219 protein-coding genes, 14 tRNA genes, 3 rRNA genes, 5 pseudogenes, 1 CRISPR repeat array, 1 riboswitch and 1 other annotated feature (2 of these 244 running past the window's edge) are annotated in these 230,686 nt (G+C 38.9%); of the genes and pseudogenes, 198 read left to right on the forward strand and 43 right to left on the reverse strand.

What is annotated here, in order from left to right; all coding sequences use genetic code 11:
• From OLD84_RS03835 to OLD84_RS03865, 7 genes and pseudogenes are all read left to right on the forward strand, one after another.
• Positions 1 to 1,371, forward strand: the 3' portion of a protein-coding gene (locus tag OLD84_RS03835; RefSeq protein WP_209461800.1) for a glycoside hydrolase family 3 protein. It extends 915 nt beyond the left edge of the window; the window shows 1,371 of its 2,286 coding nt (coding positions 916-2,286); its start codon lies off the left edge, out of view; its stop codon occupies positions 1,369 to 1,371.
• A gap of 266 nt (positions 1,372 to 1,637) precedes the next feature.
• Positions 1,638 to 3,002, forward strand: coding sequence for a hypothetical protein (locus OLD84_RS03840; protein ID WP_209461801.1), 1,365 nt, complete (start codon positions 1,638 to 1,640; stop codon positions 3,000 to 3,002).
• A 482-nt stretch (positions 3,003 to 3,484) separates the two neighbouring features.
• Entirely contained in the window at positions 3,485 to 4,516 is a 1,032-nt protein-coding gene (locus OLD84_RS03845; protein WP_209461802.1) for a TRAP transporter substrate-binding protein, read from the forward strand.
• Between the two features lie 75 nt (positions 4,517 to 4,591).
• Entirely contained in the window at positions 4,592 to 5,089 is a 498-nt protein-coding gene (locus OLD84_RS03850; RefSeq protein WP_209461803.1) for a TRAP transporter small permease, read from the forward strand.
• 4 nt (positions 5,090 to 5,093) lie between these two features.
• Complete coding sequence (locus OLD84_RS03855) at positions 5,094 to 6,374, forward strand: TRAP transporter large permease (RefSeq protein ID WP_209461804.1); 1,281 nt, start codon at positions 5,094 to 5,096, stop codon at positions 6,372 to 6,374.
• A 335-nt stretch (positions 6,375 to 6,709) separates the two neighbouring features.
• Positions 6,710 to 6,838: pseudogene (locus OLD84_RS03860) on the forward strand (Gfo/Idh/MocA family protein); the annotation flags it as partial.
• A 537-nt stretch (positions 6,839 to 7,375) separates the two neighbouring features.
• Positions 7,376 to 8,827 carry an MDR family MFS transporter gene (locus OLD84_RS03865; protein ID WP_209461805.1) on the forward strand — a complete coding sequence of 484 codons (1,452 nt, stop codon included), beginning with the start codon at positions 7,376 to 7,378 and terminating at the stop codon, positions 8,825 to 8,827.
• Between the two features lie 276 nt (positions 8,828 to 9,103).
• Here OLD84_RS03865 and OLD84_RS03870 read toward each other — a convergent pair whose 3' ends face one another.
• Positions 9,104 to 10,309 (reverse strand): helix-turn-helix domain-containing protein, encoded by a 1,206-nt coding sequence (locus OLD84_RS03870; protein ID WP_209461806.1) that lies wholly within the window; start codon positions 10,307 to 10,309, stop codon positions 9,104 to 9,106.
• Positions 10,310 to 10,453: 144 nt separating this feature from the next.
• Between OLD84_RS03870 and OLD84_RS03875 the strand changes: the two genes are divergently transcribed.
• The 19 genes from OLD84_RS03875 (at position 10,454) to proS (ending at position 29,943) form a co-directional block, all read left to right on the forward strand.
• On the forward strand, positions 10,454 to 11,827 hold the full coding sequence (locus OLD84_RS03875) for a glycoside-pentoside-hexuronide (GPH):cation symporter (protein WP_209461807.1): 1,374 nt from the start codon (positions 10,454 to 10,456) through the stop codon (positions 11,825 to 11,827).
• A gap of 530 nt (positions 11,828 to 12,357) precedes the next feature.
• Positions 12,358 to 12,660, forward strand: a complete 303-nt coding sequence (locus OLD84_RS03880) for an urease subunit gamma (protein WP_209461808.1) — start codon at positions 12,358 to 12,360, stop codon at positions 12,658 to 12,660.
• Positions 12,661 to 12,799: 139 nt separating this feature from the next.
• Entirely contained in the window at positions 12,800 to 13,123 is a 324-nt protein-coding gene (locus tag OLD84_RS03885; RefSeq protein ID WP_209461809.1) for an urease subunit beta, read from the forward strand.
• Positions 13,120 to 14,838, forward strand: a complete 1,719-nt coding sequence (gene ureC / locus OLD84_RS03890) for an urease subunit alpha (protein ID WP_209461810.1) — start codon at positions 13,120 to 13,122, stop codon at positions 14,836 to 14,838. The genes OLD84_RS03885 and ureC overlap by 4 nt, the downstream gene beginning before the upstream one ends.
• Before the next feature lie 10 nt (positions 14,839 to 14,848).
• Complete coding sequence (ureE, locus tag OLD84_RS03895; protein ID WP_209461811.1) at positions 14,849 to 15,304, forward strand: urease accessory protein UreE; 456 nt, start codon at positions 14,849 to 14,851, stop codon at positions 15,302 to 15,304.
• Positions 15,297 to 15,983, forward strand: a complete 687-nt coding sequence (locus OLD84_RS03900) for an urease accessory protein UreF (protein ID WP_209461812.1) — start codon at positions 15,297 to 15,299, stop codon at positions 15,981 to 15,983. The genes ureE and OLD84_RS03900 overlap by 8 nt, the downstream gene beginning before the upstream one ends.
• 64 nt (positions 15,984 to 16,047) lie before the next feature.
• Entirely contained in the window at positions 16,048 to 16,668 is a 621-nt protein-coding gene (gene ureG / locus OLD84_RS03905) for an urease accessory protein UreG (RefSeq protein ID WP_209461813.1), read from the forward strand.
• Complete coding sequence (locus OLD84_RS03910; protein ID WP_209461814.1) at positions 16,661 to 17,485, forward strand: urease accessory protein UreD; 825 nt, start codon at positions 16,661 to 16,663, stop codon at positions 17,483 to 17,485. Before ureG ends, OLD84_RS03910 begins: the two co-directional genes overlap by 8 nt.
• Positions 17,486 to 17,680: 195 nt before the next feature.
• Complete coding sequence (locus OLD84_RS03915) at positions 17,681 to 18,139, forward strand: YheE family protein (protein ID WP_264917275.1); 459 nt, start codon at positions 17,681 to 17,683, stop codon at positions 18,137 to 18,139.
• Between the two features lie 191 nt (positions 18,140 to 18,330).
• Positions 18,331 to 19,917 (forward strand): ABC transporter substrate-binding protein, encoded by a 1,587-nt coding sequence (locus OLD84_RS03920; protein WP_209461815.1) that lies wholly within the window; start codon positions 18,331 to 18,333, stop codon positions 19,915 to 19,917.
• Positions 19,918 to 19,937: 20 nt separating this feature from the next.
• Positions 19,938 to 20,927 (forward strand): ABC transporter permease, encoded by a 990-nt coding sequence (locus OLD84_RS03925; RefSeq protein ID WP_209461816.1) that lies wholly within the window; start codon positions 19,938 to 19,940, stop codon positions 20,925 to 20,927.
• Positions 20,927 to 21,757, forward strand: coding sequence for an ABC transporter permease (locus OLD84_RS03930; protein WP_209461897.1), 831 nt, complete (start codon positions 20,927 to 20,929; stop codon positions 21,755 to 21,757). Before OLD84_RS03925 ends, OLD84_RS03930 begins: the two co-directional genes overlap by 1 nt.
• Positions 21,758 to 21,761: 4 nt before the next feature.
• Positions 21,762 to 23,210, forward strand: coding sequence for an ABC transporter ATP-binding protein (locus OLD84_RS03935; protein ID WP_209461817.1), 1,449 nt, complete (start codon positions 21,762 to 21,764; stop codon positions 23,208 to 23,210).
• Between the two features lie 149 nt (positions 23,211 to 23,359).
• Complete coding sequence (larE, locus tag OLD84_RS03940) at positions 23,360 to 24,196, forward strand: ATP-dependent sacrificial sulfur transferase LarE (RefSeq protein WP_209461818.1); 837 nt, start codon at positions 23,360 to 23,362, stop codon at positions 24,194 to 24,196.
• Between the two features lie 203 nt (positions 24,197 to 24,399).
• Positions 24,400 to 24,885, forward strand: a complete 486-nt coding sequence (locus tag OLD84_RS03945) for a DUF456 domain-containing protein (protein WP_209461819.1) — start codon at positions 24,400 to 24,402, stop codon at positions 24,883 to 24,885.
• Between the two features lie 30 nt (positions 24,886 to 24,915).
• On the forward strand, positions 24,916 to 25,770 hold the full coding sequence (gene thiD / locus OLD84_RS03950; protein WP_209461820.1) for a bifunctional hydroxymethylpyrimidine kinase/phosphomethylpyrimidine kinase: 855 nt from the start codon (positions 24,916 to 24,918) through the stop codon (positions 25,768 to 25,770).
• Between the two features lie 55 nt (positions 25,771 to 25,825).
• Positions 25,826 to 26,377 carry a cysteine hydrolase family protein gene (locus tag OLD84_RS03955; RefSeq protein ID WP_209461821.1) on the forward strand — a complete coding sequence of 184 codons (552 nt, stop codon included), beginning with the start codon at positions 25,826 to 25,828 and terminating at the stop codon, positions 26,375 to 26,377.
• A gap of 94 nt (positions 26,378 to 26,471) precedes the next feature.
• A complete protein-coding gene (locus tag OLD84_RS03960) occupies positions 26,472 to 27,935 on the forward strand; it encodes an aldehyde dehydrogenase family protein (protein WP_209461822.1) in 1,464 nt (487 codons plus the stop codon).
• A gap of 286 nt (positions 27,936 to 28,221) precedes the next feature.
• Positions 28,222 to 28,443: a binding site (T-box leader), on the forward strand.
• A gap of 60 nt (positions 28,444 to 28,503) precedes the next feature.
• Positions 28,504 to 29,943 (forward strand): proline--tRNA ligase, encoded by a 1,440-nt coding sequence (proS, locus tag OLD84_RS03965; protein WP_209461823.1) that lies wholly within the window; start codon positions 28,504 to 28,506, stop codon positions 29,941 to 29,943.
• A 536-nt stretch (positions 29,944 to 30,479) separates the two neighbouring features.
• Here proS and OLD84_RS03970 read toward each other — a convergent pair.
• Together OLD84_RS03970 and trhO are read right to left on the reverse strand one after the other, a co-directional pair.
• Positions 30,480 to 30,959, reverse strand: coding sequence for a glutathione peroxidase (locus tag OLD84_RS03970; protein ID WP_209461824.1), 480 nt, complete (start codon positions 30,957 to 30,959; stop codon positions 30,480 to 30,482).
• A 187-nt stretch (positions 30,960 to 31,146) separates the two neighbouring features.
• Entirely contained in the window at positions 31,147 to 32,118 is a 972-nt protein-coding gene (trhO, locus tag OLD84_RS03975) for an oxygen-dependent tRNA uridine(34) hydroxylase TrhO (protein WP_209461825.1), read from the reverse strand.
• 467 nt (positions 32,119 to 32,585) lie between these two features.
• Between trhO and OLD84_RS03985 the strand changes: the two genes are divergently transcribed.
• The 3 genes from OLD84_RS03985 (at position 32,586) to OLD84_RS03995 (ending at position 33,893) form a co-directional block, all read left to right on the forward strand.
• A complete protein-coding gene (locus OLD84_RS03985; protein ID WP_209461826.1) occupies positions 32,586 to 32,786 on the forward strand; it encodes a cold shock domain-containing protein in 201 nt (66 codons plus the stop codon).
• A 107-nt stretch (positions 32,787 to 32,893) separates the two neighbouring features.
• Positions 32,894 to 33,583 carry a class I SAM-dependent methyltransferase gene (locus tag OLD84_RS03990; RefSeq protein WP_209461827.1) on the forward strand — a complete coding sequence of 230 codons (690 nt, stop codon included), beginning with the start codon at positions 32,894 to 32,896 and terminating at the stop codon, positions 33,581 to 33,583.
• Positions 33,584 to 33,593: 10 nt separating this feature from the next.
• A complete protein-coding gene (locus OLD84_RS03995; RefSeq protein WP_209461898.1) occupies positions 33,594 to 33,893 on the forward strand; it encodes a hypothetical protein in 300 nt (99 codons plus the stop codon).
• Positions 33,894 to 33,942: 49 nt separating this feature from the next.
• Here the strand turns inward: OLD84_RS03995 and OLD84_RS04000 are convergent, their stop codons facing one another.
• Positions 33,943 to 34,815, reverse strand: coding sequence for an NAD(P)-dependent oxidoreductase (locus tag OLD84_RS04000; RefSeq protein WP_209461828.1), 873 nt, complete (start codon positions 34,813 to 34,815; stop codon positions 33,943 to 33,945).
• A gap of 198 nt (positions 34,816 to 35,013) precedes the next feature.
• Between OLD84_RS04000 and OLD84_RS04005 the strand changes: the two genes are divergently transcribed.
• A complete protein-coding gene (locus tag OLD84_RS04005) occupies positions 35,014 to 35,676 on the forward strand; it encodes a yteA family sporulation protein (RefSeq protein WP_209461829.1) in 663 nt (220 codons plus the stop codon).
• A gap of 83 nt (positions 35,677 to 35,759) precedes the next feature.
• On the opposite strand, the gene OLD84_RS04010 is transcribed toward OLD84_RS04005, so the two are convergent.
• Entirely contained in the window at positions 35,760 to 37,031 is a 1,272-nt protein-coding gene (locus OLD84_RS04010; RefSeq protein ID WP_209461830.1) for a S1C family serine protease, read from the reverse strand.
• Positions 37,032 to 37,286: 255 nt separating this feature from the next.
• On the opposite strand from OLD84_RS04010, the gene OLD84_RS04015 reads away from it, so the two are divergent.
• The 6 genes from OLD84_RS04015 (at position 37,287) to treR (ending at position 45,747) form a co-directional block, all read left to right on the forward strand.
• Positions 37,287 to 37,973 carry a response regulator transcription factor gene (locus OLD84_RS04015; protein WP_209461831.1) on the forward strand — a complete coding sequence of 229 codons (687 nt, stop codon included), beginning with the start codon at positions 37,287 to 37,289 and terminating at the stop codon, positions 37,971 to 37,973.
• Positions 37,970 to 39,301 carry a sensor histidine kinase gene (locus OLD84_RS04020; RefSeq protein WP_209461832.1) on the forward strand — a complete coding sequence of 444 codons (1,332 nt, stop codon included), beginning with the start codon at positions 37,970 to 37,972 and terminating at the stop codon, positions 39,299 to 39,301. Before OLD84_RS04015 ends, OLD84_RS04020 begins: the two co-directional genes overlap by 4 nt.
• A gap of 78 nt (positions 39,302 to 39,379) precedes the next feature.
• Positions 39,380 to 41,209 carry a translational GTPase TypA gene (gene typA / locus OLD84_RS04025; protein WP_209461833.1) on the forward strand — a complete coding sequence of 610 codons (1,830 nt, stop codon included), beginning with the start codon at positions 39,380 to 39,382 and terminating at the stop codon, positions 41,207 to 41,209.
• A gap of 199 nt (positions 41,210 to 41,408) precedes the next feature.
• Complete coding sequence (gene treP, locus OLD84_RS04030; RefSeq protein ID WP_209461834.1) at positions 41,409 to 43,334, forward strand: PTS system trehalose-specific EIIBC component; 1,926 nt, start codon at positions 41,409 to 41,411, stop codon at positions 43,332 to 43,334.
• Between the two features lie 22 nt (positions 43,335 to 43,356).
• On the forward strand, positions 43,357 to 45,018 hold the full coding sequence (gene treC / locus OLD84_RS04035; RefSeq protein ID WP_209461899.1) for an alpha,alpha-phosphotrehalase: 1,662 nt from the start codon (positions 43,357 to 43,359) through the stop codon (positions 45,016 to 45,018).
• 9 nt (positions 45,019 to 45,027) lie between these two features.
• A complete protein-coding gene (gene treR / locus OLD84_RS04040) occupies positions 45,028 to 45,747 on the forward strand; it encodes a trehalose operon repressor (protein WP_209461835.1) in 720 nt (239 codons plus the stop codon).
• Positions 45,748 to 45,806: 59 nt separating this feature from the next.
• On the opposite strand, the gene OLD84_RS04045 is transcribed toward treR, so the two are convergent.
• The 5 genes from OLD84_RS04045 to OLD84_RS04070 all read right to left on the reverse strand — a co-directional run bounded on the left by OLD84_RS04045 (position 45,807) and on the right by OLD84_RS04070 (position 50,245).
• Positions 45,807 to 46,430 carry a DUF3298 and DUF4163 domain-containing protein gene (locus tag OLD84_RS04045; RefSeq protein WP_209461900.1) on the reverse strand — a complete coding sequence of 208 codons (624 nt, stop codon included), beginning with the start codon at positions 46,428 to 46,430 and terminating at the stop codon, positions 45,807 to 45,809.
• 999 nt (positions 46,431 to 47,429) lie between these two features.
• Positions 47,430 to 48,395 carry an ABC transporter permease gene (locus OLD84_RS04055; protein ID WP_209461836.1) on the reverse strand — a complete coding sequence of 322 codons (966 nt, stop codon included), beginning with the start codon at positions 48,393 to 48,395 and terminating at the stop codon, positions 47,430 to 47,432.
• Positions 48,388 to 49,314 carry an ABC transporter ATP-binding protein gene (locus tag OLD84_RS04060; protein WP_209461837.1) on the reverse strand — a complete coding sequence of 309 codons (927 nt, stop codon included), beginning with the start codon at positions 49,312 to 49,314 and terminating at the stop codon, positions 48,388 to 48,390. Before OLD84_RS04060 ends, OLD84_RS04055 begins: the two co-directional genes overlap by 8 nt.
• 146 nt (positions 49,315 to 49,460) lie before the next feature.
• Positions 49,461 to 49,889, reverse strand: a complete 429-nt coding sequence (locus tag OLD84_RS04065; protein WP_209461838.1) for a DUF4064 domain-containing protein — start codon at positions 49,887 to 49,889, stop codon at positions 49,461 to 49,463.
• A 215-nt stretch (positions 49,890 to 50,104) separates the two neighbouring features.
• Complete coding sequence (locus tag OLD84_RS04070) at positions 50,105 to 50,245, reverse strand: YfhE family protein (RefSeq protein WP_209461839.1); 141 nt, start codon at positions 50,243 to 50,245, stop codon at positions 50,105 to 50,107.
• Positions 50,246 to 50,428: 183 nt separating this feature from the next.
• Between OLD84_RS04070 and OLD84_RS04075 the strand changes: the two genes are divergently transcribed.
• On the forward strand, positions 50,429 to 51,244 hold the full coding sequence (locus OLD84_RS04075) for a DUF368 domain-containing protein (RefSeq protein ID WP_209461840.1): 816 nt from the start codon (positions 50,429 to 50,431) through the stop codon (positions 51,242 to 51,244).
• Between the two features lie 70 nt (positions 51,245 to 51,314).
• Positions 51,315 to 51,635: a thioredoxin family protein gene (locus OLD84_RS04080; protein WP_209461841.1), complete on the forward strand. Its 321-nt coding sequence runs from the start codon at positions 51,315 to 51,317 to the stop codon at positions 51,633 to 51,635.
• A gap of 50 nt (positions 51,636 to 51,685) precedes the next feature.
• Here OLD84_RS04080 and OLD84_RS04085 read toward each other — a convergent pair whose 3' ends face one another.
• A complete protein-coding gene (locus OLD84_RS04085; RefSeq protein ID WP_209461842.1) occupies positions 51,686 to 52,315 on the reverse strand; it encodes a VOC family protein in 630 nt (209 codons plus the stop codon).
• Positions 52,316 to 52,402: 87 nt separating this feature from the next.
• On the opposite strand from OLD84_RS04085, the gene OLD84_RS04090 reads away from it, so the two are divergent.
• The 29 genes and pseudogenes from OLD84_RS04090 to OLD84_RS04225 all read left to right on the forward strand — a co-directional run bounded on the left by OLD84_RS04090 (position 52,403) and on the right by OLD84_RS04225 (position 72,021).
• Positions 52,403 to 52,966 (forward strand): GNAT family N-acetyltransferase, encoded by a 564-nt coding sequence (locus tag OLD84_RS04090; RefSeq protein WP_209461843.1) that lies wholly within the window; start codon positions 52,403 to 52,405, stop codon positions 52,964 to 52,966.
• Positions 52,967 to 53,037: 71 nt separating this feature from the next.
• Positions 53,038 to 53,730: a response regulator transcription factor gene (locus OLD84_RS04095; protein WP_209461844.1), complete on the forward strand. Its 693-nt coding sequence runs from the start codon at positions 53,038 to 53,040 to the stop codon at positions 53,728 to 53,730.
• Complete coding sequence (locus OLD84_RS04100) at positions 53,727 to 55,070, forward strand: HAMP domain-containing sensor histidine kinase (protein ID WP_209461845.1); 1,344 nt, start codon at positions 53,727 to 53,729, stop codon at positions 55,068 to 55,070. The genes OLD84_RS04095 and OLD84_RS04100 overlap by 4 nt, the downstream gene beginning before the upstream one ends.
• Before the next feature lie 99 nt (positions 55,071 to 55,169).
• Entirely contained in the window at positions 55,170 to 55,790 is a 621-nt protein-coding gene (locus OLD84_RS04105; RefSeq protein WP_209461846.1) for a PepSY domain-containing protein, read from the forward strand.
• A gap of 113 nt (positions 55,791 to 55,903) precedes the next feature.
• A complete protein-coding gene (locus OLD84_RS04110) occupies positions 55,904 to 56,110 on the forward strand; it encodes a hypothetical protein (RefSeq protein WP_209461847.1) in 207 nt (68 codons plus the stop codon).
• A 426-nt stretch (positions 56,111 to 56,536) separates the two neighbouring features.
• The gene (locus OLD84_RS04115; RefSeq protein ID WP_209461848.1) at positions 56,537 to 56,713 is read left to right on the forward strand and encodes a Flp1 family type IVb pilin; all 177 of its coding nucleotides are present in this window, start codon (positions 56,537 to 56,539) and stop codon (positions 56,711 to 56,713) included.
• A gap of 15 nt (positions 56,714 to 56,728) precedes the next feature.
• A pseudogene (locus tag OLD84_RS19445) lies at positions 56,729 to 56,878 on the forward strand (TadE/TadG family type IV pilus assembly protein); the annotation flags it as partial.
• A gap of 18 nt (positions 56,879 to 56,896) precedes the next feature.
• Complete coding sequence (locus tag OLD84_RS04120) at positions 56,897 to 57,382, forward strand: hypothetical protein (RefSeq protein WP_209461849.1); 486 nt, start codon at positions 56,897 to 56,899, stop codon at positions 57,380 to 57,382.
• 18 nt (positions 57,383 to 57,400) lie between these two features.
• A complete protein-coding gene (locus OLD84_RS04125) occupies positions 57,401 to 57,967 on the forward strand; it encodes a DUF4352 domain-containing protein (RefSeq protein WP_209461850.1) in 567 nt (188 codons plus the stop codon).
• Positions 57,968 to 58,037: 70 nt separating this feature from the next.
• Positions 58,038 to 58,523: a hypothetical protein gene (locus OLD84_RS04130; RefSeq protein ID WP_209461851.1), complete on the forward strand. Its 486-nt coding sequence runs from the start codon at positions 58,038 to 58,040 to the stop codon at positions 58,521 to 58,523.
• An 18-nt stretch (positions 58,524 to 58,541) separates the two neighbouring features.
• Positions 58,542 to 59,168: a DUF4352 domain-containing protein gene (locus OLD84_RS04135; RefSeq protein WP_209461852.1), complete on the forward strand. Its 627-nt coding sequence runs from the start codon at positions 58,542 to 58,544 to the stop codon at positions 59,166 to 59,168.
• A 109-nt stretch (positions 59,169 to 59,277) separates the two neighbouring features.
• A complete protein-coding gene (locus tag OLD84_RS04140) occupies positions 59,278 to 59,931 on the forward strand; it encodes a hypothetical protein (protein ID WP_209461853.1) in 654 nt (217 codons plus the stop codon).
• Positions 59,932 to 60,011: 80 nt separating this feature from the next.
• Positions 60,012 to 60,665 (forward strand): DUF4352 domain-containing protein, encoded by a 654-nt coding sequence (locus OLD84_RS04145; protein WP_209461854.1) that lies wholly within the window; start codon positions 60,012 to 60,014, stop codon positions 60,663 to 60,665.
• 98 nt (positions 60,666 to 60,763) lie between these two features.
• Complete coding sequence (locus tag OLD84_RS04150) at positions 60,764 to 61,045, forward strand: pilus assembly protein TadG-related protein (protein WP_209461855.1); 282 nt, start codon at positions 60,764 to 60,766, stop codon at positions 61,043 to 61,045.
• 12 nt (positions 61,046 to 61,057) lie between these two features.
• Positions 61,058 to 62,995: a hypothetical protein gene (locus tag OLD84_RS04155; RefSeq protein WP_209461856.1), complete on the forward strand. Its 1,938-nt coding sequence runs from the start codon at positions 61,058 to 61,060 to the stop codon at positions 62,993 to 62,995.
• Between the two features lie 18 nt (positions 62,996 to 63,013).
• A complete protein-coding gene (locus OLD84_RS04160) occupies positions 63,014 to 63,604 on the forward strand; it encodes a DUF4352 domain-containing protein (RefSeq protein ID WP_209461857.1) in 591 nt (196 codons plus the stop codon).
• Between the two features lie 108 nt (positions 63,605 to 63,712).
• Positions 63,713 to 64,309 carry a TadE/TadG family type IV pilus assembly protein gene (locus OLD84_RS04165; protein WP_209461858.1) on the forward strand — a complete coding sequence of 199 codons (597 nt, stop codon included), beginning with the start codon at positions 63,713 to 63,715 and terminating at the stop codon, positions 64,307 to 64,309.
• Positions 64,310 to 64,337: 28 nt separating this feature from the next.
• Complete coding sequence (locus OLD84_RS04170) at positions 64,338 to 64,856, forward strand: A24 family peptidase (RefSeq protein WP_209461859.1); 519 nt, start codon at positions 64,338 to 64,340, stop codon at positions 64,854 to 64,856.
• Positions 64,857 to 64,867: 11 nt separating this feature from the next.
• A complete protein-coding gene (locus OLD84_RS04175; RefSeq protein ID WP_209461860.1) occupies positions 64,868 to 65,122 on the forward strand; it encodes a DUF6382 domain-containing protein in 255 nt (84 codons plus the stop codon).
• A gap of 4 nt (positions 65,123 to 65,126) precedes the next feature.
• A complete protein-coding gene (locus OLD84_RS04180; protein WP_264917485.1) occupies positions 65,127 to 65,285 on the forward strand; it encodes a type VII secretion protein EssB/YukC in 159 nt (52 codons plus the stop codon).
• Between the two features lie 98 nt (positions 65,286 to 65,383).
• Positions 65,384 to 66,811, forward strand: coding sequence for a zinc ribbon domain-containing protein (locus tag OLD84_RS04185; RefSeq protein WP_209461862.1), 1,428 nt, complete (start codon positions 65,384 to 65,386; stop codon positions 66,809 to 66,811).
• 132 nt (positions 66,812 to 66,943) lie between these two features.
• On the forward strand, positions 66,944 to 67,534 hold the full coding sequence (locus OLD84_RS04190; protein ID WP_209461863.1) for a hypothetical protein: 591 nt from the start codon (positions 66,944 to 66,946) through the stop codon (positions 67,532 to 67,534).
• Positions 67,535 to 67,804: 270 nt separating this feature from the next.
• The gene (locus OLD84_RS04195; RefSeq protein ID WP_209461864.1) at positions 67,805 to 67,951 is read left to right on the forward strand and encodes a hypothetical protein; all 147 of its coding nucleotides are present in this window, start codon (positions 67,805 to 67,807) and stop codon (positions 67,949 to 67,951) included.
• A 365-nt stretch (positions 67,952 to 68,316) separates the two neighbouring features.
• Positions 68,317 to 68,484, forward strand: a complete 168-nt coding sequence (locus OLD84_RS04200) for a hypothetical protein (protein ID WP_209461865.1) — start codon at positions 68,317 to 68,319, stop codon at positions 68,482 to 68,484.
• Positions 68,485 to 68,552: 68 nt separating this feature from the next.
• On the forward strand, positions 68,553 to 69,968 hold the full coding sequence (locus OLD84_RS04205) for a vWA domain-containing protein (protein ID WP_209461866.1): 1,416 nt from the start codon (positions 68,553 to 68,555) through the stop codon (positions 69,966 to 69,968).
• Between the two features lie 252 nt (positions 69,969 to 70,220).
• A complete protein-coding gene (locus tag OLD84_RS04210) occupies positions 70,221 to 70,898 on the forward strand; it encodes a DUF4352 domain-containing protein (RefSeq protein ID WP_209461867.1) in 678 nt (225 codons plus the stop codon).
• A 189-nt stretch (positions 70,899 to 71,087) separates the two neighbouring features.
• Complete coding sequence (locus OLD84_RS04215) at positions 71,088 to 71,408, forward strand: hypothetical protein (RefSeq protein WP_209461868.1); 321 nt, start codon at positions 71,088 to 71,090, stop codon at positions 71,406 to 71,408.
• A gap of 17 nt (positions 71,409 to 71,425) precedes the next feature.
• The gene (locus tag OLD84_RS04220) at positions 71,426 to 71,830 is read left to right on the forward strand and encodes a hypothetical protein (protein WP_209461869.1); all 405 of its coding nucleotides are present in this window, start codon (positions 71,426 to 71,428) and stop codon (positions 71,828 to 71,830) included.
• A gap of 68 nt (positions 71,831 to 71,898) precedes the next feature.
• Positions 71,899 to 72,021, forward strand: a complete 123-nt coding sequence (locus OLD84_RS04225; protein ID WP_264917276.1) for a hypothetical protein — start codon at positions 71,899 to 71,901, stop codon at positions 72,019 to 72,021.
• A 474-nt stretch (positions 72,022 to 72,495) separates the two neighbouring features.
• On the opposite strand, the gene OLD84_RS04230 is transcribed toward OLD84_RS04225, so the two are convergent.
• Both OLD84_RS04230 and OLD84_RS04235 read right to left on the reverse strand, forming a co-directional pair.
• Complete coding sequence (locus tag OLD84_RS04230) at positions 72,496 to 72,735, reverse strand: hypothetical protein (protein WP_209461870.1); 240 nt, start codon at positions 72,733 to 72,735, stop codon at positions 72,496 to 72,498.
• A gap of 13 nt (positions 72,736 to 72,748) precedes the next feature.
• Complete coding sequence (locus tag OLD84_RS04235; RefSeq protein WP_209461871.1) at positions 72,749 to 73,024, reverse strand: hypothetical protein; 276 nt, start codon at positions 73,022 to 73,024, stop codon at positions 72,749 to 72,751.
• A 299-nt stretch (positions 73,025 to 73,323) separates the two neighbouring features.
• Between OLD84_RS04235 and OLD84_RS04240 the strand changes: the two genes are divergently transcribed.
• The 13 genes from OLD84_RS04240 to OLD84_RS04300 all read left to right on the forward strand — a co-directional run bounded on the left by OLD84_RS04240 (position 73,324) and on the right by OLD84_RS04300 (position 89,841).
• A complete protein-coding gene (locus OLD84_RS04240) occupies positions 73,324 to 73,518 on the forward strand; it encodes a PepSY domain-containing protein (RefSeq protein ID WP_209461901.1) in 195 nt (64 codons plus the stop codon).
• Positions 73,519 to 74,034: 516 nt separating this feature from the next.
• The gene (locus OLD84_RS04245) at positions 74,035 to 74,328 is read left to right on the forward strand and encodes a WXG100 family type VII secretion target (RefSeq protein WP_209461872.1); all 294 of its coding nucleotides are present in this window, start codon (positions 74,035 to 74,037) and stop codon (positions 74,326 to 74,328) included.
• Positions 74,329 to 74,496: 168 nt separating this feature from the next.
• A complete protein-coding gene (gene esaA / locus OLD84_RS04250; protein ID WP_209461873.1) occupies positions 74,497 to 78,111 on the forward strand; it encodes a type VII secretion protein EsaA in 3,615 nt (1,204 codons plus the stop codon).
• Positions 78,086 to 78,586, forward strand: a complete 501-nt coding sequence (gene essA, locus OLD84_RS04255) for a type VII secretion protein EssA (protein ID WP_245301454.1) — start codon at positions 78,086 to 78,088, stop codon at positions 78,584 to 78,586. The genes esaA and essA overlap by 26 nt, the downstream gene beginning before the upstream one ends.
• A gap of 13 nt (positions 78,587 to 78,599) precedes the next feature.
• A complete protein-coding gene (locus OLD84_RS04260) occupies positions 78,600 to 78,851 on the forward strand; it encodes an EsaB/YukD family protein (RefSeq protein ID WP_209461874.1) in 252 nt (83 codons plus the stop codon).
• A gap of 65 nt (positions 78,852 to 78,916) precedes the next feature.
• Positions 78,917 to 80,161, forward strand: a complete 1,245-nt coding sequence (essB, locus tag OLD84_RS04265) for a type VII secretion protein EssB (RefSeq protein WP_209461875.1) — start codon at positions 78,917 to 78,919, stop codon at positions 80,159 to 80,161.
• A gap of 42 nt (positions 80,162 to 80,203) precedes the next feature.
• Entirely contained in the window at positions 80,204 to 84,658 is a 4,455-nt protein-coding gene (gene essC, locus OLD84_RS04270) for a type VII secretion protein EssC (RefSeq protein ID WP_209461876.1), read from the forward strand.
• A 12-nt stretch (positions 84,659 to 84,670) separates the two neighbouring features.
• Entirely contained in the window at positions 84,671 to 85,093 is a 423-nt protein-coding gene (locus tag OLD84_RS04275) for a DUF5082 domain-containing protein (RefSeq protein WP_264917277.1), read from the forward strand.
• A gap of 2 nt (positions 85,094 to 85,095) precedes the next feature.
• Positions 85,096 to 85,389 carry a TIGR04197 family type VII secretion effector gene (locus OLD84_RS04280; RefSeq protein ID WP_264917278.1) on the forward strand — a complete coding sequence of 98 codons (294 nt, stop codon included), beginning with the start codon at positions 85,096 to 85,098 and terminating at the stop codon, positions 85,387 to 85,389.
• Positions 85,390 to 85,402: 13 nt separating this feature from the next.
• Positions 85,403 to 86,986, forward strand: a complete 1,584-nt coding sequence (locus OLD84_RS04285) for an LXG domain-containing protein (protein WP_264917279.1) — start codon at positions 85,403 to 85,405, stop codon at positions 86,984 to 86,986.
• Positions 86,987 to 87,439: 453 nt separating this feature from the next.
• Positions 87,440 to 87,817 carry a hypothetical protein gene (locus tag OLD84_RS04290; RefSeq protein ID WP_209464788.1) on the forward strand — a complete coding sequence of 126 codons (378 nt, stop codon included), beginning with the start codon at positions 87,440 to 87,442 and terminating at the stop codon, positions 87,815 to 87,817.
• Between the two features lie 417 nt (positions 87,818 to 88,234).
• On the forward strand, positions 88,235 to 88,528 hold the full coding sequence (locus tag OLD84_RS04295; RefSeq protein WP_245301714.1) for a DUF4176 domain-containing protein: 294 nt from the start codon (positions 88,235 to 88,237) through the stop codon (positions 88,526 to 88,528).
• Positions 88,529 to 88,962: 434 nt separating this feature from the next.
• The gene (locus OLD84_RS04300) at positions 88,963 to 89,841 is read left to right on the forward strand and encodes a DUF6612 family protein (RefSeq protein ID WP_209464789.1); all 879 of its coding nucleotides are present in this window, start codon (positions 88,963 to 88,965) and stop codon (positions 89,839 to 89,841) included.
• Between the two features lie 52 nt (positions 89,842 to 89,893).
• Here OLD84_RS04300 and OLD84_RS04305 read toward each other — a convergent pair.
• Positions 89,894 to 90,220 (reverse strand): annotated as a pseudogene (locus tag OLD84_RS04305) (FtsK/SpoIIIE domain-containing protein); the annotation flags it as partial.
• Position 90,221: 1 nt separating this feature from the next.
• On the opposite strand from OLD84_RS04305, the pseudogene OLD84_RS19450 reads away from it, so the two are divergent.
• From OLD84_RS19450 to OLD84_RS04365, 13 genes and pseudogenes are all read left to right on the forward strand, one after another.
• Positions 90,222 to 90,420: pseudogene (locus tag OLD84_RS19450) on the forward strand (FtsK/SpoIIIE domain-containing protein); the annotation flags it as partial.
• A gap of 60 nt (positions 90,421 to 90,480) precedes the next feature.
• Entirely contained in the window at positions 90,481 to 90,717 is a 237-nt protein-coding gene (locus OLD84_RS04310; RefSeq protein WP_264917280.1) for a hypothetical protein, read from the forward strand.
• Positions 90,718 to 90,719: 2 nt separating this feature from the next.
• Entirely contained in the window at positions 90,720 to 91,013 is a 294-nt protein-coding gene (locus OLD84_RS04315; protein ID WP_264917278.1) for a TIGR04197 family type VII secretion effector, read from the forward strand.
• A 13-nt stretch (positions 91,014 to 91,026) separates the two neighbouring features.
• Positions 91,027 to 92,592, forward strand: coding sequence for a T7SS effector LXG polymorphic toxin (locus OLD84_RS04320; protein ID WP_209464466.1), 1,566 nt, complete (start codon positions 91,027 to 91,029; stop codon positions 92,590 to 92,592).
• A 41-nt stretch (positions 92,593 to 92,633) separates the two neighbouring features.
• Positions 92,634 to 93,359: a hypothetical protein gene (locus tag OLD84_RS04325; protein ID WP_209464467.1), complete on the forward strand. Its 726-nt coding sequence runs from the start codon at positions 92,634 to 92,636 to the stop codon at positions 93,357 to 93,359.
• Positions 93,359 to 93,652 carry a DUF4176 domain-containing protein gene (locus OLD84_RS04330; RefSeq protein WP_209464468.1) on the forward strand — a complete coding sequence of 98 codons (294 nt, stop codon included), beginning with the start codon at positions 93,359 to 93,361 and terminating at the stop codon, positions 93,650 to 93,652. The genes OLD84_RS04325 and OLD84_RS04330 overlap by 1 nt, the downstream gene beginning before the upstream one ends.
• Before the next feature lie 362 nt (positions 93,653 to 94,014).
• Positions 94,015 to 94,269 (forward strand): hypothetical protein, encoded by a 255-nt coding sequence (locus tag OLD84_RS04335; RefSeq protein ID WP_264917281.1) that lies wholly within the window; start codon positions 94,015 to 94,017, stop codon positions 94,267 to 94,269.
• Between the two features lie 30 nt (positions 94,270 to 94,299).
• On the forward strand, positions 94,300 to 94,974 hold the full coding sequence (locus OLD84_RS04340) for a DUF443 family protein (protein WP_209464470.1): 675 nt from the start codon (positions 94,300 to 94,302) through the stop codon (positions 94,972 to 94,974).
• Between the two features lie 54 nt (positions 94,975 to 95,028).
• Complete coding sequence (locus OLD84_RS04345) at positions 95,029 to 95,340, forward strand: DUF4176 domain-containing protein (protein ID WP_209464471.1); 312 nt, start codon at positions 95,029 to 95,031, stop codon at positions 95,338 to 95,340.
• Positions 95,341 to 95,499: 159 nt separating this feature from the next.
• Positions 95,500 to 96,969 (forward strand): T7SS effector LXG polymorphic toxin, encoded by a 1,470-nt coding sequence (locus OLD84_RS04350; protein ID WP_209464472.1) that lies wholly within the window; start codon positions 95,500 to 95,502, stop codon positions 96,967 to 96,969.
• Between the two features lie 45 nt (positions 96,970 to 97,014).
• Positions 97,015 to 97,653 carry a DUF443 family protein gene (locus OLD84_RS04355; RefSeq protein WP_209464473.1) on the forward strand — a complete coding sequence of 213 codons (639 nt, stop codon included), beginning with the start codon at positions 97,015 to 97,017 and terminating at the stop codon, positions 97,651 to 97,653.
• A gap of 145 nt (positions 97,654 to 97,798) precedes the next feature.
• Entirely contained in the window at positions 97,799 to 98,356 is a 558-nt protein-coding gene (locus tag OLD84_RS04360) for a hypothetical protein (RefSeq protein WP_209464474.1), read from the forward strand.
• Between the two features lie 73 nt (positions 98,357 to 98,429).
• A pseudogene (locus OLD84_RS04365) lies at positions 98,430 to 98,555 on the forward strand (sunset domain-containing protein); the annotation flags it as partial.
• A gap of 258 nt (positions 98,556 to 98,813) precedes the next feature.
• On the opposite strand, the gene OLD84_RS04370 reads toward OLD84_RS04365, so the two are convergent.
• The gene (locus tag OLD84_RS04370; RefSeq protein ID WP_209464475.1) at positions 98,814 to 98,993 is read right to left on the reverse strand and encodes a twin-arginine translocase TatA/TatE family subunit; all 180 of its coding nucleotides are present in this window, start codon (positions 98,991 to 98,993) and stop codon (positions 98,814 to 98,816) included.
• A 75-nt stretch (positions 98,994 to 99,068) separates the two neighbouring features.
• Here OLD84_RS04370 and OLD84_RS04375 point away from each other — a divergent pair, with 75 nt between their 5' ends.
• The 23 genes from OLD84_RS04375 (at position 99,069) to OLD84_RS04485 (ending at position 115,286) form a co-directional block, all read left to right on the forward strand.
• Entirely contained in the window at positions 99,069 to 99,269 is a 201-nt protein-coding gene (locus tag OLD84_RS04375) for a hypothetical protein (RefSeq protein WP_264917282.1), read from the forward strand.
• Positions 99,270 to 99,524: 255 nt separating this feature from the next.
• On the forward strand, positions 99,525 to 100,928 hold the full coding sequence (locus tag OLD84_RS04380; RefSeq protein WP_209464477.1) for an STM3941 family protein: 1,404 nt from the start codon (positions 99,525 to 99,527) through the stop codon (positions 100,926 to 100,928).
• 93 nt (positions 100,929 to 101,021) lie between these two features.
• On the forward strand, positions 101,022 to 101,498 hold the full coding sequence (locus tag OLD84_RS04385; protein WP_209464478.1) for a hypothetical protein: 477 nt from the start codon (positions 101,022 to 101,024) through the stop codon (positions 101,496 to 101,498).
• A 748-nt stretch (positions 101,499 to 102,246) separates the two neighbouring features.
• Positions 102,247 to 103,674, forward strand: coding sequence for a VWA domain-containing protein (locus OLD84_RS04390; RefSeq protein ID WP_209464479.1), 1,428 nt, complete (start codon positions 102,247 to 102,249; stop codon positions 103,672 to 103,674).
• A 53-nt stretch (positions 103,675 to 103,727) separates the two neighbouring features.
• The gene (locus OLD84_RS04395; protein ID WP_209464480.1) at positions 103,728 to 104,132 is read left to right on the forward strand and encodes a hypothetical protein; all 405 of its coding nucleotides are present in this window, start codon (positions 103,728 to 103,730) and stop codon (positions 104,130 to 104,132) included.
• A gap of 21 nt (positions 104,133 to 104,153) precedes the next feature.
• Positions 104,154 to 105,221 carry a hypothetical protein gene (locus OLD84_RS04400; protein WP_209464481.1) on the forward strand — a complete coding sequence of 356 codons (1,068 nt, stop codon included), beginning with the start codon at positions 104,154 to 104,156 and terminating at the stop codon, positions 105,219 to 105,221.
• A 242-nt stretch (positions 105,222 to 105,463) separates the two neighbouring features.
• Positions 105,464 to 106,288 carry a hypothetical protein gene (locus tag OLD84_RS04405; protein ID WP_209464482.1) on the forward strand — a complete coding sequence of 275 codons (825 nt, stop codon included), beginning with the start codon at positions 105,464 to 105,466 and terminating at the stop codon, positions 106,286 to 106,288.
• A gap of 11 nt (positions 106,289 to 106,299) precedes the next feature.
• Entirely contained in the window at positions 106,300 to 106,521 is a 222-nt protein-coding gene (locus OLD84_RS04410; RefSeq protein WP_264917283.1) for a hypothetical protein, read from the forward strand.
• A gap of 84 nt (positions 106,522 to 106,605) precedes the next feature.
• A complete protein-coding gene (locus tag OLD84_RS04415) occupies positions 106,606 to 107,019 on the forward strand; it encodes a YciC family protein (protein WP_245301678.1) in 414 nt (137 codons plus the stop codon).
• A 58-nt stretch (positions 107,020 to 107,077) separates the two neighbouring features.
• Entirely contained in the window at positions 107,078 to 107,578 is a 501-nt protein-coding gene (locus OLD84_RS04420) for a hypothetical protein (RefSeq protein WP_209464483.1), read from the forward strand.
• 27 nt (positions 107,579 to 107,605) lie between these two features.
• The gene (locus OLD84_RS04425) at positions 107,606 to 108,265 is read left to right on the forward strand and encodes a hypothetical protein (protein ID WP_209464484.1); all 660 of its coding nucleotides are present in this window, start codon (positions 107,606 to 107,608) and stop codon (positions 108,263 to 108,265) included.
• Complete coding sequence (locus OLD84_RS04430) at positions 108,259 to 108,594, forward strand: hypothetical protein (RefSeq protein ID WP_209464485.1); 336 nt, start codon at positions 108,259 to 108,261, stop codon at positions 108,592 to 108,594. The genes OLD84_RS04425 and OLD84_RS04430 overlap by 7 nt, the downstream gene beginning before the upstream one ends.
• Positions 108,595 to 108,694: 100 nt before the next feature.
• Complete coding sequence (locus OLD84_RS04435; protein ID WP_209464486.1) at positions 108,695 to 108,916, forward strand: hypothetical protein; 222 nt, start codon at positions 108,695 to 108,697, stop codon at positions 108,914 to 108,916.
• Positions 108,917 to 108,990: 74 nt separating this feature from the next.
• Positions 108,991 to 109,818, forward strand: coding sequence for a hypothetical protein (locus OLD84_RS04440; protein WP_209464487.1), 828 nt, complete (start codon positions 108,991 to 108,993; stop codon positions 109,816 to 109,818).
• A gap of 13 nt (positions 109,819 to 109,831) precedes the next feature.
• Entirely contained in the window at positions 109,832 to 110,017 is a 186-nt protein-coding gene (locus OLD84_RS04445; protein ID WP_245301679.1) for a hypothetical protein, read from the forward strand.
• Between the two features lie 73 nt (positions 110,018 to 110,090).
• Positions 110,091 to 110,558, forward strand: coding sequence for a hypothetical protein (locus tag OLD84_RS04450; RefSeq protein ID WP_245301680.1), 468 nt, complete (start codon positions 110,091 to 110,093; stop codon positions 110,556 to 110,558).
• Between the two features lie 24 nt (positions 110,559 to 110,582).
• On the forward strand, positions 110,583 to 110,897 hold the full coding sequence (locus OLD84_RS04455; protein ID WP_209464488.1) for a TadE/TadG family type IV pilus assembly protein: 315 nt from the start codon (positions 110,583 to 110,585) through the stop codon (positions 110,895 to 110,897).
• An 82-nt stretch (positions 110,898 to 110,979) separates the two neighbouring features.
• Positions 110,980 to 111,657 carry a Tad domain-containing protein gene (locus tag OLD84_RS04460; RefSeq protein ID WP_209464489.1) on the forward strand — a complete coding sequence of 226 codons (678 nt, stop codon included), beginning with the start codon at positions 110,980 to 110,982 and terminating at the stop codon, positions 111,655 to 111,657.
• An 18-nt stretch (positions 111,658 to 111,675) separates the two neighbouring features.
• Positions 111,676 to 111,885 (forward strand): hypothetical protein, encoded by a 210-nt coding sequence (locus OLD84_RS04465; RefSeq protein WP_209464490.1) that lies wholly within the window; start codon positions 111,676 to 111,678, stop codon positions 111,883 to 111,885.
• A gap of 581 nt (positions 111,886 to 112,466) precedes the next feature.
• Positions 112,467 to 113,336, forward strand: a complete 870-nt coding sequence (locus OLD84_RS04470) for a DUF6612 family protein (RefSeq protein ID WP_209464491.1) — start codon at positions 112,467 to 112,469, stop codon at positions 113,334 to 113,336.
• A gap of 304 nt (positions 113,337 to 113,640) precedes the next feature.
• A complete protein-coding gene (locus OLD84_RS04475) occupies positions 113,641 to 113,883 on the forward strand; it encodes a glutaredoxin family protein (RefSeq protein ID WP_209464492.1) in 243 nt (80 codons plus the stop codon).
• Positions 113,884 to 113,981: 98 nt separating this feature from the next.
• Positions 113,982 to 114,398: a YppG family protein gene (locus OLD84_RS04480; protein WP_209464493.1), complete on the forward strand. Its 417-nt coding sequence runs from the start codon at positions 113,982 to 113,984 to the stop codon at positions 114,396 to 114,398.
• A 168-nt stretch (positions 114,399 to 114,566) separates the two neighbouring features.
• Positions 114,567 to 115,286, forward strand: a complete 720-nt coding sequence (locus OLD84_RS04485; protein WP_209464494.1) for an alpha/beta hydrolase — start codon at positions 114,567 to 114,569, stop codon at positions 115,284 to 115,286.
• A 38-nt stretch (positions 115,287 to 115,324) separates the two neighbouring features.
• On the opposite strand, the gene OLD84_RS04490 is transcribed toward OLD84_RS04485, so the two are convergent.
• Together OLD84_RS04490 and OLD84_RS04495 are read right to left on the reverse strand one after the other, a co-directional pair.
• Positions 115,325 to 116,179 carry a DegV family protein gene (locus OLD84_RS04490; protein WP_209464495.1) on the reverse strand — a complete coding sequence of 285 codons (855 nt, stop codon included), beginning with the start codon at positions 116,177 to 116,179 and terminating at the stop codon, positions 115,325 to 115,327.
• A gap of 145 nt (positions 116,180 to 116,324) precedes the next feature.
• Positions 116,325 to 117,239, reverse strand: a complete 915-nt coding sequence (locus tag OLD84_RS04495) for a DMT family transporter (protein WP_209464496.1) — start codon at positions 117,237 to 117,239, stop codon at positions 116,325 to 116,327.
• A 430-nt stretch (positions 117,240 to 117,669) separates the two neighbouring features.
• Here OLD84_RS04495 and OLD84_RS04500 point away from each other — a divergent pair, with 430 nt between their 5' ends.
• The 4 genes from OLD84_RS04500 (at position 117,670) to OLD84_RS04515 (ending at position 123,950) form a co-directional block, all read left to right on the forward strand.
• Positions 117,670 to 119,145: a degradosome RNA helicase CshA gene (locus tag OLD84_RS04500; RefSeq protein ID WP_264917284.1), complete on the forward strand. Its 1,476-nt coding sequence runs from the start codon at positions 117,670 to 117,672 to the stop codon at positions 119,143 to 119,145.
• Positions 119,146 to 119,497: 352 nt separating this feature from the next.
• Positions 119,498 to 119,977 carry a PH domain-containing protein gene (locus OLD84_RS04505; RefSeq protein WP_209464497.1) on the forward strand — a complete coding sequence of 160 codons (480 nt, stop codon included), beginning with the start codon at positions 119,498 to 119,500 and terminating at the stop codon, positions 119,975 to 119,977.
• Positions 119,967 to 121,400, forward strand: a complete 1,434-nt coding sequence (locus OLD84_RS04510) for a PH domain-containing protein (RefSeq protein WP_245301681.1) — start codon at positions 119,967 to 119,969, stop codon at positions 121,398 to 121,400. The genes OLD84_RS04505 and OLD84_RS04510 overlap by 11 nt, the downstream gene beginning before the upstream one ends.
• Positions 121,401 to 121,670: 270 nt before the next feature.
• On the forward strand, positions 121,671 to 123,950 hold the full coding sequence (locus OLD84_RS04515; RefSeq protein ID WP_209464498.1) for an ATP-binding cassette domain-containing protein: 2,280 nt from the start codon (positions 121,671 to 121,673) through the stop codon (positions 123,948 to 123,950).
• 146 nt (positions 123,951 to 124,096) lie between these two features.
• On the opposite strand, the gene OLD84_RS04520 is transcribed toward OLD84_RS04515, so the two are convergent.
• The gene (locus OLD84_RS04520; protein ID WP_209464499.1) at positions 124,097 to 124,873 is read right to left on the reverse strand and encodes a rhomboid family intramembrane serine protease; all 777 of its coding nucleotides are present in this window, start codon (positions 124,871 to 124,873) and stop codon (positions 124,097 to 124,099) included.
• Between the two features lie 166 nt (positions 124,874 to 125,039).
• Between OLD84_RS04520 and acpS the strand changes: the two genes are divergently transcribed.
• The 17 genes from acpS to OLD84_RS04605 all read left to right on the forward strand — a co-directional run bounded on the left by acpS (position 125,040) and on the right by OLD84_RS04605 (position 138,307).
• Complete coding sequence (acpS, locus tag OLD84_RS04525) at positions 125,040 to 125,399, forward strand: holo-ACP synthase (RefSeq protein WP_209464500.1); 360 nt, start codon at positions 125,040 to 125,042, stop codon at positions 125,397 to 125,399.
• Between the two features lie 58 nt (positions 125,400 to 125,457).
• The gene (locus OLD84_RS04530) at positions 125,458 to 126,096 is read left to right on the forward strand and encodes an NAD(P)H-hydrate epimerase (RefSeq protein ID WP_264917285.1); all 639 of its coding nucleotides are present in this window, start codon (positions 125,458 to 125,460) and stop codon (positions 126,094 to 126,096) included.
• Positions 126,097 to 126,152: 56 nt separating this feature from the next.
• Positions 126,153 to 126,677 (forward strand): ADP-dependent NAD(P)H-hydrate dehydratase, encoded by a 525-nt coding sequence (locus OLD84_RS04535; protein WP_264917286.1) that lies wholly within the window; start codon positions 126,153 to 126,155, stop codon positions 126,675 to 126,677.
• A gap of 98 nt (positions 126,678 to 126,775) precedes the next feature.
• A complete protein-coding gene (locus OLD84_RS04540; protein ID WP_264917287.1) occupies positions 126,776 to 127,060 on the forward strand; it encodes an ADP-dependent NAD(P)H-hydrate dehydratase in 285 nt (94 codons plus the stop codon).
• Positions 127,061 to 127,110: 50 nt separating this feature from the next.
• Positions 127,111 to 128,130: a LolA family protein gene (locus OLD84_RS04545; protein ID WP_209464501.1), complete on the forward strand. Its 1,020-nt coding sequence runs from the start codon at positions 127,111 to 127,113 to the stop codon at positions 128,128 to 128,130.
• Between the two features lie 194 nt (positions 128,131 to 128,324).
• Entirely contained in the window at positions 128,325 to 129,467 is a 1,143-nt protein-coding gene (alr, locus tag OLD84_RS04550) for an alanine racemase (protein ID WP_209464502.1), read from the forward strand.
• A 134-nt stretch (positions 129,468 to 129,601) separates the two neighbouring features.
• Positions 129,602 to 129,886, forward strand: a complete 285-nt coding sequence (locus tag OLD84_RS04555) for a CopG family ribbon-helix-helix protein (RefSeq protein WP_209464503.1) — start codon at positions 129,602 to 129,604, stop codon at positions 129,884 to 129,886.
• A 4-nt stretch (positions 129,887 to 129,890) separates the two neighbouring features.
• Positions 129,891 to 130,250 carry a type II toxin-antitoxin system PemK/MazF family toxin gene (locus tag OLD84_RS04560; RefSeq protein ID WP_209464504.1) on the forward strand — a complete coding sequence of 120 codons (360 nt, stop codon included), beginning with the start codon at positions 129,891 to 129,893 and terminating at the stop codon, positions 130,248 to 130,250.
• A 790-nt stretch (positions 130,251 to 131,040) separates the two neighbouring features.
• Positions 131,041 to 131,910, forward strand: a complete 870-nt coding sequence (locus OLD84_RS04565; RefSeq protein ID WP_209464505.1) for an RsbT co-antagonist protein RsbRA — start codon at positions 131,041 to 131,043, stop codon at positions 131,908 to 131,910.
• Positions 131,911 to 131,914: 4 nt separating this feature from the next.
• Positions 131,915 to 132,271, forward strand: coding sequence for an STAS domain-containing protein (locus OLD84_RS04570; protein WP_209464506.1), 357 nt, complete (start codon positions 131,915 to 131,917; stop codon positions 132,269 to 132,271).
• A gap of 2 nt (positions 132,272 to 132,273) precedes the next feature.
• Positions 132,274 to 132,675 carry an anti-sigma regulatory factor gene (locus OLD84_RS04575; RefSeq protein ID WP_209464507.1) on the forward strand — a complete coding sequence of 134 codons (402 nt, stop codon included), beginning with the start codon at positions 132,274 to 132,276 and terminating at the stop codon, positions 132,673 to 132,675.
• A gap of 93 nt (positions 132,676 to 132,768) precedes the next feature.
• Positions 132,769 to 133,779, forward strand: coding sequence for a PP2C family protein-serine/threonine phosphatase (locus OLD84_RS04580; protein ID WP_209464508.1), 1,011 nt, complete (start codon positions 132,769 to 132,771; stop codon positions 133,777 to 133,779).
• Positions 133,780 to 133,872: 93 nt separating this feature from the next.
• Positions 133,873 to 134,202 (forward strand): STAS domain-containing protein, encoded by a 330-nt coding sequence (locus tag OLD84_RS04585; RefSeq protein ID WP_209464509.1) that lies wholly within the window; start codon positions 133,873 to 133,875, stop codon positions 134,200 to 134,202.
• Positions 134,202 to 134,675, forward strand: coding sequence for an anti-sigma B factor RsbW (rsbW, locus tag OLD84_RS04590; protein WP_209464510.1), 474 nt, complete (start codon positions 134,202 to 134,204; stop codon positions 134,673 to 134,675). Before OLD84_RS04585 ends, rsbW begins: the two co-directional genes overlap by 1 nt.
• Positions 134,647 to 135,438 carry an RNA polymerase sigma factor SigB gene (gene sigB, locus OLD84_RS04595; protein WP_209464511.1) on the forward strand — a complete coding sequence of 264 codons (792 nt, stop codon included), beginning with the start codon at positions 134,647 to 134,649 and terminating at the stop codon, positions 135,436 to 135,438. Before rsbW ends, sigB begins: the two co-directional genes overlap by 29 nt.
• Positions 135,438 to 136,031, forward strand: coding sequence for a SpoIIE family protein phosphatase (locus OLD84_RS04600; protein WP_209464512.1), 594 nt, complete (start codon positions 135,438 to 135,440; stop codon positions 136,029 to 136,031). The genes sigB and OLD84_RS04600 overlap by 1 nt, the downstream gene beginning before the upstream one ends.
• Before the next feature lie 104 nt (positions 136,032 to 136,135).
• Positions 136,136 to 138,307, forward strand: coding sequence for a Tex family protein (locus tag OLD84_RS04605; RefSeq protein ID WP_209464513.1), 2,172 nt, complete (start codon positions 136,136 to 136,138; stop codon positions 138,305 to 138,307).
• Between the two features lie 92 nt (positions 138,308 to 138,399).
• Here OLD84_RS04605 and OLD84_RS04610 read toward each other — a convergent pair whose 3' ends face one another.
• Positions 138,400 to 139,860, reverse strand: coding sequence for a catalase (locus tag OLD84_RS04610; RefSeq protein WP_209464514.1), 1,461 nt, complete (start codon positions 139,858 to 139,860; stop codon positions 138,400 to 138,402).
• A gap of 283 nt (positions 139,861 to 140,143) precedes the next feature.
• Here OLD84_RS04610 and OLD84_RS04615 point away from each other — a divergent pair, with 283 nt between their 5' ends.
• From OLD84_RS04615 to OLD84_RS04730, 24 genes are all read left to right on the forward strand, one after another.
• Positions 140,144 to 140,608 (forward strand): SprT family protein, encoded by a 465-nt coding sequence (locus OLD84_RS04615; protein WP_209464515.1) that lies wholly within the window; start codon positions 140,144 to 140,146, stop codon positions 140,606 to 140,608.
• A 219-nt stretch (positions 140,609 to 140,827) separates the two neighbouring features.
• Positions 140,828 to 140,902, forward strand: a tRNA-Asn gene (locus OLD84_RS04620).
• 3 nt (positions 140,903 to 140,905) lie between these two features.
• Positions 140,906 to 140,996: transfer RNA gene (locus OLD84_RS04625), tRNA-Ser, on the forward strand.
• 8 nt (positions 140,997 to 141,004) lie between these two features.
• A tRNA-Glu gene (locus tag OLD84_RS04630) sits at positions 141,005 to 141,076 on the forward strand.
• A gap of 24 nt (positions 141,077 to 141,100) precedes the next feature.
• A tRNA-Asp gene (locus tag OLD84_RS04635) sits at positions 141,101 to 141,177 on the forward strand.
• Positions 141,178 to 141,181: 4 nt separating this feature from the next.
• Positions 141,182 to 141,256, forward strand: a tRNA-Gln gene (locus OLD84_RS04640).
• Positions 141,257 to 141,700: 444 nt separating this feature from the next.
• Positions 141,701 to 141,776: transfer RNA gene (locus OLD84_RS04645), tRNA-Lys, on the forward strand.
• A 3-nt stretch (positions 141,777 to 141,779) separates the two neighbouring features.
• Positions 141,780 to 141,864, forward strand: a tRNA-Leu gene (locus OLD84_RS04650).
• Positions 141,865 to 141,909: 45 nt separating this feature from the next.
• A tRNA-Leu gene (locus OLD84_RS04655) sits at positions 141,910 to 141,992 on the forward strand.
• A 58-nt stretch (positions 141,993 to 142,050) separates the two neighbouring features.
• Positions 142,051 to 142,127, forward strand: a tRNA-Arg gene (locus tag OLD84_RS04660).
• 6 nt (positions 142,128 to 142,133) lie between these two features.
• Positions 142,134 to 142,210: transfer RNA gene (locus OLD84_RS04665), tRNA-Pro, on the forward strand.
• 94 nt (positions 142,211 to 142,304) lie between these two features.
• Positions 142,305 to 142,378 (forward strand) — tRNA-Gly (locus tag OLD84_RS04670).
• Positions 142,379 to 142,389: 11 nt separating this feature from the next.
• Positions 142,390 to 142,463 (forward strand) — tRNA-Ile (locus OLD84_RS04675).
• A 370-nt stretch (positions 142,464 to 142,833) separates the two neighbouring features.
• Positions 142,834 to 144,401 (forward strand): 16S ribosomal RNA (locus tag OLD84_RS04680).
• A gap of 195 nt (positions 144,402 to 144,596) precedes the next feature.
• Positions 144,597 to 147,515, forward strand: a 23S ribosomal RNA gene (locus OLD84_RS04685).
• Positions 147,516 to 147,683: 168 nt separating this feature from the next.
• A 5S ribosomal RNA gene (gene rrf / locus OLD84_RS04690) occupies positions 147,684 to 147,799 on the forward strand.
• Together the 16S, 23S and 5S rRNA genes with 14 tRNA genes alongside form the textbook arrangement of a ribosomal RNA operon.
• Positions 147,800 to 147,843: 44 nt before the next feature.
• Positions 147,844 to 147,920 (forward strand) — tRNA-Met (locus OLD84_RS04695).
• Positions 147,921 to 148,001: 81 nt separating this feature from the next.
• A tRNA-Asp gene (locus tag OLD84_RS04700) sits at positions 148,002 to 148,078 on the forward strand.
• 564 nt (positions 148,079 to 148,642) lie between these two features.
• Positions 148,643 to 149,608, forward strand: coding sequence for a thiamine-phosphate kinase (gene thiL, locus OLD84_RS04705; protein WP_209464692.1), 966 nt, complete (start codon positions 148,643 to 148,645; stop codon positions 149,606 to 149,608).
• 8 nt (positions 149,609 to 149,616) lie between these two features.
• On the forward strand, positions 149,617 to 150,081 hold the full coding sequence (gene tsaE, locus OLD84_RS04710; RefSeq protein WP_209464691.1) for a tRNA (adenosine(37)-N6)-threonylcarbamoyltransferase complex ATPase subunit type 1 TsaE: 465 nt from the start codon (positions 149,617 to 149,619) through the stop codon (positions 150,079 to 150,081).
• Between the two features lie 25 nt (positions 150,082 to 150,106).
• The gene (gene tsaB, locus OLD84_RS04715) at positions 150,107 to 150,811 is read left to right on the forward strand and encodes a tRNA (adenosine(37)-N6)-threonylcarbamoyltransferase complex dimerization subunit type 1 TsaB (protein WP_209464690.1); all 705 of its coding nucleotides are present in this window, start codon (positions 150,107 to 150,109) and stop codon (positions 150,809 to 150,811) included.
• A gap of 1 nt (position 150,812) precedes the next feature.
• The gene (gene rimI / locus OLD84_RS04720) at positions 150,813 to 151,262 is read left to right on the forward strand and encodes a ribosomal protein S18-alanine N-acetyltransferase (RefSeq protein ID WP_209464689.1); all 450 of its coding nucleotides are present in this window, start codon (positions 150,813 to 150,815) and stop codon (positions 151,260 to 151,262) included.
• Positions 151,259 to 152,269, forward strand: a complete 1,011-nt coding sequence (gene tsaD / locus OLD84_RS04725; protein WP_209464688.1) for a tRNA (adenosine(37)-N6)-threonylcarbamoyltransferase complex transferase subunit TsaD — start codon at positions 151,259 to 151,261, stop codon at positions 152,267 to 152,269. Before rimI ends, tsaD begins: the two co-directional genes overlap by 4 nt.
• A 486-nt stretch (positions 152,270 to 152,755) precedes the next feature.
• Positions 152,756 to 153,523: a class I SAM-dependent methyltransferase gene (locus OLD84_RS04730; RefSeq protein ID WP_209464687.1), complete on the forward strand. Its 768-nt coding sequence runs from the start codon at positions 152,756 to 152,758 to the stop codon at positions 153,521 to 153,523.
• A 133-nt stretch (positions 153,524 to 153,656) separates the two neighbouring features.
• On the opposite strand, the gene OLD84_RS04735 is transcribed toward OLD84_RS04730, so the two are convergent.
• The gene (locus OLD84_RS04735; RefSeq protein ID WP_209464686.1) at positions 153,657 to 155,585 is read right to left on the reverse strand and encodes an ABC transporter ATP-binding protein; all 1,929 of its coding nucleotides are present in this window, start codon (positions 155,583 to 155,585) and stop codon (positions 153,657 to 153,659) included.
• Positions 155,586 to 155,740: 155 nt separating this feature from the next.
• On the opposite strand from OLD84_RS04735, the gene OLD84_RS04740 reads away from it, so the two are divergent.
• Positions 155,741 to 156,382 (forward strand): redox-sensing transcriptional repressor Rex, encoded by a 642-nt coding sequence (locus OLD84_RS04740; protein ID WP_209464685.1) that lies wholly within the window; start codon positions 155,741 to 155,743, stop codon positions 156,380 to 156,382.
• A gap of 219 nt (positions 156,383 to 156,601) precedes the next feature.
• On the opposite strand, the gene OLD84_RS04745 is transcribed toward OLD84_RS04740, so the two are convergent.
• Positions 156,602 to 156,787: a YdiK family protein gene (locus tag OLD84_RS04745; RefSeq protein ID WP_209464684.1), complete on the reverse strand. Its 186-nt coding sequence runs from the start codon at positions 156,785 to 156,787 to the stop codon at positions 156,602 to 156,604.
• A gap of 7 nt (positions 156,788 to 156,794) precedes the next feature.
• Positions 156,795 to 157,508, reverse strand: coding sequence for a CPBP family intramembrane glutamic endopeptidase (locus OLD84_RS04750; protein WP_209464683.1), 714 nt, complete (start codon positions 157,506 to 157,508; stop codon positions 156,795 to 156,797).
• 269 nt (positions 157,509 to 157,777) lie between these two features.
• Here OLD84_RS04750 and groES point away from each other — a divergent pair, with 269 nt between their 5' ends.
• Complete coding sequence (gene groES / locus OLD84_RS04755; RefSeq protein WP_209464682.1) at positions 157,778 to 158,062, forward strand: co-chaperone GroES; 285 nt, start codon at positions 157,778 to 157,780, stop codon at positions 158,060 to 158,062.
• A 51-nt stretch (positions 158,063 to 158,113) separates the two neighbouring features.
• A complete protein-coding gene (gene groL, locus OLD84_RS04760; RefSeq protein WP_209464681.1) occupies positions 158,114 to 159,754 on the forward strand; it encodes a chaperonin GroEL in 1,641 nt (546 codons plus the stop codon).
• 843 nt (positions 159,755 to 160,597) lie between these two features.
• Here the strand turns inward: groL and OLD84_RS04765 are convergent.
• The 3 genes from OLD84_RS04765 to ftsZ all read right to left on the reverse strand — a co-directional run bounded on the left by OLD84_RS04765 (position 160,598) and on the right by ftsZ (position 164,190).
• The gene (locus tag OLD84_RS04765) at positions 160,598 to 160,798 is read right to left on the reverse strand and encodes a hypothetical protein (RefSeq protein ID WP_245301707.1); all 201 of its coding nucleotides are present in this window, start codon (positions 160,796 to 160,798) and stop codon (positions 160,598 to 160,600) included.
• 111 nt (positions 160,799 to 160,909) lie between these two features.
• On the reverse strand, positions 160,910 to 162,403 hold the full coding sequence (locus OLD84_RS04770; protein WP_245301706.1) for a LysM peptidoglycan-binding domain-containing protein: 1,494 nt from the start codon (positions 162,401 to 162,403) through the stop codon (positions 160,910 to 160,912).
• 638 nt (positions 162,404 to 163,041) lie between these two features.
• The gene (ftsZ, locus tag OLD84_RS04775; RefSeq protein WP_209464680.1) at positions 163,042 to 164,190 is read right to left on the reverse strand and encodes a cell division protein FtsZ; all 1,149 of its coding nucleotides are present in this window, start codon (positions 164,188 to 164,190) and stop codon (positions 163,042 to 163,044) included.
• Positions 164,191 to 165,044: 854 nt separating this feature from the next.
• Between ftsZ and OLD84_RS19310 the strand changes: the two genes are divergently transcribed.
• From OLD84_RS19310 to OLD84_RS04800, 5 genes are all read left to right on the forward strand, one after another.
• Positions 165,045 to 165,551 (forward strand): thioesterase domain-containing protein, encoded by a 507-nt coding sequence (locus OLD84_RS19310; RefSeq protein ID WP_209464679.1) that lies wholly within the window; start codon positions 165,045 to 165,047, stop codon positions 165,549 to 165,551.
• 264 nt (positions 165,552 to 165,815) lie between these two features.
• Complete coding sequence (locus tag OLD84_RS04790) at positions 165,816 to 168,317, forward strand: GH39 family glycosyl hydrolase (protein WP_209464678.1); 2,502 nt, start codon at positions 165,816 to 165,818, stop codon at positions 168,315 to 168,317.
• Between the two features lie 131 nt (positions 168,318 to 168,448).
• Positions 168,449 to 168,502: a hypothetical protein gene (locus OLD84_RS19455; protein ID WP_390336812.1), complete on the forward strand. Its 54-nt coding sequence runs from the start codon at positions 168,449 to 168,451 to the stop codon at positions 168,500 to 168,502.
• Positions 168,503 to 169,240: 738 nt separating this feature from the next.
• Positions 169,241 to 171,994, forward strand: coding sequence for a glycoside hydrolase family 3 N-terminal domain-containing protein (locus OLD84_RS04795; RefSeq protein WP_209464676.1), 2,754 nt, complete (start codon positions 169,241 to 169,243; stop codon positions 171,992 to 171,994).
• Between the two features lie 72 nt (positions 171,995 to 172,066).
• Positions 172,067 to 174,397: a glycoside hydrolase family 3 C-terminal domain-containing protein gene (locus OLD84_RS04800; RefSeq protein WP_209464675.1), complete on the forward strand. Its 2,331-nt coding sequence runs from the start codon at positions 172,067 to 172,069 to the stop codon at positions 174,395 to 174,397.
• 1,141 nt (positions 174,398 to 175,538) lie between these two features.
• On the opposite strand, the gene OLD84_RS04805 is transcribed toward OLD84_RS04800, so the two are convergent.
• From OLD84_RS04805 to OLD84_RS04820, 4 genes are all read right to left on the reverse strand, one after another.
• Positions 175,539 to 175,973, reverse strand: a complete 435-nt coding sequence (locus OLD84_RS04805) for a cell wall hydrolase (protein WP_209464674.1) — start codon at positions 175,971 to 175,973, stop codon at positions 175,539 to 175,541.
• 400 nt (positions 175,974 to 176,373) lie between these two features.
• On the reverse strand, positions 176,374 to 176,589 hold the full coding sequence (locus tag OLD84_RS04810; protein ID WP_209464673.1) for a hypothetical protein: 216 nt from the start codon (positions 176,587 to 176,589) through the stop codon (positions 176,374 to 176,376).
• Positions 176,590 to 176,592: 3 nt separating this feature from the next.
• Positions 176,593 to 177,027, reverse strand: coding sequence for a Fic family protein (locus OLD84_RS04815; protein ID WP_209464672.1), 435 nt, complete (start codon positions 177,025 to 177,027; stop codon positions 176,593 to 176,595).
• A 258-nt stretch (positions 177,028 to 177,285) separates the two neighbouring features.
• Positions 177,286 to 177,900 carry a DUF4352 domain-containing protein gene (locus OLD84_RS04820; protein ID WP_209464671.1) on the reverse strand — a complete coding sequence of 205 codons (615 nt, stop codon included), beginning with the start codon at positions 177,898 to 177,900 and terminating at the stop codon, positions 177,286 to 177,288.
• Positions 177,901 to 178,507: 607 nt separating this feature from the next.
• Here OLD84_RS04820 and cas3 point away from each other — a divergent pair.
• From cas3 to OLD84_RS04870, 10 genes are all read left to right on the forward strand, one after another.
• Entirely contained in the window at positions 178,508 to 180,868 is a 2,361-nt protein-coding gene (gene cas3 / locus OLD84_RS04825) for a CRISPR-associated helicase Cas3' (protein ID WP_209464670.1), read from the forward strand.
• A 13-nt stretch (positions 180,869 to 180,881) separates the two neighbouring features.
• Positions 180,882 to 181,607, forward strand: a complete 726-nt coding sequence (gene cas5c, locus OLD84_RS04830; RefSeq protein ID WP_209464669.1) for a type I-C CRISPR-associated protein Cas5c — start codon at positions 180,882 to 180,884, stop codon at positions 181,605 to 181,607.
• Positions 181,604 to 183,520: a type I-C CRISPR-associated protein Cas8c/Csd1 gene (cas8c, locus tag OLD84_RS04835; protein ID WP_209464668.1), complete on the forward strand. Its 1,917-nt coding sequence runs from the start codon at positions 181,604 to 181,606 to the stop codon at positions 183,518 to 183,520. Before cas5c ends, cas8c begins: the two co-directional genes overlap by 4 nt.
• Complete coding sequence (gene cas7c / locus OLD84_RS04840; protein ID WP_209464667.1) at positions 183,501 to 184,376, forward strand: type I-C CRISPR-associated protein Cas7/Csd2; 876 nt, start codon at positions 183,501 to 183,503, stop codon at positions 184,374 to 184,376. The genes cas8c and cas7c overlap by 20 nt, the downstream gene beginning before the upstream one ends.
• Entirely contained in the window at positions 184,363 to 185,022 is a 660-nt protein-coding gene (gene cas4 / locus OLD84_RS04845; RefSeq protein WP_209464666.1) for a CRISPR-associated protein Cas4, read from the forward strand. The genes cas7c and cas4 overlap by 14 nt, the downstream gene beginning before the upstream one ends.
• A complete protein-coding gene (gene cas1c, locus OLD84_RS04850) occupies positions 185,019 to 186,050 on the forward strand; it encodes a type I-C CRISPR-associated endonuclease Cas1c (protein WP_209464665.1) in 1,032 nt (343 codons plus the stop codon). Before cas4 ends, cas1c begins: the two co-directional genes overlap by 4 nt.
• A gap of 10 nt (positions 186,051 to 186,060) precedes the next feature.
• Positions 186,061 to 186,351 (forward strand): CRISPR-associated endonuclease Cas2, encoded by a 291-nt coding sequence (cas2, locus tag OLD84_RS04855; RefSeq protein WP_209464664.1) that lies wholly within the window; start codon positions 186,061 to 186,063, stop codon positions 186,349 to 186,351.
• Positions 186,352 to 186,511: 160 nt separating this feature from the next.
• A CRISPR array of direct repeats spans positions 186,512 to 193,043; the repeat unit is 32 nt; unit sequence GTCGCTCCTTATACAGGAGCGTGGATTGAAAT.
• 211 nt (positions 193,044 to 193,254) lie between these two features.
• A complete protein-coding gene (locus OLD84_RS04860; protein ID WP_209463603.1) occupies positions 193,255 to 193,416 on the forward strand; it encodes a helix-turn-helix domain-containing protein in 162 nt (53 codons plus the stop codon).
• Between the two features lie 174 nt (positions 193,417 to 193,590).
• Positions 193,591 to 194,076, forward strand: coding sequence for an AI-2E family transporter (locus OLD84_RS04865; RefSeq protein WP_209463602.1), 486 nt, complete (start codon positions 193,591 to 193,593; stop codon positions 194,074 to 194,076).
• 222 nt (positions 194,077 to 194,298) lie between these two features.
• Positions 194,299 to 194,496 (forward strand): hypothetical protein, encoded by a 198-nt coding sequence (locus OLD84_RS04870; protein WP_245301605.1) that lies wholly within the window; start codon positions 194,299 to 194,301, stop codon positions 194,494 to 194,496.
• 151 nt (positions 194,497 to 194,647) lie between these two features.
• Here OLD84_RS04870 and OLD84_RS04875 read toward each other — a convergent pair whose 3' ends face one another.
• The gene (locus tag OLD84_RS04875; RefSeq protein WP_245301604.1) at positions 194,648 to 195,382 is read right to left on the reverse strand and encodes a YqjF family protein; all 735 of its coding nucleotides are present in this window, start codon (positions 195,380 to 195,382) and stop codon (positions 194,648 to 194,650) included.
• A 245-nt stretch (positions 195,383 to 195,627) separates the two neighbouring features.
• On the opposite strand from OLD84_RS04875, the gene OLD84_RS04880 reads away from it, so the two are divergent.
• Both OLD84_RS04880 and OLD84_RS04885 read left to right on the forward strand, forming a co-directional pair.
• Positions 195,628 to 195,813, forward strand: a complete 186-nt coding sequence (locus OLD84_RS04880; RefSeq protein ID WP_209463601.1) for a hypothetical protein — start codon at positions 195,628 to 195,630, stop codon at positions 195,811 to 195,813.
• Positions 195,810 to 197,201: an amidase gene (locus OLD84_RS04885; protein ID WP_209463600.1), complete on the forward strand. Its 1,392-nt coding sequence runs from the start codon at positions 195,810 to 195,812 to the stop codon at positions 197,199 to 197,201. The genes OLD84_RS04880 and OLD84_RS04885 overlap by 4 nt, the downstream gene beginning before the upstream one ends.
• 27 nt (positions 197,202 to 197,228) lie before the next feature.
• Here OLD84_RS04885 and OLD84_RS04890 read toward each other — a convergent pair whose 3' ends face one another.
• On the reverse strand, positions 197,229 to 197,390 hold the full coding sequence (locus tag OLD84_RS04890; RefSeq protein WP_209463599.1) for a hypothetical protein: 162 nt from the start codon (positions 197,388 to 197,390) through the stop codon (positions 197,229 to 197,231).
• Between the two features lie 392 nt (positions 197,391 to 197,782).
• Between OLD84_RS04890 and OLD84_RS04895 the strand changes: the two genes are divergently transcribed.
• The 3 genes from OLD84_RS04895 to OLD84_RS04905 all read left to right on the forward strand — a co-directional run bounded on the left by OLD84_RS04895 (position 197,783) and on the right by OLD84_RS04905 (position 200,331).
• A complete protein-coding gene (locus tag OLD84_RS04895; protein ID WP_209463598.1) occupies positions 197,783 to 199,249 on the forward strand; it encodes a spore germination protein in 1,467 nt (488 codons plus the stop codon).
• A 311-nt stretch (positions 199,250 to 199,560) separates the two neighbouring features.
• On the forward strand, positions 199,561 to 199,980 hold the full coding sequence (locus OLD84_RS04900) for a fluoride efflux transporter FluC (RefSeq protein ID WP_209463597.1): 420 nt from the start codon (positions 199,561 to 199,563) through the stop codon (positions 199,978 to 199,980).
• A 36-nt stretch (positions 199,981 to 200,016) separates the two neighbouring features.
• Positions 200,017 to 200,331, forward strand: coding sequence for a fluoride efflux transporter FluC (locus tag OLD84_RS04905; RefSeq protein WP_209463596.1), 315 nt, complete (start codon positions 200,017 to 200,019; stop codon positions 200,329 to 200,331).
• 101 nt (positions 200,332 to 200,432) lie between these two features.
• On the opposite strand, the gene OLD84_RS04910 is transcribed toward OLD84_RS04905, so the two are convergent.
• Both OLD84_RS04910 and OLD84_RS04915 read right to left on the reverse strand, forming a co-directional pair.
• Positions 200,433 to 200,969 carry a DUF6944 family repetitive protein gene (locus tag OLD84_RS04910; protein ID WP_209463595.1) on the reverse strand — a complete coding sequence of 179 codons (537 nt, stop codon included), beginning with the start codon at positions 200,967 to 200,969 and terminating at the stop codon, positions 200,433 to 200,435.
• Positions 200,970 to 201,069: 100 nt separating this feature from the next.
• Positions 201,070 to 202,014, reverse strand: a complete 945-nt coding sequence (locus tag OLD84_RS04915; RefSeq protein ID WP_209463594.1) for a DMT family transporter — start codon at positions 202,012 to 202,014, stop codon at positions 201,070 to 201,072.
• 234 nt (positions 202,015 to 202,248) lie between these two features.
• Here OLD84_RS04915 and OLD84_RS04920 point away from each other — a divergent pair, with 234 nt between their 5' ends.
• From OLD84_RS04920 to OLD84_RS04940, 5 genes are all read left to right on the forward strand, one after another.
• Positions 202,249 to 202,509, forward strand: coding sequence for a metal-sensitive transcriptional regulator (locus OLD84_RS04920; RefSeq protein ID WP_209463593.1), 261 nt, complete (start codon positions 202,249 to 202,251; stop codon positions 202,507 to 202,509).
• A gap of 151 nt (positions 202,510 to 202,660) precedes the next feature.
• A complete protein-coding gene (locus OLD84_RS04925; RefSeq protein WP_209463592.1) occupies positions 202,661 to 203,323 on the forward strand; it encodes a hypothetical protein in 663 nt (220 codons plus the stop codon).
• A 58-nt stretch (positions 203,324 to 203,381) separates the two neighbouring features.
• A complete protein-coding gene (locus OLD84_RS04930) occupies positions 203,382 to 203,924 on the forward strand; it encodes a redoxin domain-containing protein (protein ID WP_209463591.1) in 543 nt (180 codons plus the stop codon).
• An 81-nt stretch (positions 203,925 to 204,005) separates the two neighbouring features.
• The gene (locus OLD84_RS04935) at positions 204,006 to 204,191 is read left to right on the forward strand and encodes a hypothetical protein (protein WP_209463590.1); all 186 of its coding nucleotides are present in this window, start codon (positions 204,006 to 204,008) and stop codon (positions 204,189 to 204,191) included.
• A gap of 12 nt (positions 204,192 to 204,203) precedes the next feature.
• Positions 204,204 to 204,452 carry a spore coat protein gene (locus tag OLD84_RS04940; protein ID WP_209463589.1) on the forward strand — a complete coding sequence of 83 codons (249 nt, stop codon included), beginning with the start codon at positions 204,204 to 204,206 and terminating at the stop codon, positions 204,450 to 204,452.
• 48 nt (positions 204,453 to 204,500) lie between these two features.
• On the opposite strand, the gene OLD84_RS04945 is transcribed toward OLD84_RS04940, so the two are convergent.
• From OLD84_RS04945 to OLD84_RS04990, 10 genes are all read right to left on the reverse strand, one after another.
• Positions 204,501 to 205,271 (reverse strand): ABC transporter permease, encoded by a 771-nt coding sequence (locus OLD84_RS04945; protein WP_209463588.1) that lies wholly within the window; start codon positions 205,269 to 205,271, stop codon positions 204,501 to 204,503.
• Entirely contained in the window at positions 205,268 to 205,999 is a 732-nt protein-coding gene (locus OLD84_RS04950; protein ID WP_209463587.1) for an ABC transporter ATP-binding protein, read from the reverse strand. Before OLD84_RS04950 ends, OLD84_RS04945 begins: the two co-directional genes overlap by 4 nt.
• A 273-nt stretch (positions 206,000 to 206,272) precedes the next feature.
• On the reverse strand, positions 206,273 to 207,196 hold the full coding sequence (gene opp4C / locus OLD84_RS04955; RefSeq protein ID WP_209463586.1) for an oligopeptide ABC transporter permease: 924 nt from the start codon (positions 207,194 to 207,196) through the stop codon (positions 206,273 to 206,275).
• Between the two features lie 12 nt (positions 207,197 to 207,208).
• The gene (locus OLD84_RS04960; RefSeq protein ID WP_209463585.1) at positions 207,209 to 208,177 is read right to left on the reverse strand and encodes an ABC transporter permease; all 969 of its coding nucleotides are present in this window, start codon (positions 208,175 to 208,177) and stop codon (positions 207,209 to 207,211) included.
• A gap of 991 nt (positions 208,178 to 209,168) precedes the next feature.
• Entirely contained in the window at positions 209,169 to 210,989 is a 1,821-nt protein-coding gene (locus OLD84_RS04965) for a peptide-binding protein (protein WP_209463584.1), read from the reverse strand.
• A 94-nt stretch (positions 210,990 to 211,083) separates the two neighbouring features.
• Positions 211,084 to 212,115 (reverse strand): ABC transporter ATP-binding protein, encoded by a 1,032-nt coding sequence (locus OLD84_RS04970; RefSeq protein ID WP_209463610.1) that lies wholly within the window; start codon positions 212,113 to 212,115, stop codon positions 211,084 to 211,086.
• Positions 212,075 to 213,100: an ABC transporter ATP-binding protein gene (locus OLD84_RS04975; RefSeq protein ID WP_209463583.1), complete on the reverse strand. Its 1,026-nt coding sequence runs from the start codon at positions 213,098 to 213,100 to the stop codon at positions 212,075 to 212,077. The genes OLD84_RS04970 and OLD84_RS04975 overlap by 41 nt, the downstream gene beginning before the upstream one ends.
• 244 nt (positions 213,101 to 213,344) lie before the next feature.
• Positions 213,345 to 213,842: a hypothetical protein gene (locus tag OLD84_RS04980; RefSeq protein ID WP_209463582.1), complete on the reverse strand. Its 498-nt coding sequence runs from the start codon at positions 213,840 to 213,842 to the stop codon at positions 213,345 to 213,347.
• Positions 213,843 to 213,852: 10 nt separating this feature from the next.
• The gene (locus tag OLD84_RS04985; protein WP_209463581.1) at positions 213,853 to 214,857 is read right to left on the reverse strand and encodes a DUF3231 family protein; all 1,005 of its coding nucleotides are present in this window, start codon (positions 214,855 to 214,857) and stop codon (positions 213,853 to 213,855) included.
• 6 nt (positions 214,858 to 214,863) lie between these two features.
• On the reverse strand, positions 214,864 to 215,886 hold the full coding sequence (locus tag OLD84_RS04990) for a DUF3231 family protein (RefSeq protein ID WP_209463580.1): 1,023 nt from the start codon (positions 215,884 to 215,886) through the stop codon (positions 214,864 to 214,866).
• Positions 215,887 to 216,732: 846 nt separating this feature from the next.
• Here OLD84_RS04990 and OLD84_RS04995 point away from each other — a divergent pair.
• From OLD84_RS04995 to guaA, 9 genes are all read left to right on the forward strand, one after another.
• Complete coding sequence (locus tag OLD84_RS04995; protein ID WP_209463609.1) at positions 216,733 to 218,289, forward strand: spore germination protein; 1,557 nt, start codon at positions 216,733 to 216,735, stop codon at positions 218,287 to 218,289.
• Positions 218,286 to 219,392, forward strand: coding sequence for a GerAB/ArcD/ProY family transporter (locus OLD84_RS05000; protein ID WP_209463579.1), 1,107 nt, complete (start codon positions 218,286 to 218,288; stop codon positions 219,390 to 219,392). The genes OLD84_RS04995 and OLD84_RS05000 overlap by 4 nt, the downstream gene beginning before the upstream one ends.
• Positions 219,385 to 220,569: a Ger(x)C family spore germination protein gene (locus tag OLD84_RS05005; RefSeq protein ID WP_209463578.1), complete on the forward strand. Its 1,185-nt coding sequence runs from the start codon at positions 219,385 to 219,387 to the stop codon at positions 220,567 to 220,569. The genes OLD84_RS05000 and OLD84_RS05005 overlap by 8 nt, the downstream gene beginning before the upstream one ends.
• Positions 220,570 to 220,786: 217 nt before the next feature.
• Positions 220,787 to 222,322, forward strand: coding sequence for an amidase (locus tag OLD84_RS05010; RefSeq protein WP_209463577.1), 1,536 nt, complete (start codon positions 220,787 to 220,789; stop codon positions 222,320 to 222,322).
• A 558-nt stretch (positions 222,323 to 222,880) separates the two neighbouring features.
• A complete protein-coding gene (locus OLD84_RS05015) occupies positions 222,881 to 224,398 on the forward strand; it encodes an AbgT family transporter (RefSeq protein ID WP_209463576.1) in 1,518 nt (505 codons plus the stop codon).
• A 576-nt stretch (positions 224,399 to 224,974) separates the two neighbouring features.
• Positions 224,975 to 225,934: an AAA family ATPase gene (locus tag OLD84_RS05020; RefSeq protein WP_209463575.1), complete on the forward strand. Its 960-nt coding sequence runs from the start codon at positions 224,975 to 224,977 to the stop codon at positions 225,932 to 225,934.
• The gene (locus OLD84_RS05025; RefSeq protein ID WP_209463574.1) at positions 225,934 to 227,199 is read left to right on the forward strand and encodes a DUF58 domain-containing protein; all 1,266 of its coding nucleotides are present in this window, start codon (positions 225,934 to 225,936) and stop codon (positions 227,197 to 227,199) included. The genes OLD84_RS05020 and OLD84_RS05025 overlap by 1 nt, the downstream gene beginning before the upstream one ends.
• Complete coding sequence (locus OLD84_RS05030; RefSeq protein WP_209463573.1) at positions 227,196 to 229,427, forward strand: transglutaminase domain-containing protein; 2,232 nt, start codon at positions 227,196 to 227,198, stop codon at positions 229,425 to 229,427. The genes OLD84_RS05025 and OLD84_RS05030 overlap by 4 nt, the downstream gene beginning before the upstream one ends.
• Before the next feature lie 118 nt (positions 229,428 to 229,545).
• Positions 229,546 to 229,647: riboswitch (purine riboswitch) on the forward strand.
• 247 nt (positions 229,648 to 229,894) lie between these two features.
• Positions 229,895 to 230,686, forward strand: partial view of a glutamine-hydrolyzing GMP synthase gene (gene guaA, locus OLD84_RS05035; protein ID WP_209463608.1) — the 5' portion only. It continues 744 nt past the right edge of the window; the window shows 792 of its 1,536 coding nt (coding positions 1-792); its start codon is at positions 229,895 to 229,897; its stop codon lies off the right edge, out of view.

The following is a 230,686-nucleotide window of genomic DNA, read 5'->3' on the forward strand; positions in this document are numbered from 1 at the left end:
ACATCAATTATGCCTTATTACGCAAAACCCATGAATGAGGCAAGTGCATTACAGTTGCCTGAACATTTGTGGTTCTCAGAAGATCAGCAGTTTGAAGAGGTAGCATTTGCCTATAACAAGAGTATCTTGCAAGACCTAATGCAAGATGAGTTAGGTTTTGATGGTTATGTAAACAGTGACAGCGGTATTTTGGACAACATGCCTTGGGGCGTTGAACATTTAACGCTTGAAGAACGTTATGCTAAGGCAATAGATGCTGGGACAAGCATCTTCTCTGACTATAATGATCCAAGTGGGCTGATCAGTGCCTTGGATCAAGGCGTAGTCTCTGAGGACGATTTAGACCCTTCAGTGACATTTTTGTTAACTGAGATGTTTGAACTAGGTTTGTTCGAGAATCCATACGTTGATCCTGAACTAGCTCAAGAGATCAATGATGACCCTGAAACACAAGATCTGGCCGATGAGGCACATCGCAAATCGATTGTGCTGCTGAGTAATGAAAACGACGATAACGGCCAGGTTTTGCCAATTACTGATAATGAAGTTGAAGACGTTAAGCTTTACGTTGAAGCATTTCGAGCAGGAGAGGAAGAATCAGCAGAAGCGAGCGCAGATTTAGCTCAGTCAATAGCTTCGGCGGATCCGTCAATGGAGGTAGTTGATTATCCGGAAGAGGCTACTCATGCCTATATAGCTGTCATGCCGACCATAAATTGGAGACAACATGACAATGAAGGAGATCCTCCATCTATTGAACTGAAAAAGGATTCTGATACGGAAATTGATGCTGAGCGAATTCTTGATTTACAAGAACAGGTGGAAACCACCATTTTAGGTGTGAATATGACTAATCCGTGGTTGATCAACGAGATTGAGCCAGGTGCAGATGCTGTGTTGGCTACATTCAACAACACGCCAGAGTCAATTGTAGATATCATCCGCGGCAAATTCAACCCGACCGGTGAGCTTCCGTTCACAGTGCCGGCCGACACAGAGGCCGTCGAAAATAATGCATCGGACGTACCGGGCTATGCCGAGACATTCGACTATGCATATACGGATGCTTCTGATAATGATTACGAATTAGGGTTCGGTCTTTCCTATACAAGTGCATCTGATATAAAAGAGAAAATTGACCAGTTTGAAGAAGAGGGAGAATTCCAGAATTTTGGAGCAGCTCGTTCCCTACAGGCACAGTTGAACCCCGTTGAGCAATTTGAAAATCAGGGAGATGCTGAAAAGGTTGTGCAACATCTGGAAGGATTTAACCAAAAACTTGAACAGCATATTGAAAAAGGAAGAATATCTGAAAAAGCATTTGAATCTATCCAAGCAAGTGCTGCAGATTTAATGGCTAAATGGCAGTAGAATAATAGATTAGATTTCTAGCTGATATCCCCTGTGACAATTTAATAGGTTGTCGCGGGGGATTTTCAAGCTACTAGAAAAATTGTTGCAATTTATTCACCTAAACGATCAAATAAAGAATTAATTTTAAAGTATAGATTCGATCGAACTCTTTTTTAATGCAGCAAAAGCCTTGAAAAAACAAGCGCTTACATATATGATATAAACATTAGAAAATTTGTTTGGCATACAAACTAAATAAAGATTAACAATTTAAGGAGACACCAATGAAACAACACCCTATCTTTCGCTATCTATATATCTTTTATTCTTTTGTATTTGTTATCCATATCGTTAACGTATTTATAGAAAGTGACAATTTAAATTACATACTAGGAATCTTGGCGCTTATTATGTTAGCTGTATCCTTTGCAGGAGCTTCGAGGCTATTCAAAATTCTTGGAAGTGCATTTATTTTGATAGGTAGCGTTGTTTTTGCAGCTTCAGGACAATCAATCGAAACGATCCCAGCTTTATTAACATCAAACATGTCACTGTTGACGCTTTTAGCGATGCTGCCATGGATGAACAGTGTGGTGAGGAGTGGAAGGTTTGATCAAAGTCTGAACAATCTTTTGAAAGTAAATGTTTCTGACTTAGGTAAGTTATATCCACGTAGTTCCATAACGACACTCACATTGGCATCTTTTTTAAATTTATCAGCTGCCACCATATCCCAGGATGTTTTAAAGGAAAACTTACGTCCACTTGATAAAAAATTACGCGATTCATTTATTGCTACAGCAACGCTAAGAGGCTATTCTTTGGCATTATTGTGGAGTCCTTTGGAAATATTATTGGCGGTCTCCATATTTACAACTGGTGTTGATTACGTTTCTTTATTGCCCTGGTTACTTATGATTGCGGCAATTACATTTATCCTTGATTCGATTTGGGGTCGGTTTCATTATAAAAAATATGCTTATGAAAATACGAATAAGCAATCTATTAATATGAAAGAAATGATCAAAAAAATCGTCCATTTACTAGTGGCGCTTGTTCTATTTTTAAGCTTGGTCATTTCTCTTGGAAACCTGTTTAATTTGGACTTCATTTTCACTGTTACGATACTTATTTTTCCATTTGCTTTCATATGGTCTCTCATTATGAAGCGTCGGCGCAGTTTCTGGACTATCGGGTGGAACACATGGAAGGCGAAGACGAATACGATGCAAAATTTCATCGTATTGTTTATATCCTTAGCGTTCTTTGCAAATAGTATTGATGGTACACCGTTTCTTGATTTTATCCAACAACCGATTTTGGCTTTTTCTGATTATCCAATAGTTATCTTTGTTATGATCCAACTGATTTTTATATTTATGAGCATGTTTGGTATTCATCCAATTGCGACGATTGGGATATTAAGTGGAGGTATTGCAACCTTACTTGAATTTATGAATCCAGTTAGCATTGCCATTGTCTTGGTCACAAGCTCGATTGCTACATTAACAGTAGGGACTTATGGGTTGGTTGTGCAATTAACAGCAGTTAATACGGGACAGAACCCATATCGTATTACGATCAACAATTTGCTGTATTCCTTGTTTTTTGGAGGTATAGGAACGGTTGTAGCCTATTTCCTTTTATAGGATAAATTTGAAAAGTAATCTCAGTTAAGTAGATATTTGTCACAAAGCTTGGCTTATCGCCAAGCTTTGTGACGGAAGCCAAAGTCTGCGTTTACGACGCACAAATGTTTTAGAAGAATCGCAGTCCCAATGGTCTTCGGTGGGACGAGCATTTACGCGCAGTCCCAGGATGTGCCCGTTTTAGCCAGTGAGAAGAAGAAAGTTTTCAGATTTATTGCTGAGATTTTTAAATATGAACTGTTTGAGGTGACAGTATTTAGGCGTTTGTGTTATTCGCTTAGAGAATATGTAGGTACTTTCTCTTATTTTTTAAATGAAAACGCTTGATTATTGTAACGCTTACAATTATAATATAAGTATCAACTATTTAGTTTGTTTGCTGAACAAAATAATGAAGGAGGTTAAATGTTCACCATTTAGTTAGTGTTATAAAGTTAGTTGGAACAGAAATCAGTTACAACCAAATTTGAGGGGGAAATAGAATGAATAAAAAATTAGTGTATTTATTCTCGATTTTGTTTCTAGTAGTAATTGTTTTAGCGGCTTGTGGAGGCGAAACAGATGATGCTGCATCAGAAGAAGGAAATGACGATGGAACATCAGAAGAAACGGAAGAAACAGTTACATTAACATTAGCGGAAAACCACCCGGAAGATTATCCTACTACAATTGGCAACGAAGAGTTTGCTAGACTAGTAGAGGAAAAAACAGACGGACGTTATGAAGTAGAAGTCTATGCTGGCGGTCAATTGGGTGAAGAGTCAGAAGTACTTGAGCAAGTACAACTAGGTACTATCGAGTTAGCACGGGTTAATTCAATACCATTAACTCAATTCTCAGATGAAATTGGCGTTCTGTCCATGCCTTATTTATTTGACGATGAAGAAGCAAAATGGGATAAGTTAAATGGTGAAGTTGGTCAGGAGTTACTGGGGACATTAGATGGATCAGGATTAGTTGGTCTAACATTCTATGATTCTGGTGAGCGAAGCTTTTATAATTCTGAACGTCCGGTTGAAACACCTGAAGATATGGAAGGGCTTCAAATTCGAGTGCAATCCTCTGACTTGGCGATAGCTATTGTAGAATCATTAGGTGCATCAGCTACTCCAATGGAATACGGAGAAGTATATTCTGCGATGCAAACAGGTGTCATTGATGGTGCGGAAAATAATTTCCCAAGTTACTACACGTCTAATCATTATGAAGTAGCCGAATACTTCACGGTAAATGGATATCAAGGAACGCCGGAAGTATTACTGGGGTCCGAAGATTTATGGGATGATCTAAGTGATGAGGATAGAGAGGCATTTACAGAAGCCGCAATGGAGTCTGTTGATGTGCAGCGTGAAGCTTGGGCTGAATTGACAGAAGAATCTAGAGAAGCTGTTATAGAAAATGGTAATGAACTTGTAGAAGTTGAGGATACGGATGAGTGGAGAGAAGCTGTTCAACCTGTCTATGATGAGTTTGGTGACCAGTACAGTGAATGGATTGATAGATTAACAGAATAAGTAATAGTGGAGGAGGAGAAGTGGGGTTCCTCACTCGGGTAATCTCACTTCTCTTAATCTAAGGGAGGATTCATCATGAAGGCTTTAAAGATGACCAAAAATGCTTTGGATCGGCTACTTTTAGTATCTTCCTTAATAATACTGGTAGTAATGGTTCTTGTAATTCTTTATCAAGTATTTTCGAGACAAATTTTAGGCACGGCACCTGCCTGGACTGAAGAATTATCCCGATTACTATTTGTTTGGGTAAGCTTTTTTGGTATAGCATATGGATTTAAAGAAAAACTTCATATCGGTGTTGGGCTTGTGGTTAACATGTTTCCCGAGAAAGTTCAGGATATATTTGATTATCTGGCAAAAGCATTAGTTATCGCTTTTGGTATGATTTTAATATACTATGGGTGGCAATTTACTGTATTGACAAGCAGTTCAACGATGCCTGCAATTGGATGGCCTTCCAGTGTGCTATATGCCTGCATGCCAATCGCAGGAGTTTTCGTAACATTGAATGGGATAGAACTACTATTTAGAAAAGGAATGCATCAAGAGCTAGACGATGTAAGTGAGGAGTGAGACGATGGGAGTAGTTATATTAATAGGCAGTTTTTTACTAATGCTCATATTTAGAATTCCAATTGCACTTTCACTTATATTATCCTCCTTGGCTACTGGTTTGTATATGGAACTGGACCTATCAGCTCTTATACAACAAATGGTAGGTGGGTTAAATTCGTTTTCTTTACTAGCTATACCATTCTTTGTACTTGCTGGGGAAATAATGAATGAAGGTGGAATATCACGAAGATTAATCAATCTTTCTAATGTTATCATCGGAAAAATTAGAGGTGGACTCGCACTGGTTAACGTGCTTGCTAGTACCTTTTTCGGAGGAATATCAGGGTCGGCAATTGCTGATACTTCTTCTGTAGGTTCTGTTATGATCCCAATGATGAAAAAACAGGGATATGATTCCGGATTTTCGGTTGCAACGACGATTTCCAGTTCAGCGCAAGGGGTGCTGATTCCGCCAAGTCATAACATGATTATCTATTCAACAGCAGCCGGTGGTGTTTCTGTTGGTGCTTTATTTATGGGAGGACTTGTTCCTGGATTACTGCTTGGATTGGCATTAATGGTTATAGTCTATATTCTTTCGGTGAAAAGAAACTATCCTAAAGGCGAGGTAGTAGAAAAGAAGGACGTTCCTGGAATCGTTTGGGAAGGTTTGTTAGGCTTACTTACTGCTGTTATCATCCTTGGTGGTATTATCAGTGGATTTTTCACCGTTACTGAGTCTGCTGCTATTGGTACATTGTATGCGTTTATTATCACATTCTTTGTGTTTAGAGATATTGGTATTTCAAGAATGGGTATTATTTTACAAAGAACGTTTAAAACACTAGCGATGGTTTTATTTTTAATCGCGGCTTCTTCAGCATTTGGCTGGTTGTTAGCGTTATTAAGAGTACCAGCCATGGTATCGGACGGTTTAATAAGTATTTCTCCGAATGATATCGTAACAGTTCTTATGATCGTTCTTATTTTATTACTTTTAGGAATGATAATGGATATGGCTCCACTTATATTAATAGCAACACCGATATTACTACCTGTTGCAACAAGTGTCGGAATGGATCCGGTTCATTTTGGTGTTGTAATGATTCTATGTCTAGGTATTGGGTTAATCACACCACCTGTTGGAACGGTACTATTTGTAGGTTCATCGATTGGTAGAATATCGATTGAACAAACAACCAAAGCACTATTACCTTTTTATAGTATCATGATAGTGATGTTATTAATAGTAGCCCTTGTCCCGTCAGTCGTGTTATGGTTACCGGATATTTTAGGACAATAGATTATAAACATCCCCATCATCATTTAGGTGTACAGGGGGTGTTTTATTATGAATAAAACTTCCAGTAGACGAGAAATCATTCGCACCAGAATTAAAGAATAGAATTGAAGAAGAGACAAGAAAAACCAAATAATAATCTGAATTCAATCATTGAAAAAGGGGGTCAGCGTATGCTCAAAATAGCTGATATAAGATTCGGATATGTATCTTAGGTACATATCGGTGTCCCAAACAAATCAAGTCCAAAGGCATCATTAATAGTTTTTCTGAAGAATTATCGAGAGTGCAGAAGAAGGTGTAAGACTTTAAAGAAAGTAAATAGACCTTGAAGGTGGTTCCTGTTTGCAGCCGTTTCACTTGAACATGGACATATTTATGGAATGTGTAATGGAGTGGTTGAAGTTGGCGCAAACTTGACTTGGGTTTATGATCCAGATAAAAAGAAAGTAGATGAGTTTCTAAAGAAAGAAATGTTGCTGCTTTCATCGGGCTACCATTGTCCGAATGTAATACGAGTGGGGCACCCTAGATTTTTGTTGATGACCGCCTTTTTCACAAGCCACTCCGCATATTGTGCCTCTTCTGTTTCCCATACTTCTCATCCGAATACTTTTCTACTAAACAGGTCAAGAATTAAAGAGAATCGATAATATAGACCTTTCACAGGCTCGCCAAGTCACAATCAAACTTTATGTCGCAGAAATATTCTAGTATATTGAACAGGTGTAATTCATTACTGTTCTAGATTCCATGGATTTGCCTGCAAAAGGTACTCTACACATATTCGGCTCCGTTAGGTTTTTTGTAGAGCACTGTCATTGGCGCTCCTTTTTTTATGTTGTTCTTTCTAGAGGCAGCTTTCATAGATTATAGCCATCCATTACAATCGATTGCTGTTATGGTATACATTATTACATAATTAGTGAGTTGTTTTATTTGCTGATTGGCGTGAAAAGGCGTATCTTTTCTAGTAGTCTTTGAAAACACGTGGAGGACCTATTATGAATCAAAATAAATCTGACAATAAAATTCTAATTGCGAGTCTTTTAATTGCTGGGTCTTTTATCGCCATTTTGAATCAGACGCTGATGATTACAGCCATTCCTCCTATTATGGAAGAGATGAATATTTCAGCAAATACGGCGCAGTGGCTAACAACCGTGTTCATGCTCGTCAATGGCATCATGATCCCCATTACTGCATTTTTAATAGAAAAATTTACGACACGTCAGCTTTTTTTGACGGCAATGGCTATTTTCACGCTTGGCACATTGCTCGGTGGTCTGGCGACGAATTTTCCTTCCCTGATCACTGCGAGGATTATTCAGTCTGCAGGTGCCGGGGTTATGATGCCGCTTATGCAGACGGTTTTTCTTCTCATTTTCCCGGTGGAGCGACGCGGGACGGCTATGGGGTATATTGGTCTTGTCATTTCGTTTGCTCCGGCTATTGGGCCGACCATCTCCGGCTGGGTGACGTCGAACTATGAGTGGCGTTATTTATTTTGGGGTATCCTCCCCTTGGCACTTATCATGATGGTTGTCGCCTATTATATAATGAGAAATGTTACAGAGCGCAAGCACCGCAAAGTTGATCCGGCCTCGGTGATCCTATCTACGATTGGCTTTGGAAGCTTACTCTATGGCTTTACAAGTGCTGGCAATAACGGCTGGGGAAGCCCAATTACTTTCGCCACCCTTGCTATCGGTCTTGCTAGTCTCGTGATTTTCACGTTACGTCAGTTACGTATGGAACAACCAATGCTTGAATTAAGGGTATTCAAGCAAAGAATGTTCACCTTGTCCACCATCATATGTAGCATTGGATTTTTAGGATTAATTGGCTTGGAAACGATAATTCCCTTGTATCTGCAAAATATGCGCGGGTTTACGGCGATGGAAGCGGGCCTTGTTCTATTGCCCGGTGCTTTGCTAGCAGGGTTGATGGCTCCAATAACGGGTCGTATTTTTGACCGATTTGGGTCAAGGGCACTCGCTATTCCTGGTTTGGTTCTTATGTCACTCTCGACTTTTGCGTTTTTATTCATTGACACGACGACATCGCTCGTATTTATCTCCGTTATGTTTGCGATCCGTATGTTCGGCTTTTCCATGGTCATGATGCCGGTTAATACCGCTGGCTTGAATACATTGCCCCCTAAGCTGATTCCGCATGGAGCGGCGGTCACGAATACAACGCGGCAAGTGGGCGCATCGATAGGAACGGCGATACTCGTTACCACAATGACAACAACTGCCGACGCCGCGCGATCGAACTCGAGTGTCGCCAATCCGGATATTTTCGGTGCGATCATCTCCTTAGGGCTGATTGGCCTTTTAACCGCAATCACCCTGCTGCTTTCTTTTCAATTGAAGAGAACCTACCCTCCAACGGATGCGGAGTGGGACGAAGCTTATAATCAAGGGATGCATCGCCGCCGGAAAAAGGCGTGATAGCAGGGTTGGATGCACAGTAAGTAATTGACCCTATTGATCCTATTCATTTCGGGAGTAGTTATGATCGTTACACTGGCTGTAGGAATGATTTTGTTGCTCCTGGGATTAGTAATGTATCACTTACAGAAGTTATAAAAGGAACCTATTTATTATTGTTTTATTATTACCCGACTTCGTAAATGCATTTGTACTGCAACTTTATCTATTGTTATCAAAGGGTGGCTTCTCGCCACCCTCTAGATTAGCGGTAGAGTTATAGGGTTATATGCTGTTTTAGTTGTTCTCCCTATACTGAGAAGGCGTATACCCTGTTTCTTTCTTGAAAACCCTCGTGAAATAAGACGCATCTTCATACCCAACTAACCACGCTATTTCTTCAATAGATATGTTTTCATTTTTTAATAAATGTTTTGCTTGGTTCATTCTGATCATTTGCTGGTAACCGGTAATCGTCATGTTTGTTTCCTGTTTGAATTTTCTTGACAGGTGACTCGGGTGTGTGAAACAAAGTTCCGCCAGTTCATTTTTATCAATTTGTTTGTCATAAAAGCTTATCAGGTATTCGATGACCTTTTGAGTAACTTTTGAATAATGGGTTAAAGTATTGGCAATCACCAGGTCTGTATATTCTTCTACCATACCCTCGTATAATTGCTGTAGTTTGGATAATTGATTTGAATATTCAATTTCATAGGCATACTTTTCGGATACACGATGTACAAAAATTGCTGGAACATCACTTCTTATTACAGCATTACGTAATAGTGTACTTAAAACAATAGCTAGGTTTTTCACTCTCCTAAGTGGTTGATTGGGAAACCGTTCGGAAAAAGAAAACAACATATCATTGGAATTCAATAGTTTAATAGCTGTGGTCTTGTCTCCTTGTTCAACAGCATGCATGATATTCCCTTCTAATTTATACCTCATTGTTACAATATCAGCATCATCATTCATGATGGAATTGTTTTCTCTTTTTCTGTATTTTTCGTTATCCTTGTTCGCTACTATTCGTATGGGGACTGCTTCTTTGTTTATCAGCAATTCAAATTGTTGAAGAATACTAGCAAAACTATTAGCTTTATCCGTCTTGAGAACTTGAATCTGATTGCACATACTCCTTAGGTCTTCGCTTTCGTTGTTACGGAGGTTATATTCTCTGGATAAGCCATACATATCAGGAGTTAAATACATAAAAGGACCGATAATGACAGCAAACGAATCGTTAGTTGAAAAGCTATAACCGAGGTAGTGCAACCCCCATTCGTTTGTGTAGGAATATAATTGATTCATTTGCTGAATCATCATTTGATTATACAGGTTTAATACATCTTCTTGACCGGATCCTGGCATGAAAGCAGGTATTGAAATATCTTCATGATAAAAGACAAATTCTCCACTGTTATCGATAACATATGTATTTAAATCAGTTAGTTGATTTATTTTCATAGCTGCAGAAATAATTTTTGAGTGTTCCATCGTCTTTACACCTCTCTATTTTGGGAAAGCGTTCTCTGAAAACGCTATATTAATCCTTTAAATGTTATTTTAGTCCTTATAAAAATACTATGATTCTATTATAATAGAATCATGAAAACGATTGCAACTAGGAGGTACAACAAAATGGAAAATCAATCTATTAAAGAAGAGCCAATTGTGAAAGATAAGCTAGGTTTTAAAGAAAAGCTTTCTTATGGACTCGGTGACACGGCAAATAATCTAACATTTTCGATGGTCACAACCTATTTATTGGTATTTTATACAGATGTTTTTGGTATATCTGCAGCAGCAGTAGGTACATTATTTCTTGTAGCACGAATCTGGGATGCGATTAATGATCCATTAATGGGATCGATCGTTGACCGCTTCGGAAAAGCTAACAAGAATGGGCGATTTAGGCCTTATATGAAATGGGCCGGAATCCCGGTAGTCATTATGGCTGTATTCGTGTTCTTTACGCCGGATCTTTCTGAAAGCGGTAAACTAATTTACGCCTATGTGACTTATATTTTATTTGGTATGGCTTATACGATGGTCAATATTCCATATGGTTCATTGGCTTCTGTGATAACAAGGGACCCGGTAGAGCGTTCGGGTTTGGCTTCTTTTCGTGGTTTAGGCGGTCAAATTGGTGTATTTTCAGTTGGGATTCTAGTCGTTCCATTGGTAGCACTGTTTCCTTCTGAACAGATTGGATATCCTGCCGTTGTTGCAATGTTTGGTGTGATTGCGTTAGTGCTCTATTATTTAACCTATAGAAATACAAAAGAGCGTATCAAACCAGTTCAGTCGGCAAAACCGGAAAAAATGAATATGCAAATGTATACAAGAGTATTGAAAAATAAACCGTTTTTGGCACTTTCATTAATGTCTTTCTTCATACTCATGGCCATGTTAATTAATCAATCAGTTGGTCTTTATTTCTTTACTTATAATTTGGATAACCCGTTTCTATTTTCGGTATACAACATGCTAAATATCGCGTCTGTTGTTCTGTTAGTAGTTTTTATTCCGAAATTGACCAAGAAATTAGGGAAGAAGACATTAACGTTAATAGGGTTTGTAATAGGTGCTGGTGCAATGGGATTATTATTTATCTTGCCTACGACAGCGGCTACCGTATTGCCCCTTCTATGGCTGGGGATGCTCGGGATCAATATTCCGAATATGCTCGTATGGGCCTTTATTTCTGATGTTATCGATTATGGAGAATGGTCGTCTGGGGTCAGGCAGGAGGGAACCACTTATTCTCTCTATAGTTTTATGAGAAAACTTTCCCAGGCTGTTGCAGGGTTTGTTGGAGGAATCGGACTGACGATCATTGGCTATGTTCCTAATGTTGCTCAGACTGCTGATACGTTAATTGGGATTGAAGTAATGATGATACTGGTGCCTGCGATTTCATGTGTAATTTGTTTTATTATCTTTAAATATGGCTACCAATTGAATGATAAGATGTTTGAACAGATTAATGCAGATCTTGCAGCGAAAGAATAGGAACAGCGTGAAGAAGCGATTAACCATTTTTCTCTCGATGGTTAGTCGCTTTTCTTTCCTTTTGAGCGAATGGAAGAAGCCCCAAATAAAAAGCTTGATTTTCCTCGGGGATTATGTAGAATAGGGTAGAAGCATTAAACCGTACGTATTATCGACAACAATTTACATCAACACCCAACCTATTTTTCATTAGTTGATCTACTAAATGGAAAATAGATTCCCTCTCTTTTTAGTTGTTCAGGAGATCCACCGTCTCCTTCAATACACATTGAAAATGGATGACACCAATGTCTAGCTTATATTTTTAGGATAAAATCAAATTATGTTTTATTATCTTTTAACACTAACTATTACTTTGTTACTTATTTCACAAACAAGTCGATGACTAGTCGAGTACTGTAGCTTGGTTTATTTACTTCGGTTTTTACTGATTTTTTGTTTGCATTAAACGAATTGGAAATAAATTGTTTTCAAATTTCAAATTATGGGGAAACTAATTGTACAACAGACTATATTTCAGGAGGTAAAGCATGCAATTATTACCACGAGAGATTGACAAGCTTTTAATTGTAGTGGCTGCAGATGTTGCAAGGCGCAGAAAGGAAAGGGGTTTGAAACTCAACCATCCAGAGGCTATGGCACTTATTACATATGAGGTAATTGAAGGTGCTCGAGACGGCAAGACAGTAGCTGAACTCATGCAGTATGGTGCGACGATCCTAACACGTGAAGATGTCATGGATGGTATTCCGGAAATGATAGATGATATTCAAGTAGAGGCTACATTTTCAGATGGTACGAAGTTGGTTACCGTACACAATCCGATTCGGTGATGGTTCAAGTTGAATGGAAAATTAGAAATATTGGCGTTCGCTTCCGAGTCTTTAGGCGAATGTCCTTCGTTGCACTTAAATGCAGTAGGAAAGATGATACGTTCCTCATTGCTAGAATAGGGAAGGAGATATATTGACGATGATTCCAGGCGAATTTATTTTAAAAAATGAAGAAATTAATTGTAATGAAAAAGCAATACCTTCGAAAGTTACTGTAATCAATACTGGCGATAGACCCATACAAATCGGCTCGCACTATCACTTTTATGAAGTGAATAATGCATTACAATTTAAGCGAGAAGAGGCTTATGGCAAACGATTGAATGTTCCTGCTGGTGCTGCGGTTCGATTTGAACCTGGTGATGAAAAAGAAGTAGAGCTAATTGATTATGCTGGAAAACGAGAGGTTTATGGTTTTCATAATAAAATTGACGGACCATTAGAAGGAGGGAATGTAACATGAGTTTTAAAATGTCGAGAGATCAATATGCGCAAATGTATGGACCGACAACTGGTGATTCCGTCCGTTTAGCAGATACAGATTTATTTATTCAAGTTGAAAAGGACTTTACGAAATATGGCGAAGAGGTCGTATTTGGCGGTGGAAAGGTCATTCGTGATGGCATGGGACAACATCCGCTAATAACACGTGAAGAAGATGAACGCGTTCCTGATACGATTATAACAAATGTCATTATTCTTGATTATACAGGCATTATTAAAGCAGATCTTGCCATTCGAGATGGGCTTGTTTCCGGAATCGGTAAAAGTGGAAACCCATTGGTTCAGGATAATGTAGATATTATTATTGGTGCTTCTACGGAAGTTATCTCCGGAGAAGGTAAGATCATTACTGCGGGGGCAATTGATACACATGTGCATTTCATTAATCCAGATCAAGTCGATGTCGCACTTACTAGTGGAACGACCACATTAATCGGTGGAGGTGCTGGCCCTGGTGCAGGTTCAAGGGCGACAACTGCGACTCCTGGTAAGTGGCATATGCACACCATGTTAGCGGCATTAGAAGGATTTCCGATCAATGTTGGACTAACTGGGAAAGGTCATGCAGCTACGGAAGGGCCATTAGCTGAACAAATTCTTGCGGGTGCAATTGGCTTGAAGATCCATGAAGATTGGGGTGCAACACCTTCTGTAGTAGACTATGCACTACGTGTTGCCGATAAGTATGATATTCAGATCGCGCTTCATGCGGATACCTTAAATGAAGGCGGATTTTTTGAAGATACCATGAAAGCAATAAAAGACCGTGTCATTCATATGTACCATACGGAAGGTGCTGGTGGTGGACATGCGCCCGATTTAATTAAATCGGCAGGTATGATGAATGTGTTGCCAGCTTCAACCAATCCAACGCTTCCATACACCGTAAATACAATTGATGAACATCTTGATATGGTCATGGTTGCGCACAATTTAAATCCATCTGTACCCGAAGACATTGCATTTGCTGATTCACGTATTCGCAGTGAATCGATTGCGGCTGAAGATATTTTACAGGATATAGGCGTATTCAGTATGACAAGCTCCGATGCACAAGCAATGGGACGAGTTGGTGAAGTTGCGTTAAGGACCTGGCAAACAGCTGATAAAATGAAAAAACAGTTAGGGACGATGGAAGGGGATAGTGAGTACGCGGATAATAATCGGGCGAAACGTTATGTTGCTAAATACACGATTAACCCTGCCATTACCCACGGTATAGCTGATTACGTTGGATCCATTGAAGTTGGAAAAATGGCGGACCTTGTTATCTGGGATCCGAAATTCTTCGGAGCAAAACCAGAAATGATTCTTAAAAATGGATTAGCAGTACAAGCGTTAATGGGTGATGCAAACGCAACGATTCCAACACCACAGCCAATGATATATCGACCGATGTTCGGAGCATTTGGAAAAGGTATATCCCAGAGTTCGATTACATTTGTCTCGCAAGCAGCTTATGATGATAATATCAAAGAAGTGCTTGGACTGCAAAAAATGGTTCGTCCTGTACGCGGTATTCGTAACCTAACGAAAAAAGATATGAAGTTAAATACTGCAACACCGGATATCGAAGTAGATCCACAGACATATGAAGTAAAAATAAATGGGGAAGTAATCACATGTGATCCTGTTGATACCGTTCCAATGGGCCAACGTTACTTCTTGTTTTGAGGTGAAGGAAATGATTATTGATAAAGTCGTTACAAACATAAATGATTTAGAGCAAGCTGAAATAGAAAAACGTCATAAAGAAAAAGTAATTCTTGAGAGCGCACATTTAGTAAAAAGAATCCAGCGAGTGGAGACGGATCATGGTCGTGAACTGGGTATTAGACTGAAGGACCCCCGTGACCTAAAAGTTGGCGATGTTCTTTATATGGATGATGAAAATATGATTATTATCGATGTGCTATCAGACGATTTATTAGTTATTAGCCCGCGCACGATGCATGAAATGGGAACCATTGCTCATCAACTCGGCAACCGACATCTGCCAGCACAGTTTGATGAAGCTGATATGCTTGTGCAATATGATTACCTCGTGGAAGAATTATTGCGAGAATTAGGCATTCCATTTAAACAGGAAGAACGAAAAGTTAAACAAGCGTTCCGGCATATAGGACATAGCCATGGATAATAAAGTTCTATCCTTATTTCAACTCTGTGATTCCAACTTTCCAACAGGTGCATTCAGTCATTCATTTGGACTGGAAAGCTATATTCAGGAAGGGGCTGTCCACGACCGGGAAACATTTTCTGAGTGGCTGGAAGTTTATTTACAGGAACAGCTTGTTTACACTGACGGGCTAGCTGCAAGTTTGGTATATGATGCACTAAGCGAAGGGGATCTTGAAAAAATTTGGGAACTTGATCGTAAGTTGACCGTGCAAAGCCTTGCAAGGGAAACACGTGACGGTACACAGCGTATGGGGGACCGTTTGTTGAAAATCGCTGAAGCACTTTATGAGGCACCTATTTTATCTATTTATAAAGAACGGATAAAAAAGAAGCGGGCCTTCGGACATCCTGCCATTGTGTTTACAATGGTTGGGCATTTTTTGGAAGTGCAAAAGGAAACGACCATTCTATACTATCTTTATTCTACTATTGCCGGCCTTGTTCAAAATGCAGTGCGAGCAATCCCCTTAGGACAAACGGCAGGCCAAAAGGTTATTTACACATTTCAGGAAAATTTAAAGAAAGCAACCGATAAAATCATGCGATTGAATGAAGAAGCATTTGGCATTGTATCACCAGGGCTGGAACTATCGCAAATGATGCATGAGCGGGTCAATGTTCGTATTTTTAGTAGTTAAGGAAAAATAAAGACTAGTTTTCTAATGTGATAAGGAAATTTTAAATGAAAGGGAAGTGTTAGAAATGGAACCGATCAGAATAGGAGTAGGTGGCCCTGTTGGTGCAGGTAAAACTATGCTAGTAGAAAAGATTACACGTCAACTGGACAAAGAAGTTAGTATGGCGGTTATTACCAATGATATTTACACAAAAGAGGATGCCAAATTTTTAGTGGAGAACGGGATTCTTTCACAAGATCGTATTGTTGGGGTAGAAACTGGTGGCTGTCCACATACTGCAATTCGTGAAGATGCATCTATGAACTTTGCTGCAATTGAAGAGCTTGAAGAGAAGCATCCGGATATTGAGCTTATTTTTGTAGAAAGCGGCGGAGATAACCTTGCAGCTACATTTAGTCCGGAACTTGTTGATTTCTCTATCTATATAATTGATGTTGCCCAAGGAGAAAAAATCCCTCGTAAAGGTGGCCAAGGAATGATTAAATCCGATTTGTTTGTTATTAATAAAACGGACCTGGCTCCATTTGTTGGTGCCAATCTGGACATCATGGAATCGGATACAAAGGTATTCCGTAGAAACAAACCATTCATCTTTACAAATTTAAAAGATGATACAGGCTTGGATCAGGTAATTGACTGGGTTAAGAAGCATGCATTGTTAAAAGGGTTGGAACAAGATGCCTGATTGGACAGGTGTTCTCGAACTCGACGTAGAAGATCGCCAAGGGAAGACAGTTGCTAAAAATGTATACTTTCAAGGAGCCTTTAAAGTAATGCGTCCCGTTTATCATAATCAGTCCAACCAGCCTTGTTATTATATTCTAAATCCGGGCGGTGGATATTTAGATGGGGACACGTATCGAATGAAAGTATCGCTTCGTGAAAATGCGAAACTCACCTTGACGACCCAATCTGCTACAAAAGTCTACAAGACACCAATTAGTCATGCCTATCAGGAATCTAGTATTTATCTTGGGAAGGACAGTTATCTAGAATATTTGCCAGATCCGCTTATAGCCTACAAAGATGCACGCTACCATCAAAAAAATATTGTACACATGGAAAAAGGGGCTACATTACTTTATTCCGATATCTTGACTCCAGGTTGGTCACCTGAGGGAGAACGTTTCAGCTACGATACACTTCGTCTGGTTAATGAAATCTATATGGAAGATGAGCTAATCGCATTTGATCATATAAAACTGACGCCAAAGGCACAACATATGAATGGGCTTGGTTTTATGGAAGGCTATACCCATTTAGGATCATTTTTTGTTATTGGGGAACAAGTCGATTCCGATCTGATTGATAAATTGTATGAAACAATTCACGAGGAAGAAGGGGAGTTTAGAGCAGGAATATCAAAGCTTGCTGTGCCTGGTTTTACAATTAGGGTAATGGCTAATAAGACACAGGTTATTGAAAGCATATTTACGGCTTGTCACCATGTAATAAGTCAAGAATGGTTTCAATCTAAACCGAGCTTTCTTAGAAAATACTAACAATAATGTGCTGACAATCTAACAGGATTAAGGGACACTTAGAACGTTATTATCTGATTTGTTTTCCTGATTTGACAGGATTTTTAAAAAGTCTTATGATATGTAAAAGTTATTCTTGCTTTTCAATAGGAAGGATATCAATAAGAAGTTAGGGAAAAATACAACATAAACGATCAGGATTGGGAGGTTTTCTCAGTGGCAGACGAATTTAAGGTGAAACCAGATGTATTTGAAGAGGTACCAGTATTTAAGAAGCGTCCGCATGAGCGTCGTCAATTTGCGCTTTCTGTAGATGGAAAAGAATATAAAGGATATTTTCACGACGGAGAAATTCAGTGGTTAAACCCACATCCGAAGCAGGATCTTGGGGAGGAACAATTACAATCACTCGAAACCGAGATTCACGAGCTTATGGAGGAGCATGGGGGTAAGGATGAAACAGACGATATTCAAATCAAACCAATGTTTGATGATAAACCCCATGAGGGTCATGTATTTAAATTAACGGTTCAAGGTAATGAATATACTGGTTTTTTCCGTGATGAGGAAATCCAATGGCTTGATCCAAAGCCAAGGCATATAATGAAGGATAATCGTGTAGAGAAGATAGAAAAAAAGATTTATGAAAAAGTGAAGAAGAAAAATATAGAGTAACTAAAATAGCACTCTCCTTAGAGTGCTATTTGATTTTGTGAGTTCGTATTATTTACACACCATAACAAGTAACCACCTTCTACGCCTAATAGGCATTTTGGGTGGTTATTATTAAGTATTACGTTCGTATATTGCGGTATCAGAAAATTAAAGATAAAATGAGAAAGGAATATAATAAGGGTGGACAAAACATGAAATATAATAAATTATTATTGCTGCTACTGCTATCATTCGTAATAAGTGCGTGTTCCGGAGATGGTGAAGAGAATGCAAATGAAACCGAAAAAGAGGAATTGGTAATGGCCATTGATGGTGAACCAGATGATGGATTTGATCCAACAACAGGCTGGGGTCGCTATGGTTCACCGCTTTTTCAAAGCACATTATTCAAACAGGATGCGGATTTTACTATCCAAAATGACGTAGGCCAAAACTATGAAGTTAGTAATGATGGATTGGAATGGACAGTCGAACTCCGCGATGATGTGCTATTTTCAGATGGAGAAGCACTTACTGCAGACGATGTTGTGTTTACATTTGAAACAGCCGCGGATAGTGGTTCTATCATTGATTTAAGCAATATGGAAAAAGTGGAAGCGATTCAGGATGATGTAGTGGAGTTCACATTGAAAGAACCCCAATCAACTTTTATCTATCTGCTTGTATCAACGGGTATCGTGCCAGAACATTTGTATGACGACACGTATAATGAAAACCCGGTTGGGTCTGGTCCCTTTCAGCTTGAACAATGGGATAAGGGGCAGCAGTTAATCGTAACAGCAAATCCACACTATTACGGGGAGAAACCTCCTTTTGAAAAACTTACTTTCTTATTCTTGTCAGAGGATGCGACATTTGCAGCAGCACAAGCAGGTGAGGTTGATGTGGCCTCCGTACCACCTGCATTTGCGAAAGAGGATGTACCTGGGATGCGACTAGTAGAACTTGATAGTGTCGATAATCGAGGGATTATGTTTCCATATGAATCAGCAGGAGGCGAGACGGACGATGGTTTTCCGATCGGCAATGATGTAACAGCGGGCGAGACGATTCGAAAGGCTATCAATCTAGCTATTGACCGTGAAGCTTTAGTAGATGGTGTGTTAGAAGGCTTTGGAAGTCCTGCTTATTCGGTTGCAGATGGACTTCCATGGTGGAATTCGGAAACGGTATTTGAAGATGACAAGATGGATGAGGCAAAAGACATGTTAGATGAGGCTGGTTGGAAAGAAAACGAAAATGGCGTGCGTGAAAAAGATGGTTTGGAGGCGGCATTCACCTTACTCTATCCGGCAGATGATCAAAGTCGCCAGTCTTTATCGATTGCTTTTGCAGATATGATTGAGCCCCTTGGCATAGATGTGTCTACAGAAGGGAAAAGCTGGAACGAACTGGAGACGCTTATGTATTCCCACCCAGTGATGATGGGATGGGGAAGTCATGACCCGCTGGAAATGTACAATTTATATAGTACGGAAACAAGAGGAGAAGGTTACTATAATGCTAATTTTTATTCCAATTCTGTTGTAGATGAATATATGAATCAAGCCATGCAGGCAACAACGGAGGACGAAGCAAATAGGTATTGGCAAAAAGCGCAATGGGACGGGGAAACAGGATTTTCCGCAAAAGGTGATTCACCATGGGCGTGGCTGGTTAACCTTGACCATTTATATTATGTCCATGAAGAATTGGAAATTGGTGAACAAAAAGTACAGCCACACGGACATGGATGGCCTGTTACCGACTTAATTGAACAATGGCATTGGGCAGAGTAAAGAAAGAGGGTAGAAATGGTATGGCTAAACGTATTTCTTTTTATATAGTAGGAAGATGTGTAAAGCTGGCCACATTGTTACTTGCAATCAGTATTCTATCCTTTACACTTGTAAGCTTTTCCCCCATTGACCCTGTGCAATCGTATATCGGTGCAGATATGACAAGAGTCAGTCCAGAGCAAAGGGAAAATATCGCTGAATATTGGGGGTTGGATGAGTCGAAACCGCAACAGTTTTTAAACTGGGGAGCAGCTATTTTACAGGGAGATATGGGGACTTCACTTATTCATCGTACCCCAGTTGCTCAAGTAATTGGTGAACGTTTTCTTGCTTCCTTAGCATTAATGGCTGTGGCCTGGTCTCTTTCAGGGGTGTTTGGTTTTCTAATGGGGATTATTGCAGGAATGCGAGAAGGAACATGGGTTGATCGCTTGATTAAAAGTTATTGTTTTATCTTAGCATCTACCCCAGGTTTCTGGTTGGGGTTACTATTGCTCATGTTATTCTCTGTGTGGCTCGGTTGGTTTCCGGTAGGACTTGGAACACCTGCAGGTATATTAGCTGAGGATGTAACGCTAATGGAGCGCTTCAGGCATTTGTTCTTACCGGCGTTGACATTGAGTGTTGTTGGTGTAGCTAATGTGGCATTGCATACGAGACAAAAGCTGGTGGAAGTGTTAAATAGTGATTACGTCCGTTTTGCAAAGGCAAAAGGGGAACAGGGCTTTGGGCTTCTCCTCAGGCACGGATTACGTAATATTTCGCTACCTGCCATTTCCATCCACTTTGCATCATTTGGGGAGCTTTTTGGAGGGGCAGTTCTGGCTGAACAGGTATTTTCTTATCCTGGTCTGGGACAAGCGGTCGTTCAGGCAGGACTAGGTGGCGACGTTCCACTTTTATTAGGTATTGTTCTATTTAGTACTGTATTTGTTTTTGTTGGGAATGTCATAGCTGATTTATTATACAAAGTTGTTGATCCGCGTATTAGAAGGGGTGAAGTCTTGTGATGAAAAGAAGACTGAATCTAAGGCAGCGGACGTTAACAACTATTATTATGGCGTTTCTTCTGTTAGTAACGATGGTTTTTACCGGCTTATTTATAGGTGAAAACCAGCTGGCTATTAACATAGAAGATAGAAATAGCCCCCCTTCGTTTGCGAATTTGTTTGGGACGGATTGGCTGGGGCGCGATATGCTTACACGTACCATAAAAGGTTTAACATTGAGTCTAGCTGTCGGGATGCTTGCAGCGGTTTCAAGTACGATTATCGCACTGATACTTAGCATACTTGCTTCGTGGAATAGAACAATAGATTATATTGTCACATGGTTAATCGATCTTTTTTTAAGTGTTCCACATATTGTACTACTGCTATTAATTACGTTTGCGTTTGGTGGAGGATTTGAAGGAATTGTCATTGGTTTGGCATTAACGCATTGGCCGAGCTTGGCACGTGTCCTTCGTTCCGAGATTCTCCAAGTGAAAACGGCCGAATATGTCGGTGTTTCTCGAAAACTCGGAAAATCACAGTTATGGATTGCTAGGCATCACTTTTTGCCTCATTTAATACCACAGCTTTTAATCGGATTTATTTTACTTTTTCCTCATGCCATCCTACATGAAGCGGCAATAACCTTTTTAGGGTTCGGTCTATCAACAGAGCAACCGGCGATTGGAATTATTTTATCCGAATCGATGCGGTATTTATCGACAGGCATGTGGTGGCTGGCATTCTTCCCGGGATTGGCTCTTTTGTTAATGGTAGGTATTTTCGATTTACTTGGACAACATATACGTCGATTAATTGATCCATTTCATGGACAGAAAGGTAGCTAATAGAATGACTTTGGATAAAACACCGCTACTTGAAGTGAAAGATCTTTCCTTGTCTTTTCGCCAGTATAAAAAAGGCCTGCGTGAAACAACGATGCAGGTTATTCATCGATTAGATATGAAGATTTATGAAGGGGAAATTGTTGCAGTTATTGGTGCAAGCGGTTCAGGAAAGAGCCTGCTCGCAAATGCGATACTCGGTATCCTTCCTGAACATGCGCAGCTTTCTGGTATATTGAATTATAAGGGTGAGCCCATTACTGCAGAAAAACAAACGGCGCTTAGAGGGAAGGAAATTTCGCTTATCCCTCAATCGGTGCACGCGCTAGACCCATTGATGAAAACAAGTAAGCAAGTACAGGCAGTTGTTCGAAAAGGAAATAGAAAGACGACTCAACGAGAAGTTTTTCAACAAATTGGATTGCCAATTGAAGTGGAAAAGCAATATCCCTTTGAATTATCTGGCGGTATGGCGAGAAGAGTTTTAGCTGCTACATCCATCATCAGTAGTGCGAATTTAATTATTGCTGATGAGCCAACGCCAGGACTAGACCCACATGCCTTAAATGAAACGGTGTATCCTATCAAAGAATTAGCTACAGCTGGTAAGGGGATTATGTTCATTACACATGATATCAATACGGCTTTAAAAATTGCGGACCGGGTTGTTGTAATGAATGAAGGGGAAACAGTAGATCAAGCAAATGTAGAAGATTTTACAGGGAAGGGTGAGAGGCTTAAACATCCCTATACCCGCAAATTATGGAATGTCTTGCCGCAAAATGATTTTGTTTCTTTAAAAAGTCCCCCTGTTAACGCGATGGTTAAACCAATGGATGGCTCGCTTGTAGTGAAGGAAATGGCGTATCACTACCCGAATGAAAGCCCCATTTTTGAACAGCTAAATTTAAAGTTAAACGCTGGTGAAGTTGTTGGTTTGTTTGGCTATAGCGGTTCAGGGAAAAGTACAATGGCTCAGCTTATTGCAGGATACATGAATCCGCATGAGGGTACGGTAGAAGTGGACGGGGAGACGGACTTCCGTGCACGAATACATCCTGTGCAACTAATTTGGCAACACCCAGAAGCGGTTATAAATCCCAAGTGGCAAATGAAAAAAATACTAACAGAAGCGCAGGTATCAGATAAGGAATTACTCCAGGTACTCGAAATCAAAGAAGAGTGGTTATCGCGCTATCCAAGTGAGTTATCGGGTGGAGAATTACAGCGATTTTGTGTTGCTAGGGCACTCCATGAAAATACAAAATACATTATTGCTGATGAGATGACGACCATGCTCGATGCGATAACACAAGCACAAATCTGGCAAGCGGTGCTAAAGTTGGCAAGACAACGGAATATCGGTGTGCTGGCAATCAGCCATGATCATCATTTGCTGCAGCGTGTTAGTGATCGCGTGATCGATTTCGAAACATTAGAGAATAGGGAAGCCTGACTCTTAATACATTAGCTCGTACTTATGCAAATAGGTTGGTAGCGACTTCAATTTATTGTTATAATAGAATGAAGAACAAATATTAGAAAACTTGGCTTATAAAAAGAACCCTTTACTGTAGGGAATATTATAAAGTGAGGCGATGAAGCATGAATAAAACAATGATTGATAAAAATCAAGACCTGGGAGAAATTCTTGCAGGTATGGACCGGGTAATTGTAGCTTTTTCAGGCGGTGTGGATAGTACCTTAGTATTGAAGCGTGCGCAGCAGGAGTTAGGGGAGGACAATGTTCTAGCAGTTGTAGTCGCATCTGAATTATTCCGTAAAGAAGAATTTGCAGGCGCTGTTAAGCTTGCAGAGGAAATGGGAGTTCGTGTTCATCAGACAGCAATTAATGAATTAGATGATGATAGGATTGTAGCTAATACACCTGATAGCTGGTATTACAGTAAGAAATTACTTTACTCGCATCTAAATAAACTTGCAGACGAATGGGGTTATTCCCATGTTCTGGATGGAATGATCATGGATGATATGGAAGATTTTCGTCCTGGTTTACAAGCAAGAACAGAAGCGGGAGCTCGCAGTGTACTGCAGGAAGCAAAGCTTTACAAACAAGAGGTTCGCGAACTCACAAAAGAACTTAGTATCCCAGTGTGGAATAAACCGGCATCATGCAGTCTAGCATCTAGAATACCTTATGGTACAACAATTGATAAACAGAAAATTGAACAGGTAGATCAGGCTGAGAAGTTTATCGGGAAACTAGGATTCGAGATGGTGCGTGTGCGCTATCACGATAATGCAGCTCGAATTGAGGTTCCGTCACAAGACATTAATGCACTGTTAAAACACCGTGATGAATTACAATTGAAGCTTGCATCACTTGGCTTCACATACGTATCAGTGGACCTGCAAGGATATCGAACAGGTAGCATGAATGAAGTGTTACCATCAGAACCACTAAAAACAGAAGTTAGCTAAAGTGGCTATATTTAGAAAACCTTGCATTCGTCAAAGGGATTCTTAGAAAGCGCTGAAATTGAACCATGCAGAAAAATCCTCTGCATGGCTTTTTCAACTGGGACAGAGGGACAGGTTCATTGTCCCAACACCAGATGAGTGGGGGACAGTGTTCCTGTCCCTCCGTCCCTTTAGAGGAAATCAGAGTGTAACAGGAGGATAACATGCTAGATATTTTTATATGGGTTGTCATTATTGCATTATTTATTTTAAGTTTCGTTGGAGTGGTCTTTCCGATTGTTCCTTCTGTATTTGTACTATGGATTGGTTTTTTGCTTTATCATTTCGTTCTAAATGCGGATCAGCTTAGCCTGTCTTTTTGGATTTTCATGGGTGTGTTCACGGTAATACTCATTGGTGCAGACATTATTGCTAATAGTTATTTTGTTAGAAAATTCGGTGGAAGTAAATGGGGAGAAAGAGGAGCAGCAATAGCAGTCATTATTGGATCATTTATTACACCACCGTTTGGTATTATATATGTACCGTTTATTGCGGTTTTTCTCATTGAAAGGAGTCAACAGAGAACTACACGAGATGCGTTTCGAGCATCAATCGGTTCGCTTATCGGATTTCTGGGTGGCACTGTGGCAAAGGTAGTTGTTCAATTCACTATGATTGTTTGGTTTTTTATCGTATTATTATTTTAACAGATGTAATGAAGGAAAGGATTTTCGAATATGAATGATCCATCACGAGTGATCACAATTGCAGGTTCAGCAGCTGGTGGGAGCGCTGGTATCCAAGCAGATTTGAAGACGTTTCAAGAATTGGATGTATATGGGATGAGCGTCGTTACAGCCATTGTAGGCAGACATCCGAAGACGGATAAAAATGTACACCCACAAACGCTGGAGGCAATTGAAGCGCAATTTGCCACAGCGATGAAACAGGTAGGTACGGATGGTCTGAAAACAGGGATGTTATTTTCCAAAGAAGTAATAGAGGCTGTTGCCGCATTAATCAAGGATTCTTCGATTAAAAATATTACAGTTGACCCTGTTATGGTTGGGAAATTGGATTCGAAGCTGTTGAAAGACGATGCGATTGACGCACTAAAGAACAGCCTGATTCCCCTATCCACGATTATAACGCCAAATGTACCAGAGGCCTCCTTATTACTTGGGGGAAGAGAACTGACTAGTGTAGATGATTTAAAACAGGCGGCGATTGATCTGTATCCATTAGGTGCACGTAATGTATTGGTAAAAGGTGGAAGGCTAGAAGGCCCGGCAATTGATGTATTGTTTGATGGAGAAACAATCACGACGATTGAAGCGCCACGTATCGATACGGTTAACACAAGTGGGGCAGGGTGTACGTATTCAGCTGCAATTGCGGCATATTTAGCTAAAGGGAATTCTGTCGCAGAAGCGGTTCGACAGGCAAAAAGCTTTGTCACCACCGCGATTGAACATGGATTTTCCTACACAGATGTTGTAGGACCCACGTACCATGCAGCCATGCGCAAGTTTGGTGAAGCATATGAGATTAAGGGGACAGAGGGACAGGTTAATTGTCCCAGCACCAGATGAACGGAGGGGACAGTGAACCTGTCCCTTCATCCCAATAAAGAATAGGAGGATGAAAATGGGGAAGCGAGCATTACTTAATGTGGATTACACAAATGATTTTGTAGCAGAGGATGGAAAGTTGACGAGCGGGGAGCCTGGACGGGCGATTGAAACCAGAGTGGTGGACTTGACTCGGGAATTTGTAGAGGCGGGCGATTATGTCGTGTTTGCCATTGATGCTCATGAAGAAGGGGACGAACTTCATCCGGAATCCGTTTTATTTCCACCACATAATATTATCGGAACGCCGGGTCGTAATTTGTACGGTGAGCTAGCAAATGTATACAAGGAAAATAAAGATAAAGAGAATGTCTATTACTTTGATAAAACACGATATAGCGCATTTGCTGGAACTGATCTGGAAATCAAACTGCGTGAACGTGGAATCGATGAGATTCATATCATTGGTGTTTGCACCGATATTTGTGTACTACACACAGCCGTTGAGGCTTACAACAAAGGGTTTAAAATTGTAGTACATAAAGACGCGGTAGCAAGCTTTAATCAAGCAGGTCATGACTGGGCATTAGGGCATTTTACAGATACATTGGGTGCGAGCGTTTTATAGGGGACAGAGTTCCTGTCCCCGTCCCGCTTTTTCTTAACGTCTTTTACTTTTAGTTGGGGAATAATAAGAAAAACTTGCTTGAAGGGGTGTGCAAATGGATAATTTCATAGCAAATTATAATAAAAGTTATATCGATGGTAAGTGGGTAGATGGAGACACAGGTCAAAAGGAAGATATTAAGAATCCGTATGATAATTCCGTGTTAACAACTGTACAACTTGCGTCTTTAGACCAAGTAAAGAATGCATATGAAATTGCAGAAGCTCGGCAAAAAGATTGGGCTCATTATTCTGTTGATGACAGAAGGGAAATACTTCGCAAGGCAGCAGGGTTTCTTCAGGATAATCGTGAGGACATTATCAGCATTGTCAGTCAGGAAACGGGTGGCACATTACTAAAAGCTGAACTGGAGTTAAATCTTTCCATCGATGTACTGGAGGAAACGTTTGAGTATATGGATGCGACGGGGGAAGTAAAAGAGGTCCATGCGACGATTGATGGGAAAAGAAATAAAATATATCGCCAGCCGTTAGGTGTGATTTCTTCTATTTCACCATTCAATTTTCCAATGAACCTATCCATGCGTTCGATTGCACCAGCGATAGCACTGGGTAACACGGTTGTCCATAAAGCAGATCTCCAGGTTGGATTAACAGGAGGATCGATTATAGCAAGAGCTTTTGATTATGCCGGTCTGCCAGGAGGCGTGTTTCAATCGATTTTCACATCACCAGATGAAATTGGCGATGAAATGTTGGAAAACCCAACTGTGCAATTAATTGCTTTTACGGGATCGACTGGTTTTGGAAAACATATAGGAAAAGTTGCCGGAGAAAATCTAAAGCGTGTGGCGCTGGAGCTTGGTGGAAATAACCCGTTTATTGTTCTTGAGGATGCGGAGGTTGATCAAGCGGTCGACGCAGCGATTTTCGGAAAGTTCATGCATCAAGGACAGATTTGTATGAGTGTAAATCGACTGATTGTGCATGAAAACGTGTATGAAAGATTTTCGGAAAAATTTATTGAACGGGCAAAGCAGTTGCCCTATGGTGATCAAACTGATCCAGACACCGTTATTGGCCCTTTGATTAATGAAGAGCAGGTGGAAAATGTGCTTGAGATTATTGACAAAGCAGAAAAAAATGGCGTCAAAATGGGACTAAAAGGCAAGCGTGAAGGAAATCTGTTAACTCCATTTGTTTTCGTGGATGTAGATAGCAGAGATGAAATCGCTCAAACAGAATTATTTTCCCCAGTTGTATCTATTATTAAAGCTGAATCGGATGATCAAGCAATTGAAATGGCCAATGACACCAATTACGGATTAACGTCTTCGATATTCACCTCTGACTTGGAAAAAGGTGAGGCGTATGGCATGAAGATCGATAGCGGGATGACGCATGTAAATGACCAACCGGTGAATGATGCAGCCAATATTCCATTCGGCGGGAATAAACAAAGTGGTATGGGAAGGTTTGGAAATCCATGGGTGATCGATGAGTTCACAAAACTGAAATGGATATCTGTACAAGAGGAGTACCGAGAATTTCCGTTTTAACGTTGTCTGGTGATGAGGATAGCTCTAGCGGCTGTCCTAATTTCGGGCCTTTAATAAAAATAAAACCTGTTCTCAGCTTTAGCAAAAAGAAAACAGGTTTTATTTTATGGAATGATTTATCCCGATGTAACATCAATTCATTTCATTTTTCTGCTGGTCTGTCTTTGAGAAGTATGATAGTTGTTGCTACTAATACCTTTCTTTTTCTTCTTTTTTCACTATATTCTAAGAGACCTGATAGTAAATCTTGACTTTCCTCTCCTATCACTATATATTAGGAAATATATACGAAACGTTGATAAGGATTAGTATAAGTTGATCGTCTTTCAAAGAGAAGAAATGGTTGCTGGAAATTTCTAAAGACGTCATTTAGAACCTGCCTTTAAGTTCGCCATCGAAAAGCTTTTTCGCTATAAGATGTGCGCGGTTCATAACCGTTATCAATTCAAGTGTACAAGGAGCAGTTCCTTGTAAACAAGGGTGGTACCACCAGGCCTCGGTCCCTTTTCGGATGGAGGATTTTTTGTGTTCATAAAAATACATAATTTTAAAGATAGAGGTGTTGATCTTGGGTAAGAAAAATAAGCAGTTTGTTGAAAACGTAACAGCGATGGAAGATGATTTTGCCAGGTGGTACACAGATGTTGTAAAACAGGCGGATTTGGTTGATTACGGCCCAGTGAGAGGGACAATGATCATTAAGCCAGATGGTTTTGCAATATGGGAAAATATCCGCGATGAACTTGACCGTCAAATTAAGGCAACTGGGCACTCGAATGTATCATTTCCATTATTCGTTCCTGAAAGACTACTGCAAAAGGAAAAAGATCATGTGGAAGGATTCGCGCCGGAAGTAGCCTGGGTCACACATGGTGGGGAGGATAAATTAGCTGAAAGAATAGCTGTACGCCCAACTTCAGAAGCGTTGTTCAGTGATTACTATTCTAAAAATATTCATTCCTATCGTGATCTGCCAATGCTTTATAACCAATGGGCGAATGTTGTGCGCTGGGAAAAAACAACACGTCCATTCCTACGGTCGTCTGAATTCCATTGGCAAGAAGGACATACAGCACATGCAACCGATGCTGATGCATCAGAAGAAACAGATAGAATGCTTGGGGTCTATGCTGATGTGGTAGAGAATTATCTAGCAATCCCTGTGTATAAAGGTCGCAAAACGGATAAAGAAAAATTTGCTGGTGCAAAATATACGCTAACCATTGAAGCCTTAATGCATGATGGAAAAGCATTGCAATCGGCAACATCACACCATTTTGGTTCAGGATTTGCAGAAGCGTTTGATATTACGTATTTAGATGAAAACGGTGAAAGTCAGTTTGTACATCAAACTTCATGGGGACTCTCTACACGTATCATGGGTGCATTGATTATGGTACATGGAGATAACAGAGGATTAGTCGTGCCTCCACAGATTGCACCAACCCAAGCAATGATTGTCCCGGTTGCCCAGCATAAAGAAGGTGTACTTGATAAAGCATATGACCTGCGCGATGAAATGAAGGATCTTGTCCGTGTCGGTATCGATGCAAGTGACAAAAAGCCAGGCTGGAAATTTAATGAGTATGAAATGAAAGGAATTCCGGTTCGAATTGAAATGGGACCAAAAGACATTGAAAAAGACCAGGTCGTGCTCGTTCGCCGGGACACCGGAGAGAAAGAATTTGTAGCACGTACTGATTTGGAAGCACGTTTGCCGGTTTTACTAGATGAAATCCAGCAAAATTTATTTGATAAAGCATTGGCGCACCGCGTGGAAAAAACGAGTGTTGCGACAGACATGGACGAATTCAAACAAACGCTGGATCAAAAATCAGGATTTATTAAAGCAATGTGGTGTGGCGATATGTCTTGTGAGGAAAAAATAAAAGAGGACACAGGAGCAACATCACGCTTAATTCCTTTTGAACAAGAGTCGATAGCAGATACCTGTGTATGCTGCGGAAAAGAAGCAAAAGAACTTGTATATTGGGCAAAAGCATATTAATGTAAAAAACGAGCGCTGGTAGCGCTCGTTTTTTGTGTATGTCGGCAGATGGCGGGGGGGCAGGAAGTGTCCCAGTGACCGAAAAGTGGCTAGCGACACCGAATCGGGAGACAGTATGTCGCTCGAATGAGGCAATCTCGCGCTCGCTCGAGCACCAGCACTCCTAAGTCGAGCGAGTGGATGGCCAGGTCGAGCGCCACCTTTCTGAGTTCGAGCCCCAGACTTCAAAATTGTCACTACCGCTCGAGTGGGGCACCAGCTCGCTCGAGTAGAAGCTTCTGCCGCTCGAATGAGGGAATCTCCTGCTCGCTCGAGCACCATTTTGCGATATACTGTTTAAATTCTTGATCATATCGTCTACTTATTGAGGACACGCTCCATTTCATTGATGGTTTTATTTACTACATTCTCTCTATTTCCTGTCCACTTTTAAGTCTAATTCTAAGTAGCCCTGAATCGGGAGAGCGCCATGTCAAACTGGGAGACAGCCCTACCAAAAAGCATCCAAAACGTAAAACGATTATCTGTCTACTTTGTTACGCCTGCATTGCCTTATCAATATCTTTTACAATGTTCTCTGGTTTTGTTTGCGGTGCGTATCGGTCGACTACTTTACCGTTTTTATCAATCAAAAACTTAGTAAAGTTCCATTTGATGTCTTTGGTAAGCATACCCTTTTCTTCCGTAGTTAGATATTCGAAAAGAGGGTGTGCATCCTCGCCTTTTACATCTACTTTACTGAACATCGGGAATGTGACACCATAGTTACGCTCACAGAATTGAGAGATCTCCTCATCATTTCCAGGGTCTTGATTATTGAATTGATTACAAGGGAAGCCGAGGATTTCAAAATCCTGATCCTGATATTGTTCATATACATTTTGCAACCCTTCAAACTGCGGTGTGAATCCACATTTACTTGCTGTATTCACGATAAGAAGCGTTTTACCTTTATAGTCGGACAGTGATTTCTTATCACCTTGCATTGTCTTTACAGAAAAATCATAAATACTCATACGATTTGCCTCCTTTAGTAAAAGGATAGCAATGCTAGAAGATTGATGTCAAAATATTTGTACGGGTTTTGCGAATGTATTTACATAGGTTACTAGATAATGTAGAAAGAAAACATCCACTCAAGGCGATCCATGTTAGTTTCTTACCTGTCAAAAAAAGACGACCCGCAAAGGCCGTCTTCTCCTACTATATTTCCTGCTTCAAATTTTCTCCAAGAATTTCAAGTCTGCCCTGAACTTCTTCTTCCGATAAATCATGTTCTTTCACATACATATTACGTGGACTCACACGGCATTCAGGTGTACAACCACGGATATATTTATGCTCATTTTCTTCAGAACAAATGATTTGTTTGTTGCATTCAGGATTAGCACAGTTCACATAACGTTCGGATGGCTGTCCATCAAAATAGTCTATGCCAACTATAACATGTTCTTTCTTATTGACGGGTACAGAAATCCGTTCATCGAATACGTAGCAGCGGCCATCCCATAATTCGCCCTGAACCTCTGGATCTTTCCCGTAGGTTACAATGCCGCCATGTAGCTGTGCAACATCTTCAAAGCCTTCTTTTACTAACCAGCCGGAAAATTTCTCACAGCGAATCCCGCCTGTACAATAGGTTAGAATACGTTTTCCCTCAATAAGGTGTTTGTTTTCCTGAACCCATTCAGGTAATTCACGGAATGTTTCAATATCTGGTCGAATTGCTCCACGGAAATGACCTAAGTCATACTCGTAATCATTTCTCGCGTCAAGAATAACCGTATCCTCGTCCTGCATTGCTTCGTAAAATTCCTTGGGTGATAAGTGATCCCCAGTTGTCTGCAGCGGATCAATATCATTCTCCAAGCGAAGACTTACCAATTCAGTTCTTGGACGTACATGCATTTTCTTGAATGCATGACCATCATGCGGATCAACTTTAAATGTCATGTCTGCAAAACGTGGATCATTATTCATAGCTTTCCTATATTTTTCAGTTTGTTCACGAGATCCTGAAACGGTCCCATTGATGCCTTCAGGAGCTACTAAAATACGCCCCTTCAATTCCAGGTCATTACAAAATTGCAGATGTTCTGCCGCAAAGCCTTCAGGATCTTCAATTTGGACATAATTGTAGTACAATAAAACCTCATAATTTTTACTGCTTTCCATGTTTATTACCACCTATTCATTCATATTTGCAAGATATAAATGTTTGGTAGTCGTATTTTATTTTATAATCTTGCAAGAAGATATTTTACCATATTTCTATGTTACTTGCCAATCACTTAACAAAAATATAACAAATACTCACGCTTTCAATCGATAGTTTAAATTATGATTTCTAAGCGTTTCATCTTCACCAAACAAGAAAAGTTTCTCTATATTAGGGGAGTATTTTGAATTTATGGTTTCAACACCTGTGGCTTCCGCTACCGCACGCAACATTATCAAGCTTTAAAAACGTTTAATTAAAAAAATCCCTAAACGCTTGCATTTTATTTCGCAAAGGGTTAAAGTTAAATAAGCAAAAGGAAATTGAAGTTTGAATAATACTTTACGATCTCTTTATCAAAGTGGTGTAAAAGTATTTTGGATTCAATTACTTTGCACGATATTTGTATAAGGAGGTCATTTACATGATGAATGGCACAGTAAAATGGTTTAACGCAGAAAAAGGCTTCGGTTTCATCGAGCGTGAAGATGGAGACGATGTATTCGTACATTTCTCAGCAATTAATGCTGAAGGTTTCAAAACGCTTGAAGAAGGACAAAGCGTAGAGTTTGAAATCGTTGAAGGTAACCGTGGACCACAAGCAGCTAACGTAACTCGTCTATAATAGATGATTTTAAAAAGGTCTATCTCACTCGTGGGGTAGACCTTTTTTAAATTCATCCGTTTTTTATCGCATGTATGTCGAATAGCTTCATGGAGGAGGAAATTGATATGACATCACCATTTAATTGGAAAAAAGAAGCGGAAATACAATGGGATAATCGTGCGCATTTTTGGAATGAACATAGTGTGCACATGTGGGATAATGGCAGTAGAAAGGATATTATTCCTTTTGTGAAAGATTATTTTAAAAAAGGCAGCAAAATCCTCGATATTGGCTGCGGGGATGGTTATGGATCCTATAAATTACATAAGGCTGGATATGATGTAGTCGGGATGGATATTTCCAGTGAAATGATCGCGCTTGCCAAAGAACGAACGAAGCATGAGGCAATTCCTTTTTCCCAAGGTGACGTGAATGAACTTCCATTTGAAGACAATAGCTTTGATGGCGTCATGGCGATTAATGTTTTGGAGTGGACGGAATCGCCAGTTGAAGCATTGTTAGAATTAAAGCGTGTTGTAAAAAAAGATGGACTTCTTTTTGTTGGTATATTAGGCCCGACGGCAGGGCCAAGAATGAATAGCTATCCTCGTTTACTTGGAGAAAAGGCGATTGCTAATACGATGATGCCATGGGAGCTTCAGAAACTTAGTGCAGATCATAATCTAGAATATGTAGATGGTATCGGTGTGTATAAAGAAGGCGTAGAAGCGCGCCATCATCAATATTTAAGCTTAGAATTAAAACAGGCTTTAACCTTTATGTGGGTATTTATGCTGCGAAAAGTTGGTGAATAAAATGGACGAAATGAATAAAAAAGAAATGGAAAAACAGGTTATCGAAAGCTACCAAAACGACGAAAAAATGATGATACTGATTTATGCGCAGTGGTGTATTAATAATAATCTTGATCCTGTGGCATTATATGAAAAAGCCTATCCTGGTCAATCGAAGAATAACACGCTGGTTGAAACGCTGGAATTAACTGTTTCTAAAGAAGAGTCGGAGGAAATAGGTGATCCAACGCTGTTAAATATACTTCAGGTTTTTGGAAATGATGAACTGGCTTTTGCTGTACAAGAAGAAATAGAGAAACGGGAAAAATAATTATGATTTCCCGTTTCTTTATCTACTAGAGGATGTTGAACACGCACTATTATTCGAATAACTTAATCAATGCTTGCGTTCCGCTATCATTTTCACCTTTTTCGGCTAGTTCCTTATAAAGATCCAGAGAAAGCGAAAGTCCTGGAGTTGATAAGCCCATCTCTTCAGCTGATTCAAGTGCAATCGTCATGTCTTTAATAAAGTGCTTTACATAAAATCCTGGCGCGTTATCGCCTTCTAGCATGCGAGGAGCTAGTTTTGATAAGGAAAAACTGCCGGCTGCTCCTGTTGTAATACTATCCAGTACACGCATCGGATCTAAGCCGGATCTTTTGGAATAGGCAATTGCCTCGCAAACACCAATCATATTCGAAGCGATCGTGATTTGATTGGCCAATTTGGTGTGCTGACCCGCTCCCGCTCCTCCTTGCCGTATAATATTTTCGCCAACAATATCAAATAGAGGCAAGACGGAATCAAACGTATGCTGATCGCCGCCTGCCATAATCGCAAGCGAACCATTTATTGCACCCACGTCCCCGCCAGAAACGGGTGCATCCATGGAATAAATATTTTTCTCCAGCGCTTGCTTGTAAATCTCTATTGCTAAAGAGGGTTTTGAGGTTGTCATATCAACGACATATGATCCTGCTTTCGCATTTTCAAGGATTCCGTTTTGACCAAAATAAACTTCCTCTACATCTGCCGGGTAGCCGACCATTGTTATGATCACATCAGTGGACTTAGCTAATTCAGCAATAGAACTTTTCCAGATTGCCCCATTATCCAATAATCCTTGTGCTTTTTCCTTTGTCCTTGTATAAAGACTTATTGGATATCCGGCCTTTTGCAAGTTTGCGATCATATTTTTCCCCATTACACCAGTACCAATGAAGCCAATTTTTGCATTAATTGAAAGCATACGATCATCTCTCCTTAAAAGTGGTCTTCTTAATTTATTTCGACATTGTTCAGGTGAATTCCTTTATAACATAAAATTGTTCCTAAGGATGACATTCCCGTTATTGACATGATTTGGGTGCTTCATTAAAGAATCATTATAACACATTTACACATAGTATAGGTAGCACGCTTAAACAATTAATGGAGGCTGATCGTAATGATTACAAGCGAGCAAATAAACCAATGTAAAACTGCATTAGTGGATAGGCAAACCGAATTAATTGATCATGTGCAGGATCACTTTGGTAAAACGCTTGAATTAGCAAAAGAATCGGTGGGCGAGCTGTCAAATTATGATAATCACCCTGCAGATATGGGAACAGAGTTGTATGAAAGAGAAAAGGATATAGCGCTTAATGAACATGCAGAAATGGAGTTAGAAGATATTAATGCCGCGTTGCATGCAATTGAAGATGGGACTTACGGAATTTGCAGTAAATGCGGAGAGGATATTCCGTTAGAACGGCTAGAAGCTGTCCCTACTGCTGATCGATGTATTGCGCATGCCAATGAAACCAATTTCGAACGTAGCAGACCTGTAGAAGAAGAAGTATTTAGCCCAAATATCAATCCGGATGAAGTAACAGATGAAGAACAAGTCGGCTATGATGCAGAGGATGCCTGGCAAGAGGTAAGCCATTATGGTACATCCGAAACACCATCTGACTTTTATGGAGATAAAGCTGATTATGATGAGATGTATCCAAACAGTGATGAAAATGTCGGGGACGCAGAAGATGTGGAGGGTTTTATCTCAGCGGATATGGATGGTACGTACAGTGGAGTAACACCAAATCATAATAAATATGAAGGTGATTAATGTGAGCCTTATATTATTTGAAAATAGATAAAGACTCCTTCAAAGCAACAAGTTGCATAGAAGGAGTCTTGTTTCATTCATCATTATAGTTCTTCTTGTTGCTCATTTTCTTCACCTTGCAGTTCAAGGGTTGCGGTTTCCTGGTTTCCGTCCCTGTAATACTCTATTTCAACCGTATCACCAATATTATTATCATCAGAATACAGATTTTGCCTTAAATCTAAAATGGATGTTATTTCTTCCCCATCGATTTCAGTAATGACATCAAACTGTTGTAAATTAGCTTCATCTGCTCCTGAATTTGTTTGAACATCTGCGATTACCATTCCGCCTTCTAGGTCCTCTGGTAAGCTTATTTCATTCCGGTATTGGGGTGGAACTTGATTTAGGCTTACGGTGCTAATTCCGATTACAGGCCGTTGAATTTCCCCACTTACTTCAAGTTGTTCCATAACCGGTAATGCTTCATCAATAGGGATAGCAAAACCAATACCTTCTACAGCCTGTTGCGCGATTTTCATCGAGTTGATTCCAATTACTTCCCCATCTCCGTTGACTAATGCTCCGCCACTATTCCCAGGGTTAATGGCAGCGTCTGTTTGAATAACTTCTGTTACCCAATCAGGCTGCCCGTTACCTGTTGTATCCACACTAATGGAACGTTCCAAGCCACTGACAATTCCTTGTGTAACGGTGTTCGCAAACTCCAGTCCAAGCGGATTTCCGATAGCTGCAACTGTTTCGCCAACTTGTAAATCACCAGAAGAACCTAAACTGGCAATGGTATCAACGTTTTCCCCATCAATTTGTAATACTGCTAAATCCGTTAAAGCATCCGTCCCTAAAACTTCGGCTGGGACTTGTTCATCATCATTTAAGACAACCTCAATTTCTTCAGCATCTTGAACCACATGCTGATTTGTTACAATATAGGCATCGTCATCCTCTTTCTTATAAATAATACCTGAACCGGTTCCAGCGTCTTCGCTTTCTTCCCAAATCGATTGCTGTTGGAGATTCTTAACTCCCACTACTGCTTGAGATGCTTCGCTCATATTTGTAGCGGTATCTGCATCTCCTGAAGCTAATGTTTCTACAACTTCTGTTGGCTCATCTTCTGTGGAGTCGGTTGCCCCTGAAGACTCTGTCGTTTCATTTAACGGGATCGTTCCACTATTAAATAATAAAACGACGATGACCGCGGAAATCACCCCACCTACGATGCCGCCAAAGAACGTATTCATACCTGGTCTGTTCGGTTTCTCTGACGCCCGTTTTTCTGTTGTATTCTCATTATCACTTGTTTCTTCTTCTACCGTTTGATTATGTGATTGGTTTTCTTCATTATTATCCATAATGTAAGCCCCCATTTCATTCTATGATTGTAAATTTAATTATACAGGATGGATTTGGGAAAAATACAGTAGAAATGTGGTAGAAATATGTAAAAGTTATTACCGCAGTAGTTTAATGGGTAGCCTATTATGTATGGAACTCACCAATAAAATGAAAATGCAAGACTGGTATTTTTATTTTCAAAGAGAGCAATTATGAATTTGATTTGTTAAACTAAATATAATTATTTAAATCGGGAAAAGGTGAATGTGCAAATGGGTTATCATATTGGAGTTGTAGAAGATGACACGAATATACAAAATATAGTAACAGCGTACTTAAAAAAAGAAGGTTTCACAGTTACGGTTCTGGGGTCTGCCGAAAAGGCATGGGGTGAATGGGAAATAAACCCGCCTGATATGTGGATTTTAGATCTCATGCTTCCAGGTATGGACGGGTATGAATTTTGTAAAAAAATAAGAAATGAAAGTGATGTACCCATTATTATCATCTCTGCAAAGGATGAGGAGATAGATAAGATTCTGGGACTTGAATTAGGTGGAGATGATTACCTTACTAAACCATTCAGTCCAAGAGAATTAATCGCTCGTGTAAAGCGATTATTTAAACGTTCTATCGCAACAGCGGAAGAACTGGTACAGGAAAAAGTCAAAGTGGATCAATTAGTAATGCATAAGAATGATCGACGGGTGTTTTGGGATGGGCTTGAACAAGATGTAACGACAAAGGAATTTGATATATTAGTGCTTTTCGCTGAAAATACCAATCGAGCATTTTCACGAGAGGACTTATTAGAAAGGGTATGGGGGGATGATTACTTCGGAAGTGACCGAGCTGTAGATGATTTGGTGAAACGGATCCGAAAGAAATTTGCAACGTTACAATTAGAAACAATATGGGGTTATGGATACCGTTTGCGACATGAAGAGGTCAATAAATGAAACTTCAATATCAGTTGAATATTGCGTTTACAACGCTGTTAATTGTTATTATGAGTGTTACAGGATATGTCATCTACTCCCTTATTTTGGACTTGTTGATTGAGGATGAACGTCGACATTTGGAGCAAACAGGGGAGACGCTTGTCAGTGTGCTGACTGATTCATATGGAACAAGGGAAGAGATCCAACAAACAAATGAGTTCTTACAAGACCAGGATTTACATCTTTTCTTGTATGATCGATTTCAAGATACGGTGCTTTCTTCGACGATGCCAGATCGTATCGTAGATGGTTTTCGGCAAAATAATAGTTTTGCCGAAAATACAGAAAACCTCTGGGAATTTGGGAATCACAATTATGTGACATCAAGGATTGTGTTTCAACCAGAAGGCACAGGGCTCGAGTTAATTCTGTTAACCCCAATGAATGATTTACAAGCTGTACAACAGGATTTCGTTACACGTTTACTTCTTGTGTTTCTAATCGGTGCAATAGCGGCTGTATTACTTAGTACATTTTTAACCACTAAATTAGTAACACCACTTACACAATTAAAATGGCAACTAAAAAAGATAGAGAAGCGGCAATTTGATGATATAGAACGTATTAAGGCAACAGGGGAGATTAAAGAAGTCGAGCAAAGCGTATATGAAATGGCTGAAGAACTCAGGCGATACATGCACACCCAGCAAACTTTCTTTCAAAACGCGAGTCATGAATTAAAAACGCCACTCATGACGATACAAGGCTATGCAGAAGGTATTAGGGATCATGTTTTTGAAGAAAAGGATCAAGAAAAAGGTTTGGAAATAATGATGGCAGAAGTCAGTCGATTAAAGACGATCATTAATGAAATGATTTTATTAGCTAAATTGGATAGTGAGCCAACTGCCTATGAATCAGCTGAAATAAATATTCCGATATTGATCGACCAAGTTGCGGACCGGATGTTACCATTGGTGAGTGAAAAAGGTATAGACTTCCATCAGAATGTAGAAGTTGATTCTACTTTAGTTGCAGATGAAGAAAAATTACTAAGGGCATTATTGAATTTGACAATCAACGGAATACGACACGCTAATTCACAAGTTAATCTTAACGTGTATAAAAGAAATCAAATGATTGTAATGACAATTGAAGACGATGGAGAAGGGATTCCAGAAGACTTGATTCCGCATATTTTTCACAGGTTTGTAAAAGGTAAAAATGGGGAAACTGGTTTAGGGTTGGCTATTGCACGTGCAATTATTGAACAATCTGGTGGAAAAATTAGACTTGCTAAGTCTGAAATTGGTGGAGCAAAATTCGAAGTTATTTTTCCAGATTAATTCAATTTTGCATTATAGGTAATTTTATGAGATACTAGGATGGTTTTAATCATCCGTAATAATAGAGGAGCGTCCGTTATGCAATTGAGAGAAGATATTCGTAATATTGCCATTATTGCCCACGTTGACCACGGCAAAACCACACTTGTGGATCAGCTGTTAAAATACTCAGGAACTTTCCGTGAAAACGAGCAGGTAGATGAGCGAGCCATGGACACTGGTGATATTGAAAAAGAACGTGGGATCACTATTTTGGCAAAAAACACGGCAATTAACTATAAAGATACTACGATTAACATATTAGACACGCCTGGCCACGCAGATTTCGGTGGTGAAGTGGAACGAATTATGAAAATGGTGGATGGTGTCGCTTTAGTTGTAGATGCTTATGAAGGAACAATGCCGCAAACGCGTTTTGTGTTAATGAAAGCATTAGAGCAAAAGCTGACACCAATTGTTGTTCTAAATAAAATTGACCGCCCGAATGCAAGGCCATCAGAAGTAATTGATGAGGTTCTGGATTTATTTATCGAACTTGGAGCTGATGATGAACAGTTGGAATTCCCAGTCGTTTATGCATCTGCTTTAAATGGTACGTCAAGCGAGGAACCAGATCAGCAGGAAGAAACAATGGATCCAGTTTTCAAGACCATTTTAGATCATATTCCTGCACCGGTAGATACAACAGATGAACCCTTACAGCTTCAGGTAACATTGCTTGATTACAATGATTATGTTGGACGTATAGGTGTTGGTCGTATCGTTCGCGGGTCTATCCGTGTCGGTCAGCAAGTAACGGTTATGAAAAAAGATGGTACCCAAAAGTCATTCCGTATTAGTAAATTATTTGGCTTTACAGGACTGAAAAGAATTGAAATTCAAGAAGCAAAATCTGGGGACATTGTTGCCGTTTCAGGGTTGGAAGATCTTAACGTTGGGGAGACCATTTGCCCGCAAGATCATCCAGACGCATTACCCATTTTGCGAATTGATGAGCCAACATTACAAATGACATTCTTAGTGAATAATAGCCCTTTTGCAGGAAAAGAAGGAAAGTATATAACATCTAGACGAATTGAAGAACGCTTGCTGAAACAGCTTGAAACAGATGTGAGCCTTCGCGTTGATCCAACAGAATCCCCTGATGCATGGATCGTTTCTGGTCGTGGGGAGCTACACTTATCCATCTTGATAGAAAATATGCGCAGAGAAGGATTTGAATTACAACTTTCGAAGCCACAAGTCATTATCAAAGAAATTGATGGAGAGAAATGCGAACCAATGGAGCGTGTTCAAATAGACGTACCAGAAGACTATACTGGTCCGGTTATGGAGTCTCTTGGTGATCGAAAAGGCGAAATGCTCGACATGATCAATCATGGTACTGGACAAGTTCGTCTGGAGTTTAAAATACCTTCTCGTGGTCTACTTGGTTATACAACTGAGTTTATGACACAAACGCATGGGTATGGAATTATAAATCATACGTTTGATTCTTATGCCCCTGTTGTAAAAGGGGACGTTGGCGGTAGACGTGAAGGTGTTCTTGTAGGTTTGGAGCAAGGTAAAGCAACCACATACGGAATTATGCAACTTGAAGACCGTGGTACTATTTTTGTTGATCCAGGAAGAGAAATTTATGCGGGTATGATTGTAGGCGAGCATAGTCGCGAGAACGACCTTACCGTTAATATTACTAAAGAAAAGCATTTGACGAATATTCGTTCTGCCAACAAAGACCAAACATCTACGATCCGAAAAACACAAGAAATGTCATTGGAACAATCCATTCAATACTTGGATGACGATGAATATTGTGAAGTAACACCAGAATCCATTCGCTTGCGTAAGAAAATATTAGACAAAAACGAACGCGAAAAAGCTTCAAAAAAATCTAAATCAAGTTAAATCTAAATCAGCAAAAGCATGCGTAATGCTTTTGCTGATTTTTTTGTCTACGTTTGCAACTATTAGGGAATAACAATAAATACCAATCAGTAAAAAATAATGTAAGCCCTTGCTTATCTTGTATATACAAGATATAATATTTTATGTAACATGTATATACAAGTTTTTGATAAAGATATCAATTGATGGAGGCACACATATGGCTATAAAGGAAGAAATGATTTACGCGCCGCTTAGCGGGGAAGTCATTCCACTCGACAATGTACCAGATCCTACATTTTCACAAAAAATGATGGGTGATGGTTTAGCAATAGAACCAAGTGTTGGAAAGGTAGTTGCTCCATTTGATGGAGAAATCGTACAATTATTTCCCACGAAGCATGCAATTGGCTTGCGGGGTAATTCTGGTGTTGAAGTGTTAATACACATTGGACTAGAAACAGTTACCCTTGATGGTGAAGGGTTTGAGGCACATATAAAACAGGGAGATCAAGTGAAAGCAGGTGATCCATTAGTAACGTTTGATTTGGCGTATATTAAGGAAAAAGCGGCTAGCGCTATAACGCCAATCATTATAACAAATGGTGATGCACTTGAACGTTTTGAAAAAACGAACGAAACGAAGCTTGTTGCAGGTGAAACCGTCCTTTTTCAAACGGGAATCAAGAGCGAAGAGAAGGAACCTGAGAAAGATAACGTTAAATCATCGATAGAGTATGGCCAGGAGGCAGATGACATTGTTGCAGCTGTAGGCGGAGCGGATAATATACATGCTGCGACACATTGTGTGACGCGTCTACGGTTTGCTTTATCTGATGAAGATTCAGTAGATAAAGAAGCTATAGAAAATATGGATATTGTAAAGGGCTCTTTTTCAACAAATGGTCAGTTTCAGGTCATAATTGGACAAGGTACGGTTGATAAGGTTTATAAAGCAATGGTTAAAAATAGTGGTATAGGTGAATCGACAAAAGAGGATGTAAAAGCAGCAAGTGGTGAAAAACAAAATCCATTGCAGCGTGGTATTAAGGTCTTAGCTGACATATTCATCCCAATCTTACCTGCTATCGTCATGGCTGGTTTGCTCATGGGGATCAATAATATTTTAGCAAATCCAGGTATATTTGGTACAGATTCACCATCTGTTATTGAGATGTACCCACAATGGGCTGGAATAGCGGATATGATTGATGTTATTGCCAATACCGCCTTCACCTTCCTGCCAGCATTAATTGGTTGGTCTGCAGTGAAGCGGTTTGGCGGAAACGAATTACTCGGTGTTGTTCTTGGCTTAATCATGGTACACCCTGCTTTACTTAATGCATGGGATTATGGTGCTGCAGTAGAAGAGGGAACGGTACCGACATGGAATTTATTTGGTTTAGAAGTTGATAAGATTGGTTATCAAGGACAGGTATTGCCTGTATTATTTGCTTCATGGGTACTAGCAAAAATAGAAATATTCCTTAGAAAACGTGTTATGGATGCGTTGCAATTATTAGTGGTTGCACCAATTGCTTTATTGGTTACCGGTTTCTTAACATTTATTATTATCGGGCCAGTTATGTTTGGAATAGGTAATTGGATAACAGATGGTTTGGTAGCCATATTTGAATCATATGCAGTCCTTGGTGGTCTTATTTATGGCGCTGTTTATGGTCCGTTGGTTATTACAGGAATGCATCATACTTTCCTTGCAGTCGATCTTCAGTTGATTGGTGCTACTGATACTACCTTCTTATGGCCCATTCTTGCTTTATCCAATATTGCACAAGGAGCCGCAGCGTTTGCGATAATGTTTGCTGCTAGAGAAGAGAAGTTAAAAGGGCTGTCAGGAACATCAGGTATATCAGCATGGCTCGGTATTACAGAACCAGCGATGTTTGGTGTTAACTTACCATATAAGTATCCGTTTGTTGCTGCGATAATTGGTTCCTCAATCGCTGGTGCATTTATCACGATGCAAAATGTTCTGGCAACATCCATTGGTGTCGGAGGAGTCCCGGGTATTCTATCCATCGTTCCAGATGGTTGGGGAGCATTCTTGATTGGAATGGCAATTGTAATCGTCGTACCATTTATTATTACGTACTTGATTGCAAAACGAAAAGTGAACGAAAATTAACTAGTAGGGTGGGTGCTAAATGATGAATGAGGCTTGGTGGAAGAAAGCAGTAGTGTATCAAATTTATCCCAAAAGCTTTAACGATACGACAGGTAATGGGATTGGTGATATTCAAGGAATTATTAACAAATTGGATTATATTAAAAAACTAGGTGTCGACGTCATTTGGTTGACACCTGTTTATCAATCGCCACAGAAAGATAATGGTTATGATATTAGCGATTACTTCTCGATTGAGCCAACCTATGGAACCATGAGTGACTTCGAAGCGTTGTTAGATGAGACGCATAAGCGCGGTATGAAGCTGATTATGGACCTAGTGATTAATCATACGTCGACTGAACATGAATGGTTTAAGCAGGCTTCTGCATCGAAAGATAATGAATTTCGAGATTTCTATATTTGGAAAGATGCAGTTGAAGGCGAAGAACCTAGTAATTGGCAATCTAAATTTGGCGGATCTGCTTGGGAGTATGATGATAAAACCGATCAATATTATTTACACTTATTCGATCGAACACAGGCAGATCTAAACTGGGAAAACCCTCAGTTAAGAGAAAAACTCTATGATATGATGCGATTTTGGGCCGAAAAAGGCATTGATGGATTCCGTTTGGATGTCATTAATTTGATTTCGAAGGATCAGCGCTTTCCAAGTGATGATACTGGTGATGGTCGAAAGTTCTATACAGATGGCCCACGAATTCATGAATTTTTAAATGAAATGAATCAGTCCATTTTGTCACCCTATAAGCTGATGACAGTTGGTGAGATGTCCTCCACAACATTGGAAAATTGCGTGCTGTATACTAGGCCTGAGCGACAGGAACTTGATATGACATTTCAATTCCATCATTTGAAGGTAGATTATCCAGATGGAGAAAAATGGACAAAAGCACCGTTTGACTTTCTTGAATTGAAACATATTCTATCGAAGTGGCAGACTGGTATGCATGAAGGGAATGGCTGGAATGCGCTGTTTTGGTGTAACCATGATCAGCCACGTGTTGTTTCTCGTTTTGGCGATGAGGATAAATTCCATAATCAATCAGCGAAAATGCTTGCGACAACCTTGCACATGATGAATGGAACTCCCTATATTTATCAGGGGGAAGAAATAGGAATGACGAATCCGAATTTTAATTCAATTGAATCCTATCGCGACGTGGAATCGTTAAATGCTTACAAAAATCTACAAGCTGATGGAAAGTCGGACCGGGAAATAATTGATATTCTAAAACAGAAATCACGTGATAATGCTAGAACACCTATGCAATGGTCAGCAGAAGATAACGCGGGGTTCACCACTGCGACGCCTTGGATACCAGTCGCAGCTAATTATCCAGAAATTAATGTGGAAAAGGTAGTGGAGGAGCCGAATTCAATCTTTACTCACTATCAGGAGTTAATCAGCTTGCGGAAAAAGTATGATATTATAACGTACGGGGACTTTCAAATGTTATATGAGAGTGATCCGCAAATTTTCGCATATACACGTAATTGGCAAGGTAGAACATTAGTAGTTGTAAGCAATTTTTATGGAGAAGAGACCACAGTCAATCTTGCTCTGGGTAAAGCAGCTCATGTCGAAGTTTTACTATCGAATTATCCAGACTCCATAAAACCATCTGAAGATATGACGTTACGAGCATATGAATCCATTGTGTATTATGTGAACGAATGAGGTATGGAAATGCAGAAGAAGTATTTAACCATTTATCATGAGCTAGTAAAGAAAATTGAATCCAATACATGGGCTAAGTCAACGATGCTACCGTCGGAAAATGAATTAACCGATATGTATCAAACATCGCGTGAAACGATTCGAAAAGCACTCAACCTATTGGCGCAAAATGGTTATATTCAAAAAATCCGTGGTAAAGGTTCTGTTGTTATCGATGTAAATACACTTGATTTCCCGGTATCTGGGATTGTAAGTTTTAAAGAGATTGCAGAAAACCAGCAACTATCGACGAAAACATTTGTACATGCAAGAGCATTTCTGGAACAAGGTAACGAAATGCAGACGAAATTAAACACCCTGAATAGGGAGCGAATTTGGAAGGTAGTTCGTGTCCGTGAAATTTCAGGCGAAAAAGTTATAGTGGACAATGATTTTTTTGTTGAAAAGTATGTTCCAATGCTTTCTGAGGAAATATGTGAGGATTCCATTTATCGATATATAGAGGATGAATTAGAACTTGTGATCAGTTTTGGAAATAAAGAAATCACGGTAGAAGAACCTACAGATGAGGATAGAGAGCTATTGGATCTAGATGGATTCACCAATGTTGTTGTCATTAGGAGTTTGGTGTATTTGGAGGACGCTAGCTTATTTCAATACACAGAGTCCAGGCATCGACCGGACAAGTTTCGTTTTGTTGATTTTGCAAGAAGAATACAAAACAAATAAGTTAAGGGGACAGTCCTCGCCACATTAATGAGCTAACGTGGTGGAGACTGTCCCTATTATTAATTGTTCATTGCCATTCGTCCAAGTGGTCCATCTTCAACAATGATGTCCTGTAAGTCAAAAACGGAAATTGGGAACATTGGAAGCCCTATATAGTAGGGTGTGATTTCATAAAGTTGGAAATAAAGCACCAGCGATTTGTCAGCGATATAGAAATCCTGGTCGGGCGATATTGTTGAAAAGTTATTTAAAATCGGAATATCCCGTTCATTGATTTGTTTTTGGACGAACGTGGAAAGGACATCTACATAATCACTCCCTGACTTAAATAAGTCTTGGAGTGTGTAGCTTCTTCCAATTTCAGTGTCAAATGTCAAGGACTTGATAAGTGTTAGACCATGTGCATGTTGATACGCGTATGCATAATTCGTTAAGGATAGACTAAGGACATTACGTTCATTCGTTTTGATCTCAAAAGTCCCGATCATTTCTGTGAAGTTATCCGTTCCTTGTTGGTGATACTGCTGCTGAACTAAAAGTTGCATCAGTTGAACAATCATTTGGTTGATGGATTGCTGTACATCTGCATTTTGTAAACCTTCTACTTGCGGGTAATAAATGGTGGAACCTTGTTGCTCGATTACCATTGTTTGAATTGAAACAGGTAATGCTGGCGTAGGCATGTTTATCATTCCTTTTCTCCATTCTCGGTAGTATTCTATGCGGAAATTAGGATAATGTCCTTGTGCCAAACCAAATTATCAGAACGATGCCTAGTCACTTCCAGAATTAACGGTATGTTAGACTGAATATCGCATGCAATTATTTAGTCAAAATAAATGTTCTTTTTGTCAGTGTTGTTGCTTTCAAAAATTCACATTTGATATAAAAGACGACAGACCGCTGGGTTCCTTTCCGCTGCGGACCGTTGCTTTCCGCGGGCACGGCTTCAGCCTCCTCGAGAAGACCACTCTGCGGGGTCTTCAGACTCGTGCTGGGGCTGCGCGTAAATGCTCGCCCCACCGAAAACCATTGTTCCCGCAGGAGTCAACGGTCCTCCGCTCCAATCAACCATCATAATAGTGCATGGCTATGTTCTGTTTAGTATATAATCAAGCAATTTTGATGAAGTTGAAAAGCATCTTTCCAGCGAAGGAAATACACGGAGACTCCTGCGGGAACAGTGGCCAGAGTGAGACCCCGCAGAACGGAGTTCGAGGAGGCTCACGGGTCACCCGCGGAAAGCGGAGTGTATTTCCGCAGCGGTTTAAAAAGCATCAACCTAAATTTCAAGTTACTTCGTCTTTTATAGATTTTGCGTCAAAAGCAACAATCTTTTAGAAAACAACCAAAATAAAAGAAGACTACCTTTTATGGTAATCTCCTTGTATTTAGGACTTTTTACTTTTTTTGTCATCATTTGGAATATATCTTGAGTAATATGCTGCAAGTAATAAGCAGATTAAGGCTAATCCCCAAGTAACAATTCCGCTCCAGTAGATGCTGAATTGTAATCCAACTATTAGAATTACACCGCTTAACAGTAAGAAAAATGCTGTTAAATAACGCTTCACGTATAACACCCCAGTAGTTAAAGGTACAAGTTTCTATACCACTCTTTACTACTATTATAGTATGCATTTGAAATTATTTCTATCCTAAGAACTATATATATGCAACGGTCATTGTCCTGCTACATCTCTTTTTGTAAAAAACACCCACGATAAAAGGATAAAAACAACATAGTACACGCATAAAACAGTAATGGAAAAGCCTAAGGTCATATCTTCTATCCATGGTGTGTTGCTGTTTGCATATTGACTTAAATCAGTGTTCGCGAACAAGATATATTTCCCCCAGGCATAATCCGCGAAAAAAGCAGCAATCATATTTCCAGCCATCATGAGGAAAACAGCGATTCCAATTGCTAATGCACTATTCCGGAAAACACTTGAAATCATAAAAGCAAATGTTGCCATCATGACTAAATTAACCAGACCATAACCATAGCTGGAAACGATCTCCATAATCACGGATACATATTCATAACTTCCACCTTGGTTCTGGACAACATAAGGGTTTGCTCCTTCCAAGCCAAAGAATAATGCGCCGGTTATCCAGGAAAATAATAATACAAATAAAAGCGTAAATAACGCAAATAAAAGGACGGAGACATATTTAGATGCGAGTATTTTTGTACGTGATAATGGTCGAATCAGTAATAATTTAATGGTGCCCCATCTAAATTCATTAGCTATAATACCTGCAGCTACAATAATGGTTAGTAAGCTAACAATAGAAAGTAAACCTTGGTTTTCTTGAACATATTGCCATGCCCCATATCCAATTGGTTCAATATCATTTTCTAGGTGATAATTGTTTCTTTCAATCTGGTTTGGATTGGCTGTTACGTAAACCCCACTTTCAGGATCATTTTCTTCCATTTGTTGTTGGATTTCTTCATTCTCTTCTTGTAAAACTTCTCGCCAATCATCTGTCTCATGGGCTTCGCCAGTATTATCAAATACACTTGTGAGCGCTGCACCGCCAATGATTAATAAGGCGAGTGCAATATACATAATCCATGTTGATTTTAGTATATATATTTTCGATAGTTCATTATAAATAAGGCTAAAAAAATTACTCAATTATATTCTCTCCAATCAGATCAAAGAATTTATCTTCTAATGTCGCATTTGAAGCTCCGACTTGATAAATAGAAACATCGTGTTTTACTAAGGTTTCTATGATCATAGGAATTTTTTCCTTTTCCAATTGAAAGGAAAGGGATTCATTCGAAATTTCCGCGTTGATATCATGGTGAGATGTTAATAGCTCCATTGCTTTGTCAGCAGGTGTTACTTCTAATTTTATTTGACTGAGTCGCTGTTGCTCGGCATCTGTTGAATCATTCACGGATTGTGTTGCAACAAGCTCCCCATTTTTAATAATACCAATCCGGTCACACATTAATTCGATTTCAGATAAAAGGTGACTGGAGATAATGACTGCAACGCCCTCTGCGGATGCTAAACGGCGAATGTATTGACGAATTTCCTTAATCCCAGCAGGATCCAGGCCATTTGTAGGTTCGTCTAAAATTAATACGGATGGTTTATGTAAAAGTGCTTGGGCAATACCTAACCGTTGACGCATGCCTAAAGAGTATCTGCCTACTTTTTCCTTAACCACTTTCTCAAGCCCTACTAGTGCAATAACCTCTTGCACACGTTCCTTTGATATGCCAGGAATCATTCTGGCATAATGTTTCAAGTTCTGTTCTCCGGTCATGAACGGATACATCTCTGGATTTTCTACGATGGCTCCGACTTCTTTAATGGCTTCTTTAAAATCGTTTTTGATACTGTTACCTAAAATCTGTACATCTCCATCGGTTACTTGCATTAAACCAACCATCATTCGGATCGTAGTCGTTTTACCTGCTCCATTTGGTCCAATAAATCCAAACACTTCACCTTTGTTAATTTTAAATGACAGTCCCTTAATAATCTCTTTCTTGCCGATCGTTTTTTTCAGATCAATTAATTCCATGGCTGTTTCTGACATTATGTAATACCTCCATTTTTCGAATCCCACTCTACCTTCTGAGTAAAAATGTGAAATAGTTCATTAATTTTTAATAGTAGCATAAAGAGAAGGAAAAAATAGCTCCCCATTGCGGTTGATGTGGGGAGTATTTGTATGTGGCTATGCTAGGCTTCAATTGGTGCCTTTGGCTTCCTGGCAAGGCACATAATTCCAGCGATTAAATAGAAAAGTCCGCTAAATATTCCGACGATGCCAACGAGAAAGACGGCAATAACGGCTGTTGCGATAAAAATAATACCCGCTGCTTTTGGTTTTTTGTTCCCTTTCAGGAATATAAGCGCAATTATGCCTAAGATGATAGCAACAATGGAGACGATAAGCATCATCATTCCACTGCTTCCCATTTGTTCTATGAAAGCACTAAATTCATCTGCAGATAATTCAGCCCCTCCTTCTTGCGGCACCTCTTCTAAAGACTGTTGTAACAACTCTTCATTATTTTGCATCCAGAGCATAAATCCACCAATGATACCAAAAAAGCCATAAACCAAAGCCCCGATAATCCCCAATACAATTTCACCTGTACGTTTCAAAAATAAAACCCTCCTTTAGGATTGCAAAATTAACAAAACCAATCTTAAGTTAACACACTTATACGCACTTTTCAAAACATTATTATATCGGTGATGCCAACAGTGACGGCACGCCCTGGTTTTTGTTGAATAATCGTTTGGCTCTATAAATGAAAAACACCCTGCCGAAAGTAGCAAGGTGTTTTTCATTTAATTATTTGAGTGAATCTGGATTTTTATTGTTTTGCTTCACGGACTTGTTGCTTTCGATAGCCGCCAGCCGCATCAGCTCTTTTAAATTCTCTTGAATAATGTACTTCCTGTGCATCTGAAAGTTGTTGATTATTACCCGCTGGTTGGTACTGTGATTTTGCCATTATTGACTATCCTTTCCTTTTATAGATTAATGAAGGTTCTATATTAGATGTTCCCTTTATATACAACCTAAAACATAAATGAGGTAAAAAATATCATATAAAATGCAATCATAGTTTGGTATAATTAATTTTATGTTTATATAATTGAATTGAATTGCTTTTACAATAAGGGAGAATTTTAATATGGAGTGGAAAAATCTTTATCGTGGTTTAATAATGGGGGCCAGTGATATGATTCCGGGCGTAAGTGGTGGGACCATTGCGGTATTACTCGGGATATACGAACGTTTAATTGCTTCTATTAATGGGTTTGTCAGTAAAGATTGGAAGAAGCATATTGGATTTTTAGTTCCGTTGGGAATGGGAGTAGTAATCGCTATATTTACGCTGGCAAAAGTAATCGATTGGTTGTTTGAACAATATCCAGGTCCAACACAATTTTTCTTCTTAGGCTTAATTATCGGTGTGCTTCCCTATTTATTTCAAAAAGCTGATGCGAAACATACATTTAAATCGAAGCATGTCATATTATTAATAATAGCTGTTATTATTATTGGGCTATTGGGTTTCTTTAATCCAAATGAAAGTGCGGTTATTGAAAATGTAACGATGTCCACCTATATTTTATTATTTTTCTCTGGATTTCTTGCTAGTGCGGCGATGGTTTTACCAGGGATTAGTGGGGCATTTATTTTATTGGTCATCGGGATTTATAAAACAATAATAGCCGCAATTAGCGAGCTTCAACTTGATATCATCATCGTAACGGGAATAGGTATTGCGCTTGGAATTATCGTGATGAGTAAGATCATTAATTTCTTTTTAACGAACTATTATACTGCGACATTTTCTATTATTATAGGATCGGTTATTGGGTCTATTTCCATCGTATTCCCTGGATGGTCGACGAGTATGACGTTAATGTTGGCAAGTATCGTAGCATTTGCTGTAGGTTTATTTGTAGCCTATATTCTGGGGAAAGTGGAATACCAGGAATAAGCAGATCATAAGACATGTATTGAAAGAATCGTTACAATAGAGGCACAAGTTTATAAAGGGGTGTTAAGAAATGGAACAGATAAACACGGAAGATAAATTTAATGAAGTAATTAATAGTGAAGAGCCAGTTATCATAAAATTCTTTGCTGATTGGTGTCCAGATTGCAAGCGGATGGATATGTTTATTGGGGACGTTATGGAAGAATTTAAGAATTATCAATGGTTTGAAATAAATAGCGACGAGGTAAAAGGGATTGCTGAGAAATATGAAGTAATGGGAATTCCAAGCATTTTAATTTTCCAGGAAGGTGAGAAAAAAGCACATCAGCATAGTGCCTACACGAAGTCACCTGAATCTGTAACGGAATTTCTGCAGCAACAATTAGGATAACTTTAGGAAACGACCATTCAATAGCAGTTGAATGATCGTTTTTTTCTTATTTACGCGATTTCGAAATCAAGATGTTCATGACCTACTAAATGTAAAAATCCATTTTCCAGTTTTACAGGATGATGGCACGAATCAAGCTGGTAGATATGCTTAAATACTTCTATTTCTTTCATGCCAAAAGTGATTGAACGCAAATGCTGCTTATTAACTAAACGTTCATCCTGCGGTATATTCTTCACTTCACCCCACTCAATTAGAAAAGGAAGGGCAGTTTCCGGTTCAGGAAATAACATCTGCCACTGTAAAGTTGAACCATCAGGCCTTTTCCTGCTGCCAGGGACCGGCCCGGCGTACTTCACTCCTGTTGCGTCAAAATGATCGATGTAGTTATCCATCTTTTCCGCGCGTAATGCCAATTGAATGATCCCTTCAATCTTATTATGAAATGCCGATACAAGCTGTTTAATAAGCGGATTCGTTGATTTTTTCGCGATACCTTCATCAAAAATTCCAATCCACTCCATATAGCAATCGTTTTCAAAGTAGGCTACGTAATTGTACGTTCCCCAATTGTCGTGTTTCCCTCCTTGGACAGTTGTAACACGATGCTTTCGTTCAAAATCATGGGCTGCTTGTGCTGGATCTTTTGTAGCGATGACGATATGATCAATAGCTAACATAAAATTCCCCTCCAAAAATATTTCCTTATCGTAATTTTAGTGATGAATGTATATAATGAAAAGAAAATTATCCTAGGGGGCTTAGAAATGAAAAATCCGATACTCAAAGATTTTCCTCATGAAATTCGCACAAAACGTCTTTTAATCCGCTTGCCCCTTCCAGGTGATGGCGAAGTAGTATATCAAGCAATTCAAGCTAGCAAACGGGATTTGAAAAAATGGCTCCCATTTGCAAGGAAGGATCAGTCTCTGGAAGATGTAGAGATAAGTGTGCGAGAGGCCCATCTACAATTTTTAAAACGGGAGGATTTACGTTTGCATGTATTTCATCAGGAAACGGGTGATTTTATAGGATCTTCTGGGTTACACCGCATCGATTGGGAGGTTCCTAAATTTGAAATCGGTTATTGGATTGACTCCAGACAAAGCGGAAAAGGCTATATGACTGAAGCAGTAGAGGGAATTGCTGACTTTGCCTTTAGGGAACTAGATGCAAATAGGGTTGAAATACGTTGTGATACCAAAAATGCCAAAAGTAGGGCAATACCTGAACAGTTAGGATTTTTATTCGAGGGTATTCATTATAATGATTCCGTTCAGATTGATGGGGGCGAACTAAGAGATACATGTGTTTATACAAAAACTAAATAATTACTGCTCTATTTTCATACCTTCTATGATATAGTACAGAAAAGAAGATCTATAAAGCAGGTGGAGAGAATATGGAACAGCCAGCTATTCTGATTGTTGAAGATGAACGGAAATTAAGCCGGGTTTTGCAACTGGAGCTTGATTATGAAAATTACAAAACAGAAATTGCGGATAATGGAAATGATGCACTTCGCTTGATGAAAGAAAAAGCGTGGGATTTAGTATTGCTTGATATTATGCTTCCTAACTTAAGTGGTATGGAAGTTTTACGGAGAATAAGACGGACAGATGATAGCACACCAATTATTTTATTAACTGCCCGTGATGAGGTTCATGATAAAGTAAGTGGACTTGATTTAGGTGCTAATGATTATATCACGAAACCATTTCAAATCGAGGAACTGCTTGCTCGCATTAGGGTACATCTCAGGAAATCTGTCACAGAAAAGGTTAATGGAAAGCAACTCGCTATCGGTGATCTACACGTCGATTTAAACGCTCATGAGGTGAAGCGGGCTAGCCGGGAAATTGAGCTCACACCACGGGAATTTGACTTGCTCGTATGTCTGTTAAAAAATAAAAATATCGTTCTCACAAGGGATCAGCTTATTGAAAACGTTTGGGGATTTGATTATTTTGGTGACACAAACGTTGTGGATGTCTATATCCGTTATTTGCGCCAGAAAGTTGATAAGGGACACGAGCAAGCCTATATCCAGACGGTTCGAGGAGTAGGTTACACGATAAAGGATCACGTCCAATGAAACTGCGTACGAAAATTCAATTGTTTTCAAGTTTATTTATGTTGGTATTAATTTTATTGGTCAATACGTCCATTTACTTTTTATTTTACAATATCACGGCTGACAGTGAACTGGAGCAATTGTCTGCCCAAACAAATACGATTACAGAAACATTGAATTCCAATCCAGATATTCCAACAAGCGATCTTTTAGACGCTTATTTACCGACGGATGGGATGATTCGTGTCATTGCAGAAGATGAAAGTTTGTTAATTCCAGAACTGAAGAAACCAAATATATCCAGTGAATTACCAAGTGAATTTTCTGTTACGGAAACGCAAACGATTCTGTCACAGGAAAATGGCGCCGATGTTGCTATGATTTCAAAACCGATTATATGGAATAATGGAGACGTTGTAACATTACAGGTTTCGAGTCACCTTTTAGCACTTGAAGAAACCATGACAACCTTATTTTATGTATTGGTTGTAGCTTCTGTCATCATGCTTATTCCGTCTATTATTGCTGGGATGCTATTAAGCAGATTCTTATTGCGTCCGATTAAAGCCTTGATTCAAACGATGAAAGAAAATACAAGACATGCAAAATGGCAGAAGATAGATGTGCAAAATCGTTCTCGAGATGAGCTTTATGAAATGGAAAAGACATTCAATGAGATGATCGATTATTTAAAGGGAAATTTTGAAAAACAAGAGGTGTTTGTCTCTGATGCCTCTCATGAACTAAAAACGCCCATTTCTATTGTGAAAAGTTATGCACAGTTACTTGAGCGAAGGGGAAAAGAAAATCCGGAAGTATTCAACGAGTCTGTGGAGGCGATTGATTCTGAAGCGGATCGTATGCAAAAGTTAGTGGAGCAAATGCTATCACTTGCAAAAAATAAAACAAAAGCAGCCATGCAGCAGGTGGATATGATCACGCTGAGCGAGGAGACAATTGCTACATTTCAAGGTGCCTATGATAGAAATATTAGCTTTGATAAACGCCATGAGAAGCTGCTTGTAAACGGGAATCCCAATCAATTACAGCAAGTTGTCTATATTCTAATTGATAATGCATTAAAATACAGTAACGATGAAATTAAGATCGTCATTGATGAACGAAACAACGAAGCTATTTTTCAAGTAACGGATTATGGCCAGGGAATTCCCGAAAAGGAACAAGAGCGGATCTTTGACCGCTTTTACCGCATGGATAAAGCAAGAAGCAGGGATACAGGTGGAACTGGACTTGGCTTAGCAATAGCCAATACAATCACTGATGCACATAACGGCAGGTTATTTGTAACAAGTAATGTTGGCGAAGGCTCAACATTTACCCTAACCCTGCCACTAGATTAAAAATTAATGATATTCTCATCAAATTCTAATCTTAATCACATTGATCCTTCATTCTCCGGGGATATGATGTAATTAACAACAAACAAGGAGGAAAAAGAAATGAAGAAAAAATTAGGGATTGCAATTGGAGCTATGGTTGGTGCTGTAGTTTTAGGATTAGGTATTTACCAATCGGATGCTTCTCAGGCTAACCCAGAATTATCAACAGATGAAATTCTTCAAATGGTCACAGATCAATATCCTGGTACAATTACCGAGATGGAAATGGAAAAAGATGGAAACAGGGCAGTTTATGAAGTGGAAATAGAAAACGACGGGAAGGAATACGAAATAAAACTGGATGGCAGCAGTGGTGAAGTTTTGAATGTGAAAGAAAGAGAAATATCCAACAATATAGAAATAGCTGAAAAAGATGATGACGCAGATGATCGAAATGATAATCAAGGTACCAAAACTAACAATAACAATGATAGCCAAGACGACGGGAACAATGATGAGAATTCATCGAAAACGAATAATACGGTTATTGATTTAGGGAAGGCAGAAGAAATTGCATTAAATGAATTTGATGGTCAGATTACAGAACTTGAACTTGATGAAGACGACGGCCGTCTTATGTATGAAATTGAAATTGAAGACGGTGAAGATGAAGCAGAAATAGAGATTGATGCGTATACCGGAGAAATCCTTGTGATTGAAATCGATAGAGAAGATGATTAATTATCAAAATAGCTACCAGCCTCTTAGTGCTGGTAGCTATTTCTATTATACTTCGGTTACTTACTATAACGACAAGGTAATACATAATAAGTTTGAGGATTGTAGACCATATCATGCCTAACTACGACAAAGCGCTTTTTTATGCAATGGAAATGCCGGAGCAAATGACATGGAAAAAAATGGCACAGACCTTACCTGTATTAGCTAAAGTAATAAAGGAACTAACCGTTATTCAAACGAACAGCGTTGAGGAAGCAAAAAGGGCATGTGTCGCTTTTGCCAATCAAATAGATCTTCTTATTATACTTGGAATATATTGACATATTTTCGTTTATGTAATTATAGTTAAATAGGTCTAGAAAAAGTGAGGAAAAGAGGTAAGAAAGTATTAAAAGTAAATATTTTGAAAAATGAATATTTATATCCATAAAACTTAATAAACATATCGTTTATCATCCTTTACATAGATATTATTACCCATAAATAAGTAATATTCTAATTAAAATAAGTAATCTAAAGCAATTTTTTATAAGTTATAAGACTTATATAAACCTGCCGTATTTTGTCATATGATTGACATATTTAAGTTTTTTGGCATTATTATACTAGATAATTATAGTTATTAATTGGATAGAGAAAAAAGGTTCGTCGGAATCGAAACGGAAAACTGTTTTGACGGAAGTATATTATTTCGATGTGATATATCCTGCATTGGCAGTATTTTTAAAAAAAGAAGTGGATTTATCATGAATCAATTAACAACATTTTTTAAGAACTTTTGGAATGACGAGGAAGGACTCGAAACTGTAGAAATACTATTAATATTATCTGTACTTATCGTAATCGCAATAATGTTTAGGGATAGAATAGGAATATGGGTTAACGCACTATTTGAAGATATTGATGATCAATTAATGAATTAATTACTGAATTTTGGGGTGGTAATCAAGAAACCCTTCTTAAAAGATGAACGAGGGAGTTTTACTTTTGAAGCGACCCTTGTTTTCCCCTCATTCCTGATATTCGTACTCGCGGGGGTATTCTTTTGTATTGTTATTTTTCAGATTGGAACTGCACATTACGTTGCACAAAAAGCAGCATCAGAGGTGGCTTACACTTGGAACAACTCGCATAAAGACTTGGAAACAGGTGAATTTGATAAGCAGTATTATACGGGTTTAGGAGAAGGTGGAGAAGCTGGGTTGTATTGGCGTATTTTTGATAATGGTGTCTTAGGGATGTTTGGTTTGGAAGGAGTGTTTAAAGCTGAAGATCAAAGATTAACTGAAAGAAAAGTGAACAAAGCAAGATTAAAATATAATAATCCTTTGGAAGTAAATGTTAAATACAATAACAGTATAATTTATAGTGAAGTAGAAGTTACAGCTGAGTCCGAGCTATATATGCCTTCTTTTTTGAAAGATATGTTAGGCAGTAGCAACTCATTGCAGGCTACTTCAAGTCGTGTAGTCACTGAGTCACCTGAATTAATACGCACATTTAATTTTGGGAAGTATTTATGGAAAGCCATTGGGTTACAGGACGCAACGGAGGATATCACCAATTCGATTGACGAATTTTTTAGTAATTAACAGATGGAGGGGAGCAACATGAAACAACTTATTAAACTATCATTGCTGCTTATGCTAAGTTTATTTATTATTGCAGGCTGTTCTGACCAAGAAGGTGGTGAAGATGATTCGGATTCGGAAAACTCTAGCAGGAAGAATGATACCCATGTTGAACACCAGGAAGGCCTTGAAATAGGCGAAACCGGGATTGTTGAGGATAATAATAGAAAATATGAAATTACTTTAAATTCGGTTGAATATGTTGATAGTGTAGGGGGCTTAGAGCCAAACGGAGAAACCTTTGTGGAAGCGAATATCACAGTGAAAAATATAGATGATGACAGTTTTAATGCAAGTAATATCTATGAACCTGGCTTCGGGCCAGAGTATGAACTTCAGGCATCTCAGAACCCAATATTTATGGATGCAGATAATGTCGAACAAGATTTATTGGAAGGTGAGATTGCACCAGGGGAAACAGTGTCAGGTGACCATGTATTTGAAATAGAAGAAATAGTGGATGAATATAAGTTTGCCATTGGAGGGAAAGGTGTGCAAATAAGAACATACGCCCAATGGGAAGTTTCGGAAAGTGAAATTAAGTAACTAGATAGTTTGTATTGTTATTTTTCAGATTGGAACTGCACATTACGTTGCACAAAAAGCAGCATCAGAGGTGGCTTACACTTGGAACAACTCGCATAAATACTTGGAAACAGGTGAATTTGATAAACAGTATTATACGGGTCTAGATAAGGGAGGCGATGGGTTATACTGGCGTATTTTTGATAATGGTGTTTTACAAATGTTTGGTCTAGATGGGGTGTTTAATCCTGAAGGAGATAGTCTAACCTTTGAAAAAACAATAAAAGCTTATAATAAATATAGTAATCCCCTTGAAGTAAATGTTGAATACAACAACGAAATTATATACAGTGAGGTAGTAGCGACTGCTGAGTCAGAGTTATATATGCCTGCTTTCTTGAAGAATATCTTAAGTAGTGATAGCAACTCGTTGAAGGCTACTTCAAGTCGGGTAGTGACAGAAACTCCTGAATTAATACGCACATTTAATTTTGCAAAGTATTTATGGAAAGCCACGGGGCTACAGGACGTAGCGGAAGGTATCACTAATTCGATTGACGAATTTTTTAGTAATTAACAGATGGAGGGGAGCAACATGAAACAGTATATTAAACTAACACTGTTACTCACACTAAGTCTATTCATTATCATCGGCTGTTCTGACCAAGAAAACAAAGAAAGCCAGACAGATGAGCAAGAAAATAATAACGAGGAAACAAATGCTGAACAGGAAGAGGCTAAAAGTGTAGAAAATCAAGGCAGTGAGGAAGATTCCAGTGACACTCATGTTGAACATCAAGAAGGCTTAAACATAGGTGAGACAGGAATCGTTGCAGATGACAATGAAAAATATGAAGTAACCTTAAATTCAGTTAATTATGATGGTGATATTACTGGTGGAGCAGATGTGGAAACTTTTGCTGTTGCAAATATCACAGTAAAGAACATAGATGATCACAGCTTTGATGCTAAAAATATTTATGAGCCTAGTTTTGGTCCCGATGGTGAGTTTCAATCATCCCTGAATTCAGTATTAATGGATATGGACAATAATGATTTGGAATTACTAGAAGGTGAAATATCACCGGAGGAATCAGTTTCAGGTGATCATGTGTTTGGAGTTGCTGAAATGAAGGATAATTACATGTTTATAATTGGTGGAAGTGGTCACCAAATAAAAACGTATGCCCAATGGGAAGTTTCTGATAGTGAAATTGAGTAACAGCAACCACTTAAATTATTTGTATGTATCGTTATTGTTAAAATTTTAAAGTTTACTAACGTTATTTTGGTGTTACGAATATAACCCTCTGTAAGAAGGAGCAGGTCAGATGGTACAAAACGTGAAACAATTTACAAAACTACTATTATTAATGTCATTAGTCTTAATCATGTTAGTTGGATGTTCTAATAATGAAGAGGATGAGGGTCAGACAACAGGCGAAGAAGATAACAACAGTCAGGAAACAAGTGCAGCACAGGAAGAAGAGGATGGTGAAGGAGTCGATGAAAGTGCAGAAGATACCAGTGATAGTAATGATGACTATGTTGAACACCAGGAAGGCTTGAAAATGGGCGAAACTGGGGTCGTTGAAGATAATAACAAAAAATATGAGGTAACTTTGAATTCTATTGAATATGTAGATGTTGTTGGTGACTTTGAAGCAGAAGGGGATACTTATGCAGTTTCGAATATAACTGTGACGAACATCGACGACCACAGCTTTAACGCCAAGGATATTTATAGGCCCGGATTTGGCCCTGAAAATGAATTAGATGCTTCTCTAAATCAAGTACTATTAGATAATTCAGATAGAGTTGATCAAGATTTACTGGAAGGTGAAATAGCACCTGGCGAAGATATAACTGGTGTCCACGTATTTGATATAGAAAGAACAGAAGATTATGTGTTTGCACTAGGTGGAAGTGGTGTTCAAATAAGAACCTATGCCCAATGGGAAATTTCTGACAGTGAAATTGAGTAACAGCTTATAATATTAATAGGGAAGCTAATAAGATAAATTTGGTATGGCGGTGTTAAACCTTTATATAAGGAGCGAGTTAGTTGGGACACTACATGAAACAATTTATTAAACTATCATTGTTATTCACACTAGCTTTAATTTTGGTAGTTGGTTGTTCTAATAATGAAGATGATGATCAGACAGCAGGCGAAGAAGATAACAATAAACAGGAAACAAGTACAGTAGAGGAAGATGAGGATAGTGAAGTAGATGATTCAAGTGAAGAGGAATCTAGTGATAGTAATGATACCCATATTGAACACCAGAAAGGGCTTAAAATGGGTGAAACAGGAATCGTGGAGGATAATGGAGACAATAAATACGAAGTCACTTTAAATTCGGTTGAATATGTAGATGTGGTTGGGGGATTAGATTCAGAAGGTGAAACTCATGCAGTTGCGAATATGACGGTGAAAAACATAGGTGATAATAATTTTAATGCCAAAAACATTTATGAACCTGGTTTTGGACCAGATGGCGAACTTCAGTCATCTTTAAACTCAGTATTAATGGATGTAGATGATGTTGAAGAAGATTTATTGGAAGGTGAAATAGCACCTGGTGAATCGGCCACGGGTGATCATGTTTTTGTGGTAGAAGAAAAACATGATAATTATTTATTTATAATAGGAGGAAGCGGTCATCAAATAATAACTTACGCCAATTGGGATGTTCCAGAAAGTGAAGTTGAATGATTAGTCGATTATAAAATGATCATCGTTTATTACTATCAGAATTGCTAATCGCAGGAATTAACAATGATCCTGTAGTTATTTAGAGGGGAGGTGGAACGGTGAAACAGTTCTTCAAACGTCTTTTATTTAAGGACAAAGGTTCAGTATCGGTCTTTGCAATTCTGATTATCCTCCCGATTTTCTTGCTTAACGCTTTGTTTATTGACACGGCTCGTATTTTTTCAGCAGAGCGCCAAATTGAAAACGGCATTGATACTGCTCTGCGTTCAACAATGGCAGAATTTAACGAAGAGTTAGCCTCTGTTGGGTTGTTCAGTTACAGTGGGAGTCAGTCAGAGGTGCAATCAGACTTTCGGCTCTGTCTTGATGAACAAATGTAAAGTTCGGGGGAGTTGAATGAAGCATTTACCCTCGCGAAACCGGATATACATAGTGATTCAGTAACTGCTACGTTTGACACAGATCGTAATCTTGTTGATTTGGATGTCTTTGAACATCAGGTTTTGGAAAGCATGAAATATCAAGCGCCAGCACAAATAGGTGAAGAGATATTTAATTTGGTTCAAAACTCTGGATTGGATGACTTTTCCGAGGAAGATGCTAATAGTCTTGAAGAATTATCAGAGTCCTATGAAGAATTATTTGAGTTGGCCAAAAAACGGAACGAAAAGCTGGATGATGCACGAGAAGAAATTAATAAATATATCAACATGATTAATGAAGATGGCCAAATGTTAAACATTCTTGGCACATCTAATCCTGATTTGGATGACGAAATACCGAGTAACATTAACAATATGGAAGAATTGATCTTTTACAATGAGCGTTATCATGACTTAAAAGATAAAGATGAAAATGGAGATGGCGATGGGGATAATTCAGAAGAAGAACAGCAGAAAATCGAAAACTATGAAGATGCGCTCAGTGAATTAAAAGGCGACCATTTGGATGAGTTTGACAAGTTCAGATCGACTCAATCAGAAATAAATAGACTACTATTTGGTACAGGGCCTGCAGCTGGTTCTCCCGATAACTTTGTTCCTTCTTCCGCAATGGATTATAATGATCAAATGGCAGATATCATGGGAGATATTAACTTCGAAGACTTTTATATTGGTGAGGAAGCTCAAGAAGAAATTGATAAGATGGAAAACATGATATTGGATACGGATTTTTTTAATGATATTTATAACCGTATTGAAATATTAGATGAGCAATTTTCTCCAGGCCAAAGCATGAGTGAAGAAGATGCGCTTAATGGCGGGTACTATTCAAGGACTGTTGTTGAATTGGTCGATGGATTCCATAAAATTATTGAAGATCACGAGGATGCTGCGGCCAATATCAAAAATACGTTAAGGGAAAGGTATAATGGTTACCGGGATGATGACGCTGAATTACTACGAAGTCACTTAAGTGATTATGATGACTCTAAGGAATTGATAGAACAGGAAGATGGTTTGGAGGACTTGGAAGAACAGGCAGATGATCAATTTTCCGAGCTGTGGGATATTATAGGTGGTGCCGAGGATTTAGCAAATGATCAAGACAATTATGACGAATTGGCGGACATCATTTCAGAGTATGATGCAATAAATGGCGACGATGTTGATGAAGATCCGGGAAGGTTGCAGTTTATCAAAGATGCATTCAATCGATTCAATGAGTTTCTTAGCTTTGTCCAAGAATTCCCGGAGTCATTCCGAAACCAGCTTTATATCAATGAATACATCATGGCGAATTATGGTACAAGTGAACCATATAGTTTGGATCCGACTTCAGGATCTTACTTATATGAAAATAAACAGGCGCAGTTTATTACTTATGGCCATACCATAGCCGGGGCCAATTATGCAGCATTTATTAGGGATATTGCGATGGTGTTGTTTGTTGTGAGTTTAATAGATCTCGTTCTCTTTGAAGGTGGTTTTGCAGGTCCATTAGGATTTTTACGTGCAGTATTTCAGGCTTTAGGGCGTACAATGATAGGTATAACACAACTTACTGAAGACGATGCATATCGTTGGAAGCCTTTAAAAATTTCCGGGACAATTGAAACGGACATGGCTTTATTCCTGCGCATTTTCATGATAATGAGGTCAACTGCTGGAGATGGTTATAATAACAAAAAAATACGGCGACTGCAGGGAGCTATCACATTGGATACCGATGTTCAATTGGATGAAAACCCATCCTATATAAAAGGGAAAGTTAAAGGCGATGTCGATTTATTGTTTATTCCAGCAATGACAAACCTCATTCCGAATGAAAACGGTAATCTGTCTGGAAATACTTATACGATTGAAAAAACAAAGGTTTATTCTTATTAAAGAGGGAGGAGTACAAAGGTGAAAAAATTACTCATTATTCTACTTGCAGGTATTTTTATTGTAGGGTGCAGTGGCAACGATGGAGAAGAAAATACTGATGAAGGAGAAAACGGGGACGATCAAGTCGAAGAAAATGGAGAGGGAGACAATACGCAATCAGAAGATGGAGAAGAAGATAAGGATGTTTACCAGGTTGGGGAAACAGCAGAGACAAACAGCAGCTCTTACGGTTTCCCTTATGAGATAACGGTGAATGAGTTTGAAGTAACAACTGATGATATTGAGGGACATTCATTAGAAGATTTTGTTGATCCAACTGAAGATGATAGATTTGTAGCAGTTAATGTCACTTTAAAGAATACAGGGGATGAGTCATTTGTTCCAGAAGATAAAATCTCAGCTCAACTATTAGGGGAAATGATTAGTGAAACAGATTACAATGAATTTTTTAAGGAAAGAGAAGAAGAATTAGAACCAGGTGAAGAGATAACGGGAAATGTCGTATATTTAACTAACATGCTTTTTGAAAACGATGTTGTTTATTTCACTTATGAAGCTGCAGCTCTTGATAATGAGGTTCAATTTGAACTGCCTGTTCCTGAAGAGTAAATGAAAGGTTTCTAAGGGCTGTTGCTGCCCTTAGGATGGAAAATTAGTGTAAATTAATTTTCCATCCTGATAGCAGCAATTTTAATTTAGATACACAGAAAGAAGGTGTTGAATATATCGTTTAAACTACGCAAGGAAGATGGCAGTATAACCGTTGAAGCGTCATTACTCATTCCAATTCTATTAACGTTTTTACTGTTTTTAATGTCATTAGTCAAAATATCAATTGCGGAAATGGCTTTGCAAGAGTCCGTAAGTGAAACGGCACAAACAGTAGCTCATTATTCATTTCTTTCCCTTGTTATAGAAGGACAAATAATGAGTAGTACTGAAGGGTTTATCGATGATTTGACTGACGATCAGAAGGATAGATTTGGCAATAATGAGATTGCTAACCAGTTACTGGATAAAGTAAGTGATGGTGTAAAAGGTGAAATCCCTGCAGCCGGTGAACTCATAGACACACATTTGGCAGAAGGAGCATTTGAGGATGCTGTTAGGAATAAATACGAAGACAAAGTTGGGACTTCTGACTTTTTTAGTCCTGGTGGAATAGAAATCATCGATCATAATTTTCCCCAATCACAGGGTGATTCGGATGTGAGAATTGAAGCTGAAAACGAACTCCGTCTTGTGCTACCATTCTTTGAAAAAGAAATAAATATCAAGAAAAAAGCAGTTGAACGCGCTTGGGCAGGCGGATAGAAGGTGTTTGAATGAAAGGAGGGAAGAAATGGCTGGGCATTTTATAATATTGATTCTTTTTTTACTTATTGCTTGTTATTACGATGTCAGACAGCACCGATTACCTAACTGGCTTAATGTCAGCGGGGTGTTGGTTGGCATAATCTATCATCTTGTAGTAAATCAGTTGGATGGTTTTATTCAATCTGTGCTGGGTTTGTTGGTTGCTGGCGTCATATTACTGCTTTTATACATATTTAAAGCAGTTGGAGCTGGTGATGTGAAATTATTCGCAGCAATTGGTGCGATTAGCGGCGTTTTATTTTCGCTATATGCTATTATGTATTCCATTATCTTTGCCGGAATTATTGGACTTATCATATTACTATTTACGAAAACATTTTTAATCAATATAACACTGGCTTTCTTACATATTAAGGAATCGATGAAGGATAAAACATTAACACCGCTGGATGATTTCAAAAATAATATCTCCAACCGATTCCCATTTATTTACGCTGTCATACCAGGTGTTATAACAGCATTTTATTATATGTATGTTGCTTAAGGAGGAATTATATGTCTAATCAGCTCGATGATTATTTACTAGAATATGTTGAATCAAACGGAGCATATCTAAAACTTCAAAAAAACAAGGATGAAAAGTTTAAGCAGGAGGATTTTCAGGAACTTCAGTTGAAAATGATTCAGTCAAATAACATTCCCAGACTTTTACCAATGAGTCTTGAGGATATAAATAACCAGATTACCGTTTTTTATAAAATAGAAGGTTTACGTCAATTACGATCATTAACAAAAGAACATCCTCTTTAGTTATATAGAGCAAGGAAATCATCAAGAGGCTATGAATCTAGGGCAAGAACTCGGGAATAATGAAATTCAAATTGCCAGTCTTAATTTACAGAAAGATGAAATAGAAGACGATGACGATTTGGATGATGATGAGAAAGATGACCAGATTGATGCATTGCAATAGTGCTACAATATCATAAAGCTGTTAGATGTTAAGGGGAAGATACATGTGTTATCTTCCCTTTACTTCAATGTCACTAGTAAAATTGGGGGATGTAGTTCATGAAATGTTTAAATTGTGGAGAAGTAAATAAAGAACAGAATCAATTTTGTTCGGAGTGTGGTACCAAATTATCAGAACAAAATGCCGGTAAGGTTGGGAAAAAATCTAAGAAAAAGGTTATTGTATTAGCAACAGCAATGGTTATTTTAATAGCAGGTATAAGCATCTTTTACCAGATTGGAAAGGCTAATTCTGCACCAGAAAATGTTGTGCAAGCCTTCGAGGATGCGGTCGAAAATAATGATCCTGATAAAATACAAAGCATGTTGACTTCATCAAATGAATCCTTATCTATTAATATGGACAATACTTCAAACTTTGTCGAGTTCTTGGAGGAAAATGCAGAAGTCTATGAAAACCTTATACATAAATTAAATGATCAGGCAGAGGCGATAAATCAGAATGTAACACCTTATAACTCAGATGGAGATTATGGAACACTTCATTTAGCGAAGGATGGTAAGCAGTGGTTATTTTTTGATGATTATAAACTTGAGGTCACTCCAATGTATATAGAGCTGGCAACAGAAACAGATGAAATCGACTTAGCTATTAATGGCGAGAAAGTTACCACCTCATCACAAGAGGATACGTTTGGTCCATATATGCCTGGGACCCATGTTGTTCGTGCAGGTTATGCGAACGAATATACCAGTACAGAGGTTACAGATGAAATTACTACATTTGATTCAGCGGAAGATACAGTGCGGCATGAAATTGAACTTCCTCTAACAGAGGTTTCTATCACTTCGACGTATGATGATTATAAATTGTTTGTCAATGGGGAGCAAACAGATATTGACATCAATGAAGGTGAGAATCCGATTGGCACTTTTCCAAGCGATTCGTCCACTACCGTTCATATCCAAAAAGAATTTCCATGGGGGAATGTAAAAAGCGAAGAAGAACCGATAAGCTCTGATGCCATTAGGTTTGATGAAGTCGAAGTATTCACTCAGGATGAGAAAACAGCATTAATGGAGCAAATAAATGAAAGTATCAGCCTATTTCATGAAGCCCTCACAGAAAGAGACGAATCTATTTTGCAGGCAGGCGTAACAGATAATCTGGAGGAAATATTGTCTGAGCATATGGAGTCTACAGGTGATTGGAGCGACTCTTATGAAGGTGAATTGAAAAAGGCGGAATATGATATATCAAGAATAATCTATCCGGAATATAATGAGGACCTGAAAGGATATACCATAATTTTAAAAGCGCATTATTATTTATATGAGCCCGAGGGCCATGCTTATGGGAATTTAAACTGGCTTGGAAGGGATGAGGATAAACAGCAATACAAAGCAAGCAAAGATGTAACCCTATTCTATGATGAGTCAGAGTCAGCCTGGAAGCTCCACAATATAGAAAATGAATACTTCCATATTTCCGATTTTAATAGTCAGGAATTTATCATGGATGAATAAATGGGTCAATGCGTGCAAATGTAAGATTTTGACGGTTAGAGACTTGGATTCTGCATAGAAGACCGCTTTAATGACAGAGGGAACAACAGGTGAAGTTTTGTTATATAAACTAAAGCGAGGAGCGGTATTATCATGGAAATGAAATTAATTCCTTTTTATGTAGAAGCCAATCGCAACAGAATGGGGTATAGTTTATTCATTGACATGAACACCACGAAGGTTTATCGGGTATATAATGATAATTATCGTTTTTTTAATAGCGCACAGTATTTGTTTTATTCTCTCGGGGCTTACTGGATTCTTAAAACAATAGGCGGTATCAGTATCCATATGAACTTCCTATTCAGTGTTATTATTCTGCTGGTCCTTGGAGGAGTTTCCTTCTGGTTTGGGAATCACTATTTATATAAAAAAGCGTTGAAAAAGATGGATTTGAAAGATGTATATTTAACGAAAGATGAATTTATGGATTATGCCAAAGCTGGTCGTCATAATGCTCGTTTGCTTTTAATCATATTATCGATCTGTGTCACTGTTTTCCTTATTCTCATAATCTTGTACCTTGCTGTGCGTTCAACTGATTTATTAATAATTTTAACATTGAATTCTTTCATTATGGGAGGGATAATTCGGTCGATCCCTATTCTGCGTCTTCGCCTGAATTATCAAAACAGTTATTTGGTGGAAGTCGCGACTGCAGTGAATGATAAAATGGTAAAATAAAGGCATACGCATTAAAAGTGAAAGGCAGTACAACAAGAAAATAGTCCATTTTGATCAGTCTTCCATTTTACAAAGCTACAAAATGAATCTATTAAAAACCGAAATAAAATAATAAATAGAAAACAGCCACATAAAAAATGTACAGTTGTGACCTTATCATAGGATTAGTTTTAATAGAGTATAGAAGAAATAAACAAAAATTATAAGGAGAATTCTTAGTGAGATACATAAAGATTTTCAGCATCATTTTCATCGTTACAGTTTTATTAATTGGCTGTTAACGACGATTTAACTAAAGAACAGAATGATGACACATCAACTGAAACAACGCAGGCAAATGAAAGCATCATAGATGACCCTGAAAATAATAAACAAGAAGAGAATGAGATAGAGGAAGAGGAAGAGGAAGAACATTGAAATGATGAATTAGCATTCTTAGAGGACATACCAAGCGCCCCAGAAAATACAGCAGATCTAATTAATCAAAAGCAGGGGCCATATGCTGGTATTGATGACGCCTTAGGTTAACAAATATTATTGCCCGTTTAACACGTGTATTCGAAGATGAAGGGATTATAAATAAGGGTCAAGCAGATGAATTTAAAGAAAAAAGAGTTGAAATTCAAGATTTAATAGACAGTTCAAGACATGAGATTGATGATGAATTACAGGATATCAGCGCAGATACACTAGAAGATATGAAAGATACAATTGATGAAAGGTATGAAGAACAAACTCAGGAATAACATTTGAGGAAACTTAGTAAATCGTGGGGGAGCGGCATGATAAAAATTGGTAAATGGATAAAAAGTATATTAATTTTTCTGTCTATCGTATTTTTAACTTTCCAACCTATGTTGGTTCCTGTGGTGCATGCAGTAGATTCCTGGTCAGAGGTTGATCGTTTTGAGTTTGGAGCTAGCACTGTAGAAATGTTTGCAGGATTTTAGAAAATATCGGGGGGATAATTCTATTTAGCTAGTAATGGACTAACATTATTTCTAGGAGAGAATTCTTAATGGGGTATGGAAAGTTTTTAAGTATAGTATTTATCTTTTTTATTTTGTTAGTAGGATGTACTGATGAAGACACCTCTGATGAGGATTCTACTAATGAAAATGAGGAAACCGTACAATCTAGTGAAAATACGGTAGATAACGAAAATGAAAGTAAAGAATTGAATGATTCAGAAGAGAAGAATATGGAGCAGCAGTTCTTAGAAAATATAGATAGTGTCCCTGAAGATACTGCTGGGCTAATTAACCAAAAGCAAGGTGAATACGCTACCGTTGATGTCAGACATGACAGTGTGGAAGACGATGTCTTAAAGGATGTACGAAAGTTAACACCGTTAACAGAAGATGCGAATGCAGAGCAAGTAGATAAATATTTCGATTATCTATACGCATTAGCTGCTGAAAATTTCCCTGATCCGCAAGATACGATAAATAAATGGGAGTTTGGTTCCTTTGGGGATCCTGATTTGCCAGATTCCCGGTATCATTTCAAAGAAAATTACAATGTTGAAATCATATTGGATGCAAGTGGAAGCATGGCCGCCTATATCGGTGATAAAACAATGATGCAAATTGCTAAAGAATCTATTAACGATTTTATGAAACAAGTACCAGAAGAGGCAAATATTTCGTTTCGAGTCTACGGTCATGAAGTGACTAGTTCCAGCAGCGATAAAGCTATGTCATGTGATGCAATTGAGCAAGTTTATGGATTTGAATCCTATGATGAGGAAAAGTTTCAAAATGAACTGGACAAGATTGAACCAGCTGGCTGGACTCCTTTAGCAGATGCTCTGGAACAATCCGAAGAAGCTCTGAAGGATTATGATACGGAACATAATACGAACTTGATTTATGTTGTAAGTGACGGAATAGAAACTTGTGATGGAGGTCCTGTGGAAGTAGCTGAAACACTTTCCGATTCAAATGCACAGCCCATTATGAATATAATTGGATTCAATGTGGATTCTGATGCCCAGGAGCAGTTGAAAGAAATGGCTGACGTATCGGGAGGGGTCTTTTCAACAGCCAACAACCAGGAACAATTAGAAGAGGAATTTACCCGTGCAGAAGAGGTTTTAGAGGCTTGGGAAGATTGGAAAGAAGATGCAATGAGTGATGTGGATTCTATTAGAGTGAATAATAGCTTTGATATTAGAGGAGTTACAAATGATTGGGGACAACAATCTAGGTTATTGTCCAACAACTTAGCACGATTGATAAGAATATTTGAAGGTGAAGAAATTATAAACGATGAGCAAGCAGATATCATGAGTGAAAAAAGAGATAATGTAATTGAGGTTATGGACACTGCTAAGTTGGAAATAGAAGAAGAACTGGAAGACATTAGCGCAGATTCCCTTGAAGAAATGAAAGAATCTATTGACGAGAAATACAGTGAACAATCAGATAATTAAAGGTTCATATTTTGTACAATGGGCTGATGGAGATTGGAAGATTGATTAAAAGGATATTTGTTTCCCTTGCCATTGTGTTCTTAACGTTCTTTCCTGTAATCGAGCCGAGTGGTTACAGAAACGCCCGAATTAATACGTAACTTTAATTTTGGAAGTATTTATGGAAAGTTAGCGGCTTACAAAATGTAGCGGATGGTATCACTAACTCTATTGAAGAGTTCTTTAGTTAATAGTTAAATGGAGGGAAGCAACATGAAACATTTTATTAAACTATCATTGTCACTTATGCTAAGTTTATCCATTATTGCAGGCTGCTCTGACCAAGAAAATGAAGAAGGTCAGACAGGTGACCAACAAGTAAACGAAGAAAATGAGTTAGCTGAGGAAGAGAGTAATAGTCAAGAAACTGGTGCTATAGAGGAAGAAGAAAGTGAAGAAGAGGAAAACACAAATGATTCGAGTGAAAGTAATGATACCCATGTTGAACACCAGGAAGGGCTTAAAATGGGTGAGACTGGAATTGTTGTTGATAATAGTGAAAATAGATACGAAGTGACATTGAATTCGATTGAATATGTAGATGAAGTTGGAGGTTCTGAAGCAATAGGGGATACTCATGCAGTAGTGGATATAACTGTAAAGAACATAGGCGAAGAAAGTTTTAATGCTAAAGATATTTATGAGCCAAGTTTTGGGCCTATAGAGGGAGAAGAAGGACTTCAAGCAACCTTAAATCCAATATTTATTGATGAGCCCGGAATGGTTGAACAGGATTTACTCGAAGGTGAAGTGGCGCCTGGAGAATCTGTAACAGGTGTTCATATATACGATATAGAAAAAGTTGAAGAGTATCTATTTATAATTGGTGGGAAAGGTCATCAAATAAGAACATACGCACAATGGGAAGTTTCTGATAGTGAAATTGAGTAACTAGATAGTTTGTATTAACTGATTACAGTATATATATCAGGAAGTTAGTGACAGTTCATCCCTTTAGGGAGGTGGAATATTGAAAAAGTTTTTTAAACGTCTTTTATTTAGGGAAAAGGGTTCGGTATCGGTTTTTACAATTCTGATTATCCTCCCGATTTTTCTGCTTTGATGAACAGTTCGGGGGAGTTGAATGAATCGTTTACTCTCGCGAAGCCGGATATACATACTGACTCAGCAACAGCATCATTTGATAAAGACCGTAACCTTGTTGATTTGGATGTCTTTGAACATCAGGTTTTAGAAAGCATGAAATATCAAGCACCAGCACAAATAGGTGAAGAGATATTTAATTTGGTTAGTGAGTCTGGATTGGATGATTTTTCAGAGAAAAATGCTAATAGTCTTGAAGAATTATCAGAGTCCTATGAAGAAATATTTGATTTGGCCAAAAAAGGAACGAAAAGCTGGATAACGCACGGGAAGAAATTAATAAATATATCAATATGATTAATGAAGATGGCCAAATGTTAAATATTCTTGGCACATATAATCCTGATTTGGATGAAGAGATACCGAGTAATATTAACAATATGGAAGAATTGACCTTTTATAATGAGCGTTATCATGAATTAACAGATGAAGATGATGAAAATGGAGAAGGTGATGAGGAGAATTCAGAAGAGGAACAGCAGGAAATCGAAAACTATGAAAATGCGCTCAATGAATTAAATGATGACCATATGGGTGAGTTTGATAAATTCAGATCGACTCAACCAGAAATAAATAGACTACTATTTGGAACAGGGCCTGCAGCTGGTTCTCCCAATAACTCTGGTCCGTCTTCCGCAATGGATTATAATGATCAAATGGTGGATATCATGGGAGATATTAACTTTAAAGACTTTGATATTGGATACGGAGTTTTTTGATGATATTTACAACCGTACTGAAATATTAGATGAACAATTCTCGCCAAATCAAAGCATGAGTGAAGAAGATGCGCTTAATAGCGGGTATACTTCAAGGACTGTTGATGAACTGGTGGATGGTTTCCATAAAAATTATTGAAGATCAGGAGGATGCTGCGACCAGTATGTACCCTGTGGGGCCATTCGACTAGCGCCGAAACACGCTAAAGCGTGCTAAAAACCTTGGTTTTCTCGCTCAAACCCAGCCAACGGCTGCTGTTGGATCGCTTTTGCCTCCGGTGCGATACCGTTGACAAAAGCTATAAAAAGTATTTCTAACCTAAAGGAAAACAAAAAAATCTGTTTCATTTTCATAGAGATCTTTTTTTGAACTCCTCGAAAATGAAACAGAATTTGGAATATATATTAAAGGATTTTATTTTACTTTAGACTTTTTCTTCTGTTTTTTTAAGGCAGATCTTCCCATGAAAATAAGTGAAAAAGAAATAAGGAAACTTAAAATCATTGTAATTCCTACATAATAATATAAGAAGAAAAATGATAAAATCCCTATAATTATATAAAAATATGCCATTTTCTTACTAAATGATTTATAAGGGGGATTTGTTTTTATTAAAGAAGAATTTGTTCTCATTATTTACCCCTCTCTTTCTTATTTATTAAGTTTAATCAAAACAAGCAGCTTGAGCGCCAGCCATTCCACCAGCTACTCCACCAACAATTGCTCCAGGAATACCCAAGCCTCCAAATCCAGCAAGTCCAGCTGTACCACCTGTACCTGCAATACCTAAACCACATTCTAAGGCATCAGACCAAGAAGCTGTTTGAATCATACCTTCTGAAGTATATTGTACTACTTGAACTTCAACAGTATTATCATCAAGTAATTCATATTGAATTTCCACATCATTATTGTTTTTATCTACCGTACTTGATGGAAGGGTATCCAGTCTTATGACTTTTTATTTCAATAGAATCATTAGGATTTGAAGTAATATCTGCATTATTTACTGTTAACTCCATAGTGCTTTCGTTTACTAGTTCAAGATTATATGTGAGATAACCTTGTTCTTCTTCATTATATGTAACATAATTGTTCTCTTCAAGTTGAGATTCAACTTCTTCATTTGTGGATACCCCTGTAGCAAAGGTAAATGAACACATTGATACTACCGTTAAAGAACTTACGGCCATTTTACTCTTTTTTAACATAAAATAACAACTCTTTTAAAAATAAAAAATATTATTAATCTATCGTAACAGGAAAATTATTCCAATTAAATATATCGATAGAAATATTTATCATCAACAAATGAGATTCGTTAAATGGTTATACAATATTCTGGAATAATTACCGAGATTTAAATGGAAAAATATGGGAATTGGTCAGATTATGAAATGGAAATATATAATGATGAGACGCTAACAATAACAATGATAGCCAAGACGACGGGAACAATGATGAGAATTCATCGAAAACGAATAATACGGTTATTGATTTAGGGAAAGCAGAAGAAATTGCATTAAATGAATTTGATGGCCAGATTACAGAACTTGAGCTTGATGAAGACGACGGCCGTCTTATGTATGAAATTGAAATTGAAGATGGTGAAGATGAAGCAGAAATAGAGATTGATGCGTATACAGGAGAAATCCTTGTGATTGAAATCGATAGAGAAGATGATTAAGCATGAAAATAGCTACCAGCCTCTTAGTGCTGGTAGCTATTTTTCATTCATACGTCGTAATCTGATTTCTCATCAAGGAAAGAGTCCTATTATTCTTGGAGAAGACGGGTACAGTTCATACATGTATTAATAGTGTGGTATCGTTGGAAAACAGACCAGCTTTTAGCAGTTTTACCTGGTGGAACGTTCAAAGGCTTTAGCATATTAAAGTGATTCAAGTATTAAAAACTATGTCAAACTTATTGCGGGCCAAAATAAGTAGCATAAAAAAATCACCGAATCTCGAACAATACAAAAAGTAGTAATTTATAACTAGATTAAAAAAGATTGATGTAGCGCTTTTATACTGTATTTTCGTAAAAATAGCAATTGTTATTGACAATGGAAAATCCTACTATTAGACTAAAATCTATAACTTTAAAATGTTAGAAACTTAGGTTTGTTGCTCCATAAAAAACTTTATGTGAGGCTTTTTACCTGAGCTAAAACTAACCTAGATAAAGGAGATGGATAATTATGGCAGGACAAATACGTATGAGTCCAGAGGAATTGCAAGCAAAGTCAAAACGTTATGGACAGGGTTCAGAACAAATTGACCAAGTTTTATCAGATTTAGCAAACTTACAGGAAGAGTTACGTGGAGAATGGGAAGGACGCGCATTTGAACAATTTGACGTCCAATTCCAACAATTAAGACCAAAAGTTAAAGAATTCTCTCAATTGATGCTTGAGATTCAGGATCAACTAACTAAAACAGCTGAGGCTGTGGCACAGCAAGATGAAGCATTATCACGTAATTTTGGGCTTTAAGTACTTTAGTAATTTTCAATAATCACTATCCTGAGCCACGCGACGCTTGTTGTGTGGCTTCTGCTCATTTAATAGATACATAGATGTAAAAAGCATGTCTACGGGGAATGTTTTGATAATGGGATTAATATTATATTGATTTTTTTAATATGCAGGAGTTGAGAATGAATGAAAAAGCTAAATAAGCGAATCCTATTGTTTTTGATTTTAATGCTTTTTCTTGCTTCAGGTTTATCCTATCTTGGGTTCAACCAAGTGTCGACAACGGAAACGGAAGAAGGAAGAGAAGTACAGACAATGGCAATGGACATAGCGCTTGTGAACGAAGACGATGGTGCAACTTTTAACGATAATGAGGTATCCTTTGGTGATGCGTTTATCCAAAGTATGGATAGGGATGAATCGCATGACTGGTATGTTGTTAGTCGTGGTGTTGCTGAAAGTGGCCTTGAACGAAGTACATACGATATGATGATGATTGTCCCAAATGATTTTTCAGAGAAAGCTTTATCCATGGAATCGGAGTCACCGGAACAGGTGTCACTAAATTATAAAATCAATGCATCAGGTAACGAACGGGTACAAACAGAAGCAGAAAAGACAGCTAGTGAAATATTAAATGATGTAAACCGTCGAATTGTCGATGTTTACTTCGCTAGTATTATTGGTAACTTACAAGATGCGCAAGACAGCATTGGTTCCATTGTGGAAAGACAAGGTGCACATACATATACCTACAACAATTCAATCAATAATCCACTCAGCTCATATACGGATCGCTTTAGCGACGTGCAAGATAATACAGAGACATCGAAAGAAAGCTTTAATGGTTTGGAGGAAGTTTTAGAAACATTTGAGGATAGTTTAAGTTCCCAGGCCCAAACAAATCAAAACTATCTATCAGATATGGAGGAACATTCCGAATCACAAGAAGCGAATAATCTTTTATCAAATGAATTTCTAGGTAAACTGAACGACTTTGACAACCAAATAAATAGTGAAAATGTATTACAGCAATTAGCAGAATTAGAAGCAGCAAATGAAGCAATTAATAACCAGTTTCAACAAGATGAAAATGATAGACAAACGATTGTTACGAATGCTGCAACTATACAGAGACAGTTAGAAAACACAAGCGAACAAATTGCAAATTTGGATACGTATTTGCAGGAGAACTTGGATTTGGGTGTGAGGTCTAGAGTAGAAGATAGGCTGTCTGGTATTTTTGCAGAGGCTTTAGATGGTGAACAAAACAATTTGAACACATTATTTAATGCTCCAGACCAAAACGCACGACAAAGCATTCAAAATCAAATAAACAAGTTGCCAACACTCAATACAAAAGAGATCGAGGGGCTTGGTTTATCAGACCAGACTGTTACAGAAATGAAAAATGTTATTGGAGTAACGAAGTATATTGAAAATGCTCCAAATTCAGGGTTTGAATATGTGCCAAATGATTCTGATGAAAGGGAAACTTTACCCCAGCTAATACAAGGTATCAAATCAGACTTAGCTATGAAGGGTGTGCAGATTGAGGACACGGTCAAAATTCCTGAAGAAATTAATGAATCGGGATCAACTTTCGAATTAAAAGTCCCTGATGAGTTTGAAGATAGTAATTTAACGCTTACTTTAAATAATGAGAAAGTTAAATATGAACGTAACGGTGATGAGGGCATAATAATTACACAACCCATGGATAAAGGTAAGCTTACTGTTCAATTTAACTTGAAATTAAGAGATCAGGAAGCCGAAATTGATGTATTTCAGCCTGTTACATGGAGCTGGGAAATGGATTTGGCAGGTATTAAAGAAGTAGATGACACAGAAAAATCTAAAAACACGGCTTCAGTTTTCAAACCCAAGAAGCCGCTTGTAGCTACATTGAGTACAAATGGGAATGAAGATAGGGTTCAAGAAAGTCAACAAGGCGAGTCTACAGATGATCCAGAAGATGTAGATGGTGAAGATATAGGCGGCCCTAAATCAGAAAAAAATCCAGAAGACGATTCTGAAAGTGGAAACGAAGGGGATTCAATTCCAGACTCAGGAGAAGACACTGAAAACGCGGATGATTCTAATTCAGGAGGTGACCCTGGGAAAGACCAAATTGAACCTAAAGATGAAGAAGACAATCAGGATGACCAAAATAACGGTGATAAAGATCCAGAAAAAGGCCAAGATGAAACAAATGAAGATGAAGAAAATGGGAATGGAGAAGATGGAAATAAAGAAGACGAAGAAGAACCCGAAACGGTTAATATTATAAATCATAAAATTCAACATAAAATCGAGTCAGAATTAACAAGTGACTCAACAGAAAAATTAATTGATGCAGCGTCTGATACAGTGAGTGATTATCAAAGAATGCTCGCATTGTATGAAAGTTATTTTGGAGTTGATATGGAAAATGACGAACTGCGGGAAGATCTAGATCCTCAAGGGGGATTAAATGATTTAGCGACAAAAGACTCCCTCTATAATTTATTTAATCAAAAGGAACTCGCGGAGCTAATAAAGGATAATATGGTTAATCATATGACTAACAGAATTACAGCAGAAATCCGCGGACCAATAGAAAGCTTACAAAATCAGATTCAACAATACAATCAACTCGTAAATGAAGTGGATGACAATGCAGATCAGTTAGCTGAAAACATTGCTAGTACGATGGAACAAGCAGAAGTTATGAACCATAACCTGGAAGAAACCTTGGCTGACTTAGCTGCATGGCGTGAGGAGACTATGGGTCTGATTGATGAACAAGAAAATGTTCAATCAAACAAAGATGACGAGCAGACGGCTTTTATGACGATGGGCAATGATTTACAATCCATTTTCTCGGAGACGGAGACACTTGCTGGTCAAGCAGATACTAACCTGGATTCAGCTGACAATGTGTATCAGACATTTGATGCAATTGATGAACAAGCGAGCGATATTCAAGAAAGTGGCGTCACCCTAGTAGACCAGGCCGAAACGTTATCTGATGATATGACTGAAACACTACTAGAGGATCAAAATTTCGCAAATAACTTTGCTGATGTTCTGGCAAACAGCCGGGTCGGAGATAGGCAGAATGAAGATTTATATGACTTCCTTTCCAGCCCTGTTGAAACCCAAAACGATGGCGTAATAGGGCCAGGAGGATCATCAGACGTAGATAGTGAAAATACAGCAAATACAGCCTTTACACCGTATTACTTAGTGTTAATTTGCTTTATTGTTGCTTTGTTCACAGCCTATGTTATCTCAACAAACAATCAAAGACGCGTGGACAGGGATCAATTTGCGCAAGACAAGACGATAGTTGGTAAAAACCTTCCATTAACTGGGCTTACCGCTAGTATTGGTGTTGTCGAAGGACTGGTGATTGGTTTGACTTCTGGTTATTTCCTGCAAATTGGCGGAGGAAGCCTATTTTTATGGGTTGGCTTGATCACACTTATTATGTTAGCAATGTTATTTGTTGCTACGTACTTACTAAGACAATTGAAAATGATCGGCATGTTTATCCTGCTGGCTGTATTGAGCTTGTATCTATTCTTAACAGATGCACTTGCTGTCAGTATGAGTCAAATTGAAACAGTGCGGATGTTCTCACCATTGCAACATGTTGAAACAATGCTTGGAAATGTGGTGAATGGTAATGCAAATAGCGTGCTATCCATTATAGTTCTTATTGGTATAATCTTGATTGGTGCTGCTGCTAACTTATTCGTCCTACACCAAAATGCAAGGGAGGAGACGGAAGATGAAGGTGCTGCTGAAGCGAATTAGTCTTTTGTCAGTCTGCCTACTTGGTATGCCGATGTTCATGATACCATTACTAACAATTGCTGAAGATAACGCTGAAAATAGTGGTGAAATGGAACTGAAAATAGATCGTATAGGTGGAGAAGGAAGACAAAGCTATCAAAATACCGAAACAGAAATGGAAAAAAGGTTTCCTCATCTGTTTAAAGAAGAGACAAATGCAGCCATTGAATCGAAGCAAACAGAAGTAGAAGATTCGGTAGAAGAGCTGGAACAATCGCTGTTTACGATGGACGAAGATGCTGGTGATACAATAGTGCAGGATACAAAGAGCGCTTTGTTCAACGATGACTATACGGCTCCGCAGACGGCTTCTAACGAGAATCAAGAAGAAGAGGGCAATTCCAGTTTAGGTAATGCCCTCTACATCGGCTTTGCCGGGCTGGCTAGTGTTTTATGTGTTGGCGTTTATGCGATGATTCAGCGATTTACAGGTTAGAGGAGAATGGACGATGGCAGATAATACGCATATTAATGTAACAATAGATTTCAGTAAATGGGGGTACAATACGTACGATTTACGTATTCCCCTCCAAACATCAGTCAAACAATTACTGCTGAATTTGATGGAAACATTAAATATTGAGCGGAGAGAAGGGTCACTTTCTGCATTGAAAATAACGACAAAAGACCTTCTATTAACAGATGAAGATAGTCTGATTGATTATCCGGTGTCTGATGGTGATATATTAAAAGTTTTATAAACGCATTACATAACAGATCGATATGAGCTACATGATTGCTAGAACTTTCGAAGGAGTCAATGGATATGAAGGAAAGAACAATACAGATGGAAGAACTCTCCCTCCAGTTCACCATAAACGAGAATAATTGGCAATTACAGTTACCGAAATCACAAACACGCGTCAAAGACATCCGTCAATTGGGGCTGATTACCGAAGACGCTGATCTCTTTGTACCGATGACAGTTGATGAGGAAGACGATATGTTTACCTTCACATTTACTGTTGATCAAGGCGCGATAAAATGGGAAGATCTAACAAAACTTGGACGTAATGATAAATTGCGCCTGTTGTGTAATATTGCCCGTTATAAAGAGTATTTGCCTACAAGAACAACATTTTTCCTTCATCCGGATAACCTTGTGTTTGATGATAACTTGATGCCTGCTATTGTATATCGCGGAATTCGTGGCGTGTTTCCACCATATGAAATGGAAGAAGAGAAGTTTCTTAAGCAATACAAATGTCTGATTATCGCTTTATTTTCAAAAAAGTATACCTTTGATCAGCTATATGATGGGTCACTGCAGAATGCGGATGAAACTGAATTTCAACGCCAAGTGAGTGAGATGGATGATCTAACTCATTTGATACATTTTCTTGAAGACAGCTATAAGGAAGAACAAAAGAAGACAGAAGCAACAATGCAACTTGTGCCGACAAAGCGTTTCCGTCTTTTTAAGCGGCTTTCCATTAGTATGATCATATTTTCTGTTGTTCTGGCTATTCCACTTGCATATATTCTATTTTGGGAATTACCATACCAGGACAAATTGCAAACATCCCACCATGAGTATCTTGCATCCGATTACGGAGATGTTATTTCGACACTACAGGGAGAAAATCCGGAAGAACTCCCCTTTGTTAATAAATATATTTTGGCCGTTTCCTATATTAATGTAGAAACGTTATCTGACGATGATAGAACGGTTATTATGCGAAATGTTAGTTTGAACAGCGATGAGAATTATTTGATGTATTGGATTTATAATGGTCGCGGTAATTTGGAGGAATCTGTTGACACGGCGAAGTATATTAATGACCCACAGCTTATTATGCACGGTCTGATCCAACAGATTGAACAGGCGCAAAATGATCCGGAATTAACCGGTACCCAGCGGGATGAAACGGTTAATGAACTAGAACAAGAGCTAGCTGACTATCGGGAAGAATATAATTTAATGCCAGAGGAAGAGGAAACAGATAACGAAACAGTAGATGAGCAAGAAGATACCGAAGCAGATGAAGCAGCAAATAATGAAGAAGAATAAAGACGATAAGAAGAGCAATGGACTTGTTTGGAGGATAGGAAGATGGCAGAGAATATACTGACGGTGAGCTACGGAGATCAATTGCATACATGCCATTTGCCGGACGGCGAAGAAAAGGAAATCACGATCGGAAATGATTGGGCTGATACGGTAACATTTTCACCGTTGAAACAGGGGTTTCCGGTAGCGTGGAATGGTAAAACATGCACTATTGAAGATAAAATGCTGCACGTAAATGAACAAAAATCGATACATATAGAAAGTAACCCCATGCATTTCTATCTAACAGACACAAAAGATGGCGATGTATATGACATAGCAGCTAAGCGTAGTATAACGTTCGGTTCCAATGAATATGATGATGTGCGTGTTTCCGGAACATCCGTTGACTTTGTGCTGTTACGTGAACATGCAGAACAGTTATTTAAACTTGAAGTGCATCAGGGTGCGATCTACCATAATTACGTTCGTACAAACGGAGATGTGTTCGTTGAGCCAGGTGATCAACTCTTTTTTGATGGTGTAACGGTTATCATGGGTGAGGAAGATGTTCACATTGTTGCTCCTTTAGCGGGCATTGCATCTAAACTAGTCCCACTTGTAGAAGCAGATAAACGGTATAATGCGGAGTATCCCGATTATCACCGTTCGCCGAGAATCATTTACAGAGAACCAACAGACAAACGCCTTATCGCAAAACCGGCTAACAAACCATCCAAGCCAAGTGAGCAGTTAGGGCGTACTATTGTGCCGCCACTTGTGATGATCGCCGCACTTGTGATCGTTTCTATCATTCAACCAAGAGGAATCTTTATTATCGTCATGCTCGCGATGACAGTGACGACCATTATTTTCGCCGTCACGTCCTATGTGAAAAGTGTGAAAAAGTATAAAGCGGATATGAAAGAGCGTGATAAGACATATAGGGAGTACTTACAACGTAAAACAAAAGAATTGTTTCATGTAACCGAAGAGCAGCGCCATGCACTGAATTACCATTATCCAAATGTAGAACAAATCCGTCAGATGACGAAGTATGTAGATGCCAGAACTTACGAAAAAACACTATTTCACCATGATTTTCTAAATTATCGTGTCGGGCTGGGGAATGTTGATTTGAGTTTTGAGATCGACTTTAATGAGGAAGAGTTCGATCAAGAGAAGGATGAACTCGTAGACGCAGCGCGTGAGCTTAATTCCCAATATAAAGACATCAAGCATGTACCTGTTGTGACGTCACTTGTGAACGGGCCTGTTGGTTATATTGGAACACGTCATCTTGTTCTGGAACAATTGCAATTATTAGTCATGCAGACAGCACTTTTCCATAGTTATCATGATTTACAATTCATTACGATTTTCCCTGAAGAAGAGAAAAAGGAATGGAGCTGGATGCGTTGGTTACCACATGCGAGCCTGCAGGGTGTGAATGTTCGCGGTTTTGTTTATCATGAACGTTCCCGTGATCAAGTTCTCCATTCGTTGTATCAAATTTTAAAAGAGCGCAAACTTGTATTGGATGAAAAAACAAATAAAAATGAAAAAACATACTTTTCACCCCATTATGTCGTCCTTATTACGGATGAAAAAATTATCTTAGATCATACGATAATGGAATTTTTCAATGAAGATCCCAGTGAACTTGGTGTATCCCTTGTGTTCGTTCAAGATGTGATGCAGTCACTGCCGGAACATGTGACAACCGTTATTGATATCCGAGATGTGAAAAGTGGAAATATTTTGCTGGAAGAAGGGGAACTGGTCAATAAGCATTTCACATTGGATCATTTTCCAAAAGGATTTAATAAAGAAGATGTTTCCCGGGCATTAGCACCATTGAATCACTTACAAAGCTTGAAAAACTCGATCCCGGAAAGTGTCACATTTCTTGAAATGTACGGGGTGGAGAAAGTCGAGGAGCTCGCTATCGCAAGGCGTTGGCAGGTGAATGAGACCTATAAGAGTTTAGCTGTTCCATTAGGACTGCGAGGAAAGGACGATCTCGTAAACTTAAATCTACATGAAAAAGCACATGGACCACACGGTTTGGTCGCAGGTACGACCGGCTCCGGTAAATCCGAAATCATACAGTCATACATAATCTCACTTGCGGTAAATTTTCATCCCTATGAAGTTGCCTTTCTACTTATTGACTATAAAGGCGGCGGAATGGCGAACCTTTTCAAAAACATGCCGCACTTACTCGGAACCATCACGAACCTGGACCGTGCACAATCCATGAGAGCTCTTGCCTCGATTAAAGCAGAACTAAAAAAACGCCAACGCTTATTCGGGGAACATGACGTAAACCATATCAATCAGTACCAAAAGCTATTTAAACAGGGTGAGGCCAGTGAAGCTATGCCACATCTATTCTTGATTTCAGATGAGTTCGCCGAGTTGAAATCAGAGCAGCCGGATTTCATGAAAGAACTTGTTTCGACTGCCAGAATCGGGCGTTCACTCGGTATTCACCTTATCCTAGCAACGCAAAAGCCAAGCGGTGTTGTTGATGATCAAATCTGGTCAAACTCGAAATTCAAGCTGGCACTTAAGGTCCAAAACGCGAGTGATTCCAACGAAATTCTAAAAACACCGGATGCAGCCGAAATCACACTGGCTGGCCGCTCGTACTTACAGGTCGGGAACAATGAAATCTATGAATTATTCCAAAGTGCCTTTAGCGGAGCGGATTATGTACCGGATAAAGATGATCACGAATTGGTGGACACCACGATTTACGCGATTAATGAGTTAGGTCAATATGATATTTTAACAGAGGATCTAAGCGGATTAGATAAAAAAGAAGAAATTGAAAAAGTACCAACAGAACTCGATGCGGTGATTGATTATATTCATGATTATACGGAGGAACAGGGGATTGAACCGTTACCGCGGCCATGGTTGCCGCCGCTTCCGGAGCGTGTCTTTGCACAAGGCTTGCATCCAGTGAATTTTAAAGAAGCCTGGTTCGAACCGAAAAAGCCATTACACGCAACGATTGGTCTGCTTGATCAGCCGGAATTACAGGCACAGGAACCAGTTACGCTGGATTTAACCAAAGATGGGCATATTGCAATTTTCTCAAGTCCCGGTTACGGGAAATCAACGTTTCTGCAGACTCTAATCATGGATCTCGCGCGCCAGCATAATCCGGAACACTTACATGTATATCTATTGGATTTTGGTACAAATGGATTGTTGCCATTGAAGAGCATTCCGCATGTTGCTGATACCATGTTAATGGATGAAGTAGAGAAAGTAGGGAAATGGATCCGCCTAATATCCAATACCATCAAAGAACGCAAGAAGAAACTAAGTCAGCATGGTGTCGCAAATATGGAAATGTATGAAATGGCTAGTGGGGAAACAGTACCGAATATCTTTATTGCCATTGATAACTATGACTCCGTTCGCGACGCGGACTTTGGCGAGGAATTCGACAAGTTAATCACACAAATCGCGCGTGAAGGCGCAAGTATCGGACTGCATCTCGCAATCAGCGCGGGAAGACAAAGTGCGATGAAAATGCCACTGGTTTCTAACATGAAACTTCAAGTCGCCTTATACTTAATCGATCCATCAGAGGTGCGTTCGATTGTTGGAAGAACAGATTTGGAAATAGAGGAGATTGCAGGTCGCGGGGTGATTAAACTGGAAGATCCAACATTGTTCCAGGCAATGCTCCCAGCGGAAGGAACAGAAGCACTCGCAATCATCGATGCTATTCAGGACACCGCGAAACAAATGGATGAACATTGGGAAGGGGAGCGTCCGGAGCCGATTCCGATGATGCCTGAAGGGGCAATTGATTTTGAACAGTTTAAGAAAACGAAGAAAAGCCGGAAAATTGTTGAGGATCAGCAACTTCCGCTTGGGCTGGAATTTGAGGAAGTTGCGCCGGTTGCATTTGATCCGGCGGAATTCGGTTTCCTAACAGTCGTAAGTGATCGGAAAGACGGCCTTGATAAATTGACGCACGCACTTGCTAAAAATATGACGATGCTGAATGACGCTTACTATACGATGTTAATCGATACGAATGACCAGCCGCTTGCAGACACAGGGAACCAATTACATGCATACTTTTCAGAAGCAGAGGGTATTACCGCCGTAAAAGAGGACCTGACAACAGAAGTCCATAACCGGTTGCAGGGAGAAGCTGACCAAACAAAATGGCTTGTTATGATCAAGGATTTGAAAGACTTCGTAACTCGAGGCAAATTAGACGATGATGTGCTACCATCATTATTAGAAGAAGGACCATCTGTCGGTATTCACTTTATTGTATGCGGCGACTACGGCTTTATCGGAAGCAGTATTGAACCGGCAGCAAAATATGTACGCAGGCAGTCAACAATTGGTTTACTCACCATGAAGCTTAGCGATCAGGATATCTTTAATCAGCCGTTTATCCGTAAAGAAAAATATCCGAACGCATATGAATGCTATTACGCCATGGATCATGAACATGTGAAAATAAAAATTCCGGAGTAAGGGGGAGTGTTTATGAGCAGTGATTCACTTAGTAGATTGCAGCAGCGGAAGACAGCAGTTAACCAAGATATTGGTAATGCAAGGGAAAGGATTTCCGCTGCGGAAGACAAAGTTAAACGTCTGCAAAAAATATCAAGCTCAATGCAGACCAGTATTTATAGTTTAAGGAACATTAAAGGGAACATTGATGACTTTGAAGTGACAAAGGCAAAGTGGGAGGGCGATCAGGAGAATCAGTTTATAGCAAAGTATAACTCCTATGGGGTTCTTGTAGGAATCTATGACTCTGATACAAGTAAAGCAAAAAATCAAATTGATGAAGATCTTGAGGTGGCAAGACAGGAAAAGGCTCAAGCAGATATGGGGCTGGAAAGTCTGCAAAGTACTCTGAATGGTATAGAATCTGATATCAAAGTGGCGAAGGAGGATTCATAAGTATGGCTGAAGAAGTTGGTATTAAAATCAGTGAATTCAACTCGAATATTTCCAATCTAAGATCGGCAGTTTCCAGTATTAATAGCAGCATCAAGTTAACCCGGGAATTTGAAAAAACGGATCTTAAGCCATTTATGGATGATCTGGAAACAACGATTGAAGCCATCAAGTTGTTAGAAAGATATAAGCAGATGATAGATTCCGACATTCAAGCGCTGGAGAATGTCGGCAAAGAAATGGTAGAAAATGATGAGCAATTGGCTAAAGTAAGCGGACCGCAACCAATGCGCGCTTAAAGGAGGGTAACGAATGGCAAATAAGGTGGATATATCTGAAGTAACCGATTTTTCGAATGACTTGCAGGAAGCTTCCGCTGACTTTCGATCCCAGTTAGATAAAGTCCAAGAAAGTATTGAAGCGATTAATGGCATGAGCTCTTTTTCCGGAAAGGCGGCAAAGGAAGCGAAAAACTATTTTGGCGAATTGCATATAACCATATTGGAATCGTTCAAAGGATTGTTTGATGATATGGAAGCAAATTTGCAGCAGCATATGGAGGCATTCAGGTCCGAAGTAGATGTTAGTGAGTCTGCCGTCATTAAGAGTACTTATTTGCAAGATGTTCAAGAAGACATTAATGAAGTATTTGAGGATTTGGAGAAACAGGACGAAATTATCCATGATACAATTAAAGAAGTGTCCGATATTTCATCCGCTACTCCTCCATCCTTTTCGGATGTAAATGATTACAAAAACAAGACGATTAAGAAACTGAAGGAAGTGGATGAAGACTTAGCTTCCTTCAACAATAAAGGCGATGAAACAGATGTGAAAGCGATCATGAACCAGATTGAGACAGCTATGAATAATGCGAAAGCGAGTGAAGGGAAAGCGCGGTTTGCGGATTTTGAAGGGGCTTCTCAGGGTAGTGTGTTGGCGGAGTTGAAGGATTATAATAAAGGTAAAAATCAGGAGAGGGAAGAGAAAATAGAAAATCTGGATTCAGAGTCTAAGGGAGTTTTAGAACAGGCTAGATGGGATTATGAAAATGGCGAACTTGATAAGTCGACACTTGAAGCTATAATCACTGGACTTATAACTGGAGGAAGTGGCTTTCTAGAAAATTTAATGAAAAATAAGCAAGCAGACGAATTATCAAGTGAAGATGCTGAAAAGGTTGCTGAATGGGGTGCGGATAACCGTGTACTATTTTTGGATCCTAAAACCATGCTTAAAGAACAAGAAGAACTAGGATTTGAAGGTGAAAAAGGTGGATATGAAACAGAAGAGGTGTGGAGCATAAACTTGCAAATTAACCAACAAAAACACGCTCAACTTACTGCCCAGAGTGAGGGTGATAATAAAGCCGAGCAAGAAGCTAAAGATAAGGAAAAGCAATTAAGAGAAAAGTATGCAGATTTATCAGCACATTTAATTAAAGAAGATGAACCTCCACATGTTTTACCAAATGAACAATTGCAGTTGGAAAACGGAGACAATTTTAATTATAGGGTAGATAGTGAAGGACATTTACATTATGAAGGTGAACCGGGGTATGAATATTATGAGGAAGCTCATAAGCAATCAGCTGGTCAGCAGGTTCAAGGAGTATTAGCTAAAACGGTTTTTACATCATTAGTAGGTTGGGGTACTGGAAGTTTAGTTGCCAATGCATCATTAAAGAGTCAAGCCGGTATGTCCATTCTTGGTGGGACTACTGGGGCTGGTTCAGAATTGTTAGGTCCGAATAAATATAATGTCTTGTATGTTCCTAGTACAGATGAAGTAAAAACTATGATTTACAGAACAAATAAAAACGGAGAAACGGAGAATTTAGTAATTGATTCGCAAGGAAAAGAAATATTAAAAAACAGTGGTTGGAATGATTACTAAGATTATTTATAACATTTATCCATATTGTATATGCGAAGAATAAAAATGGTTTATAAACATGGGATCAACACTAAAATCTATAGTTGATATTAGGAAATAAATATGGTATTAAGACTAGTAAGCAAAGGAAATATACGGATACTCCTATGGTGCGCGTAATGTTTTTCCGTAGCGGTCACAATCCTTTATCATTACAACTAGTTTGTCAACGATAGATTTTGGTGAAGAGCCTAAATATGAATAGACAAATTATATCTTTGTTAAAAAATGAAGTTTTTAAGGCTATTTTTATTTAATAGTAATGCAAATAAATATTAACGCTGTTGCTATACCTCGTCCAATGAAAGTAATAAATTGTTTCCGCAAGTGCGGACTGTAATTTCAAAAAAATGTGAGCATTTTTAAGCTATGCGGACAAAGTGCTAATTATAGTGTATAAAAGGATGATATTTAATGAAAGAAAAAACACCTCTCGTTTTTTATGGGACAATAATCGGGTTAATTTCTTTTGGAGTAGTTTTGTTTGGATTATCTCTAGGGGCTACTCCTTTTTTTGTGTTGGTACTTGCTGCATTAACTATATATCTCTCTTCTAAGTTTTTGCCGGATTTATGGGCTTCTATTATAATGGCAGTAGTGACTGTCATTTGTATTCATTATTTATTTCAACTGTGGAGTCTCACCATTACATTGCTTTGTTACTGGATCTTTTTAATCTTAGCTGATTATATGATCAAAAATAAAAAGTGGTCGAGAATAGCAATTATAGTTGTAACCATAATATTTTTCGTAATCCTATTTTTCCTAGCTATAACTCTAGCATTGCATTAAACTACGCCAATCTTTAAATATTTTGTACTTTTAAAATGCTACAACCTATAAAGATAATTTGTATATCTCAACTATCCAGAAGTTGGGTCAATTCGTGTCAAACTGGTTATGCTTTGTTTCTTGTTGTTATTGTTTAATTTCAAATTGCAAAAACCAAATGTCATTTTACTTATAGTTAGTGCTATAGTGTGTGTAAATAAGACCGGGGAATAAATTGCATCAAAAGTTTATTTAAGTGATATCGATATCCATAGTGATTTTTTCTCTATTAGTTATCTATTTCCCATATTGCTCTTACCTGATTATTGGCTAATAAGGTTAATTTTTGTATTATCTTTGTTCTCGGTAGTTGTGCTTGGAGTGTGTAAGTAACCATAAGAAGATTAGATTTACTTAACAAAAAAGGAGTTAAATGAAATGGATATTCTACCAATTGGAAGTGTTATACGTCTAAAAGATGGAGATGTAAAATTAATGATCTTAAATAGAGCTCCTTTATATAATAAGGATGGAATAATAGGCTATTTTGACTATTCAGCCTGTATGTATCCAGCTGGACAAGTGGAAGAGCAGGTGCATTTCTTCAATAACGAAAATATCGAGGAAGTATATTTTGAAGGTTATAGAGATGAACAGGAAGAGTTATTTCAAGAGCAATATGAAGAGAAGATGAAAGATGTTAGCTATCCTAAATTTACGGTCGATGACTAGAATTTTCGTGTGAAATCTCAATAAACCCTTATACATTGCAGGGCAGGAGCACACGAAGTTCATGTGATTGATCCACAGCCAACACGTTAATCAAGTATATAAAAAGCAAGAAATATAGAACTTAAATTTAGAAATTAATCAGTATAAAGTGTAACGAAGCAACGCGGAATAAAGTGATGGTAGTATAGATTTTAAAGTACAACGAAGAAATTTTGAAAAATAGTACTGAAATATCGCGATATTTTATTAGCTAAATGAATAGTAGAAGTTCCTTATTCATTCTTGGTTATAGCTGGTGATATAATACAATTTTGTAATACCCTTATTTTTTAGTAAAAATAAAATTGGGTGATTGCAACATATTGGAAAGTAAAACTTTAGATGCATTACTTTATATAAGAGAGTATAGATATTTATTAGAGAGGTGGAGAAATTTGAAGAAATGGTTTTTAGTACTTGTAGCTAGTGTAATAGCAATTGTGCTTGCGGCATGTAATGATTCAGCAGATCCAACAGATAATTCGAGCAAGGATAATGAGATTGATTTGACAGCTGAGGAAGTCTACTCCAGGGCGTTAGAGACTTCTGAAGATATGGGGAGTGTCGAAGCAGCGATTAATATGAAACAGGAAATTTCTGACGCAGAAGATGGTACGATTATAGAAAATACAGACAGTGATATAAATATGCAAATCATACTGGATCCATTTGCAATGCATATGAAAGAAACAAGCAATATGGAATTGGAAGGAATAGGTGGGGATATTCCTGCAATGGATACAGAAATATACTTTGTTGATGACGGTATGTACATATATAATGATTATAGTGGAAATGATGGCGATTGGATGAAAAAAGTGGGTATTTCAGAGGATATGATGGAGGAAATGTCTGGTAAGCATCCAGACCCAAATGAACAGTTAAAAGAGATTCAAAAATATGCGAATGACCTTTCCATTGAACAATTAAATGATGAAGTTATATTAAAACTGGATGCTGACGATGAGAAGTTTAATGATTTTGTTGAAAAAATGGTTAAAGACAACCTGACCGAAGATGTCCTTGCCCAACTCGGTGAGGAAGTACAGACAGCTTTGCAAAGTATGGATGTTAATAGTATGTCATTAGAAATTACCCTTGATAAAGAAACATTTGAGTTGAAAACCTACAATATGGATATGGAAATGACAATGGAATCCGGCGGGGAGAAAAATAATATCGTGCAAGGCATGGAGTCCGAGTATTCCAATGTTAATAACGTTGACCCAATCGAGGTACCAGAAGATATTCAAGATGAAGCTATTGCTCAATAAAAGATACATATTTTAATAAGACATACATCTCATGTGGAGGTGTATGTCTTGATTTAGCAAGAGAGTTTAATTCATTTAGCGGATTTATATCTAAAAGGTAGTTAGCGAAGGGGATACGATGATAGTGGCAGCCAAAACTGTCGAATGAGCGTTGGCGTTTTTTTAGCTCTGTTTTAATCGATGCAAGTGCACTCATAGAATGTGCACGGTCCAGGTTTGTGATGGTTCTAAGTAAATGCGGCACGTTTTTGAATAAATTCGCCATACCGCCACCTTTATAGTCAATAAGTAGAAAGGCAACTTCATAGGGATGAAAATTCACCGCAAGTCATGACTGTATGATTTCGGATTTACCGGAGCCGGTTGTACCTGCGACCAAAGTGAACCATATTAATCAATATCAAAAGCTGTTTAAGCAGGGAGAAGCCAGTGAAGCCATGCCACATCTATTCCTGATTTCAGATGAATTCGCCGAATTGAAATCAGAGCAGCCGGATTTCATGAAAGAAACTTGTTTCTACTGCCAGAATCGGGCGTTCACTCGGTATTCACCTTATCCTGGCAACACAAAAGCCTGCATTCTAAAGAATATGCTGGCAGTTCAAAGTTTCAGAAACCTTAAGGGAGGACACTGATGAAGTGACAAAGGCAAAGTGGGAGGGCGATCAGGAGAATCAGTTTATAGCAAAGTATAACTCCTATGGGGTTCTTGTAGGAATCTATGACTCTGATACAAGTAAAGCAAAAAATCAAATTGATGAAGATCTTGAGGTGGCAAGACAGGAAAAGGCTCAAGCAGATATGGGGCTGGAAAGTCTGCAAAGTACTCTGAATGGTATAGAATCTGATATCAAAGTGGCGAAGGAGGATTCATAAGTATGGCTGAAGAAGTTGGTATTAAAATCAGTGAATTCAACTCGAATATTTCCAATCTAAGATCGGCAGTTTCCAGTATTAATAGCAGCATCAAGTTAACCCGGGAATTTGAAAAAACGGATCTTAAGCCATTTATGGATGATCTGGAAACAACGATTGAAGCCATCAAGTTGTTAGAAAGATATAAGCAGATGATAGATTCCGACATTCAAGCGCTGGAGAATGTCGGCAAAGAAATGGTAGAAAATGATGAGCAACTGGCTAAAGTAAGTGGCCCGCAACCAATGCGTGCTTAAAGGGGGGTAACGAATGGAGAATAAAGTGGATATATCCGAGGTAACCGATTTTTCGAATGACTTGCAAGAAGCTTCCGCAGATTTTCGATCCCAGTTAGACAAAGTGCAAGAAAGTATTGAAGCGATTAATGGTATGAGCTCCTTTTCCGGAAAGGCGGCAAAGGAAGCGAAAAACTATTTTGGTGAAATGCACATAACCATATTGGAATCGTTTAAAGGATTGTTTGATGATCTTGAAGCAAATTTGGAGCAGCATATGGAGGCATTCAGGTCCGAAGTAGATGTTAGTGAGTCTGCCGTCATTAAGAGTACTTATTTGCAAGATGTTCAAGAAGACATTAATGAAGTGTTTGAGGATTTGGAGAAACAGGACGAGATTATCCATGATACAATTCAAGAGGTGTCCGATATTTCCTCTGCTACTCCTCCTTCATTTTCGGATGTAAATGAGTACAAAAACAAGACGATTAAGAAACTGAAGGAAGTGGATGAAGACTTAGCTTCGTTCAACAATAAAGGTGATGAAACAGATGTGAAAGCGATCATGAACCAGATTGAGACAGCTATGACTAATGCGAAATCGAGTGAAGGGAAAGCGCGGTTTGCGGATTTTGAAGGGGCTTCTCAAGGTAGTGTGTTGGCGGAGTTGCGGGGTTATAATGAGGGTAAGAAAGAAGAACGAAAAGAAGAGATTGAAAAAGCGAGGGAAGCAAAGGATGCAGAATCAAAAAATTTAAATGATGAAGCGGCAGACATATTAAATATGGCGTTTAATGATTTAGAAGAGGGAGAAATAGACAGGCAAAAATACATGAATGTTCTGAACGGACTTAAGAACTTTGACAAAGATGTTAGCGAAGGTAAGGAAGACATCGAAGTTTCACCGGAACTCATTGATTATATAAATGAAAATGAAAACACGGATGATGTTATAGATACTTCTGGAAAAATGACAAAACATGGAATAACGGCTGCTACTTTTTTAAAAGCATATGGCTTATACAAAGAAGGATTTGAAATTAAGAAATATGAGACAAAAGGGAAACAAATGATCCGGTATAGAGTGCATAATCCTGAGACTGCGGGTATGAGTAAATCGACTAAACGAGATACTAAAATATATGATAAAAAGTATGTGAACCAACAGGTGAAGAGAGGAAAGTCTGGAGATAAAATACCTATTGCAGATAAAGTGAACGCTAAGGCAGGAGCTGTAAGTGGACTAAAAACGAAAGCTGGTTGGTTAGGTGTTGCAATTGATACAGGATTGAATGTAAAAGACAATATAGAAGATGGTGAGTCTGCCCAGAGAATAGTTGGTGATGCAGGTGTTGATGTCGGCATTGGTGCGGTGTCATTAGCCGGAGCCGGAGCCGCTGCAGCATTTGCGGTAGGTACTATTGGGGCACCAGTATTAGCAGGTGCAGCCGTGGGAATTGGAGCATCTTATGTGATTTCCGGTTTGGCGGGAATAGAGATTGGTGGAAAAAGTGTCACTGATCATGTTAAAGATGGTGTTCAAGGTGTCGCTAATGGTGTCAAAAGTGGTGTGGAAACAGTTGCAGGTTGGTTTAAATAAGTTATATATATGAATAAGTTTTTATAAAAAAGGAGGAAAAGATGAAAATAGATCCAGAAACTAGACACCAGAACCTAGCTCAACATGTTAAGCAACAATTAGAATTTATCTCTGTAGAGGATGTTAGATCGTCCGTAATAGTAATGGTCCTTGTTATATACGATGCGCCTTTACTTTTAGGATTATTAAGTATATTTAAACTTGAATTTTTATGGATTGTCTCGCCTTTTATTCTTATCCTTCATTTATGGGGGATAAGACTTATTATCAAAAATCCTTATTCTACACAGTTTGAAATGATTTTATTTATGGGGATATGGGGTTTGTTCGGGGCAATTTCCTTTTTTGTTATGGTACAGGGAATGTCGTATTATACGCTTCATATTACCTCTGTCTTTTACTATATCATTATAAATTTGACGGCTATCCTGTTGACGTATATCCTGGTAAAATACCAAATTGATAAATATGCTGGTGACCCTACGAAGGAAAAGAAAAGTGGAAACCAATCAAAATATTTGGGGTTATTAACTATTGCCCCGGCAATAGGGTATATTTTAGCTCAAAGTGTACAAGAAACGGTTGTTTTAAAACATGTTTTCTCATTAATCGTTGTATATTTTTTCGCCATTTTTTTGGTGTATGCAGCAGCAAAGTTTTTACATCGATACTTTTTTATGCGAGAGAATATGGATTATGTAAACTATCATCCGCTTTCCAACAAGGAAAAGAAAAAAATTATTAAACAAGGAGTTGAGATAAAATAATGGAGACACTATTACCAAACGGAACTATAGTCTTATTAAAAGGTGGAAATAAACGCTTAATGATTTATGGAAGAAAACAATTAGTTACAGGTGAGGAAGAGGATATTCAGACTCAGGGAGAGGAAATATCAGAACAAACGATGTATGATTATATTGGTGTTCCATACCCGGAAGGTTATATTAGTCAAGAGTACACTTATGCATTTAGTCATTCGGACATCATCGATATTATATTTCGGGGTTATGAAGATCAGGAAGAAGAGGAGTTCCAAAAAATCTTAAGACAAGTTTAAAAACATTAGAAAAAGAATATGAGTAATAAGGGGAGGAAAAATCTCCAGAAAATATAAAAAGAAGTTAAGTGGATCCATCATGTATTGGGTGACTTTAACTTCTTTTTATATTTTAAACTATTTTGGAATCTTGTAAGGTCTGCTGTAAGTATACCGGATCCGAAATATTCCAAGGCAATAAAAGATGCGCTTATTCAATCAAAGGAGTTTCTAAAGATGCTGATTATGTATAAGGCGGAGGTTGGGAACTTTCAGGTCTAGGGTTCTATTGAGGCTGGCAAGATGATATAGACAATGGAAAGACTGGGGGAGAAGCTTTAACCTAACCCACAATCTAGCAAATTTAGAAGGAAGCGCAGTTGGTGCTGTCGCGCTTGGATGTCAGTCCGGTAGTAGGCTGGGCTGCAGCTGCAGGTATTGGTATTAGTTTCGTTGCAACATTTACCTTTGAATATTTATACGATAATAATATATTTGGTATCCAGGATGGATTAGATAAAGCGGGTCAGAAAATAGATGAATGGTGGAGTGATGGAAAAGAAGCTGTAAGTGACTTTTTTCAGAATCCAGGTGAATCGATTGCAAGTGGATTTGATGCCATCAATCCTCTTACTTAATTATGGAGTTGTATGGAAGGGGAATTTTGAATGAAATGCACCGTGCGACGCACATCTAAAAATTTAAGGTATCGAATACTTACGATAAGAGGAGAGAAATATATCCTGGATATGGGAGGAGCCTCCCTATGGAAAATGTTGTTTCCTTTTTTCTACTGGCTGCTTCCTAATCGCGTGTATAAAGTGGAGAAACCAGAAATTGTCGAACAATTAACAGCTTCCACTGTAAAGGAAAAAATGGGTTCTTCCCAATTTTTATGGACGATTGTAGCGTCGATTATGGCTAGTATTTTAAGTCCTTTAGCCAATTATTTTGAGGTTGATATTCCGATTTATATAAATGTGATTATTGTGGCAATTATTGTTGCTCTCATGTTATTACTGATCTTTTCCGTGAGTCGAATGCTTAAAAAGAAAATGTATCAAATAATAGACCTTAGTCAATTATTTAAGGGTCAGTTATGGATTACGCCTGTTCCATTTAAATTTGTCTTTTTAGTTATATTTATGTATGTTGGCTGTCTTGGATTGGGTGTAATGGGAGCTGCAGCGTATATTCAATATGGTAATTGGCTTATATTGCTGTTCTCAATGATTCTTATATTTGTTGGAATCGTTATGCCCAGTCTTATAACAATAATTGAAGGCAATACAAGGGTCAAGTTCCTGGGCGGCAAAAGGGCAAAAGTTTTTCCGCATAATTAAGCTGCATGGGTTTTCAGGTTGTGAGCGAAAATGAATCAGGAGAGGAGAATCACCATGTTACCAATTGGATCAATTGTATATTTGAGAGAAGGAACTAGTAAAATTATGATCTTGAACCGGGCTCCGATTCTTCCGTCAGAAGAAACGGAAGTTGAGGGGATCTGGTATGACTATTCAGGATGCTTTTATCCGCAAGGTTTGAATCCCAATAATGTTTTCTATTTTAATGAAGGGAATATCGATGAAGTGGTCTTTGAAGGTTTTAAGGATGAAGAAGAGGAGCGTTTCCAAAAACTTTTCCAGGACTGGCAGGAAGAAAATAAATCAAATATCAAAAAGGGAACCGTTACGGGACCGTTGGAATAAAACAAAATGTAATAGTTATTGAAGAAGCATACGAATGATATGCTTCTTTTGTTTAGGGCTTACATATGTCTGATACAGTATCTATCACTCTTGAATGTTCTTTTTGTCAAAACTCTGGAATTAATATAAAACAGGATAGATCCGTATGCTACCAATTCTTTGAATGACTTGCAAGAAGCTTCCGCAGATTTTCGATCCCAGTTAGACAAAGTCCAAGAAAGTATTGAAGCGATTAATGGCATGAGCTCCTTTTCGGGAAAAGCCGCCAAAGAAGCGAAAAACTATTTTGGTGAAATGCACATAACCATATTAGGATCGTTCAAAGGTTTGTTTGATGATCTTGAAGCAAATTTGCAGCAGCATATGGAGGCATTCAGGTCCGAAGTAGATGTTAGTGAGTCTGCCGTTATAAAGAGTACTTATTTGCAAGATGTCCAAGAAGATATTAATGGGGTATTTGAGGATTTAGAGAAACAGGACGAGATCATCCATGATACAATCAAAGAAGTGTCCGATATTTCATCCGCTACTCCTCCATCCTTTTCGGATGTAAATGATTACAAAAACAAGACGATTAAGAAACTGAAGGAAGTGGATGAAGACTTAGCTTCATTCAACAATAAAGGTGATGAAACAGATGTGAAAGCGATCATGAACCAGATTGATACAGCTATGACTAATGCGAAATCGAGTGAAGGGAAAGCGCGGTTTGCGGATTTTGAAGGGGCTTCTCAGGGTAGTGTGTTAGGTAAGTTGCAGGATTATAATCAAGATAAGAAAGAAGAAGTGATGGAAAAGGCCAAGGATGCCAGGGATAGTGTGCTCCAAGACCAGAATAAACCTTCGTCAAGGGATGTTGTAAATAAAGCCTATCAAGAGTTTAAAGATGGGGATATAACTTATGATCAATACACTGCTATATTGAATTCGGTCAAAAATACAAGTGGAAATATAAGTGAAGAAAAGATAAAAGAGAATACAACAGAGAGTTTTATAGAATACTTGGAAGATCATGGTATGCTGGAAGATTATTTAGAGGAACATGAAACAGTTGCGAAATATGTAGTAGATAATATGCCTTCGATGCTTACGAAATATGTTCAGGGTAATGTCCCTATTTTCCTTGAAAAGTTAGGCTATGATAAGCTAAAGTTAGCTGAAAGGTTGATGGAATCTGATAAAATAGCAAGAGAAGTAGCAAATAAAAGTGATCCTAAGTTTACTAGAGAAATCATGGAGACATTAAAAAAGTCTAGTCATTTTTATAAATATGCTGAATATTTAAAAGGATCAGGTTGGATACTTGGAGGTGCGGGCTACATTTATGGCGCCTATGATGATGTTAAAAATAACGGTAAGACGGTAGGGCAAGCGGTTGCTCATGGTGGGACATCACTCGCAATTGCAGTAGGAGCAGGATTGGCCATCTCCCCAGCCGGATGGGCCTTGGCAGCTGGTATAGGACTCACAGTAGCATTTGAATTCTTGTATGATCGCAATGTTTTTGGTCTCCAAGATGGTTTGGACAAAGTAGGCGATAAATTAAGTGAATGGGGAAGTAATGTGGCAGATGCAGTAGGCGAAGCTGTCAAAAATCCTGTGATTGCAGCTATCAATCCTTTTGCTTGATAAGATAACACCGGATGGCACCGGGAAGGATAGGAGATTGTTTTAATGACTGGCGAAGTAAAGCATTTAGCGAACAATGAACGATATCGTATTTTAAAAATTGATGGAGAAACTTACATCATGGACATAGAGGGCTCCTTTTGGAAGATTATTTTTCCCTTTTTATTTTGGTTGCTCCCGAATCACGTGTTTAAAGTTAACAATCAGGCTCTTGTGGAACAGCTGCAGACCGAAAAAATGGAAAGGACAGGAGTGTCCGGCAGAGCTTCCATCATAGGAACCGCCTATGCGGGCGGTGTGTTCTTATCACCATTAATGAATTATTTCGGCGTTCCCATGCCTCCACTGGTCAATATAGCATTGCTGATTCTTGCTTTAATACTGGTAGGTTTATTGTATTTTACCTTTAGTCGTAACCGTAAAAAGAAAATGTATGATGTTGTTGAACTTGAAGGTTTGCCCGGAGATAAATTACGGATTCTACCTAGTTCTATAAAACAGGTTTTAAATGTATTGTTTAGTTATATATTTCTTTTGGGGATTTCTGTATTTTTTTTTCTAGGATACGTTGAATCTGAAAATATTATGGTCTTAATTATTGCATCTGGAGGGATATTAGGATTCTTAATAATCAATCGTAAAGCGGTCAAAGAAGGGACTGCTACCGTGAAGTTTAAAGGATAGAGAAGCAGCATAAGAAAATCTCCCCACATCCTGGTACCTTCGTTGCGCTCAGGCACTCCGCATCCAAGTAATCGTTTACGTGAACTATTATCTCTGATACTCTAATATTTATATTGTGAATTTATGATAAGAGGTGTTATATCTATTGCGAAAGTTATTTTCTAGGAATGTCACGCCAACAAATAAACATAGGCCCCACTGGTGGTTTCTTTCCTTATTTCTTGCCGCTATCATGGTTCTTTTGACGCTATCGTCATGTGCGAGTAATACCGCAGACAAATCTGATGTGGACGGGGTGTCGGACGAGGTTTATGAACAACTTGTGCAGCAATACTTTTTTACATGGACAACGACAGAAATCCTATTGGATGATGATTTTGATGGCAAGAAGACCGACAATAGCTGGATAATTGAACATGAATTATTTGAAGACGCTGAGCAATATGCAAAAGAACATGATGAATCTCATCCTTTTAGTTTTTTCCCTAATCCGCTATTGTATGAGGCGCTTGGTAAAAAAGATTCATTTACAGAAACGGAACAGAAATACATCGAAAAAATGGAAGAATTTTATGAGTCCGCGAGTCGGTTAAATGATATGGATGAATATAAAGCATTACAAAGAGATTTGAAGGACTCGCTAAATATAAAAGATTCCTATAACCCTTTTAGTGAGGTAGAAAAGAAACTGAGTGATTCTTGATAGATTCCTGTAAAATGCGTAGAAACGAAAGGGAATATTGCTCCTGTTAACAACGATTCTTTAGAATATGGAGTGTAATATTAAAGGCATTGAGAGTGGAATATATCATGTCCCGGGAAGCACATATTATGACAGAACAAAAAATGTTTTCGAGTGGTTCTGTTCATCAGAAAAAGCTCGCGATGCCAGATATAGAGCTCGATCCGAAATTTATATGCCGAAGGTGCTTAGATATCGAATAATTCGGAATTATTTGATATCCAGGCAAAATTTTATATTTAGGAGGGATTGTTAACATACATGTTCCGCACTGTTATTATGGGGTAAAGACAATGTTATTCTACTTGTAACCAGAAATGTACGCATTCACTTATACATTAAAAGCATCTAGAAACTCAATATCTCCATACACAAAAAACAGGAGAAGAACCGGTCTTCTCCTACTGCCATATACTTATTAAAAATCAATTCTCCCGGGTTTACCCTTGTTTTTTTCTTCATTATCCTGCGAACCATCCGACATTACATCGAGTGCCGAAGTTTTAAATTCCTTCAAAGTCTGTCCGGCTGCCTTACCAATTTCCGGCAGCTTCTTCGGCCCGAATACAATTGGGGCAACGACTATGATTAGAATCATACTAGTGGAGAATGGTTAAATTATCCACCCCTTCCATGTTATTCCTCCCTTAGATAGAGTAATAGAAAGGGATGAATGATGTTGAAAAAACAAGCAGTTGCGATTGACCTTAGTGATAAACAACATAAAATCCTTGAACAAATGGCTCGCGGTACTCACAGCCCTCTCCATTATATTCAGCGATCTCAAGTTATCCTTAAAGCGGCAGACTGGTTCGGCTTGATTGGCTCTATGATCATGCAGATGATATATGGGAAGCTACAAAAAATTTCGTAGGCGATGCAGTATCAGAAATAACTAATGTTAGGTACAATTTTTGGTTAAAGGTCTGGTGGGGGATAAAACTTTAAAGATACGTTAATAACATTTTATAGAAATAAGGAATATTGAACATGTACAACAAATAAAGGTTTACTATATACACCCTGGCAGTTAGTAAACAATGCACCTCTTTTTGGAAGGTAAAATACTATTCGGTTACAGCGGAAGCGCTGGGGATACTTAGTGATAAGAGTCGTCTGGGGGGGTATTATGGAAAGGAAACAAGCATTATACTTTTATCAACCAAGGATTAAAAACATTTTGATATTAATAATGTGCTCGGTCTTTATGGCATTGGGAGTTGTGGTAGGTGTCTTTGCTTTTAACGAACGGGACTTTTTTATGAGTGGGTTAGGAGCGTTCCTAGCAGTATTTTTTGGATTTTTGATATTTATGTTACTTAAAAGTATATTTGGATCGAAACCTTACCTCATTTTAACGGAAGAAACATTAACGATCGGCGCCTCATCCAAGAACGCCGTTCCCCTAAGATGGGAAGATATCGAAGGGTATGATATACGAAGTGTTGGCTTTAATAAAATCATAGAAATTATGTTGTATGATGAAGAAAAATATCGTGACCAGATGTCCAAAGCCGCCGCATGGTTTAATAAAATGAATGATGTGATGAACTATAGATCGTTCGGGATTGGATGGGGGCAGGTTAAGCGCAAGGACCGGAGCAGATTGGCGCGTGAATTGGACAGACGTATTTTTGAATCCCATGAGCCTCTCCATGAAAATTATGATTCTGTGAATGAAGCTGATAAAACGGAACAAGTTCTCTACAGACAACATGGAATCCGGCGGCAAATGATGTTCGATAAAAAAAGACAAAAGGATCGCAGACAAGTGAACGGTAAATACCTGTTACAATCGTATGGCATCAGTTTGCTTCTGACGGGCGCTGCGTTTCTCATGTTTTATTGGTCAGATGATGATGGAAATACATCTCTGCTTATCGGTTCGTTTATCTTGTATCCTTTCGCAAAAGTAATATGGGATGTTCTCTTGGGATTCCGACTCAGGTATAAAATGGAAGAGGATGAGTCGTCTGTTTCTATATTTTTTTACAGATTCATGTTTTTCATTCACATATTACTATACCTTTTTAGTCTTGTTATTGCGCCATTTGGCATTATTTATTATATTTTTATAGCCGTCCGTCATCAAGCCAGGAAAAGGAGAAGTAGATTAGATACGAAAGCCTCAAGTAAAAAGTCATTTTCGATGCGTTTTGTCATTTTTCCACTGAATGTTTTCGTCATGCAGGCGCTTGCCTTTATTCTGCTCGCCCTGGAAATCGAGAACTTTCTAGTATTAGCAGCCCTTATGTTATACGGTGTCACCTTTTCTGTTTATGTCGCTTTATCCCCTGACAATAGAAGTTACTTTTTAAGTCTGGTTGCGTATTTATGGCGAATCGGCATTTGCTTTTTGATTCAATTTTTTCTATTCTCATGGAACGTGAAAGACGAGTATACCGGAATCGTTGCTTTATTTCTACTTTCGCTTCCACTATTTTTGCTGCCAAGTTACCTCTTTTATTTATGGGGGAAGGGAAGTTTGCGTCGGTTGGTGTATCGTCTGTACGAAATGCGATGGGGGAGTTAGTTAGGGGGAAACAAATTAGTAGTTATTACAGGTGAAAATGAACGATATATAATTACCGATTTCACGATGTGAAAAGCGAGGAGTGGTATCATCGTGGAAATGAAATTAATTCCTTTTTATGTAGAAGCCAATCGCAACAGAATGGGGTATATTTTATTCATTGGTATGAACAGCAGGAAGGTTTATAGGGTATATAATGATAATTATCGTTTTTTTAATAGCGCAAAGTACTGGGTTTATTTTTTCGGGGCTTTTTGGATTCTTAAAACAATAAGTGGTATCAATATCCATATGAACTTCCTTTTCAGTGTGCTTATTCTGCTGGTACTGGGCGGAGTTTCCTTCTGGTTTGGGAATCACTATATATATAATAAAGCATTGAAGAAGATGGATTTAAAAGATGTATATTTAACAAAGGATGAATTTATTGATTATGCCAAAGCTGGCCGTCATAATGCCCGTTTGATCCTAATCATATTATCGATTTGTGTCACTGTTTTCCTTATCCTCATAATCTTGTACCTTGCTGTGCGTTCAATTGATTTATTAATAATTTTAACATTGAATTGAATTATTTCATTATAGGCGGGATAATTCGGTCGATCCCTATACTGCGTCTTCGCCTGAATTATCAAAACAGTTATTTGGAGGAAGTCGCGACTGCAGTGAATGATAAAATGCTGAAATAAAGGTGCATGCATTAAAAATGAAAGACAGTATTAAGAGGTCTGTAGTATTTGAACTCTTCTATTTCAAATACGTTTACTATTTTTATATTGATAGCTTTAATCTTATAGGGGATTTTTCAGAGAATTTTTCTATAAAAAAATCATGAAGATATAAGGTAGGATTGACGTCATTAATACTTGAGGATTATATCGATTTTTTACCCCTATAGAAAGAAATCTTTTGTAATCTTTTTCTTGTTGAATAGGAATAACCTATTATATCTCAGAGAATTTTATCATGCGCTATTATATAGACAAAACAAAAAGGAGATCATCTTAGATGAGTATAGTTTGGAGAAATAATGCTATTAAAGGAATAAAACTTGTATAGAGTTTTATAGTTTCATCGCTTCACTATCGAGATTTCTTTTTATTATAATATTTTTTGATACAGGAGAAATACGGCTTTTGGCTATAGGTTGTCTGTTTGTGGGGGTTATCTTTATGATGATATCAATTAGATAAAAAATACTAAAAAACAGGAACGATTATGGTTGTATTTGAGAACTTTATCGAATATTGCAGGAGAATAATTAGTCTTAATAGAATACAGAAGAAAAAATAAACAAATATTGTTAGGAGAATTCTTAGTGCGATACATAAAGGTTTTAAGCATGATCTTCGTTACAGTTTTCCTATTACTTGGTTGTACAGATGAGAGTGCAACTGAAGATAATAGTGAAGCGAAATCTGAAAATGAAACAGCAGAAAATGAGGGTGCTTCCAGTGAAAATGTAAAGTCAGATGAAGATGAGAGAGATCAGGAGCAAGAAAGTCAGGGAAATACGGAATTAGAATTTCTAGATGATATACCAAGTGTGCCAGAGGATGCAGGAGGATTAATCAATCAAAAACAAGGTGAATATGCTGATATAGACGTTAGAGATGACAGTGTTGCGGAAGATGTATTAGAAGATATACGAAAATTGTCAGCTCTACCGGAAACTGCCAGTGAAGAGGAACTTAATAAATACTTTAACTATCTATATTCATTAGTTGCAGTGGATTTTCCTGATCCTCAGGATACAGTAAATAAATGGGAATTCGGCTCATTTGGTGACCCGGATTTACCTGATTCCCGTTACCACTTTAAAGAAAACTTTAATGTTGAAGTCATACTGGATGCCAGCGGAAGTATGGCAAATTATGCAGGTGATCAAACAAGAATGCAACTTGCAAAGGAATCAATTAATAGCTTTTTGGACAACTTGCCTGAAGAAGCAAATGTATCTCTTCGCATATATGGACATAAAGGTACAAGTGAGAATAGTGATAAGGAATTATCTTGTGGTTCCATTGAACAAATTTATGGTTTCGATTCTTATGATGAATCAAGTTTCACTGATGCTTTAAACAAATTTGAACCAAGTGGCTGGACACCATTAGCAGATGCATTAAAGCAATCTGAAGAAGCACTAAAAGACTTTGATACCGAAAACAATACAAATCTAATTTACGTTGTCAGTGATGGTATTGAAACTTGTGATGGTGACCCCGTGCAGGTTGCTGAGTCATTATCTAGCTCAAATGCGCAACCAATTATTAATATTATTGGGTTTCAAGCAGATGCAGATGCACAGGAACAACTCCAAGATATGGCAGACGTAGCTGATGGGATATATGCTATGGTAAATAATCAGGAGGAGCTTGAAGAAGAGTTTGATCGTGCAGAGGAAGTGTTGGAAGCATGGGAAGAGTGGAAGGAAGATGCTTTAAAAGATGTTGATTCAGCAAGAGTGGATAATCATTTTGATATTATGGAGGTTACTAACAGCTGGTTTAAATCAGAGCTTCACTTGAAAAATAATTTGACCAGGTTAATAAGAATTTTTGAAGATGAAGGCATTGTTAACGGAGACCAAGCCGATGAGTTTAGAAGTAAAAGAGATGACGTTGAAAATCTCATAGACAATACAGAAGCTGAAATTGAAGAAAACTTGAAAGATATTAGTACGGAAACTTTAGAAGAAATGAAGAATACCATTAATGAAAGGTATGATCAACAAACAGAGGAATAACAGGTGGGGCTTTACAATAGTACTTGTTCAACGGGGTGATGAGGATTGGAAGATTGATTAAAAGGATATTTGTTTCCCTTGCCATTGTTTTCTTAACGTTTTTCCCCGTCATTGAGCCTGTAGCTCACGCGGTAGAATCATGGACAGGTAACTCCTGGGAAGGTGAGTCATGGGAGGGCACCCCATGGACAGGAGACTCCTGGGATGGTTCTAGCCTCCAATGGGAAGGGAATCCGTGGACCGGAGATTCCTGGGAAGGAAATGATTGGGAAGGACAGGGCACGGAAGGATCCACTTGGAACGGCAACGAATGGAGTAGTGTTCCATGGTATTTAGATGGATGGTCACAAGATGGGTTTTATGGTGACTCATGGACTGGGGATGGCACCTCAGGAAATGAATGGTCACAACCAGGTTTTCAAGGTAATCCATACACTGGAGATGCGTGGTCACAGTAGGGCTATTCTGGGAATCCATGGATGCAGCCGGGATATGAAGGCAGTCCTTATGCTGGGGATGCTTGGAATCAGCCAGGATTTCAAGGCAGTAATTCCTATGTGGGAAACCCTTGGAACTATTCAGGATTTGCAGGTGATCCTTATTCCGGCAATCCGTATGGAGAGAACCCTTGGAACGGATCTGGGTTTGCAGGCGATCCGTATTTAGGTAATCCATACTTAGGAGACCCATTATACGGAAGCCCATATTCTGGAAACACATCTGATGGTAACTTGAATGGTTTAAATGACTATACACCACCAGAACGGTTTTATGATACGGAATATTTTAAAGCAACAGACTTTGCTGTTAATACAATGGTAAATGGAACAGTAAACCTATTAGATGGTGGTATAGACGACGGTTTCCAAACTGGAATGCATGCAACTGATCTAATCCTTGGTAGTGCTAAGCTGCATGTAGGTGATCATGCTGCATTTGACGCTTATGATGTTGGTTCAAAATCTTATGAAGCTTATAATGATTATAAAGCTCTCGAGGATTTGCGGAGAAATACAGATTATTTAGATACAACTATTCAAGGAACACACAGTGCTAATCAGGTTTCGAATGCATCAAAGCTAAGACAATACGGATCATTATTCGCTGATTCAGCAAAACAAATAGGTACAAACATGAAATTCTCCAATGTCTCGAACACTTGGAATAATATGAGTGCTTTAACCAAGTTTAATGGTGTGACATCAGCTTTGAACGCTGGCGTATCGGCTTATCAGAAAGGTGCAAGTATATCCGATTTCTCTCAAACATTACAGAGCGACGCTTCCGGAGCAGAGAAAACTGCAGCTGGTGCTGAGATTGGAGTTAACCTTGGTGAAACAGTCATGAGTGCCGGTGGTGTTGCAGCCACAATCCCTGGGGGTCAGGCTGTTGGTCTTGGATTGGCAGCAGCAGGGGCTGGTCTATTCGCAGTATCAAAGACAACTCAATTAATTGCAAACAATACCGACAAAATTAAGGCAGGTTGGAACAAAACCAAAGACGTTGCGAAAAAAGGATGGGATACTGTAACAGGGTGGTTTTCTTAGATATATTGTATAATTTTTATTGCATTAGTTAGGTCGAGGGATTACAAACAGAATGGAGTATTGGTCACTCTGTTCTGTCCCCTCAAAGTTGTTAAGTTACTGTGTCATAATATACATAATATTTGATAGGTAATCGGTTAAAATATGTATAATTTTTAATTTAAAAAGAAAAAAGATATAAAAGATATAAAAGATTTTAGTTTTTCGATGCTAATACTTATTAAAGTAAGGGGATGGCTTTGATGCAAATCGACAACGAGAAGCTACTGAAGCTGGGAAAAAAATATCAAAAATGGCTTGAGGCTACATCAGTAAATCTTGATGCCTATAAGATAAATGGTAATGCTTATTACCTGGCAAATTATACAAGCAAATTCAGTACTAAGATAAAAGCATATGCAGTAATATCTCCTGATTCAAATGATAAGGAAGAAGCAATGCAAGCTATTTCTCCACATTTTTATTTCTCAATCAGTAGTAATAATATTTTAGATAGTACTGCAAAAAGAGCGAAACGCGACTTTTCCGTTTTGGAAAAAATTAGAGATTATTTAAAAATCATTGTCGAATCCGAAGTGTTGGATCCTAAAAAAGAGATTATCTATCAGCGTTCGTTAAATATTTTGCAATCCATGACAGATTTACAGTATGAGATGATACAGCTATGGGAGGGTTCACAATCTCTGGAAAACACTGTGGTAGAAAGAGGTGTCTTTACAGATACAGATATTGAAAAAGTAATGCACTATGTCATACTTACCGATCTTATTCAGTATAAACAGTTTAAAGATCGATATGATAACTGTAAGGATTTCGATGTTATTTATGAAAACAGGAATAATCCAGAAATTAAACCATATGAAAAATACTTGGATAGTAAGATATTAAAAGGGATGACTAGTGAAGCAGCGGAAGATCAGTTAAAAGGTTCACTTGATAGATTGACTCAAAATCAGTATCTCGGCAATATGAGCGAGTCTGAAATATATGATAAATGGATGAAATCATACAAGGAAGGCTTAGATACGCGAGTTCAAAAAGAGATAAAGATGTTGCGCTATCCATAAAGGAGATACTAATGACTAATCCATTACGTTACACTTGGCAATTATATACAGGGAAATTTGAAAAAGTATTTGTTTTGATGTTGACAACAACATTACCCTTACTTATGCTTCACTCTTTTACTACCAATTACATATATACCATTACACCTAGTTTGGATCCTGTCTATTCTTTTGCGGATATATATTATGCTTTGCTGACAATTTTGTTTTATCTATTTGCACAAATTCCCTAAATTCGGTTTGTATATAATGAATACAAAGGTAGCGAACATAGTTTAAGGAACGCTGTTTTTCATTTTCTGGCTAATGGTTTTACCGTGTTTTTATTTGCTGTTATTGTTTCAATTTTATCGGCCATTGGTTTTATGTTTTTTGCCATTCCAGGGCTACTATTGCTGGCTCTCGTTTTCCCTATTCCTTATATCAGCATTTTTGATGAGAAATCAGTATGGAAAGCGTTTAAAGAAGGTATACGTATCGGAAAAAAACAATTTTTAAAAATTTTCCTGATTATTGTAATCACAGGAACGGTTGAAGGTATTATAGGTTTGTTTGTAGTAGCACAGGTTTTTACTATTACGGATTCCTTCGCAGCACAAATCCTTACGCAAATGACCTTGAATCTATTAATCTTTCCATTTGTTATTATGTATATCACATCAAGTGTCCTAAAATGGCGGGAAGAATTAGATGTATTGGAGATTAACGAAAAAGAAGAAGCAACTTCATGATAAAGTATATTTCAGAATGTGGAATGTTATAGAAATAAAAAAAGGGAGTTTTTAAAAAATGAGGAAATTATTTTTAGTGGCAATTTTATGTATTTCATTAGGGCTTGTTGCGTGCAGTTCCCCTGAAGCAGATGAATTAGTTGAGTATCATAACAGTTATGTGGAAACGGTTAATCCAAAAGCGAATCAGATGGATGCAGAGTTGGAAAAACTTTCAATGATAGCAGATCCTGAAGAGGCATTCGAATTTCAAAATGAAAATATTATTCCAATTGCAGAGGAAATAATAGAATATATTGAATCAAATGAACCTGAAACCGATGTGGTGAAGGAATTACATGATTTAAGATTAGAACAAATGAATGGCTGGATCGAGGGGTTTGAACTTAGAAATGGGGCAATGGAGAAAGCTGCAGAAATGGCGGATGAACAAGAAATAAACGAACTTGTCCAACAATCGGATGAAAAATTTATGGAAACAGCGGAAAAGGCACAAATAGCTGACGAGAGGTTAGTAGAAATGGCTGAGGAACACAATGTGGAGCTGGAGGAAGAATAAGGCCAATATCAGATGAGGATTGGAAGATTGATTAAAAGGATATTTGCTTCCCTAGCCATTGTATTCTTAACGTTCTTTCCTGTAATTGAGCCTGTTCCTCACGCGGTAGAATCATGGACAGGTAATTCCTGGGAAGGTGAGTCATGGGAGGGCAATTCATGGACAGGAGACTCCTGGGATGGTTCTAGTCTCCAATGGGAAGGGAATCCGTGGACCGGAGATTCCTGGGAAGGACAGGGCACGGAAGGATCAACTTGGAATGGCAACGAATGGAGTAGTGTTCCATGGTATTTAGATGGATGGTCACAAGATGGGTTTCATGGTGACTCATGGACTGGGGATGGCACCTCAGGAAATGAATGGACACAACCAGGTTTTCGAGGTAATCCATACACTGGTGATGCATGGTCGCAATCTGGGTATGAGGGTAGTCCTTACCTAGGAACTCCATGGCTTTTGAATGGTTATCAAGCGAATGGCACTCTAGGAACTGGGGATACTGATCAGCCTGGAACAGGAACTCCATATTATGAAACCGATGGCTATAATGTTACTGAATATATTATGGAGTCTATCATTGGCGGTCAAGCAAATATGATTGCTGGTGGAATTGAATATCAACGTAATTTAGATGCTGGAAGAACGGGTAACTGGGATTTTGGCGGAAGAATGTATGGAGATTGTTAGTTAATGGTCTTAAGCTGGGTGGTGTTGATAACTTTGCTACTGATAGTTATGAGGCTGGTACGAATGTATATGATGGAATTCAAGGTTATAGAGATTTCCAGGAAGCAAGAAATTTAGCTGGCGGTGCAGATGATTTAACTGAAGCTGGAAGTTCCCTTAATACATCAGAAAATGGATCTGATGTAAACAGGAATAGTTCAAGATCAAATCTGCAAAGAGCTATGGACAGAATACCTAGCCCTCCAGAACCGGTTGAAAAAGCTTTATCAAAGCTTAGTTTACCAGCTGCTGCTTTAGGAACATTATACATCAGGAGCGCAAACATTTGACAGTATTAGTAATGCCTCGGATGTTTTAAGCAGTAATGCATCGGGCGCGGAAAAAACTGCAGCTGTTGCAGAGGTAGGAGAAAACGCTGGGGATACTTTAATGAATGCAGGGGCGATAACTGCTGCCGTCCCTGTACCGGGAGCACGAGCAGCAGCTGGAATTATGGTCGCAGGTGGTGCTGGACTCTGGGCAGTCTCAAAAGGGACGAAATGGGCTGCGAATAATTGGAATTCTATTAAATCAAAAACTAAATCAGCAGTTAACAAAGGAAAAGATATTGCTAAAAAAGGCTGGGATACTGTAACAGGGTGGTTCTCATAATAGAAACGAGTTTTTAACTCGTTTCTATTAAATAAATATTTTCATAATAAATATTTTTTTAAGGGGTATTCTTCGTGGATATTAATAATGATGAATTAAACAAATTAGCAAAGGGACATAAAAAGATATTTGAAAAGTTTACAATAAATTATGGAACATACAAAATTAATAATAATGACTATTATTTAGTTGTTTATAAAAGAAAGAAAATAAAAGGGCTTGCGATTATCTCGTCACAATCAACAAAGGATATAAATGAATGTCTAGAAGCGTTAACATGGTTAACTAGATACAACCAAGTCCGAAATTTAGCCTTTATTCATGTAGACTTTAGAGCTAATATAAATTTTGATTCCTTTTATACCATTAAAAACTTCTTGGAAAAAGTGCTTCAAAATGTTTCTTTGTCTGCAGATGAGAAAAGAATATTTGAAGAAAGTGACTTGGCATTACAAACGATTATTAATTTACAACATCAGCTTATATCAGACTATGATAAGTTTCTTGAAAAAGAAAAGAAAGTGGAACGTGGTGAAATCGAAGTAGTAACGAAGGAACATATTAATGATGTTTTACATTTTATTAATACATTTGATTTTATTCAATATAAGCAGTTGACAGAACAATATAACACTATTTCAGCCTTTAAAAGGATTTTCAAAATGGTAAAAGATAATCCTGAAATAAAAGTACTCTCGGACTCAGCTGTTAATACGTATCTTCAAGAATTTGTTAGTAGTAAGGCCAATCTACAAAAAAATTTAAAGAAAGTAACTCATGTCCCAGACCTGGAACAGCTGTCAAAAGAAGAACACATAGAAGTTGCTAGAAAAACTACCTTACAAAGTATCGATAATGTTATTGCAAGACAGAAAAAAATGCTACGCCACCCAAAAATATAATTAGGAGTATATCATGGAAAAACCACTACACTTCGCTTGGGAGTTATACACACGTGAATTTGAAAAGATTTTGCTGCTAATGTTGTTTACAACGTTGCCATTATTAATTTTTCATAATTTCGCAACAAACTATATTTACGTTATAACGCCAAGCTATTCACCGATCTATTCATTTGCGGACATCTATTATGGGCTTTAACTGTTTTATTATTTATATACGCACAAGTACCTTATATTCGATTTGTGTATAATGAACACTGGGGATATGATCATTGTCTACGAAATGCTTTTTACCATTTTATTGCCAATGGTTTCACGGTTTTTATATTTGCTTGTATTCTTTCTATCCTTACAACGATTGGTTTTATGTTATTTATTCTCCTGGCTTTATATTGTTGGCGCTAGTGTTTCCTATACCATATCTTAGTATTTTTGATGAAAAATCTGTTTGGAAATCTTTTAAGGAAGGCCTGCGTATCGGCAAGAAAAAGTTTTGGAAGATCGCATTAATTCTTGTAATTACCGGTAGTATAGAGTTTTTGTTTGGTATCTTTGTTACCATTCAGTTATTTGACATCACATCATCCTATGCAGCACAGATAATCACACAAATGGCTTTGAATCTATTAATATTTCCTTTTATTATTATACTCTTATCCTCTTACATGATTAAATGGAGAGAGTCATTAGAAGTGTTAGAGATTGAAGATAAAGAAGACAGTGTTCATTATTCAAATTAGAAATTATGGTAAACAATCGGGAGCGTGCGATGCAATGAAAAATGGAAAGGCAGATTTAAAAATGAAGAAGGTTCGGCAACAATTGAATTCTTAGGCATAGTCCCCTTAGCATTAATCCTATTGATGATATTGATCCAATTTATTGTGGGGATAAACGGCGTGCTGGTCACACAATCAGCTGCAAATGAATACGCCAATGTATATTCGATAACGAAAAATCCTGGTGAAGCACAACAAGCTGCGAATAAAATCCTGTCTTCAACCGGGGATTACCTGCAAATGGATGAAATTAGCACCCCTGCAGCAGTGCTAAGGAATTTGAAACCACGGTTAGCGTAAATCTTAATCTGATATTTCTTCCTGATTCTATCTCAGCGCCTTCTATTCCCTATTCGGCAACAGCTTACGGCAGGGTGATTGAATGATAAAAAAGTTAAAGGCACAGTTTAATAATGAAGAGGGGAATATCATTCTATTCGTTCTCGGAATGCTAAGCATTATCATGATACTCTTTGTATTTGTTCTAAACATGGGAATGGGATTAGCTGTAAAGGAACAATCCGGGACTACAGCAAATCAGGCAAGCATGGCAGCCAGCAGTGTATTGTATGAAGAAGTGCGACAGGTTATTTTCGAATATGAAAATGATACGCTTGAAGGTGCACTGCAAGCTTTTTTTGAAGATATTGAGGAAAAAGTGGACGATAAGGCCAGCGATCTATCCGGAAGTTTTACATATAGCGATTGGTCCACAAATGAAATCGAATTGGAAGCATTCGATATTGTCTTGAAAGAGGAACTTGATACGCCTGTTATAAGAGAGAAACTGAATGAATTGTTAGCTGACGAAGATATTGAATCACAAGTCATAGATAAAGCAAAGCAGACCATTGTCCAAAATGGAGGTCAGTTAGATGGAGCCGAGTTGCAGATAGAAAGCAATAGAATTCATGTAAGAGCGGCTAATGAGTTCGAGTCCACCTCCTATGACGGCATCATGGCTGGAATAAGAGAAAATGTCTTTCAAGAATCAGCAGGTCCAAAAATAGATTTTCTAGAAGATGTATGGAATACGAGCAATACAATTCAACTAAATTAAATGTGCAGGAGGAATTATATGTTCAAATCAGAAAAGAAATTGAGAAAAATATACTTAGCCCTTATGATTTTTATCTACGGTATTTTTACACCCATTACGGTATACGAATGGCTTTTCACGGATGGTGGATTTCCGTTAACAGCTGTAATTGTAGGGGTTGCACTGCCATTTATGAGAAAGAACCATTTGAATCAGGTCAGAGAAAAGGAAGGTAAAGAGCCTGTTTAGGTGGATTAAGCCTAAGCTGTCTGTTGTTAGATGCTTCAATGGAGGGGAATTCACCGGATAAATTAAAAATTGGTTATACAACGAATAGGGTAGTGTAAAAAAACAAGAGCAAGCTTGCTCTTGTTTTCCTATCGTTTGTTAGATACAGTTTAATTTCCTAACTGTTTCAGTTTGTTTAATAGAAGTCCTGTAATCTCAGCAACTTCATTTAAGGGCATACCTTTAGAAAGAAGGTTGAGTGCAATTCTTAATTGAGCTTTCAATTTCCCTTCTTCTATTCCCTTTTTTTTCCACTTCTTATCCCATTCAAATTCTCGGTACATACACGTCAGATATCTATTTAAATGCTGGCTTCTTTATAATTTATCCTTTTAATTTAGTGAGGCTTATTTCTATTTTTATGTTTTTACCATCAATGGAAAATAATTCACCTCAGATAATTGTGTTAATTAACCATAATAAATCAAATCTTAAGAATTCTGGTTGTAATAAACGCAAGAATAAATTAGGATATAATATGGAACCTTTTATTTATTATTCAATATAAAGGTGTAATGAATTTTTAGAGAGGTGGATACAACTTGAAGAAATGGATGTTAACAATTGTGGCTGGGGTTATGGTGCTTGTTCTTGCTGCATGTAATGACACTGCTGAACCGACAGCAGAAATAGCCGAAACCGAGGAAGAAGAAAGCGAACTAACCGCTCGTGATGTATATTCGAAGGCATTGGAGTCCTCCGAAGAAATGGAAAGTGCAGAGGTTACGATGAATATGAAGCAACAGATTGAATCTGAGGCTGATTCAACAGCACTCGATATGGAAAGCAACTTCGATATGCAAATGACTATGGATCCGCTTGCCGTTTATCAGAAAGGAAGTACCAAAATGATGATAGATGGAGAAGCAGGTATGCCGGAAATGGAAATAGAAATGTACATGATAGATGATGGAATATACTTATACAGTGATCAGCTGGGGAACTGGGTGAAGATGGACAATGCTTCGATGGATGCAGTGAATGCAATGGCTGGTGAGCAACCGGATCCATCAGAACAGCTGAAAATGCTGGAAGAATATATGGATGATCTGTCTTTCGAACAGTCAGATAATGAGTTCATTTTGAAATTAAATGCAGATGGGGAAAAATTCAATGATCTAGTTCAAGATATGATGGAGGATTCTCTGCCGCCAGAAATGATGGATGCAATGGGGGAAGAGGATCAGGAAATTATGGAAAACTTGACAATGAACAGTGTGAGCTATGAAATTTTCATCGATAAAGAATCATTTGATATGAACGCATTTAATATGGATATGGATATGACAATGGAAGCAGAAGGAGAAGCACTTCATATTGTCCAGAACATGGAATCCGATTATTCGAATATCAATAATGTTGATCTGATTGAAGTGCCTGAAGATGTGAAAGATAGCGCAGTTGAAGAGTAATGGAATAATGTCTCCTAACTAATTGGTCCATTGCTGTTAGCAGCTTTAAAAATTAAATGGTATTTTATAATAAGAAGGCTTCCTGTTCAGGTTATGGGAAGTCTTCTTTTGTTCACTGGTTAAAATTACCACGTCCTATAAAAAGCCGCCTTCGTTTTGTTTCAGAATAACAATAGGCTCGAGTCAATAATTTCAGCAGTTCTTTTCTTTACGTAGGTCAGAAATTATTTTGGTTTAACCCTCCTCCCCTTGTGGGTATAACAGTTGAGATAGTGATAGTCAATTAATTCAAGGAGGTCTACGGATGACGGAAAAAAGTGTAATTATTTATATCAGTGAGAACAGTAAACAATGCAAAAATTTATTAAATCAAATGGAGGAATGGAATGTTTCCTACGAAACAAGAAACATAACTCGTAATGATGAGTATAAGAAAGAACTACAGGATATGGATTTATATGGAACGCCGGCGACATTTATCAATAACGATCCAAACGCAATTCTTGGATTTCAAAAAAATAAGATTAAGGCTTCATTGAAACTTTAAGGTAGGAACCCTAAAAGGTGGTTAAAATTGATACACAACTTTTAAACAATATGCATAGTTATAATATAGTTAAAAAGCACAAAGAGGTGTATGCATGTATGTATAATAGTCCTTATTATCATTATCAACCTGTTCGTCGGGATTATCCGTATTACGTAAATTATAGTAATCCTACTCCTAATCCTTCGCAGCAATTACACGAACATCCTTTTCATTCTTCTAATGGGCAAGCACTTTATCAAACACCTTATGAACAATTTGCAAAACCAAAACAACCCAGTTTTTCACCTAATCATATACCAATAAATCCAACTCCATATCAACCTCTGAACCCGTCACATTCAAATCCCACTACTACGGAAGAGCAAACGGATCCTAATATGTATGCTCAAGATACAAAAGAACAAGTGGACTTTGATAAAATGTTAACGACAGTAGGGCAGTTAGCCAATACCTATCATCAAGTTTCTCCGATTGTGAAGCAATTTGGTACGATCATAAAAGGGTTCAGATAAGGAATGAACAAAAAGCTGATGGTTGGAAACTATCTCCCATCAGCTTTAGCGTTTGGTGAAATACAAAAAACAGTAATACTGGAAAAACAATATACTGGTGTTGAGTAATAGTTTGTAGAGATAATGGGTAAAAGATAGGTAGGGTATTTAAAAAAGAGGAGAATGATTATGGTTGGCTGTTTAATTATCCACGGATTTACAGGAGGACCATATGAAGTAGACCCATTAGCGGACTATCTTAAAAAAAATACGGACTGGCATATTGAAGTTCCAACATTACCAGGACATGGAAGAAACCTTGATCTAAAAGATGTTTCTTATAAAAAATGGATACGAGCAGCAGAAGATTCGCTAAAGAAGTTAAAAAGTAAATATGACAAAATTAATATTATTGGATTTTCAATGGGTGGTATGATTGCCTCCTATTTAGCATCCAAATATAAAGTAGAAAATCTTGTTTTGTTAGCTCCCTCTGGTAAATTTCTGTCCATTAGACAACTGAGCCTTGATATAGCATCAGTAGCCGCAGACGGAATGCGGGGCAATTTGAAGAAAAACAAATTATACGTACACTATAAAAAGAAAATGGGGACGATACCTTTTAAAGCAAATATCGAATTTATTAAGTTAATCAAATTCACTCGCAAATATTTAAAAAAAGTAACATCACCTGTATTAATCGCTCAAGGCCAGCAGGACGGAATGGTGCCGTATAAAACAGCATATTATTTGGATAAGGAACTTAAGTCCAAACAGAAAGAAGTCGTGTTTTTTGAGAGGTCCAGGCACCTTATTTGTTTAGGCGATGATAAGGATTTGCTTAACAAAATGGTCTACGAATTTCTAATGGAGCCCAAAAGTGAAAAGCCAGAAAAACCATCACAATAATTGTGAAAATGTTTTTCTGGTTTTTTATATAAGAAATCCTAATCTTTGAAGAAAGAAATGACTAAGGCACCGTCACCGCCATAATTTGAGATTAATGGTCCCGTTTCGCTCAGGTATTTATCTTTAAATGGATAGTTATTGCTAATGTCTGCTAGAACACTTTTTGCTCGATCCTCTGCATTACAATGTGTCATGGTAATTACTTTATCTTCAACATTTTTCGTGTATTCACCAATTTGTTGAACAAAACGTCCTATTGATTTTTTATCCCCTCGAACCTTTTCCGTAACCTCAATCATACCTTCTTCGCTTGCTCTCATTAAAAGTTTGATGTTGAGTGTTTTGGCAATTGTACCTTTTACTTTGTCCAAACGACCACCTAAAATTAAATTTTCAAGTGTCTTTAAAACAAATAATGTTGTTGTTTGTTCCACTCGATGTTGCATGTGTTCGACGAGCTCTTCAAATGGATGATCTTCATTTATTTTCTTACTTACTTCATGCATTAAAAGTCCAATTCCACATGAGGCTGTCTTGGTGTTAATCACTTCGATTCTTCGGTTGGGCTCCTCTTCAAGTAACATATTTTTCCCGATACTAGCATTATCATAGGTACTGCTAATTTCTTTCGATATGCTTAACATGAGAATTGGAGTTCTAGGATCGATCTGCTTGTACGCATTATAGAAATCATGCGGACTAGGAGCAGCTGAACGTGGTAGCTGATTGGTTTCTTTTATTTTTTTATAGTAACTTTGTAAATCCATCGTCTCGCCAGTTTTGAATTCTTCATCATCAAAATGCAAATAGAGTGGAACAACGCTAATATTCAATACGTCCTGTAAACGATCGGGAATATCTGCGCCACCATCTGTCATTAGTTGAATATCCATGACATCACCCGCTTCATAAGTTTAGTGTTGTTTCTATTATATCAGTTACCAAATACTTTTGTATAAAGTAAACTTCATTTCGTGAGCTTTCGGGCGCATAGGACGTGTCGTATTCAGTCGAGTTGCCCGTTAACTCCGATAAATTTTACGTTTTGCTTCCCTTCTTTGAGATGGTAACTTTCTTTTTGCGTGACGTGCTTACAATGAATAAAAGTAAACCAAAAATAACGATGGTTCCACCTAGTAATTGCGGCCATGTGACAACTTCTCCTAAAACGAAGTATGCAAGTATGCTAGCACCTACAGGCTCTAGGACAATTCCCATTGAAATAGTGGATGTACTCAGCCACTTCAGCGCCCAATTAAATAGCGTATGACCAAAAAATGTAGGGAAGATTGCTAAGGCTAGAAATATCCACCAATGATCTGAAGGGTAACCAAAGAACGGATTTTGAAGAACCAGGTTATAGATGATTAATGTGACAGTACTAGCACTGTAGACAATAAACGTATAGGTCACCAGCGATAAATTTCTTCGCACACGCTGTCCAGACAAAAAATATATCGTAATCATGATTGCACCTAATAATGCAAGCATATTCCCAAATAAAGCTGTACCACTTATTTGCAAATCACCCCAATTGATTATGAAACTGCCCATTAAAGCGATAATCATGCTGATAACAGCCCCTGCTGAGAAACGTTCCTTGAAAAAGAAATACGTTCCCAAGAAAGCAAATATTGGCTGCAACGTGACTAATACCACTGAACTTGCGACAGAGGTATAATTCAATGATTCAAACCAGAGAATAAAATGAAGAGCTAAAAAAAATCCAGCAAGGGTAGAGAGAAGCCAATCTCTCTTGCTGATTAACCGAAATTCATTTCGATATTTAAGCAACACTAGCGGTAACATGATGATTACAGCGAATAATAAGCGATATGTAGCTATTATTCCTGCAGGCGCTTGATCGGCTAATTTAACTAATACTGCTGAAGCAGAGACAGTGATCACACCAATAACAACCGCTATATATGGATTAAACGGAGGACGACGCATGTAAATTCTCCTTTTTATGCTTGAAAATTGGAAGGTGTTTGATGAATCGGCTTCTTTCCGATTACGATCATTAATCCGACTTCACATCTAACCTCTAGAAAGACGCTAGTTATTGTATAGCATTACTTATTTTATCACTGTACAAACAAAAAATCACTTCGCAGTTAGTATCAAAGGGAGATTTGTGATATAATACAAAATGTATGAGTTTTCGAGTGAGGCCTCTTACCAAAAATTGGTGATGCCTTTTTTGTACTTTAAAAATGAAAGTAAATATATGAGATGCGTTCATTCTTAATTTCCCGAGACATAAAAAATGTTTTAAACGACTGAATACGGGAATAATATTTAATGTAACTAAAGTATGAGAAAAATATCTAGGGCCTCTTCTACGAATAAATTTTTATTAACAGAAGGAGTAGACGTATAGGTGACAACATTTAAAGAACTAGGTGTATCAACCCCCATTATGAAAGCATTGGAGAAAATGGGATTTGAAGAATCAACACCAATCCAAGCAGAGACAATACCCTTAGCAATGCAAGGGAATGACGTTATTGGACAAGCTCAAACAGGTACAGGTAAAACGGCAGCCTTTGGTATTCCGATGATCGAAAAAATCGATCCAAAAGAAAGGAAGATACAAGGGTTAATTGTAGCTCCAACACGTGAGCTCGCCGTTCAAGTAGCTGAAGAAATTAACCGATTGGCGAAATTTAAAGGTGTTCGCGCATTATCCATTTATGGTGGTCAACACATGGAAAGACAAATACGTGCGTTGAAGGACGGTCCACATATTGTCGTTGCGACTCCAGGGAGATTGCTTGATCATATGCGCAGGAAAACCATTCGTATAAATATGGTACAAACGGCAGTATTAGATGAAGCGGATGAAATGCTGAACATGGGTTTCATTGACGATATTCGTGATATTCTGAAAGGAATCCCAGAAGAAAGGCAAACGTTATTATTCTCAGCTACCATGCCAAAAGAAATTCGTGACATTGCAACGAACTTAATGAAAAGCCCGAAAGAAATCAAAGTTAAAGCAAAAGAAATGACAGTAGAAAATATTGATCAGTATTTTATCGAGATCCCTGAAAAATTCAAATTCGATACATTAAATAATCATCTAGATATTAATGCGCCAGAACTAGCAATTATATTTAGTAGAACGAAAAAACGTGTGGATGAAATAACGGAAGGTTTGCAGGCAAGAGGATTCCGTGCTGAAGGAACGCATGGTGATCTGACGCAAGGCAAGCGAACGTCTGTATTAAGTAAATTTAAGTCTGGCCGAATTGATGTATTAGTCGCAACGGATGTTGCAGCACGCGGTTTAGATATTTCTGGTGTAACGCATGTGTATAACTTTGATATTCCGCAGGATCCTGAAAGTTATGTACACAGAATTGGACGTACTGGCCGAGCTGGTAAAACAGGGGAAGCCATTTCCTTCATTACGCCAAGAGAAATAGGACATTTGAAATCGATTGAAAAAGTTACGAAAAGTAAGATGAAACGCCTGATGCCACCAACGAACCAAGATGCACAAAGAGGGCAGCAACAAGTAACAGTCGATAAACTAACAAAAACAATCGAACAAAAGGATCTACAAGCGTATCATGAAACAGCAAATGGATTATTACAGGAAAATGATTCTATAACGGTTATTGCAGCTGCATTGAAATTACTTACAAAAGAACGTAGAGATACACCAGTAAGAATTTCTTCTGTTGCTCCTATCAGTGTGAAAGGACCGAACCGTTCTAAAGATAATAATCGCCGTCCGAACAATAAGCGACATTATTCAGGACAAAGAGGTCAAGGCGGCCGTAATCAAGGTGGACGTAACCAAGGCGGAAGAAACCGTAAAGGGAATTACCAAAAACGCAGAAACGATTAATAAATAGAACAAAAAGCTCTTGTATTCTAAAGAGCTTTTTTTGTTCGCAGTTAAGTATAAAAAATTTCTTACTGCATAAGTGCAACTAAGGTTGTCACCTAAAGGCTTGGTGACAACCAAGTTTTCTAAGGGTTTTGTTCGTAAATAAAGGAAGTATATAATCTTATATATGGGTAGAAGATTTAGATAGAAAAATCGGCTTTTTTGCCGAATCCCATCAATCCGACCCCTGACTTCTAAACCTCTCCAAAGACGAGACGGCGACCGCGTTTTCCTTATGTCTTTCTCTTCTTGAAATTAATCTGTATAATAATTCGTAAGTGTGATGAATCTAGCATAGGGAGGGGACGTAATGAGGAAACCACCAGTAAACAGGATTGCTCGTGATGCAGTAAAAGCGTGGCAAATAACAGCAGCGATATACGTAGGTGTTCTATGGTTAGCAACCATCGGAGGTGCAATTATTTCTTATATTAATGATTTAACCTACTGGTATGTAGCGATTGCCGCGATAATTAGTGTTCTAAGTACATACTTGATTGTTTTTCTATTTCCTAAAATCCGTTGGAGAAGATGGCGTTACGAGGTTTTTGAACAGGAAATATATATACAACATGGTATTCTAATTGTTTCGCGGACATTGGTACCAATGATTCGGGTACAGCATGTAGATACAAAGCAAGGGCCTATTTTGAAGAAGTTCCGGCTAGCTAGTGTAACGATTTCAACTGCGGCAACCATCCATGAGATCCCGGCTTTATTGGAAGAAGATGCGTCAGAACTAAGGGATAGTATTTCTGCATTGGCAAGGGTGAATGAAGATGATGTCTAAGCAGCAACGGCTGCATCCGGCAGCGATATTATTTAATTTTTTTAAAGTAATACGAGAATCTCTATTTATAATTATATTAGGATTTATAACATTCAGGGACAATAACTCGACCTATTTTATTCTCGGTATTTCAATCTTAATCATTCTATTAGCTGCCTATAGTGTAGCTTCTTGGTATCGTTATACGTATCGAGTGGAAGAAGAAGAGCTTCGTGTTGAGTACGGTATCGTGATACGAAAGAAAAGGTATATTTCCATTAATCGAATCCAATCGATTGACTTAACTGCTGGTGTTATTCACCGTATTTTTAAGCTAGTAAAAGTACAAATTGAAACGGCAGGTAGTGGCACTGGAGCAGAAGCTGCATTGAAAGCTGTTAAGCTAAGTGAAGGTGAACGCTTGCGAAGTGAATTAAAAAACAGAAATAAGCAAAAAGAAGTGGAAGTGGAGGAAGAAGAGAGTGAAACGCCAGCTTATCCATTTTACAAGATTTCATTTAAGCGATTATTTTTAGCAGGATCGACTTCGAGCAGTATTGGTATAATGTTGGCATTTTTATTAATAGGGGTTTCAGAACTTGAGCAATTTATCCCCGATCGCTTCTATAACAATGCGATGACGTGGGTTATTGGGTTAAGCATTATTATCATCGCGGGTTTGGCGCTGCTTGTGTTATTCATCCTTTGGGTTTTAGGTATAGCAGGAACCATGATCAAATATGGAAATTTTACTATTACCAAAAATAACGAAGAATTGTTTATCACGAGGGGATTATTAGAGAAAAAGCAATTAACGATACCACTAAATAGAATTCAAGCCGTAGGTATTCAAGAAAGCATCATTCGGCAACCATTGGGATATGTAACGGTGTTTGCGGAGATAGCTGGTGGTTCTTTGGATAAGGGCGAGGATTTTTCGACTGTTTTATTTCCAATCATGAGGGCAGAGGAAGTAGAGGGGTTTCTGCAGGAATTACTGCCCAGTTATGCGAAACAACCAGATGAATTCACGCGATTGCCTAAACGTGCACGAAAGTTTTATCTATTCCGTACGGTCATTCCAATGGTTTTAATTGGTGCAGTAATTGCATACTTTTTCCCTCAATTTAGCTGGATACCAATCATCTTACTAATTGGTAGCTTATATTTAGGGTTACTACGCTACTGGGCAGGTGGATATTATTTGGAAGATAATCATTTAATCATACGCTACCGCGGGTTTAGTAAAATGACAATGGTTATCTATCATAATCGAATTCAATCATTCGAGACAACACAGCACAAGATCCAAAAATTTCAGAAGCTGGCTACCATGAAACTTTCTATTATTGGTAAACTAGGTGCAGGAAGACACTATACGATAAAGGATCTAGATGAAGTCGATGCAGATAAGCTAATGAATTGGTATTCCTACCAAGATTAAAACACGAAGCCACCTATCGGCTTCGTGTTTATTTTTGGCAAATAGGAAGTGTGTATCCCTTCAAAAGGCTTGCATCCAAAGTATAACTGATTTTGAACAAAGGCTATGTCCTTTGTTCACGGGCGGGTGCAATAGTTGAAACAAAATGAGATATAATTAGTTACTTAAAAGTTTTACAGGAAGAAATTTAAGGTGATATTAATATGAGTTGGAATAAACAGTTGTAAAAGCCACCTTGAATGTGAAAAATAAAACAGAAAGGATGATAAAGTGTCAGAAATAAAAGATGAAATCATTTTAAGAGGGCTTAAAGAAAATAATTTGAAAAATGTAGACTTAAACATATCAAAAGAAAAAATTAACGTATTTACTGGTCTTTCAGGTTCAGGGAAAAGCTCCGTTGTTTTTGATACAATAGCAACAGAAAGCAGAAGGCAAATGACGTTGAACTACCCCCACTATGTCAGGTATCAAATGCCGAGGTATGAAAGACCCCACGCCGATTTGATGCAAAACTTGAGCCCAGTTGTCGTAGTCGAGCAAAGACCTGCAGGAGGCAATTCCCGCTCAACAGTAGGCACCTATATGGATATCAATCCATTAATTAGACTTTTGTTCTCGAGAATCGGGAAGCCGTCCATCGGTTTAGCCAGCGATTTTTCGAATCAAAGTTCTTTTGGTAGATGTCCGGAATGTAGTGGATTTGGGAAGGTAATTGCGCCAGATGCAAATAAGCTGATCGATTACAATAAGTCACTTCGAGATTATGCGGTGCAATTTAAGCCATTATCACCTTCAGGTTGGCAAGGCAGATGGATGATGACCGGTGGATTATTCGATCCGGATCAACCGATCAAGGATTACTTGGAAGAAGACCTCCACCTGCTATTATATGGTCCCGGAGAAGGTGAAAAAATCTATGCGCCATTTCATACAAAAAACGGACCACAAGATCATGAGTGGGACGGGTTATTGCCTAGATTTACGCGTCTATATATTAACAGAGATGTTTCAAAGCTGAAAGGAGTAACCCAGGATGACGTCTTAGCAATCTCCACTAAATACTTATGCCCGACCTGCCAGGGTTCAGGCCTAAATCCAAAGGTATTAGAATGCAGAATAAATGGCTTGAATATCGCTGAATACGATCAATTAGAGATTACAGAACTGCTGGAAGCACTAAAGAAAATAACAGATCCGATGGGAGAAGCAATCGCAATTCAGGCAATCCCACATGTAAAACAACTTGTTGAAATGGGACTGGGGTATTTGAGTTTATCAAGAAAAATGGGCACCTTGTCCGGTGGGGAAGCGCAAAGGGTGAAAATCGCTCGTCATTTAGGGAGCAGCTTGAACAATATTACATACATTTTCGATGAACCGAGTGCAGGACTTCATCCGGAAGAAGTGGAAATGTTGATACAGATGATGAAAAATCTAAAAGCCCAGCATAATACCGTAATCGTAATCGAACACGATCTATCCGTAATAAAAGCAGCAGATGAAATAATAGAGATGGGACCAGGAGCTGGTGTGCATGGCGGAGAAGTTGTCTATCAAGGACAATTAGAAAGACTAAAAAACTCTAAAGCAGCAACAACCCTAAACCACAAGTTAAAAATCAACAAAAGTCCAAGGAATATAGAAAGTTATTTTACGATAAAAAAAGCAAGTAACAATAACTTAAAAAATATAAGCGTAACTATTCCTAAAAATGTTTTAGCCTCTATATGTGGAGTATCTGGTTCAGGTAAAAGTTCCTTCATGATGGAAGCATTCACTAAAAAGTATCCAGAAACTATCATGGTAGGGCAAGGCAGTATAGGAATCTCTAACCGTTCGACACTAGCTACATATATGGGAATCATGGATGATATTCGCTCCATATTTTCAGCAAGCACAGGACAACGAGCAGGTTTGTTTAGCTTCAATTCCTTAGGGGCATGTCCTACCTGCAAAGGAAAAGGAGTTATAAAACCAGACGTAGCATTTGCAGATCCAGTGACGATTCCCTGCGAAGCATGTGGCGGTACGAGATACTCAGACGAAGCACTTTCATATCGATATCAAGATAAAAATATAGTAGAGATTTTAGATTTAACGATCGACGAGGCGATGAACTATTTTAAAAAGCCCAAGATCATAAAAAGAGTGGATACGCTAAAGGAGGTAGGATTAGGGTATCTAACCTTAGGACAGACGACAAGTTCTCTGAGCGGAGGAGAAATCCAACGTCTGAAACTTGCAAGCCACTTACAAAAAGAAGGGCAAATCTATTTATTAGACGAGCCATCTTTAGGCCTGCACACACAAGATAATGGAAAACTGTTGGACGTATTTCAACATCTGGTAAACAAAGGTAATTCTGTTATCATCATCGAACACAATCTGGACTTTATAGCGGTGAGCGACTGGGTAATAGAATTAGGTCCAGGAGGAGGAAAACAAGGCGGAAATATTATATTTGAAGGTACACCAGAAGAGATGTTAACCGCAGAAACATTGACAGCAAAATGGTTAAAGGATGGAGTTACAGAACAATTCACCTAAATAAAGTTCTTGGATACGTCCTAGAACAATATCTAAAAATAATAAAAAGCAAGGCTTAGAGAAAATCTCCTCTAAGCCTTTTTTAAAAGAATTATAGTGTGAATTACGATGCGAAAAACCCTGTGATTTTCTGTAATACTTACAGGCTAAAATAGGTTAAGTCTACTTAGTACCCCAATTAAGACAAGCCCACCTATTACAATCCATACTATGTTTTTCTTCATCTTTTGTGGGATTCTTTTTTTCTTCCATCTCTGCGGATCAAATTGGACAGCGTCATCATCTTTATAACGTCGTTTCTGGTTTCGCCAAGGAGAGAAAGGTTGAGCATTCGTTAATACGAGTTGAGCAATCGCGAAACCACCAATAAAGCCAAAAATATGAGCATAAATATTTATGTTGGGACGAACAAATGTCATGATTAACCCTACAATAAATATAACCATGACAATTTGCCTGCTCCCTGGATCGATTAAGTGCTGGCGAAATGCTATCATGAATACATACATACCAAATAGTCCGTAAACGGCGCCAGAAGCCCCAAGATGTAGATTCCAAATCTCAGATGCTCCAAGAATATAGGTGCCGAGGTTACCTGCTACACCAGCTCCGATATAGGCGACTATAAATTTAAATTTACCAAGCATTTGTTCTAAGGCTGGGCCAAATAAAACAAGAGCAAAAGAATTAAATAACACATGCATGAGCCCGGCATGTAGAAAAATGGGAGTAAATAGGCGCCAGTATTGACCATCTTCAATATAATAATTGCTGCCAACTCCCAATTGGTAAATCCATGAACCAATAGGAAGCTGAAGAAAATCAATAATAAGCCATAATACTAAATTAATAATGACTAACCCAGCGACAATCGGATAGAACTGGATAAATTCTTTCACACTTCTTTCTGTTCGAATAAACATGCGTATCCCCCTGGGAAATAATTTTTATTTTCGGGTAAACTTGTGTACTATTATTTTACTAAATAGCTTTTGGGTACATAACCATTTTTATCGTACTAAAATATGAAATTTAAATACAGCGAAATGTTCTTTAAAAAAGTTAATTAAACAGAAGGGTAAGAATAGGATGATAAAAGGTATTGGGATTGATTTAATTGAGTTAGACCGTATTCAGAAAAGTATGGAGAAAAACAATCGATTTGTTGATCGAATTCTAACACAAAATGAAAAAAATGTATTCGACGAGCTTAAAAGTAACAAAAGAAAAGTGGAGTTTCTTGCAGGAAGATATGCTTCGAAGGAAGCATTTGCGAAGGCAACCGGTACGGGAATTGGACGTTTAAGCTTTCACGATATGGAACTGACAGTGAATGAAAAGGGTGCACCTTCTATAAAGGCGGCTGGTTATGAGGAACATATTATATTTGTATCTATAACGCACAGTAGGGATTACGCAGCAGCTCAGGTAGTTATAGAAGTTATATGACGCGTGCATATTTACCAAGGTTGTCTCATATATTTTAGTGCGGGTAGGAGGGAACAAAGTGTATATTGTCACCGCAAAAGAAATGTACGATATTGACCATTACACGATGCAGGAAATTGGGATTGATGGGAAGCTTTTAATGGAGAATGCTGGAAGAGCCATTTGTGGGAAAATGAAAGCAATCATAAGAAAAGAAAACAGAATTATCGTGTTTGCTGGTTCTGGTAATAATGGTGGAGATGGCTTCGTTATCGCGAGAACGCTTTTAAATGAGATGTACGATGTTCAGGTAGTACAAGTCGTTCCAAATGCAAAAATTAAAGGTGATGCGCTTTATCATAAACAATTATTTTTAAAATGTGGGGGCACGGTAATAATTGTGGAGCAGGAGCCCGATGTAAACGATCTTGTAGTAGGTTCCGATGTAATCATTGATGCCATGATAGGGATAGGTATAAAAGGACAGTTAAGAGAGCCGTTAAGACGAATTGTTGATCTATTAAATAAAACGGCAGCCTATACGATTTCAATAGATATTCCGTCAGGTCTCCCTGCAGATGAAGGTATGCATGACTTTACAGCCGTACAAGCTGATTATACGTTTATGGTTGGATTACTGAAAATGAGTGCGTTCCTGAACATACGGCATCCTTTTATGGAGAATGGGAGAAGGTTTCCATTGGTTTTCCTGAAGTAGCTTCACGGAAATATGCTACTAGGCATTTATGGGGGCAGGATGCATTTCAACAAAGCATGCCTGGGCGAAAGCAGAATGCTCATAAAGGAGATCATGGAAGAGGCTTGGTTATTGGTGGGAGTACGGTAATGCCTGGTTCCATTTCAATGACTGTAAATGCAGCTTTAAAAGCTGAGGCAGGTTTAATTACAGCAGGTACTTCTGAAAAGGTTATTCAAATGATTGCTTCTAAAAGTGTTGAAGCTACGTACTTGGCACTTCCTGAGACAAATGGTTATCTAACGAACGAAACTCGTATTCCAGTTGAAGGCTATGATGCTATTGCACTAGGAATTGGTATGGGACGAAATAAAGAAACAGGTGCTATTGTCCATGCTATTCTTGATCAGTCAACATGTCCTGTTATTATTGATGCGGATGGGTTACACCTTATGAAGCCAGTTCTTTCAATGTTAAAAAGTAGATCCCACCCTGTCATCATGACACCACACCCGGGTGAAATGGCGATGCTGCTTGATATTTCTGTTAGTGAGCTTTTATCGAAAGCCTTTCACTATTCATTGGCAGGTAAGAAAGTATAAACACTTTCTTACTGCATAAGTGCAACTAAGCTGTCACCTAAAGGCTTGGTGACAACCAAGTTTTCTAAAAATTTGCACGGAAGTATAATGTATACGTGGTGCTCAAAGGTAAATATTCCATTATAAGTACGCCGAATGGAGAGCAGGCTGTAAGTGCAACCGGAAATCCGGGGCTTGCAAAAGGCGGGAGTGGGGATGTGCTTACAGGAATCGTTTTAGCGATGGTGATGCAAGAACAAAGTCTTTTTCAAGCATTGTGTAACGCTTGTTTTATTCATGGTAAGGCTGCGGATTTAGTAGTGGAAAAGAGTCGTACGTACCATGATTTAATGGCATCAGATGTGATCGATGGTATTTCAAACGTATATCGTATATTTTCTTGAAATTGCGTGATAAGGTTCCCTTTGTTAATCGAGACAAGGGAGATATGTACATGAAGAGAATAGTTGGTATTTGGTTGCCGATTGTCATCGGATTAATTTTAGTTTTATCAGCTTGTGGTGAAAAATCGCAAGAGGATGTTACTGGAGATTTAGAAGGAAATCTGGAAGACATGAGCGGATATAAGGCTGAGGCGGAAATGGAAATTAATACAGGTCAGGAAAATCAAACATTTAATATAAATGTATGGCATGAGGCAGAGGAGTATTATAGAGTAGCGCTGACCAATAATCAGGATGAAGAGGGAAGTCAAATTATCCTGAAAAATGATGAAGGTGTTTTTGTTCTTACCCCAGCACTAAATAAACATTTTGAATTTCAATCAGAATGGCCAGAAAACAGTAGCCAACCCTATTTGTATCAATCGCTTGTGGCCGACATAATTGCGGATGATGAAGCGGAATTTGAAACTACAGATTCTAATTATATTTTCAGAACGAAAACAAATTATCAAAGCAATAACAATTTGCCATTTCAAGAGATACACCTTGATAAAAACACGTATAACCCGGTACTTGTGAAGGTACTTGATCAAGATCAAAATGCACTGGTGCAAGTGGAGTTTTCCGAATTTGAAGTAGATCCGAGCTTTGAAGAAGATGATTTTACAATAGATAAAAATATGGCAAGCGGTGCTGTTGTTGATACCCCAGTTTCGAATGATGAAATGGATGATTCACTAACCGTTTTATACCCAACATTTATGGCTGGTGCAGAATTAACGGAAAAAGTAGATGTGGAGTTAGAGAATGGAAAAAGATCTATTTTAACGTTTACTGGTGAGAAGAATTTCACATTAGTAGAAGAGACAACAAATGTTGCCCAAACCCTGTCATCTCCGCGGGAAGTGAAGGGGGATATTGTTAATCTAGGTCATACCGTTGCAGCACTTTCAGACAATAGGCTGGAGTGGAGCCATGATGGCGTGGATTTCACTTTAGCAAGTGATGAATTAACAAGAGAAGAACTAATCGAAGTAGCTCAATCTGTTGAAAGTGAAGAAGTGAAATAACATAAACGGTACTATTCAAGCAGGCTCACATGCGGAGAGGGGGTCTGCTTTTTATTATTCCATGAATTGAATTTTATTTTGGTATGAGTTGACAGTTTCTAGTGAAAAAGGAAATAATAGTGAGATATAAGTGCGTGTTCAAAGATTTTTTGAACATCCTCTATAATGTTCATGAAAGAAAGGAGCTCTTTGTTGTGTCGGAAACTATTTATAGAGATACATGGGTAGAAGTAGACCTAGATGCGATTGAATATAATATAAAGCAAATGAAAGAAAAGTTGCCCGCAGACAGCAACATTATTGCAGTTGTAAAGGCTGACGGCTATGGTCATGGGAGTGTTCAAGTCGCAAAAAAAGCTTTACAAGCTGGAGCAAAAGCTTTAGCCGTTGCGTTACTTGAAGAAGCACTTCTATTACGGGAAGCATCCATAGATGTACCTATTTTAGTGCTGGGAAGGGTGCCGCCAAGGGGAGCTCTTATTGCTTCTGAACATGATATCACGTTGACATTTTTTCAAAAAGAATGGCTTCAGGAGGTAAATACCTATTCGTTTACAAAAAACTTAAAATTGCATATGAAGTGGGACACAGGGATGGGGCGAATCGGTATACGCACGGAAGATGAACTAAAGGGTACGTTGAATGCATTAAATGAAAATCCAAACATATATTTAACTGGGGTGTATACACATTTTGCAACCGCAGATGAAAAAGATTTAACCTATTTTTATGAGCAAAAAGATCGCTTCAACAAATTCTGGAATGTATTCAAGGAACTTTGGCCACATGAAGTGGACATTCATATTGGTAATAGTGCTGCTTCTATTCGCTTGCCAAACGAAATGAAAGACTACATTCGTTTCGGGATTTCGATGTATGGGTTGTACCCATCCAATTCAGTTAAGGAAGAGAAGGAAATTGATCTAAAGCAAGCATTTTCATTGCATAGTCGGTTCATTCACGTGAAAAAGCTAGCTCCTGGAGAGTCTGTAAGCTATGGTGGGACGTATACAGCGGAAGAAGAGGAGTATATAGGCACGATTCCGATAGGTTACGGAGATGGATGGATACGCAAGCTTCAGGGCATCTCAGTATTGGTGGAAGGGAAACGAATGCCAATTATCGGCAGGATTTGTATGGACCAAACAATGATTCGATTGGATAGGGAGTATCCAGTTGGCACACACGTAACGTTAATAGGTGAACAAGATAACGAGGTTATTGAAATGGATGAAATAGCAAATTATTTAGATACAATTAATTATGAAATTCCATGCATCATTAACCACCGAGTACCTCGAATATATAAGGAACATAACGCTTACCGATCGAAGTAGAAGAATAATAAACGACAAAAAACTATATTTTTTGAAAGAAATTGCCAGAACCCTTTGCAAACATTCGAATTCAATGATAGTATTAAAATGAATTTTATATAGTTCGTTCAGCAGTTGGCGGAGGTGTTTTAGTTTTGTCAGAGAGCTCACAGGAGATCTTAGTAAAGTTACCAACAAACCTATTGAATGAGGTGGATGGATTAATGAAATATGAGAATAGTGATTTAAGTGATTTCATCAGTCAGGCGACAAAAAACTATTTAGATCAGAAAAAAGGCGAACATGTACAGCAATTTCGCGAAACAATGAAAAAAGGTTACGAGGAAATGGCTGGTATTAATCTAACAATTGCTTCAGAAGCTTTCCAGGCCGAAGAGGAGGCTGAAAACACCTTAGAGCGCACTGTGATCGGGGTGTAGCAATTTGATTGTTCAAAGAGGCGAAGTATATTTCGCCGATCTATCCCCTGTGGTTGGATCAGAGCAGGGAGGCATACGCCCGGTATTGATCCTACAAAATGATATAGGCAATCGTTTCAGCCCAACGGTGATTGTCGCTGCTATTACAGCACAAATTCAAAAGGCTAAACTGCCAACGCATGTAGAAATAAATGCAAAACGTTATGGATTTGATCGTAATTCTGTAATTTTATTAGAACAAATTCGTACCTTAGATAAACAGCGTTTGACAGATAAAATTACAAAATTAGATAATGAAATGATGGAAAAAATAGATCAGGCATTGGAAATAAGTCTTGGACTTAAGGATATGTATGATCACTGAAAAATCCTTGTTAATGCTGATAACAAGGATTTTTTAATGTTGTTTTTGGCATAAGGTCTATAGAAGACTACGTAAGGCTTGTTGATTTCCGCTGCGTACCGTTGCTTTTTAGTGGGCACGGCTTTGCCCTGGCAAAGGGTATGTCGACGTTGTTCGCAAAGAACGGTTTTAGTCGACCTTCCTTAGGATTAGTCCTGCGGGGTCTTTAGACACGTGCTGGGACTGCGCGTAAATGCTCGCCCCCACCGAAAGCCCTTGTTCTCGCAGGCGTCAACGGTCCTTCGCTCCAATCAACCATCGGAAAAATGCAAACATTTCTTTAAATTAATCAAACAATATATTTTTAGAAGTAGAAAACCACAACACCTAGCGAAGGAAATACACGGAGACTCCGGCGGGAGGAAAGGCATCGGTGAGACCCCGGAGTGCGATAGCAATCTTTTTTGCGAGGAGTGCTGCTTCTCGAAAACACTTGCAACATGACGAGCACAAGGAGGCTCACCAGCCGCCCGCGGAAAGCGTAGTGTATTACCGCAGCGGGTTAAAAGTGTCATCCTTCATTTCGCACTATGTCGCACTCTATATCAACTCCAAAGGGGTAAAAGCAACAATTATTTTCGGTGGGACGAGTAAGCGAAGTCCCAGTACTTACGAAAAGAGCCTTTTTGATAAAAAACGTATCAATTTGGTTTGGAATATTATATGTTATAATATATAATATATTTCCACAATGGTACCATTGTGGAAATATCCATAATAATTTAATTTTTGTTGAATGGGGGACAAGCTAATGGATGAAAAATTCAAAAGGATTGCCATTGATAATAGTGATACAATCGTTGCAATGTGGTTAGAAGAAATTAATACGTTAAAAGAGACGAACTATGCAGCTACCATGTCTGATGAATTATTTGAAAGTACAAATAGAGAATTTGTAAATGTTATATTCACAAGTATTAAAAATCAAGGTGACACACAGGCTCTTAAGGATTTCTCAGAGAAAATAATCAACCTTGGTTGGCAATTAAGTTACATTACAGATGGCTTACAGATGTTTACAAGAGTGACGATTGATTACATATTAAGGCAGTCGAACCAAGTCGATTCTAGTTATATTTCGGAAGTTTTAAAGAGTGTAGATGAATGGGTCGAACCAATTATCAGACAACTAGTTAATGATTATTCTGGTAGCTGGGAGCATATTGTTTCCCTGCAACGAGTTGCGCTCCAAGAACTATCGGCACCACTTATTCCCGTTGTAGAAGGTATTACGGTAATGCCACTAGTCGGCACGATCGATACCGAGCGGGCCAAGTTAATAATGGAGAACCTTCTGGAAGGCGTGATCAAGCATAATTCAGAGGTTGTCTTAATTGATATCACGGGTGTACCTGTAGTGGATACGATGGTAGCCCATCATATCATTCAGGCTGCCGAAGCTGTACGTCTAGTAGGAGCAACGTGTATTCTTGTTGGAATTCGACCAGAGATCGCACAGACGATTGTAAACCTAGGTATTGACCTAGAGAAATTCCCAACAAAAAGCTCATTGAAAAAAGGATTTACAAGCGCTTTGGAGATTACCAATAGGAAAATCGTAAACCTTGAAGAAAAAAATGAAGCTATCGAAAAATTTATTGGTTCTATACATGGGGAGTGATAAGATGCGAATTCCAATACTAAAATTAAACAATTATTTACTAGTATCTATTCAAACAGAAATAGATGACAATACGGCTATACAATTTCAAGAAGACTTATTGGATAAAATCCATAAAAGTGGATCATCAGGAGTAGTGATCGATTTAACATCGGTAGAAATTATCGATTCATTTATTGCGAAGGTTCTCGGCGACGTGGTCACGATGTCAGATCTCATGGGGGCGAAAGTAGTTCTAACTGGTATTCAACCGGCAGTAGCCATGACTTTAATTGATCTTGGTATTCATTTGAAAAATGTCCCAACTGCCTTAGATCTAGAACAAGGTCTAGTAAAACTTTACCAGGAATTGGGGGAATAGCCATGAATGCTCAATCCTGTGTAAATATTCATAAAGAGTGGGATATCGTCGGAGCTAGGCAAGCTGGCCGTGATATTGCCAAAGAAATTGGATTTGGAACAGTTGATCAAGCGCGTATAACGACAGCTATTTCAGAAATGGCTCGTAATATATATTTATATGCTGACAAGGGACAAATTTATCTAAAGGTAGCTAATGAAAGCGGTAAAAAGGGTCTGACCATTATTTCTGTCGATACAGGTCCAGGTATTCGTGATATCGGTCAAGCAATGGAAGATGGCTATTCTACATCTGGAGGGCTCGGTGCAGGACTTCCAGGTATAAAACGTTTAATGGATGAGTTTGATGTACAATCAGAAGAAGGAAAGGGTACAACAATCACAACATTAAAATGGCTTAGATAATATAGGGAGAGTGAAGTAATCCATATTTTTAAAAAATTTAAAGTAGGTGTGTACAGGAGTGCATACCTATTAATTGTATATGGAGGATAAATAATGGATGAGATAAAAGTAGATGCAGCAACTTATAAGGATTTAATGAGTAATTATATTAAAACACAAAACGAACAAGCTTTATATGGAGTCGAACAAGTTAGTAAATCTTTTATTAAAAATAATATTCTTCCAGAGGAGATAGTCAATTTACATATTCAAGCCTTAGCAGAATTGTATCCCAATCTTTTTGAGGACTTTCAGCATTCGATGGACTTTTTGCTGGAAGCGATGATTTCTTATGGTCTGGCACACCAAGAATTTCAAACATTACGGGAAGAACAGCTGTCCATTAAATCAGAAATTGCTGCTGCAGCCAATATGCAGGATGGACTGTTGAAATCGACCACACCAATAATAGAAGGTGTGGATATTGGTGTTATAAGTGTTCCTGCCAATCAAATGAATGGGGACTACCATCATTTTGTGAAAGGGAAGGATGGATCACTCGGTATTGCCATTGCAGATGTAATCGGAAAGGGTATACCTGCAGCACTATGTATGTCCATGATCAAATATTCGATTGAGAGCTACCCAGAAGAATCAATGAGCCCAAAGTCAATACTGAAGAACTTAAATCGGGTAGTGGAGAGCAATGTTGATCCAAGTATGTTTATTACGATGTTTTATGCACAATACTTTCCCTCAGAAAATAAACTTCAATACGCATCTGCAGGTCATGAACCTGGATTTTACTACAATGCTGCTACAAATACTTTTCAAGAGATAGAAACGAAAGGTCTTGTTCTAGGGGTTACACCTGAAACGGATTATAAGCAATATGAAATGGAAATTCATAAGGGTGACATGGTTATCATGTTGACAGATGGTGTTACAGAAAGTCGAGAAGGCGAACGTTTTATTGAGACGGAAGAGATACTTGATATTATAAACTATTATGCTGATTTACCAGCACAGGAAATGGTGAATCAAGTTTATAAGTACTTGGAGCGTTTACAGGACTTTCAATTAAGAGATGATTTTACCTTGTTAATTTTACGGAAAGAAGTTTAGTCGGAGATAGTAGTGGGAACATGTATTTAGTAGATATGGATATAATTTATTAATCATATGAATACTATTACAGTCGTATCAGGAGGCAAAAACATGAATTTAGAGATTGATGTAGTTGATGAAAAAGCAAAATCCGTCGTTCACCTTTCAGGGGAAGTGGATGTGTATACAGCAACGAAATTAAAAGATAATCTACTACCGTTGACGTACGAAAAGGATCATCTGGTGGAAGTTGATTTGGAGTCTATTACGTATATGGATAGTACTGGATTAGGTGTGTTTATTAGTGCGTTAAAGTCAACGAATGAACACGATAGTAAGCTGAAGCTAGTGAATATTCAGGATCGTGTTTTACGTTTATTTAACATAACAGGACTAGATGAGATTATGGATATCGAAGGAATTCGAGGTGAAAATAGCTAATGGAAAAGTTTGATTTTATTGAGATGAAAGTTCCTGCTAAGGCAGAATATGTCGGAGTTGTTCGATTAAGCATTTCCGGTGTCGCCAATAGAATGGGGTTTTCCTATGAGGACATTGAAGATATAAAGGTAGCTATCTCTGAAGCAATTACAAATGCCGTAACACATGCTTATGATGAGGAAGAGGGGGAGGTTACCCTTGGATTTGGTGTTTATGAGGATCGCTTGGAGATAATGGTTGCTGATCATGGAGGTAGCTTTAAGTTAAAAGAAGTTAAAGATGACATAGGCCCTTATGAAACTACAGAATCGGTTGAGAATTTACGTGAAGGAGGATTCGGTCTCTTCTTAATCGATACATTAATGGATAAAGTTCAGATCAATAATAACTCCGGTGTTATTGTTTTAATGACAAAGTATCTTAACGAAATAGAGGTGGGGCTTGATGACAACCAAATCTCAACCAGACAATAGAGGGAGAGATGAGGTTTACCAGTGGATTGATCATTTACAAAAAGAACCAACTGATGAGGTTATACAAGAGAAAATTGTATTCACCTATAAAAATCTCGTTGAATCAATTGCTAGAAAGTACTCGAAAAATAGTGCAATTCACGAAGATTTAGTACAAGTAGGTATGATTGGGTTGTTAGCCGCAATTAGAAGGTATGATGCAACTTTTGGTAAATCTTTTGAGTCTTTTGCCATTCCAACTATAATTGGTGAAATTAAACGATTTATTCGTGATAAAACGTGGAGTGTCCATGTACCGCGCCGCATTAAGGAACTGGGGCCAAAAATCAATAAGGCCGCAGATGAGTTAACAACGATAAATCAAGTGTCTCCAAGTGTGCAAGAGATAGCTGATCATCTTGAGGTTTCGGAGGAAGAGATATTAGAAACAATGGAAATGGGTAAGAGTTATAAAGCACTGTCCGTGGATCATAAAGTTGAGGCTGATTCAGAAGGGGGCACTGTTTCTATATTGGATTTAGTGGGCGATGATGAAACTGGATTCAATAATATTGATCAGAAAATGATGTTGGAAAAAATCCTTCCTATCCTATCTGAAAGGGAACAACAAATTTTGCAGTTCACTTATTTTGATAATTTGAGTCAAAAAGAAACCGGAGAATTACTGGGTATTTCACAAATGCATGTTTCACGATTGCAACGCAGGTCTTTACGCAAACTTAGAGAAGCGATTCAAACGGAAAGCTCGGAGGTATTTGACTGATGTCCTCAGGTAAGATAGAAGTCTCTGTCTTTCAAAAAGCGAAAAAAGGTAATTATTATTGTGGAGATAGTTACTTTTATAAAGAAACAGAGAGTGAGTTTGTCTGTGTTATAGCTGACGGACTTGGTAGTGGTGAACTGGCAAAAGAATCGTCTCAAATTGTGATTGATATTATTGAAGAAAACAACCATGCAACAGTAGAACAACTCGTAAAACTCTGTACCAGAGAGTTATTTGGAAAACGAGGAGCTGTCGTGGGAATATTAAAACTGCACTTTGAGACGCAGATGTATTCCTTTTCTTCGATTGGTAATATTGGCGTCATAACCGTAAAAAAAGATAACAAAAAGAAGCGTAATATACCAAATGGAGGCTATTTAGCCGGATATCAGCAGCCTTTTAAAGTAGTGCGAGAGAAAATGGACCCAAAGATGAATTTTATCATGTTTTCAGATGGAGTGTCCGATAGAGAATTATCAGAGAAGTACTTTATAAACAAAGATGTTCAGACGGTAACAAGGACCTTTGAACATGTTAGTGATGAAACAAGAATGGACGATACAACTTTGATTGCGATACGATATGAGGGGTGAAACAGGACTGACGCTAAGGTGTCAGTCCTTTCTTTACATATGAATTAGGCAATCTAGTCATTCTTTGGTAAAATGAATGAGGAAGTGTAAAGGAGGAACGGACTGTGGCAAATGAATTAAATCAGGAACTTATCCAATGGGTTTCCACGGAAGCTCAAGTAAACAAAAATATGGTTAATACAGTGATTGCATTATTAGATGAAGGAAATACGGTCCCGTTTATTGCGCGCTACCGTAAAGAAGTAACAGGTGGACTGGACGAAGTACAAATTAAATTAGTGCAAGATAAATGGAACTATGCGCTTAATTTATCGGACAGAAAAAAAGAAGTCCTGCGAATCATTGACGAACAAGGGAAGTTAACGGAAGATCTGGAAAAAGAAATTTCAGAGGCAACTCAATTGCAGCGTGTAGAAGATTTATATCGACCATACAAGCAAAAGCGCAGGACAAAAGCAACAATCGCAAAGGAAAAAGGATTGGAACCGTTGGCCGAACTAGTTTGGATGCAGGAAATTACTGCTATTGAAGAAGAAGCTGAAAAGTATTTTTCCGAGGAACATGAACTACATACGATAGAAGAAGTACTTTTAGGTGTAAATAATATTATTGCAGAGTGGATTTCCGACGATCCAACCTATCGTGAATTCATACGCGAGCAAACGTTTAAACGTGGTACCATACAATCAGAATTGAAAGATGCAGAAAAAGACGAAAAAAGTGTTTATGAAATGTACTATGATTATAATGAAGCAGTACGTTCTATGGTGTCGCACCGGATTCTCGCATTAAATCGTGGTGAGAAGGAAGGTGTTCTAAAAGTAGGAGTTCACCCTCCAAACGAACGTGTAATTGAATATTTGCGAAAAAAAATAATTAATCCAAACACGAATGAAACAGGTGTAGGATTACTGAAAGATGCCATTGAAGATGGTTACAAACGATTGATTCAACCCTCAATCGAAAGAGAAATCCGTAGTAGCCTAACAGAAAAAGCGGAAGAACAGGCGATTGACGTATTCTCCACAAATCTTAAGAACCTATTGCTTCAACCACCTTTAAAAGGAAAAATGATTTTAGGTGTGGATCCTGCTTTTCGAACTGGTTGTAAGTTAGCGATTGTGGATGAAACAGGGAAAGTTCATGGCGTAAGTGTCATGTATCCAACTGCACCTAGAAATGACACAGCAGGTGCAGAAAAAATAGTACTGGAATTTATAAAAAAATATGATGTTGAACTTATAGCTATAGGTAACGGGACTGCATCACGTGAGACAGAGCAATTTATTTCTGATGTTATTACAAAAAACGACCTAGATATTCCATATATTATTGTTAACGAAGCTGGGGCGAGTGTTTATTCCGCTTCTAAATTAGCGCGAGAAGAGTTTCCTGATTTAGAAGTAGAAGAAAGAAGTGCAGCATCTATCGCGCGTCGCGTACAAGATCCACTTGCTGAATTTGTAAAAATAGACCCACAATCAATTGGTGTTGGTCAATATCAGCATGATGTTAGTCAAAAATCACTCCATGAATCATTAACCTTTGTTGTAGAAACAGCAGTAAACCAAGTTGGTGTAAATGTAAACACTGCATCATCATCATTATTGCAATATGTAGCTGGATTAAGTAAAACAGTAGCGGCAAACGTTGTGAACAAGCGAAATGAAGAAGGTAAATTCACCAATCGTAAACAATTGAAGAAGATTCCACGTCTGGGAGCAAAAACATATGAACAAGGAATTGGATTCTTACGGATTATCGATGGGGATCATCCGTTAGACCGTACGCCAATTCATCCAGAGAGTTATGCCAACACGGAAAAACTACTTCAAATGGTTGACTGTCAACTAGAAGATATAGGATCTGAAAAGCTTCGCGAAAAAATTAACACATTGAATAAAAAAGAAATTGCAGCAAGCTTAGAGATCGGAGAGCCAACTTTACTTGATATTATGACTGCGTTAAGCCGTCCAGAAAGAGATCCTCGTGATGACTTTCCTCAACCTATATTGAAGCAAAATGTACTGGCATTAGAGGATTTATCTCCAGGGATGGAAATGCAGGGAACGGTAAGGAATGTTGTAGATTTTGGGGTTTTTGTAGATATAGGTGTGAAACAGGATGGATTGGTTCACATTTCCAAAATGGCGAATAAATTTGTGAAACACCCAATGGATATTGCATCTGTAGGGGATGTAGTTACGGTTTGGGTGGAAAAAATTGACGCAAATAAAGGTAGAATAGCATTATCGATGGTGAAAACAGAACAATAGAAATGAGGGCTGGTTACTTTAATGAAGTAGCTGGCTTTTTTTATAAAAAAAGCATAGTGCGGGTTCGCACTATGCTTAATAGACTACTAGATTTATTTAACACTTTCTGGAACGGATAAGCCTAATTCTTGCGCAACTCTTTGGCCCCATTCAGGGTCAGCTTTATAGAAGTGTTCAATTTGACGAAGTTTTATTTCATCACTCTCAACTGGTCTCATATGATCAGCGAAATTTTGAACAAGACGAGTTCTTTCATCAGCACTCATTAATCGATAAAGATTACCTGGCTGTGTATAGTGATCTTCACTATCGTAACCTACGCTATCAGCTTCTCCATATACTTCAAATGGATTGATTTTCTTTGTTGGGTCTTCAGTTGGACCATTTTCACTGTTAGGTTCATAAACTGGTGTATTTCCGCCATTACCGTCTACACGCATATAACCATCACGTTGGTAGCTGGTTGATTCATTTTTTGGACGGTTAACTGGAATTTGTTGATGGTTTGCACCAAGACGATAGCGATGTGTATCTCCATAGCTGAAAATACGTCCTTGAAGCATTTTGTCTGGTGATGCTTCAATTCCAGGCACTAAATTACCTGGTGTAAGTGCAGCTTGTTCAACGTCAGCAAAATGATTTCCAGGGTTTTGGTTTAGTACCATTTTTCCTACTTCAATTCGTGGATAATCTTCTTTGGAAACAGTTTTCGTAACATCAAAGATATCCCATTTATATGTTTTGTAATCTTCATAAGGAATAATTTGAACATATAAAGTCCATGATGGGAAATCTTCCTTATCAATTGAAGTGTATAAATCTTCTCTATGATAGTCAGGGTTTTTACCAGCAAGCTCATCAGCTAAATCTGTATCTAATGCATGAACACCTTGGTCACTAACAAAGTGATATTTAACCCAGAATGCTTCACCTGTATCATTGACCCATTTATACGTATGACTTCCATATCCATTCATGTGACGGAAAGTTGCAGGAATACCACGATCACCATGCAAATAAGTAATTTGGTGCAGTGATTCTGGAGATAATGACCAGAAATCCCATACCATATTAGGATCTTTCAACCCGCTTGGGCGACGTTTTTGTGTATGAATGAAATCAGGAAACTTAATCGCATCACGAATGAAGAATACTGGTGTATTATTACCAACTAAGTCATAATTTCCTTCTTCTGTATAGAACTTCAATGCGAAACCACGAGGGTCACGTACAGTATCAGGGTAACCTAATTCACCTGCTACCGTTGAAAAACGAGCAAACATATCTGTTCGTTTCCCTTTTTCGCTTAGGAAGTCAGCTTTTGTATATTTTGATATTTCGTCATTTGTAACTTCGAAATACCCAAATGCGCCTGCGCCTTTTGCGTGAACAACACGCTCAGGGATACGCTCTCTGTTAAAGTGTGCAAGTTTTTCTAGTAAATGAAAATCTTGAATTAAACCAGGGCCATTATGACCGGCTGTGAGTGAGTTTTGATTATCACCAACCGGGATTCCGGAACCAGTAGTTAGCGTCTTTTTATTATTACTCAATGTAAATCCCCTCTCTTTAAATAATTTTAATGTCTCTATCTAATTATAATACAATCTACATGAAAATCAAAGTTTAACGATAATGATTTTAAATAAATATGGAATATAAATAGATTGTAGAAAACAAGGCAATGGTCTAGTTTTTCGGAGGAATACAAAATCCTGCTCTTATGCAAATTAGGAAAGTTTTATACCTTTTATTTGAAAAAAAATATTTCAGGAGGAAAACTGTCATGTCTATGATAGAATAAGGTGAAATTATATATAAGGAAGTTTTTCGCAAATGACACACTTAAATGAGAAAGAACTATATGAATTGGTAAACAGACTATCCGTACAGCACTTTAATAAAGCCTTTAAACATGAGGTGAGATTCAACCATCGTCTTCGAACAACTGGGGGAAGATATATTCCAGGACAAAAAGTAATTGAATTAAACCCGAAATATGTTGTAGAATTGGGTGAGAATGAGTTTATAGGTATTATTAAACACGAGTTATGCCACTATCATCTTCATATAGAAGGAAGAGGATTTAGCCACGGCGATGCGGATTTTAAAAAATTACTACGTGAAACGGGATCACCAAGATACTGTACCCCACTACCATCACGTCAGAAGGAATACAAGTATCGGTACACGTGCAGGAAATGCAACCATGAATATAAAAGAATGCGACGTGTGAATGTGGATAAATACAGGTGTGGCAAGTGTAGGGGAAGGCTAGTTTTGAAAACGCAAAGTAAGTAGGGTGTATTTCTTATGAAAAAATAATCAATATGCATTGACGAATTATGTCATCCATGGTAAATTAAATAAGCTAATCCATTCAACTCCTATTAAGGTTCTGTTAAAGAAAATATTTTTTCGAGGAAAATATTGACAAGCATTTAGAAATGATGTAATATATTTCTCGTTGCCAATATTTCAAAGTTGAATCGTGATGCATTGAAATACGCATCAGAATATTCCACAGTAGCTCAGTGGTAGAGCTATCGGCTGTTAACCGATCGGTCGTAGGTTCGAATCCTACCTGTGGAGCCATATGGAGAAGTACTCAAGTGGCTGAAGAGGCGCCCCTGCTAAGGGTGTAGGTCGCGTAAGCGGCGCGAGGGTTCAAATCCCTCCTTCTCCGCCATTCTATATGGCCCGTTGGTCAAGTGGTTAAGACACCGCCCTTTCACGGCGGTAACACGGGTTCGAATCCCGTACGGGTCATCTTTTATTCTTGAAAATAGGTTCGGTCCGGTAGTTCAGTTGGTTAGAATGCCTGCCTGTCACGCAGGAGGTCGCGGGTTCGAGTCCCGTCCGGACCGCCATTGTTGGGCTATAGCCAAGCGGTAAGGCATCGGGTTTTGATCCCGTGCATCCCAGGTTCGAATCCTGGTAGCCCAGCCACTTTTTCATGTCTGGAATATTTTTTCGAATAAACTAAAAGAGGTAGAATTCAAAACCTCTGCAAATAGATAGACACTTCATATAGTAACATCTGATTATTCCGCCGGACTTGCTACGAGTAACTTCGACGTATAAGACATCTATAAATAAGCTATTTTAAAGTAGGAACAACAATCGTAATTATCGAGTTTCCTATTATATATACCTTGCGAGGAACACAACTTACTGAATGACTTGCAATACGATGGGTGCCATGAATGCCGATCACAGAACCTAAGAAACAAGATAATATACGAGCTATTAGCTCAATCGGCAGAGCAACGAGCAAAGCTACCACCGAGTTTGCCCCGAGTAACCCTGATTCATAAGACATCAATGATAAGCTAGAAGAAGCAGGGGTCATCAGATACCCGATCTTATATAACAAGCAAGCTACAAAATCGCGAGCCATTAGCTCAGTCGGCAGAGCATCTGACTTTTAATCAGAGGGTCGGAGGTTCGAATCCTCCATGGCTCACCATTAGCGGGTGTGGCGGAATCGGCAGACGCGCTAGATTTAGGATCTAGTGTCTTCGGACGTGGGGGTTCAAGTCCCTTCACCCGCACCATTTAAGGACCCCGAGTAAAAGAAGGATATCTATATATGAAACTATGCGGTCGTGGCGGAATGGCAGACGCGCTAGGTTGAGGGCCTAGTGGGTGTAAACCCATGGAGGTTCAAGTCCTCTCGACCGCATTAAAAAATACTTGCCTTTGAATGATAGATGTGTTACATTAAAAAATGTCGCTTCAAGGCGCCCGTAGCTCAATTGGATAGAGCGCTTGACTTCGGATCAAGAGGCTAGGGGTTCAACTCCTCTCGGGCGCACCATTTCAACGGGAAGTAGCTCAGCTTGGTAGAGCACTTGGTTTGGGACCAAGGGGTCGCAGGTTCGAATCCTGTCTTCCCGACCATCGAAATCTTATGCTGAACCGAAACGATAAGTAGTTTAGTTAGAAGGTATTGGTTAGTGAAGTTTAGTACGTTACAATATGAATGATTATCCACGCGGGTGTAGTTTAGTGGTAAAACCTCAGCCTTCCAAGCTGATGATGTGGGTTCGATTCCCATCACCCGCTCCAATTTATAAAACGGGCCTGTAGCTCAGTTGGTTAGAGCGCACGCCTGATAAGCGTGAGGTCGGTGGTTCGAGTCCACCCAGGCCCATTTTGCTTAAGACAAGCAAAAAACATATTGACTTTCACAAGTCAGCATGGTAAATTAATAAAGTCGCATTTTTGAGAAGCGACACAAAATCAAATCTTAAAAAACACTTCAAAAAAGTTATTGACTTATAGAAGTGGGCATGATAAGATGAAGAGGTTGCTATTTTAAAGCAATCACTGAAATTTGCTCCTTGAAAACTGAACAAAACAACCAGTATGTCAAGAAGAACAGGTCACTGTTTTTCACATGTCAGAAGAGGTAAGTGAATGTCCGGATTCTATGAATTCGACAAAAACAAATTTCTTTTGCACATGAAAGGAAGAAAGCTAAGACAATTGATGAGATTGACGGTGTCGATCTTATTCAAACTTTTTTGGAGAGTTTGATCTTGGCTCAGGACGAACGCTGGCGGCGTGCCTAATACATGCAAGTCGAGCGCGTGAAGCAGATGGAATCCTTCGGGAGGAAATCTGTGGACCGAGCGGCGGACGGGTGAGTAACACGTGGGCAACCTACCTGTAAGATTGGGATAACTCGCGGAAACGCGAGCTAATACCGAATGACACTTTTCATCTCCTGATGAGAAGTTAAAAGGCGGCTTTTAGCTGTCACTTACAGATGGGCCCGCGGTGCATTAGTTAGTTGGTGTGGTAAAGGCTCACCAAGGCGACGATGCGTAGCCGACCTGAGAGGGTGATCGGCCACACTGGGACTGAGACACGGCCCAGACTCCTACGGGAGGCAGCAGTAGGGAATCATCCGCAATGGACGAAAGTCTGACGGTGCAACGCCGCGTGAGTGATGAAGGTTCTCGGATCGTAAAACTCTGTTGTTAGGGAAGAACAAGTACCGTTTGAATAAGGCGGTACCTTGACGGTACCTAACCAGAAAGCCCCGGCTAACTACGTGCCAGCAGCCGCGGTAATACGTAGGGGGCAAGCGTTGTCCGGAATTATTGGGCGTAAAGCGCTCGCAGGCGGTCTTTTAAGTCTGATGTGAAATCTTGCGGCTTAACCGTGAGCGGTCATTGGAAACTGGAGGACTTGAGTACAGAAGAGGAGAGTGGAATTCCACGTGTAGCGGTGAAATGCGTAGAGATGTGGAGGAACACCAGTGGCGAAGGCGACTCTCTGGTCTGTAACTGACGCTGAGGAGCGAAAGCGTGGGGAGCGAACAGGATTAGATACCCTGGTAGTCCACGCCGTAAACGATGAGTGCTAGGTGTTAGGGGGTTTCCGCCCCTTAGTGCTGAAGTTAACGCATTAAGCACTCCGCCTGGGGAGTACGGCCGCAAGGCTGAAACTCAAAAGAATTGACGGGGGCCCGCACAAGCGGTGGAGCATGTGGTTTAATTCGAAGCAACGCGAAGAACCTTACCAGGTCTTGACATCCTCTGCAACCGGTAGAGATACCGGGTTCCCTTCGGGGACAGAGTGACAGGTGGTGCATGGTTGTCGTCAGCTCGTGTCGTGAGATGTTGGGTTAAGTCCCGTAACGAGCGCAACCCTTAATCTTAGTTGCCAGCATTAAGTTGGGCACTCTAAGGTGACTGCCGGTGACAAACCGGAGGAAGGTGGGGATGACGTCAAATCATCATGCCCCTTATGACCTGGGCTACACACGTGCTACAATGGATGGAACAAAGGGCAGCGAAGCCGCAAGGTGTAGCAAATCCCATAAAACCATTCTCAGTTCGGATTGCAGGCTGCAACTCGCCTGCATGAAGCCGGAATCGCTAGTAATCGCGGATCAGCATGTCGCGGTGAATACGTTCCCGGGCCTTGTACACACCGCCCGTCACACCACGAGAGTTAGCAACACCCGAAGTCGGTGAGGTAACACGTTTACGTGAGCCAGCCGCCGAAGGTGGGGCCAATGATTGGGGTGAAGTCGTAACAAGGTAGCCGTATCGGAAGGTGCGGCTGGATCACCTCCTTTCTAAGGATAAATAGAAGGAACGCTTCAGAGGTACCCTAACGGGTTCTCTGAGGTCAGGGACATACATGGTTGTTTGGTTCAGTTTTGAGGGATGTAAATCTCTCATTTTGTTATTTTGTACCTTGAAAACTAAATAAGAGTAATCAACGACATCAAATTAAATTGTACGTTCTTTTGAATGAAAACAAGTAACTTAGTTAAGTGAAGAAGAGCGCACGGTGGATGCCTTGGTACGAGGAGCCGAAGAAGGACGGGACTAACGCCGATATGTCTCGGGGAGTTGTAAGTAAACATTGATCCGAGAATTTCCGAATGGGGGAACCCACTGTTCGTAATGGAACAGGACATTTATCTGAATACATAGGATAAATGAGGCAGACCCGGGGAACTGAAACATCTCATTACCCGGAGGAAGAGAAAGCAAATGCGATTTCCCAAGTAGCGGCGAGCGAAACGGAAACAGCCCAAACCAAAGAGCTTGCTCTTTGGGGTTGTAGGACATTCCATTGGAGTTACAAAGAAATGCGTTAGACGAATCGATCTGGAACGATCAGCCATAGAAGGTAAGAGCCCTGTAGTCGAAAAGGCATTTCCTCCGGAGTGTATCCTGAGTACGGCGGAACACGAGAAATTCCGTCGGAATCTGGGAGGACCATCTCCTAAGGCTAAATACTTCCTCGTGACCGATAGTGAACCAGTACCGTGAGGGAAAGGTGAAAAGCACCCCGGAAGGGGAGTGAAATAGAACCTGAAACCGTGCGCTTACAAGTAGTCGAAGCCCGTTAATGGGTGACGGCGTACCTTTTGTAGAATGGACCGGCGAGTTACGATTACATGCAAGGTTAAGTGGAAGACACGGAGCCGCAGCGAAAGCGAGTCTGAACAGGGCGTCTTTAGTATGTGGTCGTAGACCCGAAACCGTGTGATCTACCCATGTCCAGGGTGAAAGTCAGGTAACACTGACCGGAGGCCCGAACCCACGTATGTTGAAAAATGCGGGGATGAGGTGTGGGTAGGGGTGAAATGCCAATCGAACACGGAGATAGCTGGTTCTCTCCGAAATAGCTTTAGGGCTAGCCTCAAGGTTGATTGTACTGGAGGTAGAGCACTGATTGGACGAGGGGCCCTCACCGGGTTACCGAATTCAGTCAAACTCCGAATGCCAGCTACTTTGCCTTGGGAGTCAGACTATGGGTGATAAGGTTCATAGTCGAGAGGGAAACAGCCCAGACCGCCAGCTAAGGTCCCAAAGTATACGTTAAGTGGAAAAGGATGTGGAGTTGCCCAGACAACCAGGATGTTGGCTTAGAAGCAGCCATCATTTAAAGAGTGCGTAATAGCTCACTGGTCGAGTGACTCTGCGCCGAAAATGTACCGGGGCTAAACGTATCACCGAAGCTGCGGATTGTTCTAACGAACAATGGTAGGAGAGCGTTCCAAGTGCTGTGAAGTCAGACCGTGAGGACTGGTGGAGCGCTTGGAAGTGAGAATGCCGGTATGAGTAGCGAAAAAAGAGTGAGAATCTCTTTCACCGAAAGCCTAAGGTTTCCTGAGGAAGGCTCGTCCTCTCAGGGTTAGTCGGGACCTAAGCCGAGGCCGAAAGGCGTAGGCGATGGACAACAGGTAGATATTCCTGTACCACCTCGTGACTGTTTGAGCGATGGGGGGACGCAGTAGGATAAGGAATGCGCACAGATGGAATAGTGCGCCCAAGCAGTGAGAAAGTCGAATAGGCAAATCCGTTCGGCAATTTCAAGCTGTGATGGGGAGGGAAATTGAGTACCGAAGTTCCCGATTTCACACTGCCAAGAAAATCCTCTAGTGAGGTCACAGGTGCCCGTACCGCAAACCGACACAGGTAGGCGAGGAGAGAATCCTAAGGTGAGCGGGAGAACTCTCGTTAAGGAACTCGGCAAAATGACCCCGTAACTTCGGGAGAAGGGGTGCTCACTCGTGAGTGAGCCGCAGTGAATAGGCCCAAGCGACTGTTTATCAAAAACACAGGTCTTTGCGAAGCCGAAAGGCGAAGTATAAGGGCTGACACCTGCCCGGTGCTGGAAGGTTAAGGGGAAGCGTTAGCTTTCGAGCGAAGCGCAGAACCGAAGCCCCAGTAAACGGCGGCCGTAACTATAACGGTCCTAAGGTAGCGAAATTCCTTGTCGGGTAAGTTCCGACCCGCACGAAAGGTGCAACGACTTGGGCACTGTCTCAACGAGAGACCCGGTGAAATTATACTATGTGTGAAGATGCACATTACCCGCGACAGGACGGAAAGACCCCGTGGAGCTTTACTGTAGCCTGATATTGAATGTTGGTATAGCTTGTACAGGATAGGTGGGAGCCTTGGAAACGTGAGCGCTAGCTTACGTGGAGGCATCCGTGGGATACCACCCTGGCTGTACGAACCTTCTAACCCAGGACCGTAATCCGGTTCGGAGACAGTTTCAGGCGGGCAGTTTGACTGGGGCGGTCGCCTCCTAAAAAGTAACGGAGGCGCCCAAAGGTTCCCTCAGAATGGTTGGAAATCATTCGTAGCGTGTAAAGGCACAAGGGAGCTTGACTGCGAGACCTACAAGTCGAGCAGGGACGAAAGTCGGGCTTAGTGATCCGGTGGTACCGCATGGAAGGGCCATCGCTCAACGGATAAAAGCTACCCCGGGGATAACAGGCTTATCTCCCCCAAGAGTTCACATCGACGGGGAGGTTTGGCACCTCGATGTCGGCTCATCGCATCCTGGGGCTGTAGTCGGTCCCAAGGGTTGGGCTGTTCGCCCATTAAAGCGGTACGCGAGCTGGGTTCAGAACGTCGTGAGACAGTTCGGTCCCTATCCGTCGTGGGCGTTGGAAGTTTGAGAGGAGCTGTCCTTAGTACGAGAGGACCGGGATGGACATACCGCTGGTGTACCAGTTGTTCCGCCAGGAGCATAGCTGGGTAGCTACGTATGGCAAGGATAAGTGCTGAAAGCATCTAAGCATGAAGCCCCCCTCAAGATGATACTTCCCATCACTTTAAGTGAGTAAGATCCCTCAGAGACGATGAGGTAGATAGGTTCGAGGTGGAAGCGTGGCGACACGTGCAGCTGACGAATACTAATCGATCGAGGACTTAACTAATTTCTTATTTGATCGGCGTTGATGATACTCTTATTTAGTTTTCAGGGTATAAATGGACAAAAACCCTTGCATTTTAGACAAAAAATGCATATAATAAAACTTGTCCTTATCATAAGGAAGTTCTGTTGATATGTTCACATCTAGTGAATAACACAGAATGACATCAGGTCTGGTGGTAATAGCGGAGAGGTCACACCTGTTCCCATGCCGAACACAGAAGTTAAGCTCTCCAGCGCTGATGGTAGTTGGGGCTTTGCCCCTGCAAGAGTAGGACGTCGCCAGGCTTTAAAGATGATTAATCTTTATGGAAAAATTTTATATTTTATACCGCGGGGTGGAGCAGTCTGGTAGCTCGTTGGGCTCATAACCCAGAGGTCGTAGGTTCGAATCCTGCCCCCGCAACCAAATTATTTCAATTAACTACTTTAAATGTGCATCTATGCTAATTTAAAATGATAGTGTGATCTAGTCGAAATAAAAACAATTGGTCCGGTAGTTCAGTTGGTTAGAATGCCTGCCTGTCACGCAGGAGGTCGCGGGTTCGAGTCCCGTCCGGACCGCCACTTTATAAATTAAAATACTTACTTACACATGATTTTTTAAAAATCATGTGTTTTATTTTTGTCGTCAAAGTAAGAAGTTATCGTAGTTTAACGGGCAGGTCGATTAAATACGACACGTCCTGTGGCTGTGAATCCTCGCCTCATCGTAAATATCTGTGCCTCGAAATCCCCACTGGATGAAGTTTTACTATATGATTTTTAGTGAAGTTAGATCCAAGTTATAGATCCAACTTGGAAGCACCAACATTCACTTGTTTCAGTATCTACTTCAATTACGCACACCTCCTTCTATTACTATATATCATAGAAAATATCATAGAAATTTATACTAAAATAATATCAAAGCTATCGTTAATTTTTCCTTTTTTACCTTCTTTTTGCTATCATTAAGTATAGTTAATTTAGCAAATAGGAAAGCATAAGATTTCTATTTGCATAAGTGCGGGTTCTGGCATTTACCGAAAGGCTTGCACTCCAGTATAAGGGGGGCTAACAAAGCAAAGAAAGGCTTCTAAGAATCCCTCTAACGAATGCGGAGTTTTCTAAAGGAATGGTGATGAATAAATGGATGAGTTTTCATTTATCGATTCGATTAAACAGCAGTCTTATGGCCAAACCAGCTTGATTAAAGGGGTGGGTGATGATGCCGCTGTTTTCCGTCAAAGCAATCAGGATATTGTTACTTCAGTTGATACGTTTGTTGAAGGTATTCATTTTGCCAGAAGTACAATGAGCGCATTTCATGTTGGTTATCGTGCGCTTGCAGCAAATATAAGTGATTTAGCAGCAATGGGCGCTACACCTGCTTTTTATCTAGCATCCATTGTAATTCCAAAATCATGGCCTATGGAGGAAGTGACGCAAATTTTTGCTGGTATGCAGGAACTGGCTCGTTATTATACGATGGATTTAATCGGAGGCGACACAGTTTCAGGCTCTGAACTTACGCTTTCGATAACAGTCATCGGCTATACAGATAAAAATAAAGCACGTTACCGTAGCGTTTCGGAGGATGGTGATGTTGCCTTTGTCACAGGTACATTAGGAGACTCACGAGCTGGGTATCATATATTAACAAATCCAGGTACGTATACGAATGAGCCTTATTTTATTAAAAGACACCAAATGCCAAGCCCACGTGTTGATTTTGCCAAAGGTTTAAATCTATTATCTCGTGTCGCATTGAATGATATTAGTGATGGTCTAGCCAATGAGGCTACTGAAATCGCTGAGGCTTCTAATGTAACAATTACTATAGAAGATAACTTGATTCCAACAAGTTTATCCTATGGGCAATTTCCTGAAAACCTTCAGCATAAATGGAAGCTCTATGGTGGAGAAGACTTTGAATTGTTTGGAACTGTTTCCAAGCGTAATTGGAAAACGGTTAGCGATATAGCTTATCAAACGGGAACACCAATAACTAGAGTAGGATTCGTGAGAGTTGAAGAAGATAAGAGTGGTGTTTTTCTAAATAAAAACGGGAAGCGAGAACGAATATTTAATAAGGGATATACCCATTTAAAGTAGGTGACATAATGACTGAGTATGAATTACAATCAAGTACAGACTCTGAAACGATGCAAATTGGGGAGCGTTTAGCTCTATTACTTAAGCCTGGTGATGTTATTACATTAGATGGTGAACTAGGTGCTGGGAAAACGACTTTCACGAAAGGTATTGCGAATGGGCTTGGGGTAAAAAATACGATTAGCAGTCCTACATTTACAATTGTGAAGGAATATGAAGGGGACCTTCCGTTGTATCATATGGATGCATACCGTCTCGAAAATTCAGATGAGGATATTGGTTTTGATGAATATTTCTATGGGGATGGTATTTCTGTGGTAGAATGGTCAACATATATCGAAGAATTTTTACCTGAGAAACGATTAACAATAACAATACGTTATGGTAATGGGAATGCAAGGTACTTGAAATTTACCCCAGTAGGAAACTATTATAAATCGATTACTGATAAATTAAGGGATACAAATTTATAAAAGTTTGGTAAGGAGTTACATGATAATGAATATACTTGCGATTGATACATCGAATCAAGTATTGGGTGTTGCACTAGTGAAAGATGAACAAGTTATTGGTGAGGTTGCTACAAATTTAGCGAAGAATCATTCGGTCAGATTAATGCCTGCGATTGAAAAGCTAATGAATGAAGTTTCGATGAATCCAGAGCAATTGGATAAAATTGTCGTTGCTAAAGGTCCTGGTTCTTATACGGGAGTTCGAATCGGTTTGTCTACTGCAAAGTCCTTAGCATGGGCGTTAAATATCCCAGTGGTAGGTGTATCCAGCTTAGAGGTCCTTGCATATCAAGGTCGATTTTCTGATGCGCTTGTATGTCCGTTTTTTGATGCACGACGAGGGTTGGTTTTTACAGGGCTGTACGAATGGAATGATAATAATGGAAAATTTGATTCCGTTGAGGAAGAAACAAATATTTTAATGGCTGATATAGTAAAGAAACTTGCTGAGCAGGAAAAGAAAGTGCTCTTCTTAAGTCCTGATATTTCATTATATAAGGAAACGATTATTCATCACTTAGGCGAATTGGCGATCATACCTGAAGGTCCTTATCATATAGCAAAACCCTCTCACTTAGCGTTGGCAGGAATGAAGCGAGAACCTGATAACCTACATACATTAACACCTAATTATTTACGATTAGCAGAAGCCGAAGCTAAATGGATTAAAGCACAGAAGGAAAACGAATAAAATGGCAGAATTAGTTATTAGAAAAATGGAGCTTCATGATATAGAACAAGTAATGGAAGTGGAAGTAGCAACTTTCACATCACCATGGCCGTCTAGTATTTTTTATCAAGAGATAAAGGAAAATGAGCACGCGCATTATATTGTAGTCGAATTAGATGAAATAATAATTGGTTACGCTGGAATTTGGATTGTATACGACGATGCACAAATTACAAATATTGCTATTACGCCAAAATATCGCGGTCAAAATTTTGGTCAGAAATTATTTCAGTATATTATGCAACAAGCTATAAAGATGGGGGTCGCTCGTTTGTCTCTTGAAGTGAGAAAATCTAATGTAATCGCACAGAAAATGTATCGTAAATTTGGACTTATTCCTGGTGGGATCCGCAAGAATTATTATGCAGACGATCAGGAAGATGCCTTAGTAATGTGGGTGAATTTATTATGACAAAAAATAGTATTATAGTAGGAATTGAAACAAGTTGTGATGAAACGGCTGTTGCTATTGTGAAAAATGGTACAGAAATCGTTTCTAATGTCATCTCCTCACAAATTGAAAGTCATAAACGATTTGGAGGAGTTGTTCCAGAGATAGCGTCACGTCATCATGTGGAGCAAATGACAGTTGTGTTAGAAGAGGCCTTTGAAGAAGCAGCGTTGTCTTGGGAGGCTATTGATGCGATCGCTGTAACAGAAGGTCCAGGCCTTGTTGGTGCACTACTTGTAGGTGTTAATTCTGCAAAGGCATTGGCGTTTGCCAAACAGAAGCCGCTGGTTGGCGTTCATCACATCGCAGGACATATATATGCAAATCGCTTGGAAAAAGAATTCGAATTTCCGTTACTTGCTCTTATCGTGTCAGGTGGCCACACAGAGCTCGTTTTAATGAAAGGTCATGGGGAATATGAATTGATAGGCGAAACAAGAGATGATGCAGCCGGAGAGGCCTATGATAAGGTAGCTCGCATGCTGAAATTACCATACCCAGGTGGTCCACAAATTGATCGTTTAGCAGCCGAAGGGGAAGAGAATATAAATTTTCCTAGGGCATGGTTAGACGAAGGAAGTTATGATTTTAGTTTTAGTGGACTAAAATCGTCGGTTATCAACACGATCCACAATGCACAACAACGTGGAGAAGAACGTAAAGCAGCAGATATAGCTGCGAGTTTTCAGGCAAGTGTGATCGATGTGTTAACAACGAAAACAGTAAACGCCGCCAAAGAGCATGAGGTCAAGCAAGTTATTGTTGCAGGGGGAGTAGCAGCGAATAAAGGCTTGAGAAATGCATTAGAAGCAGAATTTGCTGAGCTATCTATCCCTTTGTTAATCCCACCACTAAAATTATGTACGGACAATGCAGCAATGATTGCAGCAGCTGGTACAATTGCTTATGAACAGGGAAGGCGATCTGGATTGGATCTTAATGCAAGTTCTTCATTACTGTTAAAATAATAAGTTATTAACAGGTCTATACACAAGAATGTGGGTAAACGTTACGAAAACACGGTTTATATATGTTTGTATACGGGTACAAAATGTGGGTAATTTAATGTATTTCTGTGGATAATGTGCATAACCTTGTTAACAACTTGATTTATCAGTATTTTAAACGTGAAAGGCTTGTGGATTATTTATTTTAGATGTGAATATCTGATGTAAATATAAAAAGCCATATGAATTTTAATAAGTAGTTCAGTTTTGGGGTACAGAAATACGATTTGTACACTTAATTGAACTACTTTTTCATACGTATTTTCAATTTTAGTGGAATTCGTTAGAAACTGTTATACTTTGTAGTGCAAGCCTTTAATGGCGAGTGCCTGAGTTGCACTTATGCAATAGGAAAGTTTTATACTGTCCTATCTGCTAAAAATTCACAGGTAATTTTGAATGTAAGAAGAATTGGTTTTTACATGATAATAGGAGTGGGGGATAACAATGAAACAAAATATTTATGACAATCCGATATTCTTTAAAGAATATACTTCTTTACGTGAAAGTGGAGTAACGTATAATGACTTTGTTGAACAGCCAGCAATAAAGTCCGTAATTTCAACTATCCGTGATAAATCTATATTAGATCTAGGGTGCGGGACTGGTGAATTTGCAAAGTATTGTATTGAGAACGGTGCATGGAAGGTTGTCGGTGTAGATATCTCAGAAAATATGATAGAAAAAGCTAAAAGGGAAAACCAAGACGAGAACATAGATTATATTTGTGAGTCAATCGAAGACTTAGAATTAAAGGATCTGAAATTTGATATAATTATAAGCTCATTGGCAGTACATTCATTGGCAGTACATTATATGGAAGATTATACTAACCTAATTGTAAAGGTTCATAATCTATTAGCAAAAAATGGTGAATTCCTCTTTTCAACGGAACACCCTATTGTGACAGCTCGAAAAGAAATGAATAGTTGGGTGAAGGATAGCGATGGAAATAAATTACATTGGGCTTTAGATCATTATCAAGAAGAAGGGAAAAGGGAGCAACATTGGTATATGGATGGTGTCATTAAATACCATCGCACAATTTCGACATTAATAAATACACTTATAGAAAATGGGTTTGTCTTAGAAAAGATAACAGAACCACAATCAATACCTGTAGGGTTAGAGAAAATGCCTAAATTAGTAAATGAGAAAAGGAGACCATCTTTTATTGTTATCAAATCAAGGAAATTGGATTCATTGCCCTTTTAAGACCAACGTTTATTTTCTGTGGAAAATTTTTGGTCGCCATGTCTCACATGACGACCGTTTCGTTCCTTTATCCAGTTTTAGGGTTTCATAAAGTACTTATGCAGCCCGTTATTTCTATTTAAATTATGTGGCCTCAATCCTCTTGCAATGTCGCCCATTCTTCCATTAAATGTTCAATATCCTGTTTGAGTTCGTTTGTTTTCGTTGTGAGTTCTAGCGCTTTTTCGTGATCCTGGTAAATTTCTGGTTGCGTCATTTTTTCTTCTAGTTCAGCAATTTCACCTTCCCGTTTTTCTATCGTTTCTTCTAATTCGGTAATTCGTCGTTGCTGTTTGCGTCTTTCACTTTGTAATTGCTTTTCTTCCTTATGGCTACGTTTCTTCGGTTCATTTTTTTGTTCGACCTTTTCGGATTCGACTTGTTTAAGTCTTGCTATTTCAGCTTCTTCTGCTCTCTTTTCAATATAATAATCATAGTCACCTAAATAAATCGTTACACCATCTTGCTGCATATGAGCAACTTGATCGGCTAGCTTATTAATAAAATAACGATCATGGGATACGAAAATAATCGTACCAGGAAAATCAATTAATGCTGCTTCCAACACTTCTTTACTGTCGATGTCTAAATGGTTTGTTGGTTCATCCATAATTAGCAGGTTCGCTTTTTGCATCATCAACTTAGCTAGAGCCAAGCGCGCTTTCTCACCACCGCTTAATGAGTGAACATACTTTAATACATCATCACCAGAGAATAAGAAATTCCCTAAAACAGTGCGGATATCTTTTTCGTTAACAGTTGGATAATCATCCCATAATTCGAGTAAAACTGTTTTAGAAGACGATAGATTGGCCTGCTCCTGATCATAGTAACCGATTTGTACATTTGTTCCCAATTTAATGGTTCCAGTGATTGGTTTAAATTTCTCTAAGATTAGTTTCAGCAAGGTTGTTTTTCCAACACCGTTTGGTCCGACCAGTGCGATTCGTTCCCCGCGATTTACATTTAATTTTGCATTCGTAAATAAAGGCTCACTTTCATCCTCATAACGAAAAGAAAGATTGTCCATTTTTAAGACATCATTGCCACTTCGTCTGTTTATCTGAAAGGAAAAGTTAGCCGATGATTCATCGCCTAATGGTTTATCTAGTTTATCCATTTTCTCAAGTTGTTTTCTTCGGCTTTGCGCCCGTTTGGTAGTAGAAGCACGGGCGATATTTCGTTGGACAAAGTCTTCCATTTTTTTCATTTCGGTTTGTTGTTTTTCAAAATCCTTTAATTCCTGTTCATAATCGAGCGCCTTTTGTTCTAGAAATTTACTGTAACTGCCGTGGTACTTCTTCGTTATATGCCGTGAAATCTCGTAAACAATTGAAACGGTTTTGTCCAAAAAGTAACGGTCATGGGATACAATAATAACTGCTCCGGGATAGCTAATTAAATAGTTTTCTAACCATCCGAGGGTGTCTATATCTAGGTGGTTGGTAGGCTCATCTAATATAAGTAATTCCGGCTTTTTCAATAACAGTTTCCCTAATGCTAATCTTGTCTTTTGTCCACCGCTCAATTCATTAATTGGTGTCCCGTAATCATAATCCTGAAAGTGGAGACCGCTAAGAACAGCCTTTATATCAGCCTCGTATGTGTACCCACCATTCGTATGAAAGGATTGTTGAAGTTTATCATAGTCCTGTAAGATCTTTTCATTATGGGCACTGGACATTCCAGAAGCTTGTTCCATTTCCTTCTCTAGTGCTCGTAAATCTTGCTCTTGGATGGTCAAATGATGAAATACCTCAACCATTTCATCCCATATTGTTTTTTCAGAAGCCAAAGATGTATGTTGTGACAAATAACCTATCGTCAGGTCTTTTGGTCTGAAAAGATCTCCATCATCGTAATTAAGCTCTCCAGCCATAATCTTTAATAAAGTTGATTTGCCAGAACCATTTCTTCCCACAATAGCTATTCGATCATTATCCTTTATTTCAAGTTTCACATTTGCTAAAATTTCATCTGCCCCGAAGGACTTCGTAAGATTATTTAATTGCATTAATATCATAACGTTCACCTCATATTCTCCAGTGTATCGCATTGTTAATCAGCCTCGCAACAATTGTGAAATTAATCACGACTTTCCCGAATTTTTCTGATATAATTAGAACTATATAATAGATGTGAATATACATGAGGCATGAAGTGGAAAGAGGTACATAGATGGATAAACATAAAATACCAAAAGCAACTGCAAAACGTTTGCCATTATATTATCGATTTTTAAATAATTTAAATCACCAAGGAAAATCACGCGTTTCTTCAAAAGAACTTAGTGAAGCAGTGAAAGTAGATTCTGGAACCATTCGAAGAGACTTTTCCTATTTTGGCGCATTGGGAAAAAAAGGCTATGGGTATAATGTGGAATACTTACTTGGTTTTTTTCGTAAAACATTGGATCAGGATGAAGTAACAGATGTGGCTATAATTGGAGTGGGGAACTTAGGGACTGCTTTCTTACATTATAATTTTATGAAAAACAATAATATAAAAATCAAAATGGCTTTTGATGCAGATAAAGAAAAAGCAGGAACAGACATTGGTGGCGTTCCAATCTACCACATTGACGAGTTAGAGGAGAAATTTAATGAGACGAAAGTGGCCATTTTAACGATACCTGCTACCGAGACAGATGCGATTACAGAACGTCTTGTGCAACAAGAGATTTCAGGAATTCTTAATTTCACACCTGCACGCCTTACAGTGCCAGACCATGTTCGTGTGCATCATATTGACTTGGCAGTTGAATTACAAGCATTAACTTATTTTTTGAAAAACTACCCATTGGAAAAAGAGGATTCATAAACTGCGATAAAGTAAGTCTCTTCACCAAAATCTCTGGGGTGACAAACTAGATGAAATTATGAATTATAAGGGCCGCTGCGGAAAAACACTACGCTTTCCGTGGGCCCTTAGCTCAGCCTCCTCGGAAAAAAGAAGTTCGCTTTCTTCCTGCGGGCTCTTCCCACTGCGCTCATAGATTTTAGTGTTGCCCCATAAGTAAATAAAAAGAAGCAGCTCAGGCTACTTCTTTTTATTTTTTTTCGACCGAAGATGCATAGACATCATTCGTATTCCAATACCAAAATCAAGTGTAGCAACAGCTGCAAGAACGATCGTCGTGACATTCCATATCGTTTCCTCAGCAAATTGAATACCTACATATACAAATAGTATACCCATTATAAAATAGATGATCGCCATAGTCATAGTTAGTCTAACCTCCTAATAAGATCATCTGCATTTGTTCCATTTCTCGCTGCATACGTTCAATATCCTCTGGATCAAGCCCAAATTGGACGAGAACGACAATCGTGTTCATTGCCATATGCACGATGATAGGCACAATAATCCGTTTTGTTTTCACATAGAGAAATGCAAAGACAAATCCCATTGAAGCATAGATCAGCATGTGTGTAGGGTCTAAATGAATAATCCCGAATATCAAAGCTGACAATAATGCGGCAATAAAGAAGTTTGTTCGCGCATAAAATTGACCGAAAATAATTTTACGAAAGATAATTTCTTCTAATATAGGAGCTATTATGGCTGGAATAATCATAAATATTGGTGCTGCTCGTGCAATATCCATGATCTCCTGTGTATTCTCAGAACCAGGATCAATGCCAAGTAACTCCACTTCAATCATACCAGCAATTCCTTGAGCAGCGAAGGCCATAAATACCCCTAAGAATGACCATAGAATAACATTTCCCGCAGAAGAGGCATTGCGATGACTTTCCATTTTCATGTCAGGTCTCATTAGTAGAATAACTACTACAAGAGCTGAGGCAAAGCTTATAATGGACCAGTAAATAACAGCATCAAACTCACTGATTGGAAAAACTACAAACAAAATGGGTGCAAAAATAACCCCAGAAATCTGCATGATGATATAGGTTATAATCACCCACCAATATCGTTTTGGCAAAATAGAACGCTCCTTTAAACATATGTAGTTATTATTGTATGTTTCAAATTAAAATCTTATTTACAAACATAACAACTATTTTATCATTTAGAGCGGTGCCTGTCACTTCCCGATTTTTGTCGAATTTCGTCATACTAAACTGGTAAAATACAATTGCATTATACTTGCATTTTTAGGCTGATTTATTTATCATAATAATTGGGATTAGCACTCGAGAGACAAGAGTGCTAATATATAAAAAATGATATGGAATTAAGGAGGCTGATCTCATGATTAAACCACTAGGAGATCGTGTTATAATCGAACTTGTTGAACAAGAAGAGAAGACTGCAAGCGGTATCGTACTTCCAGACTCAGCAAAAGAGAAACCACAAGAAGGAAAAGTTGTGGCAGTTGGATCCGGTCGAGTTACTGAAAATGGTGAGAAAGTAGCACCAGAGGTTGCAGAAGGAAATGCCATTATCTTTTCCAAATTTGCAGGCACAGAAGTGAAATATGAAGGCACGGAATACTTAATTCTTCGTGAAAATGATATTTTAGCTATTATTGGCTAATAAATAACAAAATTTCTAAGTTAAGTTAAGATTTGAAGGAGGCAATTTTATATGGCTAAAGAAATTAAATTTAATGAAGATGCACGCCGCGCAATGCTTCGTGGTGTCGATACATTAGCAGATGCAGTAAAAGTAACATTAGGGCCAAAAGGTCGTAACGTTGTTTTAGATAAAAAGTTTGGTTCTCCATTAATTACAAATGATGGTGTAACCATTGCAAAAGAAATTGAACTAGAAGATTCCTTCGAAAATATGGGTGCACAACTTGTATCTGAAGTAGCATCAAAAACCAATGATGTAGCTGGTGATGGTACAACAACTGCAACGGTTCTTGCACAAGCAATGATCACAGAAGGTCTAAAAAACGTAACATCAGGTGCAAATCCAGTAGGCATCCGTCGCGGAATTGAGCAAGCTGTTGAAGTTGCAGTAAGTGAACTACAATCGATTTCAGAGGCAATTGACAGTAAAGATTCTATTGCACAAGTTGCATCTGTTTCATCTGGGGACAGTGAAGTTGGTAGCTTGATTTCAGAAGCAATGGAACGCGTTGGTAATGACGGCGTTATTACGATCGAAGAATCAAGAGGATTCAACACAGAGCTAGAAGTTGTGGAAGGTATGCAATTTGACCGTGGATATGCATCTCCATATATGGTTTCAGACCAGGACAAAATGGAAGCAGTGCTAGAAGATCCATACATTCTCATCACAGACAAGAAAATTGGAAATATCCAAGAAGTATTACCAATCTTGGAGCAGGTAGTACAACAAAGTAAACCACTTCTAATTATTGCTGAAGATGTTGAAGGGGAAGCACTTGCGACATTAGTTGTGAATAAACTTCGTGGAACATTTAACGCAGTAGCTGTAAAAGCACCTGGGTTTGGTGACCGTCGTAAATCCATGCTTGAAGATATCGCAACGTTAACTGGTGCAGAAGTAATTACAGAAGACCTTGGATTAGATCTTAAGAGTACAGAAATGGAACAATTAGGCCGTGCTTCTAAAATTGTTGTAACAAAAGAAAACACAACAATTGTAGAAGGATCTGGAAACCCTGAAACCATTTCTTCTCGTGTTGGACAAATCCGTGCACAGGCAGAAGAAACTACTTCTGATTTTGATAAAGAAAAATTACATGAGCGCTTAGCTAAATTAGCTGGTGGTGTAGCAGTGATCAAAGTCGGTGCTGCAACAGAAACAGAACTTAAAGAACGTAAATTGCGCATTGAAGACGCATTAAACTCCACACGTGCAGCGGTTGAAGAAGGTATCGTATCCGGTGGTGGTACAGCACTAGTAAATGTATACGCGAAAGTCGGTAGTTTGGCACTTGAAGGTGACGAAGCAACCGGAGCGAGCATTGTACTTCGTGCACTGGAAGAACCAGTACGTCAAATTGCACACAATGCTGGTCTGGAAGGATCCATTGTTGTCGAGCGTCTAAAAGGCGAAGAAATTGGCGTAGGTTATGACGCTGCAAATGCTGAATGGGTAAACATGGTTGAAGCTGGAATTGTTGACCCAGCAAAAGTGGTACGTTATGCACTGCAAAACGCAGCATCCGTAGCGGCTATGTTCCTAACTACAGAAGCAGTAGTCGCAGATCAGCCTGGCGAAAGCGAAGTCGGCGCCGGTGGCGGAATGCCTGACATGGGCGGCATGGGTGGAATGGGCGGCATGATGTAATCTTGCCCCCCATTCCCGTAATGACAGGGTTTTGTCTTTATGCAAAATTGAAATCTTCACAAAATTAAATAAAAAGGACGTTTTCGTAGAAGCTGTTAACTTTTACGGAGACGTCCTTTTTAATTTTTAACATATGTTATCGCTAGTATGGATAATTTGTAAAGAACAATTTATTTAAATATCAAAGTCGAAACTTTCTGACCCTTAATTTCGTATGATTTGTTACCTGCCAAATAATTACGATCAATGAAATGGAAGTCGGTTACATAATTACAACTAATCGAATACACCACCTGAGACTTGTTATTTATCCTCGAGGGACAATAAAATATATCAGTGAATAGTTGAAAAAAACAGTCTTCCGCAAATGGGCGCTTATCTACAGTAATTAATGAATATTGCGGATGAATAGAGCCACTTGTGCGGAGTTTTAAGCCAGTCATTGCGGAAAAGGGAGCCATCGTTTGCGGAGCACAGAGCTACAGCGTAGCTGCTTGCCTTTGACTGTAACACCCGATTCTTTGCAGACATTGGAAGGGGGCGGGGCTCCACCAGTGAATGCTTAGAATCGATTTGTCCGTGTTATCATATGTGAGTAGGTGTGCCTCTTAGGCATTTTAATGCACCACCTGCGATAGTTCCACTACACGGACAATAGTTAAGTCAATGGTGGCGGACTACCGAAGTTGCACTACAATAGGCAGATTGCAGTTAGATGACGATAATACCACCCGTTCAACGGGGCTGTGCTTCAAATATATGTGGCTTTTGAAATGACAAAAAAGATTGCTCATCATCAAGACAAAGAAAAAAAGACTAAGGATCGATTTGACTCTAAACAGCTTAGAGAAATTTTAGTTCACTGGTAATTTCCTTTAAATAATCCTGATCAGCCCAGAGAATAAAGTAGTTATACGTATCTTCGTTAATAAGAATTGGTTCCGGATACGCTGTAATAAAAGCCGCTTGGTGGTTCATTTCAGGCGGTTGGTCGTCTGATGGATAGATGATACAGGCCACATCACCGAGGTGGGTTGTATTCACGATTTGAGGGTTGGATCCATATGGTTCTAACGGATGGAACGCTTCATTCCGGCACACTTTGTCAGGAGTACTTTCAGAACGGATGGCCCCAATTTGAAAAAATCCGTCAGGTCATTCAAATTGTTTATCGCCTGTTAGCTGCCAGTCAGCCGGATAACGGAGTAATACTTGGTATACCTTATTACGATACGTCTTCTTTCGTGATGCCGTCTGTGATGGAGACCATTTGAGAAATAAAATCCTATCTGCTGTAAAGAGATGAATCGGAACGGGATGTGAAACGTCGATGCCCCATGCTTCGTTTGGATTCATCGCATTTTGACATCCGGAAATATATGCGATTTTATCCTTATCGGGTGACCAAGTTACATCAGAACTGAAGCAATCCGAAATGGTCGAGGTTTGCAGATTCCTGCCGTTGCGGTCGTCCATTTGAATGTACGAATAATAGCCGCTTTCCGGATAAAAGGTGGCACTGTATGCAGTACGTTCTGAATTTGAGGACCATTCGGGATTATAGTTTTTTTCGAGAGGTCCGCCTTGAAGTGTGTGTGTTGCGCCTGTTGCAATATTGACCGTTGTTACCAAGGAAACCCTCACTCCCGGTCCGGTGTAAAGTGCGTAAGAACCATCTGGAGAAAGACGAACATTAAAAAATGATGCTTCTTCAAATTGAGTAATTTGTCTTTTATTCATGCCATCGGTTTGAATCCGATAAAACTGAGGGGTTCCATCTGAGTCGTTTGATTTAAAAAGCAGTTCATCTCCTGAAGGGAACCACTGAACATCATTTGCATCAGGCTGGTTGAGTTTTCGAGCGCTGTTTGTATTCACATGATAAAGCACGATCTGATTACCTTTTACATAGCTGAGTTGCATACTGTTAGGAGACCAGTCAAGCAATGTGTTCGGGCTAATTTGGTCGATTCGGGCAGTGGAACCTGATTCTAGATCAACAACATAAACGATTTCATTTTTTCCAATAAAGGCTATTTTCTTGCTGTCGGGCGACCAGTATGGTTCTGAGTACTGTTCACCAAGCCAATTCGTTAGTCGTGAGCTTGAGCCATTTCGCGGGTTGTACAGCCAGATATCAAAGCTTCCTCCCTGTGCAGCTGTAATACGCAATGATTCCGTGCCCACCTGGGCATAGGGAATAACAAGATTCATCCCCGGATAAATCGTTTCTGACGGCAATTGATTCACCCTACGAATTAATTGCGGGCGAATTTCCCCCTCTGTTTGGACGTTAAACGTTGCAGCTATTTCATAGAGGGTTTCCCCCTGCTGAACAACATAATAAGGTACACCTTCAGGAATGGTAAGCACTTGTCCCGGTTGGATGATATACGGCGGTTGAAGGCGGTTGGCCTGGATGATGGACGCAAGGGGAATGCTGTAACGATGGGCAATCCGATACAAATAATCTCCTGGCTGTACCAGATAGGTCGTAACCCCTGGGGGCATTGACAATTGTTGCCCAATAAAAATTATATAAGGCGGCACTAATTGATTGGCAGCAATAAGGGATGGGAGCGGCACTTGCCAGCGATTGGCTATTAAATAGAGGGTGTCATCCGGGTTCACAGTATAAAACATCTGCATGCTATCACCTCTTATCAATATTCCTAACTATTTTATGTGCATAAAGTTCGCTTTAGAATACGAAGGCAGTTAACACATTCCCCTTTTAGGCTAATAGATACCGTAAGAGAAAAATAACTTTTTGAGCATTAGATACGTTGGTAAAGATAGCCGATTTATATGGTGTCACCCTGGATTATATTGTTTTTGGGGTACATCAACACGGGAGAATACCGGCGGGAAAATCGAAAAAATCTACCGAACCGCATAAAGGAAGGAATTGAGCAACTATCCATTCAAAACATTAGACTCTTGCTCTTCTAGGTTTCACTAATCTCTTCTTCACTACCGACATTTAGATTTTTAATGAATAGTAAAATCAATATAATAGTCAGTAATAGATTCCCCATATGTGAGCTGAGGAGCAAAGTCTGTCATATTCTGCAGCTTATAAGGGCTGATTTTAACAAATTATCGAGGTGTTTGTCGGTCATTAAAAGAGGAAACAATTGTAAGAAAGCACAAATCTCCACTTTCCCCACAGGAAAGATAATTGAAATTTGGGCGAAAAATATATCAAGCATCCTGTTCTATACAAGAAAGCAAATGACCAGTCTGATAGAACTGATCATTTGCTTTCTCTTCATGTTATAGCCTTATTAACGCTTGCGGTTTCGATTCCTATTTCTTAAGAAAGTAGGAATATCCAGTGAGTCTTCTTCCGGTTTGGACTGTTGCGGCTGTTGTTGCTGGTAAGTTTCTCTTGGTTTTTCCTCAGGTGCACTGGTAGCTGCCTGTTGATTGTGATTGATTACCGAACGCTGTTGTTTTGGCTGCTTTTCTTCCTGTTTGGCATTTTCATCAAAACCGGTTGCAATTACGGTAACGATTATTTCATCCTTAAGGTTCTCATTGATGACGGAACCGAAGATTACATTCACTTCATTGTCGGCAGCTGAAGTTACAAGATCGGCAGCTTCCTGTACCTCATAAAGGCTCAGATTAGTTCCGCCGGTTATACTCATCAGAATACCATGAGCACCATCCATGGAAGTTTCCAATAATGGAGAGGAAACTGCCTTCTTAGCTGCTTCTGTCGCCCGTGTTTCTCCAGTAGCATTCCCAATTCCCATTAAAGCTGACCCTTTATCGAACATAATTGTCCTTACATCGGCAAAGTCAACGTTAATCAACCCTGGTTTTGCGATTAAGTCTGAAATACCCTGTACACCTTGTCTCAGCACATTGTCTGCTTCATGGAAGGCTTCCAGCATTGGTGTGTTTTTATCCACAATTTCCAGCAGGCGGTCGTTAGGTATGACGATTACTGTATCAACTGCCTTTTTAAAGGCATCAATTCCGGAAATCGCCTGCGTTGACCTTTTTCTTCCTTCGAATGAGAACGGTTTGGTAATCACACCGAGTGTCAAAGACCCCAGGCTCTTGGCTATTTGAGCGATGACTGGAGCTGCTCCGGTACCTGTCCCTCCCCCCATACCTGTAGTAACAAAAATCATGTCTGCGCCTTGGAGGACTTCCTCGATTTGTTCCTTGCTCTCTTTTGCAGCTTTCTTTCCGACCTCAGGGTTTGCCCCTGCACCAAGCCCCCGGGTAAGCTCTCCCCCTATTTGCAGTTTCACTTCCGCCTTGGAGAGATTGAGTGCCTGTGCATCCGTGTTGACGGCAATGAACTCAACACCCTCTACTCCATGCTCTATCATACGGTTCACGGCATTATTACCGCCTCCGCCTACCCCGATCACTTTTATTGACGCCAGTTCCTCCATATTTGTATCAAACTCTAACATTCATCGTTCCTCCTAATTTGCAAAATTACAATGATTGAAGTAAATCTTCACCTTCTTTGCAAGGCAATGTTATGACCCATGACATTGTCTATCAATCAAAAACCTTTCCTTGGTTTCCTTATTGTCATCAAAGGAATTCTATTAACACCATCGTATAATCATCAACTTTACCACAGTATGAAGGTTATCAAAAAGGATGGCACAAGTACATATCGTGACTTTGTTTTTGATATAGCATTTGATACCTTTTTCTTCTTTTTTAATATTAATGAAACTAGTACCTATATCTAATTGTAATACTTACATAAGAAATTGGTTCACTTATATCATTTAGAAACTGTTGATTCATACACTATTAATTAAGTTAAATCTGAAAAGTTTATACCCCACTCGTTATCTGTCATATATGCATTCGCAACTTCTAGAAAAAGTAGATAATGGATACGTTAAAAGAGATGTTGAAACATGAATTATATTCAAGGTCTAAAATACAGTTCATTATTGGACAAGATTGATAATTGGATTCCTATCAAAGAAGTAAGTTGATGGGTATGAACTCCTCACTATTAAATAATATGATTCAAGGTAAAAAATAGAATGATAAATTATTGCCTAATCTCTACTTTTTAATTTCTATCTGAACTGTTAATTAAATAAATAGTACCCCATTAATATTATAATTTCCAATCTTAAAAAAGAATTCTTTCTTGAATTTCGCTTTAAATTATTTGAACAAGCTTCTTGGATAGTATTTATAAATTTATAAATTTTATGTAAATTTTATAAATTTATATTGTAAAAAAATTGGTTTGATATAATATTAAGAGTAATAAATAAAAGGAGTGATTTTTATAGTGAAAAAGCTTAAGTTATTCTGTGTCCCTCATGCTGGAGCAAGTGCAAGTATTTATTATAAATGGCTCCATTATTTAGATAGTTCTATGATTGAACTAATTCCCTTGGAGTTAAAAGGGCGTGGTACAAGGCTAGATGAATCATATTATGTGGATTTTGAAGATATGTTAAATGATTTGTATAAAATGGTAATAAATTCTTTGTCAGACGAGAAATATATGGTGTTTGGACATAGCATGGGTACATATGATGCATTTCAGTTGGAAAGTATGATTGAAAATAATAATGGCATAAGTGCAGAGCATATGTTTCTTTCTGATATTACCGCTTTGATGAGGTTATGTGACGTGTACGATATTCCACTAGCTACAAATATGGGGTCAGCGGAGATTCTAATTCTATCATTGGAACGAGGAGATTTAGAATGGCGTAATATTATCCATGAAGAAAAAGAAAAAGAACTAAATTTACTTATTGAGTCAATCAAGTCTCATTTCTATGGATAAATGTATGTAATGAAAACTAAACTATGCTAAACGGCCAAACTGTTATAAGGCGTTGTAAGAATAGATCACTAAAAATTTCCGAGAAGCACTTCATAATAGTCAAAGTTTTTTATGACTAATAGAGGTGTTTTTAATCTGTATTTTTTCAATTGCTTTATCTATAGATTACAGAAGTTTATACGACATCTAATTTGCAACTCAAATTGTAACGAAATATTTTTTATGCTAAGGTAAATTTAAAACTCTTTAGGAAGAGGAATAATCATGCAATATCAATATGAACAAATAGATTATCAGGTTGATTTACCAATTAACATTTTCACACATATCGTAGAACAATTCCCTTATCATTGGCACGAAGCAACTGAAATTCTTTTCGTGCTCGAAGGTGAACTGGAAATCAGGGTTAATCAAGATAACTTCCATCTTAGAATGGGTGATATTTTCCTAGTAAATGAAAATGAGCTTCATTTTATTAACTCTAAGACAGCGTTTGGACAAACAAATGTATTAGCACTGCAATTTGACAACAGGTATTTTAAGAAACATGGAATTGATGTTGAACAAAAAAGATTTTATTTGAACTCAAGTGAAGTTGAGGAAGACTCTATGTTTGCCTTAGATGAAATAAAATATATCCTAGCCAATATGATGGATCTCGTGTTGAATCAGAAAAATCTTTACCAACTTAAGGTCAAAATCATGTTATTGGATCTTGTGGTCATTCTTTTGGAACATTTTGAAATATCAACAAAACCAATTAAAAAACGGATGGAAGATGATCAAAGACTCGTAGAAATACTTCAATATATGAATAGACATTGTATAGAAGCGCATTTGGGATTACAGGATATAGCAAAAGAGTTTTCACTAAATGCTCATTACCTTTCCAGATATTTCAAAGCAAATGTGGGGGTATCTTTTAAAAAATACTTAGATAATATGCGCTTAAACAAATCATTGTTTACTTTACGAACAACAGATGAAACAGTTACTGAAATAGCTCTTAAATTTGGATTCCCAGACAGTAAATCCTATTATAGAGTCTTCAAGGAAGTATTAGGGATAACGCCAATGCAGTATCGAGAACAATATCGAGTAAAACTCGAAAAAGGCATCATAAAAGATTATCTTAGTATTAATAGCAAGGATTCTTTCGTAAGTCTATTTAAACATCTTGATCGTAAAAATAGTAGGGTCCCAATAAATAAAAGGGAAACTAAAACAATTGATGTTGCTAAGTCCTTGAATAAAATTAATCGTTCCTTCACTAAATTAATGACTTTTGGCTTTGCTCCCCATGCTTTGAGAAAAGATTTTTATGATCAATTGAAACAGGTTCAGGATGACATTGGATTCGAGTACATTCGATTTCACGGGGTTTTTTCAGACCAGCTCTTAGTATACAATGAGAAATTGGATGGATCCTATTATTTTAACTTTAATCACATTGATTCTCTTTTGGATAATTTACTTGATGTCCGTTTAAAGCCTTTTATTGAAATTGGTTTTATGCCAAAAGATTTAGCAAGTACTGCAGATAAGGTTTTTTGGTGGGATGCATTTGTATCACCACCAAAGGAAATGGGCCGATGGCTTAATTTACTGGATGCTTTTTTCAGACATTTGATTAATCGATATGGACTGCAAGAAGTTAGAACATGGTATTTCGAGTTCTGGAACGAACCAGAAGTACAACACTTTTGGGGCGGTACAAGACAGGAGTTCTTTACCTTTTATGCTGCGAGCTATAGATGCATTAAAGCAATTGATCCTGAAATAAAAATTGGTGGATTTGGAATCATTGACTTTTCAGAGCAACAAAATTGGCTAGATGATTTTGATGCTTTTGTAAAGAATGAGAAGGTTGGTGTGGATTTCTTTTCTTTTCATGTTTACAATCTATCCAGAAATCTTTCACATGAATCCGAACCATTACAAACAGAAGAAACAGGAACCATTATACAAGAAATAGCTAAAACTACTGGCATTATTCTCGGTGATAAAAATAATTTTTCATTATGTATTGACCATATCATTAATAAGAACAAAGGATTGTCATCATTAAATAAAGAATTATGGATAACGGAATGGAACGCAAATAGCGATAGCAGGGACCTGGTACATGACACATGTTATATGGGAGCCTTTATCACTAAAAATGTTATCAAAAACTTTGAAAAAGTTAAAGGAATGGGTTTTTGGACATTTACAGACATATTTGATGAGTTTCAATTGGAGCAGCCGATCTTCCATGGAGGTTTTGGATTGATGACCTATAATGGTATCAAGAAAGCTGGCTATCATGCATTCTTCTTCCTAAGCAAACTCGGTGAATACTTAATTTCCAAAGAAGAAGATATGATTGTCACTAATAATGGTGAAGATTACCAAATTTTACTATTAAATTATAGCGAACCCAATTATTTATACAGAAAATTTGATTATTCGCAACTGTCGTCAACTAGTCGCTATAAGGTATTTGAAAATGAACGCGTTAGGTCATTTCAATTAACATTGGAGGGCTTACATGGTGAATATATAATTAAGAAGCAGTATGTTAATAGGCAGCAAGGGTCTTCCTATGATGCCTGGGTAGATATCGGAGCACCAAGTGTTATGGACAATGATACAATCAATTATGTTAAAGGAAGGGCGGAACCAGGAGTTAAACTACAGGATATATACGCACAAGAAAATTATAGTCTGGAAACATTCTTACAGCCTCATGAAATACAATTGATTGAAATAAAGCGTCGTTATTGATCAAAGTTAACTAGGAAATAATTACAAATGGGTATTCTCGTGGAATATGGGAATACCCATTTTGTGTGTGCCCGGCATGTCTAACAACTCAAAAAATAATTGAGGTAACAACAGGTTGGATCAACTACTATGTGATTAGTTATATGAAAGGTTATATCAAAAGTATTGATCAATGGATCAGATGAAGGACTAGACAAATCATATGGAAACGCTGGAAAAAGATTAAGACGAAATATAAGAGTCTTATGAAACTCAAAGTGCCTAAACAAAAGGCTTGGGAATGGGCAAACACACGCAAGGGGTATTGGCGCATCGCGTGTCGCTTTATTTTACACCGATCCTTACAAATAAAATTCTCAAAGAGATGGTTTAAAGAATTTAAACCATCTCTTTGAGAAAGCACACTCAAGCTATTGAACCGCCGTATGCGGGTCCGTACGTACGGTGGTGTGAGAGGTCGGGGGTTAATACCCCCTCCTACTCGATTTTATAAAGTCAATAATCGGAATAGCAAAACTTAAATAATGGAATGTTTCTGATGGGGTTGTATTATATATTGGAGTTATAGGAAAATGAATCTCTCACAAACAATTAATTTCATCTCTCGTAAAAGGGAGTGGGGATGGAATAGGTCTTAAGATTAAGTAATAGGTTAATCTCGCCACACCTACCAAAGAAGAAAAAGTAACGGCAGATACCATTTTTATTACGATAAATGAAAACGTTATCTTGTCACTCTAATATGCAATTAAAAATTGGTGTTCAAAAACTATATTTAGTTGTGGATGACAAGTTTCATAAAAAGTTTAAAAGCATTTGACCATGAAAGTATTCAGTATAACAGAGCTTAATTTAAATAGCGTTCACAACAAATGGTTGCTGGATATTTTTTGAAATAAAAGTACAAAGTTGGAGGGGACATCATGTTTGAATACTTTAAAAAAAGAAAAACTAAAAAAAAAGAAATACTACAACGTGTAAGGGAAGATAAGGCAAAGCGTAAAGAAAGAAAGCAAGAAATTGCCTCTTTGCCAGAATCAGAACGAAAGGCAGAAATTGAAAGCGATAAACTTTTGCGAAAAGAGCAGAAGCAACAAAGAAAAGAAGAATTGAAATCTTTAAGGCGTAAAGAAAGAAAAGTTGCGAAAAAAGAAGCTAAGATGTATAAAAAATTAAAAAATAGACCAAGACGTTTCACTGGCTGGTCAATTTTTGCTGCAATGTTACTAATTATTGGTGTAACATTTGGACCAACAGTTACAAGCATAGTTGAGAACGTGACTGGTAAACATATTACAATTGATACAACAAGTGAAGAAGCTATCAAAGCTAGAGAAGCGGCAGATGTTGTATCAGAAGAGATTGCGAATGAAGGATTAGTACTTTTAAAAAATGAAAATAACTCACTTCCATTAGCTGATAAAAAAATCAACGTATTTGGTTCTACTGCATATAGTTTTAAATATGGTGGGGGCGGGTCTGGTTCATCAGACCAAACGCGTGCTGTAAATTTATTTGATGCACTTGAGAATGCAGGCATTGAATATAATCGCGAATTAGATGATTACTATAAGGGATTACCAGAATTAGAAGAAGTAACAGGAAATTCGGATACTGGTATCGTTCAAGTAATTAAAGGAATGTTAGGTAGTGGTGACGAGGAAGCTGGTGAACCAGATGTATCCGATGAAGCACTCACTCAAGCGAAAGAATTCTCTGAAAATGCGATGATTGTCGTCCAGAATGAAGCTGTAGAAGCATCAGATGTAAGTAAGGATGAATTAGAACTATCAGATGAAATGTATGACTTAGTTAAAAAAACGGCGGAGAACTTTAATAATGTGACCATCGTTGTAAATGCTGGTAATACTTTAGAATTAGGATTTGTTGAGGAATTTCCAAGTATTCAGTCTGTTATTTGGACTGGAACACCAGGACCATTTGGAACGAACGCACTTGCTAAAGCATTATCAGGAGAATTAAATCCTTCGGGGCGTATTACTGATACGTACGCTTATGATGTTGAATCTTCACCAGCAAGTGAAAATTTCGGAGACTATCAGTATGAGAATTTGGATAAATCTTACCTTAACTATGAAGAAGGAATTTATGTAGGATACAGATTCTATGAAACTTTCTATCAAGGAAATGAAGAAGGCTATAATCAAACTGTTCAATTTCCTTTTGGCTCTGGTCTGAGTTACACAACTTTTGATTGGGAGGTAGTAAATGAACAATTAGACAATGAATCCATTGAATTACAAGTAGAAGTTACAAATACAGGTGATGTAGCTGGTAAAGAAGTCGTTCAAGTTTATTATTCTCCTCCTTATACACCGGGTGGAATTGAGAAGTCTGCCATCAACTTAGCTACATTTGCAAAAACGAGATTATTGGAACCTGGAGAGTCTGAAGAATTAACGATTACGCATGATATAAGAGATATGGCTTCTTACGATATGGAAAATGAGAACTATATTTTAGAAAATGGAACATACGAGATTAAACTTGGTAAGAATGTCCATGAAATCGATAGCACATTAGACTTTGAATTATCGGAAGATATTGTTTACGAAACAGATATGGATACAGGAACAGAATACAAAAATCGTTTTACTCAATCAGAAAATGACTTAACAGTTCTTTCTCGTAACGATTTAGAAGGAACATACCCATCTGATCAAGACGATTCAAAAGTTGCAAGTGATAAAATCATTGAAAGAGTTCAAGGCCATGATTTTAATGATGATGTGGAAATGCCTACGACAGGTGCTGAGAATGGAATTGAATTAGAAGATTTACAAGGATTGGATTATGATGATTCTTTATGGGATGAATTTTTAGACCAATTGACAGTAGATCAAATGATAGATTATGTATCAGAAGCTGCTTATCATACTAAAGAAATTGATGAACATGGTATTCCAAATACAGTTCTAATGGATGGACCTGCTGGATTCAACTATTTCTTTGAGCAATTTGAAGCAGGTGCTTACCCAACAGAAATCGTTATTGCTTCAACTTGGAATGAAGATTTAGCCTACGAGATGGGCGAATCGATTGGACAAGAGGCAAATGCATATGGAATTCACGGATGGTACGCTCCAGCTCTTAATATTCACCGTTCACCACGGGGTGGAAGAAACTTTGAATATATGTCAGAAGACCCTGTATTGAACGGCATGATCGGCTCGGGTATGGCGAAAGGTGCACAAGAACAAGATGTCACCGTATTTATGAAACATTTTATAATGAATGAGCAAGAAACAAATGCACGCTCAGGAATGCTAGTATGGTCTAATGAACAAGCAATGCGAGAAATTCACCTGCGGCCCTTCGAAATGACTGTCAAAAACGCTGAGGTAACTGGTGCAATGAGTAGTTTCTCTTTTATTGATGGGAAATGGGCAAATCCTGAGTTATTAAATGGAGTGCTGAGAAATGAGTGGGGCTTTGAAGGTGTAGTATCTTCTGACGCAGTTTTTGGATTTATGGAAGCACCACAAGCCGTTACATCTGGTAATGATCTAATGTTAGATATTTTATCGGCTCCAAAACAAAAGCAGCTTTTAGAAGAAGCATATGATGAGCATCCAGAAGCAATTACAGTAGGACTTCGAGATAGCGTTCATAACGCACTATATGCAACACTTAAAACGCATATTTTTAACCAATAATATTACTTGTTTGAGTAATAAGGCGGGCTATGTCCGCCTTATTACCAATAACTTCGGGGGTCTGTGCAGATAATGAAACATAAAAATATAATTAAACAAATGACTTTGGAAGAGAAAGCTTCCCTCATGTCTGGAAAAAACTTTTGGAATACCAAGGCTATTGAACGTCTTGGTATTCCATCCATTATGCTAACCGATGGGCCACATGGACTGCGTAAACAAGGCGGGAAAGCTGATCACCTAGGATTAAACAAAAGTTTACCAGCAACTTGTTACCCAACAGCAGCATCGATAGCAAATAGTTGGGATAAGTCGCTTGTATATGATGTAGGACAAGATATCGGTAAGGAAGCTCGTAGTGAGAGAGTAAGTGTCTTACTTGGGCCCGGTTTAAATATTAAGCGTAATCCATTATGTGGGCGTAATTTTGAATATTTCTCAGAAGATCCATATCTAACTGGTGAACTTGCTAGTGAAATGGTAAAAGGAATTCAGTCTAATGGTATTTCAGCTTGCCCTAAGCATTATGCTGTCAATAGTCAAGAACATATGCGAATGACAATTGACGAAATTGTAGATGAACGTTCGCTTAGAGAAATTTATTTAACGGGCTTTGAAAAAGTTGTAAAAGAGAGCGAACCTCATACGATAATGTCTTCTTATAATAAGGTAAATGGCGAATATGCTAATGAAAATCAACATTTAGCGAATGACATTTTGTATTCTGAATGGGGATTTGATGGCGTTGTTGTAACGGACTGGGGTGGAAATAATGACCGTGTTGCCGGATTAAAAGCTCATAACCAGTTAGAAATGCCATCTACTAATGGAATTACAGATAAAGAAATTGTTGATGCAATACATGCAGGAACATTAGATGAATCAACATTAGATGAATCAGTAGATCAGCAGTTATCTCTTATAGATAAAGTACGATTAGATGATAAAGAATTAGTACAAGTAGATTATGAAGAGCACCACAATAAGGCAGTTGAAGCTGCCCGTCAGTCTATGGTGCTGCTAAAGAATGAAAAAAATATTCTTCCGCTTAAAGCCGGAACAGAAGTAGCAGTTATTGGTGATTTTGCAAAAAATCCAAGATATCAAGGGGCAGGGAGTTCTTTAATTAATCCCTATAAGTTAAGTAATCCACTTGACCATTTACAAGATTCTTTTAATATAGTTGGTTACGCACAAGGATTTAAACGTATGGGAGGAAAGAGTAGTAAATTACTGAAAGAAGCAACAAGTCTTGCGGAGTCTGCTGAAACAGTCATTTTATTTATCGGTCTTGATGAAAGTAAAGAAGCAGAAGGGGTAGATCGAGAAGATTTAAAATTACCTCAAAATCAACTAGACCTTATTGAATCTGTAGTAAAGGTAAATAAAAATGTTGTTGTTGTTTTAGCTGGTGGTGGAGCACTTGAATTACCATTTGCAGATCATGTACAAGGTATTTTACATACCTACCTTTCTGGGCAAGGTATTGGGGAAGCTGCCGTTGATCTTCTTCTCGGTAATCACAATCCAAGTGGTAAGTTAAACGAAACATTCCCAATTCAATATACTGATGTGTCTTCCTCTGCATACTATCCGGGAGATCAAGCAACAAGTGAACATAAAGAAGGGTTATTCATCGGTTATCGATACTTTGACACAGCTAATTTAGCAGTGCGTTATCCATTTGGATACGGGCTATCTTATACTACTTTTGAATATAGCAATATTGAAATCGATGGTTTAACTGTAAGTTTTGATCTGACAAATACAGGTGAAATGGCTGGAGCAGAAATTGCGCAGTTATATATTGAAAAGATAGATTCGAAAATTTTCCGTCCGAAAAAGGAATTGAAAGGATTTGATAAAGTCTACTTGGCTTCTGGTGAAACGAAGCGAGTTGCATTAACGTTAACAGAAAGAGATTTTTCTTACTATAATCCTGAAATAAAGGATTGGGAAATTGAATCAGGGAATTATAAGATTCAAGTAGGCAGTTCCAGTCAAGAGATTCATGTAGAAGATACTATTGAGATGGATGGTGTTTCTCCATCTATATTCTTAAAAAATGAATTTCCACACTATGCATTGGCAAATGTAAAGGATATCCCTGATTCAGAATTCGAGAAAATATTAGGGAGAAAACTTCCATCTACAAATTGGAATCGTGATAAAGATTTAGGAATGAATGACACGATTAAACAGGCGCAATATAAGAACTGGATAGGAAAAATGCTATATAATTCTATTATGTTTTTCCATGTTTTTTTCAAAAAGATTGGAAAACCATTAATGGCAAATAACGTGTACTTTATTATAAACATGCCATTTAGACAAATTGATCGTTTTACAGGTGGGAAAGTTAGTAAAAAGAATGTTGAAGTATTTTTACGATGGATTAATTGATAAGACAAGATAAATTGGAAAGAGGTTTGCGACCCACATCAATAATCAACACAATTGACTGATGGATAACTAAGAAAGGCGATACTTGTTGTTGAGGTATTGCTTTTCCGAAAGCATATTCGTAATGTGAGTTTTATTGCTAACATCTTGCTAACGCCATCCAGTGAAAAACCATAAATTCTAGTTAAAGATGTTATAGACAGAATTTAACAAAACCTTGATATACCGCACTTTTATCACAGAGAATGAACGATATTACACACTCTCACCTTACGGGTGGCATGATGTAAATCATTGCCCAATACACCGATATGCCAATGTTTTTAGAGGTTTTATAACTTCATAACACCTAAAAATATCACAATAAAGTAACATATAATATTTAATTTTATATTGAAATGGACGTTTTCGTATTAGTTACTAACTTTTACGGAAGCGTCTTTTTTATTTCATAGGAAACTATAGAATTTAAATGCTGTGGATAACTTAGTTACCGGAATAGCCACGTCCAGCTCCAGCGCCCAGCGACTAGCGCGACTTCCTTCACCTCCGTACGATAAGTCAACATCGGCTCCTTTCGTCGCCGTGTTTCCTTTATCTCCTCCGGCTCAGTCCAGTCCGTACGTCGCTAAACGGGCGCTTGCGCCTTTGTTCTTTCTTGGTTGTATAAGACCAAAAGCTTTCTTCCTCTTACATCAAACAAGATCCTTATTTACTTGAACACTTCGTCGCCGACCCATTACAAAAGGCAAAGGGCAGTTCTACAAGGGTTTCTCCTTCTTTTGGGAACTTTGGAGTCGATATCGAGCATACAATGATGATGGGTTATTTTTAGGACAAGTGAAGTGGTATCAAGTCGACCTAGCTTTTGATCCGTTTGAGTTAATTCACTCCAATATTGGATAGTAGGACTTGATAATATTGAGCAAGAAATCAGGAATCTGACTCCAGAAGATCACAAAATTATTTATGTACGACAAAAGCTGAGGAACCATAACAGTTCTTCAGCTTTTCGTTTCATAGATTTTCATAGATTGAATTTGCTACGTCAATTCTTTTTTTCACTGTAGTGGATCGACGCTCCGTTAATTAAAGTACAGTATTGTCATAAACTTATTTTTCCAGGATAAACTACCACACCTCAATAAACACTATCACACGTTCCAGCTACTGGTTCATAATAACAATGATTTTTAAATTGACCAGAAAAAGGTTGGCCGAACCATGTTGGAGGGCACGGACCATATGGATTGAAATACCAAAGAGCAAATTTTGCTGGGTGTTCCCTCCAATAATTCAAATTCTTTTCTGCTAATCTTTTCTCAGTAGATCGCGCTCTTTGATAAAATACGTTACCTTTTTGGACCGCTTCAAATGAATAGTTTCCCCCTTGTACCTGAAAAATGACATCTCGAATTGATCTTACATCTTCAAAATCTAAACAATCTGCTATACTTCGATTAACAATTACATTTCCAACATACAGCATTCCTTGTTGTCCTTCACCTACCGCTTCCGCTCTCATCATCCTTGCCATTAAGTCAACGTCTGAATTATTGTATTTTACTCTTGCCATTTTCTCACCCCAAAAATATTGTATGCAAAAGGCCTACATAAGAGTGCGTCGTTTTACAGCTACTGGTTGATAAAAGCTACGATTCATTTCAAAACTTCACTGTGAAAATGAACTTGAGTATATTTCTTTCTGGCAAATAGGAGCTGCCTAAGAAAGCAAGGAACGCTTCCTAAAAACCCCTTTAATGAATGCCAAGTTTTCTAAAAGTATCCCTCACGTGTTAAGGCACTTATTTTATTCGAATGCCATTTTCCATGGGTATGAGCATTCACGTGGCCATCCACAATTAATAATATCGGTGACAACGAGGAATCTTAATCTTCCACAATCTTTATCAGTTCGGCCTTTTCGCCGGGGTACTAAAGTCGTCGAATTTATCGACCTCGAACTCTTTTGTATATTATTCATAATTAATGCCAAACAAACACTTATCATATAAAAAATGATCAATCTTGCTATAATCATTTGCTTCATAAAACTTAGATAGCTTTTCATTAAATTCTTCTAGGTGTTCTTCTGGAACAGATAATATACCATTTCCGTTTTCAATAAGGATTTTATTAGCGCAAAGGCTACTTGTACGTTTATTCCCATCCCAAAACAGTTGCTCTCGCATCCCTCATAACATATAGGTGATAGCTCTTTCTGTTTCATTTTCAATCTGCATAATGTCATTTATTTCTTTCACAACTTCACTTTCGGTTGGGATGCGAAGTTTATATTCAACACCAGTAATACCTACATTACCGTATCTCAAAACACCCCAATCCAAATTTTCATAAGCTACATATCCATTAATCTTTTTAACAAAATCCAAATCGAAATCACTTTCCAAATGATTAAGTAAATATCTCCATGCGTTTCTAAGGTTAAGTATCGTTTGTACATCATCTATATTCACATTGGATACAGACATGCCCTCTAAAATGGTTTTTGTTTGTGGGATTGTTTTGTTAATACCTTCAAGTCTCGCGCTATTATAGATAGCATTTATAAGGCTCTTCTTTGCTAAAAATATATTTTCTTTTTGACTTAAATTATATTTTTTTTTCATTGGTTTCAGCCCTTTTATGTCGTTTTATTAATGGTTCAATGTAAAATTAAATACAACAGTTAAATATAATAGAAAGTCGCCGGGTGACCGTGTAGTATGAGTGTTGACTAAACCAAATAGTCACAAAGGGATAATTCGCGTTCAAATAATATTTGATGTATTGTACTGCCCTAGAATACGACATTCAACCCCTTTTGAACGTGTGTTCTGTTAAGTGTTAAAAGAAGGTGTACGAAATAACGTACACCGACATTTTTGTTATAAATTAAATTTGATTTGCTCTCCTGACCAAAATCCAGGTTCAAAAATTAACTGTAACTCTTCATCATCAATAGGTTGCTCAAAAGAAAGTGTGCCAGATACATTTCCACCCGATGCTAAATCACCTGATGACAGCGATGTATCACTATCTACTGTTATGATTCCAATATCTTCTATTTGTCCATCGCTATTTTGCATTTTAAAATTATAAGGATTATAAGATATTGTTTCATCACTGTGATTCTCAATTTCCACTTCAACTATAACGTATTCGTTTCCTTCACTTGGTTGATCGAAGTCGCTTCCTTGTGATTTCTCGACATTCGTAACAGTAACAACTTGTTCATCTAATTCTGCTTGCTCTCCCACATCAAATTCTGTTTTATCTTCCGCGGGCTCTTCTTCCTCGGCAGGTTCTTCTGTGGAAACTTCCTCTGCTTCTTCTTCGTTATTTTCCTCTACTTCTGCAGATTCGGTTTCTGCTTCTTCACCTTCAACGGTGTCCACTTCCTCGTCATCTCCACTGGACACTGCTACAATTACAATAACTGCAATCAGCCACACCCACCATTTTTTATAAAAAGGCTTTTTGACTTTTTCCTCTTTCGACATAACTAAATTCTCCCCTTAAATATATATTGTAATCTATGTTTTTACATAGCCGTTACCATTTTCATTCTTCTTCTATAAAGAATTTATACATTCTTTTTAATATGTAACGCCACTTTTCTATACTAAAACTATAACAAAGTCTACCACATTTCTAAAATAGAATAGATGATAATCTATAAAACATCAATGAAAAAGTGCTTTCATTTCTAAAACAGCAAAATATTATATTAACTAATCCGTTGCTAATTCAGAAATTGAGGATCGAAATGCAAACAATAAGTATAACGTATATCAAGAACAGAAGAAAGAACTAGGCATAAAACGCGTTGCATTCTGTCTCCTGCTTCTGTAATAATCATCTTTGCTCATGACATGGAGTATGGTTACTCTCAACAAGAATGTATAATTGGTACAAAGCAGACCATTATTGTGGCATTTTTTCTCCACAAAGAAACTTGATGCTGAAGTTTACGATCTTAAGTGAAAACAAAATATTCATAAGTTCTACATTTTAAACTATCAATTTTATTATATGTGGTTTATACTGGATTTAATGGTACATTTTTCCTAGTTAATAATACTTTCTTAGGTGAGGGATGTGTTTTCTTTGTTACTAGCACATATAAGGCAAAATGATTTTGCTGAACAATCTGTACAGACACACATAGAAGAGGTTGCTTTTTTGGCTCGTCAATATGGAGAATTTACAAATCTTGGAGCGCATTCAGAATTAGCTGGTTTTTTGCATGATATGGGCAAGTTCACCCAGCATTTCACTACATATCTAAAAAAAGCTGTCATAGAAAAAAATGTGGCAAAGAAAAAGATAGATCATTCAACAGCAGGTGCGAAATACTTATACAACAATTATTATGGCAAGGACAATTTGCAAAATTATGTTGTTGAAACAATTGGCATGGCAATTTTATCGCATCATTCAGGTTTACAAAACTTTTTACAGCTTGATCTAAAACCATCCGATTATTTAAGACGCGTTACAAATGAAGAATTACCTTACTATGATGAAGTCGTTAAAAACTTTGAATCTATTGAAGGAAATACAGAGAAAGTGAGACACCTTATCGAAGAGGCGATAAATGAATTTCGAGGGTTTATGGGGAAGATACAACCACTTCAAAAACCAAACGTGTATTTAAATCTTATGCAAAAATTAGTGTTTAGTTGCTTAATCGATGCAGACCGTACTAATACAAGATGTTTTGAGGAAAATGAAGAATATCCAATATCAGATAATGAAAGCGTTTTTGATAAGGGTTATAAACATCTAATGGAAACAGTAGCAGATTGGCAGCAAGGTGATGTTACACCAATAAATAAATTACGGAACGAAATGTCTGAAAAATGTGATCAATTTGCGAGCGAATCATCTGCTATCTACACATTAACTATTCCAACAGGTGGTGGAAAAACTTTTGCAAGTTTACGTTATGCACTAAAACACGCTCAGATTCATTATAAATCTCGGATTATTTATGTGGTGCCCTACACTACAATATTGGAACAAAATGCAGATGCAGTGAGGGATATTATTAAGCAGCCTGATGCGGTGCTTGAGCATCATGCAAATGTGATAGACGATGACAGCCTAGATGAAGAAGCAGATTATTATCAAATAAAACATCATAAAAAATTACAATTAGGAAGGGATAACTGGGATTACCCAATTGTCTTTACGACAATGGTGCAATTTTTGGATGCCTTTTATCAAAAAGGAACGCGAAAAAGCCGTCGGTTACATAATTTAACCAACGCAGTTATTGTTTTTGATGAAGTGCAATCTGTACCATTTCAACACTATCCTTTATTTAATACTGCCGTTAATTTCCTGAATACAGTAGGAAACAGCAGTATTTTGTTATGCACTGCAACGCAGCCAGCAGTTGATAAGATGGAAACCTCGATTATGTTGAAGGAAAATGCGGAGATGGTTCCAAATCTAAATAAAGTAGTGGACGCATTTAAAAGAGTTTCCATCCATAATAAAGTCGATCCTGAAGGGTGGGGTGCCGAAACCGTTGCAGAATTTGTTGAAAAAATAATGCAGGAATCGAATTCTGTCTTAATCATTTTAAATACAAAAACAGCGGTGAGAAAATTATATGAGCTATTAGCAGAACAGGAAACAGCCCATGTTGTTCATTTAAGTACCTCTATGTGTCCCGCCCACCGTAAAGAACAACTCGAGGAAATAAAAGGAAAGTTAGGAAAAGAAAAGGTAATTTGTATAAGTACACAGCTAATTGAAGCTGGGGTTGATATTAGTTTTGAATCAGTCGTAAGGTCTTTAGCTGGATTAGATTCAATTGCCCAAGCGGCCGGACGTTGTAATCGAAACGGGGAGTTAGAAACCGGTGATGTTTATATTGTTCGGGCTAAAGATGAACATCTATCTAAGTTGCCCGAGATCCGCATTGGTGGTGAAGTAACATTAAATTACATTTTGTCAGACCCACAATATGCTGATAATTTACTCAGTCCAGAAGCCATTAAGATGTATTTTACTCATTTCCAAGCGCAAGCTAATCGCGAAATTTTAAAAACACCAAAAGGTTTAGACAATGAATTAATTTCATTATTAGATGGATCATTCGCTTCGAAAAAAAGACCTCAAACAAAGTCTACCGGAATGTTTAAGACGGTTGAGCGCTATTTTGAAGCAATATCTTCCCCAACTACTGCTGTGCTTGTCCCTTTTAGAGAAGGTAAAAACATAATTACCAGCTTAAATGAAGATATACAAGACTATACACTATTTAATCAACTTATGAAAAAAGCACAGCAATATAGTGTTAATCTCTATGAATATGAATTACAAGCGTTGGATTCCGAGAACCTGATTGAATCACTATATAATGATTCGATATATTGTCTAAATGACAAAGCTTATAATGAGCAATTTGGAGTAACTTTAGAGGGGCAAGCGGAACTGGAAACTTATAACTTTTAAGGAGGTGATACCGATGAGAAATCAAATTGAATTTGTTGTCCATGGCAAATATGCGCTATTTACAGATCCTGTGACACGTATTGGTGGCGAGAAGTTTACTTATCAAATACCTACTTATCAAGCATTAAAAGGGATTGTTGAATCTGTCTATTGGAAACCAACCATTACATGGTATATCGATGAAGTTCGTGTGATGAACTCTATTCAAACAGAGGTCAAGGCTGTTCGTCCAATAAAGTACCAAAACGATGGTAATGATTTAATGTATTATACGTATTTACGTAATCCGATATATCAAGTCCGAGCTCATTTTGAATTTAATGAGAACAGACCAGATCTAGCCTATGACTATAACGAACATAAGCATCACAATATCGCGAAACGTTCCGTTAAAAGAGGCGGGCGTAGAGATGTTTTCCTTGGAACAAGAGAATGCCAGGGGTATGTGGAAGCATGTCAGTTTGGAGAAGGAGAGAGTTTTTATGATGATTATGGGGAAGTAAGTTTTGGTCCGATGTTTCATGGATTCACGTATCCGGATGAAGGGGACCAGGAATCATTTCAAACGCGTTTATGGGTGCCTACAATGAGAAACGGCATTATATCATTCATTCGACCAGAGAATTGTGAGATTGTGAGAACCATTCATAAAGACAAAATGAAGCAGTTTAAAAAAGGGAGTAACTTTACTTCGGTGGAAGAAGAGTATGAAGATATGTTTAAGGGGGTGGAAAAATGAGTTGGATGCAGCAATTGAGTCAAGTATACGATCATAATCAGTCGCAGGTTGGTAAGTTTGAGGAAAGGCGCAAACAACGGATGACATTGTTGCCTGTTTCACATGTGATGCAAAGTGCGCAAATAGAGATATTGATCACGCCGGAGGGCGAGTTTTCAAATGCGAAAGTGATAGAAAAAGAAAACGCAAGGACGATTGTCCCAGCGACAACAGCCTCGGCAAATAGAAGTAATACAAGTGCCCCTCATTATATGCATGATAAATTAGCGTATGTTGCAGGAGATTATGTCAAACATGGTGGAGCAGCTAAGCATGAAGAGCATTATAATGATTACTCGAGACAAATGAAAGAATGGGCACAATCGGATCAGACATCATGGAAGATTCAAGCAATCTATTCATACATTTCAAAAGGAAGTGTTATAGAGGACTTAGTCAATGCGAAGATACTCCCTGTTGACGTAAGTAATATGGTATTTGATAAATGGCCTTCAAGAGAAAAAGGTGAAAAGCCAGATATTTATAAAGTGGTGACAAATGGCGCATTATCTGCTTTTGTTCGGTTTGATGTAATGCATGAATCACCGGACGAACCTGTCGTTTGGGAAGATTCGGGTTTATTTGATTCCTTTATTCGCTTCTTGGAAAAGACAAATGAACAGACGAAAGGTTATTGCTATGTTACTGGTAATTATACAACTTTAACCACTCAACATGGATCCCGTATTCGAAATGCAGGGGATATGGCTAAATTGATTTCTGCAAATGATAGTTCCGGCTATACATATCGCGGGCGTTTTGCTAATCCGACAGAAGCTGTGCAAATTGGATACGACGTGTCGCAACAGGCTCACCATGCATTACGATGGCTTATACAGCGACAAGGAACATATGTTGATTCACGATATTTTGTGACTTTCGGGTTAGAACAACCTGAAGTACCTGAACCTTTTGAGAGTACTGCTGAATTATTTGAAGAAGATATATTTTCTCAAAGTTTACAAGAGTTAGGTGAGCAACAAGTAATTACAGAAGATCTTGTAGCTGAAGAACTGAATAAAGCACTGCAAGGAATGAATCATACTTTAGAAAAAGAAAACCTTGAAAATATTGTTGTGATAGCTCTTGATGCAGCAACGAAGGGAAGGCTAGCGGTTGTTTATTACCAACATCTGAAAGTCGATTTATTTTATAAAGCCATCCTGCATTGGCACACCTCTTGCCGATGGCTTCAAATCTATCAAGAGGAAGAGACAAATAAAATAAAATCATATGTCGGTACACCATCAACATATCGAATGGCTGAAGCAGTTTATGGCAGCAAGGCTGACAGCAGAATAAAAAAAGAATTATATACACGATTGCTTCCTTGTATCATAGAACAAAAGCCGATCCCGAAAGATATTGTCCAAATTATTTTTAATCGTGTTAAAAACCCTTTCAGTTTCAATAATTCGAATGAATCGTGGGGGAGTACTTTGAATATTGCCTGTGCACTTATTAATAAACAATATGAAAGGGAGGGATACACAGTGGCATTACAAGAAAACAATAGTTCACGAGATTATTTATTTGGTCGTTTGTTAGGTATTGCTGAAGTCATGGAAAGAAGGATACTGAAGGAGCGCCAAGATAATAGAGCTACCAATGCAACACGCTATTTCAATGCATTTTCGCAGCATCCCGCACGGACTTGGTTAGTAATTCGCAAACAGTTAACACCATACTTTGAACGTTCTGGTAACAGTACAGGTTTTTATGCCATGCTTCTTCAAAAAATTGAAGACAGAATTACAGTCGAAAAAATGACAAACGAACCGCTCAGCCCAGTTTTCTTACTGGGATATAGCAGCCAAATTCAAGATTTATACACTAAAAAGGAGGAAAATAAAAATGACGTCATTGAAGCATAAAATTGATTTTGCAGTAGTATTTACAGTAGACAAAGCTAATCCTAACGGTGATCCTCTAAATGGTAACCGGCCACGTCAGGATTTTTTCGGACACGGGGAAGTATCGGATGTAGCTATTAAAAGAAAGTTAAGAAACCGTCTTCAAGACGAAGGCGAATCCATTTTAGTACAATCAGATGAAAGACGATCCGATGAATACCGAAGTATTAAAGATCGTGTTGATTCTGTTGAAGAACTAAGGAAATTGTTAACGAAATCTAAAGCATCTGGAAATGATGAACAAACCGCTGAAATGATTGCAAGTGATATATGGTATGATGTTCGTGCATTCGGACAGGTGTTTGCATTTAAAGGAACTAAAATGTCGATAGGCGTACGGGGACCAGTATCTATTCATACTGCTACAAGTATTGATCCTGTCGACATTTCGAGTATGCAAATAACGAAGAGTGCGAATTCAACTACGAATGAAAAAAATCCCGGCCAAAAGACTTCAGATACAATGGGTAATAAACATAGAGTGGATTTTGGCGTGTACGTCTTCTATGGCAGTATTAATCCACAACTTGCTGAACGGACAGGATTTACTTACGAAGATGCCCAAAAATTAAAGGAAACACTAAAAACATTATTTGCAAACGATGCTTCCTCAGCAAGACCGGATGGAAGTATGGAAGTGAACAAAGTGTATTGGTGGGAGCATAATTCGAAGTTGGGCCAATATTCTTCAGCTGCGGTACACCGTTCTGTAAATGTAGAAAGAGTTAAAGATGATTTTCCACTGTCGATTGAAAATTATGAGATTACAGTAGATCAATTAGATGGACTGGCTGAAGAGGCATATGACGGACTATAAGGAAGAAGAATATCTATTATTATCCGGTATACAACACTTTGCTTTTTGTAGAAGGCAATGGGCATTGATTCATATTGAACAGGAATGGGAAGAAAATGTATTAACAGTTGAAGGAAATGATCTTCATGAAAAAACGGATAACCCCTTTGTACGAGAAAAAAGAGGTGAAACCATTTATGTTCGTGCTATGCCCGTGCATTCCAGAGAGTTAGGACTTAGCGGTATATGTGATATGGTTGAATTCATCCAAGATGACGATGGTATTCCATTAAATCAAGAAGAAGGTCTTTATCGTGCTATGCCGATTGAGTATAAACGCGGGAAACCAAAGAAACATGATGCAGATACTTTGCAATTAGTCGCCCAAATTATCTGTTTAGAGGAAATGCTTGGAACAAAGATTCATGAAGCGGCTCTTTATTATAATGAAATAAAACGCCGTGAAATCCTAAATATTACAGATGATATGAAACAGCGTGTAGAAGCAATGGTAAAAGAAATGCACCATTATTATCAGAAACGCTATACCCCGCGTGTGAAAACAGGAAAACACTGCCTGCGTTGCTCACTGAGAAATATATGTTTACCAGAGCTTTTGGAAAGAGAGAAAGTATCCACATATATGAATAGGATGTTTGCAGATTGAAACAATTATTAAATACCGTTTATGTTTCTGAACCTGATATGTATTTAGCGTTAAAAGGAAAAAATCTTAATTTATTAAAAACAAATGAATCGATTGCACGTATCCCATTACATAATATTGAAGCGATATGTACTTTTGGACACCAAGGTGCGAGCCCTGCATTAATGGGAGAATGCATGAAGCAAAATATCAGTTTAACTTTTTTTACCAGTAGCGGACGATTTCGGGGCCGTTTAACTGGAGAGACTAATGGTAATGTAGCTTTAAGAAAGAAACAATACCGTTTATCAGATAACGAGGAAGATAGTTCGAAAATTGCTAGGCATATGATTATAGGGAAAATTTTCAACAGCGAACAACTGTTAAAAAGAACAGTGAGAGATCATGCATTAAGAGTTGATGTCAACCGAATCAATCAAGTTATCGATAGATTACAAGAGTCTAGAATAGTGGCTTCAGAGTGCAATGATTTAGATGAATTGCGGGGAATTGAAGGAAATGCTGCGAGTAATTATTATAGTGTATTCACCGAATCTATATTACAGCAAAAAGATGTGTTTTTCTTTCATGAACGTAATCGCAGACCACCACTAGACCCAGTTAATGCGTTGCTATCTTTTGCTTATTCTCTGCTGGCATCAGAATCAGCTGCTGCGCTTGAAGGTGTAGGCCTGGATTCGTATGTAGGTTTTTTGCATCGAGACCGACCAGGAAGAACTTCATTAGCGCTTGATATTATGGAAGAGTTACGATCCATTATTGCAGATAGATTTGTCTTGAAAATAATAAATCGTAAACAAATAAGCTCTAAAGATTTTATAGTTAAAGAGAATAAAGCGGTAATTTTAACTGATGAGGCTAGACGTACCTTCTTGCAATTATGGCAAAAGGAAAAACAAGAAGACATTACACATCCTTATTTAAAAGAAAAGATACCGTGGGGATTAGTCCCTCATGTACAAGCACTATTATTAGCTCGATATTTACGCGGAGATCTTGATGCTTATCCTCCTATTTTGATAAGGTAGGTGTTTGAATATGTTAGTCTTAGTAACATACGATGTACAGACATATACGAATGGTGGCAAAAAGCGTTTACGAAAAGTTGCAAAAAAATGTGAAGAATATGGCGTTCGTGTACAAAATTCCGTATTTGAATGTATTGTAGATAGTACGCAATTACGTCAACTTGAAATAGCACTTGAAGAAATAATAGATCCTTCAGTTGATAGTTTACGTTATTATCGTTTAGGTAATAATCATGAAGCAAAAGTGAAACATGTGGGTGCGAAACCTGCAATTAAAGTGGATAAACCTTTAATTTTTTAAGAGAGGCGAACCTTAAGTGAACATAAAAGTACTGGGAGGTTCGCGTAAAATCCATGTTAAAATCACTTGAATTTTTGTATATATTTAACTCGTGGTAATAAATATTCACCTGTCAACACAACATATAGTGTTTGAGTTATAGCGATACCTACATATCGCAGTCGCTCCTTATACAGGAGCGTGGATTGAAATCACTGGCTCATCGTTGAAACTGTAAGCAAAGAGAGTCGCTCCTTATACAGGAGCGTGGATTGAAATAAATTGATGGTGGCCTGCCAGACAATCAAGTGGGGTCGCTCCTTATACAGGAGCGTGGATTGAAATATCAACTACCCCAGGCTTGCCTACACTGTTGGCAGTCGCTCCTTATACAGGAGCGTGGATTGAAATGATTTAGAACAGAAGTAGTGGAGCAAATACAACGTCGCTCCTTATACAGGAGCGTGGATTGAAATCACTCTGCCATTATAATTTTCCCCCTTTAATTAGTCGCTCCTTATACAGGAGCGTGGATTGAAATGATTCTTACATACCAACCTGCCCCATCATTAAAACGTCGCTCCTTATACAGGAGCGTGGATTGAAATAATAACATATTTTAAACCTGCTTCACCGCGCTCGCCGTCGCTCCTTATACAGGAGCGTGGATTGAAATAATCGGTACAGTTGCTAGTGGAGCAACAGGAAACGTCGCTCCTTATACAGGAGCGTGGATTGAAATCACCCATTCCTTTCTACAAATTCGTATGTTTTCATCGTCGCTCCTTATACAGGAGCGTGGATTGAAATAATTTGCAAGTTAAGGTTTTGCTCAGCAAATCTGTCGCTCCTTATACAGGAGCGTGGATTGAAATTATCTCCAGCTAGATACGGGCCGTCTGCACCTAATGTCGCTCCTTATACAGGAGCGTGGATTGAAATTACATTTTGCAGGACGCTAGGCATATACAGCACCGTCGCTCCTTATACAGGAGCGTGGATTGAAATTGAAGGCATGTCTTATTTAGCGATGGCTGGATTAGTCGCTCCTTATACAGGAGCGTGGATTGAAATCTTGCTAGGTCTTTCGAGAATTTAGGAGACGATACGTCGCTCCTTATACAGGAGCGTGGATTGAAATTGTGTAGCGATTTGGCCGATTGATCTACGCTGGTGTCGCTCCTTATACAGGAGCGTGGATTGAAATTGGGAAATTAAAATGCAACCGTTGTGGCTATTCGTCGCTCCTTATACAGGAGCGTGGATTGAAATATCATATAAATCAGTTAATACGCGAGCGCTCTGTGTCGCTCCTTATACAGGAGCGTGGATTGAAATAACCTTCTTAGGTTATGGTAGTACCGAATAAATGTCGCTCCTTATACAGGAGCGTGGATTGAAATCTTATCATTTAGATATGGAAATAAATAAATAATCGGTCGCTCCTTATACAGGAGCGTGGATTGAAATCCTTATATTTTCAAAATCTATATACTTAACATTAGTCGCTCCTTATACAGGAGCGTGGATTGAAATATTTTTGATTCCTCCTAATTTTTTATTGATTCGTGTCGCTCCTTATACAGGAGCGTGGATTGAAATTAAAATGCGCGTCTGCCACAAGTATTATTTTATTGTCGCTCCTTATACAGGAGCGTGGATTGAAATATCGAATTACGTGTTTTTCTTCCGTTCGGATATTGTCGCTCCTTATACAGGAGCGTGGATTGAAATATCGAATTACGTGTTTTTCTTCCGTTCGGATATTGTCGCTCCTTATACAGGAGCGTGGATTGAAATATCGAATTACGTGTTTTTCTTCCGTTCGGATATTGTCGCTCCTTATACAGGAGCGTGGATTGAAATAAACATCTAGCGCACCTCCTTATGAAGTATCTTGTCGCTCCTTATACAGGAGCGTGGATTGAAATGAAACTAACGAAATATTGGAATCAATGCCAGGCCGTCGCTCCTTATACAGGAGCGTGGATTGAAATTTTCCCTCTTTTTAAGGCGGCAGAAATGACAGAGTCGCTCCTTATACAGGAGCGTGGATTGAAATATTGATACGGTGCTGATTATGATCTATACAGGGTTAAGGGTCGCTCCTTATACAGGAGCGTGGATTGAAATCTCTGATAGCAAAACTCCATCTATTGATTTCCTCGTCGCTCCTTATACAGGAGCGTGGATTGAAATTTCCTCAGCTTGCTTAGGCTCGTCCTTCTTAACTGTCGCTCCTTATACAGGAGCGTGGATTGAAATCCTTTAAATCTGTACTTCTCCAATCTGTCCCCCTGTCGCTCCTTATACAGGAGCGTGGATTGAAATACGTAATTTAGGCGGATCATCCAATCGTCCTGCGTCGCTCCTTATACAGGAGCGTGGATTGAAATTCTTAGTATGAGCACCGTTTTTGGTTAACGGCTTGTCGCTCCTTATACAGGAGCGTGGATTGAAATATTTACCAAATGTTTATTTTGTTCAAGTGTTGAAGTCGCTCCTTATACAGGAGCGTGGATTGAAATTGAAAAGTATAAGGAATATTTAGAAACAGCAAAAGTCGCTCCTTATACAGGAGCGTGGATTGAAATCCCTTTATTTGATAATCTTGACAGCAGAATTAGGTCGCTCCTTATACAGGAGCGTGGATTGAAATTTCTTGCAGATTCCTTTGTGGCAACTTGATAAAGTCGCTCCTTATACAGGAGCGTGGATTGAAATCAAGATTGTACCGTTACGGATGCAGAAAACGGCGGTCGCTCCTTATACAGGAGCGTGGATTGAAATCAATAATCCAGTTTGGCTTTCGGAGGATGCGGGGGAGTCGCTCCTTATACAGGAGCGTGGATTGAAATTCCAATAACGCCCATGAAGCTTATAAATATCACGGTCGCTCCTTATACAGGAGCGTGGATTGAAATTTCTGACGCTTTATTTTCTTACTCAATTTCTTATGTCGCTCCTTATACAGGAGCGTGGATTGAAATATCAAACAGATCATCTCGGAGAGGGAAGAGGAGAAGTCGCTCCTTATACAGGAGCGTGGATTGAAATTTGGGGTAATTAACAGTGAGCGTGAATTACCTAGTCGCTCCTTATACAGGAGCGTGGATTGAAATAAGTAAAAACTCATCGTATATTATCGTACAGACAGTCGCTCCTTATACAGGAGCGTGGATTGAAATCTCCTTTAATTAGCTATAAATATATAAATCTCCGTCGCTCCTTATACAGGAGCGTGGATTGAAATAAATGGATGGGGGTGGCCTGTATGCGAGTAGAGGTTGTCGCTCCTTATACAGGAGCGTGGATTGAAATCAATTAATGCCCTCTTGACCCGCTCTAATTTGTGTCGCTCCTTATACAGGAGCGTGGATTGAAATTTTGGTAATCTGAGCGAAATCCACACCGTTTTCTGTCGCTCCTTATACAGGAGCGTGGATTGAAATACACATGCTACCAAACATGCAAGAAGCTGTGGCAGTCGCTCCTTATACAGGAGCGTGGATTGAAATGCCACTAATTGCCCAGTATCGTCAAGGTGCGGTGTCCGTCGCTCCTTATACAGGAGCGTGGATTGAAATTGAAAGTAAAACCAATCAAAACGATAAATTACAACGTCGCTCCTTATACAGGAGCGTGGATTGAAATCACATGATCGCTACTTTTTGATCTAACATATAATGGTCGCTCCTTATACAGGAGCGTGGATTGAAATAATTTGGTGGTGTTGAATGGATAGTGTTAGACCGTCGCTCCTTATACAGGAGCGTGGATTGAAATATTAGTAGATGAAGAATTAGAAGATGAAGAATTAGAAGATGAGGGATATGTCGCTCCTTATACAGGAGCGTGGATTGAAATGTTAGAGGTATGGGTCTACCCTATACTCGTTGTGAGTCGCTCCTTATACAGGAGCGTGGATTGAAATTTTTTATCCCTGTCTTTGAACCAGTCGGGGACAAGTCGCTCCTTATACAGGAGCGTGGATTGAAATAATCTTTTTATTTCAGCAGAAACCTTACTATTTCGTCGCTCCTTATACAGGAGCGTGGATTGAAATACTGTCGGCTTGCTGTGAATCATAGTGAAATAGTTGTCGCTCCTTATACAGGAGCGTGGATTGAAATTCCATTCAACTCATACAAATACTCTGTGTAAGGCGTCGCTCCTTATACAGGAGCGTGGATTGAAATAAAATATTTCATTGTTTTTCCTCCTTGGTTTAAACGTCGCTCCTTATACAGGAGCGTGGATTGAAATCGACCAGTCCATGATCCAATTTGTGGTTCGGCCAGGTCGCTCCTTATACAGGAGCGTGGATTGAAATAGTAAGTAAGACAGAATATACTCGGGGGTGGCGGGTCGCTCCTTATACAGGAGCGTGGATTGAAATAAAGTGCGGATTAACAGCCTTTTGTATTACTGCCGTCGCTCCTTATACAGGAGCGTGGATTGAAATATCCGGCTCTCTACTAATGTTTTCAGCGATCTTGTCGCTCCTTATACAGGAGCGTGGATTGAAATATTTCATAGTCAACTTCATCACCTTCATAAATGAGTCGCTCCTTATACAGGAGCGTGGATTGAAATCTTTTTCTTGGCAGGAACATCATCAACTGCGTAGTCGCTCCTTATACAGGAGCGTGGATTGAAATCATTTAAGCAACCTCCGATTTCACTTTATTTTCGTCGCTCCTTATACAGGAGCGTGGATTGAAATTTTAAATTCCAGGTCTTCTGCTAGCTTTGAATAGTCGCTCCTTATACAGGAGCGTGGATTGAAATTTAAAGTTTCGCTGAACAGAAAAAGCTACCGCGGGTCGCTCCTTATACAGGAGCGTGGATTGAAATAAAAAACAGCAACCTAAGTACGTTTATGATGACGTCGCTCCTTATACAGGAGCGTGGATTGAAATATACAAACTACCTAAAGAAATGAAGACGTGACAATGTCGCTCCTTATACAGGAGCGTGGATTGAAATACCTCGAATGTCGTCTTGCTTACCCAGGGTGTTGTCGCTCCTTATACAGGAGCGTGGATTGAAATTCCAATTCCGCTTTTGTCTTCGGGCCATAATCTCCGTCGCTCCTTATACAGGAGCGTGGATTGAAATGCCAACTTTTTCAATCGTGCCACCTGCGTCGTCGTCGCTCCTTATACAGGAGCGTGGATTGAAATTACAACCCCGATTTGAAACGTTTCATGAATCGTGACGTCGCTCCTTATACAGGAGCGTGGATTGAAATACCATCTGGGATGAATCATTGATCAATAAAATCTAGTCGCTCCTTATACAGGAGCGTGGATTGAAATGAATTTGAATTAGCTGGCGCTGTACATGAAACTAAAGTCGCTCCTTATACAGGAGCGTGGATTGAAATTTGTTTGGTGATCGGCTGCACGCATTCAAATCCGTCGCTCCTTATACAGGAGCGTGGATTGAAATGTTTGAAGAATATGACGATCATGACGAATCGTCTGTCGCTCCTTATACAGGAGCGTGGATTGAAATTTGCTCTCTCCGATGTAGTTGTCTAAACCTGATGTCGCTCCTTATACAGGAGCGTGGATTGAAATTCCAGAACGTTTAACTTGTCGTCATCCACAAGCCCGTCGCTCCTTATACAGGAGCGTGGATTGAAATTACTATATCTGACATTTGGGATAAGGTCATGGGGGTCGCTCCTTATACAGGAGCGTGGATTGAAATTACGAATCGTAATATTTCTACTATTGTTTGTACGCGTCGCTCCTTATACAGGAGCGTGGATTGAAATCATAGCAGGTATCGTCATTGCGTATTTAGGTTACCGTCGCTCCTTATACAGGAGCGTGGATTGAAATCATGTCCAACCAATCGTAATTGTCCATCGGATCGTCGTCGCTCCTTATACAGGAGCGTGGATTGAAATTTTTTTCCAATCAAAATGTTCGGGGTAACTTCTGTCGCTCCTTATACAGGAGCGTGGATTGAAATAATTGCATGTTGTTTCCTGCTCTTATGCTTGCAATGGTCGCTCCTTATACAGGAGCGTGGATTGAAATTGTCTTCGGTTTATCCACTATAGGAACAATGAAGTCGCTCCTTATACAGGAGCGTGGATTGAAATTATCTAGGCACTAGCAAAGAAACAGTTTTAAAGGTCGCTCCTTATACAGGAGCGTGGATTGAAATTCGTCTAAATCATTGGTTGTCAACGCAAACACATGTGTCGCTCCTTATACAGGAGCGTGGATTGAAATACTCTAACGACCCTACAGGTCAAGCTGTTTGGGGTCGCTCCTTATACAGGAGCGTGGATTGAAATTCCAGAAGTGGCGAACATGGTAATTATCCTGCCCGTCGCTCCTTATACAGGAGCGTGGATTGAAATAACACAAATCATGTTAAATTTATTTCTCAAACGTGTCGCTCCTTATACAGGAGCGTGGATTGAAATCTAAAGCAGACCGCAATTCATCGTTTACATTTTCGTCGCTCCTTATACAGGAGCGTGGATTGAAATAATGTTCCAACGATTCAACGCTTCCATGGCATTGTGTCGCTCCTTATACAGGAGCGTGGATTGAAATTTTAATAACGATATCCAACTCCAGAAGAAACTAGAGTCGCTCCTTATACAGGAGCGTGGATTGAAATCATATCATGATGAACTTTGCTGAATGACTTCAAGTCGCTCCTTATACAGGATCGTGGATTGAAATGAATGTGGAAAGGGTATTGTTATGGAAGATATGAGTCGCTCCTTATATAGGAACGAGGACTATGTCAAGAGATAAATAAGGCACTATTATTAAGGTATTATTGGGTTCATTGTAAAATCAAATGCAACAGTTAAATAAAATAGAAAGCCACCGTGAAATCGTGTAGTATTAATGTTGACCAAGACAAATAAACTCACGGGGGTAATTCACGATGGCTCAGAGTAATTCTAGCACAAAAAAACGAACTTTTACACATTTAACCGATACAGAGAGAGGCGAAATTGTTGCTTATAAAAAAATGGGACTTTCACTTAGAGAGATAGCCAAAGAAACAGGTCGCCATGTTAGCACGATTACACGAGAACTCAAATAAGGCTCCGTGCAACAAATTGATACGAATCGAAAGTCTTCGCCTATTATCCAGACGCAGGCGCTCGCGTTTATCAGAACAATCGTGAAAATTGTGGTGCCCACTCCACTGCGATGAAAGCCTGGGAGTTTATAGGTTACACGGAGGATAAAATCTTACAGGATAAATGGTCTCCGGATGCAGTTGTCGGGTACGCAAAAAGACAGAAGGAATTCACATATATTCCCTCGACAAAGACGTTATATAACGTCTTTGTCGAGGGAAAGTTATCTATTTATTATATGTTATTTAAGCTTATTATACATTGCTCCTGAAGCTGCTTTAATTTTGTCCCTTATTATTTGGGTAGTTGATATTATCCCGCTTTACATAGGGCCGGCACTTGTCTTAGTACCTTGGGCATTAGTAGCAATGATAATTGGGAATATGGCCATGGGAATCCAATTAATCGTGTTAACGATAGTTTTATTAGTTGCTCGACGAGTTATAGAACCAAAAGTATTAGGAGATTCGATTGGCTTAGCCGCCTTGCCGACAGTTCTATCCATGTATTTTGGATATGTATTTGGTGGAGTGATCGGGCTGATACTAGGCCCATTTGTATATATCGGTTTCCAAACAGCAAAAGAAGCAGGGCTATTTGAAATGACAGCTAAAAACTAGAATAACCCACTACAGGACAGTCCTTTACGAAGGACTGTCCTGTTTGTTGTTTGCTCACGGCCATTTGTCCCGCGTCCGCATTCACTTGTTCCGCGCTCCGGCCATTTGATCCCGCATTCCGCACTCGCTCCCTAAGAAGCATTATATTATTGGATTCATGGACTGAAATAATATAATAAACAAAATAGATATACTATAAATTGGGAAAGGAGCCTAAAACCGTTGGCTAAAAAAAGAAAATCTACTTGGGCAGAAGCCAAAAAACGCTGTCGCCTAAACCAAGTTGATATACAAATGGCAAAGGAGCTTGGCATGACGCCGAAAAGCTTACTGCAAAATATTCCTTCTCCTACCCAGCAATGGAAAGCGCCAGTTAAAGTATGGGTTCGAGACTTGTACAAAAAAAGTTTGGTAGAGTAGTTGAGTGAAAAAATACATAGCATATAGTTGCCAGAAGAAGGAATTCGAGTATGATTGAGAGCCCCTAGGAAGGTATTAGGAAACATCAATTTGGATAAAACCATAAAAGTCACAAAGAGCTTCCTGAGCCTTAAGCTTATAGGAAGCTCTTTTAATTCACTTTTTTAATCGGCCAGAATAGAACACGCTTGGAAGAAGCGTAATGAAGGAGAGGTTTCTCATTCACGTTTTCCGGTAAAAAAGGAATCATGTCTTGTTTCATAATAGTAGCTTCAGCGTCATGAATTTTCCATTGACTATGATGAATATCCCCTCTAAATAGAGCCCCGCCTTTGTAGGACCATAAATAATACCTCTCGAGGAGCCAGTAAGTCAGGCTACCTTTTTCAGGGAAATAGGGTTCGGAAATCGGGTGGTAACTTCCTTTGAAAATAGCGTCTGAGCTCCCCCTGCGAGTCGTACTGTAATGACAGGTATCTGCTCTTTTCTTCATTTTCATTTTTGCATAAAAATAGGGTAATGTAGATATCCTTGCACCTAGAACAGCAAGAAGCTTATCGGCGTCCAAGCTGAAAAAGTAAACACCCTGTAACCCGTTCCGTCTCACATAGGTTCTTACGTTCAGTTCTAGAAATGAACGCAGAAAAGGGATTGGTGGCATTTTGCGAAGGCGCATATCACTTATTTTGAATGGAATAATCGTAATCCACGCTTCACCATCAAAGGTGTCTACTTCCAAATCCTCGGGAATTTGTTTCTTCATCACTTCCTTGGATACAGGTAAATGCATGAATAACAAATGATCCCACTTTTGCGTCATTACCCATGGTCCATGAGGCAAGGAATATTCACGATGTTTGGTGTTGTTTCGTATAGCTTTATACATTTTTATCTCCTGGCGATAGGGTTTTTAGTTTATATATTTTAGTATGATGAATGGCCGCAACTTTTATGCGGAATTCAGGTTTCTCATTATGGCTGGCTACTCTCTGAATTGTATTCACGATTCAACCGTTCATCGTTAACAAAAATTCGCAAAATAGGTATGATAAAAATTTCTATACTGTGTCTGCACTTTCCTTTAATCCTGTCATATGGTAATTACAAACGCCTAAAAAGGAGGAAAGTTAGATGGATTATGCAAGTTTTTTAAGACAAAGTTTATATTTACAAGGGCTTCCTATCTATGAGGCAGACCTTCCTTATATTCATCACATACTCTACACGATCAACGAGGCCGAAGCCCCTCTTAAAGCGTTTCCTGAATTAAACGTAGAAGTGCCGATTACGATCGTAGATAAGGAGTTGATGCTATGACGGAACTAGCCTTCTCAACCGCTACTGAGCTTGCGTCATTAATCGAATCGAGGAAATTATCACCCATAGAATTGACAAAAGAAATATTGAACCGCATGGACAAAATTGATCCAGCCATCAATGCATATATTACTCCCCTTCACGAATTAGCCCTCAACCAAGCAAAAGAGGCTGAAGATACCATCATGCGTGGTTTTTATAAAGGCCCCCTGCATGGAATTCCAATCGGTATTAAGGACAACTTTTATACAAAAGGTATACGAACTACGGTTGGCTCAAAACTTTTTGCTGATTTCATCCCTGATAAAAATGCTACAACAGTAGAAAAACTGTTAGGAGCAGGGGGAATTATGTTAGGAAAACAAAATATGCATGAGCTTGCTGCCGGGTCAACAGGTACCAATCCATTCTTTGGTGACACACGGAATCCATGGGACATTCAATACATGCCCGGAGGCTCAAGTGGTGGTGGCACCGCTTCTTTAGCAGCTGGGCTAGGCCCCCTTGCAACAGGAACAGATACATTTGGCTCTATTCGCTTACCTGCTGCCATGTGTGGTGTATACGGGTTAAAGCCGACTTATGGGCTTGTTAGCACCCATGGAATTTTCCCTTCAGCAATGTCATTAGATACTGCGGGACCAATGGCACGCACGGTTTCCGATTTGGCTTTGATGCTTCATTATATGGCAGGTTATGATTCAAATGACCCTACAAGTCTTCATGTAGCTATACCTAATTACAATGAAGATTTAACTAAAGAAATTAGAGGAATGAAAATTGGTATTCCTACTTATTATTTCGAGGGATTAGATCCAGATGTAGAAAATCTCTTTAAGCATGCGATAGAAACACTTCAACATTTAGGTGCTGAAATAAGAGAAATCGTGATACCTGAATTATCCATGTCGACGTTTTCAGGTTATACTATTGTCACTGGAGAAGCGTCTAATACCCATCATGAATGGCTGCAGAATTATTCAGAGGATTATTCCCCCGACATTCGTACTTTCTTTTTAGCTGGTTCATTAACAGATACACCCCAATACGTCAGAGCTCAACAAGCCCGTAGAAAGATGGTTGAAGCTTTTGATAAAGCCTTTGAGCATGTCGATATAATGCTCGGACCGACTATCCCTATTACAACCCCAGCGTTCGCCGAGAATTGGGTCGACCAAAATTTAGAAGTAATAAGACAGATTATTCCATTTACCTCCCCTATAAATTTAACGGGTGTTCCTAGTTTATCCGTACCAATGGGATTAGACCGAAGCGGACTTCCTGTTGGCATGCAATTCATTGGAAATCACCTATTCGAGAAACGGTTATTGCAGGTTGGGAATGCGTGGGAGCGTGTTAATCCATTGTCTTTTAGTTTAGAAAAATAACCGAGTGAGGGCATAATGCGTGCAGGGTTATGTCCTTGATTTAGTATGGTTGTGGAAAAAAATTTGCTTCGACGATGACCTCGGATTTAACCCTTGATTAGTCGTCAGTTTTTTTCCTTTATCGTCGACTCGAAATAGCTCCAATTGTTCATCTTTGCTACTTTCATTATTTTTACGCTCATCGCTCATGTTAATATCTCCCATTCACTATATATTCTTGAGATTGTGTATAAAGACTGATAATAAAGAAAGATAAAGATAACAACAACTTTTAATTTTTAAAAAACCAATGCTTAACCGTATGCAGAATAATTTCGTATATATTGATTAAGATAATCACGTTTAAATAAATGTTAGAAGTACATAATAATGGAATATGAAAGATGCTGTTGTGGTGGTTGATTTGTTGTAGAAAAAGGCATTGAAATTATCATCCCACCTATTCCACTCCATTATTAGCTCGTACATATACTCCGGATAAATAAATCGTTGAACAATTAGAGAACTTGGCACTTAGCAAGTTAGCCAGTGAGCAGTAAGAGTTTTTATATTTTCTTATCTGCCAAGAAAGGAGTAATTAAATGGGTAAAGAGGGCACACAGGTCCCTATTTCAAAAAAATTCGAGAAGAATATAGAATACTTACAAAAAGAACTGCGAATCGAAAAGAACTTTGATGTCGTTCATCAAAAACTGGATCATGGCGGCCGTAAGATTGGTATGTTTTTCGTGGATGGGTTTGCTGATGATGTATCCCTAATTGAAGTTTTAAAAAGCCTTAACCTGTTAAAAGATAATGAATTAGACAACAATCCGATTGAAACGTTGACACAAACGATTATGCCTCATCAAGAAATCGAAACATCTGAGGATTTAGAAGAAGTGATAGGTCAACTCTTAGCAGGTCATATTGCTTTTATTGTGGAAGGTTCAACAACAGCCATTTTAGTGGATGCGAGGGAGTACCCCGCACGTTCACCAGAGGAACCCGATTTGGAAAGGGTTGTCCGTGGTCCGCGTGATGGATTTGTAGAGACATTGGTTTTTAATGCTGCTTTAATTAGAAGACGGATTCGGGATCGTTCATTAATTATGGAATACCTCCAAGTTGGACAACGATCTAAAACAGATATTGCACTTGCGTATATAGATAGTATAGCCGACCAGGAATTAGTAGAGCGGATTAGAGAGCGAATTGAAGTAATTAATACGGATGGACTGTCAATGGGGGAGAAAACACTTGAGGAGTTTATTTTCGGTAAAAATTTAAATCCTTATCCAATGATTCGTTACACGGAGCGAGGGGATACCTCAGGTGTACACTTGATGGAGGGACACATTCTCATTGTTGTCGATGGGTCACCGAGTGTAATGATTTGTCCGACCACCTATTGGCATCATTTGGAGCATGCAGAAGAATACAGGCAAAAGCCAGTCATAGGTGCCGCCTTACGTTGGATACGATTTATGGCTGTGTTTGCCTCATTATTTTTACTTCCCTTATGGTATCTAGCGGCTACCAATCCTTCTATCTTAGATGGACGTTGGGCTTTCGTAGGCCCAGATGAAATTGGAGAGATATCACTTTTCTGGCAAATTTTTATTGCTGAAATAGGTGTGGAAATGCTACGTATGTCTGCCATACATACCCCTAATGCATTGGCTACAGCACTTGGTGTCGTGGCCGCGATATTAATCGGTGATATTGCAGTTGAAGCTGGTCTGTTTTCGGTTGAAGTCGTGCTTTATTTGGCAGCAGCCGTTGTTGGAAGCTACGCAACGCCCAGCTATGAATTAGCTTTAGCTAACCGTTTTTTCAGGGTAGCCTTTCTCATTATAGCTGCGATATTTGGCGTATATGGATTTGTGCTTGCTGTCACGTTGTGGCTTATATTACTTGTTTCAACAAAAACGTTAAATACACCATTTATGTGGCCGCTCCTTCCGTTTAGCCCTAAAGAGTTTTTAGAAGTGCTAGTCCGATCACCAATTCCATTGAAAGACAGACGACCTAGTGTTTTAAACACAAAGGATGAGACAAGTCAGTAATACTGCGGTGAAGATATCCCTGTACAAGGTCACTCTTTCCCTCTACCATTAGGGAAGGAGTGACCTTTCTATGTCGATTTTACGTATATACATTCAGGTAATGCATTTTCTTTTTAGTCGTTCTCTTTTGTTTTCTCCTGATTAACTACAATAGGAAAAGCTTACGAACAAAGAAAAAAAGTTGAGTGAAGGACATGCGGTTTGGCAGATAGGAAACCACCATGGATCGCCTTGATCGAGCTGCCATCTATCATGAAAATGGATTCTCCAAGATTTCTAAACTATGGATTCAATAAAGGGGGGGGGACGTTTTGAAAGATTCAATCAGTCATATAGTAGCTATCGGTATAGGCGGGGCCTTGGGAACATTGTCTAGGCACCTGATCAATTACTACACGCTCTTTACGGCCTATCCTATTGGAACTGTAATAGAAAACATTGTAGGTACTTTCTTATTAGGCGGATTAACTGGTTGGTTTATTTATCGAAATGTAAGACCTTGGTTAAAAGCGGGAATGGGTGTTGGATTCTGCGGAGGATTCACAACGATGTCGACACTTGCAGCTGATACGATTTTTTTAACGCAAACGAACAGTATATTCGCCCCTTTTATTTATGTGGTTTCATCCCTATTTGGAGGAATTATTTTTGCTTTTTTCGGGTATTTCCTTGGTTCGAAATTAAGTAAACGGACTTCTCAGCAGAAATCATTAAAATCCTTTGACGTATAAATAACAACTAAATTAATAAAGAAGGGGCGAGCGTATATGAATATCCTTCTGTTATCAATGAGTGGTGGTTTGGGAGCCATTTGCCGTTATTTACTGGGGCTGGCGATAATGAAAAAGAATCCTTATCCTGAAATTCCCATCGCCATGCTCACCGTGAATGTTATCGGTTCTTTTGGATTGGGTGTTTTTTTTGGTGCGTTCACGACTTTTTCCACCTTTAGCATGGAAGCCGTGGAACTATTACGAGAGAAGAAATATAGAAAAGCACTGATTTATATATCCATTTCATTGATCGGAAGTGTCATCACATTTTCTATCGGTTATTTGATAGGTATTTGGATGGCTGGTTGACACAAGTGCAATAAATAAATGCTGCTCTTTATTAGGGAAGCTTTCTCGGGCGATTCAACAAATACAACAAAGATCCTAAATATATAGAAGATTAATCCTTATTAACTGTATTTAGTTGCACCTATGGCGGTAATGGTCGCACCAATCGCCTGAATCCAAGACCCGATCGTGTTGACCAGCTGACCTCCGATACCTCTAAGTTCTTTTATGCTTGCTATTGATTGCATGGAATTTCCAATGATTTCAAGTAGACTTCCATAGATGTTATAAAAATTTTCTTCTGTAGGTGTTTCATTTAACGTATCTGCTAAGGAAATGCTACCACCAACTGCTTGAAGAAGATCTCCTTTACTATTCAACGCTAATTGGGCTTCTTCGCTAACGTCAATTAAAAAAGCTGCAACATTTGTTAAATTACCTGTCGCTTCCATTTGATTTCCAAACTTATCCAATGAGGGATGTACTTGAGTATCAGCAATCAAAGCTGAACCAGAAGCTTGTAAAACATTCCCCCATGTATTCAGATGGGTGAGGAAGTCTGGATCAATTGACTTAGAAGGGGTGTCTGCTACTGCGGAAATTGTTGTACCAATGGCTATCGTCCAGGCTCCAAAAATAGCTATAGATTGATCGTCCAATTTGTACACCACCAAAATGTTAATTACATACGCCATCTTATTCAAAAAAGCATCATTGGTTTCCTTAATATGAAATAAAAGTGAAGGAAGCAGATGGCGTTCACTCTGCTTCCTTCAAAAACTTTTTCCTATTATTCTTTTGTTTTCTCTGAATAATAAATGCTTCTAATCCGCCGGAACCAAGGATGACACCAGAGACGATAAGAATAAGTCCTATCACGTGTGCCAGGATAATCGATTCATTAAGAAAAATAGCAGCACCAATAATGGAGAAAAAGGTGGTCAAGTTAAGAAAGATAGACGTTTCTGCCGGACCTACTTGCCCAATAGCATGATTATAAACCATATGTCCGACACCGGTTGCCAGTACTGCCGAGAAGAAAAAGGCACCCCATACTGAACCTGAAACCGATGCATCCGTAATGGAGGCTAAACCGCCTGGCTCTCTCCATAGACTAATGATAAAAAGGAAAAATGAGCCGATCAGTAGCATATAACCTGTAAGCAGCCGTGGATCCATTGTTTCGGAAGCCCGCTTGATTAAGATAAAACTGAGAGCTTGTGAAATGATAGAAAGTAAAATATATACATCACCTAGATTAATCGAATGAAATCCACCACTTCCAGCTAGTACAGTAAAACTAATGCCTAATCCACCAAATAGGAAGCCTATTATTTGGATAAATGTCGGTTTCTTTTTTAAAAAGATCATAGAGAATATCACAGTTAGAAGCGGCCCCATGCCTAAAATCAACCCTGTGTTTGTAGCTGATGTTTTTGTAAGTCCACTAGCTAAGAAAATATGATGGAAAACAACGCTTAAAAATGCCCCGCCAATGATGTAACCCCATTCCGATTTTTTCGGTAATCGTACGATTCCTGCTATGATAAGAAAAAGAATTGCAGTCAAGCCAGCTACGAAAATCCGAAATGAAGTAATGGTTATAGGCATAAAATTTTCAACGAGGACCTTAACCGCAGAAACATTCATACCCCAAGTAAACATGACGAGTATGATAATTATGTATATTTTATTGATTTTCAAAGAATGATTCACCGCCTATATCTATTAGGTTATCATATTTGGATGTGTGCGTATAGAGAACCTCTTTTCGAAAATGTATGGAACGGATGATTGACCCAGTAAGGTACTTTGGCTCGAATTTGGGTAATTGACTAATATACCTATACGGGTATAATGTTAGCTATATAGTTGTAAAAAATCACACGGGCTCATTCGTCGCGTGGGTTAATCGAGAAAAAGAGAAGGAGAGATTTTGTGGAATATGATGAAAAAGTAATGAATCGAATGAAGCGTGCTGAAGGGCAAGTTAAAGGTGTATTAAAGATGATGGAAGAAGGCAAGGATTGTAAAGATGTAATTAGCCAGTTGTCCGCTGCAAAAAATGCATTGGATCGAACGTCGGCAGTAATTGTCAGCAAGAATTTAGAACAAGCTGTCCGTGAAGACCAAGAAAATGGAGGCAATACGGAGGATATCATTAATGAAGCCGTCCAATTGCTTGTCAAAAGTCGATAGCGTGAATCAGCGTAGAAAGAATCCTTTGAACGGAAAGATGAACAATAAATTGCCTAATCTTTAAACATTTGCTAGAACGATAGAGGAGAGCAAATTATTCTAGGCTTATCATGGAAATAAACATAAGCTAAACAGAAGGAGTTATGACGTTATGTCATCAGGTTGGATGATCGGACCACTTGTCATTAAAAGCTCTCTTGTAGCTTTAATCGGCAGTTTTTTAGCAGGATTTATTTTATTGTGGTTGCTAAGCCCGTTTTCAAAAATAGAAACAAAAAAGCTTATCGATGAAGTCGGGTCACTTCTGCTAACGTTTATCATTTCATTGTGGATTGGAAAAATACTGGTTAACTTTTCAACGTTTCTGAGTGATCCACTTGCTGTATTAGCCTACCCAAGTGATTCAAGCGCATTTTATATTGGTTTTTTATTGACGATTATTTATAGTACTTTCAAGATAATCAAGGATTATTCGCATCTGCAGAAAATCCTTTTATCGTTTATGTATGTTTTTTTGTCTGCTTCATTTATCTATGAATTTATCCGAATTAATATTGGATCAGACGTACATAATTGGGATTACTTAGGGTTACTCGTCCTGCTTCTTGTAATCATCATAGTGCTTCAAGAAAGACTTACAACTTCAATGCTTACTTTCATAGCTATATTGGGCTGGAGTATAGGGCAATTAATACGAACGCTTTTTACAAATCCAACTGTTTTTCAATTTTCCTTAGATCCATGGTTTTGGATAGTATTAATTCTACTCAGTTTCGTGTTGCTTCTTTACCACAGCAGAAAGGTGAAAGGATGATTGGAGAAGCAGGTGATACGGGAAAGCAATTTAATTTAGAGCATGTAGGAGGTTATTTATGAAGAAAACGGTAATCTTAATCGTTCTTATTGGGATGTTTGGTTGGGCTATTTACGATCATCAATCGGATAATAGAACAAGTCCAACTGGTTTGGAGGATGAAACATCAGAGGAATCTATTGGGCTGGAAGAGGGAGATATTGCTCCTGACTTTGAACTTCAAAACATGAGTGGGGAGCGTGTACAACTATCAGATTATCGTGGGGAACGCGTTATGTTGAATTTCTGGGCTACATGGTGTCCGCCTTGCCGTGCGGAAATGCCCGATATGGAAGAGTTCCATAACCATACAGATATCGTTATCCTGGCGGTCAATTTGACGGAAACTGAGTCAAATATACAGCAAATAGAAGATTTTGTAGAAGCGTTTGACTTAACCTTTCCTATTTTACTAGATGAAGAAGCTGAAGTTGCTAGTACTTATGCCATTCAGCCTGTTCCAACTACCTTTATGATCGATTCCAATGGGATTATTAACGATAAATCACTGGGCCCATTAAATTATGAAATGATGGTACAGGAATATGAAGATATGCATTAGAATCGTTTTCCTTTTTTCTATCATGAATATATCCCATTTACATGGGAAAATTAAAATAGATGATGCAAAGGAGGTAGGGATGTGGCTAATTTAACAGAAGTAGAATTAGAAAATGTGCGGGGTATTGTTGGAGAGCATGGAATGATTGCTAATAAACTGGAAAGTTATGCACAATCAGCAATGGATGTAGAATTGAAAACCATATTGCAACAAGATGCACAGGCAGCAAGGCAAGCGCAACAGCAACTTTTACCTTTTTTAGGTTAGGGAGGAATTATAATGTTACAGGACAAAGATATGGTTAATGATTATCTAAATGGGTTAAATGCGAGTCTATCCAGCTATGCAGGCTATATTAGTGAAGCAAACAATATCGAACTCAGACAAACCCTGATTGAGTTAAGGGACCAGGATGAAATACGGCAACGTACGCTCTATGAATATGCCGTTCAAAAAGGGCATTATCAACCTGCAGCACCAGCTTCTGAAGCGGCTATTCAACAAGTGAAATCCCAGCTCAATCAATAACATACTTAAAGAGAGAAGAGGCTTACCAGTATGGTAAGCCTCTTCTTTTCATTTCTGCAGATCCTCCAGTTGTTCCTCCAAAAACTGCATACGCTGATTAAAGAGTGTTGGATAGGATAAAAATCCAAGCATGATACTTGTGACAACAGCGGTTGTTAAAAGGAGGAAAAGGATAAGCAATTGAAATAGGACCGCTTGAACCGGGTCTGCTCCTGCGATGATTTGCCCACTCATCATGCCCGGTAATTGAACAAGACCGATTGTTTTCTGACTTTCGATTGTTGGAATCGTACTTGCTTGAATGGACGTGATAAGCTGTTTATGTATGGCTTGTTTTGGTGTTCCACCGAGCGATAGGATAAGTTCCGTCTCACCTTGACGAGAATCCAGTTCGGATGTGAACCGATTTAGGAACAGGATCGACAGCACCATTGAATTTCCAATGACCATCCCACTAATTGGGATAATATATTGAGCCGTTGGTGGTGTAATCTGTAATCCAAGTAAGATACTTTGGGTCAATACTTCAACAAAAGTGAAAGTAGCCACGAGTTTCCATGTGATCCCTTTAATAGTGATTCCTTTTTTTCTTGCATTTTGTGTGGCGGCGCCAATCATCACTACGATCATTAATAACATGTAAATGATATGTTCAGCGTCAAATACGAATTGTAGAATATACCCAACAGCTAACAATTGAATAATGGAACGTATGGTAGCGATGATCGTGTCTCTTTCCAAGCCTAAATTAAATGTTTTCGATAAAAAAAGTGGGATGAGAACGAATATAAGTGTAATTAATAAAGTGAGAAAACTCATTCTACTTGCCCCCTTACAAAATGTTCGACTCTTTCATTTTGTGGAGCATTCAATAATTCACTTTTTCCAGTCTCTACAACTTCTCCATCCATCATAACCCACGTGTATTCTCCAATTGTTAATGCTTGCTGCAGGTTATGTGTAATCCATATAATGGTGGTTCCGTATTTCTGATTGATTTTTCGAATAAGCGATTCAATATCCTGCTGGGAAACACGATCCAGTGAAGACGTTATTTCATCAAGCAATAGAACCTCTGGCCGATTTACGAGTGTACGAGCAATAGACAGTTTTTGACGCTGTCCACCCGATAAATCTTTGGAATTTCGGTACAAAAAACCTTCGTCCAACCCTACCAGCCTTAAGAATTCTTTTGCATTTTCGTCAGGTAATTGTTTTCCTTGTAACGCTAAAGGCATGGCTAGGTTTTGCATCACACTACCGCTGATCATTGTTGCGTCCTGTAATGCAATTCCAACATGTCTGCGTAGCTCCACCGGTTCATAACTCTCGATATTGGTATCTTTTATATAAATTTCTCCTGCATCCGGCGATTTGAGTCCATTGCATAATTTAAATAAAGTCGTTTTACCAGCTCCGGAAGGGCCGACTAATGTTGTGATTTTGCCTTCTGGAAACGAGCCTGTTATGTCTTTTAAAATATGTACACCGCCAGCGGAATAATCCACTTGATTAAATTGAACGGCTGCCTGATAGCTTGTTGTCATTTATTTATACACTTCCTTCTAGTGAAAAAAAGCACATTATGTACTGGTGTTATGCTTCTTCGTACGTATCATCCACCTATAATACTATACAGTATGGACAACCTCAATCAAAGACAAAACTAGCGCCGAGTCAAATCGGGAGAGCCACGCCAAACCGGGAGAGAGCCCCACATACCACAAAAAAACAATAACCTGCTCACACCACCTAGCAGGTTATTGTTGTATCGCTGTTTAACGGGAAGCGAAAGTCCCGCTGAATGAATTTCACTTTACCTAGCGTGCTTTACTTTTAGGGTCAAAGGCATCGCGAAGCCCGTCGCCAATGAAATTTATGGATAAAACGGTAATTAAAATGGCAAGCCCTGGCGGAATCCACGCTTCTGGGTGTTCACGAAGAATTCGGATATTCTGTGCTTCTGAGATCATGTTCCCCCATGTTGGGGTTGGCTGTGGAATACCGAATCCGATAAAGCTTAGGCCTGATTCAATGATAATATAGGTCGCCATCATTAGGGTAGCATTAACAATAATCGGTCCGGCTGAATTTGGTATAAAGTGCTTAAATATAATGTGGAAATCGGTTGCGCCAATTGCACGTGCTCCAAGGACAAATTCTTGTTCTCGCAGTGATAAATAGGTTCCCCGAATAATTCGTGTTAAGTTTGGCCATGCCGTTACTGCAATGATGGTGATAAATATTGGTATTGTAACTTCATCTATGATAGCCATGATTGTCAGAACAAGTACGAGAAATGGTAGCATAAGCATAATATCTGCCCCGCGCATAATGACGCTGTCAACCTTGCCACCATAGTAACCAGCAAGAGATCCTAACACAACACCGATCGAAAGTGTGAAAAACATTGCACTAAAACCTACGATCAATGAAATACGGCCACCATATAACAATCTTGAAAAGTTATCTTGGCCTTGTCCGTTTGTCCCCAATATATGTTCATCACTCGGGCTATTTTCAATTAATAATAGATCTGTCCGCTCGGGATCCAGATCGGTAAATACTGGAGCAAGCACACAAACCGTGATGATGAACAGTAGGACGAACACACTTATGACGGCCAATTTATTTTTCCTAAACCGACGAAAAGCCAATTGAAATGGGCTTTTGCTTTTTTCTTGGTTCTCATTTGGCTCCATTTCTGATTGTGTGGAGAGTGGTTCTTGTGAATTCGGCTGCATATGATTTTCACCTCAATCGTATCGAATTCTTGGATCGATAATACTGTAAAAGATATCGGCCAGTAGATTACCTACAAGGATGAGTATTCCAAGTATCAAGGCAATTGCCATTACTACTGGAAAGTCACGATTTGTGACCGAACTTAAAAACAACGATCCAATACCAGGATATTGAAAGACCTGTTCCGTAATAACCGCACCGCTAATTAAAACCCCTACTTCAAATCCCATTAACGTAATAATTGGAATAAGCGCATTGCGGAGTGTGTGCTTATAGAGAACGTTACGATCCGTCATCCCTTTTGCTCTTGCTGTACGGATATAGTCACTACCAAGAACATCGAGTACTTCTGATCGCATGTAACGCATATAGGTTGCAGTGCCGGCCAAACCAAGTGTAACGCCAGGTAGTATTAGGTGGTGTATACGATCTTTAAATGCCTCAAAACCAGTGGCACCTGGACCTGAAAGTGTGCCTTGTGCCGGGAACCAACCTAAATGAATCGATAGAACATATATAGCAATTAATCCGAAGAAAAAATTGGGAATCGCAAGTCCGAGAAAGCCAAATCCTGTTGCCCCATAATCAAGCAGTGAATACGGTCTTCTTGCTGAATAAATACCAATTGGAATCCCAACCACAATTGTAATACCTAATGAAAAGATACCTAAATAAAGCGTGTTTGCAAATCGTGCCTCGATTAATTCAGCTACCGTGCGCCCGTTAAAAACCAATGAATCCCCAAAATCGCCTTGCGCAGCAGAACTGATCCAGCGCCAATATTGAACGGGTACAGGATCGTTTAAGCCTAATTCTTCTCGTTGTTGCTCGTACACTTCGGGATCGACATTGGGGTCAGAGAGTGATTGTCCAGTTAAAGCATCGCCTGGTGCTGCTAGCGCAAGTCCGAAGACAATAACGGTTAAGCAAAAAAGCATCGGAATAAAAACAAGTATACGGCGTATTATATATTTGTACATGAATCTCCCCCCGCTCTTATACTCGGTAAATTTTAAATTAAGGCTCTTTTCTAAAAGGTTGTTGTTTTTGGCAGATAGAAAAGTATAAAATTTTCCTACTGCTCACTGGCTAAGACCGTCACGTCCTGGGACTGCGCGTAAATGCTCGCCCCACCGAAAAGAATTGTGACAACGTCAGTACTAGCACGTCCTGTGCGTCGTAAGTGTAACTAAGGAAGGCGCCATTAAAGGCTTGCACTTCAAAGTATAAGGGGTTTCTAACACAGCAAAGCACGTTTTCTAAGAACCCCTTTAACGAATACCAAGTTTTCTAAACACAAGGTCTATAAAGTGCGACGCAGTGACAATTCTTTTGCAAACGCTGGTTGAGAGCAGGGATTCGCTACGGAAACACATTTCGCTTTCCGCGGGCGGCTGGTGAGCCTCCTCGTGCTACGCACTGTGGGGTCTCACCTATGCCTTCCTCCCGCAGGAGTCTTCATGTGTTTCCTCCGCTAGTATTACTGCTGCTAAATTGCATTAGTAATCAATATTAAAAACATCGAACACCTCACCAGTTCGGGTGAGCGAAGGGCGGTGACTCCTGCGGGAACAGCACGAGTCTGAAGACCCCGCAGAGTGGGCTTCTCGAGGCAGGTTAAGTTCGCGACGTCCTGTCGCAACACCTGCACTAGCACATCCTGTGCGTCGAAGGCTGAGGCCGTGCCCGCGGAAAGCATCCGCCCGGAGCGATCCCGAACGGCGTTTATAGCAAATACTTATAGCAAACAGTAGTTACGTCGCACTTTATATCAACAACAAAGATCTAAAAGTAACAATCCTTACGAAAAGAGCCAAAATTAATAAGATGAATGACTTGGATAATGAATGATAGTAAAAGAAAGAGCATGCGGCGACATCCGCACGCTCTTTGAACAAAAACGTATTAAAATGAAGGCTTATGCCAGAAATCGCTGGCGTTTATCCGATTCTTTCTAAATAATGCTGATCATTACTCGGATACCCACCATAATTCAGGTTCGTTATTAAACGAATATGGCATTGGATTAACGTCGTTTAATCGCTCATTGAAGCCGTAAATTGAGTTTTGTGCGAATAAGAGAAGAGCAGGTAAGTCCTCTGAGAAAACAGACTGCCACTCACTGTATCTATCTGCACGATAATCCTGGTCAAAACCTTCTGGATCTTGCATAGCCTCCAACATTAATTCATCGGATTCCGGATTGTTCCAACGTGAGAAGTTGTAAGCTGCTGAAGAACCCCATAAACCAGATGGATCAGGGTCGCCACTTCCTAAGCTCCAACCAATCAAGTAAAGGTCCCAATCCGTATTATCATTTGTTAAGTCTTCAACATAGGCTGTCATTTCCTTCGGTTGACGCAAATCAATTTGGATTCCAACATCTTCAAGGAATTGTGCAAGAATCGGTGCAGCATCTTCACGTAATTGGTTACCTGTTGGGTAGTTTAAGTTAACGATCCATTCTTCCCCGTCAGGTGTTTCTCTATAACCGTCATCATTTGTATCGACATAACCTGCTTCATCAAGCAATGATCCTGCTTGTTCAGGGTCGTATTCATAAGGTGTGACGGCACCCTCATCATATGCCCAGAATTGTTGAGCGATCGGAGCATTAATAACAGAACCATGTCCGTGTAATAGGTTATCGACTAACGCCTCACGGTCAACTGCATATGCCATCGCTTGGCGTACTAGTTGTTCACTCATATCCTCATTCGGTTCCCAATTATCGGGATCAATTGCTCCGCTTTCAACATCAGCATCTGTACGGTGGTTCATTTTAAAGCCCATAAGTTGATAGCCGAAATCGGGTTGTTCGATGATCTCAACATGATCGAGATTATCAACGGTTTCAAAGTCTGCTGGAGGTACACCAGTTGGATCAGCTACAAAGTCAATTTCACCACTTTCAAGCAAACCAAGCATGACGGATTGTTCTACAATACGCCAGACTACCTGATCAAGGTATGGTTCACCTTTCCAATAATCGGCATTTTTATCAAGCACGTATTGCTCGCGGTCAAGCGCTTCTGTGAACTCAAAAGGCCCAGTTCCGACAACTTCTCCCGCATTAAGTGTTGCTGGATGTTCAGGTATTTCGTCTATCGCAACTTCTCCAAAGACGTGTTCCGGAATAATTGGGAACGAGACATCTTTTAAAATCGTTACGTTAGGCTCGGCAAAATGAAAGGTAACAGTATGATCATCTTCGGCGACTACACCTTCGAACGCTTCTGTATCCCCGTTATTGAATTCCTCATAGCCTTGCAGTCTTACAACATAATCTGTACGAACCCCACCCGCTTCAATATAGCCAGGGCTGGCAATTGCTTGGAAGGTATATACAACGTCTTCAGCCGTAAAGGCTTCGCCGTCATGCCATGTAACACCCTCTTCAAGTGTTAATGTGATCTCCGTTTGATCGTCATTAATTTCCCAATCACTTGCTAGATTTGGTTCAAATTCTAATTCTTCATTCTGACTGACAAGTGCTTCATGAGTGAAATCTAAGATGTTAGCTTCATAAGCTTCTTCATAAAAAATGGGATTAAACACGCCAGCAGGAGCTGTGTCCATTGCACCAGTCAAGGTACCACCCATTTGTGGCTCACCTGTGGCTTCCTCTTCAGCAGGTTCATCCGTTTCCGTGTCTTCCGTTTCGTCTGTTTCCGTATCTTCTTCCGTGTCTTCTTGAGGATCTCCAGATGATGTGTCGTCGGAACAGGCAGCTAATAGTAGGCCGAGTGAAAGTAGAGCAATTAATAAAAATAACCATTTCCTTCTTAACATTAAAAATTCCCCCCTTTTATTTTTGCATGGAAACTGCAAGTGAAAAAACACAATATGCCGATGATCACCTCCAATAATTAGTAACATCCGCTTCTTAGGTCTTCGCTTCGTCGTATAGATGACATGCCACGTAATGGCCAGCTCCCATATCCTTCAACTCCGGACGTTCTACAGAACACCGGTCATATGCCTGAGGACACCGCGTTCGAAAAACACATCCTGAAGGTGGGTCTGACGGACTCGGTAAATCGCCGCTTAATTGGATTTTCTCGCGACGATGGCGGACGTCCGTCGATGGAACAGACGAAAGTAATGCTGTTGTATATGGATGAAGCGGATTATCATAAAGGGATTTCTTTGGCGCAACTTCAGCAATACGTCCAAGGTACATAACAGCAACTCGGTCGCTAATATGTTTAACTACGCTTAAATCATGTGCGATAAAGAGATAGGTTAAATTAAATTCATCTTGTAAGTCCGCCATTAAGTTTAAAACTTGGGCCTGGATGGACACATCGAGTGCGGATACAGGCTCATCACAAATGATGAATTTGGGGTTAAGTGCCAAGGCCCGCGCAATGCTAATTCGTTGGCGCTGGCCACCAGAAAATTCATGTGGATATTTTGTGCGATCACTCGCACGCATTCCTACTTTTTCTAGAAGTTCAATGGCTTTTTCTTTTCTTTCCGACTTCGATGCTGATGTTTGTACGAGCAACGGCTCTTCAATCAGTTCACCGACGCTCATTTTTGAATTAAGGGAAGCATATGGATCCTGGAAGACAATTTGCATATCTTTTCGGTATTCTCTAAGCTTGCGGTTGCTTAAAAGGGATATATCATTATCTTCAAATAAAATTTCTCCCTCGGTTGGTTGGAGCAAACGGAGAATCACACGTCCGAGCGTCGATTTACCCGAACCTGATTCACCAACAAGACCAAGTGTTTCTCCTTTTTTAACTTCAAGAGATACGTCATCTACAGCCTTGACCTGGCCTATGTCACGTTTCAAAATACCACCCTTGATTGGGAAGTATTTTTTAATATTTTTAACTTGAACGAGTACTTCATCTGTATCGGTTTCTTTACGTATTTGTTGGTTGGCTATGGATTGTTCGACCGTCATATTTATCACCCTCCTCATCGTAAAGATAGCAACGAACCTTGTGGTTTGGTTCAACTTCTAATAATTCCGGGTTAGCTACGTGACAACGATCCATTACATGAGGGCAGCGCGTAGAGAAACGGCAGCCTTTTGGAAAATTATGTGCGGGTGGAACAGTACCTTTAATGGCTCCAAGTCTACTCATCTCTTTTTCAAGACTTGGTAAACTATCGAGCAAGCCTGTTGTATATGGGTGTTTCGTAGATTCAAATAATCGCTCAACTGATGTTTCTTCCACAACTTGGCCGCCATACATGACCAAGACTCGATTTGCATACTCAGCGACAACACCTAAGTCGTGTGTAATTAGAAGTATAGCCATACCAAGCCTATCTTTCATTTCATCTAATAAATCTAGTATCTGCGCTTGAATCGTAACGTCTAGTGCAGTGGAAGGTTCATCTGCAATAAGTAATTTTGGGTCACATGAAATGGACATGGCAATCATTGCTCGCTGTCTCATGCCGCCGGACAACTGGTGAGGATAGTCATTCATCACATCTTCTGCTCTTGGAAACCCAACAATTTTTAACAGCTCAATTGCTTCTTGGCGTGCGGCATCTTTTGATCGTTTCTTATGCTTCCTAATCGTCTCTACAATCTGATTGCCGATCGTATACACAGGGTTTAACGCTGTCATCGGTTCCTGGAAAATCATTGCGACATCATTACCACGGATCTTGGTCATCTGTTTCTCTGTTTTATCTAATAGATTTTCATCTTCTAGTTTAATGGTGCCTTCGATAATCTTTCCTGGCTTATTAATCAATTGCATGATAGAAAGGGATGTAATGCTTTTACCGCTTCCCGATTCTCCAACAATTGCCACCGTTTCCCCAGGATTAACAGTAAAATCTACTCCATCAACTGCCTTTGCAGTTACGTTATCATCTAAAAAGAAATGAGTTTTTAATCCTTGAACATCTAATAAGGCTTTTTGAGTCATTCGGATCACTCCCACAGATAATATGCAACTTTGTGATTATTAACTAAATTATAAACGATAAAAATATTTTTACAATAGTATTACAATAATTTTTCTGAAAATAATTAAAAATCAATGTTATTCGTGATGTGCGGTATTATTATATTCAACTATATAGACAGGTATGTTAGAAGAAGGCTCTTTTTGTAAGTATTAGTGGATGTAACAAAAAGTCTCTCGAGCAATTAGAGGTCTCGAGAGTTTTTCAGGGAGTTTCATTTGCTGCATTTGTGTAAACCTTGACTAATATCCATCTAATAATTGCACCGACGCTTAGTCCAATTGGTAAAAACAGTATCGGCAACCACATGGGTCCGATCAAAGTACCAAAAATTGTAAATGTAGGTGAAAAAATTAAGCCTACTGTCACAAAATAGGCTGAAAAAACAAGAGGGAGGTAAGCAAATGGCTTTTTCCCCCCACCTGCATCTTTGTAGGCATCCCATATCGCAAAGAAGTATAAACATGGATAAAACATAAGCCATAAGTAATTTGTCTGTTGAACTGCTTCCGCGATTTCTCCATTAAAACTTAACACAATAATCCGGTTAAAATTCCCCATTACATTCACTAAAAATTCCAACCCGATTAATATAAAACCTTTAAAATACTTATGATTCAATAAGTGTGCAAATCCAGGCAGGGCGATAGTCCATAGAACTGCTTCTAATTTTTTGCTTTTTTTATTTATCTTTTTCTCCATAGGGTTTCTCCTATTTCGCTAAATCTTTTCGATCTGCTGCCATAGGCGGTTGTTCCATCCAGCCATGATCGATTGCTATAGTTGCCCCGTCGTCGGCATATTTCGCTATTTCGGCTGATAAACGTACATAATGTGCACCTAAGTCATGCCTGGGACTGGACGCCATTCCCACACCATATTGCCCCATACCAGATGCTATTAAGACTGTAACCAATTCCAACATTAACCTATCCGAAAAAGGAGCAACTGTCGAATCCGTTACCTCGGGTGTCATGAGAATCGCGCTATTCGTCAAATCATCGTCATGTAAAATAGAGCTAAATACGTCCGCATGTTTAAAAGCTATATCGCGTCCTCTTTCAAAATACTTTCTTATTTCCTTTGATTGTGCGACTTGACTAAATCCAGTGATCACTGCATGTCCTAATGCATTTCGTTTGGCATTAAAAATGAGATTGGTAATTTCAACCCCAAGTAAAGGCCTACGCTCAGCAAACCATCCCGCTAAGAATTTTTGTTTTTTTACAAAATCAATTTGCTTCGGTCTCGGGATGAGCGGGGCACGAACTAAAATTCCCTTTTCCTTCGCTAATTCTTTTGCTTGTTTATGCAGGTTTTTTATTATGGTTAAATGTTTCGCGTAAAATTCGATCACATCCTTCCGCTCAGCAGATACCAAGGAAGATGTATATGCTACCATGGATACATCTGTCATATTTAAAATGTACTGCAGGTAAAGGTTATCGGAAAAAAGGCGCGGTGCACTTACATTAACATCCTGTTCGGTAAACCCATGTGGGACAGGATAATCCTCCTGTTGAAAAAAATCGACTAACTGTTCGACGCGCTGCTTTGTTAGGGTGAGGGTTTCCTCGATAATCATACGTATTTGATCATCGTTAACATGGGATAAAAAGTAGGTTAAACCACACACCGCCAACGTGTCACTTTGATAAGACGTCCAAAGGGTAGAGATCTCCGCTGCAGTTATTTCGATATGTTTGTAATCATCCATTTCTATTTACTCCTTTCGGCTGGTCGTTTTGGCTAATTCATCCCTGTCAACCATTCGTGGTGGTTCCTCCAGCCATTCATTTTCAATCATAATATTAGCTCCGTCCTCTGAATATAAGGCAATTTCCCCCATTAGACGGGTATAATGGGACGCGATATCTCTTCTAATATTTGTAGAAATACTAAAACCATAAGCCCCGATCCCTTGTGCAATCATTCCAGTTGTATGAAACATGATCAATTTATCGGAGAAAGGGGAGACCTCCGAGGAATTTGTCACCATGGAGTCTGACCCCATTGGCACTGAAACGTCACTTCCTTCCAGCGCTTCACTGAATATGTTTACATGTTTTTTGGCAATATCAATTCCTCGCTGCAAGTAGGATCTAACTTCCTTTGATTGTGCTATTTGGCTAAAACCCGTTACGGTAGCAACTCCTAATTGATTGCGCTCTATATTGGAGTAGAGGTTCGTAATTTCCGGAGCGAGCAGCGGTCTGCGTTCGCCAAACCAGCCTGTTAAAAAATTTTGCTTTTTTACGAAGTCCACTTCCTTATGTTTAGGAATAGAAGGGGGGCGGATGTATATTCCTTTTGTTAAGGAAACCTGTATGGCTTGGTGATGGAGTTCGTTATAGTCGCGATGTGTAGTAGAATATAACGAATAAATGTCCTCTCGTGTACTGACGCTTATTGCCATCGTTGCGGCAGTCATTCCTAGTTCAGCTAACAGTAAAACATTTTGTAACATATATCCATCCGTATATAAACGTGGAGCTTGCGGATTCACATCTGCATCGGTAAACCCTTGAGGAACGGGGTGATTTTCATTTTCAAATATGGCTGTCAGAGTGGCTAATTGCTTTTGATGCAGCTTGAGAGCACTATTTATGAGTGATCCTATCTCTTCATCCTCGACTTTCTCATTGAAGTAGGTAAGTATACAGTTATAAAGACTTGCGTTCATATAATTCGCCCAAATTTGGGATAATTCCGAAGCCGTTAAACCTATTTTTTTGTCTGCTTCCATCGTGCGTTTTCCTCCTTTGCCACGCATAGTTATATTTTTATATAGTTTGTCAGGAATAAAGAAGTTTATGCACGATTTTAACTAAGGCTGTTTTCTAAAAGAATTGTTGTTTTTAACACAAGATCTATAGAATGCGGCGTAACTACCAGGTTGATTTCCACTGCGTACAGTCGCTTTCCGCGGGCACGGCTTTAGCCTCCTCGCAGGAAACCGCTGCTGCGGGGTCTTCAGACTCGTGCTATTCCCGCAGGAGTCGACTGTACTCCGCTCCAATCAACCTTTATAAGAGTGCATGGCTATATTTGTTATATTTTGATGAAGTTGCAACGCATCTTACCAGCGGAGGAAATGCACGGAGACTCCTGCGGGAACAGTGGCCAGAGTGAGACCCCGCAGAACGGTCCTAAGGAAGGTCGACTAAAACCGTTCATTGCGAACAACGTCGACATACCCTTTGCCAGGGCAAGGAGGCTCACGGGTCACCCTAAGGTGCGCGTAGTGTATTTCCGTAGCGGGGTAAAAGTATCATCCTTCATTTCAAGTTGCGTCGTCTTTTACATCAACTGCGAAAATTAAAAGCAAGAATACTTACGAAAAGAGCCAAACGTAAATGATCCCAATCTGGTTCCTTTAGAATTCCGACTAAATTAATGTATCGTCGTTTGAGGGATAGCCAAGCATGAATGGAAACGTCACCAATATCGATGAAAATGGCTTATTTTCATGGTTGTAAATTCCCCACTAAATGAAGTTTTACTTGATCCCTTATTCTTCCTTTTGTATAAAAATCTAGAAACAGGGGAAACAAAAGGGGGAGCAGATTATCACGTTACCGAGGGGTATGATATGAGATTACGTTCCGCTTTTAAACGTAGGAAAAATCAACAAACAAAGCCTGAGAAAGAAAACATTTCCATCAAAGTTTCAAAAGAACTCAATCAAAATTTGGATAATCTTAAACATTTATTAGATGATCCAAGTGACTTGGTTATACGAGAATTCACGATAAAATCCACGAATCACAAATGTGGAATTGCCTATATAGATGGCTTAGTAGATAAGTATACGATACATAATAGTATCTTGAAGAACCTTCAAGTAAGGGTTGATAATCAGCAATTATCAGAAGAAACGGAAGCACTGTTTGAGGAAATTTACAAAGAGGTTATATCCGTTACGGATATCGAAGAAAGTACGGAATTAGATCATATCGCTGAAGCTATACTTTCTGGCAGCACGATATTCTATTTAGATGGGTTTGATAAAGCCTTAACCATGGAGACGATCGGTTGGGAAGATCGTGCGATTAAAGAACCGGAATCAGAAACCGTTATACGTGGACCGAGAGAAGGTTTTGTTGAAAATCACAACACCAATATGTCCCTTATCAGGCGAAATATTCGACATCCGAACCTGCGTTTTAAGACCCATCAAATTGGGCGTCGTTCCAAGAAAACCCTTGTCGTTTCCTATGTGGAAGGGATCGTTCACCCAGATATTTTAAAGGAAGTAAATCGGCGTATTGAAACCATTGATATTGATTACGCCCCAGATACAGGCTATATTGAGCAATGGATTGAAGACAGTTTTCTATCTCCTTTTCCACAAATGTTAAACACGGAGAGGCCTGATAAAGTAGCTTCTTATATTTTAAAAGGTAAAGTTGCTATCATTTTAGATGGTACGCCATTTGTTTTAACGGTCCCAGCAACATTCGGGGACACACTGTTTGCGGCGGATGATTATTATGAGCGTTGGCTTATTGGAAGCTTATTACGAATCCTTCGGTATCTGGGTGCGTTTTTTACCGTGTTTCTACCTAGTTTATATATTGCATTGGTTTCGTATCAACAGGGAATGATTCCATCCGAATTAGCTTTTTCCATTGCTGCGACGAGGGATGGGGTTCCTTTTCCTGCTTTTATTGAAGCGCTCCTAATGGGGATGGTAATGGAGATGTTGCGAGAGGCTGGTGCACGATTGCCATCATCCATTGGAGAAACAATTGGAATTGTAGGGGGATTGGTTATCGGAGAAGCTGCCGTTCAGGCTGGTATTGTGAGTCCGATCATGGTCATTGTTGTTGCCTTAACTGCCATTTCATCCTTTTCTATACCCGAATACAGTTTTGCCATTTCACTTCGAATGATTCGGTTCGGAGCCATGTTTGCAGCTGCTGTACTCGGATTATATGGGGTTATTATTGTTTACATTGCCATCAATATTCATATTGTGAATCTAAAAAGCATGGGGGTGCCGTATACCGCACCTTTTGCTCCGAATTTCCCTAACGACTTTAAAGATCTTGTTATACGCGCACCAATTACCGTTCAAACCAAACGCCCTGAACGCTTGAAGCCACAAGATCAACATTCCGCAAGTAAAGGAGAACAACGTTCATGAAAAGTTTTGAGTATGGGGATGAGGGGATAAGTGAAAAGGAAATCCTATTTGCAGTACCTTCCATGGTCATCGGTGTAGGCGTTCTTTCCTTGCCAAAGGCTCTAGCGGAGGCGACGATGTTTTCAGATGGATGGATTTCTTTATTAATAGCAGGGATCATTTCCGTTATTATGATCTGGTTGATTGCCAGGTTGGCAGCGAATTTTCCAAATCAAACATTTCTTACCTATGCATCCGCTATTATTACGAAACCAGTGGCACTTGTACTGACAGCGGTTTTTGCTGTTATTTCGTTGAATTTAGCTGCCTATTCTGTTCGTAAAATCGCTGACATTTCCAAACATTATTTATTGGATCAAACACCACTTGAAGTCATCGCATTGAGTTTCTTCCTTCTTGTCATTTACGGTGTGTCGGGATCCAGAGCAGGGCTACTGCGATTAAATATGCTGTTCCTGCCGATTATTCTGTTGATTGCTGTTGTTATTTTAGTATTTAATTTGGGATGGTTTGAGTTTGGCAACCTAATACCAATGTTTGAAACAAGCTTTAGTGAACATGTGGAAGGAATGGGTACAAGTGCAACAGCCTATCTAGGATTTGTGGTTGTATGGTTTTATGTAGCACTCGTCAAACAACCAAAAAAAGCCCCAAAGATGGCTGCAATTGGGATGAGTATACCTGTTGTCTTGTATCTTCTTTTTTTCATCGTGTGTATTGGCGTATTTGGGCATGCTGTCACGTCGAATTTGCTTTACCCAACTGTTGAATTAGGAAAGGTAGTGGAAATTCCAGGTGGATTCTTTGAAAGGTTTGACTCTGTATTCTTCGTGATCTGGATTATGGCAATATTTAACACGACCGCAATGGCTTTGGATATTGCTGTATTGGCAACGAACTCTATTTTCAAAAAAGTGAGGAAGATCAGGTTGATTTTTATTTTAGCGCCAATTGCTTATGGTATAAGTATGTACCCGCAAACCGTACTCGAGGTGGATGCATTTGGAGAAGTGTTAGGTTATGGTGCTTTCTTCTATACGCTGTTCACGCTCGTGTTATTGCTTGCCTTCGCTAAAATGAGAGGGGTGAAGGGGGATGAATAAACGTATTTTCATACTCATCTCTTGCATGATGATGATGATTCTGGCAGGTTGTTGGGATGAAGGAGCTATTGAAGAACGGGGATTTATAATTGGGACGGCTATTGACATGGTGGGTGAGGGAGAAAGCGATGATTATATTACGGCAACGAATCAGATTGCCGTGCCTGCTGCGTTAGGAGGGACAGTAGAAGGGGGCGGTGATCAACAAGCTTACGAAAATATATCCATTAATGGAAGAAGTTTGATTGCTATTGGACGGGAGATGGCAACTACAACAAGCCGAACACCTTTTTATGAACATTTAATGGTAGTAGTCGTATCGGAAGAAGTAGCAAGCGAGCCTGGATTATTTGCAAGCTTAATGGATTTTTATATTCGTGATCATGAAATGCGCAGGGAGATCAAGGTCTTAATCGCGGAAGAGGAAGCACACGGGATACTTAACGTGGTTCCAAACCATGCAGACCTTCCTGCTCGGTACATCACTGATATTTTGGAAAATAATGAATTGATAATTGATATATTGGCTCCCATTCGAATGGGGGATATTCATGATTTTCTACTAAGTGGTAGTAGTTATGCAATACCCAAGGTAAAGTACAGGAGTGATCAGGATATACAGTCTACAGGTTCCAGTGTATTTCATGGTATTAGTAATACAATGGTAGGGGTACTTGATGGTGATGAAACAAAAGGATTAAATTTTATAAGGGATGATGTGAATGGGGGAACCATTGAATTTGAAGTAAATGACCGATTGATGGCTTATGAAATACAAAATGCGAGCCGTAGCATAACCATACATGCAGAAGACGAGGAAAATATAACCATAAAAATAGATATCGAATCAGAAGGTACAGTCGCAGAGATGTTTGGAACTGAAGATCTATTAGAAGCTGATTATCTAAAGAAAATTGAGGAGCATGTAGGCAAAAGAATAGAAGAGTTAGCAATGGATGCCATTGCAAAAGGACAAGGTGAATTAGGGGTCGATATTTTTGGCTTTGATCGTGAGTTAAGACAGAGTCATTATGCGATATGGGAAGCTATAGAAGACGACTGGGATCATGGAGAAAACATTTTTCAGGAAAGTAGTATAGACGTGTCAGCAAACGCCATTGTTCGAACAACTGGTGCTACAAACCGGGTAAAAGATCCAGAAGAAGGTGATCAGTAAATGTGGGAAAGTATGCTGGGAAGACTCCCGCAAAATTTGGTCATTGTATGCACGGTACTTACTTTTTTAGTACCCTATTCGGTCTATAAGATTAATCAGAAATTGCATAAATATGGAGATCCGCCCTGGAAGAAGGATGATAAGAAGGATGGCAAGTAATTGGGTTGCCACGTGATCCATGATACAATAATGGAAAAATTAGTAAAGAGGTGCAGAAATGGATCTTCACACATATGTAAATCTAGATGCGACAGCGTTAGCAGAACGCGTGAAAGCAAAAGAAATCACCCCCCGAGAACTGCTGGAGCTTGGCTTTCAGCAATTAGAAAAAATGAATCCATCTTTAAATGCGGTTACACACTCCAGGAAGGAAAAAGCGTTAGCCGAGGCAGAACGAATAGATGTAGAGGCTAGTCCATTCGCCGGAGTTCCTATTTTATTGAAAAATCTATCGCAACGCTTGACAGATGAACCATTGACTTCTGGATCTCCCTTACTAATGTCAACGGTTTCGGCTCATGATTCTCATTTCGTTAAGAAGTTCCGCGAAGCAGGCTTTCAATTTATGGGACATACAAACACACCCGAATTTGGGCTAAAAAATATAACCGAGCCTGACCTGCATGGGCCCTCGAGAAATCCGTGGAATACCGATTACTCACCAGGTGGTTCTAGTGGGGGAGCTGCAGCAGCGGTCGCTTCAGGAATGGTGCCGATAGCAGGAGCAAGTGATGGTGGTGGGTCGATACGAATTCCAGCATCTTTCACGGGGTTATTTGGCTTAAAGCCTACGCGTGGACGTACACCTGTAGGACCTGGGGCTGGTCGTCAATGGCAAGGTGCATCGATTGATTTTATTCTGAGTAAAAGTGTTCGAGATAGTGCAGCAATGCTTGATGAGCTTCAAGTTGTCCAGCCAGAAGCAGCATTCCATACACCGCTGTTTCCTGCTAGTTATAAAACAGCTATGAAGGATTCATTTGAGCGTCCACTCCGCATAGCGTTTAGCACGAAATCACCTGTTGGCACCCCTGTTTCCGAAGATGCGAAAACAGCCGTAAAAAACACAGTGAGATGGTTGGAACGTGAAGGTCATATCGTTGAGGAAAAAGAAAATGGTGTAGACGGGATCCAATTAATGAAAGATTATTATCTGATGAACAGTGGGGAGATTTCTTCCTTGGTGCGAGGGTTAGAAAAAGGTATTGGACGAGCGATTACAGCTGATGACGTGGAAATTGAGACATGGATGCTGAACCAAGCTGGAAAATCTGTTTCTGCTGCAGAATTTTCAGCAAGCCTGTCTTCATGGGATACGGCAGCAGCACATATGGCTACACTCCATGAAACGTATGATTTTTATATAACACCAGCAACTGCTTATACAGCACCAAAGGTCGGTGAGTTAACTTATTCCCGACAGGAACAAATGAAACTGCGGGCTCAAATGAATGAATTAGCTAAGCAGGAGCAGCAAGCACTTGTATATGACTTGTTTTTACCTAGTTTAACGTATACCCCCTTCACTCAGTTGGCAAATTTAACCGGACAACCTGCCATGTCCGTTCCGGTTCACTTGTCAGACGAGGGGCTCCCGTTAGGTGTACAGGTAATGGCTTCCAAAGGAGAAGAGAACCGATTGTTGCAACTTGCTTACCAGCTGGAGCAGAGTGAATTATGGATAGATATAAAACAATTAGTAGCTGATCCAGTTCTAGCGAAGCATAATAGTAAGAGGGCAATTCACGAGTAATTTTTGATGGTATTTGGGCGATAGTATCGTCAGCCTATTGCAAAAATGGCGCTCGAGCAAGCGGGAGGTTGCCTCACTCGAGCGACAGAAGCTTCTACCCGAGCGAGAAGGTTTCTCACTCGATCGTCAGTGGAAATTTTGAAGGCTGGGACTCGACCTTGGAGAGGTGGCGCTCGATCTGACCATCCTCTCGCTCGACCTTGTACTTCTGGCGCTCGAGCAAGCGGGAATTTGCCTCACTCGAGCGACAGAAGCATCTACTCGAGCGAGAAGGTTTCACACTCGATCGTCAGTGGAAATTTTGAAGGCTGGGGCTCGACCTTGGAGAGGTGGCGCTCGATCTGAAGCGCCTGCACTCGCCCCTCATCAACAAATTAATTAGCAATACCTACCAAGATTCTTCCAAGGCCAAATCATGGGAAAAATTCCATTATTTTTACTTATCGTTTTTGTATTTAAATTTGTTCAAGTCCCCTATATAATAGTCGTTGCTTGATATAACTTTCCGCATTATTATCAGAATATTACCGATATAACATCAAGAAAGGAGAATTATATATGGGAAAGAGAAAAGGCGGTTTTCAACGTTCTTTGGATGGAATAGAAACAATAGGTAATAAGTTACCACATCCAATTACATTATTTGCTATATTAGCTTTATTAGTTGTTCTTCTTTCTGCAGCCCTAGCGCCATTGGGTATTAGCGTGGAGCACCCGGGCGAAGAAGGTGAAATGGTTGAGATTAACAATTTACTGAGCGCCGAAGGTATTCAATATATGCTCACCAGCATGACGGATAACTTCATTGGTTTCGCGCCACTTGGGGTTGTGCTTGTAACGATGCTAGGTATTGGTGTTGCAGAACGAACGGGATTAATTAGTGCATTATTACGTGGTTTTGTTTTATCTGTACCGAACCGTCTGATTACAGCAGGTTTGGTGTTTGCTGGTATTATGTCTAGTGTTGCTTCAGACGCTGGTTATGTCGTATTACCTCCGCTTGGGGCTTTAATATTCGCAGCACTTGGAAGGCATCCATTAGCAGGACTGGCTGCAGCATTTGCAGGGGTTTCAGCAGGGTTTAGTGCAAACTTATCCTTATCTGCGACAGATGCCATGCTCGGGGAAATGACGATAGCTGCGGCATCGATTATTGACCCGGCCTATGCGGAAACGATGAATATTGCTATGAACTGGTACTTTATTATTGTTTCTGTGTTTGTGCTTACAGCAATAGGTGCCTGGGTAACAGAACGGGTAGTTGAACCTCGCTTAGGCAGTTATAAAGGTGAAAAAGCAGAGAACTTAGAAAGACTTACTTCCGTTGAGAAAAAAGGTCTTATCTGGTCAGCTGTAGCTTTAGTCGTTGGACTAATTTTAACCCTATTATTAATTCTGCCAGAAAATGCACCGATGCGTGGTGAAGATGGTGGAATCGTTCAATCACCGTTTATGAATTCATTAGTTCCTGTGATTGCGGCGTTATTCTTTATTCCAGGTCTAGTTTACGGAAAAATAACAAAAGTGATTCGTGATGATAAAGATGTTGCAAACCAGATGTCCGATACGATGGCTTCGATGGGAATGTTCATTGTCTTGGCGTTTACTGCAGGTCAATTTGTTGCATTTTTCTCAGAAACGAATATGGGAATGGTTCTTGGGGTTTATGGTGCTGAATTCTTACAAAACATCAATTTAACTGGGATTCCATTAATTCTGTTATTTATCTTAATTGCTGCATTCATCAACATATTTATTGGTAGTGCATCAGCTAAGTGGGCAATGATGGCTCCAGTATTTGTTCCGATCATGATGCAGTTGGGTTACTCACCAGAGCTTACTCAAATGGCCTATCGTGTCTCAGACTCAACAACAAATATCATTACACCATTAATGACGTATTTTGCGATTATTATCGCGTTTGCCCAAAAATATGACAAGAATATGGGAATTGGAACATTAATATCCGTCATGTTACCATATTCCATTTACTTCCTTATTGGTTGGACAATCATGTTAGTTGGTTGGATGCTCTTAGGAATTCCACTTGGACCAGGCTCTCCAATTCTATACTAAAAAATATATTACAAGCCCCTTTCCCTTTTAGCAATAGTCTAGAAGGGAAAGGGCTTTTTAAATGGCTGTTTTTTGAATGTTGATTACTAATGCAATTTAGCGGCAGCAACCGGAATATCAGCGGAGGAAACACATGAAGACTCCTGCGGGAGGACAGGCCTCGATGAGACCCCGCAGTGCGTAGCACGAGGCAGGTTAAGTTCGCGACGTCCTGTCGCAACACCTGCACTAGCACGTCCTGTGCGTCGAAGGCTCACCAGCTGCCCTAAGGTGCGCGAAATGTGTTTCCGTAGCGAATCCATGCTCTCAACCAGCGTTTCCCGCAGGTCGTTGTACAACAAATGCCCACAAAGCTTGGCGATAAACCATTATTTTGACTATCACTTTAATACTTCCACAGCCAAGACAAAACTTTCTCCCTTTAACTGCTCAAAAATTTGTTTCACATATTATGCTGATTTTCAAGATTCTTCAATTATCTGCCTTTTACTTCATGAGCCTTTTTTAGTATAGTTACAGTAGTTATGAAATTTACTAGTTGAAATGTACGACCCTAGAGAGGAGTCTAGAAATACGATGCTTGAAACAACCATTTATAATGAAAAGATAGAAAAAGTACTAACCAATATAAATAAAGTCATGATAGGAAAGGAAGAGGCGGCAACCCTCAGTTTAGTTGCATTATTGGCACAAGGTCATGTGCTGTTGGAGGATGTGCCAGGAGTAGGGAAGACGATGCTTGTTCGTACATTAGCTAAATCACTAGATTGTGACTTTAGAAGAATTCAGTTTACACCGGATTTATTACCTTCGGATGTTACAGGCATTTCCATTTATAATCCGAAAGAGTTGAATTTTGAGTTCCGCGGTGGCCCAATTCTGGGGAATATTATACTTGCTGACGAAATCAATCGTACGTCACCGAAAACACAATCTTCACTTCTGGAAGGTATGGAAGAAAAAAGTGTTACGGTAGATGGTCAGACGATTCCGCTTAAACAGCCATTCTTTGTTATGGCAACTCAAAATCCAATTGAATATGAGGGGACGTATCCACTACCTGAAGCGCAATTGGATCGTTTTATTTTAAAACTTAAAATGGGGTATCCAGCATTTGGGGACGAACTGGAAATGTTAGACCGGACATCCCGAAATCATCCCATCGAAACGATTGAAGCCGTAATTTCCAAAGAAGAGCTCATTTCTGTTCAAGAAGAAGTCAAAGAAGTGTATATTGATAAAAATGTTCAACATTATATTATTAATCTCGTAGGTAATACAAGAACGAATCCATCCATCGCGCTTGGAGTAAGCCCAAGGGGATCCATTGCATTAATGCGAGCAGCAAAAGCATATGCCTATGTTTATGGAAGGGATTATGTGCTGCCAGATGATGTGAAATTTCTTGCTCCTTATGTACTGGCACATAGGCTTATACTAACGCCAGAAGCGAAATATGAAGGTGTGACGAGTGAACAGGTTGTCGAGTCCGTTGTGAAACATACACATATTCCTATTCGAAAGGAATTTAATTGATGAAAGAGTCACTTCGCTTTAGTGGTAATCTCATTTTTATCTTATTTTTGGGGCTTCTTTTGTTTTCATTTGCTATGTTTCAAGGTGGTTTTACGAGTTGGTTTCTATTTTATAGTTTTCTACCAATCTTTGTTTATCATTTAGGATTGCTATTTTATCCGATTAAGAATTGGGAAGTTACACGAAACCTATCTCATCATGTTATTCGTTCAGGTGATGGCGTGACCGGAACCATTCGGATTCGCCGGTCCATTCCTTTTCCGTTATATTATTGTATTTGCGAGGAAATTTTACCTGATACGTTAAAAAAAGCAGGAAATCATAAAGATAACTATAGGAACATGGCGGAACCAGCTAAGTTGAACTTCAGTCGAGACGTTAAAAAGATTATATTCCCATCCGCTCGCCGTGTGATGGAGATTTCGTACAAGTTAGATGACGTTCCGCGCGGCGATCACCACCTACAGGCTATTCGAGTTAAAACAGGGGATGTCTTCGGCTTTGTTAAAAAAGAGCATATATTTGACCTGCGAGATCAACTTGTTGCCTATCCAAATGAGCGTCCGATCCATTTAAATGAGAAGGTAAGTAGCTCTGAGGAAGGTGCAACGGCTTCTTATACATTAAATTTGAAGAATACCAATGTTGTTTCTGGTATTCGTGAATATGCGCCAGGGGATAAATTTTCCTGGATCGATTGGAAGCAAACGGCAAGGAAAAACAAGGTGATGACAAAGGAATTTGAGCAGGAGAAAAGTACGGATATATTGGTTGTCTTAGATAGTTGTGCAAGTGAGGGGATGAATCCACTTGCATTTGAAGCTTCAGTTGAAATGACTGTTTCGTTGATGGCGAGTACCGGTAAGCAATCCACTCAGGTTGGGCTATTAACGATCGGCGAGAAGGTTGTTTATTTTCCAAAGCATGATTCGAGTCTCAACGATTCGGTGAATCAACATTTAACCCGTATTCAACCTACAGGCAGTAAACCGTTTCCAATGAAATTAAAGGAAGAATTGTTTAAGGTGGGTCACGGTAATATTGTCATGTTACTTACAACAAGGATTGATCACGGCTTTAAGGATTCGATGCAACAGCTTAAGAAGCGGTCGAAAAAAGTGATTGTTTTACTTATCCTGCCAGCCGAAAAGATATCGAGAAATGAACATATGCTTATCCAGCAGCTTAAATCTGAAGGTGTTGATATGCGCGTGTTAACCGAAAAGGAATTAATGAAAACCCCAATCGAGGTGAGTAGGACATGAGTCGATTAAATCAACATACAATACCCTTCCTATTTAGCTTGATCTTGTATCTATGTGGTTTTCTCTTATTTATGGAATGGATATACCCAGTTCGAGCTATTACGTATACGGAGAGCGTAGCGGTTTTTATACTATTTGCAGTGTTTTGTTTTATCGTTTCCATGCTTCATATGAAGTGGTGGATTGGATTTTTAATAAAAGGTTTCGCATTACTGTTCCTTATTAATGGTTTGTTTATTGATCATGCCTTTATTACGAGGTTATGGTTCGAACAAGTTTCATTTGAAATTGCTTATAATTTGGAGTTGCTTATTACGCAGCAATGGTATAACTTGACGCCATTGTTTCGCAGTTTCCTATTTCTTGTCTTAATTTGGATGATGAGTTATCTCTTGCATTATTGGTTTGTTGTGATGAAGCGGATTTTATTATTCGTTTTACTCACGTTTATCTACCTGGCTATACTGGATACATTTACCATTTACAATGCAGATATAGCGATTGTAAGGACTTTTATTATTTCATTTATTGCTTTAGGTGTCGCCAATTTCATGAAGGAGCTTGATAAAGAGTCTCTATCCTTTTCCTGGATTAAAAAGACGCCAGTATGGGTGGTTCCGTTAGTTGTTACGGTGCTAATTTCTTCTTTTATTGGATACGCTGCACCGAAATTTGACCCACAGTGGCCTGATCCAGTGCCTTTTATACAAAGTACAGCGGAAAATGCGGGGAATGAAGCTGGATCCGGTGTTCAAAGAGTTGGTTACGGGGAAGATGATTCAGCGTTAGGTGGTTCATTTGTTCAGGATTATACGCCTGTCTTTGAAGCGGACGTTGCTGATGAGCATTATTGGCGTATTGAAACAAAGGACGTGTACACAGGCAAGGGGTGGGAAACGTCCACGGAGCCCGTATATAATAGACAAAATGGTGGGCATATCTCTTTAGAAACATTTAATTCAGAGGTTGTGGAAACAGAGGAACAGGAAGCAATCGTTGATTTTCAAGGAAATACAGAAATAGAAAAACTTATTTACCCTTATGGACTAAACCAGGTGCAAGCATCAGGGGCAGGTGTATATTATGATTTGGATGATCATTCAGAGGCTATTCACACAGCCAATGCTGATGGGTTATCAGCTTTGGAACTTTATACGATTGCGTATGAAAATCCCTCGTTTGATCGTGATCGATTACAGGCGGATAACAACAGCGAAAACGTCCCTGAATCGGTGGAAGAACAGTATACGCAACTTCCATCTTCACTGCCAGATCGGGTGGAAGATTTAGCGGAAGAAATTACAGAACCACACGATAACCGCTATGAAAAAGCAAAGGCTGTAGAACAATATTTTGGTCAAAACGGTTTCACTTATGAAACAACGGACGTTGACGTTCCAGAAGAAGATGAGGATTATGTCGACCAATTTTTATTCGAATCAAAAGCAGGCTATTGTGATAATTATTCCACGTCCATGGTTGTCATGCTGCGATCACAGGATATCCCAGCTAGATGGGTGAAAGGCTTTACGAGTGGGGATGTCATTCCTGGTCAAGCAAGTAATGTATCAGATTCCCATGATGTTTATGAAGTAACAAATGCAAATGCTCATTCATGGGTTGAAGTATATTTTCCGGAGACGGGCTGGGTCCCTTTTGAACCAACACAAGGTTTCTCTAACCTCACTGAATTTGATGCGAATTCGGATGAAGGGTCAGGGGATGATCAAGAGGAAGAAACCGATCAAACTCCAGGGACGGAAGAGCAAGAGGAAGATGAGCCTGAGGCACCAGAGTTAGAGGAAGAAGAGGCTGAAACGGCTTTAGCTGAAAATGATACAGATGAGGCAGCGTTTCCGGTTAATTGGTGGTATGTTAGCGGCGGGTTAGCTCTCTTAGCCTTATTGGGCGTTATTGGTTATAAAACAAGATTCCGCTGGAAAACGTATGTATTGAATAGGCGATTTAAAAATAAGCAAGACGTTTCAACGTATCAGGAAGCCTACCACCACTTGCTGAAAATTTTACAACATAATCAGATGGCAAAAGAGCCTGGGCAAACATTACGTGAGTACGCAGCGGACATTGATAGGCGCTATTCCACCGATGAAATGACCAAATTAACGACTTATTATGAACAGGTTCTTTATAATAATGAAACAAATGAGGTTGAGATGGGGCATCTAACGCAATTATGGCAAAATTTAATTAAACGCATAATGGGTTGACCTCGTTGTTGTTGGTTAGTAGAATAAGAATATTAAAAGTTCGTGTTCCAAAAGTTGTCGAATCAAATGGAAGAGATTCGCTATTTGTCACTTGATGACTTTTGAACAACTAAAAAGTAAATAATAAATTAATGCCGTTTGTATATCCTCGATAATAGGGATCGAAAGTTTCTACCAAAGCACCGTAAATGCTCTGACTATAAAGGCAGAATATCTTATATGTGACCTGGAATTCTGCCTTTTTGTAGTGAAAGATGCAAAAAGTAGAATCCAGGTTTTATTTTATGGAACGAACGGGAGAGAGCGGGGCTGAATCGGGAGAGAGAGCGTCCAGAACGGGAGACAGCGCGTCCGTAACGGGAGAGAGAGCGTCCAGAACGGGAGACAGCGCGCCCGAATCGGGAGAGAGAGCGTCCAGAACGGGAGACAACCTGCCCACAAAACGTGCAATAGATAGGAGTGTATATATGGAAACGAATGAGATGATACTTGTATTGGATTTTGGAAGCCAATATAACCAGCTTATCACAAGAAGAATAAGGGAACATGGCGTATACAGTGAATTGCACTCCCACAAGCTAACAGCAGAAACGATCAAGGAAATGAATCCTCAAGGTATTATCCTGTCAGGTGGCCCGCATAGTGTGTATGACGAAAATAGCTTTCGCTGTGATGAAGGTATTTTTGATCTAGGTATTCCTGTATTGGGTATTTGCTACGGGATGCAATTAATGGCACTCCATTATGGTGGTAAAGTTGAAAAGGCGGAGAACCGTGAATATGGAAAAGCGCTTATTGATTTGCAAGACGGACCTATTCTTTTTAATGATACCCCATCTAATCAAACAGTATGGATGAGTCATGGTGACAAAGTGATCGAAGCTCCGTCTTCATTTCAGGTTGATGCAACAAGTCCGTCTACACCAATTGCAGCAATGAGCGATCCAGACAATAAATTATATGGTGTTCAATTCCATCCAGAAGTACGTAATTCGGAATATGGAAATCATTTACTGAAGCAATTTGTGTTTGAAGTTTGTGAATGTGATGGAGAATGGACGATTGAGAATTTCATCGATATGGAAGTAGAAAAAATTCGGAACAAAGTCGGTGATCGAAAGGTATTATGTGCATTAAGCGGTGGCGTTGATTCATCCGTTGTAGCAGCCTTGATTCATAAAGCAATTGGCGACCAACTAACATGCATATTTGTTGATCACGGCCTCCTTCGAAAAGATGAAGGAAATGACGTAACGAAG

The sequence above is a fragment of the Virgibacillus natechei genome, assembly GCF_026013645.1.
In the GTDB taxonomy this organism is placed as follows: domain Bacteria; phylum Bacillota; class Bacilli; order Bacillales; family Amphibacillaceae; genus Virgibacillus_L; species Virgibacillus_L natechei.

Coding starts and splice junctions, on each gene's coding strand:
- OLD84_RS03840 (WP_209461801.1), top strand. CDS start 1,638: ATGAAACAACACCCTATCTTTCGCTATCTATATATCTTTTATTCTTTT.
- OLD84_RS03845 (WP_209461802.1), top strand. CDS start 3,485: ATGAATAAAAAATTAGTGTATTTATTCTCGATTTTGTTTCTAGTAGTA.
- OLD84_RS03850 (WP_209461803.1), top strand. CDS start 4,592: ATGAAGGCTTTAAAGATGACCAAAAATGCTTTGGATCGGCTACTTTTA.
- OLD84_RS03855 (WP_209461804.1), top strand. CDS start 5,094: ATGGGAGTAGTTATATTAATAGGCAGTTTTTTACTAATGCTCATATTT.
- OLD84_RS03865 (WP_209461805.1), top strand. CDS start 7,376: ATGAATCAAAATAAATCTGACAATAAAATTCTAATTGCGAGTCTTTTA.
- OLD84_RS03870 (WP_209461806.1), bottom strand. CDS start 10,309: ATGGAACACTCAAAAATTATTTCTGCAGCTATGAAAATAAATCAACTA.
- OLD84_RS03875 (WP_209461807.1), top strand. CDS start 10,454: ATGGAAAATCAATCTATTAAAGAAGAGCCAATTGTGAAAGATAAGCTA.
- OLD84_RS03880 (WP_209461808.1), top strand. CDS start 12,358: ATGCAATTATTACCACGAGAGATTGACAAGCTTTTAATTGTAGTGGCT.
- OLD84_RS03885 (WP_209461809.1), top strand. CDS start 12,800: ATGATTCCAGGCGAATTTATTTTAAAAAATGAAGAAATTAATTGTAAT.
- ureC (WP_209461810.1), top strand. CDS start 13,120: ATGAGTTTTAAAATGTCGAGAGATCAATATGCGCAAATGTATGGACCG.
- ureE (WP_209461811.1), top strand. CDS start 14,849: ATGATTATTGATAAAGTCGTTACAAACATAAATGATTTAGAGCAAGCT.
- OLD84_RS03900 (WP_209461812.1), top strand. CDS start 15,297: ATGGATAATAAAGTTCTATCCTTATTTCAACTCTGTGATTCCAACTTT.
- ureG (WP_209461813.1), top strand. CDS start 16,048: ATGGAACCGATCAGAATAGGAGTAGGTGGCCCTGTTGGTGCAGGTAAA.
- OLD84_RS03910 (WP_209461814.1), top strand. CDS start 16,661: ATGCCTGATTGGACAGGTGTTCTCGAACTCGACGTAGAAGATCGCCAA.
- OLD84_RS03920 (WP_209461815.1), top strand. CDS start 18,331: ATGAAATATAATAAATTATTATTGCTGCTACTGCTATCATTCGTAATA.
- OLD84_RS03925 (WP_209461816.1), top strand. CDS start 19,938: ATGGCTAAACGTATTTCTTTTTATATAGTAGGAAGATGTGTAAAGCTG.
- OLD84_RS03930 (WP_209461897.1), top strand. CDS start 20,927: ATGAAAAGAAGACTGAATCTAAGGCAGCGGACGTTAACAACTATTATT.
- OLD84_RS03935 (WP_209461817.1), top strand. CDS start 21,762: ATGACTTTGGATAAAACACCGCTACTTGAAGTGAAAGATCTTTCCTTG.
- larE (WP_209461818.1), top strand. CDS start 23,360: ATGAATAAAACAATGATTGATAAAAATCAAGACCTGGGAGAAATTCTT.
- OLD84_RS03945 (WP_209461819.1), top strand. CDS start 24,400: ATGCTAGATATTTTTATATGGGTTGTCATTATTGCATTATTTATTTTA.
- thiD (WP_209461820.1), top strand. CDS start 24,916: ATGAATGATCCATCACGAGTGATCACAATTGCAGGTTCAGCAGCTGGT.
- OLD84_RS03955 (WP_209461821.1), top strand. CDS start 25,826: ATGGGGAAGCGAGCATTACTTAATGTGGATTACACAAATGATTTTGTA.
- OLD84_RS03960 (WP_209461822.1), top strand. CDS start 26,472: ATGGATAATTTCATAGCAAATTATAATAAAAGTTATATCGATGGTAAG.
- OLD84_RS03970 (WP_209461824.1), bottom strand. CDS start 30,959: ATGAGTATTTATGATTTTTCTGTAAAGACAATGCAAGGTGATAAGAAA.
- trhO (WP_209461825.1), bottom strand. CDS start 32,118: ATGGAAAGCAGTAAAAATTATGAGGTTTTATTGTACTACAATTATGTC.
- OLD84_RS03985 (WP_209461826.1), top strand. CDS start 32,586: ATGATGAATGGCACAGTAAAATGGTTTAACGCAGAAAAAGGCTTCGGT.
- OLD84_RS03990 (WP_209461827.1), top strand. CDS start 32,894: ATGACATCACCATTTAATTGGAAAAAAGAAGCGGAAATACAATGGGAT.
- OLD84_RS03995 (WP_209461898.1), top strand. CDS start 33,594: ATGAATAAAAAAGAAATGGAAAAACAGGTTATCGAAAGCTACCAAAAC.
- OLD84_RS04000 (WP_209461828.1), bottom strand. CDS start 34,815: ATGCTTTCAATTAATGCAAAAATTGGCTTCATTGGTACTGGTGTAATG.
- OLD84_RS04005 (WP_209461829.1), top strand. CDS start 35,014: ATGATTACAAGCGAGCAAATAAACCAATGTAAAACTGCATTAGTGGAT.
- OLD84_RS04010 (WP_209461830.1), bottom strand. CDS start 37,031: ATGGATAATAATGAAGAAAACCAATCACATAATCAAACGGTAGAAGAA.
- OLD84_RS04015 (WP_209461831.1), top strand. CDS start 37,287: ATGGGTTATCATATTGGAGTTGTAGAAGATGACACGAATATACAAAAT.
- OLD84_RS04020 (WP_209461832.1), top strand. CDS start 37,970: ATGAAACTTCAATATCAGTTGAATATTGCGTTTACAACGCTGTTAATT.
- typA (WP_209461833.1), top strand. CDS start 39,380: ATGCAATTGAGAGAAGATATTCGTAATATTGCCATTATTGCCCACGTT.
- treP (WP_209461834.1), top strand. CDS start 41,409: ATGGCTATAAAGGAAGAAATGATTTACGCGCCGCTTAGCGGGGAAGTC.
- treC (WP_209461899.1), top strand. CDS start 43,357: ATGAATGAGGCTTGGTGGAAGAAAGCAGTAGTGTATCAAATTTATCCC.
- treR (WP_209461835.1), top strand. CDS start 45,028: ATGCAGAAGAAGTATTTAACCATTTATCATGAGCTAGTAAAGAAAATT.
- OLD84_RS04045 (WP_209461900.1), bottom strand. CDS start 46,430: ATGCCTACGCCAGCATTACCTGTTTCAATTCAAACAATGGTAATCGAG.
- OLD84_RS04060 (WP_209461837.1), bottom strand. CDS start 49,314: ATGTCAGAAACAGCCATGGAATTAATTGATCTGAAAAAAACGATCGGC.
- OLD84_RS04070 (WP_209461839.1), bottom strand. CDS start 50,245: ATGGCAAAATCACAGTACCAACCAGCGGGTAATAATCAACAACTTTCA.
- OLD84_RS04075 (WP_209461840.1), top strand. CDS start 50,429: ATGGAGTGGAAAAATCTTTATCGTGGTTTAATAATGGGGGCCAGTGAT.
- OLD84_RS04080 (WP_209461841.1), top strand. CDS start 51,315: ATGGAACAGATAAACACGGAAGATAAATTTAATGAAGTAATTAATAGT.
- OLD84_RS04085 (WP_209461842.1), bottom strand. CDS start 52,315: ATGTTAGCTATTGATCATATCGTCATCGCTACAAAAGATCCAGCACAA.
- OLD84_RS04090 (WP_209461843.1), top strand. CDS start 52,403: ATGAAAAATCCGATACTCAAAGATTTTCCTCATGAAATTCGCACAAAA.
- OLD84_RS04095 (WP_209461844.1), top strand. CDS start 53,038: ATGGAACAGCCAGCTATTCTGATTGTTGAAGATGAACGGAAATTAAGC.
- OLD84_RS04100 (WP_209461845.1), top strand. CDS start 53,727: ATGAAACTGCGTACGAAAATTCAATTGTTTTCAAGTTTATTTATGTTG.
- OLD84_RS04105 (WP_209461846.1), top strand. CDS start 55,170: ATGAAGAAAAAATTAGGGATTGCAATTGGAGCTATGGTTGGTGCTGTA.
- OLD84_RS04110 (WP_209461847.1), top strand. CDS start 55,904: ATGCCTAACTACGACAAAGCGCTTTTTTATGCAATGGAAATGCCGGAG.
- OLD84_RS04115 (WP_209461848.1), top strand. CDS start 56,537: ATGAATCAATTAACAACATTTTTTAAGAACTTTTGGAATGACGAGGAA.
- OLD84_RS04125 (WP_209461850.1), top strand. CDS start 57,401: ATGAAACAACTTATTAAACTATCATTGCTGCTTATGCTAAGTTTATTT.
- OLD84_RS04135 (WP_209461852.1), top strand. CDS start 58,542: ATGAAACAGTATATTAAACTAACACTGTTACTCACACTAAGTCTATTC.
- OLD84_RS04140 (WP_209461853.1), top strand. CDS start 59,278: ATGGTACAAAACGTGAAACAATTTACAAAACTACTATTATTAATGTCA.
- OLD84_RS04170 (WP_209461859.1), top strand. CDS start 64,338: ATGGCTGGGCATTTTATAATATTGATTCTTTTTTTACTTATTGCTTGT.
- OLD84_RS04175 (WP_209461860.1), top strand. CDS start 64,868: ATGTCTAATCAGCTCGATGATTATTTACTAGAATATGTTGAATCAAAC.
- OLD84_RS04185 (WP_209461862.1), top strand. CDS start 65,384: ATGAAATGTTTAAATTGTGGAGAAGTAAATAAAGAACAGAATCAATTT.
- OLD84_RS04190 (WP_209461863.1), top strand. CDS start 66,944: ATGGAAATGAAATTAATTCCTTTTTATGTAGAAGCCAATCGCAACAGA.
- OLD84_RS04200 (WP_209461865.1), top strand. CDS start 68,317: ATGATAAAAATTGGTAAATGGATAAAAAGTATATTAATTTTTCTGTCT.
- OLD84_RS04205 (WP_209461866.1), top strand. CDS start 68,553: ATGGGGTATGGAAAGTTTTTAAGTATAGTATTTATCTTTTTTATTTTG.
- OLD84_RS04210 (WP_209461867.1), top strand. CDS start 70,221: ATGAAACATTTTATTAAACTATCATTGTCACTTATGCTAAGTTTATCC.
- OLD84_RS04220 (WP_209461869.1), top strand. CDS start 71,426: ATGTTAAATATTCTTGGCACATATAATCCTGATTTGGATGAAGAGATA.
- OLD84_RS04225 (WP_264917276.1), top strand. CDS start 71,899: ATGCGCTTAATAGCGGGTATACTTCAAGGACTGTTGATGAACTGGTGG.
- OLD84_RS04235 (WP_209461871.1), bottom strand. CDS start 73,024: ATGGCCGTAAGTTCTTTAACGGTAGTATCAATGTGTTCATTTACCTTT.
- OLD84_RS04245 (WP_209461872.1), top strand. CDS start 74,035: ATGGCAGGACAAATACGTATGAGTCCAGAGGAATTGCAAGCAAAGTCA.
- esaA (WP_209461873.1), top strand. CDS start 74,497: ATGAAAAAGCTAAATAAGCGAATCCTATTGTTTTTGATTTTAATGCTT.
- essA (WP_245301454.1), top strand. CDS start 78,086: ATGAAGGTGCTGCTGAAGCGAATTAGTCTTTTGTCAGTCTGCCTACTT.
- OLD84_RS04260 (WP_209461874.1), top strand. CDS start 78,600: ATGGCAGATAATACGCATATTAATGTAACAATAGATTTCAGTAAATGG.
- essB (WP_209461875.1), top strand. CDS start 78,917: ATGAAGGAAAGAACAATACAGATGGAAGAACTCTCCCTCCAGTTCACC.
- essC (WP_209461876.1), top strand. CDS start 80,204: ATGGCAGAGAATATACTGACGGTGAGCTACGGAGATCAATTGCATACA.
- OLD84_RS04275 (WP_264917277.1), top strand. CDS start 84,671: ATGAGCAGTGATTCACTTAGTAGATTGCAGCAGCGGAAGACAGCAGTT.
- OLD84_RS04280 (WP_264917278.1), top strand. CDS start 85,096: ATGGCTGAAGAAGTTGGTATTAAAATCAGTGAATTCAACTCGAATATT.
- OLD84_RS04285 (WP_264917279.1), top strand. CDS start 85,403: ATGGCAAATAAGGTGGATATATCTGAAGTAACCGATTTTTCGAATGAC.
- OLD84_RS04290 (WP_209464788.1), top strand. CDS start 87,440: ATGAAAGAAAAAACACCTCTCGTTTTTTATGGGACAATAATCGGGTTA.
- OLD84_RS04295 (WP_245301714.1), top strand. CDS start 88,235: ATGGATATTCTACCAATTGGAAGTGTTATACGTCTAAAAGATGGAGAT.
- OLD84_RS04315 (WP_264917278.1), top strand. CDS start 90,720: ATGGCTGAAGAAGTTGGTATTAAAATCAGTGAATTCAACTCGAATATT.
- OLD84_RS04320 (WP_209464466.1), top strand. CDS start 91,027: ATGGAGAATAAAGTGGATATATCCGAGGTAACCGATTTTTCGAATGAC.
- OLD84_RS04325 (WP_209464467.1), top strand. CDS start 92,634: ATGAAAATAGATCCAGAAACTAGACACCAGAACCTAGCTCAACATGTT.
- OLD84_RS04330 (WP_209464468.1), top strand. CDS start 93,359: ATGGAGACACTATTACCAAACGGAACTATAGTCTTATTAAAAGGTGGA.
- OLD84_RS04340 (WP_209464470.1), top strand. CDS start 94,300: ATGAAATGCACCGTGCGACGCACATCTAAAAATTTAAGGTATCGAATA.
- OLD84_RS04345 (WP_209464471.1), top strand. CDS start 95,029: ATGTTACCAATTGGATCAATTGTATATTTGAGAGAAGGAACTAGTAAA.
- OLD84_RS04355 (WP_209464473.1), top strand. CDS start 97,015: ATGACTGGCGAAGTAAAGCATTTAGCGAACAATGAACGATATCGTATT.
- OLD84_RS04370 (WP_209464475.1), bottom strand. CDS start 98,993: ATGATTCTAATCATAGTCGTTGCCCCAATTGTATTCGGGCCGAAGAAG.
- OLD84_RS04375 (WP_264917282.1), top strand. CDS start 99,069: ATGATGTTGAAAAAACAAGCAGTTGCGATTGACCTTAGTGATAAACAA.
- OLD84_RS04380 (WP_209464477.1), top strand. CDS start 99,525: ATGGAAAGGAAACAAGCATTATACTTTTATCAACCAAGGATTAAAAAC.
- OLD84_RS04400 (WP_209464481.1), top strand. CDS start 104,154: ATGCAGCCGGGATATGAAGGCAGTCCTTATGCTGGGGATGCTTGGAAT.
- OLD84_RS04405 (WP_209464482.1), top strand. CDS start 105,464: ATGCAAATCGACAACGAGAAGCTACTGAAGCTGGGAAAAAAATATCAA.
- OLD84_RS04410 (WP_264917283.1), top strand. CDS start 106,300: ATGACTAATCCATTACGTTACACTTGGCAATTATATACAGGGAAATTT.
- OLD84_RS04420 (WP_209464483.1), top strand. CDS start 107,078: ATGAGGAAATTATTTTTAGTGGCAATTTTATGTATTTCATTAGGGCTT.
- OLD84_RS04435 (WP_209464486.1), top strand. CDS start 108,695: ATGAATGCAGGGGCGATAACTGCTGCCGTCCCTGTACCGGGAGCACGA.
- OLD84_RS04445 (WP_245301679.1), top strand. CDS start 109,832: ATGGAAAAACCACTACACTTCGCTTGGGAGTTATACACACGTGAATTT.
- OLD84_RS04460 (WP_209464489.1), top strand. CDS start 110,980: ATGATAAAAAAGTTAAAGGCACAGTTTAATAATGAAGAGGGGAATATC.
- OLD84_RS04465 (WP_209464490.1), top strand. CDS start 111,676: ATGTTCAAATCAGAAAAGAAATTGAGAAAAATATACTTAGCCCTTATG.
- OLD84_RS04475 (WP_209464492.1), top strand. CDS start 113,641: ATGACGGAAAAAAGTGTAATTATTTATATCAGTGAGAACAGTAAACAA.
- OLD84_RS04480 (WP_209464493.1), top strand. CDS start 113,982: ATGTATAATAGTCCTTATTATCATTATCAACCTGTTCGTCGGGATTAT.
- OLD84_RS04485 (WP_209464494.1), top strand. CDS start 114,567: ATGGTTGGCTGTTTAATTATCCACGGATTTACAGGAGGACCATATGAA.
- OLD84_RS04490 (WP_209464495.1), bottom strand. CDS start 116,179: ATGGATATTCAACTAATGACAGATGGTGGCGCAGATATTCCCGATCGT.
- OLD84_RS04495 (WP_209464496.1), bottom strand. CDS start 117,239: ATGCGTCGTCCTCCGTTTAATCCATATATAGCGGTTGTTATTGGTGTG.
- OLD84_RS04505 (WP_209464497.1), top strand. CDS start 119,498: ATGAGGAAACCACCAGTAAACAGGATTGCTCGTGATGCAGTAAAAGCG.
- OLD84_RS04510 (WP_245301681.1), top strand. CDS start 119,967: ATGATGTCTAAGCAGCAACGGCTGCATCCGGCAGCGATATTATTTAAT.
- OLD84_RS04520 (WP_209464499.1), bottom strand. CDS start 124,873: ATGTTTATTCGAACAGAAAGAAGTGTGAAAGAATTTATCCAGTTCTAT.
- acpS (WP_209464500.1), top strand. CDS start 125,040: ATGATAAAAGGTATTGGGATTGATTTAATTGAGTTAGACCGTATTCAG.
- OLD84_RS04535 (WP_264917286.1), top strand. CDS start 126,153: ATGCCTGGGCGAAAGCAGAATGCTCATAAAGGAGATCATGGAAGAGGC.
- OLD84_RS04545 (WP_209464501.1), top strand. CDS start 127,111: ATGAAGAGAATAGTTGGTATTTGGTTGCCGATTGTCATCGGATTAATT.
- OLD84_RS04565 (WP_209464505.1), top strand. CDS start 131,041: ATGGATGAAAAATTCAAAAGGATTGCCATTGATAATAGTGATACAATC.
- OLD84_RS04570 (WP_209464506.1), top strand. CDS start 131,915: ATGCGAATTCCAATACTAAAATTAAACAATTATTTACTAGTATCTATT.
- OLD84_RS04575 (WP_209464507.1), top strand. CDS start 132,274: ATGAATGCTCAATCCTGTGTAAATATTCATAAAGAGTGGGATATCGTC.
- OLD84_RS04580 (WP_209464508.1), top strand. CDS start 132,769: ATGGATGAGATAAAAGTAGATGCAGCAACTTATAAGGATTTAATGAGT.
- OLD84_RS04585 (WP_209464509.1), top strand. CDS start 133,873: ATGAATTTAGAGATTGATGTAGTTGATGAAAAAGCAAAATCCGTCGTT.
- rsbW (WP_209464510.1), top strand. CDS start 134,202: ATGGAAAAGTTTGATTTTATTGAGATGAAAGTTCCTGCTAAGGCAGAA.
- sigB (WP_209464511.1), top strand. CDS start 134,647: ATGACAACCAAATCTCAACCAGACAATAGAGGGAGAGATGAGGTTTAC.
- OLD84_RS04600 (WP_209464512.1), top strand. CDS start 135,438: ATGTCCTCAGGTAAGATAGAAGTCTCTGTCTTTCAAAAAGCGAAAAAA.
- OLD84_RS04615 (WP_209464515.1), top strand. CDS start 140,144: ATGACACACTTAAATGAGAAAGAACTATATGAATTGGTAAACAGACTA.
- thiL (WP_209464692.1), top strand. CDS start 148,643: ATGGATGAGTTTTCATTTATCGATTCGATTAAACAGCAGTCTTATGGC.
- tsaE (WP_209464691.1), top strand. CDS start 149,617: ATGACTGAGTATGAATTACAATCAAGTACAGACTCTGAAACGATGCAA.
- tsaB (WP_209464690.1), top strand. CDS start 150,107: ATGAATATACTTGCGATTGATACATCGAATCAAGTATTGGGTGTTGCA.
- rimI (WP_209464689.1), top strand. CDS start 150,813: ATGGCAGAATTAGTTATTAGAAAAATGGAGCTTCATGATATAGAACAA.
- tsaD (WP_209464688.1), top strand. CDS start 151,259: ATGACAAAAAATAGTATTATAGTAGGAATTGAAACAAGTTGTGATGAA.
- OLD84_RS04730 (WP_209464687.1), top strand. CDS start 152,756: ATGAAACAAAATATTTATGACAATCCGATATTCTTTAAAGAATATACT.
- OLD84_RS04735 (WP_209464686.1), bottom strand. CDS start 155,585: ATGATATTAATGCAATTAAATAATCTTACGAAGTCCTTCGGGGCAGAT.
- OLD84_RS04740 (WP_209464685.1), top strand. CDS start 155,741: ATGGATAAACATAAAATACCAAAAGCAACTGCAAAACGTTTGCCATTA.
- OLD84_RS04745 (WP_209464684.1), bottom strand. CDS start 156,787: ATGACTATGGCGATCATCTATTTTATAATGGGTATACTATTTGTATAT.
- groES (WP_209464682.1), top strand. CDS start 157,778: ATGATTAAACCACTAGGAGATCGTGTTATAATCGAACTTGTTGAACAA.
- groL (WP_209464681.1), top strand. CDS start 158,114: ATGGCTAAAGAAATTAAATTTAATGAAGATGCACGCCGCGCAATGCTT.
- OLD84_RS04770 (WP_245301706.1), bottom strand. CDS start 162,403: ATGCAGATGTTTTATACTGTGAACCCGGATGACACCCTCTATTTAATA.
- ftsZ (WP_209464680.1), bottom strand. CDS start 164,190: ATGTTAGAGTTTGATACAAATATGGAGGAACTGGCGTCAATAAAAGTG.
- OLD84_RS04790 (WP_209464678.1), top strand. CDS start 165,816: ATGCAATATCAATATGAACAAATAGATTATCAGGTTGATTTACCAATT.
- OLD84_RS04795 (WP_209464676.1), top strand. CDS start 169,241: ATGTTTGAATACTTTAAAAAAAGAAAAACTAAAAAAAAAGAAATACTA.
- OLD84_RS04800 (WP_209464675.1), top strand. CDS start 172,067: ATGAAACATAAAAATATAATTAAACAAATGACTTTGGAAGAGAAAGCT.
- OLD84_RS04805 (WP_209464674.1), bottom strand. CDS start 175,973: ATGGCAAGAGTAAAATACAATAATTCAGACGTTGACTTAATGGCAAGG.
- OLD84_RS04810 (WP_209464673.1), bottom strand. CDS start 176,589: ATGCGAGAGCAACTGTTTTGGGATGGGAATAAACGTACAAGTAGCCTT.
- OLD84_RS04815 (WP_209464672.1), bottom strand. CDS start 177,027: ATGAAAAAAAAATATAATTTAAGTCAAAAAGAAAATATATTTTTAGCA.
- OLD84_RS04820 (WP_209464671.1), bottom strand. CDS start 177,900: ATGTCGAAAGAGGAAAAAGTCAAAAAGCCTTTTTATAAAAAATGGTGG.
- cas5c (WP_209464669.1), top strand. CDS start 180,882: ATGAGAAATCAAATTGAATTTGTTGTCCATGGCAAATATGCGCTATTT.
- cas8c (WP_209464668.1), top strand. CDS start 181,604: ATGAGTTGGATGCAGCAATTGAGTCAAGTATACGATCATAATCAGTCG.
- cas7c (WP_209464667.1), top strand. CDS start 183,501: ATGACGTCATTGAAGCATAAAATTGATTTTGCAGTAGTATTTACAGTA.
- cas4 (WP_209464666.1), top strand. CDS start 184,363: ATGACGGACTATAAGGAAGAAGAATATCTATTATTATCCGGTATACAA.
- cas2 (WP_209464664.1), top strand. CDS start 186,061: ATGTTAGTCTTAGTAACATACGATGTACAGACATATACGAATGGTGGC.
- OLD84_RS04860 (WP_209463603.1), top strand. CDS start 193,255: ATGGCTCAGAGTAATTCTAGCACAAAAAAACGAACTTTTACACATTTA.
- OLD84_RS04865 (WP_209463602.1), top strand. CDS start 193,591: ATGCAGTTGTCGGGTACGCAAAAAGACAGAAGGAATTCACATATATTC.
- OLD84_RS04875 (WP_245301604.1), bottom strand. CDS start 195,382: ATGTATAAAGCTATACGAAACAACACCAAACATCGTGAATATTCCTTG.
- OLD84_RS04880 (WP_209463601.1), top strand. CDS start 195,628: ATGGATTATGCAAGTTTTTTAAGACAAAGTTTATATTTACAAGGGCTT.
- OLD84_RS04885 (WP_209463600.1), top strand. CDS start 195,810: ATGACGGAACTAGCCTTCTCAACCGCTACTGAGCTTGCGTCATTAATC.
- OLD84_RS04890 (WP_209463599.1), bottom strand. CDS start 197,390: ATGAGCGATGAGCGTAAAAATAATGAAAGTAGCAAAGATGAACAATTG.
- OLD84_RS04895 (WP_209463598.1), top strand. CDS start 197,783: ATGGGTAAAGAGGGCACACAGGTCCCTATTTCAAAAAAATTCGAGAAG.
- OLD84_RS04905 (WP_209463596.1), top strand. CDS start 200,017: ATGAATATCCTTCTGTTATCAATGAGTGGTGGTTTGGGAGCCATTTGC.
- OLD84_RS04925 (WP_209463592.1), top strand. CDS start 202,661: ATGTCATCAGGTTGGATGATCGGACCACTTGTCATTAAAAGCTCTCTT.
- OLD84_RS04930 (WP_209463591.1), top strand. CDS start 203,382: ATGAAGAAAACGGTAATCTTAATCGTTCTTATTGGGATGTTTGGTTGG.
- OLD84_RS04940 (WP_209463589.1), top strand. CDS start 204,204: ATGTTACAGGACAAAGATATGGTTAATGATTATCTAAATGGGTTAAAT.
- OLD84_RS04945 (WP_209463588.1), bottom strand. CDS start 205,271: ATGAGTTTTCTCACTTTATTAATTACACTTATATTCGTTCTCATCCCA.
- OLD84_RS04950 (WP_209463587.1), bottom strand. CDS start 205,999: ATGACAACAAGCTATCAGGCAGCCGTTCAATTTAATCAAGTGGATTAT.
- opp4C (WP_209463586.1), bottom strand. CDS start 207,196: ATGCAGCCGAATTCACAAGAACCACTCTCCACACAATCAGAAATGGAG.
- OLD84_RS04960 (WP_209463585.1), bottom strand. CDS start 208,177: ATGTACAAATATATAATACGCCGTATACTTGTTTTTATTCCGATGCTT.
- OLD84_RS04965 (WP_209463584.1), bottom strand. CDS start 210,989: ATGTTAAGAAGGAAATGGTTATTTTTATTAATTGCTCTACTTTCACTC.
- OLD84_RS04970 (WP_209463610.1), bottom strand. CDS start 212,115: ATGACGGTCGAACAATCCATAGCCAACCAACAAATACGTAAAGAAACC.
- OLD84_RS04975 (WP_209463583.1), bottom strand. CDS start 213,100: ATGACTCAAAAAGCCTTATTAGATGTTCAAGGATTAAAAACTCATTTC.
- OLD84_RS04980 (WP_209463582.1), bottom strand. CDS start 213,842: ATGGAGAAAAAGATAAATAAAAAAAGCAAAAAATTAGAAGCAGTTCTA.
- OLD84_RS04985 (WP_209463581.1), bottom strand. CDS start 214,857: ATGGATGATTACAAACATATCGAAATAACTGCAGCGGAGATCTCTACC.
- OLD84_RS04990 (WP_209463580.1), bottom strand. CDS start 215,886: ATGGAAGCAGACAAAAAAATAGGTTTAACGGCTTCGGAATTATCCCAA.
- OLD84_RS04995 (WP_209463609.1), top strand. CDS start 216,733: ATGAGATTACGTTCCGCTTTTAAACGTAGGAAAAATCAACAAACAAAG.
- OLD84_RS05000 (WP_209463579.1), top strand. CDS start 218,286: ATGAAAAGTTTTGAGTATGGGGATGAGGGGATAAGTGAAAAGGAAATC.
- OLD84_RS05005 (WP_209463578.1), top strand. CDS start 219,385: ATGAATAAACGTATTTTCATACTCATCTCTTGCATGATGATGATGATT.
- OLD84_RS05010 (WP_209463577.1), top strand. CDS start 220,787: ATGGATCTTCACACATATGTAAATCTAGATGCGACAGCGTTAGCAGAA.
- OLD84_RS05015 (WP_209463576.1), top strand. CDS start 222,881: ATGGGAAAGAGAAAAGGCGGTTTTCAACGTTCTTTGGATGGAATAGAA.
- OLD84_RS05020 (WP_209463575.1), top strand. CDS start 224,975: ATGCTTGAAACAACCATTTATAATGAAAAGATAGAAAAAGTACTAACC.
- OLD84_RS05025 (WP_209463574.1), top strand. CDS start 225,934: ATGAAAGAGTCACTTCGCTTTAGTGGTAATCTCATTTTTATCTTATTT.
- OLD84_RS05030 (WP_209463573.1), top strand. CDS start 227,196: ATGAGTCGATTAAATCAACATACAATACCCTTCCTATTTAGCTTGATC.